238 protein-coding genes, 2 tRNA genes, 3 pseudogenes and 1 riboswitch (1 of these 244 only partly in view) are annotated in these 219,615 nt (G+C 71.4%); of the genes and pseudogenes, 191 read left to right on the top strand and 52 right to left on the bottom strand.

The genetic code is table 11. The annotated features are described in order from the left end of the window. Both ACLQ2N_RS16815 and ACLQ2N_RS16810 read left to right on the top strand, forming a co-directional pair. Positions 1-69: the end of a GntR family transcriptional regulator gene (locus ACLQ2N_RS16815; protein WP_425813677.1), read on the top strand. The gene continues 474 nt to the left of window position 1, outside the view; 69 of the gene's 543 nt are visible here — the last part of the coding sequence; its start codon lies off the left edge, out of view; it ends in the stop codon at positions 67-69. Next, entirely contained in the window at positions 66-845 is a 780-nt protein-coding gene (locus tag ACLQ2N_RS16810) for a GntR family transcriptional regulator (protein WP_425813676.1), read from the top strand. The genes ACLQ2N_RS16815 and ACLQ2N_RS16810 overlap by 4 nt, the downstream gene beginning before the upstream one ends. Before the next feature lie 4 nt (positions 846-849). On the opposite strand, the gene ACLQ2N_RS16805 is transcribed toward ACLQ2N_RS16810, so the two are convergent. Beyond that, a complete protein-coding gene (locus tag ACLQ2N_RS16805; protein ID WP_425813674.1) occupies positions 850-1,422 on the bottom strand; it encodes a TetR/AcrR family transcriptional regulator in 573 nt (190 codons plus the stop codon). A gap of 110 nt (positions 1,423-1,532) precedes the next feature. On the opposite strand from ACLQ2N_RS16805, the gene ACLQ2N_RS16800 reads away from it, so the two are divergent. The 4 genes and pseudogenes from ACLQ2N_RS16800 (at position 1,533) to ACLQ2N_RS16785 (ending at position 5,176) form a co-directional block, all read left to right on the top strand. Beyond that, a complete protein-coding gene (locus ACLQ2N_RS16800) occupies positions 1,533-2,399 on the top strand; it encodes an SCO6745 family protein (RefSeq protein WP_425813672.1) in 867 nt (288 codons plus the stop codon). A 160-nt stretch (positions 2,400-2,559) separates the two neighbouring features. Continuing rightward, positions 2,560-2,898: pseudogene (locus tag ACLQ2N_RS16795) on the top strand (HNH endonuclease); the annotation flags it as partial. A gap of 82 nt (positions 2,899-2,980) precedes the next feature. Continuing rightward, positions 2,981-3,751 carry an HNH endonuclease family protein gene (locus ACLQ2N_RS16790; RefSeq protein ID WP_425813670.1) on the top strand — a complete coding sequence of 257 codons (771 nt, stop codon included), beginning with the start codon at positions 2,981-2,983 and terminating at the stop codon, positions 3,749-3,751. A 72-nt stretch (positions 3,752-3,823) separates the two neighbouring features. Continuing rightward, positions 3,824-5,176 (top strand): hypothetical protein, encoded by a 1,353-nt coding sequence (locus tag ACLQ2N_RS16785; protein ID WP_425813668.1) that lies wholly within the window; start codon positions 3,824-3,826, stop codon positions 5,174-5,176. 66 nt (positions 5,177-5,242) lie between these two features. Here ACLQ2N_RS16785 and ACLQ2N_RS16780 read toward each other — a convergent pair whose 3' ends face one another. Genes ACLQ2N_RS16780 through ACLQ2N_RS16770 form a run of 3 tightly spaced genes read right to left on the bottom strand, consistent with a single transcriptional unit; the run spans position 5,243 to position 9,197 of the window. Next, entirely contained in the window at positions 5,243-5,842 is a 600-nt protein-coding gene (locus ACLQ2N_RS16780; protein WP_425813666.1) for a DUF6262 family protein, read from the bottom strand. Continuing rightward, on the bottom strand, positions 5,839-8,043 hold the full coding sequence (locus ACLQ2N_RS16775; protein ID WP_425813664.1) for a tyrosine-type recombinase/integrase: 2,205 nt from the start codon (positions 8,041-8,043) through the stop codon (positions 5,839-5,841). Before ACLQ2N_RS16775 ends, ACLQ2N_RS16780 begins: the two co-directional genes overlap by 4 nt. Then, a complete protein-coding gene (locus tag ACLQ2N_RS16770) occupies positions 8,040-9,197 on the bottom strand; it encodes a tyrosine-type recombinase/integrase (protein ID WP_425813662.1) in 1,158 nt (385 codons plus the stop codon). Before ACLQ2N_RS16770 ends, ACLQ2N_RS16775 begins: the two co-directional genes overlap by 4 nt. A 95-nt stretch (positions 9,198-9,292) precedes the next feature. Between ACLQ2N_RS16770 and ACLQ2N_RS16765 the strand changes: the two are divergent. Further along, positions 9,293-9,715, top strand: a pseudogene (locus tag ACLQ2N_RS16765) (HNH endonuclease family protein); the annotation flags it as partial. Between the two features lie 68 nt (positions 9,716-9,783). Here ACLQ2N_RS16765 and ACLQ2N_RS16760 read toward each other — a convergent pair. Beyond that, positions 9,784-10,557, bottom strand: coding sequence for an SDR family oxidoreductase (locus tag ACLQ2N_RS16760; RefSeq protein ID WP_425813660.1), 774 nt, complete (start codon positions 10,555-10,557; stop codon positions 9,784-9,786). 78 nt (positions 10,558-10,635) lie between these two features. Between ACLQ2N_RS16760 and ACLQ2N_RS16755 the strand changes: the two genes are divergently transcribed. Then, positions 10,636-11,265: a TetR/AcrR family transcriptional regulator gene (locus tag ACLQ2N_RS16755; protein ID WP_425814205.1), complete on the top strand. Its 630-nt coding sequence runs from the start codon at positions 10,636-10,638 to the stop codon at positions 11,263-11,265. Positions 11,266-11,325: 60 nt separating this feature from the next. Here ACLQ2N_RS16755 and ACLQ2N_RS16750 read toward each other — a convergent pair whose 3' ends face one another. Continuing rightward, the gene (locus tag ACLQ2N_RS16750; RefSeq protein WP_425813658.1) at positions 11,326-12,201 is read right to left on the bottom strand and encodes a DUF4190 domain-containing protein; all 876 of its coding nucleotides are present in this window, start codon (positions 12,199-12,201) and stop codon (positions 11,326-11,328) included. Between the two features lie 258 nt (positions 12,202-12,459). On the opposite strand from ACLQ2N_RS16750, the gene ACLQ2N_RS16745 reads away from it, so the two are divergent. The 17 genes from ACLQ2N_RS16745 (at position 12,460) to ACLQ2N_RS16665 (ending at position 31,443) form a co-directional block, all read left to right on the top strand. Then, a complete protein-coding gene (locus tag ACLQ2N_RS16745) occupies positions 12,460-14,559 on the top strand; it encodes an N-6 DNA methylase (protein ID WP_425813656.1) in 2,100 nt (699 codons plus the stop codon). Between the two features lie 122 nt (positions 14,560-14,681). After that, positions 14,682-15,305 (top strand): hypothetical protein, encoded by a 624-nt coding sequence (locus tag ACLQ2N_RS16740; RefSeq protein WP_425813654.1) that lies wholly within the window; start codon positions 14,682-14,684, stop codon positions 15,303-15,305. Then, entirely contained in the window at positions 15,302-16,834 is a 1,533-nt protein-coding gene (locus ACLQ2N_RS16735; RefSeq protein WP_425813652.1) for a protein kinase domain-containing protein, read from the top strand. Before ACLQ2N_RS16740 ends, ACLQ2N_RS16735 begins: the two co-directional genes overlap by 4 nt. A gap of 87 nt (positions 16,835-16,921) precedes the next feature. Beyond that, complete coding sequence (locus ACLQ2N_RS16730) at positions 16,922-17,890, top strand: glycosyltransferase family 2 protein (protein WP_425813650.1); 969 nt, start codon at positions 16,922-16,924, stop codon at positions 17,888-17,890. Then, complete coding sequence (locus ACLQ2N_RS16725; protein ID WP_425813648.1) at positions 17,887-18,291, top strand: GtrA family protein; 405 nt, start codon at positions 17,887-17,889, stop codon at positions 18,289-18,291. Before ACLQ2N_RS16730 ends, ACLQ2N_RS16725 begins: the two co-directional genes overlap by 4 nt. Before the next feature lie 101 nt (positions 18,292-18,392). Continuing rightward, positions 18,393-18,839 (top strand): hypothetical protein, encoded by a 447-nt coding sequence (locus ACLQ2N_RS16720; protein ID WP_425813646.1) that lies wholly within the window; start codon positions 18,393-18,395, stop codon positions 18,837-18,839. A gap of 131 nt (positions 18,840-18,970) precedes the next feature. After that, positions 18,971-19,627, top strand: coding sequence for a SurA N-terminal domain-containing protein (locus ACLQ2N_RS16715; RefSeq protein ID WP_164400489.1), 657 nt, complete (start codon positions 18,971-18,973; stop codon positions 19,625-19,627). 33 nt (positions 19,628-19,660) lie between these two features. Then, on the top strand, positions 19,661-20,623 hold the full coding sequence (locus ACLQ2N_RS16710; protein ID WP_425813644.1) for a nucleoside triphosphate pyrophosphohydrolase: 963 nt from the start codon (positions 19,661-19,663) through the stop codon (positions 20,621-20,623). A gap of 9 nt (positions 20,624-20,632) precedes the next feature. Continuing rightward, a complete protein-coding gene (locus ACLQ2N_RS16705; protein ID WP_425813642.1) occupies positions 20,633-21,979 on the top strand; it encodes a cytochrome P450 family protein in 1,347 nt (448 codons plus the stop codon). A gap of 106 nt (positions 21,980-22,085) precedes the next feature. After that, on the top strand, positions 22,086-23,147 hold the full coding sequence (locus tag ACLQ2N_RS16700; protein ID WP_425813640.1) for a transglycosylase family protein: 1,062 nt from the start codon (positions 22,086-22,088) through the stop codon (positions 23,145-23,147). 285 nt (positions 23,148-23,432) lie between these two features. Next, a riboswitch (cyclic di-AMP (ydaO/yuaA leader) is annotated at positions 23,433-23,601 on the top strand. Between the two features lie 4 nt (positions 23,602-23,605). Continuing rightward, the gene (locus ACLQ2N_RS16695; RefSeq protein ID WP_425813638.1) at positions 23,606-24,322 is read left to right on the top strand and encodes a transglycosylase family protein; all 717 of its coding nucleotides are present in this window, start codon (positions 23,606-23,608) and stop codon (positions 24,320-24,322) included. A gap of 299 nt (positions 24,323-24,621) precedes the next feature. Continuing rightward, positions 24,622-25,902, top strand: a complete 1,281-nt coding sequence (gene eno / locus ACLQ2N_RS16690; protein ID WP_425813636.1) for a phosphopyruvate hydratase — start codon at positions 24,622-24,624, stop codon at positions 25,900-25,902. Between the two features lie 92 nt (positions 25,903-25,994). Further along, on the top strand, positions 25,995-26,465 hold the full coding sequence (locus ACLQ2N_RS16685) for an FtsB family cell division protein (protein ID WP_425813634.1): 471 nt from the start codon (positions 25,995-25,997) through the stop codon (positions 26,463-26,465). Between the two features lie 70 nt (positions 26,466-26,535). Further along, on the top strand, positions 26,536-27,075 hold the full coding sequence (locus ACLQ2N_RS16680) for a DUF501 domain-containing protein (protein WP_425813632.1): 540 nt from the start codon (positions 26,536-26,538) through the stop codon (positions 27,073-27,075). A gap of 13 nt (positions 27,076-27,088) precedes the next feature. Then, positions 27,089-28,030, top strand: coding sequence for an exopolyphosphatase (locus ACLQ2N_RS16675; RefSeq protein WP_425813630.1), 942 nt, complete (start codon positions 27,089-27,091; stop codon positions 28,028-28,030). Positions 28,031-28,444: 414 nt separating this feature from the next. Next, positions 28,445-29,830 carry an NAD(P)/FAD-dependent oxidoreductase gene (locus ACLQ2N_RS16670; RefSeq protein WP_164400411.1) on the top strand — a complete coding sequence of 462 codons (1,386 nt, stop codon included), beginning with the start codon at positions 28,445-28,447 and terminating at the stop codon, positions 29,828-29,830. A 308-nt stretch (positions 29,831-30,138) separates the two neighbouring features. After that, positions 30,139-31,443 (top strand): class I SAM-dependent methyltransferase, encoded by a 1,305-nt coding sequence (locus tag ACLQ2N_RS16665; protein WP_425813628.1) that lies wholly within the window; start codon positions 30,139-30,141, stop codon positions 31,441-31,443. 65 nt (positions 31,444-31,508) lie between these two features. On the opposite strand, the gene ACLQ2N_RS16660 is transcribed toward ACLQ2N_RS16665, so the two are convergent. The 3 genes from ACLQ2N_RS16660 to ACLQ2N_RS16650 all read right to left on the bottom strand — a co-directional run bounded on the left by ACLQ2N_RS16660 (position 31,509) and on the right by ACLQ2N_RS16650 (position 36,288). Further along, positions 31,509-34,037, bottom strand: a complete 2,529-nt coding sequence (locus tag ACLQ2N_RS16660) for an ABC transporter permease (protein ID WP_425813626.1) — start codon at positions 34,035-34,037, stop codon at positions 31,509-31,511. A 79-nt stretch (positions 34,038-34,116) separates the two neighbouring features. Then, positions 34,117-34,887, bottom strand: coding sequence for an ABC transporter ATP-binding protein (locus ACLQ2N_RS16655; protein WP_425813624.1), 771 nt, complete (start codon positions 34,885-34,887; stop codon positions 34,117-34,119). A gap of 372 nt (positions 34,888-35,259) precedes the next feature. After that, a complete protein-coding gene (locus ACLQ2N_RS16650) occupies positions 35,260-36,288 on the bottom strand; it encodes a LacI family DNA-binding transcriptional regulator (RefSeq protein ID WP_425813622.1) in 1,029 nt (342 codons plus the stop codon). A gap of 221 nt (positions 36,289-36,509) precedes the next feature. Here ACLQ2N_RS16650 and ACLQ2N_RS16645 point away from each other — a divergent pair, with 221 nt between their 5' ends. From ACLQ2N_RS16645 to ACLQ2N_RS16610, 8 genes are all read left to right on the top strand, one after another. Continuing rightward, entirely contained in the window at positions 36,510-38,246 is a 1,737-nt protein-coding gene (locus tag ACLQ2N_RS16645; protein ID WP_425813619.1) for an ABC transporter substrate-binding protein, read from the top strand. A 131-nt stretch (positions 38,247-38,377) separates the two neighbouring features. After that, positions 38,378-39,373, top strand: a complete 996-nt coding sequence (locus ACLQ2N_RS16640; RefSeq protein WP_425813617.1) for an ABC transporter permease — start codon at positions 38,378-38,380, stop codon at positions 39,371-39,373. Further along, the gene (locus ACLQ2N_RS16635) at positions 39,370-40,275 is read left to right on the top strand and encodes an ABC transporter permease (protein WP_425813615.1); all 906 of its coding nucleotides are present in this window, start codon (positions 39,370-39,372) and stop codon (positions 40,273-40,275) included. Before ACLQ2N_RS16640 ends, ACLQ2N_RS16635 begins: the two co-directional genes overlap by 4 nt. A gap of 36 nt (positions 40,276-40,311) precedes the next feature. Further along, positions 40,312-41,253, top strand: coding sequence for an ABC transporter ATP-binding protein (locus tag ACLQ2N_RS16630; RefSeq protein ID WP_425813613.1), 942 nt, complete (start codon positions 40,312-40,314; stop codon positions 41,251-41,253). After that, the gene (locus tag ACLQ2N_RS16625; protein ID WP_425813611.1) at positions 41,238-42,149 is read left to right on the top strand and encodes an ATP-binding cassette domain-containing protein; all 912 of its coding nucleotides are present in this window, start codon (positions 41,238-41,240) and stop codon (positions 42,147-42,149) included. Before ACLQ2N_RS16630 ends, ACLQ2N_RS16625 begins: the two co-directional genes overlap by 16 nt. After that, positions 42,146-44,581, top strand: a complete 2,436-nt coding sequence (locus ACLQ2N_RS16620; protein ID WP_425813609.1) for a beta-mannosidase — start codon at positions 42,146-42,148, stop codon at positions 44,579-44,581. The genes ACLQ2N_RS16625 and ACLQ2N_RS16620 overlap by 4 nt, the downstream gene beginning before the upstream one ends. Before the next feature lie 257 nt (positions 44,582-44,838). Then, positions 44,839-44,921, top strand: a tRNA-Leu gene (locus tag ACLQ2N_RS16615). A gap of 101 nt (positions 44,922-45,022) precedes the next feature. After that, the gene (locus ACLQ2N_RS16610) at positions 45,023-46,795 is read left to right on the top strand and encodes a tyrosine-type recombinase/integrase (RefSeq protein ID WP_425813607.1); all 1,773 of its coding nucleotides are present in this window, start codon (positions 45,023-45,025) and stop codon (positions 46,793-46,795) included. A 55-nt stretch (positions 46,796-46,850) separates the two neighbouring features. Here ACLQ2N_RS16610 and ACLQ2N_RS16605 read toward each other — a convergent pair whose 3' ends face one another. Further along, the gene (locus tag ACLQ2N_RS16605; protein WP_425813605.1) at positions 46,851-47,489 is read right to left on the bottom strand and encodes a hypothetical protein; all 639 of its coding nucleotides are present in this window, start codon (positions 47,487-47,489) and stop codon (positions 46,851-46,853) included. Between the two features lie 19 nt (positions 47,490-47,508). Further along, positions 47,509-47,976: a helix-turn-helix domain-containing protein gene (locus ACLQ2N_RS16600; protein WP_425813603.1), complete on the bottom strand. Its 468-nt coding sequence runs from the start codon at positions 47,974-47,976 to the stop codon at positions 47,509-47,511. Positions 47,977-48,216: 240 nt separating this feature from the next. On the opposite strand from ACLQ2N_RS16600, the gene ACLQ2N_RS16595 reads away from it, so the two are divergent. The 18 genes from ACLQ2N_RS16595 (at position 48,217) to ACLQ2N_RS16510 (ending at position 57,440) form a co-directional block, all read left to right on the top strand. After that, positions 48,217-48,438 (top strand): helix-turn-helix domain-containing protein, encoded by a 222-nt coding sequence (locus tag ACLQ2N_RS16595; RefSeq protein ID WP_425813601.1) that lies wholly within the window; start codon positions 48,217-48,219, stop codon positions 48,436-48,438. After that, the gene (locus ACLQ2N_RS16590) at positions 48,435-48,764 is read left to right on the top strand and encodes a hypothetical protein (RefSeq protein WP_425813600.1); all 330 of its coding nucleotides are present in this window, start codon (positions 48,435-48,437) and stop codon (positions 48,762-48,764) included. The genes ACLQ2N_RS16595 and ACLQ2N_RS16590 overlap by 4 nt, the downstream gene beginning before the upstream one ends. 93 nt (positions 48,765-48,857) lie before the next feature. After that, positions 48,858-49,196 carry a hypothetical protein gene (locus ACLQ2N_RS16585; protein ID WP_425813599.1) on the top strand — a complete coding sequence of 113 codons (339 nt, stop codon included), beginning with the start codon at positions 48,858-48,860 and terminating at the stop codon, positions 49,194-49,196. Next, the gene (locus ACLQ2N_RS16580) at positions 49,196-49,411 is read left to right on the top strand and encodes a hypothetical protein (protein ID WP_425813598.1); all 216 of its coding nucleotides are present in this window, start codon (positions 49,196-49,198) and stop codon (positions 49,409-49,411) included. Before ACLQ2N_RS16585 ends, ACLQ2N_RS16580 begins: the two co-directional genes overlap by 1 nt. Then, the gene (locus ACLQ2N_RS16575; RefSeq protein WP_425813596.1) at positions 49,408-50,289 is read left to right on the top strand and encodes a hypothetical protein; all 882 of its coding nucleotides are present in this window, start codon (positions 49,408-49,410) and stop codon (positions 50,287-50,289) included. The genes ACLQ2N_RS16580 and ACLQ2N_RS16575 overlap by 4 nt, the downstream gene beginning before the upstream one ends. A 1-nt stretch (position 50,290) precedes the next feature. Then, positions 50,291-50,506 (top strand): hypothetical protein, encoded by a 216-nt coding sequence (locus ACLQ2N_RS16570; protein WP_425813594.1) that lies wholly within the window; start codon positions 50,291-50,293, stop codon positions 50,504-50,506. After that, positions 50,503-51,594 carry a YqaJ viral recombinase family protein gene (locus ACLQ2N_RS16565; protein WP_425813592.1) on the top strand — a complete coding sequence of 364 codons (1,092 nt, stop codon included), beginning with the start codon at positions 50,503-50,505 and terminating at the stop codon, positions 51,592-51,594. Before ACLQ2N_RS16570 ends, ACLQ2N_RS16565 begins: the two co-directional genes overlap by 4 nt. Before the next feature lie 2 nt (positions 51,595-51,596). After that, on the top strand, positions 51,597-52,604 hold the full coding sequence (locus tag ACLQ2N_RS16560) for a recombinase RecT (protein WP_425813590.1): 1,008 nt from the start codon (positions 51,597-51,599) through the stop codon (positions 52,602-52,604). 359 nt (positions 52,605-52,963) lie between these two features. Beyond that, on the top strand, positions 52,964-53,650 hold the full coding sequence (locus ACLQ2N_RS16555; protein WP_425813589.1) for a hypothetical protein: 687 nt from the start codon (positions 52,964-52,966) through the stop codon (positions 53,648-53,650). After that, a complete protein-coding gene (locus ACLQ2N_RS16550) occupies positions 53,647-54,450 on the top strand; it encodes a RusA family crossover junction endodeoxyribonuclease (protein ID WP_425813587.1) in 804 nt (267 codons plus the stop codon). Before ACLQ2N_RS16555 ends, ACLQ2N_RS16550 begins: the two co-directional genes overlap by 4 nt. Before the next feature lie 5 nt (positions 54,451-54,455). Beyond that, entirely contained in the window at positions 54,456-54,809 is a 354-nt protein-coding gene (locus tag ACLQ2N_RS16545; protein ID WP_425813585.1) for a hypothetical protein, read from the top strand. Beyond that, positions 54,809-55,027 carry a hypothetical protein gene (locus ACLQ2N_RS16540; protein WP_425813583.1) on the top strand — a complete coding sequence of 73 codons (219 nt, stop codon included), beginning with the start codon at positions 54,809-54,811 and terminating at the stop codon, positions 55,025-55,027. The genes ACLQ2N_RS16545 and ACLQ2N_RS16540 overlap by 1 nt, the downstream gene beginning before the upstream one ends. Positions 55,028-55,321: 294 nt before the next feature. Then, complete coding sequence (locus tag ACLQ2N_RS16535; protein WP_425813581.1) at positions 55,322-55,654, top strand: WhiB family transcriptional regulator; 333 nt, start codon at positions 55,322-55,324, stop codon at positions 55,652-55,654. Positions 55,655-55,670: 16 nt separating this feature from the next. Further along, a complete protein-coding gene (locus tag ACLQ2N_RS16530) occupies positions 55,671-55,868 on the top strand; it encodes a hypothetical protein (RefSeq protein WP_425813580.1) in 198 nt (65 codons plus the stop codon). 13 nt (positions 55,869-55,881) lie between these two features. After that, positions 55,882-56,340 carry a hypothetical protein gene (locus tag ACLQ2N_RS16525; RefSeq protein ID WP_425813578.1) on the top strand — a complete coding sequence of 153 codons (459 nt, stop codon included), beginning with the start codon at positions 55,882-55,884 and terminating at the stop codon, positions 56,338-56,340. Further along, positions 56,333-56,581 carry a helix-turn-helix domain-containing protein gene (locus ACLQ2N_RS16520; RefSeq protein WP_425813576.1) on the top strand — a complete coding sequence of 83 codons (249 nt, stop codon included), beginning with the start codon at positions 56,333-56,335 and terminating at the stop codon, positions 56,579-56,581. Before ACLQ2N_RS16525 ends, ACLQ2N_RS16520 begins: the two co-directional genes overlap by 8 nt. Beyond that, positions 56,578-56,892 (top strand): hypothetical protein, encoded by a 315-nt coding sequence (locus tag ACLQ2N_RS16515; RefSeq protein WP_425813574.1) that lies wholly within the window; start codon positions 56,578-56,580, stop codon positions 56,890-56,892. Before ACLQ2N_RS16520 ends, ACLQ2N_RS16515 begins: the two co-directional genes overlap by 4 nt. 74 nt (positions 56,893-56,966) lie before the next feature. Beyond that, positions 56,967-57,440: a hypothetical protein gene (locus ACLQ2N_RS16510; RefSeq protein WP_425813572.1), complete on the top strand. Its 474-nt coding sequence runs from the start codon at positions 56,967-56,969 to the stop codon at positions 57,438-57,440. Positions 57,441-57,447: 7 nt separating this feature from the next. Here ACLQ2N_RS16510 and ACLQ2N_RS16505 read toward each other — a convergent pair whose 3' ends face one another. Next, the gene (locus tag ACLQ2N_RS16505; protein ID WP_425813571.1) at positions 57,448-57,672 is read right to left on the bottom strand and encodes a hypothetical protein; all 225 of its coding nucleotides are present in this window, start codon (positions 57,670-57,672) and stop codon (positions 57,448-57,450) included. Between the two features lie 307 nt (positions 57,673-57,979). Between ACLQ2N_RS16505 and ACLQ2N_RS16500 the strand changes: the two genes are divergently transcribed. The 16 genes from ACLQ2N_RS16500 (at position 57,980) to ACLQ2N_RS16425 (ending at position 65,355) form a co-directional block, all read left to right on the top strand. Further along, entirely contained in the window at positions 57,980-59,521 is a 1,542-nt protein-coding gene (locus ACLQ2N_RS16500) for a hypothetical protein (RefSeq protein WP_425813569.1), read from the top strand. Further along, complete coding sequence (locus ACLQ2N_RS16495; protein WP_425813567.1) at positions 59,518-59,973, top strand: hypothetical protein; 456 nt, start codon at positions 59,518-59,520, stop codon at positions 59,971-59,973. The genes ACLQ2N_RS16500 and ACLQ2N_RS16495 overlap by 4 nt, the downstream gene beginning before the upstream one ends. After that, on the top strand, positions 59,954-60,214 hold the full coding sequence (locus tag ACLQ2N_RS16490) for a hypothetical protein (protein WP_425813565.1): 261 nt from the start codon (positions 59,954-59,956) through the stop codon (positions 60,212-60,214). Before ACLQ2N_RS16495 ends, ACLQ2N_RS16490 begins: the two co-directional genes overlap by 20 nt. Further along, on the top strand, positions 60,214-60,411 hold the full coding sequence (locus tag ACLQ2N_RS16485) for a hypothetical protein (protein WP_425813564.1): 198 nt from the start codon (positions 60,214-60,216) through the stop codon (positions 60,409-60,411). The genes ACLQ2N_RS16490 and ACLQ2N_RS16485 overlap by 1 nt, the downstream gene beginning before the upstream one ends. Continuing rightward, entirely contained in the window at positions 60,411-60,911 is a 501-nt protein-coding gene (locus tag ACLQ2N_RS16480; protein WP_425813562.1) for a DUF6011 domain-containing protein, read from the top strand. The genes ACLQ2N_RS16485 and ACLQ2N_RS16480 overlap by 1 nt, the downstream gene beginning before the upstream one ends. Positions 60,912-60,998: 87 nt before the next feature. Beyond that, positions 60,999-61,205 carry a hypothetical protein gene (locus ACLQ2N_RS16475; RefSeq protein WP_425813560.1) on the top strand — a complete coding sequence of 69 codons (207 nt, stop codon included), beginning with the start codon at positions 60,999-61,001 and terminating at the stop codon, positions 61,203-61,205. Continuing rightward, the gene (locus tag ACLQ2N_RS16470; protein ID WP_425813558.1) at positions 61,202-61,405 is read left to right on the top strand and encodes a hypothetical protein; all 204 of its coding nucleotides are present in this window, start codon (positions 61,202-61,204) and stop codon (positions 61,403-61,405) included. Before ACLQ2N_RS16475 ends, ACLQ2N_RS16470 begins: the two co-directional genes overlap by 4 nt. A 196-nt stretch (positions 61,406-61,601) precedes the next feature. Further along, positions 61,602-61,898, top strand: coding sequence for a hypothetical protein (locus ACLQ2N_RS16465; RefSeq protein ID WP_425813556.1), 297 nt, complete (start codon positions 61,602-61,604; stop codon positions 61,896-61,898). 28 nt (positions 61,899-61,926) lie between these two features. Continuing rightward, positions 61,927-62,295: a hypothetical protein gene (locus ACLQ2N_RS16460; RefSeq protein ID WP_425813555.1), complete on the top strand. Its 369-nt coding sequence runs from the start codon at positions 61,927-61,929 to the stop codon at positions 62,293-62,295. Further along, positions 62,292-62,513: a hypothetical protein gene (locus tag ACLQ2N_RS16455; RefSeq protein ID WP_425813553.1), complete on the top strand. Its 222-nt coding sequence runs from the start codon at positions 62,292-62,294 to the stop codon at positions 62,511-62,513. Before ACLQ2N_RS16460 ends, ACLQ2N_RS16455 begins: the two co-directional genes overlap by 4 nt. Positions 62,514-62,596: 83 nt before the next feature. Further along, positions 62,597-63,052, top strand: a complete 456-nt coding sequence (locus ACLQ2N_RS16450) for a hypothetical protein (protein ID WP_425813551.1) — start codon at positions 62,597-62,599, stop codon at positions 63,050-63,052. Beyond that, positions 63,049-63,171 (top strand): hypothetical protein, encoded by a 123-nt coding sequence (locus ACLQ2N_RS16445; RefSeq protein ID WP_425813549.1) that lies wholly within the window; start codon positions 63,049-63,051, stop codon positions 63,169-63,171. Before ACLQ2N_RS16450 ends, ACLQ2N_RS16445 begins: the two co-directional genes overlap by 4 nt. Beyond that, positions 63,168-63,569 carry a hypothetical protein gene (locus ACLQ2N_RS16440; RefSeq protein ID WP_425813547.1) on the top strand — a complete coding sequence of 134 codons (402 nt, stop codon included), beginning with the start codon at positions 63,168-63,170 and terminating at the stop codon, positions 63,567-63,569. The genes ACLQ2N_RS16445 and ACLQ2N_RS16440 overlap by 4 nt, the downstream gene beginning before the upstream one ends. Positions 63,570-63,757: 188 nt before the next feature. Beyond that, positions 63,758-63,982: a hypothetical protein gene (locus ACLQ2N_RS16435; RefSeq protein WP_425813545.1), complete on the top strand. Its 225-nt coding sequence runs from the start codon at positions 63,758-63,760 to the stop codon at positions 63,980-63,982. 23 nt (positions 63,983-64,005) lie between these two features. After that, a complete protein-coding gene (locus ACLQ2N_RS16430; RefSeq protein WP_425813543.1) occupies positions 64,006-64,614 on the top strand; it encodes a hypothetical protein in 609 nt (202 codons plus the stop codon). 276 nt (positions 64,615-64,890) lie between these two features. Further along, positions 64,891-65,355 carry a hypothetical protein gene (locus ACLQ2N_RS16425; protein ID WP_425813541.1) on the top strand — a complete coding sequence of 155 codons (465 nt, stop codon included), beginning with the start codon at positions 64,891-64,893 and terminating at the stop codon, positions 65,353-65,355. Positions 65,356-65,439: 84 nt separating this feature from the next. On the opposite strand, the gene ACLQ2N_RS16420 is transcribed toward ACLQ2N_RS16425, so the two are convergent. From ACLQ2N_RS16420 to ACLQ2N_RS16405, 4 genes are all read right to left on the bottom strand, one after another. After that, complete coding sequence (locus ACLQ2N_RS16420) at positions 65,440-65,889, bottom strand: hypothetical protein (protein ID WP_425813539.1); 450 nt, start codon at positions 65,887-65,889, stop codon at positions 65,440-65,442. A gap of 108 nt (positions 65,890-65,997) precedes the next feature. After that, on the bottom strand, positions 65,998-66,219 hold the full coding sequence (locus ACLQ2N_RS16415; RefSeq protein WP_425813537.1) for a hypothetical protein: 222 nt from the start codon (positions 66,217-66,219) through the stop codon (positions 65,998-66,000). A gap of 64 nt (positions 66,220-66,283) precedes the next feature. Further along, the gene (locus ACLQ2N_RS16410; protein WP_425814229.1) at positions 66,284-67,180 is read right to left on the bottom strand and encodes a hypothetical protein; all 897 of its coding nucleotides are present in this window, start codon (positions 67,178-67,180) and stop codon (positions 66,284-66,286) included. 229 nt (positions 67,181-67,409) lie between these two features. Beyond that, positions 67,410-67,727, bottom strand: a complete 318-nt coding sequence (locus ACLQ2N_RS16405; protein WP_425813535.1) for a helix-turn-helix domain-containing protein — start codon at positions 67,725-67,727, stop codon at positions 67,410-67,412. Positions 67,728-67,964: 237 nt separating this feature from the next. Here ACLQ2N_RS16405 and ACLQ2N_RS16400 point away from each other — a divergent pair, with 237 nt between their 5' ends. The 13 genes from ACLQ2N_RS16400 to ACLQ2N_RS16340 all read left to right on the top strand — a co-directional run bounded on the left by ACLQ2N_RS16400 (position 67,965) and on the right by ACLQ2N_RS16340 (position 74,889). Continuing rightward, positions 67,965-68,342 (top strand): hypothetical protein, encoded by a 378-nt coding sequence (locus tag ACLQ2N_RS16400; protein ID WP_425813533.1) that lies wholly within the window; start codon positions 67,965-67,967, stop codon positions 68,340-68,342. Then, positions 68,339-68,464, top strand: coding sequence for a hypothetical protein (locus ACLQ2N_RS16395; RefSeq protein WP_425813531.1), 126 nt, complete (start codon positions 68,339-68,341; stop codon positions 68,462-68,464). The genes ACLQ2N_RS16400 and ACLQ2N_RS16395 overlap by 4 nt, the downstream gene beginning before the upstream one ends. After that, positions 68,461-68,661 (top strand): hypothetical protein, encoded by a 201-nt coding sequence (locus tag ACLQ2N_RS16390; protein ID WP_425813529.1) that lies wholly within the window; start codon positions 68,461-68,463, stop codon positions 68,659-68,661. The genes ACLQ2N_RS16395 and ACLQ2N_RS16390 overlap by 4 nt, the downstream gene beginning before the upstream one ends. Positions 68,662-68,775: 114 nt before the next feature. Continuing rightward, the gene (locus ACLQ2N_RS16385) at positions 68,776-69,219 is read left to right on the top strand and encodes a hypothetical protein (protein WP_425813527.1); all 444 of its coding nucleotides are present in this window, start codon (positions 68,776-68,778) and stop codon (positions 69,217-69,219) included. A gap of 121 nt (positions 69,220-69,340) precedes the next feature. Next, entirely contained in the window at positions 69,341-70,426 is a 1,086-nt protein-coding gene (locus tag ACLQ2N_RS16380; RefSeq protein WP_425813525.1) for a hypothetical protein, read from the top strand. Further along, positions 70,423-71,079, top strand: coding sequence for a nuclease-related domain-containing protein (locus tag ACLQ2N_RS16375; protein ID WP_425813523.1), 657 nt, complete (start codon positions 70,423-70,425; stop codon positions 71,077-71,079). Before ACLQ2N_RS16380 ends, ACLQ2N_RS16375 begins: the two co-directional genes overlap by 4 nt. Next, the gene (locus tag ACLQ2N_RS16370; protein ID WP_425813521.1) at positions 71,079-71,273 is read left to right on the top strand and encodes a hypothetical protein; all 195 of its coding nucleotides are present in this window, start codon (positions 71,079-71,081) and stop codon (positions 71,271-71,273) included. Before ACLQ2N_RS16375 ends, ACLQ2N_RS16370 begins: the two co-directional genes overlap by 1 nt. Continuing rightward, on the top strand, positions 71,270-72,238 hold the full coding sequence (locus tag ACLQ2N_RS16365; protein WP_425813519.1) for a hypothetical protein: 969 nt from the start codon (positions 71,270-71,272) through the stop codon (positions 72,236-72,238). Before ACLQ2N_RS16370 ends, ACLQ2N_RS16365 begins: the two co-directional genes overlap by 4 nt. Next, entirely contained in the window at positions 72,235-72,738 is a 504-nt protein-coding gene (locus ACLQ2N_RS16360; RefSeq protein WP_425813517.1) for a hypothetical protein, read from the top strand. Before ACLQ2N_RS16365 ends, ACLQ2N_RS16360 begins: the two co-directional genes overlap by 4 nt. Next, the gene (locus ACLQ2N_RS16355) at positions 72,738-74,033 is read left to right on the top strand and encodes a hypothetical protein (protein ID WP_425813515.1); all 1,296 of its coding nucleotides are present in this window, start codon (positions 72,738-72,740) and stop codon (positions 74,031-74,033) included. The genes ACLQ2N_RS16360 and ACLQ2N_RS16355 overlap by 1 nt, the downstream gene beginning before the upstream one ends. A 133-nt stretch (positions 74,034-74,166) precedes the next feature. Continuing rightward, a complete protein-coding gene (locus ACLQ2N_RS16350) occupies positions 74,167-74,433 on the top strand; it encodes a hypothetical protein (RefSeq protein ID WP_425813513.1) in 267 nt (88 codons plus the stop codon). Next, the gene (locus ACLQ2N_RS16345) at positions 74,430-74,663 is read left to right on the top strand and encodes a hypothetical protein (RefSeq protein ID WP_425813511.1); all 234 of its coding nucleotides are present in this window, start codon (positions 74,430-74,432) and stop codon (positions 74,661-74,663) included. The genes ACLQ2N_RS16350 and ACLQ2N_RS16345 overlap by 4 nt, the downstream gene beginning before the upstream one ends. Positions 74,664-74,739: 76 nt before the next feature. Further along, on the top strand, positions 74,740-74,889 hold the full coding sequence (locus ACLQ2N_RS16340) for a hypothetical protein (protein WP_425813509.1): 150 nt from the start codon (positions 74,740-74,742) through the stop codon (positions 74,887-74,889). 58 nt (positions 74,890-74,947) lie between these two features. Here the strand turns inward: ACLQ2N_RS16340 and ACLQ2N_RS16335 are convergent, their stop codons facing one another. Further along, positions 74,948-75,220, bottom strand: coding sequence for a hypothetical protein (locus ACLQ2N_RS16335; RefSeq protein WP_425813507.1), 273 nt, complete (start codon positions 75,218-75,220; stop codon positions 74,948-74,950). Positions 75,221-75,363: 143 nt separating this feature from the next. Between ACLQ2N_RS16335 and ACLQ2N_RS16330 the strand changes: the two genes are divergently transcribed. From ACLQ2N_RS16330 to ACLQ2N_RS16305, 6 genes are all read left to right on the top strand, one after another. After that, the gene (locus tag ACLQ2N_RS16330; RefSeq protein ID WP_425813505.1) at positions 75,364-76,701 is read left to right on the top strand and encodes a hypothetical protein; all 1,338 of its coding nucleotides are present in this window, start codon (positions 75,364-75,366) and stop codon (positions 76,699-76,701) included. 38 nt (positions 76,702-76,739) lie between these two features. Then, entirely contained in the window at positions 76,740-77,243 is a 504-nt protein-coding gene (locus ACLQ2N_RS16325; protein ID WP_425813503.1) for a hypothetical protein, read from the top strand. Positions 77,244-77,429: 186 nt separating this feature from the next. Next, a complete protein-coding gene (locus ACLQ2N_RS16320) occupies positions 77,430-77,789 on the top strand; it encodes a hypothetical protein (protein ID WP_425813501.1) in 360 nt (119 codons plus the stop codon). A gap of 22 nt (positions 77,790-77,811) precedes the next feature. Then, entirely contained in the window at positions 77,812-78,471 is a 660-nt protein-coding gene (locus ACLQ2N_RS16315) for a hypothetical protein (protein WP_425813499.1), read from the top strand. A gap of 136 nt (positions 78,472-78,607) precedes the next feature. Further along, positions 78,608-79,552 carry a DUF6884 domain-containing protein gene (locus ACLQ2N_RS16310; RefSeq protein WP_425813497.1) on the top strand — a complete coding sequence of 315 codons (945 nt, stop codon included), beginning with the start codon at positions 78,608-78,610 and terminating at the stop codon, positions 79,550-79,552. Positions 79,553-79,728: 176 nt separating this feature from the next. Next, positions 79,729-80,910, top strand: coding sequence for a hypothetical protein (locus tag ACLQ2N_RS16305; protein WP_425813496.1), 1,182 nt, complete (start codon positions 79,729-79,731; stop codon positions 80,908-80,910). A 67-nt stretch (positions 80,911-80,977) separates the two neighbouring features. On the opposite strand, the gene ACLQ2N_RS16300 is transcribed toward ACLQ2N_RS16305, so the two are convergent. Further along, entirely contained in the window at positions 80,978-81,256 is a 279-nt protein-coding gene (locus ACLQ2N_RS16300; protein WP_425813494.1) for a sigma-70 family RNA polymerase sigma factor, read from the bottom strand. Between the two features lie 178 nt (positions 81,257-81,434). Between ACLQ2N_RS16300 and ACLQ2N_RS16295 the strand changes: the two genes are divergently transcribed. The 17 genes from ACLQ2N_RS16295 to ACLQ2N_RS16215 all read left to right on the top strand — a co-directional run bounded on the left by ACLQ2N_RS16295 (position 81,435) and on the right by ACLQ2N_RS16215 (position 95,975). Further along, positions 81,435-81,833: a hypothetical protein gene (locus ACLQ2N_RS16295; RefSeq protein ID WP_425813492.1), complete on the top strand. Its 399-nt coding sequence runs from the start codon at positions 81,435-81,437 to the stop codon at positions 81,831-81,833. 144 nt (positions 81,834-81,977) lie between these two features. Further along, the gene (locus tag ACLQ2N_RS16290) at positions 81,978-82,244 is read left to right on the top strand and encodes a hypothetical protein (protein WP_425813490.1); all 267 of its coding nucleotides are present in this window, start codon (positions 81,978-81,980) and stop codon (positions 82,242-82,244) included. A gap of 56 nt (positions 82,245-82,300) precedes the next feature. Further along, positions 82,301-85,300 carry a ParB/RepB/Spo0J family partition protein gene (locus ACLQ2N_RS16285; protein ID WP_425813488.1) on the top strand — a complete coding sequence of 1,000 codons (3,000 nt, stop codon included), beginning with the start codon at positions 82,301-82,303 and terminating at the stop codon, positions 85,298-85,300. Between the two features lie 82 nt (positions 85,301-85,382). Then, entirely contained in the window at positions 85,383-86,210 is an 828-nt protein-coding gene (locus tag ACLQ2N_RS16280; protein ID WP_425813486.1) for a class I SAM-dependent methyltransferase, read from the top strand. A 231-nt stretch (positions 86,211-86,441) separates the two neighbouring features. Continuing rightward, a complete protein-coding gene (locus tag ACLQ2N_RS16275; RefSeq protein WP_425813484.1) occupies positions 86,442-86,879 on the top strand; it encodes a hypothetical protein in 438 nt (145 codons plus the stop codon). Between the two features lie 76 nt (positions 86,880-86,955). Further along, on the top strand, positions 86,956-87,732 hold the full coding sequence (locus ACLQ2N_RS16270) for a hypothetical protein (RefSeq protein WP_425813482.1): 777 nt from the start codon (positions 86,956-86,958) through the stop codon (positions 87,730-87,732). Positions 87,733-87,860: 128 nt separating this feature from the next. Continuing rightward, positions 87,861-88,214 (top strand): hypothetical protein, encoded by a 354-nt coding sequence (locus tag ACLQ2N_RS16265; RefSeq protein WP_425813480.1) that lies wholly within the window; start codon positions 87,861-87,863, stop codon positions 88,212-88,214. 75 nt (positions 88,215-88,289) lie between these two features. Then, positions 88,290-88,733 carry a hypothetical protein gene (locus ACLQ2N_RS16260; RefSeq protein ID WP_425813478.1) on the top strand — a complete coding sequence of 148 codons (444 nt, stop codon included), beginning with the start codon at positions 88,290-88,292 and terminating at the stop codon, positions 88,731-88,733. 114 nt (positions 88,734-88,847) lie between these two features. After that, positions 88,848-88,982, top strand: coding sequence for a hypothetical protein (locus tag ACLQ2N_RS16255; RefSeq protein WP_425813476.1), 135 nt, complete (start codon positions 88,848-88,850; stop codon positions 88,980-88,982). A gap of 95 nt (positions 88,983-89,077) precedes the next feature. Continuing rightward, on the top strand, positions 89,078-90,838 hold the full coding sequence (locus tag ACLQ2N_RS16250; protein WP_425813474.1) for a DNA cytosine methyltransferase: 1,761 nt from the start codon (positions 89,078-89,080) through the stop codon (positions 90,836-90,838). Positions 90,839-91,014: 176 nt separating this feature from the next. Beyond that, positions 91,015-91,329, top strand: a complete 315-nt coding sequence (locus ACLQ2N_RS16245) for a hypothetical protein (protein WP_425813472.1) — start codon at positions 91,015-91,017, stop codon at positions 91,327-91,329. A gap of 57 nt (positions 91,330-91,386) precedes the next feature. Further along, complete coding sequence (locus tag ACLQ2N_RS16240) at positions 91,387-91,710, top strand: hypothetical protein (protein ID WP_425813470.1); 324 nt, start codon at positions 91,387-91,389, stop codon at positions 91,708-91,710. Positions 91,711-91,808: 98 nt separating this feature from the next. Then, positions 91,809-92,030 carry a hypothetical protein gene (locus tag ACLQ2N_RS16235; RefSeq protein WP_425813468.1) on the top strand — a complete coding sequence of 74 codons (222 nt, stop codon included), beginning with the start codon at positions 91,809-91,811 and terminating at the stop codon, positions 92,028-92,030. A gap of 129 nt (positions 92,031-92,159) precedes the next feature. After that, the gene (locus ACLQ2N_RS16230; protein WP_425813466.1) at positions 92,160-93,089 is read left to right on the top strand and encodes a magnesium chelatase domain-containing protein; all 930 of its coding nucleotides are present in this window, start codon (positions 92,160-92,162) and stop codon (positions 93,087-93,089) included. Positions 93,090-93,157: 68 nt separating this feature from the next. Further along, the gene (locus ACLQ2N_RS16225; protein ID WP_425813464.1) at positions 93,158-94,144 is read left to right on the top strand and encodes a hypothetical protein; all 987 of its coding nucleotides are present in this window, start codon (positions 93,158-93,160) and stop codon (positions 94,142-94,144) included. 270 nt (positions 94,145-94,414) lie between these two features. Beyond that, positions 94,415-94,488, top strand: a tRNA-Gly gene (locus ACLQ2N_RS16220). 134 nt (positions 94,489-94,622) lie between these two features. After that, entirely contained in the window at positions 94,623-95,975 is a 1,353-nt protein-coding gene (locus tag ACLQ2N_RS16215) for a hypothetical protein (protein ID WP_425813462.1), read from the top strand. Positions 95,976-95,980: 5 nt separating this feature from the next. On the opposite strand, the gene ACLQ2N_RS16210 is transcribed toward ACLQ2N_RS16215, so the two are convergent. Beyond that, entirely contained in the window at positions 95,981-96,178 is a 198-nt protein-coding gene (locus tag ACLQ2N_RS16210; protein WP_425813460.1) for a type II toxin-antitoxin system Phd/YefM family antitoxin, read from the bottom strand. A 36-nt stretch (positions 96,179-96,214) separates the two neighbouring features. On the opposite strand from ACLQ2N_RS16210, the gene ACLQ2N_RS16205 reads away from it, so the two are divergent. Genes ACLQ2N_RS16205 through ACLQ2N_RS16190 form a run of 4 tightly spaced genes read left to right on the top strand, consistent with a single transcriptional unit; the run spans position 96,215 to position 99,916 of the window. Continuing rightward, positions 96,215-96,793 (top strand): HNH endonuclease, encoded by a 579-nt coding sequence (locus ACLQ2N_RS16205; RefSeq protein WP_425814203.1) that lies wholly within the window; start codon positions 96,215-96,217, stop codon positions 96,791-96,793. Beyond that, positions 96,784-97,725, top strand: coding sequence for a ParB N-terminal domain-containing protein (locus ACLQ2N_RS16200; protein ID WP_425813458.1), 942 nt, complete (start codon positions 96,784-96,786; stop codon positions 97,723-97,725). The genes ACLQ2N_RS16205 and ACLQ2N_RS16200 overlap by 10 nt, the downstream gene beginning before the upstream one ends. After that, positions 97,722-98,342 (top strand): hypothetical protein, encoded by a 621-nt coding sequence (locus tag ACLQ2N_RS16195; protein WP_425813456.1) that lies wholly within the window; start codon positions 97,722-97,724, stop codon positions 98,340-98,342. Before ACLQ2N_RS16200 ends, ACLQ2N_RS16195 begins: the two co-directional genes overlap by 4 nt. A 2-nt stretch (positions 98,343-98,344) precedes the next feature. Beyond that, positions 98,345-99,916 (top strand): terminase large subunit domain-containing protein, encoded by a 1,572-nt coding sequence (locus ACLQ2N_RS16190; protein ID WP_425813454.1) that lies wholly within the window; start codon positions 98,345-98,347, stop codon positions 99,914-99,916. 6 nt (positions 99,917-99,922) lie between these two features. On the opposite strand, the gene ACLQ2N_RS16185 is transcribed toward ACLQ2N_RS16190, so the two are convergent. Further along, the gene (locus tag ACLQ2N_RS16185) at positions 99,923-100,096 is read right to left on the bottom strand and encodes a hypothetical protein (RefSeq protein WP_425813452.1); all 174 of its coding nucleotides are present in this window, start codon (positions 100,094-100,096) and stop codon (positions 99,923-99,925) included. A gap of 87 nt (positions 100,097-100,183) precedes the next feature. Here ACLQ2N_RS16185 and ACLQ2N_RS16180 point away from each other — a divergent pair, with 87 nt between their 5' ends. Further along, positions 100,184-100,483, top strand: coding sequence for a hypothetical protein (locus ACLQ2N_RS16180; protein ID WP_425813450.1), 300 nt, complete (start codon positions 100,184-100,186; stop codon positions 100,481-100,483). Between the two features lie 78 nt (positions 100,484-100,561). On the opposite strand, the gene ACLQ2N_RS16175 is transcribed toward ACLQ2N_RS16180, so the two are convergent. Continuing rightward, entirely contained in the window at positions 100,562-100,843 is a 282-nt protein-coding gene (locus tag ACLQ2N_RS16175; protein WP_425813448.1) for a hypothetical protein, read from the bottom strand. Between the two features lie 57 nt (positions 100,844-100,900). On the opposite strand from ACLQ2N_RS16175, the gene ACLQ2N_RS16170 reads away from it, so the two are divergent. The 34 genes from ACLQ2N_RS16170 (at position 100,901) to ACLQ2N_RS16005 (ending at position 137,962) form a co-directional block, all read left to right on the top strand. After that, positions 100,901-101,158 carry a hypothetical protein gene (locus ACLQ2N_RS16170; protein WP_425813446.1) on the top strand — a complete coding sequence of 86 codons (258 nt, stop codon included), beginning with the start codon at positions 100,901-100,903 and terminating at the stop codon, positions 101,156-101,158. 122 nt (positions 101,159-101,280) lie between these two features. Next, entirely contained in the window at positions 101,281-101,619 is a 339-nt protein-coding gene (locus ACLQ2N_RS16165) for a DUF1360 domain-containing protein (protein ID WP_425813444.1), read from the top strand. Beyond that, entirely contained in the window at positions 101,619-103,370 is a 1,752-nt protein-coding gene (locus ACLQ2N_RS16160; protein ID WP_425813442.1) for a hypothetical protein, read from the top strand. Before ACLQ2N_RS16165 ends, ACLQ2N_RS16160 begins: the two co-directional genes overlap by 1 nt. Before the next feature lie 231 nt (positions 103,371-103,601). Continuing rightward, positions 103,602-103,799, top strand: coding sequence for a hypothetical protein (locus ACLQ2N_RS16155; protein WP_425813440.1), 198 nt, complete (start codon positions 103,602-103,604; stop codon positions 103,797-103,799). Then, a complete protein-coding gene (locus tag ACLQ2N_RS16150; RefSeq protein ID WP_425813438.1) occupies positions 103,789-104,208 on the top strand; it encodes a hypothetical protein in 420 nt (139 codons plus the stop codon). The genes ACLQ2N_RS16155 and ACLQ2N_RS16150 overlap by 11 nt, the downstream gene beginning before the upstream one ends. Continuing rightward, on the top strand, positions 104,201-107,635 hold the full coding sequence (locus ACLQ2N_RS16145) for a phage minor head protein (protein WP_425813436.1): 3,435 nt from the start codon (positions 104,201-104,203) through the stop codon (positions 107,633-107,635). Before ACLQ2N_RS16150 ends, ACLQ2N_RS16145 begins: the two co-directional genes overlap by 8 nt. After that, positions 107,635-107,811 carry a hypothetical protein gene (locus ACLQ2N_RS16140; RefSeq protein WP_425813434.1) on the top strand — a complete coding sequence of 59 codons (177 nt, stop codon included), beginning with the start codon at positions 107,635-107,637 and terminating at the stop codon, positions 107,809-107,811. Before ACLQ2N_RS16145 ends, ACLQ2N_RS16140 begins: the two co-directional genes overlap by 1 nt. A gap of 123 nt (positions 107,812-107,934) precedes the next feature. Further along, positions 107,935-109,572 carry a major capsid protein gene (locus ACLQ2N_RS16135; RefSeq protein WP_425813432.1) on the top strand — a complete coding sequence of 546 codons (1,638 nt, stop codon included), beginning with the start codon at positions 107,935-107,937 and terminating at the stop codon, positions 109,570-109,572. A gap of 81 nt (positions 109,573-109,653) precedes the next feature. Beyond that, a complete protein-coding gene (locus tag ACLQ2N_RS16130) occupies positions 109,654-110,493 on the top strand; it encodes a cupin (RefSeq protein ID WP_425813430.1) in 840 nt (279 codons plus the stop codon). Then, positions 110,490-110,915 carry a hypothetical protein gene (locus ACLQ2N_RS16125; RefSeq protein WP_425813428.1) on the top strand — a complete coding sequence of 142 codons (426 nt, stop codon included), beginning with the start codon at positions 110,490-110,492 and terminating at the stop codon, positions 110,913-110,915. Before ACLQ2N_RS16130 ends, ACLQ2N_RS16125 begins: the two co-directional genes overlap by 4 nt. A gap of 2 nt (positions 110,916-110,917) precedes the next feature. Next, complete coding sequence (locus ACLQ2N_RS16120; RefSeq protein ID WP_425813426.1) at positions 110,918-116,431, top strand: hypothetical protein; 5,514 nt, start codon at positions 110,918-110,920, stop codon at positions 116,429-116,431. A gap of 29 nt (positions 116,432-116,460) precedes the next feature. Next, complete coding sequence (locus ACLQ2N_RS16115) at positions 116,461-120,018, top strand: hypothetical protein (RefSeq protein ID WP_425813424.1); 3,558 nt, start codon at positions 116,461-116,463, stop codon at positions 120,016-120,018. Then, positions 120,018-120,491 (top strand): hypothetical protein, encoded by a 474-nt coding sequence (locus ACLQ2N_RS16110; protein ID WP_425813422.1) that lies wholly within the window; start codon positions 120,018-120,020, stop codon positions 120,489-120,491. The genes ACLQ2N_RS16115 and ACLQ2N_RS16110 overlap by 1 nt, the downstream gene beginning before the upstream one ends. 74 nt (positions 120,492-120,565) lie before the next feature. Beyond that, a complete protein-coding gene (locus ACLQ2N_RS16105; protein WP_425813420.1) occupies positions 120,566-121,039 on the top strand; it encodes a hypothetical protein in 474 nt (157 codons plus the stop codon). 81 nt (positions 121,040-121,120) lie between these two features. After that, positions 121,121-121,345: a hypothetical protein gene (locus tag ACLQ2N_RS16100; RefSeq protein ID WP_425813418.1), complete on the top strand. Its 225-nt coding sequence runs from the start codon at positions 121,121-121,123 to the stop codon at positions 121,343-121,345. Between the two features lie 56 nt (positions 121,346-121,401). After that, entirely contained in the window at positions 121,402-122,454 is a 1,053-nt protein-coding gene (locus ACLQ2N_RS16095; protein WP_425813416.1) for a hypothetical protein, read from the top strand. A gap of 316 nt (positions 122,455-122,770) precedes the next feature. Beyond that, positions 122,771-123,475, top strand: a complete 705-nt coding sequence (locus tag ACLQ2N_RS16090) for a hypothetical protein (protein ID WP_425813414.1) — start codon at positions 122,771-122,773, stop codon at positions 123,473-123,475. Positions 123,476-123,504: 29 nt separating this feature from the next. Next, positions 123,505-124,188 (top strand): hypothetical protein, encoded by a 684-nt coding sequence (locus ACLQ2N_RS16085; protein WP_425813412.1) that lies wholly within the window; start codon positions 123,505-123,507, stop codon positions 124,186-124,188. 335 nt (positions 124,189-124,523) lie between these two features. Next, positions 124,524-124,988: a hypothetical protein gene (locus ACLQ2N_RS16080; RefSeq protein WP_425813410.1), complete on the top strand. Its 465-nt coding sequence runs from the start codon at positions 124,524-124,526 to the stop codon at positions 124,986-124,988. Beyond that, the gene (locus ACLQ2N_RS16075) at positions 124,979-125,572 is read left to right on the top strand and encodes a hypothetical protein (protein ID WP_425813408.1); all 594 of its coding nucleotides are present in this window, start codon (positions 124,979-124,981) and stop codon (positions 125,570-125,572) included. The genes ACLQ2N_RS16080 and ACLQ2N_RS16075 overlap by 10 nt, the downstream gene beginning before the upstream one ends. Continuing rightward, entirely contained in the window at positions 125,569-125,946 is a 378-nt protein-coding gene (locus ACLQ2N_RS16070) for a hypothetical protein (protein WP_425813406.1), read from the top strand. Before ACLQ2N_RS16075 ends, ACLQ2N_RS16070 begins: the two co-directional genes overlap by 4 nt. A gap of 111 nt (positions 125,947-126,057) precedes the next feature. After that, positions 126,058-126,615 carry a hypothetical protein gene (locus ACLQ2N_RS16065; protein WP_425813404.1) on the top strand — a complete coding sequence of 186 codons (558 nt, stop codon included), beginning with the start codon at positions 126,058-126,060 and terminating at the stop codon, positions 126,613-126,615. Between the two features lie 5 nt (positions 126,616-126,620). After that, entirely contained in the window at positions 126,621-126,848 is a 228-nt protein-coding gene (locus ACLQ2N_RS16060; protein WP_425813402.1) for a hypothetical protein, read from the top strand. 81 nt (positions 126,849-126,929) lie between these two features. Further along, complete coding sequence (locus ACLQ2N_RS16055) at positions 126,930-130,643, top strand: phage tail protein (protein WP_425813400.1); 3,714 nt, start codon at positions 126,930-126,932, stop codon at positions 130,641-130,643. A 1-nt stretch (position 130,644) separates the two neighbouring features. Next, positions 130,645-132,081: a hypothetical protein gene (locus tag ACLQ2N_RS16050; RefSeq protein WP_425813398.1), complete on the top strand. Its 1,437-nt coding sequence runs from the start codon at positions 130,645-130,647 to the stop codon at positions 132,079-132,081. Between the two features lie 88 nt (positions 132,082-132,169). Next, positions 132,170-133,174 (top strand): hypothetical protein, encoded by a 1,005-nt coding sequence (locus tag ACLQ2N_RS16045; RefSeq protein WP_425813396.1) that lies wholly within the window; start codon positions 132,170-132,172, stop codon positions 133,172-133,174. Positions 133,175-133,717: 543 nt separating this feature from the next. After that, on the top strand, positions 133,718-134,440 hold the full coding sequence (locus ACLQ2N_RS16040; RefSeq protein WP_425813394.1) for a hypothetical protein: 723 nt from the start codon (positions 133,718-133,720) through the stop codon (positions 134,438-134,440). A 191-nt stretch (positions 134,441-134,631) separates the two neighbouring features. Then, positions 134,632-135,495, top strand: a complete 864-nt coding sequence (locus tag ACLQ2N_RS16035) for a hypothetical protein (protein ID WP_425813392.1) — start codon at positions 134,632-134,634, stop codon at positions 135,493-135,495. A gap of 11 nt (positions 135,496-135,506) precedes the next feature. Further along, a complete protein-coding gene (locus tag ACLQ2N_RS16030; RefSeq protein ID WP_425813390.1) occupies positions 135,507-135,830 on the top strand; it encodes a hypothetical protein in 324 nt (107 codons plus the stop codon). Further along, positions 135,827-136,096, top strand: coding sequence for a hypothetical protein (locus ACLQ2N_RS16025; RefSeq protein ID WP_425813388.1), 270 nt, complete (start codon positions 135,827-135,829; stop codon positions 136,094-136,096). The genes ACLQ2N_RS16030 and ACLQ2N_RS16025 overlap by 4 nt, the downstream gene beginning before the upstream one ends. Continuing rightward, a complete protein-coding gene (locus tag ACLQ2N_RS16020) occupies positions 136,096-136,293 on the top strand; it encodes a hypothetical protein (RefSeq protein WP_425813386.1) in 198 nt (65 codons plus the stop codon). Before ACLQ2N_RS16025 ends, ACLQ2N_RS16020 begins: the two co-directional genes overlap by 1 nt. Further along, the gene (locus tag ACLQ2N_RS16015; RefSeq protein WP_425813384.1) at positions 136,286-137,323 is read left to right on the top strand and encodes an N-acetylmuramoyl-L-alanine amidase; all 1,038 of its coding nucleotides are present in this window, start codon (positions 136,286-136,288) and stop codon (positions 137,321-137,323) included. The genes ACLQ2N_RS16020 and ACLQ2N_RS16015 overlap by 8 nt, the downstream gene beginning before the upstream one ends. Before the next feature lie 7 nt (positions 137,324-137,330). After that, positions 137,331-137,579: a holin gene (locus tag ACLQ2N_RS16010; RefSeq protein ID WP_425813382.1), complete on the top strand. Its 249-nt coding sequence runs from the start codon at positions 137,331-137,333 to the stop codon at positions 137,577-137,579. A 23-nt stretch (positions 137,580-137,602) separates the two neighbouring features. After that, positions 137,603-137,962 (top strand): hypothetical protein, encoded by a 360-nt coding sequence (locus ACLQ2N_RS16005; RefSeq protein WP_425813380.1) that lies wholly within the window; start codon positions 137,603-137,605, stop codon positions 137,960-137,962. Between the two features lie 347 nt (positions 137,963-138,309). On the opposite strand, the gene ACLQ2N_RS16000 is transcribed toward ACLQ2N_RS16005, so the two are convergent. Both ACLQ2N_RS16000 and ACLQ2N_RS15995 read right to left on the bottom strand, forming a co-directional pair. Further along, positions 138,310-138,513 carry a hypothetical protein gene (locus ACLQ2N_RS16000; RefSeq protein WP_425813378.1) on the bottom strand — a complete coding sequence of 68 codons (204 nt, stop codon included), beginning with the start codon at positions 138,511-138,513 and terminating at the stop codon, positions 138,310-138,312. Between the two features lie 58 nt (positions 138,514-138,571). Continuing rightward, a complete protein-coding gene (locus ACLQ2N_RS15995; RefSeq protein ID WP_425813376.1) occupies positions 138,572-138,910 on the bottom strand; it encodes a DUF6233 domain-containing protein in 339 nt (112 codons plus the stop codon). A 211-nt stretch (positions 138,911-139,121) separates the two neighbouring features. Between ACLQ2N_RS15995 and ACLQ2N_RS15990 the strand changes: the two genes are divergently transcribed. From ACLQ2N_RS15990 to ACLQ2N_RS15945, 10 genes are all read left to right on the top strand, one after another. Further along, positions 139,122-140,363 carry a helix-turn-helix domain-containing protein gene (locus ACLQ2N_RS15990; RefSeq protein ID WP_425813374.1) on the top strand — a complete coding sequence of 414 codons (1,242 nt, stop codon included), beginning with the start codon at positions 139,122-139,124 and terminating at the stop codon, positions 140,361-140,363. A 143-nt stretch (positions 140,364-140,506) separates the two neighbouring features. Then, positions 140,507-140,902: a hypothetical protein gene (locus tag ACLQ2N_RS15985; protein ID WP_425813372.1), complete on the top strand. Its 396-nt coding sequence runs from the start codon at positions 140,507-140,509 to the stop codon at positions 140,900-140,902. Continuing rightward, positions 140,902-141,444: a hypothetical protein gene (locus ACLQ2N_RS15980; protein WP_425813370.1), complete on the top strand. Its 543-nt coding sequence runs from the start codon at positions 140,902-140,904 to the stop codon at positions 141,442-141,444. The genes ACLQ2N_RS15985 and ACLQ2N_RS15980 overlap by 1 nt, the downstream gene beginning before the upstream one ends. Before the next feature lie 34 nt (positions 141,445-141,478). Continuing rightward, complete coding sequence (locus tag ACLQ2N_RS15975; protein ID WP_425813368.1) at positions 141,479-141,883, top strand: ATP-binding protein; 405 nt, start codon at positions 141,479-141,481, stop codon at positions 141,881-141,883. An 82-nt stretch (positions 141,884-141,965) separates the two neighbouring features. Next, a complete protein-coding gene (locus tag ACLQ2N_RS15970; protein ID WP_425813366.1) occupies positions 141,966-142,256 on the top strand; it encodes a hypothetical protein in 291 nt (96 codons plus the stop codon). Between the two features lie 117 nt (positions 142,257-142,373). Then, complete coding sequence (locus ACLQ2N_RS15965; protein WP_425813364.1) at positions 142,374-143,294, top strand: radical SAM/SPASM domain-containing protein; 921 nt, start codon at positions 142,374-142,376, stop codon at positions 143,292-143,294. A gap of 10 nt (positions 143,295-143,304) precedes the next feature. Next, positions 143,305-144,432: a protein-L-isoaspartate(D-aspartate) O-methyltransferase gene (locus tag ACLQ2N_RS15960; protein ID WP_425813362.1), complete on the top strand. Its 1,128-nt coding sequence runs from the start codon at positions 143,305-143,307 to the stop codon at positions 144,430-144,432. 572 nt (positions 144,433-145,004) lie between these two features. Next, complete coding sequence (locus ACLQ2N_RS15955) at positions 145,005-145,601, top strand: DinB family protein (RefSeq protein WP_425813360.1); 597 nt, start codon at positions 145,005-145,007, stop codon at positions 145,599-145,601. Between the two features lie 112 nt (positions 145,602-145,713). Further along, complete coding sequence (locus ACLQ2N_RS15950; RefSeq protein ID WP_425813358.1) at positions 145,714-146,586, top strand: Bax inhibitor-1/YccA family protein; 873 nt, start codon at positions 145,714-145,716, stop codon at positions 146,584-146,586. A gap of 84 nt (positions 146,587-146,670) precedes the next feature. Next, the gene (locus ACLQ2N_RS15945) at positions 146,671-146,988 is read left to right on the top strand and encodes a hypothetical protein (RefSeq protein WP_425813356.1); all 318 of its coding nucleotides are present in this window, start codon (positions 146,671-146,673) and stop codon (positions 146,986-146,988) included. A gap of 64 nt (positions 146,989-147,052) precedes the next feature. Here ACLQ2N_RS15945 and ACLQ2N_RS15940 read toward each other — a convergent pair whose 3' ends face one another. From ACLQ2N_RS15940 to ACLQ2N_RS15930, 3 genes are all read right to left on the bottom strand, one after another. Continuing rightward, positions 147,053-147,862, bottom strand: coding sequence for a hypothetical protein (locus ACLQ2N_RS15940; RefSeq protein WP_425814201.1), 810 nt, complete (start codon positions 147,860-147,862; stop codon positions 147,053-147,055). A 260-nt stretch (positions 147,863-148,122) separates the two neighbouring features. Continuing rightward, on the bottom strand, positions 148,123-149,343 hold the full coding sequence (locus tag ACLQ2N_RS15935; RefSeq protein ID WP_425813354.1) for an acetyl-CoA C-acetyltransferase: 1,221 nt from the start codon (positions 149,341-149,343) through the stop codon (positions 148,123-148,125). A 152-nt stretch (positions 149,344-149,495) separates the two neighbouring features. Then, positions 149,496-150,590, bottom strand: coding sequence for an SGNH/GDSL hydrolase family protein (locus ACLQ2N_RS15930; protein WP_425814199.1), 1,095 nt, complete (start codon positions 150,588-150,590; stop codon positions 149,496-149,498). A gap of 164 nt (positions 150,591-150,754) precedes the next feature. On the opposite strand from ACLQ2N_RS15930, the gene ACLQ2N_RS15925 reads away from it, so the two are divergent. Continuing rightward, on the top strand, positions 150,755-152,161 hold the full coding sequence (locus ACLQ2N_RS15925; RefSeq protein WP_425813352.1) for a cystathionine beta-synthase: 1,407 nt from the start codon (positions 150,755-150,757) through the stop codon (positions 152,159-152,161). A gap of 334 nt (positions 152,162-152,495) precedes the next feature. Here ACLQ2N_RS15925 and ACLQ2N_RS15920 read toward each other — a convergent pair whose 3' ends face one another. Further along, positions 152,496-153,341, bottom strand: a complete 846-nt coding sequence (locus ACLQ2N_RS15920) for a helix-turn-helix transcriptional regulator (RefSeq protein ID WP_425813350.1) — start codon at positions 153,339-153,341, stop codon at positions 152,496-152,498. A 145-nt stretch (positions 153,342-153,486) separates the two neighbouring features. Here ACLQ2N_RS15920 and ACLQ2N_RS15915 point away from each other — a divergent pair, with 145 nt between their 5' ends. Continuing rightward, on the top strand, positions 153,487-154,248 hold the full coding sequence (locus tag ACLQ2N_RS15915) for an SDR family oxidoreductase (protein WP_425813348.1): 762 nt from the start codon (positions 153,487-153,489) through the stop codon (positions 154,246-154,248). Positions 154,249-154,275: 27 nt separating this feature from the next. Here ACLQ2N_RS15915 and ACLQ2N_RS15910 read toward each other — a convergent pair whose 3' ends face one another. Continuing rightward, positions 154,276-154,701, bottom strand: coding sequence for a hypothetical protein (locus tag ACLQ2N_RS15910; RefSeq protein WP_425813346.1), 426 nt, complete (start codon positions 154,699-154,701; stop codon positions 154,276-154,278). A gap of 188 nt (positions 154,702-154,889) precedes the next feature. Here ACLQ2N_RS15910 and ACLQ2N_RS15905 point away from each other — a divergent pair, with 188 nt between their 5' ends. The 3 genes from ACLQ2N_RS15905 (at position 154,890) to ACLQ2N_RS15895 (ending at position 157,085) form a co-directional block, all read left to right on the top strand. After that, positions 154,890-155,462, top strand: a complete 573-nt coding sequence (locus ACLQ2N_RS15905) for a SigE family RNA polymerase sigma factor (protein WP_425813344.1) — start codon at positions 154,890-154,892, stop codon at positions 155,460-155,462. Further along, a complete protein-coding gene (locus tag ACLQ2N_RS15900) occupies positions 155,455-156,144 on the top strand; it encodes a hypothetical protein (RefSeq protein ID WP_425813342.1) in 690 nt (229 codons plus the stop codon). Before ACLQ2N_RS15905 ends, ACLQ2N_RS15900 begins: the two co-directional genes overlap by 8 nt. Before the next feature lie 95 nt (positions 156,145-156,239). Next, positions 156,240-157,085, top strand: a complete 846-nt coding sequence (locus tag ACLQ2N_RS15895; protein ID WP_425813340.1) for a MurR/RpiR family transcriptional regulator — start codon at positions 156,240-156,242, stop codon at positions 157,083-157,085. A gap of 53 nt (positions 157,086-157,138) precedes the next feature. On the opposite strand, the gene ACLQ2N_RS15890 is transcribed toward ACLQ2N_RS15895, so the two are convergent. The 4 genes from ACLQ2N_RS15890 to ACLQ2N_RS15875 all read right to left on the bottom strand — a co-directional run bounded on the left by ACLQ2N_RS15890 (position 157,139) and on the right by ACLQ2N_RS15875 (position 159,284). Further along, entirely contained in the window at positions 157,139-157,513 is a 375-nt protein-coding gene (locus ACLQ2N_RS15890) for a hypothetical protein (RefSeq protein WP_425813338.1), read from the bottom strand. An 81-nt stretch (positions 157,514-157,594) separates the two neighbouring features. Beyond that, positions 157,595-158,050 (bottom strand): roadblock/LC7 domain-containing protein, encoded by a 456-nt coding sequence (locus ACLQ2N_RS15885; RefSeq protein ID WP_425813336.1) that lies wholly within the window; start codon positions 158,048-158,050, stop codon positions 157,595-157,597. A 38-nt stretch (positions 158,051-158,088) separates the two neighbouring features. Further along, positions 158,089-158,880, bottom strand: a complete 792-nt coding sequence (locus tag ACLQ2N_RS15880; protein ID WP_425813334.1) for a transcriptional regulator — start codon at positions 158,878-158,880, stop codon at positions 158,089-158,091. Beyond that, positions 158,877-159,284, bottom strand: coding sequence for a hypothetical protein (locus ACLQ2N_RS15875; protein ID WP_425813332.1), 408 nt, complete (start codon positions 159,282-159,284; stop codon positions 158,877-158,879). Before ACLQ2N_RS15875 ends, ACLQ2N_RS15880 begins: the two co-directional genes overlap by 4 nt. Before the next feature lie 233 nt (positions 159,285-159,517). On the opposite strand from ACLQ2N_RS15875, the gene hutU reads away from it, so the two are divergent. The 4 genes from hutU to hutI all read left to right on the top strand — a co-directional run bounded on the left by hutU (position 159,518) and on the right by hutI (position 165,031). Then, positions 159,518-161,176: a urocanate hydratase gene (gene hutU / locus ACLQ2N_RS15870; protein ID WP_425813330.1), complete on the top strand. Its 1,659-nt coding sequence runs from the start codon at positions 159,518-159,520 to the stop codon at positions 161,174-161,176. 26 nt (positions 161,177-161,202) lie between these two features. Beyond that, positions 161,203-162,414 carry an allantoate amidohydrolase gene (locus ACLQ2N_RS15865; protein ID WP_425814197.1) on the top strand — a complete coding sequence of 404 codons (1,212 nt, stop codon included), beginning with the start codon at positions 161,203-161,205 and terminating at the stop codon, positions 162,412-162,414. Beyond that, positions 162,405-163,790: a formimidoylglutamate deiminase gene (locus ACLQ2N_RS15860; RefSeq protein WP_425813328.1), complete on the top strand. Its 1,386-nt coding sequence runs from the start codon at positions 162,405-162,407 to the stop codon at positions 163,788-163,790. The genes ACLQ2N_RS15865 and ACLQ2N_RS15860 overlap by 10 nt, the downstream gene beginning before the upstream one ends. A 68-nt stretch (positions 163,791-163,858) precedes the next feature. Beyond that, complete coding sequence (gene hutI, locus ACLQ2N_RS15855; RefSeq protein WP_425813326.1) at positions 163,859-165,031, top strand: imidazolonepropionase; 1,173 nt, start codon at positions 163,859-163,861, stop codon at positions 165,029-165,031. Positions 165,032-165,135: 104 nt separating this feature from the next. Here the strand turns inward: hutI and ACLQ2N_RS15850 are convergent, their stop codons facing one another. Then, positions 165,136-166,032 (bottom strand): RNA polymerase sigma factor SigF, encoded by an 897-nt coding sequence (locus ACLQ2N_RS15850; RefSeq protein ID WP_425813324.1) that lies wholly within the window; start codon positions 166,030-166,032, stop codon positions 165,136-165,138. Positions 166,033-166,319: 287 nt separating this feature from the next. Between ACLQ2N_RS15850 and ACLQ2N_RS15845 the strand changes: the two genes are divergently transcribed. Together ACLQ2N_RS15845 and ACLQ2N_RS15840 are read left to right on the top strand one after the other, a co-directional pair. Then, a complete protein-coding gene (locus tag ACLQ2N_RS15845; RefSeq protein WP_425813322.1) occupies positions 166,320-166,688 on the top strand; it encodes an STAS domain-containing protein in 369 nt (122 codons plus the stop codon). A 256-nt stretch (positions 166,689-166,944) separates the two neighbouring features. After that, positions 166,945-167,454 (top strand): ATP-binding protein, encoded by a 510-nt coding sequence (locus ACLQ2N_RS15840; RefSeq protein ID WP_425813320.1) that lies wholly within the window; start codon positions 166,945-166,947, stop codon positions 167,452-167,454. A gap of 96 nt (positions 167,455-167,550) precedes the next feature. Here ACLQ2N_RS15840 and ACLQ2N_RS15835 read toward each other — a convergent pair whose 3' ends face one another. After that, the gene (locus tag ACLQ2N_RS15835; protein ID WP_425813318.1) at positions 167,551-169,047 is read right to left on the bottom strand and encodes a peptide MFS transporter; all 1,497 of its coding nucleotides are present in this window, start codon (positions 169,045-169,047) and stop codon (positions 167,551-167,553) included. A 430-nt stretch (positions 169,048-169,477) separates the two neighbouring features. On the opposite strand from ACLQ2N_RS15835, the gene ACLQ2N_RS15830 reads away from it, so the two are divergent. Further along, on the top strand, positions 169,478-170,155 hold the full coding sequence (locus ACLQ2N_RS15830; protein ID WP_018104033.1) for a response regulator transcription factor: 678 nt from the start codon (positions 169,478-169,480) through the stop codon (positions 170,153-170,155). A gap of 97 nt (positions 170,156-170,252) precedes the next feature. Beyond that, a complete protein-coding gene (locus tag ACLQ2N_RS15825) occupies positions 170,253-171,518 on the top strand; it encodes an ATP-binding protein (protein WP_425813315.1) in 1,266 nt (421 codons plus the stop codon). Between the two features lie 8 nt (positions 171,519-171,526). Here ACLQ2N_RS15825 and ACLQ2N_RS15820 read toward each other — a convergent pair whose 3' ends face one another. Beyond that, positions 171,527-172,051: a GtrA family protein gene (locus tag ACLQ2N_RS15820; RefSeq protein ID WP_425813313.1), complete on the bottom strand. Its 525-nt coding sequence runs from the start codon at positions 172,049-172,051 to the stop codon at positions 171,527-171,529. Positions 172,052-172,228: 177 nt separating this feature from the next. On the opposite strand from ACLQ2N_RS15820, the gene ACLQ2N_RS15815 reads away from it, so the two are divergent. The 3 genes from ACLQ2N_RS15815 to ACLQ2N_RS15805 are packed head-to-tail and all read left to right on the top strand — an operon-like array spanning position 172,229 to position 175,097. Next, positions 172,229-173,359 (top strand): 5-(carboxyamino)imidazole ribonucleotide synthase, encoded by a 1,131-nt coding sequence (locus ACLQ2N_RS15815; RefSeq protein ID WP_425814195.1) that lies wholly within the window; start codon positions 172,229-172,231, stop codon positions 173,357-173,359. Continuing rightward, the gene (purE, locus tag ACLQ2N_RS15810; protein WP_425813311.1) at positions 173,356-173,895 is read left to right on the top strand and encodes a 5-(carboxyamino)imidazole ribonucleotide mutase; all 540 of its coding nucleotides are present in this window, start codon (positions 173,356-173,358) and stop codon (positions 173,893-173,895) included. Before ACLQ2N_RS15815 ends, purE begins: the two co-directional genes overlap by 4 nt. Before the next feature lie 5 nt (positions 173,896-173,900). Beyond that, positions 173,901-175,097: a dipeptidase gene (locus tag ACLQ2N_RS15805; protein ID WP_425813309.1), complete on the top strand. Its 1,197-nt coding sequence runs from the start codon at positions 173,901-173,903 to the stop codon at positions 175,095-175,097. Between the two features lie 18 nt (positions 175,098-175,115). On the opposite strand, the gene ACLQ2N_RS15800 is transcribed toward ACLQ2N_RS15805, so the two are convergent. Then, positions 175,116-175,475 carry a VOC family protein gene (locus tag ACLQ2N_RS15800; RefSeq protein ID WP_425813307.1) on the bottom strand — a complete coding sequence of 120 codons (360 nt, stop codon included), beginning with the start codon at positions 175,473-175,475 and terminating at the stop codon, positions 175,116-175,118. A 62-nt stretch (positions 175,476-175,537) separates the two neighbouring features. Next, positions 175,538-176,881 carry a UDP-glucose dehydrogenase family protein gene (locus tag ACLQ2N_RS15795; protein ID WP_425813305.1) on the bottom strand — a complete coding sequence of 448 codons (1,344 nt, stop codon included), beginning with the start codon at positions 176,879-176,881 and terminating at the stop codon, positions 175,538-175,540. A 175-nt stretch (positions 176,882-177,056) separates the two neighbouring features. Here ACLQ2N_RS15795 and ACLQ2N_RS15790 point away from each other — a divergent pair, with 175 nt between their 5' ends. Further along, complete coding sequence (locus ACLQ2N_RS15790) at positions 177,057-178,214, top strand: acyl-CoA dehydrogenase family protein (RefSeq protein ID WP_391265576.1); 1,158 nt, start codon at positions 177,057-177,059, stop codon at positions 178,212-178,214. A gap of 126 nt (positions 178,215-178,340) precedes the next feature. Then, positions 178,341-179,930: a serine/threonine-protein kinase gene (locus ACLQ2N_RS15785; RefSeq protein ID WP_425813303.1), complete on the top strand. Its 1,590-nt coding sequence runs from the start codon at positions 178,341-178,343 to the stop codon at positions 179,928-179,930. A gap of 6 nt (positions 179,931-179,936) precedes the next feature. Here the strand turns inward: ACLQ2N_RS15785 and ACLQ2N_RS15780 are convergent, their stop codons facing one another. Genes ACLQ2N_RS15780 through ACLQ2N_RS15770 form a run of 3 tightly spaced genes read right to left on the bottom strand, consistent with a single transcriptional unit; the run spans position 179,937 to position 182,418 of the window. Further along, positions 179,937-180,608: a DNA alkylation repair protein gene (locus tag ACLQ2N_RS15780; protein WP_425813301.1), complete on the bottom strand. Its 672-nt coding sequence runs from the start codon at positions 180,606-180,608 to the stop codon at positions 179,937-179,939. Further along, positions 180,605-181,492: a hypothetical protein gene (locus tag ACLQ2N_RS15775; RefSeq protein WP_425813299.1), complete on the bottom strand. Its 888-nt coding sequence runs from the start codon at positions 181,490-181,492 to the stop codon at positions 180,605-180,607. Before ACLQ2N_RS15775 ends, ACLQ2N_RS15780 begins: the two co-directional genes overlap by 4 nt. 26 nt (positions 181,493-181,518) lie before the next feature. After that, positions 181,519-182,418 carry a helix-turn-helix domain-containing protein gene (locus ACLQ2N_RS15770; protein WP_425813297.1) on the bottom strand — a complete coding sequence of 300 codons (900 nt, stop codon included), beginning with the start codon at positions 182,416-182,418 and terminating at the stop codon, positions 181,519-181,521. Between the two features lie 416 nt (positions 182,419-182,834). Between ACLQ2N_RS15770 and ACLQ2N_RS15765 the strand changes: the two genes are divergently transcribed. From ACLQ2N_RS15765 to ACLQ2N_RS15745, 5 genes are read left to right on the top strand one after another with little or no spacing between them, the layout of a single operon-like run. Continuing rightward, positions 182,835-183,689 carry a helix-turn-helix domain-containing protein gene (locus ACLQ2N_RS15765; RefSeq protein WP_425814193.1) on the top strand — a complete coding sequence of 285 codons (855 nt, stop codon included), beginning with the start codon at positions 182,835-182,837 and terminating at the stop codon, positions 183,687-183,689. Next, on the top strand, positions 183,686-183,898 hold the full coding sequence (locus tag ACLQ2N_RS15760) for a DUF397 domain-containing protein (RefSeq protein ID WP_425813295.1): 213 nt from the start codon (positions 183,686-183,688) through the stop codon (positions 183,896-183,898). Before ACLQ2N_RS15765 ends, ACLQ2N_RS15760 begins: the two co-directional genes overlap by 4 nt. After that, a complete protein-coding gene (locus tag ACLQ2N_RS15755) occupies positions 183,895-184,353 on the top strand; it encodes a hypothetical protein (protein WP_425813293.1) in 459 nt (152 codons plus the stop codon). The genes ACLQ2N_RS15760 and ACLQ2N_RS15755 overlap by 4 nt, the downstream gene beginning before the upstream one ends. Beyond that, a complete protein-coding gene (locus ACLQ2N_RS15750; protein ID WP_425813291.1) occupies positions 184,346-184,846 on the top strand; it encodes a hypothetical protein in 501 nt (166 codons plus the stop codon). The genes ACLQ2N_RS15755 and ACLQ2N_RS15750 overlap by 8 nt, the downstream gene beginning before the upstream one ends. Next, positions 184,843-185,649, top strand: a complete 807-nt coding sequence (locus tag ACLQ2N_RS15745) for a class I SAM-dependent methyltransferase (protein WP_425813289.1) — start codon at positions 184,843-184,845, stop codon at positions 185,647-185,649. Before ACLQ2N_RS15750 ends, ACLQ2N_RS15745 begins: the two co-directional genes overlap by 4 nt. Here the strand turns inward: ACLQ2N_RS15745 and ACLQ2N_RS15740 are convergent. Together ACLQ2N_RS15740 and ACLQ2N_RS15735 are read right to left on the bottom strand one after the other, a co-directional pair. Next, positions 185,634-186,176 carry a histidine phosphatase family protein gene (locus ACLQ2N_RS15740; RefSeq protein ID WP_425813287.1) on the bottom strand — a complete coding sequence of 181 codons (543 nt, stop codon included), beginning with the start codon at positions 186,174-186,176 and terminating at the stop codon, positions 185,634-185,636. The genes ACLQ2N_RS15745 and ACLQ2N_RS15740 overlap by 16 nt on opposite strands. A gap of 43 nt (positions 186,177-186,219) precedes the next feature. Further along, a complete protein-coding gene (locus tag ACLQ2N_RS15735) occupies positions 186,220-187,521 on the bottom strand; it encodes an LCP family protein (RefSeq protein ID WP_425813285.1) in 1,302 nt (433 codons plus the stop codon). A 119-nt stretch (positions 187,522-187,640) separates the two neighbouring features. On the opposite strand from ACLQ2N_RS15735, the gene ACLQ2N_RS15730 reads away from it, so the two are divergent. Then, complete coding sequence (locus ACLQ2N_RS15730; RefSeq protein ID WP_425813283.1) at positions 187,641-188,189, top strand: acyl-CoA thioesterase; 549 nt, start codon at positions 187,641-187,643, stop codon at positions 188,187-188,189. 120 nt (positions 188,190-188,309) lie between these two features. Here ACLQ2N_RS15730 and ACLQ2N_RS15725 read toward each other — a convergent pair whose 3' ends face one another. Further along, positions 188,310-189,677: an LCP family protein gene (locus ACLQ2N_RS15725; RefSeq protein ID WP_425814191.1), complete on the bottom strand. Its 1,368-nt coding sequence runs from the start codon at positions 189,675-189,677 to the stop codon at positions 188,310-188,312. Positions 189,678-189,954: 277 nt separating this feature from the next. Between ACLQ2N_RS15725 and ACLQ2N_RS15720 the strand changes: the two genes are divergently transcribed. Then, positions 189,955-190,986, top strand: coding sequence for a glycosyltransferase family 2 protein (locus tag ACLQ2N_RS15720; RefSeq protein ID WP_425813281.1), 1,032 nt, complete (start codon positions 189,955-189,957; stop codon positions 190,984-190,986). A 73-nt stretch (positions 190,987-191,059) separates the two neighbouring features. On the opposite strand, the gene ACLQ2N_RS15715 is transcribed toward ACLQ2N_RS15720, so the two are convergent. The 4 genes from ACLQ2N_RS15715 to ACLQ2N_RS15700 all read right to left on the bottom strand — a co-directional run bounded on the left by ACLQ2N_RS15715 (position 191,060) and on the right by ACLQ2N_RS15700 (position 197,079). Continuing rightward, positions 191,060-192,544 (bottom strand): LCP family protein, encoded by a 1,485-nt coding sequence (locus ACLQ2N_RS15715; protein WP_425813279.1) that lies wholly within the window; start codon positions 192,542-192,544, stop codon positions 191,060-191,062. 253 nt (positions 192,545-192,797) lie between these two features. After that, entirely contained in the window at positions 192,798-194,510 is a 1,713-nt protein-coding gene (locus tag ACLQ2N_RS15710; protein WP_425813277.1) for an LCP family protein, read from the bottom strand. 256 nt (positions 194,511-194,766) lie between these two features. Next, the gene (locus tag ACLQ2N_RS15705; RefSeq protein ID WP_425813275.1) at positions 194,767-196,125 is read right to left on the bottom strand and encodes an LCP family protein; all 1,359 of its coding nucleotides are present in this window, start codon (positions 196,123-196,125) and stop codon (positions 194,767-194,769) included. Between the two features lie 204 nt (positions 196,126-196,329). Then, positions 196,330-197,079: a TIGR03089 family protein gene (locus ACLQ2N_RS15700; RefSeq protein WP_425813273.1), complete on the bottom strand. Its 750-nt coding sequence runs from the start codon at positions 197,077-197,079 to the stop codon at positions 196,330-196,332. Positions 197,080-197,481: 402 nt separating this feature from the next. Here ACLQ2N_RS15700 and ACLQ2N_RS15695 point away from each other — a divergent pair, with 402 nt between their 5' ends. Continuing rightward, positions 197,482-198,573 carry a sugar phosphate nucleotidyltransferase gene (locus ACLQ2N_RS15695; RefSeq protein ID WP_425813271.1) on the top strand — a complete coding sequence of 364 codons (1,092 nt, stop codon included), beginning with the start codon at positions 197,482-197,484 and terminating at the stop codon, positions 198,571-198,573. 90 nt (positions 198,574-198,663) lie between these two features. Further along, positions 198,664-199,647: a DNA-3-methyladenine glycosylase family protein gene (locus ACLQ2N_RS15690; protein ID WP_425813269.1), complete on the top strand. Its 984-nt coding sequence runs from the start codon at positions 198,664-198,666 to the stop codon at positions 199,645-199,647. A gap of 149 nt (positions 199,648-199,796) precedes the next feature. On the opposite strand, the gene ACLQ2N_RS15685 is transcribed toward ACLQ2N_RS15690, so the two are convergent. Genes ACLQ2N_RS15685 through ACLQ2N_RS15675 form a run of 3 tightly spaced genes read right to left on the bottom strand, consistent with a single transcriptional unit; the run spans position 199,797 to position 202,639 of the window. Beyond that, a complete protein-coding gene (locus ACLQ2N_RS15685) occupies positions 199,797-201,107 on the bottom strand; it encodes a coenzyme F420-0:L-glutamate ligase (RefSeq protein WP_425813267.1) in 1,311 nt (436 codons plus the stop codon). Then, on the bottom strand, positions 201,104-202,060 hold the full coding sequence (gene cofD / locus ACLQ2N_RS15680) for a 2-phospho-L-lactate transferase (RefSeq protein WP_425813265.1): 957 nt from the start codon (positions 202,058-202,060) through the stop codon (positions 201,104-201,106). The genes ACLQ2N_RS15685 and cofD overlap by 4 nt, the downstream gene beginning before the upstream one ends. Positions 202,061-202,105: 45 nt before the next feature. Next, positions 202,106-202,639, bottom strand: a complete 534-nt coding sequence (locus tag ACLQ2N_RS15675; protein WP_425813263.1) for a cysteine dioxygenase — start codon at positions 202,637-202,639, stop codon at positions 202,106-202,108. A 707-nt stretch (positions 202,640-203,346) separates the two neighbouring features. Here ACLQ2N_RS15675 and ACLQ2N_RS15670 point away from each other — a divergent pair. From ACLQ2N_RS15670 to ACLQ2N_RS15660, 3 genes are all read left to right on the top strand, one after another. After that, entirely contained in the window at positions 203,347-203,610 is a 264-nt protein-coding gene (locus ACLQ2N_RS15670; RefSeq protein WP_018103995.1) for a WhiB family transcriptional regulator, read from the top strand. 291 nt (positions 203,611-203,901) lie between these two features. Beyond that, complete coding sequence (locus ACLQ2N_RS15665; RefSeq protein WP_425813260.1) at positions 203,902-207,678, top strand: glycosyltransferase; 3,777 nt, start codon at positions 203,902-203,904, stop codon at positions 207,676-207,678. Continuing rightward, complete coding sequence (locus ACLQ2N_RS15660; RefSeq protein WP_425813258.1) at positions 207,675-209,213, top strand: DUF5719 family protein; 1,539 nt, start codon at positions 207,675-207,677, stop codon at positions 209,211-209,213. The genes ACLQ2N_RS15665 and ACLQ2N_RS15660 overlap by 4 nt, the downstream gene beginning before the upstream one ends. Positions 209,214-209,284: 71 nt before the next feature. On the opposite strand, the gene ACLQ2N_RS15655 is transcribed toward ACLQ2N_RS15660, so the two are convergent. Beyond that, positions 209,285-209,713, bottom strand: coding sequence for a metallopeptidase family protein (locus tag ACLQ2N_RS15655; RefSeq protein ID WP_425814189.1), 429 nt, complete (start codon positions 209,711-209,713; stop codon positions 209,285-209,287). Positions 209,714-210,069: 356 nt separating this feature from the next. Between ACLQ2N_RS15655 and ACLQ2N_RS15650 the strand changes: the two genes are divergently transcribed. The 9 genes and pseudogenes from ACLQ2N_RS15650 to ACLQ2N_RS15610 all read left to right on the top strand — a co-directional run. Beyond that, positions 210,070-210,447 carry a DUF3499 domain-containing protein gene (locus tag ACLQ2N_RS15650; protein ID WP_361021880.1) on the top strand — a complete coding sequence of 126 codons (378 nt, stop codon included), beginning with the start codon at positions 210,070-210,072 and terminating at the stop codon, positions 210,445-210,447. A 60-nt stretch (positions 210,448-210,507) separates the two neighbouring features. Beyond that, on the top strand, positions 210,508-211,872 hold the full coding sequence (locus tag ACLQ2N_RS15645) for a phosphomannomutase/phosphoglucomutase (protein ID WP_425813256.1): 1,365 nt from the start codon (positions 210,508-210,510) through the stop codon (positions 211,870-211,872). A 158-nt stretch (positions 211,873-212,030) separates the two neighbouring features. Then, a complete protein-coding gene (locus tag ACLQ2N_RS15640; RefSeq protein ID WP_018103989.1) occupies positions 212,031-212,213 on the top strand; it encodes a Trm112 family protein in 183 nt (60 codons plus the stop codon). Positions 212,214-212,289: 76 nt separating this feature from the next. Continuing rightward, positions 212,290-213,426, top strand: coding sequence for an SIS domain-containing protein (locus ACLQ2N_RS15635; RefSeq protein ID WP_425813254.1), 1,137 nt, complete (start codon positions 212,290-212,292; stop codon positions 213,424-213,426). A gap of 67 nt (positions 213,427-213,493) precedes the next feature. After that, on the top strand, positions 213,494-214,672 hold the full coding sequence (gene manA / locus ACLQ2N_RS15630) for a mannose-6-phosphate isomerase, class I (protein ID WP_425813252.1): 1,179 nt from the start codon (positions 213,494-213,496) through the stop codon (positions 214,670-214,672). 87 nt (positions 214,673-214,759) lie between these two features. Continuing rightward, a complete protein-coding gene (locus ACLQ2N_RS15625) occupies positions 214,760-215,833 on the top strand; it encodes a cation diffusion facilitator family transporter (RefSeq protein WP_425813250.1) in 1,074 nt (357 codons plus the stop codon). Between the two features lie 268 nt (positions 215,834-216,101). Next, positions 216,102-217,559, top strand: coding sequence for an adenosylhomocysteinase (ahcY, locus tag ACLQ2N_RS15620; protein WP_425813248.1), 1,458 nt, complete (start codon positions 216,102-216,104; stop codon positions 217,557-217,559). A gap of 178 nt (positions 217,560-217,737) precedes the next feature. Continuing rightward, the gene (locus tag ACLQ2N_RS15615) at positions 217,738-218,349 is read left to right on the top strand and encodes a hypothetical protein (RefSeq protein WP_425813246.1); all 612 of its coding nucleotides are present in this window, start codon (positions 217,738-217,740) and stop codon (positions 218,347-218,349) included. Positions 218,350-218,736: 387 nt separating this feature from the next. Further along, a pseudogene (locus ACLQ2N_RS15610) lies at positions 218,737-219,010 on the top strand (stage II sporulation protein M); the annotation flags it as partial. A 420-nt stretch (positions 219,011-219,430) separates the two neighbouring features. Here ACLQ2N_RS15610 and ACLQ2N_RS15605 read toward each other — a convergent pair. Further along, positions 219,431-219,615, bottom strand: a 185-nt coding sequence (locus tag ACLQ2N_RS15605; protein WP_425813244.1) for a hypothetical protein, incomplete at its 5' end; no start/stop codon positions are given.

Here is a 219,615-nt window from a genome sequence, read left to right as displayed (position 1 = left end):
ATTCAGGTCGACGTCATGGTCATGCCCCCGCAACGCCAGAAGCTGCGCTACGAGATCAGGATCGGATGACCGTGCCCAAACCCGAAGCCGACGCCGCCGACCGCCGTTCGCTGCACGAGCGGATCGCGGCCGATCTCAGGGACCAGATCATGGGCGGTGACCTCGCGCCCGGTGCGAACCTGCCCTCCACCGCCCACCTCAAGCAGCGGTTCGACGCCTCGAACGCAACGATCCAGAAGGCAGTGCAGCTGCTCAAGGACGAGGAGCTGGTGATCGGCAGGGCGGGCGCGTCGGTGACCGTCCGCGAGCACCGCCAGCGGACCGTCCGTCCGGCGGCGTCCATGGCCCCGGCGGGAGCGGGGGAACCGTACCGCTGGCTGACCGAAGTGGCGAAGGACGGCTCCCGGGCTCGCAGCACGCTGCTCGAAGTGGCCGAGATTCCGCCGCCGGCGGATGTCGCGGTGGCGCTGGGGCTTCCGGAGGGCGAGCCGGCGCTGCTACGGCGGCAGTTGCTCGTGATCGACGACGAACCCGCCGAACTCGTGGCCTCGTACTACCCGCTGGACATCGTCAGGGGTACGGCGATGACGGCTCGCCACAAGATCCCGGGCGGAACTCCGACGCTGCTCGCGGAGCTGGGGCACCCGCCACGGCTCAGCGTCGACCGCGTGTCCGCGAGGGTGCCCACCCAGGAGCAGTACCAGGCACTGCGCCTGCCCGGAGGGCTGCCGGTGCTGCGTACGCTGCGCGTCGTCTACAGCGATGACGAGCGGCCCATCGAGGCCACGGTGATGGTGAAGGCCGGGCATCTGTACGAGGTCCAGTACGAGTTCACGGCCGAATAGGCCCTTACTGGCGGGGCGCGTCCCCGGGGCTGAAGAGCAGTCGGCCGGTGAGGCGGAAGACCTCTTCCGGGTTGCGGTCGCCCACCGCGTCGGACAGGTTGCCGCTCAGCAGGAGCGTGGCGAAGCCGTGGGCGAGGGACCAGGCGGCGATGCCGGCGAGGCGGGGGTCGTCGGTGGGGGGCACGGTGGTGACGCCCGCGCGCAGTTCCGCCGTGGCGCGGTCCTTCGCGGCCAGCAGGTCCGGATCGTCCGCGCGCCAGAGGTCCGGCTGGAACATCACCTGGAAGTGGGCCGGGTGCGCCGCCGCGAACCGTACGTACGCCACGCCCCGCTCGCGCAGGTCCGGGGCCGCCGCCAGGGCGTCCGCGAACAGGGCGTAGCCCTCGGCGGCGATCGCGGTGAGCAGGCCCGTGCGGTCCTTGAAGTGGTGGGCGGGGGCGGCGTGGGAGACGCCGGCCCGGCGCGCCAGGTCGCGCAGGCTGAGCGCGGCGGGGCCCTCGGTGCGGATGACGTCGAGGGCGGCGGTGAGCACGGCCCGCCGCAGGTCGCCGTGGTGGTAGGCGCGGTCGCTGGTCATGGACAGCAGGTTACGCGGGATCTAGTCGTTGACAAGTTCGCGGATCGCGCGCACTCTGGGGATCTAGGCAGTGGCTAGATGGCGGCTGCGGGGTGGCGGAAGGTGGAGACATGTCCGAGGAACTGGGTCGCGTACGGCAGCTGTGGCATCTGCTGGAGCCCGTGCACGCCGTTCTGTACTACGCGCCGGAGGCGTTCGAGGAGGCCGCCGGGCTCGGGTACGCCGTCGACGAGCGGTGGCCGAGCTACTTCGCCTGGCGCGCGGCGCCGCTGGGCGAGGCGGGGGCGGACCGGGTCGCGGAGACGTTCTACAGCTTCAGTCCGCGCATGGTCGGCGCGTACGTCCCCGCCGTCTGGTCGGTCGCCTCGCCGGACGCGGTGCTCGCGGCGCGCGGCCGGGCCGTGGACCGCGCGTACCGGAAGCTGCTGGGGGAGGCGGTCGCCGCGCCGGGGACGGCCGAGGCCGCCGCGCTGCTGCGGCGCGTCGCGGAGGCCGCCGACACGGAGGGCAGGCCGCTCGCCGCCGCGAACGCCGCGCTGGCCTGGCCGGACGAACCGCACCTCGCGGTCTGGCACGCGGCGACCGTCCTGCGTGAGCACCGGGGCGACGGCCACCTCGCGGCGCTGGCACGCGCGGAGCTGGACCCGGTCGAGGCGCTGGTCTCCTTCGCGGCGATCGGGGCGGCCCGGCCGGAGGTCTTCGGCAGCCGGGGCTGGGACGAGGCCGAGTGGCAGGCCGCGCGCGAACGGCTGGAGAAGCGGGGGCTGGTGGCCGGCGACGGAACGGCGACCGAGGCGGGCCGGGTGCTGCGGGCAGAGGTCGAGAGGCGTACGGACGAGGCGGCGGCGGGACCGTGGCGGGCGCTCGCGGCGCAGGAGCGGGAACGGCTCGCAGACCTGATGGGGCCGCTGTGGGTGGCGGCGGTCGGCTCGGGGCTGCTGCCGTCGGAGAACACGTTGGGGATCGGGAAGGTGTGAGGGGGGGTGTGACGCGAGGTGTGATCCCGCCCCCACGCGGGAACGGGCCGCAGCCATGAAATCCTCCTCGCGGGGAAGGCATTCGTAGAATTCCCTGGTTGGTTCGGCTTTCTCACCGTCAGGACGGCTACGAGTGATATCTCCCCGCGTGTGTCGAGCGATGGTGCCCGCCCTGGCCGCCACGGCCGTGCTGGCGCTGAGCGGTTGCGACCCCGATCAACTCCCCTCGGACATCGACGCCTCCGGCGGGGGCGCGGACGGCGGCGGCCAGTCCGTCTCGGGTTTCGGTGCCAGCCCGCTGGCGAACGACGACGGTACGAAGCCGGGCCTCGCCCCCCTCACCTCGGAGAAGGACCGGGCGGCGGCGCGGAAGGTCATCGAGAAGGTCGCCACCAAGGGGCGCGGCCCCAAGACCGGTTACGCGCGGGACAAGTTCGGGTACGCGTGGAAGGACTCGGTGGACGGCGTCCCCCTGTCCCACAACGGCTGCGACACCCGCATTATCTCTATGGTCCGCGCCGTGGTGGACCTGTTCTCGCAGCGTATGCAGGGTGTGGTCGGCTGTGCGTAGTGAGAGGCACATGAGTCACAGGATCCTGCGGACAGGCGGGACGAAGGTCGTGATTGCGGCCGCCATTGCCGCTGCGCTGGTCACCAGCTGTGACGAACTGGAGTCAGGTGGCACCGCCGCAGGATCTGGTCCGGATACCGCCGCCGGCCGCGTGGTAAGCCCGTTGGCGAACCCCGACGGGACGAAGCCGGGGCTCGCCGCGCTCACGTCGGAAGCGGACAAGGCCGACGCACGCAAGCTCATCCAAGGGCTCACCACAAAGGGGCGTGGGCCGAAGAGGGGCTACGAGCGTGACAAGTTCGGGTACGCGTGGATGGATACGGCGGATGGGGTGCCGCTGGCGAGGAATGGTTGTGACACGCGGAATGACTTGTTGAAACTCCATGGGCAACACGTGCAGTTCCGTTCAGGTTCCGACTGCGTGGTCGTTGCGATGAACCTGTACGACCCGTACACCGGCAAGGAGATCGCCTGGAGGAAGGCCAAGGCCACCGAGGTACAGATAGACCACGTGGTCCCGCTGTCCTACAGCTGGCAGATGGGTGCCGCCCGTTGGCCGGAGAGCAAGCGCAGGCAACTGGCGAACGACGTGCTCAATCTGCTTCCAGTCGAAGGGCGCGCCAATTCGGCGAAGCGTGACTCCGGGCCGGCGTCCTGGCTTCCGCCGAACAAGAAGATCCGGTGCTCGTACGCGGTGCGCTTCGCGCAGGTCGCTGACAAGTACGAACTCCCGGTGACAACGGCGGACAAGGCCATGATGCTGGAACAGTGCCAGGGCTGACAGGAGCCCCAGTGCTGTCCCGGCCCCGGGGCGCGGGGTCACTCTCGGCCGTGATGGCTAAGGTTCGCAGTCATGGACGCTGCCGCTCTCGACCGTCAGGCCCGGACCTTGTCCGGCTGCATTCCTCCACTCCTGGTCTCCCGGCTTCTTGAGGCCGGCCACAGTGAAGAGGTAGAGGTCCAAGCCCGTCGCGGGGAATGGTTCTGCGCGCGGGCCTGGGCGCAGCTGCTCGGCGACCAGGGACGGCAGACCGAGGCGCTGGAGGTGCTTTCTCCGTACGTTGCCACTGGCTGGTGGCCGGCAGCCCAGGTTCAGGCGGAGTTGCTGGAGAGCTGGGGGCGGGCTGCGGAGGCGATCATCCTGGCCCGGCCGTACGCGAGCAAGGGAGGGCTCCCGCTGGAGTTCTTCGCGCGCCTGCTGGCCCGGCATGGGTGTGCGGACGAGGCGGTCACTCGGCTGAGTGCTGGAATCGAGGACTGGGTTCTTGCCACCGCTCTGGTCGACATTGTCAGGGGTACAGGCCGGGACGAAGAGGTTGCCGCGCTGCTGGCCGCCCGGATCCCGGCTCGGCATCGGTGCGACGGCCCGTGGTGCTGCCGTGGCCTTGACCCCGACACGGCGATCGGGCTGCTTGCCGCGATCCGTGAACGCCAGGGCCGCATCGACGAAGCGATCGCCCTGCTGCACACCCGGCAGATCACCTCCGTCAACAACCGCGACCAGCTGGCCGACCTGCTGGCGAGACACGATCGGATCGAGGAACTGCGGGCGTACGCGGCGACCGAGGATCTCGGTGACGCCGCGCGGCGCCTGGCCGAGGTGCTGGAGCAGCGCGGCGATGTGGAAGGTGCGATCGCCGTGTACCGGCAGGCCGACCGACCTGGGGCCCTCGATCCCAACTCGGCTTTCGAGCTCGCACAGCTCCTGGCACGGCACGGTCGAGGGGACGAAGCGATCGACGTGATGCGGGTTCAGGCCGACGCCCACAACGGGGACGACTGGATCCTTCATGCTCTGTCCGGCCTGTGTCTCGACCAGAGGCGCCCCGAGGACGGCCTGGCGCACCTCGACGCCCTCGCCGCCGCCCGAGGGGGCGAGGAGGAATGGGATCTGTACTGGATGCGTCTGCCGCTGATCGCTGCCCGCGACGGCGTCGACGTAGCGGTCGCGCATGCCCTCTCCCACCCCGAGGGGGCCACCTCGTACGCGGCGCCGCACATTGCTGAGTTGCTCGCTGGCGCCGGACGCGCCGAGGAGGCTGTTGCTGTTCTCGAACGGCACGCCGCCGCGAACAGCAGCGAACTCGCTGGGTACCTCATTGACCTGGGACGCGCCAACGATGCCGTCGCGCTCCTTCAGCAGCGCGATTCCGAGCCGGTCTCACCTGTCTGGACCGGCTCGCTCATCAACGATCCCCCATTCTGATTCCGGCCTTTCGGCTGTCCGGCGGACGGCACTCAAGCCGGACAGCCGCAGGGGGTGGAACGCGAGCTATGGGGACGGAACAGCCCGCATGGCACGGCGCAGACTGGTTCGCGCGGCGGTGAGATCGTCCTCCGCCTCGCGCAGTTGGCCCTCCAGGTCGGCGATCCGATCCCTGGCCTCTGACAATGCTTGCTCCAGCGCGGTATTCCGCTGCTCGATCTGCTGCACCCGCTCGATCAGCTCATGCTGGTTCACGCCCTCCAACTCGGCGCCGAGAGAGAGCCTGACCCGGCTACGGAGCCCATCGCGCTCCTTTTTGAGGTCCTTGATCTCTTCGCGGGCCAGTGCAAGGTCCGTCCGTAACCCAGCCGGAGATACCTGGGACGCTTCTGGAGTGTGGGAGTTCTGACGACCTCGCGTTCGCTGGGCGGAGATGCCGTCCTGAACGGCCTGGTGCACCTGACGCCGGTTGTAGACGAACCACGTGGAAACCGAGGCATCCCGTGCCACTTGAGCAACGGTGATCCGTCGCCCCGAGCGGAGAAGGTCATCCACGGCGCCTAGTGCACGCTTTGTTTTCTCTTCGCTGTCCTTGGCGCGGCTGACGCGCAGGCGCTCGACCCGGGCGTTCCGGTCGTTGCCGCCGGAAGTAGCAGGGATTCTCATTCGGAGCTCCGTGTCGTCAGTGCCTGCAGAGGGATGAAGGCCGCTGCCGAACGTGCCTTGCGCAGCTCGCGTGATGCGGATTCGACGGCGGCCCGCTCCTCGGCGGGCAGCGCGTCGAGTTTCCGCCGCATCTCGTCGGCCGACTTCGAGTAGGCGCGGATCTGGTCATCGAGATTGCGTACGACCCAGTCGGCGGCTTCCATCGCGAGGGCGGCTTCCTTGTCGGCCCGCAGGTCCGCGACCTGCTGTTCCAGGGCGGGGAGGTAGGAGGGATCGGGCCGGTAGAAGTCGCATCCTGCGCACTGGAAGCGGATGCGGCAGTGCCCACCGCCGGCCTTGACGTTGCTCGGCTCGGTGCAGCCGCCATAGGGAACCCCAACGCTTTCCACCTCATAGGCGAGGGGGTCGCTGAACCCGCGGGTTGCTCCGTGCCGGTCGACGGCGAGCGCCGCGACCGTGCGCACGGCCTCCTGCTTTCGGCTGAGAGAAACCTTGTAGTAGCCCATGGTGACGTCCAGTGAACGGTGGTCCATGAGTTCCCGCAGGACGTCGGGGCGAGTGCCCGCGTCCGCATGGCGCTGGGCGTACGAGTGTCGGAAGCCGTACGGGACGACCTCGGTGCGGTCGTAGGCGAGCGGGGCGCCGTCCTCGTCGAGCCGGTCGTCCATTAGGTTTGGGATCAGCTCGTCGACCCAGTCGCGGAAGATCCGGTTGCAGAACTGCGCGGCCTTCAGATGCCCGCGGCGTGGACGGTTGCGCTGTCCCGGTGAGGGAAAGAGCCACTGGGCACACGCCGGTACGGCCGGAAGTGCATCGAGCTTCTTCTGCCAGGTTTCGATCAGCTGGGCGGTGCTCTCCGAGATCGGCAGCCGACGGCCGTGGCGTCGACGCTTGTGGTTGTCGTAGATCAGCGTCGGTTTGCCGTCGACCCGCTCCAGGCAGTCGCGGCGCAGGCTGGTGACCTCGCCCGGACGCCGGCCGGTGTCCCGGAGGACCGCGTAGACCACCTGATACATCCGCGCGAAGTCGGCGGCCGCCCAGCCGCCGCTCGCGTACCCCGTCGAGGTGCCGAGCAGATCGAGGTGCGCGTCGAGCTGGGCGATGACGTGCTCGGGGATCGCACGGCCGAGATCGTCCTCGGTCACCTCCACGGCGGCGATGCTGTGGAAGCGGGGGTTGAGCGCGAACCCGCCGGGCACGTGATCCATCATCCCGGCCTGACGGGCGTAGTCCAGGAACGTGCGCCAGTGCCGGAGCAGGGCTCTGCGGTGGCTGGTGGAGTAGTCGTGACCGTCCTCGGGACGCTTGGTGATCCGGAACAGGTCCACTACGGCATTCATGTCGGCCATGGCGAGGAGCCCCGGCTCATCCCCGTGGGGGCGGCCTGCCAGCGCGGAGGACGCGATGGTCGCTGCGTAGACGGTCTGCCGCAGGTCCATGACGTTGGGGCGTGCCGTGCGGCCGTACTCCTTGACGAGTTCTCGCAGCCAACGCTGCCGTACCGGACGGAAGTCGATGTCACCGTGGACAGCGGCGTACTTGCGACCGCGCCCTGCCGTCAGCCCGATGAGAGCGCACTCCCATACGTCGCCCGAGGTCGGATCGGCGCCCTCGAACTCGACGCGTGCGCGTCGGACGTGCAGGAGAACACCGTTCAGGACGCCGGAGGCCGCAGTCGGAAGCCCGGAGGAGAAGGAGGCGTCCAGGTCGAGGAGCGAGCCGAGTCCGGCGGGGAGGCCGGCCACAATGCGGCGTACCCGCTGGGGGACAAGGCTGATTCCGGCGTCGTCGCGCTGCTGGAGCCCGTACAAGAGCTCTTGGCGGACCGCGGGGCTCACACTCGCGAGCGAGAACTGGGAGACGCCCGGCATCGCCCCGTTCGCGGAGGTGTTGGGCCGGCGGCGGGACGTGTCCGGGATGTGCGTGGCGTCGAAGTCCGCGGGATTGCCCAGAAGGTAGCGGGCTTTACGGCAGGCGTCGCAGCGGGATCCATTACTCGCCACATGGGTGCGACAGGCGACTACGGAGCAGACGAACACGCTCGTCGTGGGATTGCCGGGATCGGCGGTGAAAAGCGTCTGAACGGGGTCCCACTCACCCGTGCGCCAGCCCGACGGCAGGCGTGCCGCGAGCCACGACGGCCACTCCGGGGCGCCGGAGACGGAGGAAACGGCAGCGGAGCGGAGGAGCGCACTGGTCATCGCAGCAGCTCCGGCACGAGACTCTCGACGGTCTCGACGGCGGCACGGAGATCCTCGTCCTGGGCGTGCAGGTACACGGCGGTGCTCGCCGAGGAGGCGTGGCCCAGGAGGGTCTGTACGACGTCCGGAGCGACCCCGTTGCGGATCCATCGGGTGGCGGCTGTGTGCCGCATCATGTGCGGTCGGGCAGTGAGCCCGCAGCGCTTCCCGATACGTTCGATCACCTGCTTCGTGTTGGAGTAGGACAGCGGACGTCCCGCGTGGATGCCGACGAGGTTGAGGAAGACGTAGTCACACTCGGCGGAGCCGACGACCTGTTCACGCTCGGAGAGATGATCGCGGTATCGGTGCACCACTTCCGGTGTGAGCGGAACCATGCGAGGGCGCCCGGCCTTGGCCCGCGCCCCGTTCACGTTGTCGTGACGGGGCCTGACATGCAGGTGCGCGCCACCGGTCCGGCAGCCCAGGTGTGTGGAGTCGGGGAGCAGATGCATGTCCTCACGCCGCAGTCCGAGAGCTTCGCCGATGCGGAGGCCCGCTTTCACCAGGACGGTCAGCAGCAGCCGGTCACGCGCGGTGCGAGCGGCGTCGATGACCTGCTTCGTCTGGACGCTGGTGAGCGTCTGCGGTGCCCGCTCGATCTCCGGCGCCTTCAGGACGCGGGCTTTGACCATCAGGTGCTGGCCGCCCTCGCCGGGATCGAAGCCGGCCGGGGCGTGGGAGAGGAAACGCGGCTCACTGAGGCGTGCGGCGACTTCGTGATCCACGTGCCCCTGGACGGCGCAGAAGCGGAGGAACTCGCACACCGCAGTGAGCGTGGCGTTGACCGTCTTGCCGGACGGAGGCCGCCCGTACCGGGTCGGTGTCCGCTCGACATGGAACTTGAACAGACTCATTTCCCGTAGCCGGACGGTCCTCCAGTCGGTGCCCCGCTCTGCACACCAATTGAGGAAGCGACCGACTCTGGGGACGTACGCGCGCTGTGTCTGCGGTGACCGCCCGGCTCCGCGTAGATACAGGGAGAACTCACGGGCTGCGGGGTGAGGCGCGTACGTCTCTTCGTCGACCAGGAGCCAGGTGGTCTCGCCGGTGGCGGGAGATACGGCCTTCTCTGTACGTAACGTCAAGGGATCTGCTTCCTGTCTCGTTGTCACTCATGTGCCTCATGGCATGGCTGATAACGGGAAGGGACAGGAAGGGGTTACGGCTGTGCCTCATGTGCATCGCACTCAGGAAGGAGATAGAGATAACCCGCAACGACCTGCTCGCCCGGGACGGCAAGGACGTCGAGCTGCGCTCCGGTTCGAAGTGCGTGGTCGTCTCGATGACGCTCAAGGACCCGTACACCGGCAAGACCATCGAGTGGCGCAAGCAGCAGGCGACCAAGGTGCAGATCGACCACGTCATGCCGCTGTCGTACGACTGGCAGATGGGCGCCGCCCGCTGGAACGAGGCCAAGCGGCAGCAGATCGCCAACGACCCGCTCAACCTCATCCCCGTGGACGGCCCGGCCAACAACGCCAAGCGCGACGCGGGCCCCGCGACCTGGCTCCCCCCGTACAAGCCGATCCGCTGTGCGTACGTGCTGCGCTTCGCGCAGGTCTCGCTGAAGTACGACCTGCCGGTGACGAGCGCGGACAAGGACATGATGCTGAAGCAGTGCGGCGGCTGACGCGGCAGTGGCTACGAGGGGCGGCGGGCGGCCCGGTCCGCCGCCCTCCGCGTGCCCCGTACGCCCCCTCAGAGCCCCGAGCCCCCGGTCGCGTCGATCACCGTGCCCGTCACCCAGCGGGAGTCGTCCGAGGCGAGGAACGCCACGATGTCCGCGACGTCGCGCGGCTGTCCGACCCGGCCGAGCGCGGCCAGTGACGCGGCGCCCTTCTCCGCCTCGGCGTCGCCCCGCAGCCAGTCCGCGTTGATGTCGGTGTCGATGATGCCGGGGGCCACCGAGTTGACCGTGATGCCGCGGGGGCCCAGCTCCTTGGCGAGGGTCAGCGTGAAGTTGTCCAGGGCGCCCTTCGTCGCGCTGTAGGCGATGATGTCCGGCATCGCGATCCGGGCCGCGCCGCTGGATATGTTGATGATCCGGCCGCCGTCGCGCAGCCGGCCGAGTCCGTGGCGGACGATGAAGAACGGTGCCCGTACGTTGACGGCGAAGACCGCGTCGAACGCCTCCTCGGTGAGCGAGGACAGCTCGGAGTAGAGTCCGGCGCCCGCGTTGTTCACGATGATGTCCACCCCGCCGCCGGGGGCGTGCGCGGTGATCCGCTCGTCGAACGCCTCCCACAGCGCGGCCGCGTCCCCGTGGGTGCCCAGCTCGGCGCGGAGGGAGAACGCCGTGCCGCCGTTCTTCCGGATGACCTCCACGACCTCGTCGGCCGCTGCCGCGTTCCTGGCGTAGGCGACGGCGACGACGGCGCCCTCGCGCCCGAGTCGTTCCGCGATGCCTCGGCCGATACCCCGGCTGCCGCCGGTGACCAGTGCGACCTTGCCCTCAAGTGCGTGCGCAGACATGACTGTTGCCCCTCCGCAATTTGTTGAGTGATCGTTCTAGAAAGAACGTAGCACGACTTCTTGAGCGAGCGCTCTAGAATGTGGGGCATGGGTGAGACAGGTGCGACGCGCGGACGGCCGCGCTCCTTCGACCGGGACGCCGCGCTGGCGGCGGCCGTCCGGCTGTTCTGGGAGCGGGGCTACGGGGCGACCTCGATCGGTGAGCTGACGGAGGCGATGGGTATCCGGCCCGCGAGCCTCTACGCCGCGTTCGGCGACAAGCGGTCGCTCTTCGAGGAGGCGGTCACCGCGTACGGGACCACGCCCGTCGGGACCTTCATGCGCGATGCCCTGGAGCAGGAGCCCACGGCCTACCGCGCGTTCGCGCGTCTCCTGCGGGAGGCCGCCCGGATCTACGCGGATCCCTCGCACCCGGCGGGCTGCATGGTGATCACGGCGGCCGTGAACGTCGCACCGCAGGACGCCGGGGTGGCCGACCGGCTGAAGGGTGTGCGCAACTCCAACGTCACGGCATGGGAGGCGCGGCTGCGGGACGCGCAGCGCGCGGGCGAACTGCCGGAGCGGGTGAACCCCCGCACTCTCGCCGGGTACTTCGCCACGGTCATCCAGGGCATGTCGCAGCGTTCCTGCGACGGGGCGAGCCCGGAGGAGCTGGCCGAGATCGCCGAACTGGCGCTGGCCGCCTGGCCGGGGGAGCGCGAGGGCTGAGCCGACGCGGAAAACCCGCCCCGGTGGGCGGGTTCCACGGATGCGGGCACGCTGCGCGGGTCAGAGCTTCAGGTCCCACAGCGTCGAGTCGTACGTGAAGCTGGGGCTGACCTCGACGGTGAGGTTCTTCGCGTCGGACGGTGCGTCGAACGCGTAGAGCACCGTGACCTTCTTGCCGGGCAGGATCGTGCCGGTGAAGCCCGAGCCGACCTTGCCGTCGAAGATCTGCTCCGCGTCGACCCCGTCCTTCCCGGCCCTTCCCTCGACGGTGACCAGTGCGGAGTCGAACTTCTCCTTGCCGGCGTTCTCGATCACGACGGCCACCTGGTACGCCTTGTTGCCCTTGGTGTGACCGGCCGCGAACTCGCCGGGCGAGTACGTCGTCGCGTCGCCGACCGTGACCGTCAGGTCGTCGTCGTACACGATCGCGTCACCGGCCTCCAGCGCCTCGCCGGTGGGCTTCTCCTCCTTGCCGGCCTTGTCGTCGCCCTTCGCCGCGTCGGCCTTGTCCGCCTTGTCCTCGCCCGCCTTCGGCTTCGCGGACGTCTTCGTGTCCGACACCGCCTTGTTGATGTCGTCCACCGCGTCGTCCACCGCCTTGAACGTGATCACCGCGCCGACCACCGACATGATCAGCGCGATCAGCGCGAGGACCGTGCCGAACGTGGCCATGTTCTTGTTCGTCGCCTCGCCCCTCTTGGCGCGGCCCCGGCCGACGAGCCCCAGGATCAGCGCGATCGTCCCGAGGATGCCCGCCAGCCAGAAGAGGAGCGGGATGAGACCGGAGACCGCGCCGATGAGCCCGAGGATCAGTGCGGCGATGCCCAGTCCGTTGCGCGCGGGTCGCAGGCCGGGCGCGTGAGCGGGGCCGTACGGCTGCTGCGGCTGGGAGTACGGGGGCTGCGGGGACTGCGGCGGCTGCGTGAACTGGGACATGGCTGTGCCCTTCGGCAAGTACGGGATGAGTGGTGAGCGGATCCACCGGGCGTCGCTCGTTCAGCGACGGGTTAATCACAGCATCATCTGTGAACCGAGTCAACACTGTTCACGCGAGACAGGTTCGTGCACGCTGTGAATCGACATCGAATGGTGCGGTGTGTACGGGTCGGTATGCTCGCCCCACGCCGCCGTGGCGCACCGCGCGCGGCGCCACGTTGCGCCGACCGCCGGCGGTACAGCACAGGGAGACAGCAAGTGCCGGAGAACGCGACAGAGGTGACCGCCGCCGGGATCGCCCGCCTGGCGGGCGTGGGGCGCGCCGCCGTCAGCAACTGGCGCCGCCGGCACGCCGACTTCCCCCAGCCCGTGGGCGGCACCGAGACCAGCCCGTCCTTCGCCCTGCCCGAGGTCGAGCGGTGGCTGCGCGACCAGGGAAAGCTCGTCGAGGTCCCCCTCCGAGAACGCGTCTGGCAGCAGCTGGCCGGCCACCCGGCGGGCCCGGTCACCGCTCTCGTCCACACCGGCTGCGCCCTGCTCCTGGTGAACCGCAGCCCCGCCGCCTGGCGGGAGATCACCGGCGTCTCCGACGAACGGATGGCCGGGGTGCTCTCCCTCGCCCTGGACGACGCCCTCGCCGACCGGTTCGGCCCCGCCGGGAACGGGCGCGCCGTCCGCACCCCGGACCGCGCCGAGCTCCTGCCGTCCGTGCCGCTGCTGCGCGGCGCCGCCGAGCTGGCCGCAGGGACCGGCGTCCGGGAGGCGTACGAGTTCCTGCTCGGCCGTCAGCTCGACGCCAACCCGCGCCAGTACACGCTGACCCCGTCCGGTCTCGCCGAACTCATGGCGGAACTGGCCGGTACCGGCGGACCCGGCGTGCGCACCGTCCTCGACCCGGCGGCGGGCACCGGCGCCCTGCTCACCGCGGCCCTCGGCGCGGCGGACGCCCCGGGAAGCCCCGCAGTCACCGCCCTCCACGCCCAGGAGAGCGACCCCGGCCTCGCCGCCGTCACCGCACTCCGCCTCGCCCTGCGCGCCGCCCCCGCCGACCGCACGGTCGACGTGCGGACCGGGGACACCCTGCGCGCCGACGCCTTCCCTCGGCTGGCCGCCGACGCCGTGCTCTGCCACCCGCCGTTCAACGAGCGCAACTGGGGCCACGACGAACTCGCCTACGACCCCCGCTGGGAGTACGGCTTCCCCGCCCGCACCGAATCCGAACTCGCCTGGGTCCAGCACGCGCTGGCCCGGCTGCGCGACGGCGGCACCGCCGTCCTCCTGATGCCGCCCGCCGCCGCCTCCCGTCGCTCCGGCCGCCGTATCCGCGCCGACCTCCTGCGCCGGGGCGCCCTGCGCGCCGTCATCGCGCTCCCGGCCGGCGCCGCGCCCCCGTACGGCATCCCGCTCCACCTGTGGGTGCTGCGCAGGCCCGGGGCCCAGCCGCGGCCCAACCCCGAACTGCTGCTGATCGACACCGCCGAGCCCGCCGAGCAGGTCGCCGGAGGCGGCCGGGACCGCCTTGACCTGACCGTCCTGCGCCACGCGGTACTCGACGCCTGGCACGCGTACGAAGGGCAGCGCCCGCAGCCCACGGCACCGCACTCCGCCGCCGCCCGTACCGTCCCCGTCATCGAACTCCTCGACGACGACGTCGACCTCGCCCCCGCCCGCCACCTCCCCTCCTCCGCCGCCACCGGCGGACCGGCCGAGCTGGCCGGCGTACGGGAGCGGCTGACCAGGACCCTGGGGCTCGCCACGGACCTCGCCCCGCCGCCACCCGCCCCCGCCGCACCCGCGCACCGCCCGCTCACCACCATCGGCGAACTCGCCCGGGCCGGCGCCCTCCAGCTCCGCCACGGCGGCGCCGGCACCGGCACCGGCCCCGTCCTCACCGAGCACGACGTGCTCGGCTCCACCCCGCCCTCCGGCACCCCGGCCGCCGGCGGCACCCTCGAGGAGCCCGTCCTCGTCGCGGCGGGCGACGTCGTCGTGCCCGTGCTCGGCGGTGTCACCGTCGTCCGGGTCGTGGACGAGGCCACCGCGGGTGCCGCGCTCGGCCGCAACCTCCAGTTGCTGCGCCCCGACCCGGCCGTGCTCGACCCCTGGTTCCTCGCCGGCTTCCTGCGCGGCACCACCAACAACCGGCAGGCCAGCAGCCACGCCTCCACCGCGACCCGGCTCGACGCCCGCCGACTCCAACTGCCGCGCCTGCCCCTGGCGGAGCAGCGGCGCTACGGCGAACGGTTCCGCGCGCTCGCCGCGTTCGAGGACGCGCTGCGCCTCGCCGGACGGCTCGGCGGACAGCTCGTCCAGGGCCTCTACGACGGCCTGACGGACGGTACGGTCACGCCGGAGTGACCGGAACCACAACGGTTCCGCACAACCCCGGGCCCTCTGTCGGTGTCGCCCCTTACGCTCGGATCCGCACGCACGCCCGTGTGCGCGCGGACGTTTCACGACCAGGCAATCCAGGAGCAGCCATGTACGCCCCGGGTCTTCCGCCCACGGCGCCGCGCCGGGTCCCCGGCAGGGCCTGGATCGTCTCCATGCGGGTGCTGTTCATCCTGCTCGCGGTCTGCTCCTTGGGCTTTCTGCTGTGGGCACCGCTGCTCAGGCTCGCGTTCGTCCGCCGCCGCGCCCTCGACTGGTGGACGGCAGGCGCCGGCTTCGTGTTTGTCTGTGTGGTGGTCGCCGTGCTCGGCAGGAACGAGCCGAACGTGGAGGCCGACAGCATCGACAGCGCGTTCATAGCGCTGCAGCTCCTGGTCCTCGCGGCCGCCTGCGTGTACTACCTCGTCGCCGACGTGCGTTTCTACGCGCGGCTGACGGGGAAGGCCGCCGGCTTCCCGCACGCGGGCCCCGGCTACGCGTACGTGACCACCGTGCCCACCCCGCCGTACGGACAGCCGCAGCCCTACCCGCCGCACCCCGGTCAGCAGCATCCCAGCCGGCAGCACCCCTACCCGCTGCCCCTCACGCGCTGCCCCCAGCCCGAGGACGCCCGCCCGGCCCCGCAGCACCCCGCCCCGCCCCAGCGCATCGACCAGGTCCGCGCCGAGCTGGACGAGCTGAGCGACTACCTCCGCAAGGAGGAGGGCCGGTGAGCGGTCGCCTCATCGGCGGGCGGTACGAACTGGCCACGATCCTCGGCCAGGGCGGCATGGGCCAGGTCTGGACGGCCTACGACCAGCGCCTCGACCGCCGCGTCGCGGTCAAGCTGCTGCGCCCCGACCGGGTCACCGGGCCCATCGGCAGCGAGGCCGCCGACGAGCTGCGCCGCCGCTTCGTACGCGAGTGCCGGGTCACCGCACAGGTGGACCACCCCGGCCTGGTCACCGTGCACGACGCGGGCAGCGACGGCGACGACCTGTTCCTCGTCATGCAGTACGTGGAGGGCGCCGACCTCGGCGACCACCTCGCCGAGCACGACCCCTACCCCTGGCCCTGGGCCGTCGCGGTTGCCGCGCAGCTGTGCGCCGTCCTCAGCGCCGTGCACGCCGTGCCGATCGTCCACCGTGACCTCAAGCCCCGCAACGTGATGGTCCGTCCGGACGGAACCGTGCTCGTCCTCGACCTCGGTGTCGCGTCCGTCCTCGACACCGACACCACCCGTCTCACCCACACCGGCTCGCCCATCGGCTCCCCGGCCTACATGGCCCCCGAGCAGGCCATGGGCGGCGCGGTCGGCCCGTACACCGACCTCTACGCCCTCGGTGTCCTCCTGCACGAACTGCTCAGCGGCGATGTGCCGTTCGCCGGATCCACGGCCCTCGGCGTGCTGCACCGGCACCTGTACGAGCCGCCGCTGCCGGTCCGGCAGATCCGGCCCGACATCCCCGAGGCGCTGGAAACGCTCGTGCTGCGGCTGCTCGCCAAGGACCCGCAGCACCGCCCCGCAAGCGCCCAGGAGGTGTACGAACACCTCGCCCCGCTGCTGCCCGCACGCGGCTCCCGGCCGCCCGCCGGGCCGCTCGACCCCACCCGTTCGTTCCTGCGCCCGCACGCCCCCTGGCCCGACCGGGCCACGGTCCCGCCGCCGGCCATGCCCGCCACCCCGCCGGCCCGGACGGACGTCGCCGCCGCCGTGGACGAGGTCAAGCGGCTCCTCGGCGAGGGGCGCATCACCCAGGCCGTGGACATGCTCGGCGGGCTCCTCCCGGTCGCCGCCGAACAGCACGGAGCCGGCTCCCCGGTGGTCCGCATCCTGCGCAAGCAGTACGCGGCGACCCTCATGGACGACGGCCAGTACCGCCGCGCCCTGCCCGAACTGCGCCGGCTCGCCGACGACCGGGCCGCCGAGGCGGGCCCCGCCGACCCGCAGACCCTCGGCTACCGCTGTGACGTCGCCCAGTGCCTGGAACAGCTCGGCGAACCCGCCGCCGCGCTCGCGGAGTACCGCGCCGTGCTGCCGTACTACGAGAACCAGTACGCCACGGGCAACGACCCGGCACGCTCGTACGAGATCCGGCACCGCATCGGACAGCTGCTGCTCGCCCTCGGCGACCACGCGAACGCGCGCGCCCAGTTCCAGTCCCTGCTCTACGACACCGAGCGCGCCTACGGCCCGCACCACCCGCTGCCCGTCGAGCTGCGCCGGCAGCTGGAACGCCAGAGGGAGGTCCGGGGCGGCTGAGGCCCGGGACGGGCCGTTCACCCGATGGCCGCCCACCGGCCACACCGGGCTCCGGAAGGCGACACATCGACCGGTTGATGTACATGGGTGCTGATTTCGCTGGTGGTGCCTTGTTTCAACGAGGAAGAGATCCTCGAACGCTTCCATGAACGCGTCACGGACGAAATGTCCCGCCTCGGGCACGCGTTCGAGGTCGTCTACATCGACGACGGAAGCGCCGACCGGACCCTGCCCCTCATCCAGGAGCTGGCGACCGCCGACGCGCGCGTCCGCTACGTCTCCTTCAGCCGCAACTTCGGCAAGGAGGCCGCCATGCTGGCCGGCCTCCAGCACGCCGAAGGGGACGCCGTCGTCCTGATGGACGCCGACCTCCAACACCCGCCGGAGCTGGTCGGCCGCATGCTCCAGGAGCACGCCGGGGGATACGACCAGGTCATCGCCCGCCGCACCCGCGCCGGCGACCGCGTCACCCGCACCCTCACCGCCCGCGCCTACTACTGGCTGATCAACCGCCTCGTGGACGTCGAACTGGTCGACGGCGTAGGAGACTTCCGGCTCCTCTCCCGCCGCGCGGCCGACGCCGTGCTCTCCCTCACCGAGTACAACCGGTTCTCCAAGGGCCTCTTCGCCTGGGTCGGCTTCCCCACCACGACGTTCAGTTACGAGAACGCCGTACGGGAACAGGGCCGCTCCGCCTGGACCTTCGGCAAGCTCCTCAACTACGGCCTGGACGGGCTGCTCTCCTTCAACAACAAGCCCCTGCGCGCCGCCCTCTACCTCGGCCTGCTCCTGACCTCCGTCGCCCTCGCCTACGCCGCCTGGATCGTCGGCGTCGCCCTCGTCCGGGGCGTCGACACCCCCGGCTACGTCACCCTGCTCGTCGTCGTCACCGCGCTCGCCGGCGTGCAGATGGTGCTCGCCGGAGTCGTCGGCGAATACGTCGGCCGCATCTACTACGAGGTCAAGCGCCGCCCGCACTTCCTGGTCAAGGCCACCAACACCCGGACCCGCGAGGCCGCCGCGGAGCCGGAGCCCCGGGAGTTCGTACGCCGATGACGGTCACCGCACAGATGGCACGGTTCGCCCTCGTGGGCGCGGTGAACACCGGCACGTACTACGGCCTCTACCTGCTCCTGCTGCACCGGCTCCCGTACATCGCCGCCCACGTGCTCGCCTTCCTTCTCAGCATGATCGGGTCGTTCTTCCTGAACTCCTACTTCACGTACCGCACCCGGCCCACCTGGCGGAAGTTCCTGCTCTTCCCGCTCACCAACGCGGCGAACTTCGTCATCACCACCGGCGGCGTCTACCTCCTGGTCGGCCTGGCCGGATTCAGCGACCGCTACGCCCCGCTGGTGGCCGCCGCGGGCGCCATCCCCATCACCTTCCTGGTCTCGCGCACGATCATGCTCCGGCCGGACGCCCCGCCCCGGAAGCGGGCGGAACCCGTGGCCTGAGACGGCGGTCGGGAAGCCGGGGCGGGCAGGGCACAATGTCCCCGGCACGCGAGGGGATCGCCCCCGCGCCGCCTTGATCACACGAGTCACCGAGGGGTGCTGTGAACGGAAGACGAAGCCGGGCTCTGCTGAAGGCCGTGACGCCGATGCTGGAGCCCGGGGAGCAGGTCGTGGCGCTGTCCCTGGTGAACCTGAGTGAGATATCGGTCAAGCGGAACCTGGCGGTGGGCGTCGCCGCGGCGGTACTGAGCGGCGGGACGATGATCGCGGCGGCGTCCCCGCAGCCGATATACCTCGCGGCCAGCCGCGAGCGGCTCTTCCTCTTCGTCGCCAACCCGGCCTTCGCCAAGCCGGACCGGCACCTGACCACGTTCCCGCTCCAGGGCCTCAAGCGCACCGGGATCAAGAACCGGGTCCTGAAGAAGTCCTTCGACCTGGTCGACGAGTCCACGGGCAGCGCGCTGCGCCTCTTCTTCCCCGCTCTGGTCAGGAACAACGGCCTGGACGTCGTGGCCGGTCTCGTCCCCGAAGTGGTGGCCACCGCCTGAAGCGGGGCGGCCCGCATCCCCAACTCCTCCCGAATCGTTGGTCGAATCAGTGGCCCGGACCGGTTCCACTCCCTAACATCGATCACCGCAAGGCTTTGTGCACCGCCGCACAATCTCCTCGGGAGGCTCCTTTGCACCGCCGCCGTCGCACCGCGCTCACCGTCTCCGCCGCGCTGCTCGCCGCAGCGCCGCTCCTCACCGCCTGCGGCAGCCAGGCCCACCCCGGCGCCGCGGCCGTCGTGGGCGGTGACCGGATCACGGTGTCCACCGTGCAGGCGCAGGTGGCCGACGTACGCGAGGCGCAGGGCTCGTCCCCGCAGTCCGCCCAGCTCACCGACCAGTCCGGCCAGCTCGCCCGCGCCAAGCTGCACGGGCTCATCCTGGACCGCGTCCTCGACCGGGCCGCGGCGGACGCGGGCGTCACGGTGAGCCGCGCGGAGATCCAGCAGATGCGCACCTCGGCCGTCGCGCAGTACCACGGCGAGAAGGGGCTCCAGCAGGCCGTCCTCCAGGAGCGCTGGCTCGCCCCGGGCCAGATCGACGCCTTCCTGCGCGAGCAGATCCAGATCACGAAGCTCGGCCAGGCCCTCGGCGCCGACCCGTCCACACCCGAGGGCACCAAGGCCATCGGCGACGCGCTGACCAAGGCGTCCAAGGCGCTGGACGTCGACGTCAACCCCCGCTACGGCACCTGGGACAACCAGCAGATCCAGCTGGCCGACTACAAGGCCCCGTGGATCTCCCAGGTCACCAAGCCCGCCCAGGCGGCCGCCGAGGCCGGGGCCTGAGCCGCCCGGGACGGCCGGGGTAGATTCGGTGGCGTGAACGCTGAAGACCCCGGCCGCATCGTCCTGCTCACCGTCAGCCACCGGGTCGCGCCCGGACTGCTGTCCTGGCCCGCCTGGCAGGCGCTGCACGGCGCCGACGAGGTGCGCTGCGGCGAGCCGGAGCAGCCGCAGCTGCCGTATCTGAGCGAGGCCGGCGTCACCGTCACCCCGGGCGTGCCCGACGCCCCGGAACTCGTGGACGCCTGCGCGGGCGGCCGGACCGTGGTCGTCCTGACCGGCGGCGCGGGCAACCAGCCGCTCACCGACGGCCTGGCCCGGCTGGCCGGCTCCGGACGGGTGCGGATGCCCGGTCTGGAGCTGCTCCCCGGCTCGTACGACCTGCCGGGCGCCCGGCTCCTCGACCTCGTCCAGGTCATGGACCGCATCCGCGTCGAGTGCCCGTGGACCTCGCAGAAGACCCACGAGGGCCTCGCCAAGTACGCCATCGAGGAGGCGTACGAGCTGGTCGAGGCGATCGAGGACGGCGACCGCGAGGAACTGCGCGAGGAGCTGGGGGACGTACTGCTCCAGGTCGTCTTCCACGCGCGCATCGCCGAGGAGGACGAGGAGGAGCCGTTCTCCGTGGACGACGTGGCCGGCACGCTCATCGAGAAGCTGATCCACCGCCACCCCCACGTCTTCGGCGACGAGACCGCCGAGACCCCGGAGGACGTCCACGCGCACTGGCTGCGCACCAAGGCGATCGAGAAGCAGCGTGAATCGGTGACCGACGGGGTCCCGCTCGGCCAGCCCGGCCTCGCGCTCGCCGCGAAGCTCGCGAGCCGGGTCCGTACCGCCGGACTCGACGTGCCGCTCCCCGAGGGCGACGACATCGGCTACCGCCTCCTCGCCCTCGCCGTACAGGCCCAGGACGAGGGCGTCGACCCGGAGGCCGCGCTGCGCGCCGCGGGACGCGCGTACCGGGACGCGATCCGGACGGCGGAGGGCACCGGATAACGTCGGGGAGTGAACGACAGCCCCCCCGACAGCCCCGCCGAAGCCGCGTCCGTACCCGCCGGCTGCCCCGCCCACACCTCGTCCGTCGCCGTACCGCCCGCGCCCGAACTTTTCACCTGGGAGTTCGCCACCGACCCGTACCCCGCGTACGCCTGGCTGCGCGAGCACAGTCCCGTGCACCGCACCACGCTGCCCAGCGGCGTCGAGGCATGGCTCGTCACCCGGTACGCGGACGCCCGGCAGGCCCTCGCGGACTCCCGGCTGTCCAAGAACCCGGCGCACCACGCCGGGCCCGCGCACGCCAAGGGGAAGACCGGCATCCCGGGTGAGCGCAAGGCCGAGTTGATGACGCACCTGCTCAACATCGACCCGCCCGACCACACCCGGCTGCGCCGCCTGGTGTCCAAGGCGTTCACGCCCCGGCGTATCGCGCAGTTCGCGCCCCGGGTGCAAGAGCTGACGGACCGGCTCATCGACGGATTCGTGGAGAAGGGGGAGGCCGACCTGATCCACGAGTTCGCCTTTCCGCTCCCCATCTACGCGATCTGCGACCTGCTCGGCGTGCCCCGTGAGGACCAGGACGATTTCCGGGACTGGGCGGGCATGATGATCCGGCACGGCGGCGGCCCGCGTGGCGGGGTCGCCCGGTCCGTGAAGAAGATGCGGGCCTATCTGCTCGAACTGATCCACCGCAAGCGTGAGGACCTGGGCGACGACCTGATCTCGGGGCTGATCCGGGCGAGCGACCACGGCGAGCACCTGACCGAGAACGAGGCTGCGGCGATGGCCTTCATCTTGCTCTTCGCCGGCTTCGAGACAACCGTGAACCTGATCGGCAACGGCGTCCACACCCTGCTGAGCCACCCCGCCGAGCGCGAGCGGCTGCAACGTTCGCTGGTGGCGGGCGACACCGGATTGCTGGCCACCGGGATCGAGGAACTGCTCCGCTACGACGGCCCGGTGGAGCTCGCCACCTGGCGGTTCGCCACCGAGCCGCTGACCATCGGAGGGCAGCGCGTGAAGGCGGGCGATCCGGTGCTCGTGGTGCTCGCGGCGGCCGACCGGGACCCCGAACGGTTCGCCGGGCCGGACACGCTGGACCTGTCGCGGAGCGACAACCAGCACCTCGGCTACGGCCATGGCATTCACTACTGTCTGGGAGCGCCGCTGGCGCGGCTGGAGGGGCAGACCGGGCTCGCCACCCTGCTGACACGCCTTCCGGACCTGCGGCTTGCGGGAGAATCGAGCGATTTGCGGTGGCGCGGCGGGCTCATCATGCGCGGACTGCGCACCTTGCCGGTGCACTTCACGCCGGGCGCGCGCGCCGAGAGAGATGACAGACCGTCACCTCTGTGACTTTCACGTGATCTGCGCTGCATCGACTTGTGACTCACGTTCGAGTTTCGCTAGGTTCACCGTTCGACTCACCAGTCGCTTGTCAGTCACACGGAAGGCATCTCCCATGGGCTCCGCGAACGGCAGACACCGCCGCCCTCGTCAGGCACCCGCCATCGTGGTCGCCGCAGGCGTCACGGGCTCGGCCATCGCCATCCCGCTGCTCGGCGCGGCGAGCGCACACGCCGCGGACACCGCGACCTGGGACCGGGTGGCCGACTGCGAGAGCGGCGGTATGTGGAGCGCCGACCTCGGCAACGGCTCCTACGGCGGTCTCCAGTTCACGCCCGAGCTGTGGAAGGCGTACGGCGGTGAGGCCTACGCGGAGCGCGCCGACCTCGCCAGCCGCTCGCAGCAGATCGCGGTCGCCGAGCGGGTCCTGGCCGCCAAGGGCCCGAAGGCGTGGCCCAGCTGTGCGGTGATCTCCGGGCTCACCAAGACCGCGGGCAAGGCGGACGTGGATCCGGGCGACCAGGATGCGGACGAGCCCGCCCGGAGCGCCGACGCGGGGCTGGACGCCGGTCTCGGCGCCGACCCGGCGGACGACGCGTCCTCGGGCTCGTCGGCCGCCCCCTCGGACGAGGCGTCCGGCGGAGCCACCGCGGACAGGGAGGCCGGCAAGAGCTCCGGCAAGCACGCGGGCCGGAGCGCGGAGGACAGCGGCAAGGGCGAGGCGTCCGCCTCCCCGTCGGCGGACCCGTCCGCCGACCCCTCGGGCACCCCGTCCGCCGATCCGTCCACCACGCCCTCGGCCGACCCCTCGGCGGACCCCTCGGCCGACGCGACGGACGACGCGCGGGCGAAGGGCGGCAAGCACCGGGGCGCCCCGGCCGCCGACGACGCCTCGGGGGCGGCCGCCGGGCGCGACGCGGGCCGGCACGCCTCGCGGGGTGACGGTGACGCACGCGACAGCGCTGCGCGGCCGGCTGACGGCACGTACACCGTACGGCCGGGCGACAACCTCTGGGCGATCGCCGACGCGCAGGACCTGCCCGGCGGCTGGCCCGAGCTGTACGAGGCGAACAAGGACGAGGTGGGCTCCGACCCGGACCTCATCCTGCCCGGCCAGAACCTCGATCTGAGCCTGGCTGACGCGGGTCAGGGCAAGGTCACCGAGAACGCCGGATGAGCCGTTAGAGCCCCTTGCGCTTTGGGTGGTTTAAGAGACCCATGTCCCACTTTTGACCGAGTGAGACATGGGTCTCTTTGCGTGAACTCACGCTTCTTGTCCGGGAGGTCCCGCCGCATCCGTTCCGACCTGCGCAAATGAGGGTTCATCGGACGCTCTTACGGGATGATTATCCGGTATGTCTGTCTTTGAATATGACCGCTGGGTGTGATTACGGTCAGAACCGCTCGCACCGCGGGCCCCGTCGACCGTCACGCCGAATCCTGCCGTCGGTCGGAGGGAACAGACGCGAAAGCGCCGTAGGCAGGAGCGGGGGACCCAGGTAGGCGCTGGGCCTGATCGTCGGGAGACGTGACAGGACCGGCTAGGGGTGAAGCCGCGCCAGGAGCGCGGCCGGGCAACTCACTTGGCCCGAACCCGACAGCTCACCTCGCAGGCGTCGGTGAGGAGAAGACTCGATGCTGCTCAACCGCAAGGGCAACAAGCACCGCCGCCCCTCCAAGGCCGTCCGTGTCGCCACGCTCGCCGGTGTCGCCGGTGCCGCCGTCGCCGTGCCGCTGATGGGCGCCACCAACGCCTCCGCCGCCTCCGTCGCCACGTGGGACGCCGTCGCCCAGTGCGAGTCCGGCGGCAACTGGTCGATCAACACCGGCAACGGCTACTACGGCGGCCTGCAGTTCTCCCAGTCCAGCTGGGCCGCCGCCGGCGGTACGCAGTACGCGCCCCGCGCCGACCTGGCCACCAAGGCCCAGCAGATCGCCACCGCCGAGAAGCTCCTCGACATGCAGGGCCCGGGCGCCTGGTCCTGCGCCGGTGCCGGCAACCTGGCCAACGACGGTGTCGACCCGGGTGTGGACACCGGCTCCGGTGCCGCGAAGCAGGAGGCCGCCCCCAAGCAGGAGGCCGCCCCGAAGAAGGCCGAGCGCACGGAGGCCCCGGCCACCAACCGCTCCGACCGCTCGGACGCCCCGAAGAAGACGGTCACCACCCCCACCGGCAAGAAGGTCGCCAAGGGTGACGGCGAGTACAAGGTCGTCGCCGGTGACACGCTGAGCAGGATCGCCGCCGACCACCACGTCAAGGGTGGCTGGGGGCAGCTGTTCAAGCTGAACAAGGACATCGTCCAGGACGCCGACCTGATCTACCCGGGCCAGCAGCTCCACCTGACGAAGTAACCGCGATCCCTCCTCGCTGATCACTCAGGCCGCCCCGGCCCGGCACGCACTCTCCCCCCGTGTGTGCCGGGCCGGGGCACGCCGGTTCCGGGGCCGGGCGGCTCCGGTGATTGTTCAACTGTTGTAGTTACCGGTCAGTAAATATTCGGCCTTTCGTCCCGGTACGCCCGCTCTTGGGTCCTTTTTCGTCCCAGGGGGCGGGCGGTCGGCCGACGCGGAGGGCCGGGCCGGTTAGGCTCTTGTGGCAAGGCCAAAGCGACCCTGCACAATCAGCGTCATATCCCAGAAGGAGATGCCTCGTGCCGTCCATCGACGTCGTCGTAGCCCGGGAAATCCTCGACTCCCGGGGCAACCCCACGGTCGAGGTCGAGGTCGGCCTCGACGACGGCAGCACCGGTCGTGCTGCTGTTCCGTCCGGCGCCTCCACCGGCGCGTTCGAGGCCATTGAGCTTCGTGACGGCGACCCCAACCGCTACCAGGGCAAGGGCGTCGAGAAGGCCGTCCTCGCCGTGATCGAGCAGATCGGCCCGGAGCTCGTCGGCTACGACGCCACCGAGCAGCGCCTCATCGACCAGGCGATGTTCGACCTGGACGCCACGGAGAACAAGGGCTCGCTCGGCGCCAACGCCATCCTCGGCGTCTCCCTCGCCGTCGCCCACGCCGCCTCCGAGGCCAGCGACCTCCCGCTGTTCCGCTACCTCGGCGGCCCGAACGCGCACCTGCTGCCCGTTCCGATGATGAACATCCTGAACGGCGGCTCGCACGCCGACTCCAACGTGGACATCCAGGAGTTCATGATCGCGCCCATCGGCGCCGAGTCCTTCTCCGAGGCGCTGCGCTGGGGCGCCGAGGTGTACCACACGCTGAAGAAGGTCCTGAAGACCAAGGGCCTGTCCACCGGCCTCGGTGACGAGGGCGGCTTCGCGCCGAACCTGGAGTCCAACCGCGCCGCCCTCGACCTCATCATCGAGGCCATCAAGGAGGCCGGTTACGCCCCGGGCAAGGACATCGCGCTCGCGCTCGACGTCGCCGCCTCGGAGTTCTACAAGGACGGCTCGTACGAGTTCGAGGGCAAGTCCCGCTCGGCCGCCGAGATGACCGAGTACTACGAGGAGCTCGTCGCCGCGTACCCGCTGGTCTCCATCGAGGACCCGCTGTACGAGGACGACTGGGCAGGCTGGAAGGTCATCACCGACAAGCTGGGCGCCAAGGTCCAGATCGTCGGCGACGACCTCTTCGTCACCAACCCGGAGCGCCTGGCCCGCGGCATCGAGGAGGGCTCCGCCAACGCCCTGCTCGTCAAGGTCAACCAGATCGGTTCGCTGACCGAGACCCTGGACGCCGTCGAGCTGGCCCAGCGCAACGGCTTCAAGTGCATGATGTCGCACCGCTCCGGCGAGACCGAGGACGTCACCATCGCCGACCTCGCCGTCGCCGTGAACTGCGGTCAGATCAAGACCGGTGCCCCGGCCCGCTCGGACCGCGTCGCCAAGTACAACCAGCTGCTGCGCATCGAGGAGATCCTCGACGACGCCGCGGTGTACGCGGGCCGCTCGGCGTTCCCCCGCTTCAAGGGCTGACGCCCCCCGCGGGTAGCCCCCGCCTCCGTCCGTCCCCGCGCCCGGTCACGTACCGTGTGCGGGGACGGACGTCGTAATGGGGAGGCGGGAACATGGCCGTGAAGGACCGGGACCGGTTCTCCACCGCGACCCGGCTGCGGCTGCTCGGTGAGCAGACCGCCGCCCGCGTCTACCGGTCCCAGAACCGGCGCCAGGCCCGCCGCTCCCGGCTCACCGGCCGGGCCGCCTTCCTGGCCCTGGTCGTCTGCTCCCTGGTCGTCGCCCTCGCCTACCCGATGCGGCAGTACGTGTCGCAGCGCGACGAGATCGCCGACCAGCGCAGGCAGGCGCGGGAGGCCGAGGCGCGCACCGAGGAGCTGCGGGACCAGAAGGCCCGGCTCCAGGACGACGCGTACATCAAGCGGCTGGCCCGGGAGCACCTGCACTACGTTCTCCCCGGGGAGACCGGCTACACCGTGGTCGACCCCGACGCGGTCGAGGAGCGCGACGGGAAACCGGCCGAGACGGACCGGCCCTGGCACTCCAACCTGTGGGACGGCGTGGACAGCGCCGACCGCGGCTGACGGCCGTCCCCACCCCCGTACCTCTGCAGAACCCGCGGTTCGAGCAGTCCGATCAGCACCCTAGGCAGGCATGGAAACGCCCCCTCCCCAGACCGAGCCCACCGTCCCCACCGAGGCGGACATCGCCGCGTTCCGGCAGCAGCTGGGCCGCCCGCCGCGCGGGCTGCGCGCCATCGCGCACCGCTGTCCGTGCGGCAACCCGGACGTGGTCGAGACGCAGCCCCGGCTGGAGGACGGCACGCCGTTCCCGACGACGTACTACCTGACGTGCCCGCGCGCCGCCTCCGCCATCGGCACGCTGGAGGCGAACGGGGTCATGAAGGAGATGACCGAGCGCCTGGGCAGGGACCCCGAGCTGGCGGCGGCGTACCGGGCGGCCCACGAGGACTACATCGCGCGGCGCGACGCCATCGAGGTCCTGGAGGGCTTCCCGAGCGCCGGCGGCATGCCGGACCGGGTGAAGTGCCTGCACGTGCTCGTCGGGCACTCACTGGCGGCCGGTCCCGGCGTCAACCCGCTGGGCGACGAGGCGATCGCGATGCTTCCGGAGTGGTGGCGCAAGGGCCCGTGCGTGTCGCCGTGCGGCGAGCAGGGTACGGACGAGGGCTGAGGGGGCGGCAGACATGACGCGTGTGGCCGCCATCGACTGCGGTACCAACTCGATCCGTCTGCTGGTCGCGGACGCCGACCCGGTGACCGGGGAGCTCGTCGAGTACGCCCGGCGCATGGAGATCGTCCGGCTGGGGCAGGGCGTCGACCGGACCGGCCGGCTCGCCCCCGAGGCGCTGGAGCGCACGTTCGCCGTCTGCCGGAGTTACGCGGCGGTGATCGAGGAGCACGGCGCCGAGCGGGTGCGCTTCGTCGCCACCTCCGCCTCCCGGGACGCGGAGAACCGGGACGACTTCGTGCGCGGGGTGCTGGACATCCTGGGCGTCGAGCCGGAGGTGATCAGCGGGGACCAGGAGGCCGCGTTCTCGTTCGCCGGGGCGACCAAGGAGCTGACCGGGCGCGACGACCTCGCGAAGCCGTACCTGGTCGTGGACATCGGCGGCGGCTCCACCGAGTTCGTCGTCGGCGACGACCGGGTGCGGGCCGCCCGGTCCGTGGACATCGGCTGCGTCCGAATGACCGAGCGCCACCTCGTGCGGGACGGCGCCGTCGCCGATCCGCCCCCGCCCGAGGGGATCGACGCGGTCCGCGCCGACGTGGCCGCCGCCCTGGACCTGGCGGAGGAGACCGTGCCGCTCGCCTCGGCGGCCACGCTGGTGGGCCTCGCGGGGACGGTCACCACGGTGGCCGCGATAGCCCTGGGGCTGGAGGAGTACGACTCCGCGGCGATCCACCACTCCCGCGTCTCCCTGGAGCAGGTCCGGGAGATCACCGCGCGGCTGCTGGCCTCGACCCATGCGGAGCGCGCGGCGTTCGGCGCGATGCACCCGGGCCGGGTCGACGTGATCCCGTCCGGTGCGCTGATCCTCCAGGCCGTGATGGAGCGGACCGGGGCGCGCGAGGTCGTGGTGAGCGAGCACGACATCCTGGACGGAATCGCCTTCTCGCTGGCGTGAGCCAGGCGCTCATGCGTCGTCCCGCCCGCACCGTTGAGTGGGCGGGACGCGCCTGGTGGGGCGGGGTCCGGGCCGCCTCGCCACCAACTTCGTGAACTTCTTCACAAGGAATTGGCCGCGTCGGCCCGGTCTTCTGCTCCGGATGGGTCACGCCGGGGGTGAGCGGGGTCACTCGGGGGCCGGAACGAAGGGTTCCGCGAAAGGTGCGCCCGGGCCGACCGGGAAGGCCGTTCGGCCCGGGCCGAGGGCCGAGGGCCAGCTCGCGGGCGGTGAACAACGTTCACCACTGTAACGGGGTTCCCGGTGCGGGTCATGACCTGGGTCACGTGGGCGGCGAACTATAGCAGAGGGTGGCTGCAACCTTGTGAAGGGGCTCACGAGCATGCCCCCCGAGTGGGGTGGATACTCGATGGCATGAGCACCACGGAGCGTCCCAGGATCCTCGTAGTAGGCGGTGGGTACGTAGGTCTGTACGCAGCTCGGCGCATCCTCAAGAAGATGCGCTACGGCGAGGCGACCGTCACGGTCGTCGACCCCCGGTCGTACATGACCTATCAGCCCTTCCTCCCCGAAGCTGCCGCCGGCAGCATCTCCCCTCGGCATGTCGTCGTCCCGCTGCGACGCGTCCTGCCCAAGGCCGAGGTGCTCACCGGGCGTGTCACCACCATTGACCAGGACCGCAAGGTCGCCACGGTCGCGCCGCTCGTCGGCGAGGCCTACGAGCTGCCCTTCGACTACCTGGTGATCGCGCTCGGCGCGGTCTCCCGGACCTTCCCGATCCCCGGTCTCGCCGAGCAGGGCATCGGCATGAAGGGCATCGAGGAGGCCATCGGCCTGCGCAACCACGTCCTGGAGCAGCTGGACAAGGCCGACTCCACGACCGACGAGGACGTCCGCCGCCGGGCCCTCACGTTCGTCTTCGTGGGCGGCGGGTTCGCCGGTGCGGAGACCATCGGCGAGGTCGAGGACATGGCCCGCGACGCGGCGAAGTACTACACGAACGTGAAGCGCGAGGACATGCGCTTCATCCTGGTCGACGCCGCCGACAAGATCCTTCCCGAGGTTGGTCCGAAGCTCGGGACCTGGGGCCGCGAGCACCTGGAGTCCCGTGGTGTCGAGGTCTTCCTCTCGACCTCCATGGACTCCTGCGTCGACGGCCACGTGGTGCTCAAGAACGGCCTGGAGGTCGACTCCAACACCATCGTGTGGACCGCCGGTGTGAAGCCGAACCCGGCGCTGGCCCGTTTCGGTCTGCCGCTCGGCCCCCGCGGTCACGTGGACACCTCGGAGAAGCTCCAGGTGCAGGGCACCGACTACATCTGGGCCGCGGGCGACAACGCCCAGGTCCCGGACATGGTCGGCCGCAAGGCGGGCAACCCCAACGCCTGGTGCCCGCCGAACGCCCAGCACGCGCTGCGTCAGGCCAAGGTCCTCGGTGACAACGTCATCTCCGGGATGCGCGGCTTCCCGCAGGCCGACTACAGCCACGCCAACAAGGGCGCGGTCGCCGGTCTGGGCCTGCACAAGGGCGTGGCGATGATCGTCATGGGCAAGATGAAGATCAAGCTCAAGGGCCGCCTCGCCTGGTACATGCACCGTGGCTACCACGGTCTGGCGATGCCGACCTGGAACCGCAAGATCCGGATCTTCGCCGACTGGACCCTCGCGATGTTCCTCAAGCGCGAGGTCGTCTCCCTCGGCGCCATGGAGACGCCGCGCGAGGAGTTCTACGAGGCCGCCAAGCCGGCCCCCGCGCCGGCCGCCGCGAAGCCCGTGGGCGAGAAGGCCAAGGCTTCCTAGCTCCGCGAGGCCCCAGCGGCCGCAGTATCGACGCCCGAAGGGGCCGTCCGCCATCCGTGGTGCGGGCGGCCCCTTCGGCGTATCCGGGTGCGCGCGGGCGGCGTCGCGGCGCGGGCCGCACCCCCGGCGGATGGGTGTGCCGTGCACGCATTTTGCCGTTCCCTTGCCCGGTAGCGGGATGGCCGGGCCGCCGCAGACTGTTGTGGGGGATGTACCACGCCGAGGCGCCCCGGGTGCCGGGGCGTGGTCCGGGACATGTGTGGGCATGTCTGGGCACGTCGGGAAACACCGTCACGGAGGTGTGCGCCATGGCAGACGCCGCATTGCGGCTGACCGCTCTCGCCCAGCAGTTGCTGGGCCAACCCCTACCGGTCCGCGTCCGGGCCTGGGACGGCAGCGAAGCCGGACCGCCCGGGGCCCCCGTCCTCGTCATCAGGAACCGCCGGGCCCTGCGCCGGCTGCTGTGGAAGCCGGGCGAACTGGGCCTGGCCCGTGCCTGGGTGGCCGGCGAACTCGACATCGAGGGCGACCTCTACGAGGCCCTGGACCTGATGGCCGGGCTCATCTGGGAGCGCGAGGCCGAAGCGCCGGGCGGCCTCCGGGTGCTGCGCGACCCGAAGGTGCGCGCCGCCGCCGCGGACCTGCTGAAGCTGTCCGGGCCCTGGCTGCCGCCCGCCCCGCCGCCCGAGGAGGTACGGGCGCGCAGCGGCTCCCTGCACACCAGACGCCGCGACAAGGAGGCCATCAGCCACCACTACGACGTGGGCAACGACTTCTACGAACTGGTTCTGGGACCGTCCATGGTCTACTCCTGCGCCTACTGGGAGGACGCCGGGACCCTGGAGAGCGCCCAGCGCGACAAGCTCGACCTCGTCTGCCGCAAACTGGCCCTCAAGGAGGGCGACCGCCTGCTGGACGTCGGCTGCGGCTGGGGCTCCATGGCCATCCACGCCGCCCGCGAGTACGGCGCCCGCGTCACCGGCGTCACCCTCTCCGCCGAACAGGCCGCCTACGCCCGCAAGCGCATCGCCGACGAGGGCCTGACCGACCGTGTGGAGATCCGGGTCCAGGACTACCGGGACGTCCGCGACGGACCCTACGACGCCGTCTCGTCCATCGGCATGGCGGAGCACGTCGGCTCCGTGCGCTACCGGGAGTACGCCGACGACCTCTTCGCCCTCCTCAAGCCCGGCGGACGCCTCCTCAACCACCAGATCGGGCGCCGTCCGGAGAAGGACGAGTCGGCGTACGAGATCGACGCGTTCATCGACGCGTACGTCTTCCCGGACGGGGAGCTGGCCCCGGTCGGCCGGACCCTCGCCATCCTGGAGGAGGCCGGCTTCGAGGCCCGGGACGTCGAGGCGCTGCGCGAGCACTACGCGCTGACCCTGCGCCAGTGGGTCGCCAACCTGGAGCGGGGCTGGCAGAGCGCCCTGAAGATGGTCTCGCCCGGCCGGGCCCGGGTCTGGCGGCTCTACATGGCCGCGTCCGCCCTCTCCTTCGAGCGCAACAAGATCGGGGTCAACCAGATCCTCGCGGTGCGCCCGGAGGCGGACGGCGCCTCGCGCATGCCGCTCCGCGCCCGCGCCTGGAAGGCCGACGCGACCGCCTGAGCGCCGTGGAGCACGGGAGGGGCCGGTGTCCGCGGACACCGGCCCCTCCCCTCGTAGCGTTCCGGCTACTCGGTCTTGATGGCCGTCAGCATGTTGAGCCTGGCGGCGCTACGGGCGGGCCACAGGGCGGCGAGCACGCCCACGGCGCCGGCCAGGAGCAGGAAGACCGCGATCCGGCCCCAGGGGATCACCAGTACGTACTGGGGGATGCTCTCGGCCACGGTCTGCCCGATCGCCCAGCCGAGGAACAGCCCGAGCCCGATGCCGACGAGCGCGCCGAACAGCGAGATCACCACCGCTTCGAGCCGGATCATCCGCTTGACCCGGCGCCGGTCCAGGCCGATCGCCCGCAGCATGCCGATCTCCTGCTGGCGCTCGAACACCGACATGGCCAGGGTGTTGACGACCCCGAGCACCGCGATGACCAGCGCCATGCCGAGCAGGCCGTACATGATGTTCATCGCGAGGTTGACGCCGCCGCCGAACATGTCCCGGATGTCCTGGCGGTCCATGATGCTCATGCCCGGGTTGTCGCCCAGCGCGTCCACCAGCGCCTGTTCGTGGTCCGCGCTCGCGCCGCCCTCCGTCTTCACCCAGATCTCGCGGATGTCGCCCTTGCCCTCGTGCGGGGCGACGGTCGCGCGGGGGACGAGGACCGGCGAGAGGAACTCGTTGTCCTTGTAGAGCGCGCCGACCGTCAGCGTGCCCTTCTTCTTGTCGTCGTACGTGACGGAGACGGTGTCCCCGGGCTTCCAGCCGTGCGACTTCGCGGTCTTCTCCGCGACCGCGATCTGCCCCTTCTCCAGGGTGTCCAGGGAGCCCGCGACGGTGTCGACGGTGAGCACCTGCTGCACGTCGCCCGGGGTCACGCCGGAGGCCGAGACGCCCCGCCCGCCGATCGTCAGCCAGACGGCCTGCTGGGGTGAGGCGGCGGTGACGCCGTCGGCCTTCTCCAGGGCGGTCAGCGCCGCCTCGTCGAGGGCGTCACCGCTGGCCATCGAGACCATGTAGTCGGCCTTGATGTTGTCCGTGGTCACCTTGTCGACGGCCTGGCCGAGGGTGACGCCGAGCACCGAGATGCCGGTGACGAGGGTGAGGCCGATCGCCAGCGCGGACGCGGTGGCACCGGTGCGCCGGGGGTTGCGGACGGCGTTCTGCGCGGCCAGCTTGCCCGCGACCCCGAACAGCCGCCGCAGCAGCGGGCGCACCAGGGCGATCACCGGGCGGGACAGCAGCGGGATGAGGACGATGACGCCGATCAGGGCGAGGAACGTGCCGCCCGCGATGAGCAGTTGTCCGTCCGACCCGGCCTGGGCCGCGCCGCCGACGATGGCCGCCGTGCCCAGCAGCGTGATGATGCCGCCGATGGTGTTGCGCACGACGAGGGACTTGACCGTCGCCACCGCGTGCGCGCTGTTCATCGCGGCGACCGGCGGGATCTTCGCGGCCCGGCGGGCCGGCAGCCAGGCGGCCAGCACGGTGATCAGGACGCCCACGGCGAACGCGGCGATCACCGTGACCGGGGCGATCACCAGCGGCCCGGCCGGGATCTTGCCGCCGAGCAGGCTCATCGCGGAGCGCAGCCCGGTCGCGAGGCCGAGACCCAGGGCGAAGCCGACGACGGAGGCGATGAGGCCGACCACGGCCGCCTCCAGGAGCACCGAGCGCTTGACCTGGCGGCGGGACGCGCCGACGGCGCGCATCAGGGCCAGCTCCTTGGTGCGCTGGGCGACCAGCATGGTGAAGGTGTTGGCGATCAGGAAGACGCCGACGAAGAGGGCGACCCCGGCGAAGGCGAGCAGCAGCTTGTTGAGGTCGCTGAGTCCGGCCTCGATGTCCTCGGCCTGCTCGTCCGCGCGCGCCTTGCCGGTCTTGGCCTCGGCGTCCTTCGGCAGCAGCGGCTTCACGGCCGCGAGCAGCCGCTGGTCGGAGGCGCCGGGCGCGGCGGTGACGGAGACGTCCTTGAACTCGCCGGGGCGCAGGAACAGCTTCTGTGCGGCCGGGGTGTCGAAGAGGACCAGGCTGCCGCCGGCGTTGACCGCGCCGTCCTCGGTGGTGAAGACCCCGGTGAGGGTGTACTCCTTCACCGGCCCGTTGGTGGCGACGCGGACCTTGTCGCCGACCTCGTACTCGCCCTTCTCCGCGGTGTCGCGGTCCAGGGCGATGCTGCCGGGCCCCGTGGGACCCGTGCCGTCGGTGAAGGCGTACGCGGGGTCCTTGCCGTCCTCGCCGGGGGCGAAGTTGGAGCCGGTGTTGGACCAGCCGTTGCCGATGAGCTTGCCGTCGGGGTCGGCGACCCCGGCGAATCCGTCGACCCGGCCGGTGACGGACGCGACGCCGTCCAGGGCCCGGATCTTCTTCAGGGTGGCCTCGCCGACGGCGGCGGTCTCCTTGTCGCGTTGGTCGGCATGGGTGGTGACGGCGACGGCGATGTCGTCGTAGCTCTTGGCCGACTGGTTGCGGAAGGCGTTGCCGAGGGTGTCGGTGAAGACCAGGGTGCCGGAGACGAAGGCCACGCCGAGCATCACGGCGAGGATCGTCATCAGCAGCCTGGCCTTGTGCGCGAGCACGTTGCGCAGGGCGGTACGGAACATGTCTGTCAGTCCTGGGTGTCTGCCGGCCCGGGGAACGACGGGCCGGAGGAAGGGGTACGAAGCGCCGGTGCGGGCCGGCTCAGCTGGTGCGGCCCTTGGCGTCGAACGCCTTCATCCGGTCCAGCACCCCGTCGGCGGTGGGGTGGATCATCTGGTCGACGATCGCCCCGTCCGCCAGGAAGATGACCCGGTCCGCGTAGGAGGCGGCGACCGGGTCGTGGGTCACCATCACCACGGTCTGGCCCAGTTCGCGCACGGAGTTGCGGAGGAAGCCCAGGACCTCGGCGCCGGAGCGGGAGTCGAGGTTGCCGGTCGGCTCGTCCCCGAAGATGATCTCGGGCTGCGAGGCCAGGGCGCGGGCCACCGCCACGCGCTGCTGCTGGCCGCCGGAGAGCTCGGTGGGGCGGTGCTTCAGCCGGTCGGAGAGGCCCACCATGCCGATGACCCGGTGCAGCCACTCCTGGTTCGGCCTGCGGCCCGCGATGTCCATCGGGAGCGTGATGTTCTCCAGGGCGGTGAGCGTCGGCAGCAGGTTGAACGCCTGGAAGATGAAGCCGATCTTGTCCCGGCGCAACTGCGTGAGCTGCTTGTCCTTGAGCGCGCCCAGCTCCGTCTCGCCGATGCGCACCGAACCGCTGCTGAAGCTGTCGAGCCCGGCGACGCAGTGCATCAGCGTGGACTTGCCGGAGCCCGACGGGCCCATGATCGCGGTGAACTCGCCCTGCGGGAAGTCCACGGTGACCCGGTCGAGAGCGGTCACCCGCGTCTCGCCCTCGCCGTAGACCTTGGACAGTTCCGTGGCGCGGGCGGCCACCGCGGTGGCGCGGTGAGCGGTGGACATGGTGGTCACAGCAGACTCCAGGCTGGGGTGCGTACGGGACGGGGCCCGCCCGGCGGCCCGCCGCGTCGGCGTGGGCCCCGGGTCAGGGGTACCGCTCCATCGTCTCCGCCGGACGGCCGCCGGTCGTCACTCCCGGTGCCCGTTCCCGGGGCCCTCTTGAGTCGCATGATCGGCCCGCCGGCGTCCTCCTCGGGTATGACATCCGGCTCCGCGCGGCCCAGGGCCTGTCCGGCGGATCATGGCCGGGGTCGCGGCGTCTGGCACTTCCCCAAGCTCTCAGCTTCGTTCGAGCAGGGGAGACCCCATTCAGGACGCTCCGGCGCCTTGCGATGCACCGCACCAGACGCCGCGCCCTCTCCGACCCTGATCCGCCGGACAGGCCTAAGGGGTCTTCCTCGGCGCCCTCGTCGAACCCCGCGGCACCAGCCGGGCCGTCCTGTCCTCGGACCCCGCCGCGCCGCCGTCCGTGATCAGGGACAGCAGCGTCCGGGCCGCGAGGCCCCCGTACGCCGGGATGTCGCGGCTCAGCGCGGTCAGCGGGGGCCGGACGACCCGGGAGAGCTGGGAGTCGTCCCAGGCGACGAGCGAGAGGTCGCCCGGCACGTCGAGCCCCATCTCCTGGGCGACCGAGAGCCCGGCGACGGCCATGATGTCGTTGTCGTACACGATCGCGGTGGGCCGTCCGGGCGAGCTGATCAGGCGGCGCGTGGCGTGCGCTCCGTCGTCGCCGGAGTAGCCCGTGTGCACGACGACCGGCTCGCCGAGGCCCAGTTCGGCGCAGACCTCGCGCTGGGCCCGGTCGCGCAGGGCGGTGTGGTTCAGCTCCGGCATCCCGGCGACCCGGGCGACCGAGCGGTGGCCGAGGGCGGCGAGATACGCGAAGGTGTCGCGGACCGCCGCCGCGTCGTCGGACCACACGGCGGGCAGCGGTCCGGCCGCCGAGGGGTGGCCGATCGCCACGGCGGGCAGGCCGAGTCCGGCGACGCCCTCGATGCGTGGGTCGGCGCCGCGCAGGTCGGTGAGGAAGACGCCGTCCACCCTGCCCTCGCCCCACCAGCGGCGGTAGACCTCCAGCTCCTGGGCCGGGTCCGTGACGACCTGGAGGAGCAGGGCGCAGCCGCGCGGCGAGAGCTCGGACTCGATGCCGCTGATCAGCTCCATGAAGAACGGCTCGACGCCGAGCAGCCGGGCGGGCCGGCACAGCGCGAGGCCCACGGCGTCGGCCCTGGCCCGGGTGAGGGCGCGGGCCGCGCTGTTGGGGCGCCAGCCGATCTCCTGCGCGATGGCCTTGATGGCGGACCGGGTCGCGGGGGAGACGCCCGGCCGGTCGTTCAGCGCGTAGGACACGGCGACCTTGGACACCCCGGCGCGGGCCGCGATGTCGGCGATCGTGGGGCGGTGCTTGGGCATGTGACCTCGCTTAACCGGTTCGTGCAGCGCGCACATCCTAACTGCGAAAGCGGGTGCGTACGGGCTGCTTCGATGACCGCGAACACCCAACTCGCCTGCGTCCTACACGAAATGGGAGCGCTCCCGCACCCTTGACAGGGGCATGAGGCGGCCTTAACTTCACGGCACTTACCCGGTTCAGTAACTCCGCTCGGCAGGGACGGCGGGGAGAAGGAGGGACGATGGGCACGGGATTCCGGGGACGGACCGCGACCACGCTCGCCGTGATCGCACTCGCCGCCACCGCGTGCACGGGGGGCGGCTCATCGGGCGGCTCGGGCGGTTCCGGCGGCGGTGGGGGAGGCGGGGCTCTTCCCCGTAACGAGACGCTCTACACCACGGGCACCCAGTGGGGGCCGCCGGCCAACTACAACCCGCTGCACAACTGGGACCACGCCACCGGCACCAAGGGCCTGGTCTACGAGACCCTGTTCCACTTCGACCCCACCGCGGGCAAGCTGACGCCCTGGCTCGCCGAGTCGGGCAGCTGGACCGGGGACAAGACCTACGAGGTGAAGCTGCGCCCCGGCGTCACGTGGTCGGACGGCAAGCCCCTCACCGCGAAGGACGTCGCCTACTCCTACGAGATCGGGAAGATCGAGGCGTCCGCCTTCCACAGCCTGTGGAGCTGGCTCTCCGGCGCCGAGGCGGTGGACGCCACCACGGTCCGCTTCACCTTCAAGGAGGCCCGCTACCAGGAGTGGGACTTCACGCTCTACGGGCAGCCCATCGTTCCCGAACACATCTGGGGCAAACGCTCCGAGAAGGAGGTCCTGGACGGCGTCAACGACAAGCCCGTCGGCACCGGCGCGTACACGCTCAAGAGCCACACCCAGGACCGGGTCGTCTGGCAGCGCCGCGACGACTGGTGGGGCGTGAAGGCGCTGTCCATGAAGCCCGCGCCCCGCTACATCGTGGACGTCTCCAACCCCAGCAACGAGGTCGTCATCGGCCAGCTCGGCCAGAACCAGCTGGACCTGAGCAACAACTTCCTGCCCGGCGCCGCCTCCCTGGTCAAGAGCAAGAAGGTCGTCTCGTACTACGACGAACCGCCCTACATGCTCTCCGCCAACACCGCCTGGCTGGTGCCCAACACCACGAAGAAGCCGATGGACGACGCCGCCTTCCGCAGGGCGCTCGCCGCCTCCGTGGACACCGGGAAGATCGTCAAGGGCGTGTACGGGGGCCTGGTGAAGGGCGCCGACCCGACCGGGCTGCTCCCGCAGTGGGACAAGTTCATCGACAAGGGCCTCGTCGCGAGCGAGGGCTTCACCTTCGACACCGCCAAGGCCAAGCAGATCCTCGCGGACGCCGGCTACAAGGACACCGACGGCGACGGCCTGGTGGAGAACAAGGACGGCTCGAAGATCAGCCTGAAGCTGGCCGTGCCCACCGGCTGGACCGACTGGATGGAGGCCGCCAAGGTCATCGCCTCGTCGGCCAAGGCCGCCGGCATCAAGATCACCACCGAGTTCCCCGACGCCAACGCCCTCAACGAGCAGCGCGGCAAGGGCAACTTCGACCTCGTCGTCAACAACGAGCGCCAGCTCTCCAGCACCCCGTGGACGTACTACGAGTACATGTTCCAGCTTCCGGTCCAGAAGCAGCAGAACACCGTCAACTTCGGCCGCTACGAGAACGAGGACGCCTGGAAGCTCGTCCAGGAGCTCGGCGCGGTCAAGACGGACGACACCGAGGGAATGAAGAAGGTCATCTCCAAGATCCAGGACATCCAGCTGAAGGAGATGCCCGTCATCCCCCTCTGGTACAACGGCCTGTGGGCCCAGTCCACCACCGGCACCTGGACCAACTGGCCCTCGGACGCGCCCGGAGCGCCCAAGTACGCCCCCGCGATGTGGCGCAACTGGCTGGAGATGGGCGGATTTGAAGCGCTCACCCAGCTGAAGCCCGCCAAGTGACACGGCAGTTCTGAGAGCGGCCGGTCCTCGGGGGCTCTTCCCCCGGCCGGCCGCTCCCTTCCACGACCGCCCCGCCGTGCGTGCCGACCTGACCGCAGCCCGCACGGCGGGGCTCTCTCCGGGGAGCCCTCTTGCGCCGCTACTTCGCCCGCAAACTACTCATCTACGCGCTGACCTTCGTCGTCGCCGTCACCGTCAACTGGATGATCCCGCGCTTCATGCCCGGCGATCCGGTCGCCGCCATGGTGGCCCGCGCCCGGGTCTCGCAGCCCGAGGCCGTCGAGGCCATGCGCGCCTACTACAACAACCTCTTCGGCTTCGACGAGCCCGTCTGGCAGCAGTACCTGCACTTCTGGAGCGCCCTCCTCCAGGGCGACTTCGGCCTGTCCATCTGGGTGTTCCCCAAACCCGTCGCCGACGTCCTGCTCGACGCGCTCCCGTACACCCTCGGGCTGATGATCCCGGCCGTCCTGCTCAGCTGGTTCGTGGGGAACTGGGCCGGGGCGCTCGCCGCGCGCCGCAAGGTGCTCGACAACACCGTGCTCCCGGCCGGCTATCTGCTCACCGCCATGCCCTACATGTGGATCGCCGTCATCCTCGCCTGGGCGCTCGGCTCCAAGGCGGGCTGGTTCCCGCTCTCGGGCGGCTACAGCCTCGACATCCAGCCCAGCTGGTCCTTCGACTTCGCGGCGGACCTCTTCCAGCACTGGGTGCTGCCGTTCCTGTCGCTGTTCCTCGTCGCGCTCGGCGGCTGGGCCATCGGCATGCGCAACATGATCATCTACGAGCTGGAGTCGGACTACTCGAACTACCTCTCGGCCCTCGGCGCACCCCAGCGCCTCATCCGCCGCTACGCCTTCCGCAACGCCGTCCTGCCCCAGATCACCGGACTCGCCCTCCAACTGGGCGTCCTGGTCGCCGGAGCGCTCGTCACGGAGATCGTCTTCGCGTACCCCGGACTCGGCTCGCTCATTCTCGCCGCGATCCAGAACCAGGACTTCTTCCTGCTCCAGGGCGCGTTCCTGTTCATCGTCATCGGCGTCCTGATCGCCAACTTCCTCATCGACATCGTGTACGTCGTCGTCGATCCCCGTACCCGCACCGGCATGGCAGGAGGCCAGTCATGAGCACCGTGCCCGAACCGGCCACCGAGCCCGCCGCGCCCTCCGCTCCCGCCGCCCGGCCCGGCCGCGAGACGCTGCACTACGCCGTCCGCAACCCGAAGCTGCTCATCGGGTTCACCGTCGCCGTGCTGCTCCTGCTCGTCGGGATCATCGGCCCTCCGCTCCTCGACAACGCGGACCCCAACGAATACGTCGGCCCGCAGGCCGCCCCGCCCGACTCCACGTACTGGATGGGCACCACCACCTTCGGGCAGGACGTCTACGCCCAGTTCGTGCACGGGCTGCGCTCGACGTTCCTGGTCGGCGTCGTCGGCGGGGCCATCGCCGCCGTGATCGCCATGCTCGTCGGCTTCCTGGCCGGCTACCGAGGGGGTGCCGTGGACGAGATCCTCAACATGCTGACCAACGTCGTCCTGGTGCTGCCCGCGCTCGCCGTCCTGCTGATCATCAACGCGTACCTCGGGGTGCGCTCGGTGCCCGTGCAGGGCCTGTTCATCGGGCTCACCTCCTGGCCGTGGGCGGCCCGGGCCATCCGGGCGCAGACCTTCTCGCTGCGCACCCGCGAGTTCGTGGACCTCGCCCGGCTCAGCGGGAGCGGCACCTGGCGGATCATCTTCCGCGAGATCGCGCCCAACATGAGCTCGTACCTCTTCATGATGTTCATCCTGCTGTTCGGCGGCTCGGTGCTGGTCGCCTCCTCGCTCGACTTCATCGGGCTCGGCCCCACCGAGGGCGTCTCCCTCGGGCTGATGCTCCAGAGCGCCCAGCAGTGGAGCGCCCTCCAGCTCGGCATGTGGTGGTGGTTCGTTCCGCCCGGTGCCGGGATCACCGCGATCGTCGGAGCGCTGTACGTCGCCAACGTCGGCCTCGACGAGGTCTTCAACCCCAAGCTGCGGGAGGCATGACCATGACCGCGACCGCTCTGAGGGAGGTCTGAGCGCATGACCCTGACCGTGACCGACCTCCGGGTCCACTACCGCACTCTGCGCGGTGAGGTGCGGGCCCTGGACGGCGTCTCCTTCGACCTCGCCGACGGGGAGATCCTGGGCCTCGCCGGTGAGTCCGGGTGCGGCAAGAGCACGCTCGGCAAGTCGCTGATCCGCCTCGACGGCCGGATGCGGCACGCGGGCGGCACCGTCACGCTGGACGGCGACGACGTGCCCGTGGCCGACGACCGGGCGATGAACGCCTTCCGCTTCCACCGGATCTCGCTCGTCCCGCAGTACTCCATGAGCGCCCTCAACCCGACCCGCCGCATCGGCCGCATGATCCGCGAGCTGCTCGCGTCGCGCGGCGCGAGCGTGGACACCGCCGAACTGCACCGCAGGCTCGACCTGGTGGGACTCGACCACGACGTCCTGGACCGCTATCCGATCGAGCTGTCCGGCGGGATGAAGCAGCGCACCGTCATGGTGATCTCCACCCTGCTCGACCCGTCCGTCCTCATCGCCGACGAGGTCACCTCCGCGCTCGACGTCTCCACCCAGCGCGCCGTCGTCGGCGCGCTCACCGGGCTGCGCGACAAGGGCCTGGTCACCAGCATGATCTTCGTGACCCACGACCTCGGGCTCACCTCGCACATCGCGGACTCCATCATGGTCATGTACGCGGGCAAGCTCGCCGAGAAGGCGCCCACGAAGACCCTGACGACCGAGCCCCGCCACCCGTACACCAAGCTCCTGCTCGGCGCGCTCCCCGAAGTCGGGGCCCGGCACGCCGACCGCCCCCTCAAGGGCATCGCCGGCGCCCCGCCCTCGCTCCTGAACCCCCCGGCCGGCTGCCGCTTCCGCGACCGCTGCCCCGTCGCGGACGAGCGCTGCGCCGAGGAGCCCCCGGTCGTCGAGATCGCCCCCCGCCACTCCGTCGCATGCTGGAAGGTCTGATGCTGAGCCTCGACCACGTCACCAAGACCTACCGGGCCGGGGCGTTCGGCGGTGGCTCCGTCACCGCCGTCGACCGGGTCTCCTTCACCGCCGCGCCCGGCGAGGTCGTCTCCCTCATCGGCGAGAGCGGCAGCGGCAAGTCCACCATCGGCCGCATGATCCTCGGCCTCACCGGCGTCAGCTCCGGCACCCTCACCCTGGACGGGCAGCGGGTGCGGCCCGGAAAGGACTTCTACCGCCGCGTCCAGGGCGTCTTCCAGGACCCCTTCTCCTGCTACAACCCCGTCTTCCGCGCCGACCGCGTCTTCGACCTGGTCCGCCGCGCGTACCACCCGGGCGTCCGCGACGCGGAGTGGGCCGACCGCGTCGAGAAGGCGGTACGCGATGTGCGCCTGGACCCGGCGCAGGTCCTCGGCCGCTACCCGCACCAGCTCAGCGGCGGCCAGCTGCAACGCCTGCTCATCGCCCGGGCCCTCCTGCTCGACCTGAGCTTCCTGGTCGCCGACGAGATCACCAGCATGCTCGACGCCTCCACCCGCATCGACGTCCTCAACCTCCTGGCCGGGCTCAAGGAACGCGGCCTCGGCGTCCTCTACATCACGCACGACCTCGCGCTCGGCACGTACCTGGCGGAGAAGACCGTGGTGCTGCGCCGGGGCCGGATCGTCGAGCGCGGCGACACCCGGAAGGTGTTCGGCAACCCGCTCCACCCGTACACCCGCACCCTGCTCGCCGCCGTGCCCCGCCTCAACCAGCCGTGGGACCCGCCGGAGCCCGTGCCGTCGTGTGCCTTCCACGAGGGCGGCGGCAGCGTCACCACCGACCTGTACGAGACCGAACCGGACCACTTCGTCGCCTGCGCCCAGCTCCCCGACTGCGGAAGGACCCGCGCGTGACCCTTCGCCACCTGCCCCTGCACGACGGCTGGACGCTCCACCCGGCCGGACCCGTGCCTTCCGGGCTCCCCACAGGAGGCGTTCCCGATGCCGTTCCCGACGGCATCCCCGCCACCGTCCCCGGCTGCGTCCACACGGACCTGCTGGCCGCCGGGCTCATCGAGGACCCGTACCTGGACGACAACGAGACCCGGCTCGGCTGGATCGGCCGTACCGACTGGACGTACCGCACCACCTTCGACTGGACGCCCGACGGCCACGACCACGCCGCCCTGTGCTTCGACGGCCTCGACACGGTCGCGACGGTCCTGCTCAACGGCAGGGAGATCGGCCGGACGGCGAACCAGCACCGCTCGTACCGCTTTCCCGTACGCACGTTGTTGCACGAGGGCGAGAACACCCTCGACGTGACTTTCACCGCGCCGTACACCTACGCCGAGGAACTCCGCGACCGCCTCGGCGACCGCCCCGGGGCGTACGCAGAGCCGTACGCCTTCATCCGCAAGATGGCCTGCAACTTCGGCTGGGACTGGGGCCCCACGCTGGTCACCTCCGGCATCTGGCGCCCGGTCGCCCTGGAGACGTGGAGCGGTCCGCGCATCGCGTCCGTGAAACTGCTGCCCGACCTGGACCCGGAAGGCGTGCCGTTCCTGACCGCCGAGGTGGAGATCGAGCACGACGGCCTGGAACCGGTCTCGGGCTCGGTCGGGGTGGTCGGCGCGGGGGCCGTGTTCATCCTTGACGAGGACAAGCACCGCGTTGCCCTCAGCCTGTCCGTCCCGCAGGCGGAGCCCTGGTGGCCGCACAGTCACGGCGCACAGCTGCTGTACGACGTGGAGGTGCGCGTGGGCGACCACGTCCGGACGCTCCGCACGGGCTTCCGGGCCGTCGCCCTCGAACAGGAGGCGTTCCGGATCTCGGTGAACGGCGAGCCGGTCTTCGTGCGCGGGGTGAACTGGATCCCCGAGGACTGCTTCCCGTCCCGCCTGACGAGGCAGCAGCTCTCCGACCGCCTCGACCAGGCCGTCGCCGCCCACGTCAACCTGGTCCGCGTGTGGGGCGGCGGGCTCTACGAGAGCGACGACTTCTACGAACTGTGCGACGAGAAGGGGCTCCTGGTCTGGCAGGACTTCCCGTTCGCCTGCGCCGCGTACCCGGAGGAGCAGCCGCTGTGGGACGAGGTGGCGGCCGAGGCGCGCGAGAACGTCACCCGTCTGGCCCCGCACCCCTCCCTCGTCCTGTGGTGCGGAAACAACGAGAACCTGGAGGGCCACGCCGACTGGGGCTGGCAGAAGGAGCTCGGCGACCGCACCTGGGGCCACGGCTACTACCACCGGCTCCTGCCCTCGATCGTCGCCGAGACCGACCCGACCCGCCCGTACTGGCCGGGATCGCCGTACTCCGGCAGCCCCGACATCCACCCGCAGGACCCGGAGCGGGGCACGATCCACATCTGGGACGTGTGGAACCGCGCCGACTACCGGGCGTACGCCGACCGGGTGCCGCGCTTCGTCGCGGAGTTCGGCTTCCAGGGCCCGCCCGCGTACGCCACCCTGCGCCGCGCGGTCAGCGGCCGGCTCACCCCCGGCGCCCCGCTCCTCGCGCACCACCAGAAGGCCGAGGACGGCGACGCGAAGCTGCTGCGCGGCCTGGGCGACCACCTGCCGCAGCCCGGAACGGACTTCGACGACTGGCACTGGCTCACCCAGCTCAACCAGGCCCGCGCCGTCGCGTTCGGCATCCGCCACTTCCGCTCCCACACCCCGTACTGCATGGGCACCATCGTCTGGCAGCTCAACGACTGCTGGCCGGTCGTCTCGTGGTCGGCGGTCGACGGCGACGGCCGCCGCAAGCCGCTCTGGCACGCGCTGCGTTCGGTGTACGAGGACCACCTGATCGCCGTCCGAGACGGCTCCGTCCACCTGGTCAACGACACGCCGACCCCCTGGGCGGGCACCCTCCGCCTGACCCGGCACGCCCTCGACGGCACGGTCCTGGCCGAGGAGGCCCTGCCGGTGACCACGGCCCCCCGCACCACGACGAGCGTCCCGCTGCCCGCCTCGCTCGCGACGCCCGCCGACCCGGCCCGCGAACTCCTGTCCGCCCGCCTGGACGACACCAGGACCCTGCACTTCTGGGAGGAGGACACGCGCCTAGCCCTCCCGCCGGCGCGCTACGGGGTGACGGTGACGGCGGAGGAGGACGCCCCGGTTCCCGCGTACCGCGTCGAGGTGACGGCGAAGGCCCTTCTCCGTGACCTCTGCCTCTTCCCGGACCGCCTCCACCCGGACGCCGAGGCCGACACCATGCTCGTCACGCTCCTCCCCGGGGAGAGCACCACGATCCGGGTCACGGGTGCGGTGCTGGAGGACCCCTCCGCACTGGCGACCCGCCCGGTGCTGCGGTGCGTGAACGACCGGAACGCGACCTAAAATCAGCCATGAGGTGGCGCGCCCCTGGCGGTCGGTGGCGCGCCCCTGGCGAATCGACTGTGTCGGTGCGGCGACTTTCCGTCAATTCGCCCGGCACCCCCGCACTGCCGCCATCTTGCCCGGGCATGTGGGTATGCCTCCGACGTGCGCTGACGGGGACTCAAGAGATCGATAAATAAGACAACATCGAGCCACTGTTCGGCAGATCGCGCCGAGCCCCCCGGATAGGGTCATGTGCCAACGCGGAGCCGCGCCAAGCCCGGATGGTGGAATGCAGACACGGCGAGCTTAAACCTCGCTGCCCCTCGGGGGCGTACCGGTTCGAGTCCGGTTCCGGGCACTTTCGTTGCCAAGTGCCCTCACCTGCGGTGATGGCTGGATTCCCGCGCGTGTTCCTCGATTCGTGGGAACACGACGGGAACACATCGCTACTCTCCGTTCATGGCGAGCGTGCACTCCCGAAAGAACAAGGCTGGCAAGATCACCAGCTACCAGGTCAAATGGCGGCTGGGCGGCGGGCGTGATGCGCCCGTGCAGACAGAACGCTTCGACGACGAGCCGGCCGCCGAGGTGTTCCGCGACGCGGTCAACGAGCACGGTCAGCAGTGGCCCCCCGGCTGGGTGAAGGGGCGCGGGTACATCGACCCAGGCGCCGCCACCGACGAGGAATGCCGCTTCGACCACTTCGCACGAGAATCGATCGCGAACCGGACAGGCATTGAGGAGCGGTACCGGCGCGACTGCTACCGGGACCTGGAGAACTACATCCTCCCGACGTTCGCACACTGCGATGTGCGCTCGACGGAGCATTTTTCGAGCAAGACCATTCGGGCCTGGGTCAACCTGATGGCGCAGACGAAGGTCTGGCGCGGGTCGAAGCACAAGACGATGAGCCCGAAGACGCTGAAGAACCTCCACGGGCTGCTGAGCAGCATCCTGAACGAGGCGGTGCAGCACGAGCCTCCGCTCCGGGCCCGGAACCCCTGTGAGCTGACGCGCCTGCCCCGTACCGACGACGACGGAGTGGCCGACGGTGAGGGCGAGGACATGGAATTCCTCAGTCCGGACGAGGTCGCCGGCCTCGTGTCCTGCCTCAAGCGCGAGAGCGACCGACGGTTCGTGCGGGTTGCGTACGGGACCGGGATGCGGTGGGGCGAGATCACGGCGCTCGCCCGTCGGCATGCGCTGAACCGGGAGCCCGGCCGGTACGCGCTCAAGGTGGCCCGTGCGTGGAAGTTGCACCCGGACACCGGGGCCTACCTGGGGAAGCCCAAGAGCATGCGGTCCCGCCGCACGGTCGAGATCTCCGCCAGTGTCTGGCAGGAGCTCGTCGATCACGGCATTGAGTCGATGGGGAGCAACGCGCTGATCTTCACCGGTGTGGAGGACCGGCGGCTGGTCTACAGCACCTTCTACGACCGGTGGATCTCCGCAGTGCGGGCGGCCAAAGAGCTGGGCCTGCTGCCGGACTGGAAGTTCCCGACGTTCCACGACCTCCGGCACTCCCACGTCGCTGCGCTGCTGTCCGACGGCCACAGCCTGACGTACGTCCAGCGGCGCCTGGGCCACGAGAGCATCAAGACGACCTCCGACCGGTATGGGCATCTGCTGCCGCACGCCCACGCGGCGGCCATGACGACCATCGACAGGTCGCTGGGGTACGGGCAGGACGTCGCGGTGGCGTTCGCCCCGCACGAGCCCGCCAAGGATCCCGCGCGCGGCGTGTTCGTGGCCAGGCTCGGGACGCAGCAGGTCGGATTCTGGAACGTCGAGCACGCCGAGGAGGTCGCGGAGCGCTGGGCGCGGGAGCGCGGCGCTTCGGTCGACGTCCAGCGATGCACCGCGGACTGGTGGGTGCGTACGGCCGGCAACGGGACGCGGGACGTCCGGGACGAGGTCCCCGAGCGGGCTTGGCTGTGGTTTATGGGGCCGGCCGTGTACGGCCCGGACGGGACGGAGTTGGCGAGCTCGGCGGACGTCCACGAGCCGCAGGGGCGTTGGGTGTGGGAGTTCGAGGAGGCGTACACCGACGAGCCGGCGCTGTCGAGGGCGGAGTGGAGGACGGCGCCTCAGGCGGAGACGGAGGCAGCAGCCTGGGGGATGGACCAGGACGCGGTTCGGGCGGCGTACGCGCAGGCCCGTACGGACGCGCTGCGGATCTGCTCGCTCAACCCCGCCCGATCTGGCATCGGAGGGCGTGGGGCGGCGGTCTGACGCCTGATGGAAGGTGCGAGGGCCCGGCATTGCTGCCGGGCCCTTTGCCGTGTGGCTACGCGTGTTCGCCGACGTCGTCGGCTGTCCGGTCGTGCTGAGGCTGGTCGGGTAATTGGTAGATGGGGAGGCGGAGCCGGGAGGGAGGCGGAAGCGGCGGCTTGAAGGCCGGTGGCGTCGGCGTCGGCCGGGATGGGGCAGGCCGCCTACGGCTGAACACATCCGCGCGCTCTTGCAGGGTCTCCCGAATCACCTGGTTGTGGTCATTGGCGAGTTCGTCGTAATCCGCCTGCAACTCCGCTAGCTCGCGCCGGGATGCCGTGAGAGCGAGCAGCGTCTCGCTCAGCCGGTTCGTGAGGTTCAGCATCTGCCAGCTGGCGTGTTCCGACATCCCGGCGAGGCGCTGCTCACGGGCATATAGCTCGGCTGAGCGGCGCTGGTACTCGTCGCCGTACTGGCGGCGCTCCTCGGCGAGAGCGGCGTACTCCGCCCGGGTCCGCGTGTCGTGGCGCACCATCCAGCGCCGGAGGACGGCCAGGGATACGAGCGTGATGCAGAGCCCCGGAAAAAGCCTCACCGCGGTGAGGAGGAGGATGCCTCCGAACGTGCTGGTGTCAACGCCGTGGACGGATGCCACCGTGCAGGCGATGCCGGCTGCTAGTCCGCTTAGCGCGGCGAGTGTCGTTTTTGCCGCCATATGTACATCCCCCTCATGCTCACGCCCTTCCCGTTGAGGCCGCCTTGCGCTCCGTCGCCTCGTGTTGCAGGCGGATCGCTTGCTCGATGTTCCCGAGGAGCATCGGGCGGATCATGGGGTCGGTGATGCCCCATGCGTCTGCTGCTGCCTCTGGGGTCAGCGGTGACTGCGTGGTGACTGAGGGTACATCCGGAACGTCTCGTTCGGCCCAGTCCCCAGTTGAAACGACACCGGCCGCCTGCAAAAGGGTCTGGACCGATGTCCCAACTGCACGGGCGATGTGCTCGAACTGGTTCGGCTTGGGGAGCGTTTTTCCGGTGACCATGCGGCCCACTGCCGAGATGCTCATGCCTGTGTCGGCGGCCAGCCTTCCTCGTCCGCTGCCGCCGGTCTCCATGTCGTAGCCAGCCCTGGTCGCTAGCTCTTTGACCAGCTGGCCGAAGGTCTCGGCGGTTGTCGGTTCTCGTGGCGTGTCCATACTCCGCATGCAGCGGAGGGTAGCGCGCATGCGTGCCCGAGTCAGTAGCGTGCACGCGTGCACTTCTCGCAGGTAGAGGCCCTTTTTCGTCATTTTCGCTGGTGAGGTGCGGGCGCCTACCGGCGCATTCGTGGAATCGGACACGCATCCGTTGCATCTTTCAGATGGTTGCGCGCATGCGTGCACAAAGCTAGGTTGTGCATGCGTGCACGACAGGGCACGCATGCATGCACTTCAGGGAGGTGTGTTATGCCCGAATTCCGTCTGGACGTCGACGCGGTCCGGAGACGGGCAAAGCGTGCCGGTGACCTCACCGACGGCGCCATCGCACGGCGAGTCGGTGTCGAGCGAACCACGATCAGCCGGCTGATGTCCGACCGAACTGCCCCCAGCCTCCGGACGGTCGTCCTGCTCGGCAGGGCGTACTCGGTGACCGTCGAGGACCTTCTGATGGAGGTCGAGGCCGCATGAACGCCCGACCTCACTGCCGGTGCGACACAGTCCGGAACTACAGCTACGACGAAGCGGCCGAGAAGCTGCGCTGCAAGCGCCGGTTCCTCGAGGACCGCATCAGCGACCTGCCGCACCAGAAGCGCGGCGAGTCCGTCAGCTTCTGCGAATGCGAGCTCGCGCTCATCCAGATCAAGACCAGCCGCGTCCCGGCCTGGGTCCTGGAACTGACCGACCAGCCCGGCCCGGCCCCCGCGCCGACCGGTGCGACCCCCGCCGTCACGGCTCTCGCCTCCATCCGCCCTTCGCGGGGCCGGAAGAGGTCGGCCGTAGCCGCAACCGGCTGACGGCGGCGAGGCCGTCCGGACCATGCCCGGTCCCTTGGACGGCCCCGCTCACCAGGCAACAACCTCACGCACTCTGGAATCGAGGTCATCACCTTGGCACGAAACTGTAGCCCTCAGCTCCCCGCCGCAACGGCGCTGGTCGAGCTGCTGGACACTCACCCCGAACTCTGCGCCCTGAACTGGACCGTGGACACGATCGGTGTCCTGCGGGGCGCGCTGACCGGCGACGCCAGTCGCGGCCGGATCATCGACACCTGTGCGGACATCCTCGGCGGCACGCCGGTCCGCGTCCGCGCCGACGAGCACGGCTCCGGCTTCGCCGAGCTGGCCGCCCTCTGGCGCGACGTGAACGTGCAGGTCTGGGTGACCTACTCCGCTCCCGTGCCCCGGCGTCCCCTCGGCACCGTCGCACGGACGGGAGGCGCGCTCTGATGGGTCTCACCATCCTGATCACGCTGATCTCGACGTTCGTCCTCCTGGTCGCGTCGGTCGTGTCGTACCGCGTCACGACGGCCCCGGTAGAGGAAGCGCACGAGATCGACAGCTGCGCGCACTGCGCGGCCGTCCTGCATCACCCCGCCCACCGGGCCACCCGGGCGGCGCTCTCTGCCCGTACCCCGCGTCAGCGTGCGGGGGAGGGCCGATGAAGTCGCGCAGCGTCTACCGGGCGCGGCCCGATCACGCGACGGCCGCAGCCCAGGCCAGGGCCGACCGGGGTGTCTGGGTGCTGGCCGGCGTCTACTCGACGTCCACCGGGGGTGCGAGCGCCGCTCGCCGCATCGCTCAGGCGAAGTACATGACGTCGTACTCGCCGCCCGGGACGTACGAGGCGTACAGCGCCCCGCATGACGAGGGCACCGCGGTCTGGACGCGCTACGTGGCGGGTGCCCCTGCTGTCAAGCCCCGGCCCTCGTCCATGACCTACCGCGTGTGCGACCGGGGCACGGGCTCCGGGTACCAGGGCGTGCGGGTCGTCACCGTCACGGTCGCCCCGGAGTGCCCCCGCTGCGGCGGCCCTCGCGGCGAGGCCAGGCCCCACCGGTTCCACGAGGACGGCGACTGGTACGTCGTGGACCGCTGGAAGAACCCCTGCGGCCACGTCGACAGCTACTCGGCGGTGCTTGCGGAGCACCGCAAGCTCGTCGCCCAGCTCGAAGAGGCGGAGCAGCGCGACGCGATGCGCGTGGTCAAGGCTGGCCCCGCGTCGGCCGGCGAGTTCACCGATGCGGTGCTGCTGCTGAACACCGCGGCGGCCGAGATGCGTGGGCTGCACGCCAAGCAGGCCGCGCAGTTCCTCGACCTGCGCGGCGAGACCGAAGCCGCCCGCCGGGTGCTGGAAGAGCTGAAGGCGCGGCGCGGGCACATGTCGGCACGCCAGGCCGCCCAGTTCCTCACGGAGCTGGCTGCCGCCCGTGAGGCGTGCGACCAGTGCGACAACGGCCGGATCGACTACCGGGGGCGCGACGGAGAGTTCGTCTCGCTGCGCTGCCAGACGTGCCGACGGGATGTGATCCCCGGTGCGTGAGATGCAGAGCTCCATCCGTGAAGTCGCGTTCCTGCGCGTCGCCGCGAGCGATGACCCCGAGTGGTTCCTCCGCGCCATGTCCCTCGCGCTGTCCGTCGAGAGCCGGGGCGCGGACCTTGCCACCGCGGCGTGGACCACTGCGGACCCGGTGCGGGCCGCCGCCGAGATCGAAGCCCTGGCGGGACTGCGCCGCCTCTCCCGTAAGGACCACCGATGACGACGATGATCGACCCCACCCTGTTCGAGACTGAGACTGAGACCGAGACCGATTCCGAGAGCGAGCCGCGCGGCCTGCTCGACGCTCCGACCGCGCGGCTGCTGCTCCCCGCCGACGCTCCCGAGGAGCAGTGGCACGCCACCCGCGCGGCTGGGATCGGCGGCTCGGACGTCGCCGCCATCCTCGGCCTGGACCGATACCGCGGTCCTCGGCACGTCTTCGAGGACAAGCACGGGCGCCCCACCTTCAAGGGCAACGAGGCCGCCGAGATCGGCACGGAGATCGAGGGCTTCATCGCGGGCCTGTTCAGCAAGCGCAGCGGCGTCCCGATCGCGATGCCGCCGGGGACGCTCGTGCACATCGAGCACCCGTGGGCGCGCGTCAACGTCGACCGGTACACGTGCGACGCCGACGGGTCGGTGACCGGGCTGCTGGAGTGCAAGAACCGCTCCGCGTACCAGCTCGATGATTGGGAGGACGGTGTCCCCGACGCCCCCGCGCTCCAGACGCACTGGGGCATGGCCGTGGGCGGCTGGACGCACGGCTACGTGGCTGCGCTCGTCGGCGGGAACCGGTTGCTCTGGCACCGGCTGGAGCGCGACGACGAGATGATCGCCTACCTCCTCGACTTCTGCGGGCGCTGGTTCCAGCGGCACGTGGTCGAGGGGTTCGAGCCCGAGGCCGACGGCCTGGAGGCGACGGCCGAGCTGCTGTCGAAGCTGTGGTCGGTCAAGCCGGAAGCGGTCGCCGAGGTCGACGTGACCAAGGCCAAGGAGCTGCGCGCCAAGGCGCTCGACCTCAAGGCGCGGGCCAAGGGCGTCGCGGAGGAGCTGCGGGCCGTCGAGAACGAGATCCGTTTGCTGACCGGCGAGAACGAGATCGCGCAGGCCGACGGCACGGCCGTCTGGACGTGGAAGGCGAACGGCACGTTCGCCAGCAAGAGGTTCACGGAGGACGAGCCGGATCTGGCCGCCGCGTACACGCACATGGTGCCCGCCCTCGACGTCGACCGGCTCAAGGACGAGCAGCCCGAGAAGTACGCCGCGTACCGCGCCCGCGTCCTACGCATCCCCGCGAAGGGAATCTGATCATGGCTCTGTCTCTCAAGGACCGCGTGCGCGCGGTCGCCGACCCCACCGCCGAGCAGCCGACTGTCGAGGCGACGGTGACCCGGGCCGCCGACATCCCCGCGCAGTCGACGCCCGACGAGCTGCACACCTCGGCGCAGGGCGAGGGCGGCGACGTCGCCGACATCGCGCTGACCTGGCTGGAGCGGTACGGCAGCGAGTTCACGAAGGCCCTGCCGTCCCACATCGACACGGGCGCGTTCTTCGCCGCCGTGCGGGCCGCGCTGCCGGGCCTGGTCCGCTGCACGCCGGCGTCTCTGCGCCAGGCGCTCCTGACCTGCGCCCGTTTCGGCCTGGTGCCGGACGGTCGCCACGCGGTCATCCGGCGCGAGGGCCGCCAGGCGGTGTTCGTGCCGATGGCGCAGGGCTACGTGGAGCTGATGTACCGGTCCGGCCGGGTCGGCTCGGTCCACGTCGGGATGGTCCACGAGGGCGACGAGTGGAGCTTCGAGCCCACCGCCCCGGCCCCGCTGGACTTCACGCACAAGCCCGCGCTGACGAAGTCGAAGGCCGAGCGCGGCGAACCGATCCTCGCGTACGCCTTCGCCTGGATGGAGTCGGGCGCCCGGTCGCAGGTCATCGTGCTGACGCGGGAAGACGCGGAGGAGATCCGCGACCAGTACAGCCAGGCGTACCAGCAGGCGCAGCAGTCCGGGGCGAAGGACTCGTTCTGGCACACGGACTTTTTCGCGATGTGGCGGAAGTCGGCTCTGCGGCGGCTGCACAAGGTCGTGCCCATGAGCGCCGAGCTGGTGGCGCTGCTCAAGGCGGACGACGCCGGTGACGCCGGTCAGGTGCAGGTCGTTCACGCCCCGGCCGAGGAGGCTCACCTCCTGGTCGAGGCGGAGGAGGCCCACAAGCGGGCCGAGGGTTCGCAGGACCCGATGGCCGCCCGGGTGCGGCCCCTTCCCCGGAAGCGGTCACAGCCCAAGCGTCAGTCCCGTCAGTCCCGTAAGGGGGCTCGTAGGTGACCTGGAACTCCAGGCCCCTGCGTGGGTACGGCCGGACCTGGCTTATGCCGGGTCCGGCCGGTCCGGCCGCTGTCGCCTCGTGCGACGGCGGCCGGCCCGCCTGGAGGGGGCCACTGTGAGCGATGCCCTCGCCGCTGTTCTGGGCGCTCTCGCTGTGTGCGCCCTGGCGGCCCCGGTGGTGCGCGCTGTGCATCCTCGGCGCCGCCCGCTGCCCCGAACGCCGACCGCCTCGTTCCGCTCGGGCCCGTGCTGGTCCTGGTGTGCCGTGGAGCGCGCGCTGACCCCTCACATCCTCGACGCCGGCGCTTCCCGCTGCGTCTCGTGCAAGACCGTCACCCCCTCGAAGGAGCAGCAGCGCCATGGATGAAGCGAACGTGGGCGGTGCGCGGCCCGCGCAACCGGACTGCCCCCGTTGCGGGTGCTGCACGGCGCCCCTGTGCGAGAAGGGCCGCAGCAGTGTCCGGGAATGCGCCGGGCACGCCCCGGCCGCCTCTCTGGAGACCGTGACCGGGTGCCCGTGCTCGTCGGCGACGACGACGAACACCGCGGCCTGGCGGATGGCGCGGGTCCGAGTCACGCGCCTCGCCCAGGAGGAGCGGCTGACGGGCGAGGCCGAGGGTGTGATGCGGCTGCTGGAGGCCGGAGAGAACGGCAAGGCGGCGGCTGCGCCGGACGAACTGGTCGGGCCGCTGCGAGAGGCGGGGCTGATCCAGACCCTGCAGGGGATGCCCGTGCTCACGCCGCTCGGCCGCACGTACCTGCACGCGGTGGACGAAGTGCGGGCCCCGGCAGTTGTGCGGGTGGTCGACGTCGACACGGTCGAGCGCACCGTTGCGGTCGAGGTCGCCGCGTGGCGGACGGGCGAGGCGGTGACGGTCCTCCTGGACCAGGTCGTCGCCGACACCGAGCTGGACGCCGCGCAGCTGCCGGGCCAGTGGCTGATCGCCGATGCGAACTGCGACGCCCCAGATCCCAGCCGGCTGGTGCTGACCCGGTTCCGTGCGTCCGCTCCGCTGCCATCCGGCTGGATCGGGGGCTCGTTGTGAGCGAGACCGTTGTGAGCGTGGTCGCTGTCGGCGACAGCGGCCTGCTGGAGTGCTGCGACGAGGACGCCACCCATGTGTGGGTGCGGGTCCTGGCCTGGTCGCCCCGCCGGGCGTACCTGACGGGGGCGGCGCCGTTCGTCGCGGCGGCCGGGGTTCCGGCCGCCGAGCTGGCCGGTCGGCGGTTCGTCGCCGACCTCGACCTGGACGCCGCCCCTGGGAACGACGACACCTCCGGGGAGCGGCTGACGTGGGCCGGGTTGCGGCCCGAGACACACATCCCCGCGCAGGTGCAGGAGTCCCCGGTCGTCACCGCGGCGTCGCTGCTGCCGGTCGGTGGGCAGGAGCTGGACCGCGAGAGGGCGCGGCTCCTCCTGGCGGCCCTGGCCCCGGGCGTGAGCGTGAGCGACGCGAGGGTCTTCACGCTGCCCGGCACGCCGGCGTCGAAAGCGCGGCACCGGATGTCGAAGGACGGGCGGGCGTACAAGACCGACAAGGACGCGGCGGCGGAGCAGGAAACCGCATGGCGGCTGCGTCAGCAGTTCCGGCAGCCGTGGACGGGCAACCTGGCGCTCGGTGCGATCTTTTTCCGGCGGGACCGGCAGCGCATCGACGCGGACAACATGCTCAAGCACCTGTGCGACGCGGGGAACAGCATCGCGTGGGCGGACGACGCGCAGATCACCGCGACGTACGGGCTGATCGAGCTGGACGCCGCGCACCCCCGGACGCTGGTCGTCGTCGCCCGCCACACCTCCTCGCTCGACCGCACGGTGCCGCCACGCCAGAACCGGAAGAGGTGATGGGCGTGACGGAGGAGGAGATCGCTGCCGCGCTCGACGCCGCCCCGTCCGGGCTGCGGGTGACGCAGGAAGCGGCGCCCGCCCCGCGGCCGGTGGCTACGTCGTGGGAAGACGCGTTCGCGCTGCACACCGTCGAGGTCGCCGGGGGACACCTCCACTGGACCGGTGCCACCGGCAAGGCCGGTACGCCCGTCATCGCGTTCCGGGGGCAGGTCGATACCGCGTACCGGATGGCGTTCCGCTGGCACAACCTGCGTGAGCCGGAGGGCAACGTCCGCCCCAGGTGCGACTACCCGTTCTGCGTCGCCGGCGGGCACCTCGCCGACCGCGTGATGCGCGAAGCGAGGACGGAACAGTGATGTACGGGGACACCTGGGACAAAGGAATCGACCTGGAGGCCGTGAACCGTGCGGCCTTGTGCCGGGGCGCGTGCCCGCCGCTCACCGAGGAGGAGCAGCGGCGCACGGTCCGGGTGATGACAGAGGCCGGCAAGCCGGCGTCGGTCATCGCTGCCCGGATCGGAGTGGCCGAGCGGACCGTGGGCCGGTGGCGGGACGAGATGGGGCTCACGTCATGACGTGGTGGCTGCCCGCCTGCCTGGCATACCTGAGGGTCCTCGACGCGGTGGTCGGGGCGGCTGATGTGTGGCTGCCGCTCCTCGCGGGGGCGGCCGTCTGCTGGGGCGGGGCTCGACGCCGACGCCGACACCGGACACGTCCGGACACGTCCGGTCGGGGACCGGACAGCCCACCGGACATAGCGGCCCTGGCGCCGAGCTTGGCGCCCTGACCTGCGCGGACATTGTCCGGCCACGCCTCGCGGACGTGTCCGGACAGTGTCCGATCCCGACGATCAAGGAGGAGGACTGACCATGCTGCCTTCCACATCTCACGCCGCCCCCAACACCCTGCCCCGGCCTTACCACTGGTCTGACGACGCGGCGTGCCTCGGTGAGCACCCGTCCGTGTTCTTCCCGTCGGGGAAGGGCCCCGACGCCCTGTACGCGAAGGGCCTGTGCGGGCCGTGCCCCGTCCGCTCGGAGTGCCTGACCCACGCGCTGACGTGGCGTGAGGACTACGGCGTGTGGGGCGGGCTCGACGAGGACGAGCGGGCCGCGATGCTCGCCGAGGCCCGCAAGGCTGCGGAGAGGCAGCGCCGGCTCGAACGCGAGAGGGAACGGGCCAATGCCTCCTCGGCGGCGTGAATCAACCACGGAACGCGTGCGAGCCCTGCCCCCGGGCGGCCTCCTCGACTGGTCGGCGCCCTGGCACTGGAACCACGACGCCCGGCCGTGCCGGTACTGCGGGGCGCCGACGCACCTGCGGGACGGCAAGGGCGCGGCCGACAAGGTCTGTGCCGAGGCGGCACTGGCCGAGATCGACGGCATCGTGCGGGCGTACGCCCAGGACCGGCTGTGACCGGGGGGCGGGCGTGCTGAGCCCCGGTCTCCTGACCCACTGGACGCGGGCGGCCCTGGACGCCGCCCGCGCCGGTGACGAGGCGGCGGCCGCCGACCTGGCGGGCCGGATCTGCGAACACGCGGACGCCCTCGACCTCCTCGCGGCATGCCGAGTCTTCGCCCACACCGCACGACGGGCCCTCCTCGTGCTGTACCGACGGCCCGACCCGGCCGCCGGCGAGGCGTGGGTCCTCGGCCAGCTCGGCAACGCGGAAGGCCACCCGGAGCGGATGTGGGCCGCCCGGCTGATCACCGCGCACGCGAACCACGACGGACCCACCGTGACCGCCCTCGTGGCGGCTGCGGCCAGAGCCACCCACGACGAGCGCACCGAGTCGCTGCGGTCGCTGCTGTCCTACGCGGCCGGGCTCGACGCCCAGGCCGCGCGACGAACACACCACACCCAGGAAGGACCAGGAACTGATGAGTGACCAGACCTCTGCACCCGTGCGGCGCGGCCCCGGCAGCCCGCAGACACGGAGGCCGCGCCTGCGTGGCGAGGCACGCGACACGATGCGCGCCACGCTCGCCGACCGCTACCGGGCGCACGACTCGATCCGCAAGCTCGCGGCCGAGCACGACCTGTCGTTCGGGCTGACGCGGACCCTGCTGCAGGAGGCCGGCGTGGAGATGCGCGGACGCGGCAGTCGCCGACCGGCGGCCGGCCAGTGAACCACCTCGTAGGCCGCCCCCGGGCGCCCCTCGCCCTCGTCCTGGGCGTCATCGCCGCGATCTGTCTGCTCGTCACGCTCCTCGGCGGCTGCAACGTCACCGCGGACAACGACGACTGCGAAGGCATGGCGCTCACCGCGTTCGAGAAGCCGCCCCCGCCGAGGCCCAAGCCGCCGGCTGTGAAGCCGCCGGTTCCGCTGACCAAGGTGCCCAACGGTGGTCAGGGGGCGGCCCGCAAGCCCACCAGCGCGGGCAAGGCCCACAAGAAGGGCCGCCACCACGGCCACGACTTCGAGCTGTGTGACGACTGACCCCCAGCCCGGCATCCGGCCCGGGGCCCGACCAAGGGCCCCGGGCCACCCACGCATCGTCCTCGGAGCCCCAGATGAGCATCGACCCCGCCACCCTGCCCCGCCTCTTCCACGGCGGCATCCCCGGCCTGAAACCCGGCGACCTGATCGAGCCCGGCGGACACCGCACCGTCGACGGCTGCGCCATCTGCGAGGCGCGCGCCGCCGGCGAGCACTACACAGTGCCCGGCCTGGGCGTCATCGACCCGCCGACGCAGCGCCCCGACCGCGTCTACGTGACCAGCGACCGCGAATACGGACGGTTCTACGCGTCCCTCGCGCTCCGGGGCGACCTGTACGTCATCGAGCCCGTCGGAGACGTCGAGGAGTCCACCGAGGACCCGTTCCCGACCTGGTGCGCGAAGCAGGCCCGGGTCCGGTCGGTCTACAGCCGGTGCGTCCAGCTCACGGCAGGGGAGCGGCGCCGCCTCTACCGGCGGTGGACCGCGGCCGACATCGCTGCGGCCGTCCGGGAGGAAGCCGTCCTTGCCGAGGGTGGCCGACGGTGAGGCGATGTCATCCGGCGGCGGGTGTCGACCAGGGCCCGGCCGGCGGGCGCGCGGGGAGCTTCGCGCCTGGGCGCCGCATGTACCAGCGGATGAACTCGCGGATGACCTGCGCTCGCGGGCTGCGCCCCGTGGGGTGCTGGGCCTTGGTAGCAGCCTCGAAGCCGTTCCACTCGTCGTCGGGCACGCGGAACTTGCGCGGGGGATCGTACTCGGCCTCGGTCTCGGTGGACATGCCGGTGATCGTAAAGCGTCGTGCCCACAAGAGCAACCGGAAGCCGCCGTTTTTGTGGCCACAGAACGGCCGCTGTGCTGGTTGCCTTTGTGGCCACAAGTGATCTAGGTTTGTGGCCACAAGGCGGCGAGATGTCGATGCGTCCGCCTCGCCAGGACTCCCTACTCGACGCACGACCGAGAAGAGACACCATGAGCAAGGAAGCAGTGCGCAGAGCGGCGTTCGCCGTGTCCGCGCTGCTCGGTGTCCCGGCCCCCTCAGGGGGTGTCCGATGACCCGTCGGCCTTCCAATACGCACCGGCCGGGCGTGAGCCGCCCTGGTGCCGCTGGGCTGCGGTTCGGCATGTTCGCCGTGTGCGTGGTCCGCGATTCTGACCCGGGCCTGAACCGGGGGAAGGCGAAGGCGCTCTACGACCTGCTGGTCAGTTACGCGGACGTCAGCTCGCGTGACACCGGACAGGGCTACCCGTACCGCGAGGCTCTGGCCACCTGCCTGGACTGCTCGAAGCAAACCGTTGACCGGGCGTCCGAGTACCTGGAGAAGGAGATCGGGCTCGTGACGGTCCACCGCCGGAAGGTGGAGGGCAAGCCCGACGAGAACGACGCGAACCTGTACGAGCTCCATGACGCGTGGCTGATCCACGGCGTGACGCCCCCGGCGGGTACGCCGCCGCAGCTGGTCGCCCGGTACGGGGACACGGTCCCGGGACTGGACGTCAGCGGCTGGATTGCCGAGCACGCCCCCGACTTCGACCTGGCCGGCTGGATGTCCGCGCACGAGGAGCAGAAGCGGGTGCAGCGGGCCAAGCGCGAGGAGCAGCGGCGCGCGGAGAGGGCTCGCCGGAAGAAGCCGAAGAAGGGGGGTAGCCCCACCGGTGACGCCACCCCGGAGGCCACACCGCAGGGTGTGGTGACCGAGGGGGGTGGCGTCACCGGTGACGCTACCGGTGGCGTCACCGGTGACGTGACGGGTGACGTCACGGGTGACGCCCTATCTACAACCGTTGCTCAAGATCCCTCTTCGAGAACTACCGCGGTGGCTGACGCCGTAGGCCAGAGTGCAGGTGGTTTCGCGCGTGCGGACTCGAGCGCCGGTGCGGCTGCTGAAACCGGCGAGGCCGGAAGCGGCGATGCCGCGCCGGAACCGAGTTCCCTCCCCGAGCAGCGCAGGCAGTCGTCCCCTCGCCCGGCGACGGTGAAGACCAGGCCCCGGAAGGAGTCCGCCGGTTTCGAGACGGTGCGGGCCGCGATCCCGGCCGCTGTTGCCAGCCCTGGAACGAAGCTGTGGACCGGGCTGCACCGTGCGATCAACGACCTGCTCGACGGCAACGCGGCGGCGGGCATCCCACGCCGGACTCCGGAGCAGGTGATCGCCCGGATCAACCGGCGCTGGTACGGCGAGGGCGCCGACCGGCGCACCGCGGCCGGTTACGAGGGCGACGACCGAATCCGCAACCGCTGCTCCTGGCTGGCTGCCGCGATCCTCGCCCAGGACTGCCCCGATCCGTCGTGCGAGGACGGCGAGATCATCGGCGGCGGGTCCTGCCGCAACTGCCGGGCACGCCGCGAGGAGGCCCGGGAGGCCGCCCAGGCTGCCGCGAAGGCCAGGGCAAAGCTGGAGGCCGACACGGCCGCCCTGACCGCCCAGAAGGCCATCGTGGACGTCTGGGCGGTCAGGGCGGCGGCGGAGGAGGCCACGATCCGTCAGCGCCTCGGCGAGTCGGGGATGTACGGCCAGATGCTCGACCACCACGTCGGGCGCCACATGGCCGGATGGCGCGAGCGAAATCCCAGGCCCTCCATCCCCGCTGCTCGGGGCACCAACGACCGGCAGGCGGTGGACGCATGAACCCCGACTTCCTGCCCGCGATCGGTGCGTCGCTGCGCGCCTTGTGCGAGTTCTCGACCCGGCATGACGTCGATGACCGCACGCTGGCCGACCTCGCGGCCGAGCTCGACCGGGCCCGGCTCGCGGTGAAGGGCGCCCGTGGCGAGGTCCGGGCGAACCGGTGCGCCCAGCACCCCGGCGGCCCCGTCGACCCGGCGGCCCGCAACGGGTGCCTGCTCTGCGGCCCCGCCGAGCGGCGGCCGGCCCGCCCCATCGCCGACGACTTCGTGCCCGGTGACGTCCTCCGGTTCCTGGAGACGCACGGGCACGAGGCGGCCACCCGGGAGTTCGGCCCGCAGGCAGTGACGCGGGCCCTCGTCCTCGGCGGCCGTCACCCCGCAACCCGGCGGCCGGGAAACCCCGTACCGCCCGAACCCGAGAGGAGTGAGCTGGATGCAGCTCCAGACACCTGACGAGGTACGCGGCTTCCTGCGCCTGTGCCTTGACCCCGGCCCCGGCCGGCCGAAGCGCACGGCCGCCGAGCTCGCCCGGATCATGCCGGACGCACTCGGTGACGCAGTCAGCAAGCACGCCCCCGAACTGGCCGTGCTCCGCGCCGAGCTGAAGACCGCCGAGACGGCCGCGACCGAGGCCCGCGAGCGGTACTCCGAGGGCCTGCGGGCCTGGATCGCCAACGAAGGACAGACCAGCTGATGACGACCAAGACCACCGCGGCCGGCCATGCCGCGCCGAAGACGATGCCGCGCGGCGAGTGCCGCAAATGCGGGCTGACGTACGCGCTGAACGGCAGCGTCCTCGACTTCCACCACGGGATCACGGCCAGCGGGTTCTCGACCGGGCGCCGCTGCCCCGGCGTCGATCTGCTGCCGTACGCCGAGACGGGCGCCTGATGACGGCCCCCGCCCGCGACTGGGAAGCACTCGACACCATCCCGGAGGGCTACTACGCCGTCCTCGACCCCGCCGACCCCGGCCGGATGTCGTACTGGCGGCGCGTGATCACCACCCGGCAGAACGGACTGCGCCCCTGGCCCACGAAGGCTTGGTACGGGCCGGCCGTCCCCCGCCGGAAAGACGTCCCGACCGAGCGCATCGACCGCGAGGCATTCATCGCCGACTGGTCGAAGAAGCGCCGCGCGTACCTGGACCAGGTCGTCACCGCGATCAGGCAGAGCCCACAGGCCGCCGCGGTCTGCTTCGCCCGGTTCCGCATCCGCTGCTGGTCCTGCGGACGCCCACTGCGCGACGAGACGTCGAAGGCTCTCGGTGTCGGACCGGAGTGCCGCAGCGGGATGGACCCTGCGGCCCTCGCTCGGTACTGCACCCCAGAAGTCACCCGCGTCCACGCCGAGCACCTGGCCGCCCTGCGGGCCGCCGCGGTGACGACGTGAACGGCACCTCTTGAACTGCACATCCCGGCCGGGGCCTAGCCGGCCGGGACGGCACCCCACCGTACCGATCACAAGGAGCACCGCCCCGTGAGCACCTTCCTCACACGAGACCCCGCCACCGGCCTGCGCCGGGGCCCGATCCGCTGGCCGGACGGGGAGCCGCCGTCCACCTACGGCTGCCGCTGGTGCGGCCACGACGCCATCGACCACCAGGACATCGACCACAACTGGGAGTGGCCCACGGTGGCGCAGATGCACGCCCGCACGAAGGCCCGACAGAAGGCGGGGACATGACCCTCACCGACAGTCGCCTGGACGAGATCCGCACGCTGCTCGCCGAACTCGCCACCCCACCCGCCGAGGTGGACGACCAGCACGGCCTTCTTGCCCGCTGCCGTCGGGCCCTGGCCGACGTCCTCGGCGACCGCGACGACCTCGCCACCTCCCACGCCGACCTCGCCGAGGAGCTGGCTCTCTGGAACGGGCAGATCTGATGACCCTCGTTCCCTGCCGTGGCTGCCGCGCCCCGAAGCCGGCACGGCACTACCTGTGCCCCGCCTGCTGGGCCACTTTGACCGAAACCACCCGAAGGGCCCTGAACCGGCGCGACGGTAGGGCTCTGGCCCGACTCCGCGCACTCCATGCCCACCTCGACAGCAACCAGCCCTTGAACGAACTGGAGATCACCGCATGACCCGCAATCGCGCGGACATCGTCGTTACCGGCCTGCACCAGCTGATCCTGGGCTTCCTGGCCGCCGCCGCGGTCCACGGCGTCTGGTACCTCGCGACCGGCCGCTTCCCGTCGATGACCGTCGCGTACTGCGTCAGCCAGCTCGTCCTCATCGTCGGCGCCGTCGCCCTCCGGGCCCGGGAGCGCAGGCAGCGCGCCGCCCTCCAGGCCCTGTACGACGCCCCCGCGTTCGGCGAGGGCTTCGAGCCTCCGTACCGGCCGAGGACCGGCGACACCGGCCCCAAGAACTCCTGACCAGCCCCGCAGAACTGGAGATCACGTCATGACCTGGAACTCCCGCATCGGCATCGCCGAAGCACTGGACGCCGCCGGATGGACCGGCGACACCCTCGACCCGCTCGGCCTGATGCGCCACGAGTCCGGCGCAGTGTGGGGCGTCAGCAACGACGCCGGCGACTGCGGCGTGGACTGCCCCAACGGTGCCGTCCTCGGCTTCCCCGGCGACACCCCGGACAAGGTGGTGATCGCCGCATGCCTCGCCGCCGCCGGACAGCTCGACCCCACCCAGGACCGCGTCGAGCTGGAGAAGCGCGACGCGTGGCTCCACTGCCTGGAGTCGGCCGGCCTGGACAACTGGTCGGGCGTCGACGTCGCCCGCGAGATCCGTAACGAGCGGGAGGCCGGCCGGTGAGCGCGGACACGATCGAGCAGGACGAGGCGGAGGCCCGTACCGCGGCCGTCGTCGCGCTCCTCGCCGAGTGCTTCACCGCCATCGAACGGAACGCGGTGACCCGGGTCTCCCTGCGGGCCGCGTACCTGTGGCGCTGCCACCCCTGCAAGGAGGACCACTACCTCACCACCGAGGCATGCGGCTGCGGGGCGCAACGCCCCTCCCAGCTCCCCGCATGACCTCACGCGCAACGCCCCACCCGCCCCGTCCGAATCGGGGCGGGTGGGCCGCCCGCCCACCGTACGACCGAAAGGACCACCCAGTGCCTGCCCCCGACCCTTTGATGATCACGGAGGCGCTGTCGTACGGCATCGCCGGCGACCACGACCACGCCCTGGGCCTCCTCCAGCCGATCGTTGACACAGGCCCCGCCTCGACGTACGCGCTGCTCGGCGCCCTCGCCGAGATCGCCTCGAAGGAGGCCCGCGACACCCACCAGCCCGGAACGCGCTTCGGGATCGAGACAGAGGGTCCCGACGGCGCAACCGACATCGACGTCCTCCCGCCGCCCGTGCGGTTCGCCGCCCGGTTCACCACCGCATGGGCCAACCGCGACCGGGACATGGCGCTCGCCCTGTTCCACGCGGTCGCCGAGCCGGCCGACCGTGACGGCACCGACGAACTCGCCGACTGCATCACCGCGCTGTACGGCATGGCCGTCGCCGTAGCCGAGCAGACCGTACTGGAGCACCGCCGCACCCGGAGGGGCACGGCGTGAACCAGCACGACGACCCGTATGCCGTGCTGCTCCTGGCCGTCACCTGCGACCAGGACCGCGACGAATCCCCGTTCGGCTGGTCCGAGCCGACGCCAGACCTCGGAGAGACCCAACCGTGAAGCTCCACGAGCCGCCCATCCATGACGCCCACTGGGAGGGCTACGAGCTCGCCGCCGACACCACCCACCGCTACCTGTGGATCTGGATGGGCTCCAACATCCGCCTGATCGCCCTCCCGCACGGCGAGGACGGCTACTACGAGCACGGGTGGTGCTACCCGCGCGACCCGGAGCTGGTCGCCGGGCACGTCGCCGCGTGGGACCCGGACACCCAGGACGAACCGGCCGGCTGGCACAAACGGCCGACCCACCCGATCCGGCGAGCCCCGCAGCGCGACGCCGACCCCGAGTGCAACCGGCCGCGCTGCGTTCACGGCTGCTACCTCGCCGAGGGCTGCCGGACCATCAACTGCCGCGACGAGCTCGAATACGGTCGACGCGCGCAGGACGAGACATGACCGAGCCGACCGGACAGTGTCCGGACATGTCCGAGGACGGACCGGACACACAGCGCGGCACTGTCCGGTCAACCCCGGCCGCAACGAAGGGCGGCGACGGCGAACCCCGTCTGACCAGGGCGGACATTGTCCGGACACGACCGGCGGACACGACCGGACAAGTTGTCCGGTTCGCGTACCGGGCTCTCGTGCCCACCTCCTCGGCGCAGCGCGCCCGGGCTCACGCAGTCACCGAGACCATGGCGTCGATCCGTGTCATGGCCGAGGCCCTGTGCCCGGCAGTGCAGGCCGCCGCCGAAGCGATGGCCGCACTCGGCCGCGCCCTGCGCCAGACCACCCCGGCCGCCACGGCGGCCCGCCGCGACCGGCCCGCCTGGGCGACGCCGTACGGCCCGCCGCCCCGCCGCCGCTGACCACCAACAGGAAGAAGCCATCCGTGCGCGATGACGAGATCACTGCCCACCCGCCGTCGTACGCCCGATGCCTCGCCGTTCGGATCACCCCGTACGACAGCGACGGCGAACCCGACCACGACCAGGCGGTCACCTACCGATTCGATGACCACCCGGTGATGTTCGGCTACGTCTACCGGACGTACGAGACCGCCTACCTCAGCCAGACCCGAGAGGCCCTGTACGCACCGGCCGCCCCCGGCCTGGTGGCGTTCCTCGCCCCCGACGACTACCCGGACCCCCCGGCCCTCTCGCCGCTCGCTCAAGCCATGTGGCGGCGCCGGGGAACGTGCGTGGCCGTCGACACCTGGTCGAAGACGCCCGGCGGGGAATCCCTCTACACGCTCGTCCCGCTGTGGAAGCGCATCGACCTGGACGAGGGCAAGATGCCCGCCCCGCCCCACCACCACGTCTTCGCGCTCGGCGAGGCCGGCTCCACCCGCGAAGCCCAGCAGTGGCCGCGCCCGGACGGCCGGGCCTACCCGGTCGAGTGGGGCACCCGCCTGTTCCTGTCGACCGACACCAGCCCGCTCCCGGCGGCCGGCTTCCCCGCCCCACGCCGTGCGCTCGTCGCCGACGACCGGCCGGCCTGACCGGACACCGGACAGAGCGCTGACCAGCCCGGACACTGTCCGGTCCCAGAGAGCGGCCCTGCCCCTCGCCGAGAGGAGGAAGGGCCGCTCTCGCGCGCCGTGACCCCCGCCACGCTCCCAGTGCCCAGCGCTGGGCGCAGGCGCCGCGAGCTGACCGCGAACCTGGAGACCGGCACACGAGCCGGCGTGACTGCCGTCACGCGCGTTGTGGTCCTCCGGAACAGACCGACGACGGCCGCGCGCTCACCCTGGAAACCCGCCGAGAAGGAGCTCCACGTGACCACCAACGCCACCAGCACGGCAGCCCGGTTCGCCGCCGCGTACGCCGTACTCACTGCGGCCCACGAGGTCGGCGACTACCTCGTGCAGCTCAACACCGACGCCGACGCGAAGGGCAAGCGCGGCCCGGAAGGCGTCGCCGCCTGCCTCCGCCATGTCACCTCGTACACGGCCACCCAGGCGCTCGCCCTGTACGCGGCCGACCGCTACCTGGGTCTGGGCCTGTCCTGGCGGCGGGCGGCGGCCGGCCTCGCCCTGTCCGCCGTCACGCATTACGCGGCCGACCGGTGCGCCGGGCACTGGGCCGACGACAGCGACGACGCCCCGCTCCTGGTCCGCGCCGCCCACAAGGCGGGCAAGAGCGGGTGGCTCATCAAGGACCCGCGCGCCGGGGCCCTGCTCGACCAGGCGTGGCACAAGGGATGGATCGGCCTCGCCGCCGCCGTGGTCGCCGGGCGCTGACGGCCTCATTACACATGTCCGGACAGCGAAACGGCCCCCTTCCGAACGGTACGGAAGGGGGCCACGCGAACGCGGACAACCCGGTCAGGGCTCCAGCCGTTCAACCTCCGTCACCCGGGCGCTCCGGATATCTGCGATCGTCCCGTTGCTGATCTCCGCCGGGAGCGGAGCGGAATCCCCCCGCGACGTCTTCCCCGGCCCCAGCTTGTCCGCCGTGATCCCCGTCGACCCCAGCACGTCCTTATCGGCGTCAAGGAAGTCGATCCCCGCGTAGAAGTTCCCAGGCGTCGTCCCCGTGTTGGTCAGCTCCCAGTGCACGACGTACGCGTGCGGCCCCCACACGTCATGGTCCTCGAACCCGGACTTCGTGATCACGACCTTCGCCGGCGGCGCAGCCGACTCCTTCACGGCTGGCGAGGAAGCCGCCGCACCGCCGCCCTTCCCCGGGCCCTCCGTAGTGTCCCCGGAGCCCCCGCACCCCGACAGCAGCCCGGCCGCCAGCACGGCCGCCACAGCAACCAGTCCAACCCGCACTTGACCCTCCCATTGCCCTCAGTGGACGCCGACCGTAGCGACCACCCGCACGCAACGCCCAACCCGTCCACCCTCACGGGGCAGCGCTCGACCACCAGCACGAGAGCGTCACGAGCCCGCCACCCACACGTCTGGCCCGCCACCCCGCCACTCGATCAGCGTCGACCGGTCAACGTCCCCCTCGTCCACGTCCTCCAGGCCGGCCCGGCGTAGGAACTCCGCCACGTCACCTACGCCGTACGCAAGTCCGAGGATCGACCCGTCCACGCGCACGCGGCGGCCACCAGTCGGGCTCGGCGGGTAGACGACGACAGGTAGATGTCCAGACATATCTCCACCATCCGACGTCCCCTCTCCGTGCGCACCCGGACACGGGCCGAACAGCTTGCTCAGATCAGGGGGCACCCTGGGCAGGCGTGCCCGGCCCAGCAGTCGCGGAGGGGTCAGCCGGCTGAGACGGTGCGGCCACCATCGCTTGAACCAGGGCCGACAGGATCGCCGCCCGCTGCTCCTGCGTCAGCTCGCCACTGGCCAAGAGCCGTTCTGCGGCCAGATGCCGCGACAGCTCCAACGGCTGATCGAAGTACGACCGTAGATGAGTCGCCGCCGCCTCCTGCGAACGGATGAACGTCCGCCCCACGAACCCGGCGAGGCAGGCCGCTACCGCCCCCAACCCGCCAGCCACGATGACACCGGCCGTCGAACTCGCCGCCACGGCGAGACCCGCGAACGCCAGCAGAAGTCCGAACCCGGACCACATGGCTACCTGCGCACTCCGGAACGACGTCCGCGCCTGCCCCGTCGCGATCTGGTGATAGAGCTCCAGCCGAGCGTGATTCGTCTCCCAGAGTTCGGGCAGCCCTAGTGGGCCCCGCTCCTCGCCGGGCGGCGGGGCGACCTCCCCCTGCGGGGGGAAAACGATGGTATTGCTGCGCGATACGTGGACGCTCGCCTGGCGCAGCACCCGCTCCAGGGAGACCTCCGCGTGCACCAGGCGCTCGCGAGACTGCCCAAGCTGCGTACGCGCGACAGACCGATCCCTAAGGTCGCCCAGGAATGCGACCGTGCCAATTGCGAGGGCTGCAAGCGCCCCCATTGCCACGAACAGCCACACCCAGTTCGATGCGGACAGGGGCCAATAGCTGGTCACGGTGTAGCCCACGATGGCTACGGCCGAACACGCGGTCATTCCGACGATCACCCACAGAGCCGCGCTCGACGGCCCCTCAACAGGTTCAACACGAAAGCTCACGTCTTGCGTGGGCGGCTGATCAGCATCACTCGTCGGCATGAATCAGGATCATGGCGTGCATCAGACGGAGCGTCCAGCGCTTCACCCGACATACACCTCCCAGGCGCCGGCCTCCCGGACTGCGCCACGGCCGCCCTACCGAACCGACAACGGCCCCCGCACCAGAGCAGTGCGGGGGCCGCTCGCTTCAACGCCGTGTCACACCGCAGACGCCCCGTCGTGGACCTGGTCGGCGCGCCGCGGCCGTACTGCCTCTACCCGCCGGGGTCTACTCGCTGCCTGGCTCATCGGCCGTCCCCCGAGGGGTCGCCTTCGGTCGATTCGTGCCGGAGCCTGTGTACTCCCGAAAGACGTCTTGCACCGTGCTCAGCTTGATGCCGAGGCGGTCGGCGATCTGACGGTACGACAACCCCTCGTCGGCCTGGAGCTGCTTGATCACCTCGCGTCGCTCATCCGCCCACTTCCGATTCCGCTTCACCTGGTCCGCCATGATCCGGCTCTGTGCGCGAACCCGCGCTTCGACGTCCGGGATCTGCTCGACGGCCTCAAGGGCGTCTGTCACCCGACGCACCTCCTCGTCGCTCAATTCGGCCCCTTCGGTTGGGCGGGCCGCTTGATCTCACTGTAGGGGTCCCCTACAGTGGCGAGCAAGGCAACCCACGTTGCTCAGCAGAAAGCCCCGGCCTCGTGGTCGCACATGGAGGTCGGGGCTGCTGAAAACAGCGGTGCCCGGAGGTCGCAATTCCGGGCACCGCCTCAACCCCGGCCGTGGTCGCACACGGTCCGGGACACGACAGACCTGCCTGTAACAGGAGCTGACGCTGTGGCCAACTGTACTGATCTGAAATCGCCCGACGCGGTGGAGACGCCGAGCAATGTGCTGCTCGCGGTCGCCGACCACTTCACCGAGACGAACCCGACCGGCGCCCTGGAGCAGCACAGCCTGCTCGTCTGCGTCGGCGCGGAGGCGTACCGGCTCACCGAGCGCCGCTCGGACGGCTCGGGCCAGGCCCTCTCGAAGGCCGCCTTCGCGGCCATGCCGCCCCTCCCGGACGGCATCACGCGGGGCGAGTTCGCTCTTCACCTGCGGCGCGCCGCCCACGAGTGGACGAGCGACGACAACGAGCGGGCGATCCCGACCATCCCCGCCCCGCGCCCGGCGCCGATCCCGGCCCAGCCGCTGGACGGTGAAAGCCGATGAGCGCCGACAACACGACCCCCGTCGACCAGGACGCCAACGCTTCCGCGGCCGAGCTCATCCAGCGGGCCCAGGCCGACCGCCAGGAGCAGATCGACACCGAGAAGGCGCGGGGCCAGCGATGAAGGGCCTCAACTGGCTGAGCGGCGGCCGTGACCGCGAGCTCGCCGCGACCCAGTACGCGGGCCGTGAGTCCGCGACGGACACGGCCGCCGCGAAGCGGAAGGCCAAGGAGCAGAAGCGGCGCGCCAAGAGCACCGCCGACGCCGCCCGCGCCGGTCAGGCGTGGGAGGACGGCGACCGCAGGCGCTACCGAGGCTGACACCGCCCCTTCTGCCACACCCCCTAACCGCCGTGGGTGGGCGCACCTCCCCTTCGCGCCCGCCCATGGCTCCCTGCGGCCAATTTCGGCCGGACACCCCTCAGGAGATCCACCATGAACATCAAGCGCCTCGCCTCGAACAGCGCGCTCATCGCGGCCCCCGCGGTGATCGCCCTCGCCGCGACCCTGCTCATCCCGACGCCGGCCGCCGCCGACCCGCTGGCCGCACCGACCGGCGGCTGCCCCGGTGTCCGCGTCGGCACGTACCGGCTCAGCAGCAGCTCGCACATCGAGGTGTTTTACTCGCCCGCCAACGGCGGCACGAACTGCCTCAAGACCGTGTCGGAGAAGTCCTCGCGGCGGTACCTCCAGGTCTGGGGGACGGTCGTCGGCACCTCCCAGATCAACAGCGACGAGGGCCTGTTCAGGTCGTACGCCGGCCCGCTGATCTTCACCGGGACCAACGGCCACTGCATCTCGCTGACGGGGAAGGCCAGCCCCGGCACGAACCCGGCCAACGTGACGCGCCGGTCGCTGGACGCCCTGCACTGCGGCTGACCCGTGCCGCCCTGTCGTCACCAGCTGCCGTCCTGTGCGGCTGGTGGCGGCAGAGAGGCCCGGGTCAGCCGGACCGCTACGGAAGCCTCATTGCCCGCTGATCCACGTCTGGAGCTGGAGCATGACCGACCCCAACACCCAGCAGCCGCCGCGTATCGAAGGCGTGAAGTACCGCAAGGTGCGGCTGTTCAGGAACGAGACGACCGTGATCGACGGCATCTCTTCCACCCGGCGCGTCGGATACAACGGATGGGAGCCGGTCCCGCCGCGCGAGTGGGACGAGCTGATCCTGAAGAGCGTGACCGGCGTCGCGATCGGCTTCACCGCCATCGCCATCGCGGGCGGAACGGCCAGCCTCGGCGGCCTCCTGGACCCGCTCGTCCCCTCGGTCGTCGCGTACGGCATGGGCAGCGTGTTCGCCGTCGCCTGGCTGTACTGCCTCGGGATCGAGTGGCTGAACCGGACCGCCCCGGACCGTGCCCGCCCCGCGAAGGTCGCCGGCTGGTTCTTCCTGCTGCTCAGCATGGGCGCCGTCGCCGCGTACGGCCACACGCGCCATCAGGAGTGGGCGGGAGCCTTCGGCGCGTGCGTCGACCTGGTCTCCAAGGGGGCCTGGTGGCTGCTGCTCCGCGAGCACGCCGTGCCGCTCGACGCGGGCGTCGCCCACTGGGTCCAGGACGAGGAGCAGCGGATCGCTGGGCGCGCACTCCTCGCCGGCCGGGTCCGCCGCCTCAACAGGAGGGCTGCGTACCAGCGGGCCGTGGGCGGAGACGCCTACCGGGCCGCCGACGCGATGCTGACCCACGCCGAGAAGACGCGCAGCCTCCCCGAGGCTTCCTCGGAGCCCGCTCCGGAGCCTGCCCCAGTACCCGCACCGGCCGCGCCCCCGGCCGCGCCCGCCACCCCTCGGACGGAACCCGGAAGTTCGACCCCTTCGGCCCCTTCAGCCCCTCTCCACGCCCCGGAGCCCGAGGCAGAGAGCACTGAGGAGCAGCCGGCTCCCGTCCCGCCGGTCGTGAAGATCACCCGCCCGCCGATCGCTGAGATCTGCCGTAGGGAGATCGGTGCCGACTCCAACGTCAAAGATGCCGCTCTGCTAGCCGCAGTCGTCGCAGCCGGCCACCCGCGTACCCCTCACCTCGCTGACACCGTGCGCCGTACCGCGCTCCGGATCGACGAGACCCGACGGAACCGGAAGATCTCGTGAAGCTGCCGCCCCTGCTCCTCGTCGTGGTCGCTGGCGCTGCCTGGCTCTACTGGCAGTACCAGCGACCCGGCGCGGGGGCCTCGGCCACAGCCCAGGCCCGCCGCCTTCGTAGCCCTCTGGTGCGTCTCGCTGAACTGCTCGGTATCCAGACCGCGCGCGGTCGCCAGGCGCAGCGGTGGGCTCGTGGGGCGGAGGGGGAACGGAGGACCGCAGCCCGTCTCCGGCCCCTCGCGCGGGCGGGCTGGACGGTCCTCCACGACCGCGCCCTGCCGACCGGCCGGGCGAACATCGACCACCTCTTGGTGAGCCCCAGCGGCATCGTGATCGTCCTCGACAGCAAGAACTGGTCCGCCTACCCGCTCCGGATCGCGTCCGGGCGACTCATCTACGGCGACCGCGACGTCACCGACTGGCTCAACGGCATCAGGCACGAGGCCAGGACCGTGAGCCGTCTCCTCGAATGCCCAGTCATCCCCCTCGTCTCCATGGAGGGCGCCCGGATCGTCGGCAGCGAACTGGTTCTTGACGGCATCCGCATCGTCCCCGCCGACCAGGTCGTGTCCGTCCTCCGCGCCCTCGCCCGTCGTCACCGCGCGGTAGGCGAGCACCCCGGCCGTCGAGCCGCTGCCCTCTTCGTACCGAAGGACCACTGATGACAGACGTTGACCGCAAGGCAGCCGAGGCCGCAGACGCGGAGACTCGGGGCGACTTCCGCACGGCGGCCCGTCTCTACCAGCAGCTCGGCACGGCCCTTCAGGGCGAGCACGGCCGGTTCGACCCGCGGGCCGTCGACGCGTTCGAGAGGTCGGCCCGCGCGGTCCGTAAGAGCGCGGAGGCATCGCCGTGAGCGGGACGCCCGTGCGGGACGTGGCGGACTTCCTCACCGACCTCGACGCCGTCCTCGCCGACACGCCCGCCACCAGCGGGCAGCAGGAGGGCCCGGCGCCTACCGTTCCCGCCCCGGCCCCGGCACCCGACGACGCCGCGCGCACCGGGGAGCAGCCGGAGCCTGGTTCCTGGGAGGAGGCAACCGCTGGTAGCCGCCGCGAGGAGCCGTCCCGGAGCCGTGAGCGGCGTATCTCCGCGCGAGGGTGGCGCCCCTATGGGCCCACCACAGACCTGAACACGGACACGAAGGAGCAGCCAGCACCGGCGCAGGAGGAGCCTGCCGTCGGCGACGTACAGCCGACCGTCCCGCCCCGCCCCACCGTGCCGCCCGCCCCCGTCCCCGGCCCGTTGAAGGTGACTGTGGTGGAGGACCAGGACGACGACGCGGACGACGAGGGGCGCGACGGCCAGGGCGTCGAGGGCGGGGAGCAGGTGGCACAGCAGCCCACCCGCACGCAGCTCGTCCTGACGACCGTGCAGACGTGGCGCCCGCCCGTCGGCCCGAGGGGCGCGGGCTGGTCCCGCGCCGTCGCGTACACGGGGAGCGGCATCCTCGCCGGCTGGCTCAGCGGCTTCACCCACGGCACCCACGAGACGCTGCGGGACCTGTCCGTGAACCCGGACGCAGTCGGGGGCATCGCGCTCGCCGCCGCCCTGGCCGCCCTCATGATCAGCCGCTCCCGGCGCACCTGGATCGCCCTCGGCTGCGCCCTCGCCCTGGTCCTCCTCGTCCACTACATGACCCTGCCCGTCTTCACCGGCGCCCTCGCCACCCTCCTCGTCTGGGGTCTCGACCAGTACGCCCGCCACATGCGCCCGGTCATCGCCTGGACCGTCCGCGCCCTGTTCAGCGCCGTGGTCCTTGCCACCGGCGCACTCGTCTGGACGACCATCGTCCACGTCCTCACCGGAGCATCACAGTGAGCCCCGCCACCGCCATCAACGTCAGCACCCTCGCGATCATCACCATCCTGCTCGCCCTCCAAATCCGCTCCTTCATCAAGGCGGGCAAGGACCCCAGAATCCTGCTGCCGGGCATCGGCGGAACCCTCGTCGGCTCCACCCTCACCCTGTGCGCCGGCGGCGCCCTCGGCACTATCGCGGCGTGGATCGCGGGCGGCGGCAACAGCGTCTCCGTCATCGCCCCCTGGGCCACCGGCACAGGCGACCGCGCGCTGGCCTCCTCCGCCCCCGGAGGGCTCACCATGGAGGGCGGCCTTATCGCGCTCACCGTCGCGGCCCTCGGATGGGTCGCCATCCGCGAGGCCGCCAAGACCTCGCGCCTCCGCCTCCTCGGCGGCCTCTTCGTGGGCGCCTGCCTCACCTACACCGGCGGATTCGGCGGCCTCGTCGCGGACACTCAGGTGCCCCTCTACAACGACCTCGGCGCGCAGCTGATCACCTACGTCGAGAGCACGTTCTGATGTCGCGCCCCGCCGTCGCCCGGGTCCATGAGGGCCTGACCACCGCCGCCCACCGCCTCACGGCCGGACACACCGCCCTCATCGGGGCCGTGGTCGGTCGCCCGGTCTGGTGGCCCAAGGCGAAGCGGCGTGCCGCCCCGGCGAAGGAGGCACCCGAGGAGCAGCCGGAGAACGAGGCTTCCGACCAGGAGGAGGAGCCGGAGCCGGAGCCGGCACCGAAGACCAAGGCCAAGGGGAAGGGCAAGGGGAAGAAGGAGCCCGCTGCGGACGGCGAGAAGGGCGGAAAGAAGGACAGCAAGAAGAAGTCGCCGCCCGCCCACCTCGCGTACCGGCCCGGCCTCCGCCGGGCCCTGGCCGCCGCCCTCCACTGGACCGGCAGCGGCAAGGGCTTCACCGACTTCCTGGTCCGTGCCGGCCTCCTCGCCGGAGGGCTGGGCATCCTCGCCTACTTCGCTCAGCCCCTGCTCGCCGCACTCCACCCGGCCGCCCTCTGGAGCATCACCGCCGTCCTCGTCGTCTACGAGATCTGGCCGCGGCTGGCTCTCCTCCTGGCCCTCGCCCTCACCGCCGCCCTCATCAGCTGGGTGTGGCTCTGCGTCGGCGTCGTGCTCCTCCTGGCCGTCGAGCTCGCCCCCGCCCTGGCCGCCCTCCTCACCCTGGGCCTGGGCGCAGCCGCCGTACACCCCGCGATCATGTGGCCGGCGACCCTCGTCTGGACGGTCGCCGCCTGGCGCGCCGGAGCCCCCGAAGAGGCCGAGGAGGCGGCGCAGGCCGCCGACGACGTCGAGGACCAGATCCCCGCAGAGGACTGGGGCCGGGCGCTGCTGTGGCACGTCATCCAGGCCGTGGCCTCCGCACAGGCGGCGGGCCGCGCTGGCATCCACCTCGACACCATCCTCGACTCCGCCCTCGACGCCGGCCTCCTCCCGGAGGACACCGACCAGCCCACGTTCCGCCGCTGGGTCGAGGCAAGCGGCCTCCCCACCGAGGACAAGATCGGCATGCGGATCGGGGGTAAGCCGGTCACCCGCGTCGGCCTCCGAATCACCGCCGTGACCGAGGCCCTGGGGATGCCCCCCACCGAGCTGCTGCGGGCCCGCTCCCAGACCCCGGCTGCGGGCGCCGTCACCACCCCGGTCGACCCGGCCGGCGAGGAGGCCCCCCAGGCTCCCGCGCAGGTGCCCGCCGAGGCCCCGTCCCCGGCCCCTCTCCGGCTCATCCCTGGGGGCCGTCAGACACCCGTCGTCAGCCCCTCTCCCGCTCCTGCCTCGGAAGTGGCGCAAGGAGCTCGATAGAAGCCCCTATCGGCCCTGTGACCTGCGGTTCTATCGCCGCCCCTATCGGCCCCTGACGGGTCGCCTATCGGTCGATTTCACCGAATGGCGACGTGCGCAGGGGCCGATAGGTGTAGAGGTGGGGGAGCAGATCGTGACTGTCCTGGAGGGCCCCGTGCCGAGCTACACCTACCGCTGTCCGCAGTGCCGGACGACGTCGCCGCGCGTCCTCACCTACGGGCTCGCCGTCGAGCAGCGCGACGTGCACCGCGACCAGGCGCACGGCGGGCACATCCCGGACGGCGAGAGGATCGACGTCCGTCAGACCCAGAGCTGGGCCGAAGCGGGCTCGCTGGAGCGCGGCATCAGTGTCGCGCTCGTGGTCGTGATCCTCCTCGTGCTCGCGTACCAGACGCTGTGACCGCCGACCCGTTCACGCGCTTTCAGTGCACTGCCGTCATCGACGGCCGCGAGTGGACCGCGACGATGAGCCTGCGCCGTTCCGTGTGGGAAGAGGCCACCGAGCAGTGGCGGGCGGAGTACGCGGACACCTGCCGCGCCCGGTACGGGGCGTGGCTCCGGGCGACGGCCGGCATCGAGCTGACGGACGACCAAACGGCTGCCGTCGCGGTGACCGCGGCCACCAGGTGACACCCGACGTCCGCAGCGCCCCGGAATCCGTACCGACGCCGCCCGGTTGACCACAGCGAGATCGAGTGGAGGTGCGATGGCAGGTACAACGGCGTTCGTGATGGTGCTCCTCGGCGTCTGCCTCGTCGGCCTGGTCGCGGTGATCGCGCGGGCGCGGGTGGAGATCGCGCGGATCCAGTCCGACATCAGGCGCAAGAGCGGCGGCCGGGAGGGCAGCAGTCGGTGACGGGAGACATAGAGAAGCCCCTGCCACGCGGCAGGGGCTTCTTCGTTCTCGCCGCGCCCTACTCGGCGTCGCCGCTCCCGCGCTGACGCAGGCCGGGGACGCCGTACTCCTTGGCGATCCCGTGGATGGTCGCTTCGGTCCACGGGGTGTGCGGAGCGACCGCCCCGTGGGAGACGCGCGCCGTGCGCAGCTCCTCGGCGACGGCGGCGCGGGCGGCCTTCCGCCTCTCCTCTTCGAGCTTCACGGCCGCCTGCCACTCCTCGATCGCGGTCAGCATCTCCTCGCTGGGGCGGTAGTCGGCGTGCACGTTGCGGGGTCCGGTTCGGCTCATGATCCGAGTGTTCCACAAGCCTGTTCAGGTAAACGCACTGCGGCAACGAAACTTCCCAAAACTTCCTTTGGTTAACTGGTTTTCCAAAGTCGATTCAGGAAAGAATGGATGTGTAACCACCCACCACCCAGGAAGGCCAGCCAGTGACCGACAGCCCCAACGCCGGCCCCGCAACCGACATCGCCGCCCTCGCGACTCGGGCCGACGTCCTCCTCGCGCGCTCCACCGCCGACACCTTCCAGCACTGCGCGGGATGGGCCGCGGTGGTCACCCTGTGCATGCAGGACATCGAGCGCGCACAGACCAACCAGTTGGCGCCGGACCCCTCCGCGGCCTGCCCTCAGTGCCTGACGGCCGTCGAGCGCATCGCCGCCGAGCGAGAGGTCGAGGAGGCCAGGCGACGGGCACCGATCGAGGCCCCGAAGGTGCACTACTTCGAGTCCACCCGGGACGCCTACGACGAGACCCAGTGGAACGAGGCCATCCGGGACGGTGACGTGCTGGTCATCGCCTCGGAGAAGGTGGTCGGCTTCCTGCGCGAGGCATGGCCCGCCGCCCTCACCGTCAGGCACGGCGAGCTGCACACGCTGATGGACCCGGTCGGCGAGCTGGACGAGGGGAAGTACGCCGAGTCCGCCCGGGTCGCGGCCGAGCAGGCCGGGGAGCTGAACGTCGCGTTGCGCGACGACCACGCCCCCGACACCGAGCCCACGGCGCGCCAGGTGGACGACATGCTCCAGGCCGCGAACGAGGCCGCCATCGACGTCACCAGCGACCCCGACCCGGAGAACCCCCTCTGGAAGGCCGCCCAGGCGCGACTGACCGCCGCGACCGACTTCCTGCGCAAGCACCATGCCGCGTACCGCGAGGCGACGAACGACGAGCCGTCCGACACCGAGCCCACCGCGGCCCCGCGCGAGGAGTACGAGGCGGGGGACCGCTTCCTGGCCCTCGACGGCTCCACGAAGACCGTCGCCAGCACGATGCACAGCACCGACGGAAAACTCTGGGTCCTCGACACCAACGGGGCCGGCTGGCGCGCCGACCGGTGCGAGCGCATCGACACGTCCCGCGTCGGCCAGGCCCGCTCGGCTGCCCGCCGCGCGGCCGGCGTGCTCCGCGCGGGCGACGCCACCGGCGACGCGGCCCACGAACTGGGGGACGCGCTGCGCTACCTCGCCCAGGCCGACCCGGATGCGCTCGCCGAGCTCGCCGCGACCGGCAGCCGCATCACCGTCGAGATCCACCGCCTGGCCGTCGTGCCCGGCGACGTCCTCCACCAGCACGGCGCCCGACTGTACGTCCTCGACACCGGGGTCTCGACCTCCGACGCCCCGCAGTGGTGGGCCACGGTCCACGGCGTCACCGACGAGGACCGGCGCGCGACCTACCGCGCGCCGTGGACCACCGGCATCGCCGTCGAATACGCCTCCGGCGACATCGTCACCGTCGAGCGCATCGCCCCCGCCCTCCCCTTCTGACCACCCGAACCAGCGGCACGAACCGAAGGAGCAGCAGCATGTACGAGATCACCGTCGAGCACCCCGGCATCACCGCCCGGACCTACCACTGCGCCAACCCGGGCGAGATGCGGGACGTCGTCTGGGGCGTCGCCCGCGCCGCAGGCGAACCCATCCCGGACACCCGCAGCGGCGAGATGGTGCACAAGGTCGGAGCCCTCCGCTCCTCCGCCGACACCGGCGAGGCCGCGACCCTGACGGTCGCCGGCTGCACGCTGAGCGTCGAGGCGTACGAGGCCGCCGACTTCGAGTGCGAGGGGCACGAGAGCCTGTACGCCGGGCTCGGCGAGACCGTCTACTGCGACGGCGCGTGCCGCCCCCTGAAGAAGTTCAACCGGAGCGCGCTGATCGACTTGGGGATCGCGCTCGATGGCGCCGACCTCGACGAGTCCGGCGGCTGCGGCGCATGCGGCCTGGAAGCCGAGCAGATGTGCGCCGGGTGCGGGCGCTGCAACTGCGACCGGCACGACGCCTGCAAGCGGCCCGCTGTCGAACCCCGGTAGGCCGCCCACTGCCCGATGCCCCGCCCTCCTCCTGTGGAGCGCGGGGCATCGGCCTGTCCGGACGGCAAACCGCCCAAGCCCAGGTTTGCCCAACCTTTGCCAAACCACTTTCCCAAAATGGATTATCCAAAACCGACTAAGGAAATGATGTTGATGTAACCACTCACCACCACCAAGGGACAGGGCATGAGCGCAGCGACCACCACCGATGAGCGCCCCAGGTGCCGCAAGTGCCACCGCGTCCTGCGCAACGCCAGCCCGGACGGCCTCGGCCCCAAGTGCAGGCGCATGGTTCGCCGCACCGCACGCCTCAACCCCCCGGCCGCGTACAAGCCGTTCCAGCTGGCCAAGGCCCTGGAACTCCTGGAGCTGGGCGGCGTCGTGCCCCTCCGTGGCAAGCGCGTCTACCTCACGGTTTCCGACGACGGCAGCGAGGTCTACCGGACCGCGGCCACCGGTCAGTGCAACTGCCCGGCCGGTCTGCGGGCCACCTCCCCCTGCTACCACGGCGCCGCTGCCCACCTTCTCGCCACCGCCCGCGCCTGACTCCCAACCCGAGAGGACCGTCATGAACCAGCTCGCCGCCACCGCCCAGCGCGCCCGCCTCCTCGCCCGGATCATCCGGGGCCACGCCCAAGGCCACCCCGACGCGAAGGCCCTGCGCCTGATCGCCCGCCAGCTCGGCCAGGCCAGCGCCGTCCTGCGCGGTCTCGGCGGCAGCCACGACATCGCGGCTCGGGCCGAGGCGATCCTCTACCGCGCCCGCCTCCTCGCCCCCGAGGGCTTCCCGCCCGAGGTCGTCGGCTACGTATCCGCCCCGCTGACCGGCTACCTCGCGGACTTGACCGACCTCATGCCCGCGAACCCCGCGCACGCCCGCCGCGAACGCGCACTGCGCGCCCGCCGCCTCGGTGTCCTCGTCTCCGGGCTCCTCAACAGCAGCGACGACCAGGAGGTGGCGGCCGCCCTGGACGGCCTGCTCGACGTCCACACCGAGCACGCCGCCCTGGCCGCCGAGGTCGAGATCCACGGCCGGGCCGACGCGCACCCCACGACCTACCGGCCACACATCGGCACGCGCAGCGCCCAGCACCTGCCCGGCCGGCTCACGGTCTTCGACGGCGGCCAGGTCCTCGCCGAGCTCCTCGTCCCGTACGGCATCACCCCCGGCGAGATCTGGCAGCTCGTACGGACCACCGATCCCGCCCGCCAGCTCGCCGCCGCCTGAACCCGACGGGTGTCCGGACACGACCGGACACCGCCCCACCAGCACAAAGACCAGCAAACGGATGCCGACCGGACAGCGGTCCGGTCGGCGTCCGGACACCAACCGGACACGTCCGGACACAGAGAGGACGCCCCCTGTGAGCTCGCAGCCCTTCATCCCGCCGGTAGTCGTGATTCCCTGCTCGGGAAAGAAGCTGACCGTGCCCGCCCCGGCCGGGGAGCTCTACCTCGGCAGCTACCACCGCGCGTGCCGGGCGACCGCCGACGCCCTGGCCGCCGACGGCGGCCTGGTCCTCGTCCTGTCCTCCCTGCACGGGCTGGTGACCCTGGACGAGATCCTGCACCCGTACGAGATGCGGTTCCGTGACCCGGGCGCCGTGTCCGGCGACATCCTCCGGGCGCAGGCGCGCGAGCTCGGCGTCGACCAAGCCCAGGACGTGACCGTGCTCGCCGGCGCCGACTACGTCACCGCGGCACGGGCCGTGTGGCCGGACGCGTCCGCCCCCCTCGCCGGACTCGGTATCGGGAAGCAGCGGCAGCGCCTCGCCCAGCTCCGCACCGCAGCCGGGACGCCGCGCCCCGCTCACCCTGTCGAGGAAGCGTTCGCCGCCGCCCCGATGTACGAGGCCCGGTACGACTACCGGCAGACGTCGCGCCCGTACACGGTGAGCGTGGCCGGACCCGGGCGCCACAACGGCGAGCGCCCCACCCGGTTCGTGATCGAGGAGTGCGGCACCGAGCTGGCATGGGCGAAGGTCCTGGCCTGGTACATGGTCGAGCACGAGACGGTCGACGCCTACGTGGTCGCCGGTGAATCGTTCGAGGGCGCCCCGGCGGAGGGGGCCCGGTACTACTGGCACGACCTGCGGGGCGAGTACGCCCGGCAGGAAGCGCTCGACGACCTCGCGGACCAGGCGGCCGAGGCGGTCGCCACGCTTGAGGGGGAGACCGAGGGTCTGGTCGGCGAGGACGGGACGGTGCTTCCCGGCCAGGAAGAGGCGTACGAGACGGCGCTCGGCGACATCGCGTTCTCGGCCTGGCCGCTGGTCGTCGCGATGGCCGCGAACGATGGCCGCGACTGACGACCGGACACCAGCGGACACTGTCCGGACATCCCGACCGGACAATGCCCGCCGGTGTCCGGACAGTGTCCGGACAGGCGCTGACCTGCGAATTTCCTGTCCGGACACCGGAACCCCAGCGGACCCTAAGCGTTAGTCATAGTGCCTACCCACTAACACCCAGAGGAGGGGAACCCATGAGCACCAGCACCCCACCCAAGTCCCCGACGGTGGCCATCGCGCGCATCCTGCGCGGTCTCGGTCTCGTCCAGGGTTCGGACTTCCGCGTCACCGGCGACTACCGCAACGGTGAGCGCATCGGCACCTACGTCCTCGCGCTCACCCGGAACGCGGACGAGGTGATCGCCACGAACGCGGACGAGATCGAGCGGCTGTCACAGGAAGGCGAGTTCGTGTTCCGCGTCTCGGTCCGCTACCCGTGCGGCGACCGCCCGATGACCACCGTCGCCAACTACGGCTCCCGGGTCCGCGAAGCACCGCCCGCCCCGGCCGACGAGCCCGAGCCGTCCCCGGCGCCCCAGGCGCCCGAGATGGTCGCCCCCACCCCGGAGCCCGTAGCGGCCGACCCCACCCCGGAGCCCGAGCCGGCCGCCCCGGGCCCGGCGGACAAGCTCGTCGCGGCAGCCCGAGAGCAGGACTGGGAGTCCCGGCGGGCGAGCGCGCTCAACTGGTCGGCGGGACAGGCCGACCTCATGGACGCGGCCGGCGCCGCGTCCCTCCTCTTCGGCCGGGACGGCGTCCTGCGCCACCACCCCCGCCCGGGCCGCCCCGCCCGCACAGTCGCCGACGGCCGCCTCCGACCTCTCGTGGATGCCGGCTTCCTCGTCATCACCGAGCCATACGGGCCGGGCAGCAAGCGCGTCAGCGTCACGGACGACGGCCGGGAAGCCCTCCTCCTCTGGAGGCGCTGGAGGCCCACCCCGATGGCGAAAGACCGGCACCAGGAACGCGAGCCGCTGCGCCCGCTCCTCGGCGGACGGCAAGCGGCCAGAGCCAGCCGCGCGTTCACCGAGTTCACGAAGAAGCTGGAGGCCGAGCGCGCCGAGCTCTACGCCGCGATGGAACAGCTGCACGCGTGGGAGGACAGGGACGCCCGGCTCTGGGACGCCTGGGCCCGGGTGAACGGCATCACGCACCGCCTCGGCCGCAACCGCCCGGCCGCATGGGTGCCCACCGACGAGGAGATCGAGCAGCACCGCCTGGACCCCGACGTCGTCGCCGAACTCCGCGCCGATGCCGAGTGCCCGCAGCCCCGGCCCGAACTCCCCACCGGCCGAGCGGCCCTGATGCCCGATCTGCCACCCCTCCCACCTGCCCGCGACGAGATCGTGCAGCTCGACCTGTTCCATGCGGCCTGAGCGCCCACGCGGCAAAGCGCCCGTCCACTGCCCCGAGAGGGGCGTGGACGGGCGCCCGTCGCTGTGGTCAGGCCGATGCGTTGCGCTTGGCCTTGGTGCGGCCGTGGCCACTGGCGATGTCCGCGACCCGCTGAGGGCTGACCTCCAGACGCGGGGCCAGGTCCTCCTTGGTGTACGGCCCGTCGAGGAGCGCGCGCACAGTGAGTTCCCGTTGCTGGCGAAGCCACGCCTGGAGTGCGGGCACCGCATTCAGCGCACGGCCCAGGGCCTGCGCCTGCTCGATGGTGGGTTCGGCTGCCAGGTGCGCGAGGTCGGCGAAGGGGGCGGGAAGCGCGGGCTGATTCATGCGGCCAGTATAGGGGGTACCCACTAGTGCCGAGTCTCTGGCGTAGGGGGCGAGCGGTGGCCCGCGTGGGCCCTGACCTGCGAAAACTTCCTGAATTTCTTGGTGATCAAGGGTTAGTCAAGGGGTCACCGGGCAGAAATAGTGTGTACCCACTAAACACCAAAATGAGGAGACCGAAATGGACGCCACGGCCGCCACCCAGTACCTGACCCACCTTGCCCAGAACGCGTTCGAGCGGGACGCACAAGCGCGCGAGAGCCTGGCCGCAGCGCTCGCCATCCCCGGCGCGAGCATCGACCACCTCGTGGACGCCGCCCTCACCGCTGCGGCGATCGCCAAGCCCTGGACGCACCTCATGAAGGCGATCGAGCGCCACGGCGTCCGGGACGGCCTGGCCAGGGCGCGCACGGAGGCGACCGACCTCCTGGTCACGGTCGGGGTCTCCGTGAGCACGAACCTCGTCACCACCGCCCAGCGTCTGGCCGAACAGGAAGGCGCCCGCCGCTTCCTGTCGACCACCGGCGGCCTGGAGGTCGAGGGTGAGGCAGCGGCCGGCGAACCGGCTCTCGCTGGCTGACCGGCAGCGCCCCGGGCGGGGCCCTCGGCCCCGCCCCTGACCTGCAACTTTCTTCGCTTTCCCTCGATTTACCCGGTACCCCAGGGGTGTTCAGAAGTTAGTCATAGTGCCTACCCACTAAAAGCCAACCCTCAAGGAGCCCGCATGGCCAGCATCGACCCCACCGCCATCGCCGCCATCTTCACCGCAGCGTCCACCGCCACCAGCTGGCACCGGACGAACCTCGGCCTCCACACGGGCGTGGACCACGGTGGCCTCACCTGGACCGTCCAGCTCCCTCCGGAGGAGGGCCGCGCCTACATCTCCGGCAGCAGCGGCTGGGGCGGCGACACCTGCGAGTACATCGAAGCCACCTGGAGCCAGACGCTCCCCATCGCCGAGGCCGCCGTGAGCGCCACGCGCCTCCACTGACCACCCCGGGGCGGGCCGCCCGGCCCGCCCCTCGCCCACCACAGGAGGTACGCCTTATGGCAACCATCAAGATCACCCACAACCGGGAAGAGGGCACGCTCCTCAACGGCTCCAGGAAGGGCGACGGCGTCTACGAGATCGTCCGCACGCACGGCTTCCGGTACTCCAGGAACGTCGGCATCTACATCAGTCGCTCCCAGGACCGGGAAGCGCAGCACTGGCGAATCAACGGTGCGGCCTACGCCCTACGCGCGGCCGGCCACGAGGTCGAGATCAGCATCGATGAGAGCGATGAGCGCTCGTTCGCCGAGATCGAGGCCGCACGCGAAGAGCGCGCCGAGGACCGCGCCGAGCGGTTCAGCGACCGCGCGGGCCGCGCCGTCGCCGCCTCCGACACCCGGTACAAGGCGGCCAACGACATCAGCCGCCGGTTCGAGGGCGGTCAGCCGATCCTCGTCGGCCACCACTCCGAGGGCCGCGCACGCCGCGACCAGGAGCGCATGCACAACCACATGGGCAAGTCGATCGAGGAGGACAAGAAGGCCAAGTACTGGGCCAGCCGAGCCGAAGCCGCCGACTCGTACGAGCAGCACCGGAAGGACCCGTACCGAACGCTGCGCCGTCTGGAGAAGCTGCGGGCCGACCTCCGCGGCCAGGAGCGGAGCCACGCGGAAGCGGTCGAGAAGGGGTGGAGCTCCGTCGACCGGCAGGCACGCAGCATCCGGGACCTGACGAAGGAGATCGAGTACTGGGAGGAGATCATCGAGAAGGCCAAGGCCGAGGGCGTGAAGATCTGGGGGGCCGAGGACTTCGCCCCGGGCGACTTCGTCCGCTACAGCAACTCCTGGTACCAGGTGGTCCGGGTCAACTCCAAGTCCCTGTCGATCGCGTGGAACCTGCGTCTGGCCCCCAAGGCGGTGATGACGCTGGAAGACGCCGACATCAACGGCCGGCTCTCGACGCACCCGGCTGACTACACGAAGGTGCAGGGCCGGTGCCCCGAAGCGGCCATGACCGCGTTCCTCGCGGACGGAAAGGTCCCGGGGACGAAGTCGGCCAAGGCCGCGTCCGAGGCGGCACCCGCTTCCGAGATCCGCGAGGCTCAGGCGGAGGCGAAGAAGAAGGCGCCGAAGAAGCGGACCGATCCGAACGTCGCCAGGCGCGTCTTCATCGAGCGCCCCGTCGGCAGCCTCAAGGCGACTCTGACGCTGCTCAACGGAGGCAGCCGCCCGCACAAGAACTTCCAGCCGGTGAAGCTCACCCCGCCCGAGGGCAAGGCGTTCGGCCGGGCGGTGTGGTCGCCGTCCCTTCAGGCGGAGGTCGTGGGAGTCCTCGACGGGCTGGGCTACGTGTGCGGGACGGACGACTGGGTGGTGTCCCGGGACGGGAGCGGCTACGTGCGGAGCATCGAGCGGAAGCCCGAGGCTCCGGCACCCGCCATCGAGGAGGCGCCCGCAGAGGAGCCCTCGGGCGAGGACACCGCCCCGGCGGCCGACGACGCCCCGGTGGCCGACAGCGCCCCGGAGGTCGAGCGAACTGCCGAGCTCGACGCCGCGTACCGCGCCTACGTGGACGACGGGATCGCGTCCACCGATACGCGGTTCATCCCCATGGACTTCCAGGAGTGGGCCGCGACCGCAGTAGGTGAGGCCCCCTCGGCCGCTGCGAGCGAGACGGACGCCCGCGAGTCAAAAACGGCCTCTGATCAGCGAATTTCTCTCGACTCCCCGGAACTCCAGGGTGGTTCAGGCGTTGAACATAGTGCCTACCCACTAGCCACCCAACGGCAAAGCGAAAGGCCCGACACCATGCCCAACACCGAGGCCACCGAACAGACCCCGGCGAAGAAGCCCCGCGAGCGCAAGACGGCCACCGTCAAGACCCCGGCCGAGACCCCTCGGGCCAAGAAGGCCCCCGCCAAGACGGCCACGCCGAGGAAGCGGGCGGCCAAGAAGCCGCCGACCGAACAGGCGTCGACCGGAAAGGCGCCCGCGCCGGAAAAGGCCGCCCCCAAGAAGGCCGCCGACCCCAAGGCCAAGGCGGACACCCAGAAGACGATCCCCACCGACCGGATCGACCGCGACCCGAACCAGCCGCGCGAGCTGTTCGACGAGGCCAAGCTGATGGAGCTCGCCGGCTCCATGCGCGAGCTCGGCCAGCTCCAGCCGATCAGCGTCCGCTACGACACGAGCACCAAGCGGTACGTCCTCGTCATGGGCGAGCGCAGGTGGCGCGCGGCCAAGCTGGCAGGGCTCACCGAGATGAAGGCCCTCGTCCTCCACGACGCGGTCGCCGGCTCCCGCGAGGTCCTGGCCAAGCAGGTCGCCGAGAACGTCGGCCGCGCGGACATGACGCCCATGGAAGAAGCGAAGTCGTTCAAGGACCTGGAGAAGGCCGGGTACGAGATCGAGGAGATCGGCCGGATGTGCGGCAAGAGCCCTGCGTACGTCGGGTGGCGCATCGACCTCCTGAAGTTGTGCGACTCGGCCCAGGAGGCGTTGGGCAAGGGGCACCTCGGCGTCAACCTCGCCTGGTACGCGGCCCAGCTCAGCCCGCAGAACCAGATGCGGTTCCTGAGCAGGTACACCCAGGGCGGGTTCAACAGCGACCGGGAAGCCGAAGCGTTCGTCAAGGCGTGCCGAGTCGAGGAGGAGCGTCGCGAGCAGCAGGGATCGTTCTTCGTCCTGACCGACGAGACCCCGGCGAAGAAGGGCGACGTCCAGGAATCGATCTACGGCGACCACGAGGTCACCCAGGGGGAGCGCGAGCGGATCATCGCCGAGCGGCAGGCGCTCACGAAGAAGATCGAACGCCTCGCCGGGGCCGGCGAGATCCTGGCCGACCTCGCCACGATGGACCCCGAAGAACTCGCCCTGCTCCTGGCCGGGTCCGCCGGGGGAGTCGACGCCCACAGCAAGCGCATCTCGCACCTGCGCAAGCTGACCGGCCAGGTCATCGGGAACCTGACGAAGGCGCAGGCGATCGCCTCGGTCCGTACCGGTGGCATCGCGGTCAACCCGGACGCCGTCCCCCAGTCCGGCGCCGACGCGGCCTGACCCTCCCCTTTTTCAGGCCCGCCCTTTAGTGCCTACCCGCTAAAGGGCGGGCCTCCCGCCTCAACCCCGAAAGGAATGCCCCGTGCGCTTCCCGACCGACGTCCTGACCGTCCTGACCGACCCGCGCACCGTCATCCGCGGCGACTCGGTGAGCGTCCCCTTCGACCTCGACCGGCCCGTCTACCAGCGCCTCGACGTGGTGCTCAAGGAGATGGGTGGCCGCTGGGACGGCCGCAAGGCGGTCCGCGCGCACGTCTTCCCGCACCGCATCGAGGAGCACTTCCGGCAGTGCCTGGCGGCCGGTGAGTACCCCACCCGCAACGAGCAGGGCTGGTACCCGACGCCCCACCCGCTGGTCATGCAGATGTGCGACCTCGCCGGGGTCTGCGCCGGGATGACCGTCCTGGAGCCCTCCGCCGGGGCCGGGGCGCTGACCACCGAAATCGCCCGGCGCGGCGGCGTCGTGGACAGCGTCGAACTCGACCCCCACCGCGCCGCACTGCTCCGCGAACAGGGCCACTCCCGGAAGGTCATCACGGGGAACTTCCTCGACTTTGACCCGCTCGACTACGAGGAGGGATTCGACCGGGTGGTGATGAACCCGCCCTTCACCGGAGGGCTCGACCACATCCGGCACGCGCTCGGGTTCATGAAGCCGGACGGCATCCTCGTCTCCGTGATGTCCGCCGGGCTGATGTGGTGGAGCGACAAGGCGTCGGAGAAGTTCCGGGCCGAGGTCGAGGAGGTCGGCGGCGAAATCGCGGCCCTGCCCGACGACTCGTTCGCGGTGAGCGGGACGAACGTTCAGACGTGCCTGGTCTTCGTCCCCGGCTACCCGGGCGGGCCGTTCCGGACGCACGACTGGCACATGCGGCAGCCGCGACAGCTCGACCTGTTCGCCGCAGCCTAAGCCGCTGACCTGCACCTTTCCTCGATTCCCTGGGCTCAACCCGGAACCACACACAGGCCACAAGCGTTGTACATAGTGGCTACCCACTATGACCACCCTCCCCCCAGAAAGGCCCCACCATGACCGGCTACGACACCAAGCCCGGCCCCCAGGAGACCGGCATCTGCTACGGCTAACCCCCTCCCGGCCGGGCCCACGGCCCGGCCGGCCACCCAACCGAGAGGACCCCTTGTGAACCTCAGGCTCGCCACCTGCTCCTACGTGGAGTTCAGGCCCGGCATGGGCATCCCGGTCAGGAGCACGGTCGGCGCCACACGCTGGCCCCTCCCGTACCAGCTCGCCGGCCACGCCCGACTCGTCACGCCCACCCGGGACATGCTCAAGATCCAGTCGCGGGACGCCTACGAGTTCAGCTACCGCCGGATGCTCAACGGCAACGGCATCGACGCCATCCGGCGCGAACTGCTCGGCATCGCGGCCATGGCCGACGCCGACGACGCGCCGCTCGTCCTGCTCTGCTTCGACCAGCTCGGAAAGCTGCCCCCTCCGAACAACTGGTGTCACCGGCTGATGGTCGCCACCTGGTGGACCGAGCAGACCGGCGAGGACGTCCCCGAGCTGGGAGCGACGGGCGCCCCGACCCCGCCGCCTACCCTGTTCGACTTCTGACCCCGCAGCCCGGCGGGCGGGGGCGGGAATCCCCGCCCGCCACGGCGACCACCAACCCACCACACAGGAGCACCCCATGAGCGTGATCGACACGTACGTATCCTGCACCGGCAGCGAGTTCTACCCGGCCCGCCTCGACCCCACCGGCCCCCGATGGAACGGCTTCGTCACCCCGGTCTTCACCCTCGACACCACCCGGCAGATCGCGGCCGACACCCAGGCGGCGGCCGAGAAGAACGGCCACCAGTGCACCGACACCATCCACGTCACGGACGGCGGCGTCACCGACGACGGACAGCCGCAGGCGCTCGTCATGCGCATCAGCTGGCTGCTCCTCGCCGAGAACGACGCCACGGCCGTGCAGATCATCGAGCCCGACGCTGAGGGCATGTACGCGATCGGCGGGTTCGAATGGAGCTGGTACCAGGTGGACGACGGCCCGCTGGCCACCGCCCACGACGCCGCGTGGAAGGCACGCGACCGCGCACTCAAGGAGAGCGTCCGCCGGGCCGGTGAACTGCTCCGCGAGGACGTGCCCGACGTCACCGCGGCCGGCGTCATCGTAGAAGACGGCATCCCGCGGCTCATCTCGGTGGCCACCCTCCGCGAGATCATCTGGAAGGAGGACGGCGACGGCGAAAGCCTGCTCGGCGATGACGCGATCGGCGACGCGACCGACGTCCTCCGCGAGGCCCTGGAATTCGGGCGCAGCCCCGAAGTGCTCCAGTCCAGCGGCTGGAAGCGCCTCGACAACACCGAGGGCATCGACGCCTACACGATCAAGTTCCCCGCCCCCGTCCCCAGTCAGGTGCGGCGCGCCGTGCTGCCCCCCTTCCCGCAGCAGGCGAGCTGAGCTCGCGCCCTCCGCGAGGAGCCACGCCCGAAACCTAGTGCCTACCCACTAGATCCGGTTCCGGTGGGCAGGGATGCGCCCTGCCCACCGGACCGCCCCCAGCCACACCCCACAGCAAGGAAGCGACCATGACCAGCGACCACAGGATCACCAAGAGCCGAGTGCGCGCCGAAAGCGCCCGCCTGGCAGCCGCCACCGAGGCAGCCGGCTCCGCCCTCCACGCCCTCGTCCCCGAAGCCACCGCCGCTCTCGTGGAACTCAACGGCCCTGCTTACGTGGTCAAGGTCTTCGCCGGCGACGACGAGGTCGACACCAGCGAGACCGGACCCTTCGACTGGGAAACGCTCGGCGAGGCCGACGCCCTCCTCCGCGTGGGCTTCGAGCTCTCCGACGAGACGCTGCAGGCGGCCGGCTGGGAGCACGTCCCCGACGAGGAGACGACCAGCCTGTACCGGATCACCTTCCCTGCCCACCAGCAGTAGCACCCCGGCCCAGGTTCGGCGCCCCGCGCTCCCCACCCGGGCCCTCCGCCCCCGAACCTCACACAGGAGAAACCGATGATCGACGTCCTTGTCTGCTGCAACGACCGCGACCGGTACCCGGCCGTGATCGACCCCGCCGACTCCCACGAGTGGAACGTGAAGCCGTGGTTCGACCTCGAAACCGTCCGGCGGATCGCGGACGACAGCCAGGAAGAGGCCGCCGAGTACGGGCACGGCTCGGTGGACACGATCCACGTCCTCGCGGGCCAGGTCGACGGCCAGGACCACGCGGTCGTGCTGAACATCCGCTGGATGCTCATGGGCGGCGACCGGCGCCAGGGCGCCGTGGAGGTCTGCCAGCCCAACGGGGAGGGCCGGTATGCGATCGGCGGCCACGGCTGGGGCTGGTACGCCCTCGATGACGACCAGCGCTACGTGGAGAACCCCGCCCAGCTCGGACAACCCTCCACCACCTCACCCCGGTCGAACGACGGCGTCTCGCGGCCGTCCAGCACCTGAAAGGCCCCTGGCCTGCGGTTTTCTCCGAAATTCCCCGGGTCGCCCCGGTACCTAACGGAGAGTCACGCGTTAGGCATAGTGCCTACCCACTAAGCAACCTCATTGGAGTCCCAGATGGCCAAGAAGAAGCAGCAGCTCCGCAACGAGTGGCGCAAGTACCACAAGCGGGCCCCGCGCCGAGAGATCGGCCGCAGCCCCAACTGGGTCTACCGGGAGCTGCGCGACCAGCTCCGCACTGACGACGAGTAAACCCCGAGCACCACCCTCCGGCCGGGCCCCCACGGGGTCCCGGCCGGACTCATGCCCGAACGGAAAGCCCACCACCACCCCAGAGAGAGCGCCCCATGCCCTACATCGACTCCACATCCCGCGCCTGGGCGGCAGCGTCCGCCGTGGCCCGCGCCCCGCGCCGCGTGCGCGCCTACAAGCACGACGGCGGCGACCTGTCCGTCATGGACTGGTTCGCCGGCTGCGGCGGCTCCGGCCAGGGCGCCAAGGCCGTCCCCGGCCTGAGAGTCGCCCTCGCTGCGAACCACTGGGCGCAGGCCATCGAGTCCCACTCGCTCAACTTCCCGGACGTCGCGCACTACATGGGCGACATCCGCAAGGCCCCCGTCTGGGCCTGGCCGGTCACGGATATTTTCTGGGCGAGCCCGGAGTGCACTAACTGGTCCGTCGCCAAGGGCAAGAAGCGGTCGTTCGCGAAGGCCGTCCAGGGCGACCTGATGAGCCTGTACGCCGACCTGGAAGAGGAGAAGTTCAAGACCGGGGGGGAAGGGGGCCCCACCGCCGAGGAGGAAGCGTCGCGCGCCCTGATGGAGGAAGTGCCCCTCTACCTGCGGGGCGTGATCGAGCGCGGCGGCCTGGTCAAAGCGGGCGTCGTCGAGAACGTGGTCGACGTCCGCGCATGGAGTGAGTGGGACGCCTGGCTCGGTGAGTTCCACAAGCTGGGTTACCGCACGAGGGTCATCGCGCTGAACTCGATGCACGCCGAGCCGCGCAGCGTCTACAAGGCCCCGCAGTCGCGTGACCGGTTGTACGTCGCGTACTGGCACAAGACGCTGGGGCGCACCCCGGACTGGGACAAGTGGCTCCGGCCCAACGCCTACTGCCGGGACTGCGGCGAAACGGTACGGGCACTCCAGGTCTTCCGGCAGCCCGGGAAGGACATGGGCCGGTACCGCTCCAGCTACGACTACCGGTGCCCGAAGTCGGCGTGCCGCGCCCTGGTCGAGCCCGAGGTGCTGCCCGCTGCGGCCGCGATCGACTGGTCGATCAAGGGCACACCGATCGGGAGCCGGCCCACGTCGGAGGACTGCCCCGAGGGCCTGGCCCCGGCGACGATGGCCCGCATCCGAGCAGGGGTCAACCGGTACTGGCCACGTCCCGGCGACCCGGCCGAGGCTCCGCAGGGCGCCCTCTTCGGGGAGGGCGAGCCCGGCGGCCACGCAGCGCCGCTCCTCGTCCCCACTGGCGGGACCTGGCGGACCGGTGCAGCAAGGATCGACGCCCCGATGTCGACGCGCACGACCAGGGAGAGCGACGGCCTCCTGGTCCCGCCTTTGCTGATCCCCTGCGAGGGGCGCCAGGGGAAGAAGGCCATGCGGCTGGACGCGCCACTGCGCACCCAGACCGCGCGCGCCGAAACGGCCGTGGCCTACGCCCCGTTCGTGGTGCCCATGCGGGGAGGCGGGGACAAGGAGAAGGCCCGGCACCTCGGCCACCCGCTCCACACGGTCTCGGCCGGCGGCAACCACCACGGGCTCGTGGTGCCCGACAGTGCGCTGCTCGTGCCGTACTACGGCAACGGCCAGGCCCGCCCGGTCGCGGACCCGGTCGGCGCCCTGCCGACCAGGGACCGGTACGCGCTCCTCGACGCCAACGGCGAGTACGACCTGTCGAAGGTCTTGTTCCGGATGCTCCAGCCCGAGGAGATCGGCCGCGCGATGGCCTTCGCCGACGACTACGTGGTGCTCGGCAGCAAGCGCGACCGGGTCCGCCAGTACGGGAACGCGGTGACCCCGCCCGCTGCCGAGATCCTGCTGTGCGCGCTTGTCGAGTGCGTCACCGGCGAGGAGATCGACCGTTACGCGTTGGCCGCCTGACCTGCGATCTTCTGCGATTCCCCCGGGCCAACCCGGAACCTCACGGGTAGTCACGCGTTGGATCTAGTGGCTACCCACTAATCCACGACATATTTACCAAAATGGGTTTACCTAAATCGATCACGGGAATGATTGAAGTAGTACCACCCACCATCACCGCCACCCCAGGAGTTACAGTGCGCGCCACGATCCGCCCCACCGCCATCGCCACCGACGCTCAGCGCCGCGCGGACGCCGAGGCGGCAACCGTCCAGCTCGTGATCGACCAGGACGCCACCTATGAGATCGCCATGAGCTACCAGGGGAAGCGCGGCCGTACCCGCCGCGACTCCTGCACCCTCCCCGGCGACACCCTCCGGCACTTCCTGACGCTCTTCCTCACCGGCTTCACGCCCGAGATCAAGCAGGACCGCAGCGGCAAGATCACCTGCTGGGCGACCGACCGAACCGGCCGCACCACCCACCACCACGTGTTCACCAAGGCGGCCTGACACCGCACATAGGCCGCCCGCCCGGGTGGCCGCCCCCGTCCACGAAAGAGAGCAGCCATGCGAGTCAAGATCCGCCACACCATCCCGGGCCACACCGTCCTCGACATCGACAAGGCCATGGGCGAGCTGGCCATCGAAGACCTGGGCACCTACCGCGAGCAGCTGGTCATCAAGCACTACGGCGGGCGCGCTGAGCCCGACGCGGTCCGAGAGGCGTTCATGACCGGTGCGATGGTCCGCCGGTTCATCCGGATCCAGCTGGAGGAGTCGATGAACCTGATCGAGCAGGACGACCCCATGAAGATCACGCTGTACTGCGACCGGGCCACCAAGGCCAACTGGTACCGCACCCGGACCTGCACGTACACCCAGGTCAGCTAGGAAGTCACCCGCACCCGGCCGCACCCCCCACCCAGCAGCGGCATCCGGTGCGCCACGCCCCGCACATAGTGCCTACCCACTAAGGCTTGGAGTCTGCGATGGCCCTCACCCCCCTCCCCACCGGTACCCGCCTCGCCAGCATCGGCACCCGCTACAAGGCCGAGGTAGTCAGCTCCCGAATCACCGAAAACGGGGCCCGGGTGTCGGTCATCCGCTGGACCGACAGCCACGACCTCGACCGCATCACCGCAGGTGACACCGAGGTCTGGATCCACACCGAGGGCAGCACTCCGCGATTCGCGGTGACCGCCGACCACTGACCAACGGCGGCCGGCGGGGCGCGTTAGCGAGGGAATCCCACCGGCCGCCCAGCACCCACCAACCCGGGCCTCACGACCCAACAGGCGCGAGGCCCACCGTACCGCCCATTCAGATCACTGGAGGAACGAGTGAGCACCACCACCGACCACGCACGCGAGTTCGTCATCATCGGCCAGGACACCGGCACCGGGTTCACCCTGTGGGACGTCGCCCCGACCCCGACCGACCCGATCAAGCGGGCCTGCGCGCTCCAGGAGATCGGCGTCGACGTCGCCGACGCCCTCGGCGACTACGCCACGGTGACCGCGACGAGCGCCCGCGCGGCCGTCGACCAGCACCTCCGGGCCCTCGCCCACCGCTACGGCCTGAGCCGCTACCACCTCACCCCCGGCAGCCGGCTCGACAGCTACAAGGCCAGCACAACCGAGCCGTTCGGCAGCGCCCACATCCTGGCCGCGACCAGGGACGCCGGATACCGGATCGAGGCGAGCAGCGCGCGCGGCACGGCCGCCTTCACAGTCGACGGCCTGCCCACCCGGTACCCGCGCGAGACCCGCGACCGCGTGCGCGCGGGAGTCGTGAACAGCGGCCTGGACTGGCCGACCACCACCGTCCTCGTCAAGATCGTCCCGATCGGCGACACCCCGGACAACGTCCCGGGCGCCGGAGCCAGCGGCCTGGACCTCGCCGTTGCCTGCTCGGTCCTCTCCGCGGCCGGCCAGCTCTCCCCGGACTGCCTCGCAGGGGCCGCCCTCGTCGGCGAACTCGGGCTCGACGGCAGCGTGCGCACCCCGCACGGGCTGCCGAGGACGGTCAGCCGCCTCGGGCGCGACGGCCAGGCCGTCCTCGTCCCCGCGGCCGCCGTCCGCGACCTGAAGCACACGGGCGCCCGGGTCATCGGAGTCAGCTGCCTCAACGAGGCCCTGGCCGTCCTCGCCGGCCACTGGCACCACTCGACGGACTGCACGCACTGCACCAGCCCCCTGCCCCACCAGCCGTGCACGGCGACCGCCCCCTGCACCCCGTGCCGGGCAAAGACCGCCGCTACCAGCCGCTGACACAGCACCGCCGGGCAGAGCCAGCACGGCTCTGCCCGGCCCTCCCACCTCGCCCACGAAGGACTCGCATGGACAGCCACTTCCCCCACATCAGGTTCACCCCGTACGGCCCCGGCCTGTTCCCCGACTACCAGCCGTTCGCCCAGACCGGCTACCTGTTCACCGTCCCCGGCGACTACCCCGAGGACACCCCCGCCCACACCAACGTCACCGACTGGGAGATGGCGGTCTACCGCACAGACGACGAGTGGGAAGTCCGCGACGTCAACGGCGACCGCCGAGTCTGGGGCGTCGGGCCCAGCCGCCGCATCGCGGCCGGCCTGACCTTCCAGGAAGTCGCGCGCAAGCGCCGCGACCGCGCGGCCGACATCGCCGCCAACCGCACCGCGGCCGGTCTGGAAGCCGTCCCGCCGTACGTGGTCGAGGTCACCGACGGCGTGACCCTCGTCCTCACCCCGCAGGTCATCGCGCACCTGGTCGCGATCGAGGCGAGCGACTTCGGGCAGCCGGCGAACTACCGCGTGACCGCCCCGCGAGGCGGCGACACGTACGTCATCCGGGCCGGTGAAGGGGTCGAGCTGCGCACCCTGGACGTCGGCATCCTGCACGTCCGGTGCGGCCACGACCCCGACACGGCCGCCCGGTTCGAGCACGAGGAAGAAGCCCTGAGCTACGTCCGCGAGGAGCTGGCCGCCTGGGAGGTCTGCCCGCAGTCCCCGGGCGCACCGGCCGCCGAGGACCAGCAGCCCGAGGACGACGAGGACCACAGCCGAACGGCGAAGGTGAGCCTGATCGCCCGCGCCATCCGCAGCGTCTACCCGGCCGCCACCGAACTGCTGGTGCGCGCCGAGGACTACACGGTGACCGCCGTACTCGCCGGCGACTCGACCGTGTGGACCGAGCACGAGAGTGAGCTCCCTGACGGCATGCACCACGAGCTGGTCCCCTACCTGGCCGACCTGCTGGCCGGGACAGACACCCCCACCGTCCTCGGATGGCGGGAAGGCGCCCAGCCCGGGGTGTTCGCCGCGCCCCTGCCGCCCCTCGCTTCGTAGCTCCCGCCCGCCCCGTGGGGCCGCGACCCGCATACGGTCGCGGCCCCACAGCGGCTTCTAAGCCGCCGAAGGGCTCCAGCTCACTACCCCCTCAAGCGGAGGAAACGCGGCCGTCACAGGGCTCGCTACCAGCCCTACCGGCCGCGCCGCGCACCGCCCCGAAAGGACAGCAGATGACCAGTCGTCGGCGGCAAACCTGAGACTGTCTCAGGGCGGGTGTAGCATTTCGTCCATCGGTCGGCTGTCCCGAGCAGCGGCGCAGCCGATCACGCGTCGGTAGTGCAACAGAAGCACGCCCACCTTCCCGGTGGGAGGTCCTGGTTCAAATCCAGGCCGGCGCTCCACCTCGAAGCCCCCGAACGGCACCGGCCCTTCGGGGGCTTCGTCGTACCGCCTGGCCTGCACCGATACCGGGGGAGGGGTCTCCAGGTCGGCTACCATCGCCGCCCATTCCAGCAGGACCCCCAAGGAGCAGCCCATGTTCCACGGCTCGATCCCCGCCCCCCTCCGGTCGATCATCTACGAGCACGCCGGGACGTGGCCCGAGTCCGACATCTACGTCGGCTGCTCGGGCAACATGACGATCGAACGAGTGCTGCACGAGAAGTTCGGCAGCTCCCGCCCCGTCCACGGCAACGACATCCAGGCGTACTCCTGCGCCCTCGGCTGGTACCTCGCCGGCGACCCGCTGGAGTTCACCCTCCGCGAGGAGTACGAAGAGGAACTGGGCTGGCTCCACCCATACCTGGAGGACCGGGCGGACCTGATGGCCACGCTGATGCTGGGCACCAGGTTCCTCCAGTACGTCGGGAAGGACGGCGTCTACTACCGGCGGATGCTCGAAGCCACCCAGGAGCAGTGGCCGCGCATGCACGAGAAGACCGCCACGAAGCTCCGCGGCCTGGAGACCCGCCTCGGCTCGTTCTACGCCGGCGACGTGCGGGACTACCTCGACCAGGCCCCTGCGGACGCCCCGGTGGTTCTCTTCCCGCCCTTCTACAGTGGCGACTACACCAGCCAGTTCGCACCGATCGATGCCGCCTTCGACTGGCCCGAGCCGACATTCGGCGAGCTCGATGAGGCGGGCAAGGAACGGATCATCGAGCAGGTCCAGGACCGGCCCAACTGGGTCCTCGGCCTGCACATCGAACGCCCCGAGCTGCGCAACCGGCTCGCCGGCGTCGTGCAGACCGCGAACCGCGGCCTGCCGATCTACGTGTACGCGGCGGCCGGACCCCGGCGCATCGTCCGCCCCCGGCAGCCCACCGAAGCCATCCTCATGCCGAAGATCGGGAAGGACGACGTCCTCGGCGACCGGATGAGCCTCCACATCCTGACAGGCGGGCAGTTCGCCGCGATCCGCTCCCAGTTCATGTCGAAGACGATCAAACCCGGCAGCCCCCTCATCGCCTGCGGGGTCACGGTCGACGGGAAGCTGATCGGCGCCTTCGCGTACTTGCCGCCGAAGTTCGACCCGAACACCGCCTACCTGATGTCGGACTTCCCGGTGTCGTGGACGCGTTACCGGCGCCTGGCCAAGCTGATCGTGATGGCCGCCTCCACGAAGGAGGCGCAGCTCCTCATCCAACGCAGCCTGTCGAAGCGGATCACCGGCTGGGCGACCACCGCGTTCACCGACCGGCCCAGCAGCGCCAAGTACGGGCGCGGCATCCCCGGCGTGAAGCTCCAAAAACGCACCGAGGCCACCCCGAAGGACCCGGGCGACGGAATCCACCGCTACCAGCTCCAGTACGGCGGCCCCCTCGGCTCCTACGACCTCGCCGGCGCTCTGGACCTCTGGAAGACCAAGCACGGGAAGGACATGCGATGAGCGGGTCAGTCCGCCTCGGGCGGCTGGCCGACGTTGGCGATCCACCACTCGTACGGCACCAGCACCGCGCGAGGCTCGCCGTTCTTCTCGATGACCGTCTGCTCGTCCTTGAAGTGGGCCGCGTCCACTCGTCGGCCAAGCTGCTCGCGCAGCTCCCGGACTCCGATTCGCTCCATGGGGTGAAGGGTACACACGGTACACATTTGTACGGTACACGCGGTACTTTGTGTACCGTGATCATGCTTATGTGTCGGGCCTGCAAGGTCGAGAAGCCCGAAGACGAGTTCCACCGCCACACCAGCACGAAGACCAGGCGACACCCCGACTGCAAGGAGTGCCGCAAGGCCGAGCGCCGCGCCGCGCACGCCAAGAACCGCGAGAAGGCGCGCGCGCAGATGCGGGCGTACTACGAGCTGAACGGCGAGGTCATCCGGCAGAGGTCCCGCGAGGACAAGCAGGCCCGGCGCCTGGACCCCGAGTTCCGGAAGCGTGAGACCGCCTTCAACCGCGAGTGGCGGCGACGGAACCCCGAGAAGGTGGCCGCCGCGAACGCTCGCCAGCGCGCCCGGGGCCGCTTCAACCCGGACTGGACACCGGAGGAGTGGACGGCGCTCCTCGACCTCTACGGGCACCGCTGCCTCGCCTGCCTGCACACCGGCCGCAAGCTCCAGCCCGACCACGTCGTTCCGCTGTCCTGGCCCGGCGCGAGCAACGCCATCGACAACATCCAGCCCCTGTGCGGCCCTTGCAACTTGCACAAGGCCGCCAAGCACATCGACTACCGGCCCGAGTACGAGGAGGCACAGCCGTGCCCGTAGAGACCCCCCAGTTCCGCCCGCGCCTCGTCCGCCGCGACCCGCGGCTCCTCACCCGCCTCGAAGTGAACGCCCGCTTCTTCCGCAAGGAGGAGTACGACCGGCTGGTGGAGAACGTCCGCCGCGACGGGTGCCTCACCTCGACTCCGCTGATCTACTCCGGCGGCGAGTACGACGAGGGCCGCGAGCTCGTCCTGTCCGGGAATCACCGCACGATGGCGTCGGTCGACGCCGGCCTGGACGAGATCGACTGCATGCTCATCGAGGAGCAGCTGACCCGGCAGCAGCTCGTCGCGATCCAGCTGTCGCACAATGCGATCGCGGGTGAGGACGACCCGGCGACGCTCAAGCAGCTCTACGAGGAGCTGGACGATGTCGACTGGCGGGCCTACTCCGGCCTGGACGACGACCAGCTCAAGCTGCTCGCCGAAGTCAGCCCCGAAGGGCTCTCGGAGGCCAACTTGGACTTCGCGACGGTGTCGCTGATCTTCCTGCCCGCCGAGCTGGAAGCTGCCCGTACCGCGTTCGAGGAAGCACGCCTCGGCCAGAACGAGAGCTGGCTCGCCGCACGCGCCGACTACGAACAGACCCTGGACACGCTCGCGTCCACGCACGCCGCCCACAAGGTCGGCAACGTCGCGACCGCGCTCCACGCCATCCTCACCATCACCGAGACCCACATCGGCGACCTCCGCACCGGCTACACCGCCTCAGACGGCACCGCCGCGCACTCCGGGCACGTCGGCCTGGAGACCGTCCTCGGCGCCCGCACACTCCCCGCCCCCGCAGCCGTCACCATCAACAAGGCCATCGCAGCGGCAGAGGGGCGCGGGGAGATCGAGCAGGGCCAGGGATGGAAGCTCCTCGAGCGCCTTGCCGGTGAGTACCTGTCCGGACCCAACTGGGACAGCACCCACGGGGACGACCAGCCGTGACCACGACCCTCACCCTCGACCCCGCGCTCGACCCCTGGGAACGCCAGCCCAAGGAGTCAGCCCGCAAACACGGACAGTTCGTCACGTACCGCGACCTCGGCCGCGCCCGCACCCTGGCAAAGGCTGCGCAGAGCCTGACACTCGCGCACGGGCACGTGAGGAACACGGCGGCCGAGAACCGGTGGCGAGAGCGCGTCGAGGCGTGGGACAGGCACCTGGACCGGCTCTACGAGGCGACGTGGCTGGAGGAGCGCCGCAAGGCCGCCGAGTCCGACGCGAAGATCCTGGGCGCGGCGATCGGGAAGCTCGCGCAGCGCTTGGGCACCCTGCGCGCCGACGAGCTGTCCCCAGGGGACTTCATCCGGCTGATGGACGTCGCGATGCGACACCGGCGCGTCCTGTTCGGCGACCCCACGGAGACGATCGCCGTGACCGGGCAGGGCGGGAACCCGCTCGCCGTGCAGCTTGCCGAGTTCGCGCAGATGCCTGAGGAGCAGCGCCGGGTACGCCTGGCGGACCTCGCCGCCTCGGTGAACCGGCGGCTGCGCGCCGTGGACGACTCCGAGGACGATGACGACCAGCCGGCCCTCGGCGACGCGACCAGCGGCAAGGAGTGAACGTGGACCAGGTCGTCGGCGAGCTCGACCACCTTGATGACGTGGCGGTGCTCCAGCACCTCGAAGCCGCGAAGCGGTCGATGAGCCGCGACCTGCTGCGTGACCCTGTCGTGCTCGCGCGAGGGCTGGATCGCTCGTTCAGGTCGCGCCCGCACCTGCGGGTGATCGGGGAGGCCCTGGCCGATGTGGGGCGCGGTGAGTGCCCCCGCTTGATGATTTTCACGCCGCCGCAGGTCGGGAAGTCCACCACGGTCGCGGAGTGGTTTCCGTTCTGGTGGCTGTGCCTGTTCCCCACGGACCGGGCCGCGATCACCTCGTACGGCGACGACCTGGCGCTCCGGCGCGGGAAGACGATCCGCCGCTACGTCGAGGAGTACGGCGACGAGTACGACCTGCACATGAAGCCGGGTTCCGGGGCGATGCAGGACTGGGAGGTCACCAAAGGCGGTGGTGTGCGCTCGGTGTCCGTCGGCAAGGGCCTGACCGGGTTCGACGTGAACCTCCTGATCATTGACGACCCGCACAAGGACCGTGCCGACGCCGAGTCGGAGGCGTCGCGGCGGGCGCTGCACGACTGGTACTCGTCCACCGCGCTCAAGCGGCTCCAGCCGGACCGGAACGCGATCGTGGGTATCCAGACCCGGTGGCACCCGGACGACTGGGCCGGCCGGCGCCTCGCGGACGAGGGACGTGTCGAGGAGGGCGGGCGGTGGCGGGTCATCCACCTCCCTGCGATCGCTGACCCGAAGTTCGGGGCGGACCCGCTCGGCCGTGAGCACGGTGAGCCGCTGCCGCACCCGAAGATCCCGGTCCGGGACACGGTGCGGCTGCGGGCCTGGTGGGCGGACATGAAGGCCACGTCGATCCCGAGGGACTGGCACAGCCTCGCCCAGGGCGACCCGCAACCGGCCGAGGGCGCGTTGGTGTCCGAGGAACTGCTGCGGATGATCCGCGACGGCAGCACGAAGGTCGAGCCGCAGAAGATCGCCGTGTCCATCGACCCGTCCGGCGGCGGCCGGGACACCGCGGGCGTCATCGGCGGGTTCCTCGGCGACGACAAGCGCGTATGGGTCACCCACGACGTGTCCGCGCCGATGTCGTCGGCCGACTGGTCCACCGCGGCCTGCCGGCTCGCCTACGAGACGAACGCGGCGATCATCTTCGTGGAGTGGAACTTCGGCAGGGACATGGCCGTCCTCGCCCTGGAAACGTCGTGGGAGACCCTGCAACGGTCCGGGGAGATCCCCGAGGACGTCCTGATGCCGAAGATCGACCCGGTGCGCGCCAAGCAAGGCAAGCTGCTGCGCGCCGAGCCGATCGCTCAGCAGATGGTCCAGGACCGCGTCCGCTTCCGCGGCTTGTTCCCCGACCTGGAGCGGGAGTGGGCGACGTGGCAGCCGACCGACCCGGACTCGCCGGGCCGGATCGACGCCTCGTGCATCCTCGTCTACGGCCTGATCCCCGAGGCGAACAAGGGCGCCATCGTCCACGCCCCGCTGCCACAAGCCCCGACCCCCGGCGGCCGCCAGGCTCCACCGTCAGCCGGCCCGTACGGGCGGAGGATCGCGAAGTGACGAGGGTCAGTCTTCGAGGAGAGCACGGGGCACGAACAGCGTGCCTCCGTCGCTGTGCTGCCCGTCCTCCGCGTGCTCGTAGAACATCACGTGCAGACCGTCCCCGTCCTCGATCTGCACAGTGCGGCAGCTCTCGGGGGCGGTGCGGAGCGCGGCTGCGAACATCTCATCGAAGGTCACCGGCCCATCGTAGGGGCGCAGCAGGGCTCGGGATGCGGGTGACCACGGCGTTGGCGGAACCGCGGCCGGCCCCGCCACACTGTCCGCATGACTGAATCCCCCGACCTCCTCGGCGAGCACCTGGCGCGCAACCCCGATGCCCGGCACGCGGCGCTCCACGACCCCGAGTACGCGGCCGAAGTCCACCGGCTGCGCACGGTCCTGGGCCATCTGGACACCGCCCTGGCCGCCGAGGACCTGACCGCAGCGGCCCGGCAGCGGATCGGGGCGCGCCTCGTCGCCGACTGCCTCGGCACCGACGAGGCGAACGCCCGGGTCCGCGAACGCGCCCAGGCCGTGCAAGACCTCATGGCGCGCGGCATCGTCCACCGGCCGGTCGACCTGTAGGCGGTCAGGTCCCGGCCCTGGACACAGAAACGGCGTTGCCCCCGGCCCACAGCCAGCAGGACAACGCCTGATCTGAAACTAGCAGCCGCCGGTACCCGTGTCCTCGGAACCGGCCCTCAGCTTGTCGGTCCAGCCGGCCACCGCGGGCCGGGCGCCGACGGCGGTCACGTACCCGGTGACGTCGTGCAGGCGCTCGGCCTCCTCGTCCTGCTCCTCGTACGACATCTCGCCGGTCCGCTTGATGAGGGCCGGGATGGTGTGTTCGGTGATCTCCCCCGTGGCGTAGAGGCGGCTGATCGGTCCTCCGTCGCGGTGCTGCCGCAGGTAGTCCCGCACGTCCTGGTCGGTTAGGTCGGTCATCCCGCCAGGGTAGGGAGGAACGGCACAAGGGACGGCTGATTCGGCCACACTGGACGGGTGATGAAGCTCCCCCGGGTGGAATGCCCGAGCTGCACCCGGCCCATCGCGGCTGGGATGGTCGCCGGCCGACTCAGCAAGGGCCGGCTCTGGCGGCACGACGCCCCGGAGGCCCGCCGCGACGCTGACGGACATCTCGTGTCGTGCGCCGGCTCGCTGGAGATCGTGGACCTGCCGTACGGGCAGATGGAGATCGCCGTCGACGAGCCCGAGCCCGGGGTCGAGGCGCAGCCGGCTGACACGCTGCCCTTGTTCTGACCCCGCGCGTTTATGATCTAAAACGGGCCCTGACCTGCGCAGACGTTCCCGGGGCGTGCCCTCTCGGATGGCTTATCATCCCCGCCTGACTCGGCCGGATGATCTGCCATCGGGGTACGCACATGATCAGTCTCGCAACACTCGCCGTCCTGGCGCTCGCTGGATACCGCACCACCCAACTCGTCGTCCATGACTCGATCCTGGACCCGGTCCGTGAGCGGATCGACGCCTGGCAGCAGCGCAAGCCCAACTCCGCGCTCCGGGCCGCCCTGGTGACGCTGATCTCCTGCGTCTACTGCTCCGGCTTCTGGGTCAGCGGCGTGCTCCTCGCGGCCTGGCTCCTCGCGACCGACACCTGGGCCGGTACCCCGGTCCTCGTCCACGGCCTGGAGTGGCTGGCAGTGGCCGGCTCGGCGGTCCTCCTGAACCGCTGGGACGACTCCCGCAAGGACAGCGCCTGATGGCGGCGCCCCGCACGATCACCGCGGCGGCCTCCCGGTACACCGCCCGCAAGATCCGGGGCAGGGGAGCCGGCGACCAGTCGTGGCAGGGCCGCGCGTACGACATGTACCACGCGGTCCCCGAGGTGCGGTTCGCCGCTTCGTGGATCGGTAATGCCATGTCCGGCGCCCGTCTGTTCGCGGCCCGGCGTGCCGATGACGGCTCGATCGAGCAGGCCCCCGACAATCACCGCTCCGCCGAGATCGTCGCCCAGATCGCCGGCGGCCCCGACGGCCAGTCGAAGCTCCTCGGCGCGTTCGGGCGGCACCTGACGATCCCCGGCGAGGGCTGGATCGTCGTCCGCCCCAACGATGAGGTGCTGTCCCCGGACAGCCCGGAGGACGGGCACGACTGGCGCGTCCTGTCGGTGAAGGAGGTCAAGCAGCAGTCCGGGAAGTTGATGGCCGAGATCGACGGCGAGGACGTCGCGATCCCGGAAGGCGACCCCGAGACCTTGGACCCGGGCGCGCCCGTGGCGATCCGTGTGTGGGAGCCGGACCCCGAGCGCTTCATCGAGGCCGACAGCCCGGTCCGCTCGTCGCTGGAGCTGCTGGAAGAACTCCTGCTGCTGAACGCGGCGGTGAAGGCCATCGCCCGGTCGAGGATCACCGGCCGGGGCCTGCTGCTCATCCCCAAGGGCACCCGGTTCCCGACGTCCGGCACCCAGGGCGGTGCCGAGGACGACCTGATCGAGACGTTCATGGCCATCGCGGAGACCGCGATCCGTGACCCCGAATCGGCTGCCGCGACCGTCCCGATCGTCCTCGAAGTACCCGCCGACACCATCGCCGACTTCAAGCTCGTCAAGTTCGAGTCGGAGTTTGACGAGCTCGCGATCAAGCTGCGCGAGGAGGCCGTACGCCGCTTCGCGACCGGATTGGAAATCCCCGCCGAGATTCTCCTCGGCCTGGGCGACGTGAACCACTGGGGTGCCTGGGCACTCACCTCGGAGGCGATCCGGCTCGGTATCGAACCGAAGCTCGCCACCCTCGCGTACTGCCTCACCCAGCAGTGGCTGCGCCCCATCCTCGAAGCCGAGAAGATCGAGGACTGGCACCGCTGGATGGTCTGGTACGACACCAGCCCCCTGCGGGTGCGCACCAACCGCTCCGAGACCGCGTTGCAGGCCCATGACCGGGGCGTCATCTCTGACGCCGCGCTCCGCCGAGAGACCGGCTTCGACGAGTCCGACGCCCCCGACGCGGACGAGCTCGCCCGCCGCAATCCGCCCCCCACCGAGGACCCCGAGGACACGGAGGACGCGGAGGACGAGGACGCGCCGGCGACGCCGCCCGACCTGCCGGTAGACGAGTCCGAAGCCCCCCCGGGCACCCTCGCCGCCGCGGCCGGCCCCGGGGACGCGCTCATTGCCGCCGCTGACGGCCTGATCTGGGGTGCCCTCACCGCGGCCGGTGACAAGCTCCGCAAGACCCCGGCCTGCCCACGCAGCGAGCGAGCGAGGGCCCGCGAGGTCGAGTCCGCGCGCTTGCATACGCTCCTGTCGGTCGACGCCGCCCAGGTCGAGCAGTGGCGGCTCCTCGATGGCGCCTGGTCGCGTCTCCCGGAGATCGCGGGACGGTACGGCCTCGACCCGGAGTGCCTGACCGCGTCCCTCGACGGCTACGCCCGCGAGCTCATCGCCGCCGGAGTCGAGCACGAATACCGGCTCGTGCCGACTGTCCTGGCCTCGTGCTTCCAGGTGGCGGCGTGACCGGCCGGCGCGAGCCTCACCCCGTCGTGGTCCCTGAACCCGCCACCGGCGGCCAGGTCCTGCACCCGGGCACCCTCCGGGAAACGTGGTGCGCCCATTGCCGGGCGTACACCAGCGTCACCGCCGAACTGCTCCTCCTGGCCCCCGAAGGTGTTGCCACAGCCGGCGTTCTGTCGTGGTGCGAGGTCTGCGAGGACCCCACGAGCCCACTCCCGACCCGAAGGATCGACCGTGCCTGAACGTCTCCACCACGTCGACCTGTGCCCGGACTGCGGCGGCCTGCGTGCCTCGGTCGCCGAGGGCATCGACGTCGTCGGCTTCAAGGTCACGTATGTCGACGGCAGCACTATGACGGCCGGGCCGGGCCGGATCTACGTCGGACCGGTCGAAGAGCCCTGCCCGCGCAAGGAGGCCGGCCGTGAAGCATGACGTCCCCCTGGGCCACAGCATCCCGGCTCACTACACCCACGGCTGGTGCTCGCACTGCCCAGGCCGGTCCATCGCCGAGGAGGCCGCCGCGTGGCAGCTCCGCGAGCAGGAACGCCTCCACCGGCAGAAGACCGAAGCGGCCACCCGGGCGGGCGAGGACCGCCCGCTGATGGACCTGATCGACTCCGGCCTGTGGTGGCTGATCAACCGCACGACGTTCCACCCCAGGGGCCTCGCCCTGGCCCTGCGGGTGGACGAGACCGGCGGCCAGATCCTCGGCTGGCAGCTCATCCCTGCCGACGATGGTGAACCGTTCGCATACTCGGCCGAAGTCGACCGGGACGGGTTCCAGCGAGCCGAGGCCACCATGCGCGCCGCCCTCCAGGGCGGGAGCGGTGACGATGCCTGACCGCAACGCCCAGCTCGACCAGGCCGAGCGCGAGTTCACCGACGCGGTCGCCGCCGTGCTCACCGCGACCGCCGACGAGTTCGCCGACGCCGTGCTGGCCGCGACCGAGCTCGTCGCGGCCCGGTTCAGCGTTTCCCGGATCGCCCGCATGTGGGGCAACCGCACCCGCGGCCTTGTGCGGCGCCTCCTGGGCACGGCCGAGACGGCGGCCACCGCGGCGGCCGAGGACATCGGCGAGCCCCTGCCGGAGGGTTGGGACGACCTGCCCGGCCGGTACGACGACGGCACCCTGCCCGAGGGCCTGGGCCAGTATGTCGAGACGACCGAGCACCTGTTGCGCGCAGTCGGCGACCGCCTGGCCGAAGCCACCCGCGCCGAGCTCGCAGCCGGCCTCGACGCCGGGGAGGACGTCGACCAGCTGCGGGCGCGGCTGCGCGCGGCATTCACCCGCGAGGGCGCGCACCTGGGCCCCGTTCGGGAGCGGCGGATCGCGCGGACCGAGGCGTCCCGTAGCTGGAACACGGCCACCCTCGCCGCAGCCCAGGCCGCGTCCGGGCCGGACCAGCCCGTCGTGAAGCAGTGGGTCACCCGCCACGACCGGAAGGTCCGCACCGCCCACGACCAGGCGGACGGACAGATCCGGCTCCTGGCCGAGCCGTTCACGGTCGGCGGCGTCGCCATGCAGACCCCCGGCGACCCCTCAGCCCCAGCCGGCCTCGTCATCAACTGCCGTTGCCGCCTTGCAGTCGCCCCCGAACTACGAGCAGCAGCCTCCGAATCTCAGACAAGCTCCGAGCCGGGAGTTTCAGAAACAAGGGAGAAGCGTGTGGATACCGGCCTGACCGCTGCGAGCGCCCACACCGGGGCGATGATCGCCCTGATGCCGACAGCGGAGGACGCCGAGCGCCTGGCCCTCGCCGCCGACGGCTCCGAACCGGCCGGCGAGCTCCACCTGACGTTGTTCTACCTCGGCGAGGGCGCCGACTGGGACGAGGAGCACCGCGCCGACCTGATCGCCGGTCTCCGTTCCCGACTCGCGGACATTGGCGAGCCGATCACCGGTCGGGCGTTCGGCGCGAACCAGTGGAACGCCGACGGGGAGGACCCGTGCTGGGTGTGGTCGGTCGGCGACGACCGCGACAGCCCCCGGGACGCGCCGAGACTCGAGAGCGCCCGCTGGGCGGCGACGTACGCCCTGGAGGACATGCACCGGCAGCCAGACCTGCCAACGCAGCACTCACCGTGGCAGCCCCACGTCTGTGCGGCGTACAGCCGCAGCCCGTCCCTGCTGGCCGCGATGAACGAGCGCCTGGGCCCGATCCGCTTCGACCGGGTCCGGGTGACGTTCGCCGGCGAGTACACCGATATCCCGCTCGGCCGGGAAGAGGAGGCAACCCTGATGGACGAAGACGAGACCGTGACGACGGGGCCGCTGGCCGCCCGAGCCTGGTCCACCCCCGGCGACACGGCCCTCGCGTACGAGGACACCGAGACCGGCGACGGCCGCGTGTTCCGGCCCGGGGCCCTGTACTGGTCCGGGGTGGGGCCGTGGCCGCTCCAGTACGCCGACGAGATGCTGATGGGGCACCAGGGCGCCGAGCTCGCGGGGTCGATCCAGACCGTGGGCCGTGACGGTGACCGGATCACCGGCTCCGGGGTCCTCTACCCGGGGTTGGCGGCCGGCTCGGACGCCCTCATGGTTCTGGAGGAGCGAGGCCCGCTCGGCGTCTCCGTCGACCTGGACGACGTCTCGGTCGAGTTCGTGGACCGGTCCGCCGGGGACGACGAGCCTGCCGCTGTGCTGCTGGCGTCGCTGCCGTCTGCGTCGATGCTCCGTCTGGAAGACGGGTCGTGGTCGCTGTCCACCACGGCAACGACCGAGTGGACCGCGTCCGGTGGTGCGCTCTCCCGGCACGGGACGGCCGCCCAGCTCATCACCGGACCGGGCGGCGTCGTGACAGCTGCCGCCGTCCACGCCGCTCTCGCCACCACGGGCACCCTCACCGCGGCGGCCGGCGACCGCGACGACCAGAACCAGGGCACGGTCGTGCACAGCGAGTCGTCCGGCGACCTGCTGATGCGGATCACCCGGGCCCGCCTGCGCGGTGCGACCCTCGTCGCCATGCCGGCGTACGACCAGGCCCGGATCGTGCTGGACGACCAGACCGACACCGCCCCGTTCGAGGAAGACGACGAGGAGTGGTCGGCGGCAGCCGGCCCGAGCGCGGCGCAGCAGAAGGTCATCCGGTTCGTGAAGACGGCCCCGGCCCCGGTCGGGGCCCGGGAGGTCGCCCGTGGGCTGCGGATCAGGATGCAGACGGCGCGCGGCCACCTCGCCCGCGCGGCGAAGGCCGGGCACATCGTGCGCCTCGCCCGTGGCCTGTACGTCGGCCCGTCCACGGATATGTCGATGGTCGCCTCCGGGGATGACGGCGACGAGCTCGTTGCCTCGGCGTGGACGGCGATGCAGGACGCCGACCCGATGCCCGCTGCCTGGTTCCGTGAGCCGACCGCCGAGGAACTGCCGCCCGGGTCCGGCGGCGTGCACTACGCGAACGGCCGGATCTACGGATGGGTCGCCCAGGCCGGAGAGCCGCACGCCGGTTACCCCGGGAAGAAGCTGACGGTCGAGTCCCTGGGGAAGCTGGACCTGACGCACTTCCTGCGGGCGCGGTTCAAGCTCGATGACGGGTCGCTGATCAAGGCCGGGGCGTTCACGATGAACGTCGGGCATCACCGCGACGGCGCGGAGTGCGAGACCGCCGCGTGCCAGTTCGATGACACGAGGTCCGTCGCTGGGATCGTGACGGTCGGGCAGAACGCGGGCGGTCTGTGGTTCTCCGGTGCGGCGGCCCCGTGGCTGTCGGAGTGGGACCGGAGCGTGTTCGCCGCGTGCCAGCCGAGCTACCACATGAAGTCCGGTCCGGGCGGTCAGTGGCAGCTTCGCGCGGTCCTCTCCGTGCCGGTCCCCGGGCACTCCTCGCCGCTTCTCGCCACCGCTGTGGCGGAGCGGTCGAACCTCGCCCTGGCGGCGTCGGCGGCCCTCGCTCTCGCTGATCCGGACACCGCACCGGACGTGTCCGGACAACATCCGGACGTTGTACCGGACAACCCGGACAACCCCGTGACGGCGGACACCGGCACCGTCCCTGAGCAGGGCGGACACCGTCCGGTCACCGCACCGGACAACTCGGCGGACAGTGTCCGGTCGGCTGTCCGGTCGAGCACTGACCTGGACGCCCTGGTGGCCGCGCTCGTGTCCAGCCCGTCGGCCGTGGACGCGCTCGTGGCCGCGCTCGACCAGCACCAGGAACAGCAGGACGCTGCCCGCGCCGAGGCTCAGGCCCTGGCCGCGTCCGTCATCGCTCCGGCCCGGGAAGAGATCGCGGCCGGTCACACCACAACCACCATGGATAGGAAGTTCTGATGGGCTGCGCCTGCAACAAGAACAAGAAGCAGTGGCAGGTCGTCGCCGAGACCGGCGACAAGATCCTGTTCACGTCCACGAGCGAGGCCACGGCCAAGGCCGTCTCGAAGCGGTACGCGGGCAGCAAGGTCCGGGAGAAGCCGAAGGACGGCGTAGCCCAGGTCACCACCAAGTAGGCGCGCTGCCGCCGACCGCCTGATGTAGCCCGGTGCCGTGTACCGGCATCGGGCTATGCTTCTCAAATCGCCGCTGGTTCTGGGCCGGGCAACTCCAAGATCAATCACAGGAGTGCCCAGGCCATGGCCGACTTCGAGATCCCCGAGGACGTCACCGCCCTCTCCGACGACGAGCTGAACCGGGCCCTTTCCGGGGCCGTCGAAGCCTTCGACGCGATGTCCCAGTCCACGACCGTCAGCACGGACGACCTCCAGTCGCTGCGCGCGCTGGCGACGTGCGTCGACACCATCCGCACCGAGCAGGCCAGCCGCCGCGAGGCAGCCGAGCAGGCCGCAGCCGAGATCGACGCCCTCGCGGCGCAGGTCCGTGGCGGCAACGCCGACGCCGAGACCCCGGAGGCCCCGGAGGGCGAGGAGACGGCCGCCGCGGTCGTTGAGGAGCCCGAGCCCGAGCCGGAGCCCGCCCCCAGGGTCACCGCGGCCACCGTCGTGCAGCGCCCCGCGCTCGACCTGTCCGGCGTGCGCCGCCGTCAGCCCCGCGTCCTCCCGGAGCCCCCGGCCCCGGGCACGAGCATCACCGCGGCGGTCGACGTCCCCGGCTACGCCCCCGGCCAGCCGCTGAACTTCGACGGCATCACGGCCGGCATCATCTCCCGCGCCAACGCTTTGAAGACCGCGGGCGGTGGCGTGGGCCAGGTCATTTCGTACCGGCATCCGTACTCGCAGGACCTCATCGTCACCGACTCCTCGTCGGCGCCCGAGGGCACCACGGTGTCGATGCACGCCTCCAGCCAGCGGCGCCTCCCGGAGAAGGACCTCGTCGCGTCCGGCGGCTGGTGCGCGCCCAGCGAGACGATCTACGAGCTGACCGACACGTCGTGCCCCGCCATGCTGTGGGACGCGCCGGAGATCCAGCTCGCGCGCGGTGGGCTCAGGTACTACAAGCCGCTGTCGCTCGACGTGTCCGCGATGACGTGGGTGCACACCGAGGCCGACGACATCAGCGGCGCGACGAAGCCGTGCTTCACGATTCCGTGCCCCGACCCGGTCGAGGTTCGCTGTGACGCGGTCGGCGTGTGTCTCGAAGCGGGCATCCTGACGCAGCGCCACTTCCCCGAGCTGGTCGCCTGGTACCTGCGCAACGCCATGGTGGCGCACGAGATCCGCATCAGGAGCGTGCTGTACCAGCAGGCCCTCGACACCGCGACCCCGGTCGTCCTCCCGGCGACGTTCGGCGCGGTCTCGGCCGTGTACGCGGGGATCGCCCTCCAGGCCGCCGACATGATCGAGCGTCACAGCCTCTGTGAGACGACCGCCCTCGAAGTGGTCTTCCCCTGGTGGGCGCGGAACGCCTTCCTCGCCGACATCGCCCGCCAGAACGGCAAGGACATCTGCGAGATCGACCCCGGGTGCATCCAGGACGCGTTCGCGCGTCTCGGCGTCCGTATCCAGTGGGCGCGGAACCTGCCGCCGGGCGTCCCGACCGACATCGGCGCGCCGACCCCGGCGACCGACTGGCCTGCCGAGATGCAGGTGCTGATGTACCCGGCCGGCTCGCTCCAGATCGGCCGTGGCGAAGAGGTCAACCTCGGCGTCATCCACGACAGCACGAAGTTCTCGACCAACGACTACACCGCCCTTTTTGCGGAGGAATGTGTCGCTCTGGTCGACCGGTCGGTGGACACGCGCGCCATCACGATCCCGATCTGCCCGTCCGGCACCACCGGCGGTCAGACGGCGCTGACCTGCCCGATCGCCTGACCCTCGCCCGCCCCCAGTCGTGCCGGGCCCGTGACCTGAACGCGGGCCCGGCACACCCCAGTTTGAGAACGGAGGCGAGCGATGGCGGGCATGAGGAAGTACGTCGAGCCGATCCCCGGCGAGCCGCTGCCCCACGGAATCCTCGGCGCCTGCACCGATATCCGCGACGTGGACGACGTCCACGAACTCCTCGGCATCGAGTGGCTGGCGCTGGGCTGCTGCCCGGTCAACGTCTGGCGAGACCCCTGCCTCAGCGAGGAGTCGCCGGGCGAGGAGTCCCCGGGCCCGCTGCAGAAAGAGTTTTGCCGCCCGACCGCCGAGCACGCCGACCCGATCACCGTGTACTCGGGTGCCGAGTGCTCCACGATGGGCTGGTCGTACGCCGAGGCCCGCGCCCACGCGGAAGCGTCCCTGGCCCTCGGTGAGCAGGAAGCCGTCGAGGCCGGGTTCTGGTCCGATCACCTGGCCATGAACGCCACCGACCTGACGCCGGACGCCGGGCCGGTGAACATCGCCCAGGGCGTCGCCGCCCTGGAAGGCTGCCTGGCAGAGCAGTACGGCGGCCGTGGCGTCCTCCACGTCCCGGCCGGCGTCGCCGCGCTCCTCGGCTGCTGCAACCTCCTCAGCGAGGACCCCGCGAGCGGCAACCTGACCACCCTCGCCGGGAACTGCGCGATCATCGGCGCCGGCTACTCGGCGATGAACACCGGCCCCGGGAACCTGCCCGCCGACCCGGGCACGGCCTGGCTCTACATCACGGGCCCGGTCGTCATCCGTCGTGGCCCGACGATGACGATCCCGGACCGGCCCGGCGCGACCGTGAATACCCGAACGAACGACCGGCGGGTCCTCGTCGAGCGCACGTACGTCGTCGCGACGACCTGCAACGTCTGCGCTATCCAGGTGGTGACCTGCCCGTGAGCGACTTCATCCAGATCCGGCCTACCCCTGAGCGGCGCGTCGAGTTCGCGCGGTGGGCGGTCGCCCAAGACCCGAAGGTGCGGACGGTGGCCTCGGCGACGTTCGCCGTCCCCGCAGCACTGTTCGCAGGCATGCCCGAGGCCGTACTGATCGGCGCAACCGTGGACGGCCACCGCTACGTCTCGCCCGAGGAGGACCAGGAGCAGGCCGGCGAACTCCTCGGCGTCGCCACTGCGGCGGCCTTCACCGAGACCCCCGCGGCCGAACCCGGCGAGCCCTTGCCCAAGGAGCCGGCCCCCGGCGCCGTCGTGAACGACGAGGACGCCCCGGAGGGCGTTTTCCCCTGCTCCGGCTGCGACCGCGAGTTCACGACCGAACGCGGCCGGGACACCCACCAGCGCCAGAAGCACCCGGAGGACTGACGATGCCGGTCGAGCCCATCCCGTGCGCCGACGGCAGCAGCACCCCGGTAGAGGTCACTACCTGCTGCTCCCCGTCGATCGCTTCGGCGCCGCTGTGCCGCGCGGACGGCTCGACCGTCCTCGCCGTTGTCCGGTCCGGGTGCGTGGAGTGCGGCGAGGTCGCCGAAGACCCCGCGTTCGTCGGGTGGCTCGATGCCGCCGGCGTCTTCACTCCGGGCGCCCTCCCCGCCGACGCAGGCCCGTGCGACGCCGGATGCGTCGACACGGTGTGCCGTCAGCTCTGCGACGACACGGACGGCGACGGAGCAGCGGACGCCACCTACAGCCAGCTGTGGTGCATCCGCGTCGATGGCACCGCCGAGCTGGTCCTGACGTACCAGGACGATCCCTCGACCCCGTACGCCCCCGTGGCGCCCGTCGACTGCGTCTACGGCTCCCAGGAGTCGGAGACCGTCCCCCTCTGCGACACCAACCCGGACGGCGTCACGACACCGTTCCTACGCCGGTACACGTTCCTGAACGGGACGGCCACGTACGAGGACGTCGCCCTGGACGGGCAGACCCCGCACATCGTGACCGGCACCGTCGGGCTCTGCGACAGCACTGCCTCCTGCGCGGAGCCGACGACACCGGCCGCGACCCTCGGCCTCTGCCTTGCGGACGGCACCCCGATTGCCGTAGTCCTCACCCGCGGCTGTGACGGGGCGGTCACCCAGGACGGATGGCTCAACCTCACCACCGGCGCCTACACGGCCGGTGACCCGCCCGTCGGGACGATGGCGTGCGGGAACCCCCGCTCGATCTCGACCACGGGGACCTTCTGCGACGTCGCCCCGGACACCGGCGATGTCCTCGGCCTGGTCCTCATCGAGTACACCTACGGTCCGGACGGTGCGGTCGCCTCCGTGCGCCTGGTCGACGCCACCACCGGCACCACATACGTCCCTCAGGGCGAGGTCACCACCTGCCCGGCCGGGGTGGAGCAGCCGGAGCGCGACATCGTCCAGCTCTGCGACACCGCCACCGACGGCACAATCGTGGAGTTCCTGCGCGACTTCGGGCGCGACGAGAACGGCGCCATCGTCGGCCACACCGACTACCTCCTGGACGGCGCCGCGTACGTGCCGACCGGCACCGTGGGCCGCTGCCCCGCCACGCCCTGCCAGAACTGCGACACGGTCGTCCTCTGCGACACGAGCAGCAGCCCGCCGGCGACGATCGCCGGGCCAGCAGCCTCCGGGACGCTGTCCAACGGCGTCACCTACGCCGTCACCGCGCCCAGCCCGTTCACCCCGGGACGGCAGAGCGACGGCGCGGCCTGGTGGTCCACGGCCCTCTTCCCCAACCCGGTCGTCCCGACCACCCGCTGGACGTTCAACCAACCGGTGAACGTCGACTTCAGCGTGGCCATGGTCTTCTCACCCGGCACCGCAGCCGGGGAGAACACGGTCCAGCTCCCCCTGAACGCTGTCCCGTTGAACCTGCCAGCCGGGTACAGCTACAACCAGACCACCCACGTTTTGGCCGCCGGCCCCCAACTCGCCGCCGCTGGCTGCACCCTCAACGCCCCCACCCGGGCGGCCAGTGCACGCTTCCGGGTCACCGGCGTGTCCACCTTCACGCTTCAGTACCTCGGGCCCCGGGTCGTCAGCACCGAGTGCCGACGGTTCGGGACGTGGGAGTTCGGTGCCCTGGACGTGAGCCTGGGCGGGCAGTTCCAGCGCACCGTGTGCCGGGACTGCACCGGCGCCGTCGTCTCCTCGACGGACACCCTTCTGGACGGGGAGACGCCGTACACGCCGGTTGGGCTCGTCGGCGTCTGTCAGCCCGAGGCGCAGGAAGGGGCCCCTTGCCGGGACTCCTCCTCGACGCTCCTGTGTGACACCGCCACGCAGGAGGCGGTCACGGTCCTCGACCCGGCGAACAGGCCCGGCGCGGACGGGTGGGAGATCGTCTCGTACACCGGCTACGGGGCCGGGTACGGGCCGGAGGCACCGATCCCGTATCCGGCGCCCCACCCGGCTGGGAACCCCAACTACATGGGCGTCAGAAGCGATCTCACGATCGGCCCCGGCCCCGGGTACGCAAGCTACGAGACAGCCCCGGTCCGTTGGGTGATGAGGAAGACGTTCACCGCGCCGGAGGACGGCATGGCGGTCGTCTCCTCGGCGAACTTCCGTGGCGACGGAGGCGCCCGCGTCCGCGTGAACTCAGTCGACGCCGGCATGTACGGGCAGTGGAACCAGCCCGCCACCAGCGGAACGGCACAGATCCCCGTCACCGCCGGGCCCAACGTGGTGGAGGTCGAGGTCCGCGACGGCGGCGGCCAGAACTACATCATGGGCCGCCTCGACATCGTCATGACCCGCACGGTCCAGTTCATGCGGCGCACCGTCGTGGACTGCGAGACCGGCGAGTCCGTCGCGGTGGCCGACACGACCCTCGACGGAGATCCGTACACCGTCACGGGCGAGGTCGGGCAGTGCGAGCCCGTCGCGCAGTGTTGCGAGCAGCCACCCCCGGAGACCCGCGTCGACGTCGAGACGGTGCTCCTGTGCGTCCGCGACCAGGCAACCGGTGAAGTCCTCGACCAGGTCATTGCCGAGCGCGTCTACGACGACCAGAGCGGCGACCTGTCCGAGCAGCGCCTCACCGACCTGGACGGTGCCGCGTACACGCTGCCGGCCGGGGCGGAACTCACGAAGTGCCCCAGCCCCGACCGGATCACCCGTCAGGTCTGCGTGGTCGAGACCGGCAGCAGCGAGTTCCTGACGAACGCCGCCAACGCCACCAGCGGCCAGGACACGGACTGGACCTGGTCGCCCAACGTGGCCGGCCCCTGGCACCCGATGTACCGAGTCGCCTCCAATCCACTCTGGACTGCGGCCGACAGTGCACCGAACGCAGCGCACTGGGTCAGCCCGCACTCCAACCGGACCGTCTGCCCGGCCGCAGGGGAGACGTCCCCGCCGGTCCCAGGCACCTGGTTCACCCGCGCCTCATGGAACCTGCCAGCCGACGTCTCCCCGGACTCGATCCGGATCGCCGCGACCGCCCTCAACGCGGACAACAAGGTCGTCCAGTGGCGGCTGAACGACGGGGCGTGGCAGCCGGTCGGAGGCGGCACCCTCGCCGCGCCGGCATGGTCGTTCCCGCCCACCGCCGTCCCAGGCGGCCGGGCCGGACAGAACGACATCGTCGTGCAGATCACGGAGACGCAGCCCGCTGTCTCCTGCCCGTCGCCCAACGAGGCGGGGATGATCCTGCACGTCGTGGCGACCTACGACCACGCCCCCCAGGTGTGGGCGCAGATCATCGAGCCCGGCGGCCAGGCGTACTACCTGGACGAAAACGGCGACCGGCAGAACTCCATCCCGGCCGGCCACCGTCTCGTCGCGTGTGGTGGTGGGGGAGATGCCCCGTGCTGCCCGCCGGAGGGCCGGGACATCGAAGTCGTCCCCATGTGCGTCGTGGACAACACCAGCGGCTCCGTCATCCAGCGAATCCTCGCCGAGGTCACCTACGACGTCGCCACCGGTGAACGGCTGGGTGTCAACTACGTGGACCCCCTCACCTGGGGGCCGGTCGCGCTTCCCGGCGGCACGCACCTTGACCTCTGCCCGGACGCGCAGCCCGAGCAGGAGTGCCACAACGCCAACACGCTGCTGCTGTGCGACCTGCCCGCCGACGGGATGCCCGCCCCGGCCGTCACGGACACGAGCGGAGCGCCGTACTACCCCTACACCACAGGCGTCCCTGCGTCTGGGGCTCAGGCGCTCTGGGACGGCGGCACGCTGTCCCTCCCGGCCGCTGCGGGCCCGCAGCCCGGGACGGGCGGCACGGTCCGTACCGCGGCGGCGATCATCCAGGCACCGCGGCCGGTCTGTGACGCCGGCACCGCCCGTGTCACGGTGAGCGTCGATGCGGCTCAGCTCGGCCCTGACGCAGGTTGCGCCAACACGGGTTTCCTCGGGCTCTACAACGGCACCAGCGAGCGGGTTGCCCTTGCGCTCGCCCCGCTGAATACGGCTGCAGGATGGTCGGGGACGCTGAGCGTGGAGGCGGACGTCCCGGCCGCCGACCTCGCCGCAGGGAACGTGGCTGTCCTGCTCGCGTTCGACGCCTACGACGACAGCGGCACCGCCTGCCCACCCCCGCGCCGTACCGGGTGGGAGCTGTCCGAGTTCGCCGCCACCGTCGCCTACGACCAGACGGATTGCGCGGCGCAGTTCCTCCGTACCGTCACGGTGGACTGCGAGACCGGGGCGGTCACCGCAGTCACGGACACCACCCTGGACGGCGCCCCGTACACGGTCACCGGCGAGGCCGGGCAGTGCACCCCGGCCAGCAGCGGCGGCACCGTCGAGCGGTGCGGGGACACCCAGGTCGTCCAGCTCTGTGACTTGACCTACGACCCGCAGGCCCCGATCCCGACCCCGGCCGGTGACTTCACGCTGACCGGGAACGTCGTGGCCGGCAACGACGGTACGACCCTGTGGTTCGCTCAGGCCAACCAGCCGGCGACCGGCGTCGCCGAGCTGACCGTCAGCGGGCTCCTCCCCGCCACCCTGTACGAGTTCCGTTTCGCGTCCGCGTGGATCGGGGCCGGCGGGTCCGACCCGGTGGGCAACGCCGCGATCTACCGCCTGGACGTCCTCGACGGCACCACAGTCCTCGCCACGAGGACACGGAACGTCTCCAATGGGTCGGCTGTGTTCCCGGGCGGGACGCTCACCGAGGACCTGCCGCCCGTACCGTTCATCGCCCCTGCCACCGGCGCGGTCACAATCCGGTTCACCGACCAGACGACCGGCGGCGGCGCCAACGACCGCGACCTGTTCCTGATGCCGTTCGAGGTACGGACGGCGGCGCTGACCGTCACCCGCACCCCGTTCCTGCGGCGCCTCACCTTCGACTGCTTCGGCGGCCTCACCTCGTCCCAGGACCTCGAACTGGACGGCATGACGCCGTACACAGTGGCCGGCGAGGCCGGGCAGTGCACGGCAGACGGTGACGGATCATCCGTGACGGTCCCCCCGTGCGACGCGAACCACGTGATCGAGGCGTGCCGCTGCGACGACGCCGACGGGGACGGCCTCCCCGACGTCAGCTACGTCGAGCTGCTGGGCATCGACTGCGACGGAGCGCTGACCAGCCTCGGCACGTACACCGACGGCCTCACCGCCCCGTACACGCCGGTCTCCCCGGTTGACTGCAACGTCGCTGACGACGGCGCTGACCCGGCGTTCGGTGTCCAGGCTCACCGCCTGGAGCTCCCTGCGGGTACGGGGCCCTGGGACGCCGCGGCCGTCCCGACCCTGCAATCCGTGACCGCTGTGGCGCACGGCGGGACCGGCACGATCACGACCGCCGACGGGGCGAGCACCCTTCACACGGGAGAGGCGGCTACCTGGAGCGTCGGCCGCGACGTCGACGCCTCCCTCACCGGGCCCCTCACCATCGCCGCCGACAGCGGCACCGTCACCGTCACATGGACCCAGGGAGTACAGCTGTGAGTGGATGCTGCGGGCAAGGGCCCGTCATCATGGCCGGAGCGGCTGCAACCGCCCGGGTCGACGTGGAGGCCGTCCTCCTGTGCGACACCCTGACAGACGGCACGGTCGCCGGCGTCGCTCTCGTCGAGCCCATCTACGACACGAGCAGCGGCGACCGCGTCGGCACTCGCACCGTGGACCCGACCACCGGCGCCGCATACACGCCCGTCGGCACGCTTCAGCCCTGTCAGCCGGACGGCTGCAACGCCACCACGTCCGTCCTGGTCCTGTGCGACACCGCGGCGGACGGCACCGCCACCCAGTTCGTACGGGCCACCACCTACGACTGCGAGGGCGCGCTCCTCGCCACCCTCGACCGCACCCTCGACGGGGCCGAGTACGCGGTCACCGGGACCGTCGGCGTCTGCCCGACCGCCCCGGACTGCGAGTCCCCGACCACGCCCGTGACCTCCGTCGGCCTGTGCCTCGCGGACGGCACGCCGATCGCGGTGACCGTCGTCCGTGACTGCACGGGCGCCGTTGCCAGCGAAGGATGGATCAACCTCTCCACCGGGGCATGGTCGGCCGGTGCAGTCCCGGCCGGCACCGTGGCCTGTGGCGAGTCCCGCTCGATCCAGGTGAGCGGGACGTTCTGCGACGTGGACGACGCCGGCGAGGTCCTGGGCCTGGTCCTCGTGGAGTACACCTACGACGACACCGGGGCCGTGGCCTCCGTGCGCCTGGTCGACGCCGTTACCGGAGGCACCTACACCCCGACCGGCACCGTCACCGTCTGCCCGGCCGGGGGCGCGCAGCCGGAGCAGGACGTCATCCAGCTCTGCGACGTCGCCGCCGACGGCACCTCGACCCCGTTCGTGCGGGACTACCGCCGGGACGAGAACGGCCAGATCGTCGGGCACACGGACTACCTCCTCGACGGCTCCGCGTACACCCCGGCCGGAGAGGTCGGCGTCTGTACCGAGACCTGCCGGAACTCCTCCACGGTGCTGGTGTGCGACGTGCCGGCCGACGGCTCGTCGGAGATCACGCCGACGCTCGTGGACAGCAACGTCGCGGCCGTCGGACAGAGCCAGTTCCAGAACCACCCCGGCCCGTACGCGGCCCTCTGGTCGGGCGGCACGTTCCTCTACCCGGCGGGTGCTGGTCCGGCGCAAGAGCACCTGGCCGCGACCGGGCAGATCACCGCGGACCTCGCCGGGTGTGACGGGGCGTCGGGCACCCTGACGATCTCCGTGCGCGTCCGGAACGACGGCCCGGGGACGGGGCAGGCGTGGGACGGGGCGCTGCGCCTCTTCCGGGGGACAACGGCACTCGCCACTCACAACGCGCTGGAGTGGGCGCCGTCCGGCTGGCAGGGGGCGCTCACGGTGTCCGCACCGGTCACGGCCGCCGACATCGCGGCGGGCGATATCCGTGTCGCGCTCATGCTGGAGACGTTCCACCTCTCCGCCAAGAGCTGGACCGCCGACCAGTTCACCGTCTCCCTGGAGCTGGAGGGCTGCGCGGTCACCAGCAGCACCCAGTTCCTCCGGACGCTCGTCACGGACTGCGCGACCGGGGAGACTGTCGAGACGGTCGACACCACCCTGGACGGCGCCCCGTACACCGTCACCGGCACCGTCGCCCAGTGCACGCCCACCGCGCCCGCCGACCAGTGCCGGGACTGCGAGGTCGTCGCCCTGTGCGACGTAGCCGACGGGGAGGAGCCGCACAGCTTCCTGCGCACGGTGTGCCGGGACTGCACAGGGGCGGTCATCAGCGTCCTCGATACCGAGCTGGACGGCGTCACCGCGTACGGTGTGAGCGGCGCGGTCATCGACTGCGGGGCGGTGAAGGACTGCCCGACGAACTACGCCTCTGAGTGCTGGTCGCTCGTCGAGGCGCAGGTGTCCTACGACAACACGGCGGGGAGCACCTGCGGCAGCATCAGCCCGAACCCGCCCCAGTGCGCCGGCACGTGGGTGATCACGTCGTGGGTGATCGACGGTGCCGAGCAGATCACCACGCCGGTCCAGTTCACGGCCAACGGATGCGGTGGCAACCCCAACCAGTTCCACGGGGAGTGGGCGGCGGCGCTCGCCACGATCGACGCGTCCTCGTCGTGGGAGGCCGCCTACAACGCGGTGTGCCTGTGGTACATCCGCACGACGAGCGTCGACCCGAACCGGGTGTACGGGCAGATGCTCATGCACCGCACCGCGGCGCCGGGCACCGTCTACACGCTGGGCCCTGCCGCCTCGCGGACCGAGACGACGTTCTCCAAGCTGTTCACGCAGGAGTGCGACAACACGACGACGGTCTCCTGGACGGACGCGGACGGCAACGAGGTCGAAGAGCCCGAAGGGGAGCTGACGCCATGCATCGCCGCTGCGACCCTGTCGAGCGGAACGGCCGACCCGGACGAGTGCCAGGCTGCCGCAGTACAGACGATCCGGCTGTGCGACCTCAACCCGGACAACCCGCCGAACGCTGACGGTCTGGTCTGCGCGACGCCGTTCCTGCGGCACTTCGTCTACGACTGCGCCGGCACGGCCACGTTCCACGACACGGAGCTGGACGGCGTCACGGAGTACACGCCGGTCGAGGCGGTCGACTGCGGCGAGAGCGCGCCGAGCCTGCGCGAGCAGGTGTGGAATACAACCGCCGTGGCGCAGGACCCGACCAACCCGCTCGTCTTCACGTACACCGTCGCCAACAGCGAGGACCCGTCGCAGACCGGCACGGTCAGCATGACCGCCAGCAAGACGTACGGAGGAGGCTGCGGCGGCACAGCGACGGCCCCGGTATGGAACGGGCCTGTGACGTTCACGTTCGAGCCGGACGCGACTGTCCTCGCCCTGGCCGACGTCCTCCGCGTCGATGCGATCGACTGGGACGAGTGGGAGGACAAGACCCTGTCGCCCGCGCCCAGCAGGGTGGAGTCGGACCTCGGGCACGTCCTGAACCCGGGCAACCGCTGGCACACCCTGGCCTCCAACAACCTGGGGCACTTCTACTTCGACGGCCCGCCCACCACAGTCACGATGGGCAACAGGAACGACGGCGGAGGTCTCGCCTGCCTCGCCCCGGCCTTCGGCTTCATCACCCTGGTCGCGGGCCCGCCCTGCGGCGGGGGCGCGGAGCTCGACCACATCGTTCAGCCCCTGTGCGACGTCGCGGCGGCCGGCACGACGCCGTTCCTCCGCCACTGGTCCGTCAACAACTCGACCGGCCTCCTGACCGCGCTGGCCGACACCACCCTCGACGGGACTACCGCGTACGCGGTGACCGGCACGGTGACGGTCTGTGGCCAGCAGCCCGACGCACCGGTCCTGACGGGCGTACGGCGCGTCACCGGCAGCACGGCGGTGCAGAACCTGAAGACAGAGTTCCCCGGCCTCCAGTCGGTGAGCCTGTCCGTCGTGGCCGGAGCGGTGAACGCCGCGATGAGCAACGGCACGAGTCAGGCCATCCCGGCCGGCGCGTCGGTCACCTGGTCCGTCGCGGACACCGACGACTCAAGCCTGGCCGCCGCCGGGTTCGCCGGCGTCACGGCCACAGCGGACTACCTGCTGGTGTGGACCTACAAGGGAACGGCGGCAGGCTGATGACTGGGACCTCCTCCTCTCTGCGCCCGACGCCTTCGTACGGCGAGGTACTGCTCCCCGGGCCCGTCAGCCTGGTCGCGGCGGCTAACGACAGCTGGGTGAACACCGGGCTCTCCGTGAACCTCCCCGCGGCCGGTACGTACGAGGTCACTGCCACCGTGCGCTCCTCGATCGCCCGGGGAGCGGCGGCCGGCCCGTTCGCCGTGAACATCTCCGCCCGCCTCTACAACGTGACCGCCTCTGCGGCGATGGCTGGCACGGACTACACGGTCCAACAGGTCAACGAGGCGAATCCGACGTCCGGCCAGTCGACATGGGTGTCCCTGGGCACCTTCCACAAGTTCGTGACGGTGGCCGGGCCGGTGACGATCCGGCTGGAGGCGTCCCGGAACACGATCAACGGCACTGCTGTGAACGTCACCGGTATCCAGCCCGGGAACAGTCGTCTCGCCTTCACGAAGATCAGCGACTAGACGGCCGCCAGGCCCGCTGTGCAGCCCGCGGCGGGGCCTGCGCCCATCACCCCTACCGCCCGAGGAGGCGCCTCATGTCCGGTACCAGCGGGAGCGTGGCAGCGGCAACGCCCGATGACGAGTACGAGGTTCTGTGCGATGAGGACGGGTCGTTCCTGCGGCGGTACAGCACCGCGGATGGGGCGACCGTCACCACGGACACCGAGCTGGACGGCGTCACCGCGTACACGCCGATCGGGGACGTGGTGCGGTGCGGTGCCGCGCCAGCCCCGGCCGCCAATCCGCAGCTCACCTCCACGGCACAGCGGCAGACGGGTGCCGGTGCGGTGACGATCGGGGCCGGTGCCCGGTCGGTGACGCTCGTCGTCTACGCCGGTGCGCCGACTATCAGCATCGGCGGTGCGGCGGCCGTCCCTCTCGCGGCTGGCACGTCCCTGTCCTGGGGCGTCGACCAAGGCGGCCCGGATGGCGAAGAGCTCGCGGATGCGTTCACGTTCGCAGGCGTGGCCGGGTCGGACTTCCTCGTCACGAGTACGCGCGAGGCGTAGGTGGCCACCGAGGGCGCGTACGTTCGGCCGACCCCGCGGACTGAGCGGGCGACCGGCGTGACCGATGGGTCGGGGAACGTCGTGTTCACGTGGCCCGCCAGCGCGTTCTCGGCGCCACCGGTCGTCACTGTCACCCCGCAGGGTGCAAGCGCGTTCCGGTCGTGCTCGATCACGGCGAACTCGGCGACGTCGACCACGGTCAACGTGCAGGTGTCGGCCGGCGTCACGCTCCTCGGCATCGGGGTCCTGGCGGTCGGCGCACCGGCCGCCGGGGTCACTGTGCACGCGCACGCCGCTGGTACCTGAGACCCGATTCGACAGGCCATTACTGGCTCCGACCAGCGTTCCCCAGGAGTGCATTCATGAGTACCTGCTGCGGACCGACCCGTTGCACCTGCCGCCTGAAGGCTGGCCCCGGTGTCACCGTCGACGGCAACGGCTCGGCCTCACTGCCCTATGTCGTGTCTGCCGGTGCCGCCGAGCCGACGGCCGTGCGGGCGGCCGACACGGCGACCATCGATACGGAGATCACCGGAACGGGCACAACGGCTGACCCGTACGTCGTCAGCAGCGCGGTCATCCTCGACCCCGCCCCGCCCGGTGGCGGGGACCAGCTCATCCAGTCCGGCCCTGACGGCCTGTCGCTGGAGTGCGCCGATGTTCGAACGTGCTTCACCGGCGGCGACGGCATCGCGTACGACGAGGCCACTGGTCAGATCTCGGCACAGCTCTCGGACGGCGCGGGGAACGCGGTCAGCTTCGGCACGGACGGCGGGCTGTTCGTGCCGCCGGCCGCCCCGCCGGAGGTTGGATGCGGTCTCCAGGGCGACGGCACCGCGGCAACACCGCTCGCAGCGTTCCCGATCGCGGGCGAACAGCCGTGGGCCGACGACTGGGACTGTGACCCGGTGGCGAATTCGACGCTCAAGTGCGACCCCAGCAGCGGCGCTCTGTGGACTCCGCCCGAGCACGCCAGCGCGGCCGTCACGATCCAGCAGTCCCATCCCATGGGAACGCCTACCGTCGCGGTCACCACGGGGTTCGTCACCGTCGACAGCAGCGCCTTCGCCGAGGGTTCATACACCGCCAATTCGCTCAGCGCGTGTCGGGGCATCTCGTTCGACACGGCCTTTGAGGGACATGTGCAAGTGAGCTGGCCGGCGAACGCCCAGTTCGAGCTCGGCTACGCGATCCAGATCAACGGCGGCGCCCTGGCCGTGCGGGTCCTCTACGGCGTCTACGCCAACGGCCCGGCCCGGCACGAGCGCCACAGCTTCGGCGTCTCCCAGGCGGCCGTGCTGCCCCCGCACACGGGCTACGTAGTGCGGGTCTATCCGGCTGTGCGGGTGATCGCCGGGTCAGTGACGTTCCAGCAGTGGATCACCGACACCAACCTCATCGCCGTAACCAGGTAAGGAGCTCGACAGGTGCGCTACTTCGTGAATGACCAAGGCGGATGGATGTCCCTCAGCGGCGACGGCGATGTCCTCGCGAACGTCCCCGATGACTACCGCGAGGTCACAGAGGCCGAGTTCAACGAGGCGGCCGGGACCGCCTTGATCCCCGCCCCGCCGAGCTGACGGTCGCCGGGCGTGAGCGGCGTCCTTCCTGGGCTGGTCGGGGCAGCTCCGCCCACGCATGAAGCCCCGTGACGGTAGGGCCCGCGCAGCTATGCTGATGGCGGTTGCTGGTTTTGGGCCGGACCGCCAACAGATCTGTTGGAGGGCCCACATGCCATCCCCGCTCATCGCCAACCTGGACACCGTCCGCGTCACACGAGTCGACTCGTGTGGCCGCCCCGTCTGCGGTGTCGACAACGGATTCACGTTCGACTGCCTGGCGTCTGTCGCGATGAACCCCAACACCGAGGACGGCGAAGACGTCTCCTACAAGGCCGCCAACGGCCGCCAGTGCGGGTTCAAGCGCGGCTGCCCCACGTTCAACGGCTACGACGTCGAGGTGAACTTCTTCTCGGTCTCGCCCGAGTTCCTTGAGATCACGACCGGTAACCCCGTGGTCTACGGCTACGACGGGAAGCCGATCGGCTACGACGACTGCTCGCTCCAGTGCAACTCGGGTTTCGCTCTGGAATTGTGGGCCGAGGTCCTGGGGGAGGACCTGTGCACGGCCGACGGCACCGGCGACGGGGCCTGGATCTACTTCCTGCTGCCGTGGGTCACCAACGGCATCCTCGGCGACCTGGAGGTCGGCTCGGAGGCCGTCACGTTGCAGCTGACCGGCGCCACCCGGGCCGGGGGCGGCTGGGGGCGCGGCCCGTGGGACGTCATCGCCACCGACGCAGCCGGCACCGCGGGCCCGCTCCTCACCCCGCTCGGCTCGACCTGCCACCGGCGCACGCTCATCACGACGATCGCACCTCCGGAGCCGGCCGCCGACTACGTCGACGTGACGGGTGGCCTGTGCCTGGCGTCCTGACCCCCGACGGGCCGGACATCGTCGTGCCGGTGAGGCAGGGAGCCGTCAACGAGCAGCTGCGGTACGCGCTGCGCTCATGGGCGGCCCACCTGCCTCACCGGCATGTGTGGGTGGTCGGCGGTCGGCCCCCGTGGCTGCGCGGTGTTCACCACATCGGGACCTCGCAGACCGGCACGAAATATGCCAACACGACCCGGGCTGTGCGCGCGGCGTGCGAGCACCCGGATGTTTCCGGGACCTTCCTGCTCGCGAATGACGACATGTTCGCGATGCACCCCGTAGACGAGATGCCGGTCCTGCACCGGGGGCCTGTTCGGGGGGTCGAGGCGTACTACGCGACCAGGGGCAACGGCTCGTACCTGCAAGGGCTCCGGGAGACCCGAGACCTCCTCGTCGGCCTCGGCCACCGCGACCCGCTGTCCTACGAGCTGCATGTCCCGCTGCCGGTCACGAAGGCGGGGATGCTGCACGCCCTCGACATCGGCCGGCACCTGCCCGTCCTGCACAAGCGCACCGCGTACGGGGTGCTGGCAGGCATCGGCGGCACGGAGATGAGGGACGTCAAGGTCCTGCACCGTGCGCCCCGGGAGTTCGGGCCCGAGAGCGCGTGGCTGTCGACCATGCCCGACGCCTTCCAGAACGGGGCGGTCGGCCAGTTCATCCGCCGAGCGTTCCCGCAGCCTGGCCCCTACGAGAAGGGATGGCGGCCGTGACGTTCCAGGTAGGGCCGTGCGACCCGTGGCCAACCGATCTGTGCTGTGACGTGCCAGAGGGCATGGAGCAGGAAGCCGTGGACCGTTGGGCCCGGGTGGCGTCACAGATCCTGTGGGGACTGTCCGGGCGCCGCTGGGGCCCTTGCCCCATCACGGTCCGCCCGTGCAGGCGGTCGTGCGCCGATCAGAGCTTCTTCAGCTTCCAGGCCGGTACCGGCACCGGCCCGTGGATCCCGTATATCGGGGCCGATGGGATCTGGAGGAACGCGTCGGCGTGCGGCTGCAAGTCCGACTGCTCGTGCGGCGAGCTGTGCGAGGTGTACCTGCCTGGCCCGGTGTACGACGTCGTTGAGGTCCTGGTCGACGGCGAGGCTCTGGTCCCGGAGGCGTACCGGGTCGACGCCCCCGGCCGGCTGGTGCGCACCGACGGGGAGTGCTGGCCGGACTGCCAGGACATGGCCGCCCCGACCACCGAGCCCGGCACGTTCGCCGTGACCTACCGGTGGGGCCTGGCGCTGGACGATGCGGCGATTGCCGCCGTGTCGGAGCTGACCTGCCACTTCCTGAAGGGCTGCTCGCCCGGGTCGTGCGGATGCAAGGTGAACCGCAACGTCAACCGCATGTCCCGGCAGGGCGTGGAGGTGTGGAACGACGACCCGGCGCAGATGTACCGAGAGGGCCGGACCGGCCTGCCCATGGCCGACATGTGGCTGGCGATGGTGAATCCGCACGGGCTGACGTCGCCTTCCCGCGTCTACTCGCCCGACTACAAACCGCCCCGGAGCACGATGTGGCCCTGACCGACTATTCGATCCACGACCTGACCGAAGCGGTCCTCGGCTGCGTGTGCGCCGCCCTGGAGTCCACCGCGGCCACCGTCGACGGACAGCCGGGCTGCCCGTCCTGCCGGGCCTGCGTCGTCCCGGGGCAGGTGGCATGGGACTCGTGCGACGACCCGTGCGGGAACGAGGCGTCGGGCGGGCAGCTCACCGTTTCCGTAGCCCGGATCTACCCATCGTCAGAGCTGGGGTTCCCGGCGGAGGACCGCACGGTTCAGGGCGTGCGCGGCTGCATGCCCCCAGGGGTCACCGCGCTGGAGCTCGTCGTGACGCTGCTGCGGTGCGCGCCGACGTTCACCGAGCAGGGATGCCCTCCCTCGTGCGAGGACCTGTCGGAGACGGCGAGGGCGCTGCACGTCGACATGGTGACGGTGTACAACGCGCTGCTGTGCTGTCTGCCGGGGACGGAGCAGCGGCGCCGGGGCCGGCGCTTCGTCATGGGGGCGCAGCGCACGGTCGGCCCGGAGGGCGGCTGCGTGGGCCTGGAGCAGCGCGTCACCGTAGCTCTTCCCGGGTGCGCCCCTTGTCCCGGGGACGCGTCGTGAGCGTCGAGATGCGGGTCGATCCGGGGGCGATCACCCGCCTCCTGCGACTGCGGAACGGTCGGGCGGGGCGGAGGCTCGCCGAGCGGACTGAGCGGGTCGCGCGGATCGCCGAGCGTGAGGCGCCCGGGTCCATGGGCAGCTACATCACGTGGAAGGTGGTTGACGGGCCGAACGGCCTGCAAGGCGTGATCTTGTGCGACCACCCCGCTGTCCACTACGTGCTGAACGGCACCCGACCCCACATCATCCGGCCGCGCCGGAAGAAGGCGCTGCGCTTCGAGGTCGGCGGCCGTGTGGTGTTCGCCAGGGTGGTCCACCACCCGGGGACCAAGCCGAACGATTTCATGAAGCGGGCCCTGCGGCAGGGCCGCTGACCGACCGGCCCATCCGGCGGCACCGATCAGGGGGCGGGATGTGCTCTACCCTGCGGGGTACGCCGCTGGTTCTGGGCCGGGCGTTGATGCGGGAGACAAGGAACCAACCCCGTGGCCAGGAAATCGATCACCCTCAACACCGAGCCGCACGTCGTAGAGATCGGCGACATCGAACTCCTCTTTGAGCCCGAGGTGATGGGGGACGAGTTCGTGGAGGCGTTCAGCGATTTCCGGGAAGCGGTACTGACCGCGAACGGCGTCGACCTGGACGACATGGAGACCCTGACCCCGGAGAACCTGCGGACCGTCGCGAGCGGCATGCGGACGTTCCTGGCCCGGCTGATGCTGCCGGACTCCGCTGCCCTGTTCACCCGTGTCGACGTCGTCGCGGGCGACGGCGAGGTGCTGGCCTCGTTCCAGGACTGGGACGAGGCGCAGGCGTTCGTAGACGGGCTCACCGAGCAGACGGGGAAGGCCCGGTGGGGGCTGCGCCTCCCGGACCGGGTGATCGTAGAGATCATGGAGTTCGTCGTCGGCCTGTACGGGGGTGGAGCGGACCAGCGCCCTCCTACGTCACCTTCCGCCTCTGCGGGTGGATCGCGGAAGGCTGGGAGGCGTGGGACGGGAGTCTTGCCCTCCAAGGCGTCGACCCGCGCGCGTGGGAACTGAGGCGGATGCTGTCGGCCGCCGAGGCCGCGATCGACGCCTCCGCCGAGGACGACGCCGAGAGGCAACGCAACCGGGCAAGGCTCTACGCGCCGCCGGCCGGCAGCCGGCCACGCTCCGGCGGACGGGCGGCAGGGGCGGTGCGCGGGGGTGGTATGAGGAGAGACGCGGCGGAGTCCCTGATGGCGCAGTTGGCGGCGCAGGACGCGAAGCTCTCGGCGGGGCGCAACAGCTAGGCTGAATGCTGGCCGGGCTGAGCGCCCGCCATGCCGCTGGTTCTGGGCCGGGCAACCATCACGCACTCGTGAGGTTGCCAGGTGGCCGACGATGAGGACTATGGGTCCGCCCGGATCACCATCACGCTCGATGAGGTCGGGGTCGTCGGGGAGGCCCGTGACCTAGGGCTGCGGATCAGGCGCGCGCTGCTCCGCGCTACCCGTGACATCGGCGACGAGATCCGCGACAACATCCAGCGCGGGTTGGCTGCGGCGTCCGTCAGTATCCGGGTCGATCCGGATCTCCGCCGGTTCGACGCCCAGCTCCTGACACAGCTGCGGTCGTTCGAGTCGCTGAACCTGCCCGTCAGGCCGGACCTGACCGGGTTCGTTGAACGCATCCGCGCCTTCCTCCTCGGCGAGGAGGTCAGCATCCGGGTCGTCCCGGACCTGGACGACTTCGACGCCCGGGTCCGGGCACACCGGGCGCCGACGGTCACGGTCAACACCAACCTCGACACCGACCGGTTCCGCCGGGCACTGTCCGGGCTGGGCGGCATCGCCGGCGTCGCGGCCAGAGGCTTGCAGGGGCTCCTGACCTTCGGGGCCATCGGGATTGCCGCTGCCGGTGCGGCGCAGGGCATCGGGGTCCTGCTCGCCGCTCTCGCGCCCGCCGTGGGCATCCTGGCTGCGGTCCCGGCCGCGATCGGTGGCGCAGTCGTCGCCCTCGGCACGCTGAAGCTCGCGTTCCTGGGCGTCGGTGACGCCCTGGGCGCCGCGCTGTCCGGTGACAGCAAGAAGTTCAACGAGGCGCTGAAGGGGCTGGCGCCGGCCGCGCAGAAGGCCGTCACGACATTCCGGTCGTTCGTACCGCAGCTGAAGGCCGTTCAGCAGTCGGTCCAGCAGTCGTTCTTCCGGCAGTTCTCCGGGGACATCTCGGGGGCCCTGAAGAACCTTCTGCCGTTGGGGTCCGGGCTCAGCAAGGTCGCCGCCCAGTTCGGTAAGGCGGCCAGCGAAGGGCTGAAGTTCGCCGCCACATCGCAGGCGTCCGCCCCGCTGAAGGCGATCATCGACGGGACGGCGCAGGCGGCTGCCGGTCTCCAGAAGGCGATCGTCCCGATCGCCGCCGGCCTCCTCGATGTCGGGGCCGCCATCGCGGAGGCGTTCGGGAAGAAGGCCGGCGACGCGATCGGGAACCTCGGCGCGCGCTTCGGTACGTACCTCGGCGTCCTTGCCGCGTCCGGCCGTGCCGTCGAGCTCGTCCGGGCCGCTGTCACCGTCTTCAAGCAGCTGGCCGCCGTCGCCTCGAACGTCGGCGGGATCATCGCGGGCGTCTTCAAGGCGGCCAACGACGTCGGGGGCGGGCTGCTCAACAACCTGGCCGACATCACGGGGCGGTTCAAGGAGTTCGTTCAGTCCGCCCAGGGTGCCGAGGCGATCCGCGGCATCTTCGCCACGGTCGCGACGATCGCCGCGCAGCTCGGGCCGATCCTGGTGGCGCTCGTCCACCAGGTCGGCGCGATCCTTCCCGCGATTGCGCCGATCTTCACGGCTCTCGGCCCGGCGCTCGTCAACCTGATCGACTCCCTCGGCCCGGCGCTGGCGTCGATCGCGCCCGGCCTGGCGACCCTGGGAACGGCGCTGGCCAACGGGCTCGCGTTCATCGGCCCTGCCCTCGCACCCCTCGGTGCCGCTATCGGTGCGGCGGTCGCCGGGCTGGCCCCGCTGCTGCCGCTCGTCGGGCTGCTCGCCAACTCGGTCGGCCAGCTCCTGGCGCCCGCCCTGTCCGTGGTCACCGAGGCCCTGGCCCCGGTGATCTCCGCCCTGGTCGGCGCGCTCATGCCGATCCTGCCGCCGCTGACCAACGCCTTCCGGACGCTGCTCACCGCGCTGATTCCGCTGGGCGCCCTGATCGGGAAGGTGCTGGCTGGGGCGGTCACGTCGCTGGCACCACTGCTGTCCGCTCTCGCGACGACGGTCAGCGGATTGGTTCTGGCGTTCACGCCGCTGATCACGCAACTGGTCACGGCGCTCGCACCCCTGATGGCGCCCCTGCAAGAGGCATTCGACGCACTGGTGCAGGCAGTTATGCCGCTCCTGCCGCCGATCCTGAGCCTGGCGCAGGCCCTCGCACCGCTCCTCGGCACGCTGATCGGGATCCTCGCGCCAATTCTGCAGGTAGCGGCGGCGTTCGCGAAGTGGGAGATCACCAACGCCGTCGTGCCGTGGATCAGCGGCGTCGTGACCGTCCTCGGCGGGCTCATCGGGATGCTGACGACCGTGGTCGGGTGGATCAACTCGTTCGTCTCGGCCGCCGTCGCGGGCTTCAAGTGGATGTACGACAAGCTCGTCGGGCACTCGATCATCCCCGACCTGGTCAACGGGATCATCAGCTGGTTCGGCCGGCTGCCGGGGCGCGTCATCGGCGCGATCAGCGGCCTCGTCAGCTCGATCGTCGGCGTGTTCCAGCGCGCCGCATCCGGGGCCCTCGCCTCCGCCCGGACGTTCGTTGCTGACGCCGTCGCGACGGTGCGCGGCTTGCCGGGCAAGGCCAAGGCCGCCTTGGGTAACGTCGGCAGCCTCCTCGCCGGCGCGGGCAAGGACCTCATCCGAGGCATGATCGGCGGCATCCGGTCGATGGCGGGCTCTCTCGCCTCGGCCGCCAAGGACGCGGTCGGCGGCGCGGTCTCGGGCGCGAAGGACCTCCTGGGGATCAACTCGCCGTCCAAGGTGTTCGCCGCGATCGGACGGGACACCGGACGAGGCTTCATCGTCGGCCTGACCGGCACGGCCGCGAAGATCAGGGAGACGACTGCCCGCCTCGCGAAGTCCATCACCGAGGCATTCAAGGGGCAGAACACCCGGGTCGATGACCGCCTGGTCGCGATGGTGCAGGCCGGCAACAAGAAGCTGGTGTCGCTGGCCGCGCAGCGCGACGCCCTCGCGGAGAAGATCGCAGCCGCGCAGAAGTTCGCGGCCGAGACGACGAAGGCGACCCTCCAGGCGTTCTCGCTGTCCAGCCTGGTCCAGGGCGACGGCGTGAACGCGAGCACGATCACCGCCGGTCTCGTCGGCGCGGTGCGGCAGGTGAAGGCGTTCACCTCCCAGATCGCGTCCCTCGCGAAGCGCGGACTGCGGAAGGACCTGGTCGAGCAGCTGATCGGCCTCGGACCGGACCAGGGCGCCGCCGTCGCCTCCGCACTGTCGAAGGCGAGCAAGGCGCAGCTGGCACGGATCAACGACCTGCAGGGGCAGCTCGCGAAGAGCGCCGGGAAGTTCGGCAACACCAGCGCGGACCTGCTCTACGACGCGGGGAAGAAGGCGGGTGACGGCCTCCTCGCCGGGCTGAAGGCCCAGAAGAAGAGCATCCAGGACCTGATGCTCGACATCGCGAAGGGCATGCAGACCGCCATCCGGAAGGCGCTGAAGATCCACTCACCGTCGCTGGTCATGAGGCGGATCGGCGACATGACCGGAGCCGGCCTGGTGGTCGGCCTCCTCCGGCAGGTCAGCGCTATCACCGCGGCGGCGCGGCAGGCAGCCCGCGCCATGGTCGGAGGCGTCTCCTCCCAGCTCGGCAGCATGCCCGCTCTGACCCCCGCCTTCGGGAACTTCGCTGACCCCCGAAGCCCTGGGGTGGCGCTGACCCGGGCGCAGCGCCTGCGACAGACCGGAGCCAGCGGGACGCCCCGCAGCGGCTCACAGGGCTCCACCAGCACACGGACGATCACGAACAACTTCGAGATTCACGAGGCGGGAGACGGACACGTGACGGCCCACAGGGTGATCAACCGCATGGCCCTGGCGGTGATCTGACGTGCTGGAGCACTACCTCTGCCTCGGCGGCACGGAGATCGCGAACAGCGCCCGCCTGGACGCCTACCTGGAATCGGTGGGCAGCCCGCTCGACAGCGTCGGGGCGTGCGCGTGCGCCACCTTCGACGCCGTCCTCGTCGGCGACGAGCCGTACACGACGCCGGAGGAGGACCAGGCGCCGTGGTACGACCCGGCGGTGCCGGCGTCTGCCGACTTCGCCGGGCTGATGGTCCTCACCGTCGACGGGCTCGATGACAACCCGGTGCAGCGGGCGGTGACGCAGTCCGCTGCCGGGACGGCCGCCCTCGGCCCGGCCCGCGACCAGCCGCGCACGATCACCGTCACCGCGGTCCTGCTGGGCGCGACGTGCTGCGGGGTCGACTACGGGCTGCGGTGGCTGTCGCAGGCCCTCGCCGGGTGCACGGGCGCCGGATGCGGCGGCGATGACCTGACCCTGTACAACTGCTGCCCGGCCGAGTTCGAGGAGCCGGAGCCCTTCGCGGCGGCACATCGCCGGACGCTGCGCCGCGTCGCCCTGGTCGACGGGCCGCGCGTCGTCGCCCGCACGGGCACAGGCTGCTCGGGGGAGGGCGGCTGCTCGACCGGGGCGGACATCCTCACCGTCGAGTTCGTTCTCACGGCGGCGATCCCGTGGGCCTGGACGGACCCGGTGCCCGTCCTGGACGTCGCGGTGCCGTTGGACGACGGCACGGAATGCATCCGCTGGTGCGTTCACCGAAGCATCGACGACCCGTACGACCCGGTGTGCGTTGAGCTCAGCGACAGCTGTCCGCCCGGCGCCGTCGAGGTGCCGTTCACGGACGGGCCGGTCTGCGAACTGTCGTGGCCGGACAGGGAGTCCCTGAACCTGCTGTGCGACGAGACGTGCAGACTCGCAACGTGCCCGGACATGGATGACCTGTGCGGCGACCCGGCGTGCGGCATCCCGTCCCCGCCCGTGGCCCCGCCCCCGCGGACCTGCTTCTGCTCGGCCATCGCCGTCAACGCGGAGGCGTACGAGCTCGACCTGAGCTCACGGCCCGCATGGTTCGGCGGCGCGCCGCTCATCACCGTGGAGGCCGGCAGCAAGGACCTGCGGCGGGTCACCGTGTCGTTCTACGAGCGGCGCCAGGAGCACGAAGGGCTGACGTGCGAGGAGGTCGCCGAGCTAGAACGGTGCAGCCCGCACAGCGTCTTCGAGATCGCGTACGTGCCAGCCGGCGGGGCCGCGATCCTCGACGGGGAGGTCGGGCGGGCCACGGTCGAGTGCGCCGGTAGCTGCGAGTCCTCGTCCGACGTGTACGGCCGCGATGGCGGCCCGCTGCGATTCCCGCTGCTGAACTGCCCCTCGTACTGCGTGCTCATCGAGGCCGACGCCATCGCGGTGCCGGCGGACGACGCCCGGATCACGATCGCCGTGTCCGGGCGGGACTTCTGACGACCTGGGGTGTGGAACGGGCCGGGCTACCCTGGCCGGGCTGCTGGTTGTGGGCCGGGCGCATCTTCGGCGCGAGGAGTGCCCTCCCATGGCAGTTGGCTGCGCGAGCCACCAGGCGGCCATCATCGACCGCGACGGCGGGACCGTCGCCCAGGCGGATGTGCTGCTGCAGGTCGACTGGTCGCGGGTCCTGGACGACAACTCGACGGCGAGCGTCCTCATCCAGGCCGATGGGGACTGCTGCGCCCAGCTCGGCCGTGTCCGGGCCTGGCGGCACAAGTTGGTGATCTACCGGGACGGGCAGCCGGTCTGGGAGGGGCCGATCATCTCGCCGGAGTTCAACGCAGACGGGACGGTCCTGATCCAGGCTGCGGACATTCTGGCCTGGCTGGACCGGCGTGTTCCTCACGACAGCGTCCGCTTCACGGCGGAGGACCTGACGAACATCGCCGCCTGGTTGATCAAGGACGGGTTCGCGCCGGACGACCCGGGCCACACCGTCACGATCGTTGCCCCGACGCGCATCAAGGGTGACCGCGAGTACGCCGTTGACGTGGGGCAGACCGGCGATCACCTGCGGGACCTGGCGGAAACCGGGCTGGACTACACGGCCGTGGGTGCCCGCATCCTGCTCCTGCCGGAAGACCACAGCGCGAGGGTGGGGGCGCTGACCGATCAGGACTTCCCTGACGGGCTCGCGATCACCGAGGACGGGGCCGCCCTGGCGACCCGCTGGGTGATCCACGGCGCCGAGGGAGTGAAGGGCGAGGACGGCGGTATCCACCCCTACTACGGGCTGCTGGAACAGGTGGGCGACGAGTCGTCCATCCTGGACGACCAGTCCGCAGCGCAGGCCGCGCGGTCCCGGCTGCGGGCGAGCACGGCGCCCGTGTTCATCGACTCCCAGGAGACGACGCTCTCCCCGGACGCGCCGGTCGACGTCCCGAGCCTGGTCCCCGGCTGGTGCCTCGACATCACGACCACCGCGACCTGCCGGAACATCTCCCAGTCCCTGAAGATCATCGGGGTTCGGGTCAGTGAGGACTCGAGCGGTGAGCAGGTCAAGGTTCAGCTGACGCCGGTGGGTGTCTGATGGCGCTGCGCGGGTCGGTAGGCAGGAGGTCCACGGACCCGCCGCTGACGGCCGCGCTCCGCGACCTGAACCGGCGGACCCGGTCGCTCGCGAGCCGGCCCGGTAAAGCAGGGCCCGCCGGTCCTGCGGGGCCTCCCGGGAGGCGGGGCGAGGAGGGCGTTCCGGGCCCGCCTGGCCCGCCCGGTCTACCGGGCGCCGCCCCGGCCGCAACGGTTGTGCAGACGGGACCGGACGGTCGCGCGACGTGGGTCTACGAGAAGCCCCTCGGCGGGGCGCCGGTCGTTGGTGCTCTCGTCCACGACGTGGCCCCGGACGGGACGACGATGCTCTCCGCTGTGCTGGAGGAGGTGACGCCGACGCAGGCGACCGTACGAGTCTGGCGGACCCGGGCGCTGCTCGGTCTGGGCCTCTTGCCGAGCGTCCCGGCCGGAGCGGGCATCGCAGTCCACTTGACCGCGACCCCGCGACCGCCCACGCAACAGCTACCCTCGTGACGCCGCTGGTTCTGGGCCGGGCGCACACGACTTCGAGTGAGGTGAGTTCGTGGCGTCCGTCTGCGCGTGCGGCGAGTACTTCGTGGTCAACGACGAGGGTGAATTGTGCCTCGTCCCGGGCACGATGGGGCTCCGAGATGTGATTGCGATCAGTACCCCGGGAGTCCACCAGTTCGCCAAGGGCGACTATCCGTGGCTGTCCCGCGTCCGGGTCCAGGTACAAGGTGGCGGAGGCGGGTCCGGCGGTGCGGACTCCGAGCCGGGTGAGGCGATCTTCCGTCCCGGCGGTGCTGGCGGAGGCTGGTCGAGCGCCCTCCTCGACGTCAGCCTGCTCGGTGCCATCGAGACGATCGTGGTCGGTGCGGGCGGGGCCGGCGGCACCGGCAACCAGCCCGGAACGGCCGGCGGTAGCAGCTCCTTCGGCGGGCTGGTCGTGGCGAACGGCGGTGACGGCGGCACGGCGAGTATGACGTCCGGAACCGGCCTCACGACCGCCTCCGGAATCCCTGGCCCCTTCGGCGGTACCGGTGAGCTCGCTATGGGCGGCGGTGCTTCGCAGGGTGCGATCCGGTTGAGCGGTACGTCCGGCCTGGCGGGGATGGGCGGAGCCTCACACCTCGGGCACGGCGGGTACGGGCGCGCGACTCACGGCCCCGGCACCTCGGCGCGTGGCTGGGGCGGTGGGGCCGGCGGCGCCGTCAGCATCGGTGGCGAGGCCCAGCCTGGGTCAGACGGCGGCTTCGGGATCGTGATTGTCGAGCTCTACGGCTGACCGGACCGGACACTGTCCGGTCTCGTGTCCGGACAGTGTCCGCCCAGGTCAGCCGCATTGCACTGAACCCGGGCGGGTGGGCGTCCGGTCCGGTCCGGACAGTGTCCGGTCAGGTGTCCGGACAGTGTCCGGACTGGCTGCTCTAGACTCCTGGCAGCCGCTGGTTTTGGGCCGGGCCAGACTCCACATCCTTGGAGATGGTCCCCATGGCTCGATGCGGCTGCGGCAGCACCCAGTGCACCTGCACCATCACGGCCGGGCCCGGCGTCGCCGTCGAAGGCAACGGCAGTCCGGCCCTTCCATACGTGATCAGCGCAGAGCCCGCTGAGGTGTCCTGCGAGGACGTCCGGCCCTGCATCTCGGCCGGCCCCGGACTCGCGTACGACCCGGCGACCGGCGTCGTAACCGCGCATCTGTCGAGCAACCCCGGCAACAACCTTGTCGTCGGCGGCGACCAGGGGCTGTTCGTCCCCGCGGCTGCGGGAAGCGCAGTCACGACCGGGTGCGGTCTGCGCGGTGACGGCTCGGCCGCTGCCCCTCTCGCGGTGGCCACGGGCGCCTGGCCCTACCCATGCCCGCCGGATACCAGTGGGGGCGTCGTCGTCTGCGGCGCGGACGGTGTCCTGCGCGGTGAGCCGCGCGGCCAGACGTCGATGCGGTCCTACTACGAGGAGCGGATGTACCCGAACGTCGCGGTGCCGCCAGGCTTCGATGAACCGGGCGCCGACTTCTCCACGAACGTCACCAACCCGGACCTGTGCCGGTCCGCGCTGCTCGTCGTATGGCGCGAGGTCGACGTGGACTTCAACCTGCCGGCCGGGGCGGGCGCGGGGTACGGCCAGGACTCCGACGAGATGTTCTACACCCGCAACACGGGCAGTTCGTTGGCCACGGACGTCCATGTGCAGACCACGAAGAGCTTCCACAACGCGGCCCTTCTGGGCCCCGGTGCCACGGTCAACATCCCGCTCAGCGTCACGTTCGACCGAGGCAGCGGCGGTGCCACCTACAACCGCATCCAGATCAACATCCGCGTGCTGATGATCAGCCTCTGAGGAGCATCACGATGAGCAACGAACAAGAAGAGCCCGGCTCCTCGGTCCTGGAGCCAGTGACGTACTGGGTGCTGTATGACGACGGGTCGGTGGGGCGCATCGAGTCAACGACCGGCGAGCCTGAGCTGAATCAGCCGGGTCACTTCGTCACGGAGGCCGAGTACCAGCAGCGGGTCGCCGAGCTGGAGGCGGCGAACGCGGAGTGGATCGCGGAGCAGCAGGCTGCGGACGTCGCCCGGCAGCGGGAGGACTATCTCGCGCTGATCGAGGCCGGCGTCCCGGAGACGACCGCTCGCCGCCTCTCCGGGTACGAGGGAGAGGCCGTCAAGGGATGACGCACAACACCGCCCCGTCCGTGGGGCGCACCGTGCACTACGTCAGCCACGGCACCCCGCTCCGCAGCGACGGCAGCCAGGCCCACCCGCCCGCCTGCCGGGCCGCTGTCATCACGGAGGTCGATCCGGCCGACCCGTCCCGGGTCGGCCTCGTAGCCCTCAACCCGGGCGGCCTGTTCTTCCACCCGCTCAGCGCTGGTGGCTCGGTCCGCGATGACACCGGCGCCCAGCTCGGCGGTACCTGGCACTGGCCGGAGCGTGTCTGATGGCCCGGCCTGCTCAGGCGCTCAGCGCCACGTACCGGTTCACGGTGGAGCTGACCGACCACCTCGAAGTGCCGGGTACGCCTGGCCTCATGACCCGTGATGCGGCGCGCGAAGTCCTGGAACAGGTGCTGTACCAGGGCGACAAGCACACCGCTTTCACCCTGCACCTCGTAGACGAGGAGGCCCACGATGGCTGACCCGCTGTCCCCTGACCAGCTCCTCCGGGCGCTGCGTGCCGAGGGCGTCACGGTGGTGGAGGTCGGGGACTGGCGCGACCACAACCGCAACCACAAGGGGCCCTGGGGGCCCGTCCACGGCACGATGACCCACCACACGGTGACGTCCGGGACCGCGCTCACGGTCCGGATCGTGCGGGACGGGGACGACGACCTCCCGGGCCCGCTGTGCCACGGAATGGTCGCTAAGGACGGGCGGGTGCACCTGGTCGGGTACGGCCGGACGAACCACGCCGGTGGCGGCTGCCCGCACGTCCTGGCCCAGGTGATCGCCGAGTCGTACGGCGACCGCCCCTCCGCCCCGACCAGGGGCAACCGGGACGGCGTCGATGGGAACCGGCACTTCTACGGGTGGGAGTGCGAAAACCTCGGCGACGGCCGCGACCCGTGGCCCGACGTGCAGTACGACGCGATCGTGCGCGTCCAGGCCGCGATCATCCGCGCGCACCGCGCCAAGGGCGACGACTGGGGCCTCGACGCCAAGTCGGCCATCGGTCATCTGGAGTGGTCCGACGACAAGAGCGACCCGCGCGGATTCCCCATGCCGACGCTGCGCGAGGACGTCGCGGAGCGGCTGCGGCACTCGGCGAGCTGGAACCCCAACGAGGAGGACGACATGCCCACGCGCTCCAACCCCGTCGTGAAGAAGCAGATGGGCCAGCCTGGCGGTGAGTGGCTGCCCGTGCCCCTGGCGGGCCCGCTGGTCACCGGACCGGCGCACTACTCCGGCACCGTGACGATGCGCCTGGCCAACGTCACGCCCGGCGCCACGGTGCAGCTGCGTTTCTACGAGACCAAGGGCGGACGGCGCCACAAGACCGGCCAGATCGTCGAGCGCCTGGGCACGGACGGGGACGCCTTCCTCGACGTGACGAACGCCGGCGGCCACTGCGACGACGGCGCGGTCCTGGGCGTCGAGTACGCGGTCTTCGGCAGCGAAGGCCCCCACGATCTGGTGTCCGGTCAGGCCCAGCTCCTCTACTGGAAGTGACGAACTCATGACGACTGCTGCTTTCTGGCGGGCTACGGCCGAGCGCGCCGCGCGCACCGCCGCTCAGGCCCTGCTCGCTTCGCTCGGCCTCGACCAGGTCGGCGTCCTGGACGTCGACTGGGGCCAGGGCCTCTCGCTTGCCGGGAGCGCGGCGCTCCTGGCCGTGCTCACCGCCGTGGCGACCGGCGGGTCCGGCGGGCCGGGGCTCACCGAGACCGTCCGGGAGCGATCCAAGGGCGCACCCCCCGCGGCATAGCGGTGGCGTAGAGGAGACCAACGATGGAAGAGACCGGCATCCCCGCGTTGCAGGCGGTGCTTGTGTGGGGCGGGGCGTTCACCGTCCTGGCAGGGGTCGGCACGGTCCTGTGGCGGCTCGGCCGGGCGGTGGCCCGGACAGTGGCCCGCGCCGAGCAGTTCATGGATGACTGGTACGGGGAGCCGGAACGTCCTGGCGTTGAAGCCCGGCCCGGGATGATGCAGCGCGTCGCCGAGATCGAGTCCCGTCTCGGCGGCGTCGAGCACGAGCTGCATCCCAACGACGGGGGGAGCCTGCGCGACGCCGTGGACCAGGCGAACATGCGGCTGGTCCACCTCTGCCCCGATGACCCGCAGCGTCCACCGTCGACGCTGCCGGAATGAGACCGGGCGTCCCGCTCCACGGCTCCGGGAGCGGGGCGCCCTTCCTGCTATTTCTGGTGTTCTGCCCCATGGGCGACGCCCGGTGTTGGACACTGGACGCCGCCGCGCTTCTCTCCCCTGCGCGCGGCCGGCCGCACCACCCCGCGGCTGGATCGAGCCCGACCGTGACCATCCCCCCCCCCGGAGCACGGTTGGGCTCGGCCATGTTCGGGATTGTTTGGGCTCGTTGGGCGTAGAATGGGCGACGTCCAGAAGTGCGATGCTGCTGTTATTCGGAGATGCCCCGCCCGGGTTCGGGCGGGGCATCGCTGTGTTCGGGGGAGAGGGCGGCAGGCGCCCGGCCGGGGTCAGGCGTCTTCCGGTTCCGGGTGGCGGACGACCCGCTTGAGCTCCCGCTCGACGTCGTAACGGCTCTGGTCGGTGGCCGCCGCGTGTTCGGTGATCGCCGTTTGGACGGCGGTCGCCGTTTCCACGGTGAGCCGGTTCTCCTGCTGCTCGGCCCAAGCTGCCTGTTCCAGCGCAATGAGTTCGTCGGTGAGTTCGATTGCCACGGCCGGGAATCCTACCCGCGCGGTACCCGGCCGGGCGGGAGGAGGGTGGCGGCGTCGGTTACTCCAGGAAGCCGAGGGCCGTGTCCGGGCGGCAGTGGGTGCACGCCCGTAGGCCGGTGTTCAGGGCTTGGAGTGCCTGGTCCCGGGTGACGGGCTGCACCCGTCGGCCGGCCATGTGGCAGTCGCCTGCGTGGAGCTCCGAAGGGGGGCTGCCCTGGCCTATGCCGTGTTCGATCATCCAGTCCGGGACGGGCTGGCGTGCTTCCTCTCCCCGGCGCTTCTCCGCTTCGCGGGTCTCGGCCTCGGCTATCGCTCGGTCGAGGCGTGCCAGCCACATGGCGTGCCAGGTGCGCAGTGTGCGCAGCCGGTCCAGGTCAGGCGGCAACGTGTCGTACATGCGTTCGAGTGTACGGCGGGTGGGCGTCGGGCGCCGTGAGCCCGGCCCCCGTCCCCCTGGCGGTGGGGTGCGGTGCTGCGAGCTCGCGCCGGGGCGGATGGGTCCGGGCGTGCGAACGCCCCTCACGTCAGGGGCGAGTGAGGGGCGTTCACGGTCTCCGCCCCCCGCTACGGGGGTACGGTTCCTAGTGGACGCTAGGAATGGAGGCATTGTGCCCCAATGGAGTGACTACAGCACTGGCGAACGGATCAAGATCTTGCGCGGCCGGGAGATCCGGCAATCCGATCTCGCCGAGATGACGGGCCTCTCCGTCGTGACCGTGCAAAAGGCCGAGCAGGACAAGACGCTGAGCCTGCAGACTTTACTGGCCATCGCTAACGCCCTGTCCGTCGACACCTCAGTGATCCTGGGACAGCAGGCACCTCGCCGAGCACAGGCCCAGGACGACCGCACGATGATCCGGGACCTGTCCCGGGCCGTGCACGACACCGCCGCAGGCATCCTGCCTCACGACGTCGAGCCCATCTCGCTGGAACAGCTGCGAGAGATCACCGATCGCTGCTGGACGCACTACTGGGCCGGGCGGTATGTCGAAGCCGGCGCGGTGGTCGGGCCGTTCATCACCGCGGCGGCGGCCTTCCTGCACGACCAGGCCGACGGGGAGCAGGCGGAGGCGTGGCAGGTGCTCTCCGACGCCTACCGGATCGCGGCCTACACCGCGAACCTGATGGGGGCCCGCGACCTGGCGTATGCCTCGATCGGGCACGCCCAGACAGCGGCCGAGCGAGGCGCGGACGACATGCGCGTGGCCCTGGTCCGGTCGGGCCGCTCGTGGGTGTACCTGCGGGATGCCCGTCTGCCCGAGGCGCTTGAGCTCGCCGAGCGGTCGGCGACCGACATCGAGCCCAGGTTCAGCAAGGCGACTCCGGAGGAGATGACGGCGTACGGCAGCCACGTCAACTTCGCTGCCGTGGTCGCTTCCAGGATGGGCGACAAGGCGCGGGCGGCTGACTACCTGAGCCAGTCGCATGCGGCCGGCGCCCGGCTCGGCCGCGAGGTGCGGGCCCACGGCACGCTCTTCGGGCCCGTGAGTGCCACGACGCAAGCTGTGGGGATCAAGGTGGCGCTCGGGCAGACCGGGGCGGCGCTGGACCTCATCGACTCCGTCACCGATGTCTCGTCGCTGACGGAGGCCGCGCAGCACCGGTACGCGATGGACAAGGCGCTGGCGCAGGCCGACGCGAAGTTGTGGGACCAGTCCCTCGACACGCTGGAGGAGACGCTGCGGGCTGCGCCGGTCTGGGCCCGGCACCAGACCCTGCCCGGGGTGATCGTGCAGCGCATCGGCCGTGCGTCGACCGCGAGGCTGCGCCGGGTCTCGGAGCTGATCGGAGTGTCACCGACCGGAGCCAGCGACAGGTTCCCCTCAGCGACGCGAAAGAGCGCCCTGTAGCGCGCACTGGTATGTAGCGGACGACTTTTGCCCGCCGGAGGCTCGGACGTCGTACGAGTAGGACGAGCCAGCAGATTCCCGGTTCGCGAAGTCGTCCGTTCACCATCTTCACCTGCACGTTGGGTAGCGGGATGGTTACCGCCATGACGACGAAGAGAACCCCCGGGAACATCGCCCGGCGGCGCCGCATCGCGGACGCGGCCGACGGATATCCCCCACGAGTGGCGGTCGTGCTCTACGCGTGTGTGCAGCCCGGCGCGAGCGAGGAGGAGGTCGTCGCTCGCCTCCGGCGGCACGCTCAGGCGCGGGACTGGCTGGTGGTCGGCGAGGTCGTGGATCACACCTCGACCTCGACGCCGCTCGGGTTCCGGCCGAACTGGTGGGGGCACGCCCGGCAGCTGATCACGAGCGGCGAGGCCGGGGGGCTGGTCACGACGTCCCGCGCCGACGCCAACTTCGGGGAACTCGAGGAGTGGCTGCACGAGCATCACGCGTTCCTGTCCGAGTTGACGCCGTCCGCCGCTCAGGGGGCAGCCTGATGTCGGTGGAGGGAGCCGAAGGGGTCGTGCACCTTCGCAGAGATCGGGAGCTCGCCGCCGGGCACTGGCTGCTGTCGGCCGCCCCGAACCTGCGCAAGAGCCGCGAGGACTGGCAGGTCAAGGGGTCGACGTGGCTGCGCCCTGGGGTGTTGTTCGGCGCGATCGTGATTCGGGCCAGCTTCGTGCATCGTGCTCTGGACGTGGATAGCCCGACCCAGTGCCGACGGTCACTCGCGGAGCACTTGGAGGGCGGCCCCGTCTTCTACAGCCCCGAGCATTTCCGTCGTGAGGGCTCGTACACGGTGCTGGTCACCGCGTCCACGGCTATGGCGTGGCGCTCGCGCGGATCGGTGGCGCACAACTACGGGGCGCTGCTGCAGGTTCCAGGCCCGCGCGTCACTGAGCCTCTGGACGATGGCTGTCCGTGGTGGGTAGTGCCCCTCGAAGGCCCGGCGCTGCTGTGCAGGGCGCGCCCTCTCGCAGCGCTCGTCACTGCGGGTCGGCTTGCTGTGGACCGCCCAGGCGGCGACCGCCGTGGGTGAGCCCGCGACCGCTCTCAAGGGGAGGTCCGCGATCATGCCCGAGGTCGGAGGGGGGGTGCTGCCCTCGTACACCGAGAGCCTTCCGCGGCTTCCGGAGTCGGCGCAGCGGGGCCGGTGCTTCGTTGGGCTGGTCCTGGAGGTCTGGGGCATGAACGACGTCCAGGACGCCGCCGAGCTCGTCGTGAGCGAGCTGCTGACGAACGCGGTCCAGCACGCCCGGCGATCGGCTGTGCGCCTCACAGTGACGCGACTGGGCGGCGGCCGGGTCCGGGTGGCCGTGGTTGACATGTCCCGCGAGTGCCCGTTGCCCCGGATCGCCGGTGTCGGCGAGGAGAGCGGGCGCGGTCTGGCGATCGTGGACGCGGTGAGCCAGGGGCGGTGGGGCGTCGATCTCCTGTCGTGGGGGAAGCGCGTCTGGGCCGACCTGGAGGCACTGTGAGCAGCGACCGCACAGCCGTCGTCGTCTACCTGGCCGTGCTCGCCGGCCTGGCCGTCCTTCTCGCATACGGGATCGGGACGTCGTGAAGCTCCCATCCCGGCCGGCTCGTGTGCTCCCCCCGTGGCACCGGGACGGCCGGGGTGGGTCCCCCGCCACCGAGGGCAGTGCTGTCGAGCTGCGCGCGGAGAAGCCGCCGGTGTGGGTCATCGGGGAGTGCTGGCGCTGCGATGGTGTCGACCTGCCGGTGATGTGGCTGGGCCCGGTCCAGAGCGACCACCACGGGCATGCCCCGTTCCACGCCTGCGCCCCATGCGTACGCCGCCTTGAAGCGCGGATCGCCGAGTTCGCGACCCGGCGGGATTTCTCCACCTGAGACTCCCGTCCCCGCTGCACGCGCGCGAGCGTGCAGCCGGGACGGGCCAGATCCACCCATGTTCAACGGTCCGGCACCCGCCGGACCGTGGCCCCGTCATACCCGAAGGAGACCGAGATGACGATCGCTCCCATCGCTCCCCAGACACCGGCCCAGGTACCGGAGTTCCTGGAGCTGGAGATCACGGGCAGGTGCCAGCTGGCCTGCTCCCACTGCTACGCCGAGTCCGGGCCGACGCAGGGACACGGCAGCATGACGGCCGAGGACTGGACCCGCATCATCACCGAGGCCGCCGCCGGCGGCGCCCGGACCGTGCAGTTCATCGGCGGCGAGCCGAGCCTGCACCCGCGGTTCGCCGAGCTCGTCCAGCACGCCCTCGACAGTGGGCTGCGCGTGCAGGTGTACAGCAACTTGTACCGGGTTCGGGCTGAGCACTGGGACCTGTACGGCCACCCGGCGGTTAGCCTCGCCACGTCGTACTACAGCGACGACGCGGCCGAGCACGACGAGATCACCGGCCGGAAGGGGTCGCACGACTCCACCCGCGCCAACATCCTGGAGGCCGTCCGGCGGAGGATCCCGATCAAGGTCGGGATCATCCACATGCGCGACGGGCAGCGGTCTCAGGAGGCCCTGGCCGAGATGCAGACGCTCGGCGTCACGCGGGTCAAGGTGGACGGGGTTCGGGGCGTCGGTAACGCTGCGAGGGGCGGGCTGCCGTCGACGTCGGAGCTGTGCGGGCGGTGCGCGGACGGAAAGGCTGCGATCCTCCCGGACGGGACGGTCACCCCGTGCGTGCTGGGCCGGTTCCTGCCCGCCGGTGACGCCAAGTCGAATCCTCTGGCCGGGGTGTTCGCGGGAACTGAGTGGGCGCGGGTTGCGGCGAGTATCCCGCGGCCCTCCCGGGCGGGGGCCGGCGTGGACGAGGATGCGTGCATGCCGTCGCCCGGGCGCCGGTTCACGGCGTGCAACCCGGACCAGGACGGCTCGGACTGCGCGCCGGCCGAGACGGAAGCCTGCGGGCCGGCCTACGAATAAGGGGGGTGTCATGGACTGGGAGACACATGCCCGGTGCCTGGCCGACGAGGTCGTGCGGCCGGAGTCGCGCTGGTACGAGCCGCTGGCCACCACGCCTCGCCATCTGTTCGTGCCTCGCTGGTGGGAGAGTTCAGCGCGGGGGTGGGAGCTCCGCGACGGCCTGGCCGACGCGGAGGCGTGGGCGAAGGCCGCGTACGCGGATCGCACGCTCGTGACCCGGGCCGGGGCCCTCCACGCGGACGATGCCCAGCCGGGCGCCGTGGCGCAGGGGTTCCCCACCTCCTCGTCCACTCTGCCGGGCCTCGTGGTGGCCATGTACCGGCACGCCATGCTCACCGACGACTGCCGGGTCCTGGTGACGACCGGCAGCGGGTACGGGACGGCCTTGATGTGCCGTCGCTTGGGCGACGACCAGGTCACCAGCGTGGACGTCGACCGGCAGCTGGTGAAGTTGGCCGGCGACCGCCTGGACGGCATGGGGCTGCGCCCGCGCCTGGAGGTCGCCGACATCACCGGCCCGCTGCCAGGGGAGTACGACCGGATCATCTCGACGGTGTCCGTGCGGCCGTTGCCTGCTTCGTGGCTGCGGGCCCTTCGCCCCGGCGGCCGGCTGGTGACGACGATCGCGGGGACAGGGCTGGTCCTGACCGCTGACAAACAGGCGGACGGCGGCGCGGTCGGACGGATCGAGCAGGCACCGGCCGGGTTCATGCGGACCCGGCAGGGTGCCGACTACGAGCCGGTGACGGCCGAGGTCTGGGCTGTTGCCGAGCGGGGAGACGGCGAGGAGGTCTCAACCGACAGGTACCCGCTGCTTCTTCCGTCGGACGCCTGGGACGTGATGTCGATGCTGGCTCTTGAGGTCCCCGGCGTCGAGTGCCGGTCGCAGGAGGACGGCAACACTCGCACCGTGTGGCTGCTGCACGCTGACGGGTCGTGGGCCCGTGCGACGGCAACCAGCTTCCTGGGTTCGCCGACGGTTCGTCAGGGCGGACCTCGTCGTCTGTGGCGCGAGCTGGAGCGCATCCGGCACCGGCTCAACCGGTCGGGCACCCTGCCCGTCTATGGAGCACGGGCCAACATCTCGCCGGATGGGACCGTTGTCCTGTCACGGGGTGGGTGGACCGCGACGGTCTGAAGGGGCGGCATACCGGCCCGGCCGCTGTGGCCAGGCTTGTAGGTTCGTACGTCGCTCGTTCGAGTGGCGTCCAACTGATTGCTGGATCAACCTAGTCAGGGCGTGAGGGCGACTGTTAAATGGGCACATGTTTCGGACATTGTCCGAATCACACTGAGGCTTGCTCGGCCTTGCGAGGTTCGAGCAGGCGCGGTGTCTGTCCATGCTCCGCAGCTAGGCAGATCCGCTGGTAGGGCCCGACGGTTTGCCGTTGGGCCCTACGTCGTTCCCGGGGTGTTCCCAGCCGTGTTCCCACGGGAACACAACTGGGCCCGGAAGCGGGGAGATCCTGGATGATGCGGGGAGATGCGGGCCGAAAACCCGAGGTCAGCACATCGTGCCTGGTCAGAGGGGTGGCCAATACCGGTTCGAGTCCGGTTCCGGGCACCATCGCGTACCAAGTCCCGAGCGATCAGGTACCCGGAACGATCACCTTGAATCGTGAAGGCGACGGACTCGACAGCCGGGCGGCGGGAGTCCACGGTCCGAGAAACGCGGTGGGCCCGGGGCCGTCCGACCGGCAGGTTGGACGTATGACCGATACGGATCAGTTCAAACACGACCTGCTGCTCTACCTTCAGGACGCCCGTGACGCCTTCCTCTGGAAGCTCGACGGGCTGTCCGAATACGACATCCGGCGGCCCCTCACCCCCACCGGCACCAATCTGCTCGGGCTCGTCAAGCATGTGACCGGGGCCGAGGCGTTCTACCTCGGGACCGCCTTCGGCCGGCCCGTCGCCGCGCCGGCCCTGTGGATCGCCGGGGAGGCCGAGCCGAACGCCGACCTGTGGGCCACGGCCGACGAGTCCCGCGAGGAGGTCACCGGGCGGTACCGGCGGGTGTGGGCGCACTCCGACGCGACCGTCGAGGCGTTCGGGCTCGACGCGGTGGGGACCCTCCCCGGGGAGGACGGGCCCGAGCTGTCGCTCCACCGCATCCTCGTCCACCTCGTCGCCGAGACCCAGCGCCATGCCGGGCACGCCGACGTCGTCCGGGAGCTGATCGACGGGACGGCCGGGCTGCGGAGGGGGAGCGAGGACATGGCACCCGGTGACGAGGCATGGTGGCGCCGCCACCGGGAACGGGTGGAGGACGCGGCCCGGGAGGCGGGCGGACGTACCGCAGGGTGACCATGCACAGCCGGTGCCGGGGGCAAAGATCCTCCTTCGGCACTAGGCAGATTGCTTTGCCTACCCATTACTCTTGTGGGAAGGCCACGCTGGGTGGCCATGGAGGAGTGAGATGAGGAGCAGCAACCCGGTCTTCTCGCGACGGGGCTTCAGCCGCGACAACGGTTACGCGGGCTTCAACGCGGCGCCGCAGGCCGGGGCCCCCGCAGCGGGTGCCAACCCGTACGCGCAGGGCACCGCCCCGAACCCGTACGCGACGAACCCCTACGCCACCACGGGCGCCCCCGCGCCCACCCGTACCGGCGCGATGACGATCGACGACGTCGTCACCCGCACGGCGATGACGCTGGGCACGGTCGTGCTCGGTGCGGCGCTCGCCTGGGCGCTGCTGCCGGTGGACGAGGCGAACCTCAACAAGTCGTACGGCATCGCCATCGGCGCCGCGCTCATCGCGTTCGTGCTGTCGATGGTCCAGTCCTTCAAGCGCAAGCCCGTACCCGCGCTGATCCTCGCGTACGCCGCCTTCGAGGGTGTTTTCCTCGGCGTCATCTCCAGCGCGGTCAGCACGTACATCGGGCCCGGCGTCGTGATGCAGGCGGTGATGGGCACCATGTGTGTCTTCGCCGGTGTGCTCCTCGCGTACAAGATGCGCTGGATCCGCGTCACCCGCCGCTTCTACGGCTTCGTGATGGCCGCCGCCATGGGCTTCCTGCTCCTGATGGTCGTCAACCTCCTGTTCGCCGCCTTCGGCGGCGGTGACGGCCTCGGCTTCCGCAGCGGTGGCCTCGGCATCCTCTTCGGCGTCATCGGCATCATCCTCGGCGCCTGCTTCCTCGCCCTCGACTTCAAGCAGGTCGAGGACGGCATCGCGTACGGCGCTCCGCGCGAGGAGTCCTGGCTGGCCGCCTTCGGCCTGACCATGACCCTGGTGTGGATCTACCTGGAGATGCTGCGCCTGCTCTCCATCCTCAGCGGCGACGACTGACCGGCCCTGCGGACCCGAAGCGGCCCGCGGTCTCCTTCCGGAGGCCGCGGGCCGCTTCCGTGTGTACGGCGATAAGGTCGCGGGGTGCTCGATACGACCCCCCTGATCATCGCCGTGGACCGATTCGCCGACCGGTTGCGCGCCGCCCCGCAGAGCAGGCTGCAGCGAGGAGCGGCGGACCGGGGCCTGGCCCTCGCGCGTGAGCTGTCGGCGCGTGCCCAGCGCGCCGAGGAGCCCGGCCGGGAGCCCCGGGTGATCCCGGACGCCGGGGTGTTCGCCGTCGGCGACCAGCTCGCCGTCGCCGGCCGGGACCTGGCCGTGGCACTGGAAACGGCCCCGTCCGAGGAGCTGGACGAGGCCGTGCGATGCGTCGAGGAAGCGGCCGCGCGGGCCTTCGCATAGGGCGCGCGGCGCGCAGGGAGGCGGCAGCCTCCCCGTGGAACCGGGGACCGGCGTCGGTGCGTGCTCAGAAGCTCGCTATGACGCGGTCGGCGAGTATGTACACGTTCTCCTTGCCGCAGGAGAACGTGAGCGCGTACGCCCCCGAGACGCCGGAGCCGCCCAGCAGCACCGGGTGCTCGCCCGCGCGCAGCGACTCGGCCAGGCGCTCGGCCGTCTCGCGGTGGCCGGGGGTCATACAGAGCGTCGTACCGTCGGCGAACACGTACACGTCGAGCGTGCCGAGCGGTCCCGGGCGCACGTCGGACAGCTCCGTGCGGCTGTCCGCCAGCTGCTCCAGGCGGTTCACCGTGCGCTCGTGGTCGGTGACGACGGGCGTCTGTACGGGGACGAAGTCGGGGTGCGAGGGGTGGCGGCGGCGGGCCGCGGCCAGCTCGGGGGAGTCCTCGGCGAACTCCGTCTCCGGCAGCTCCGCCAGCCCGGTCAGCTCGTCCAGGGCGTCGGCCGCTTCGAGGTCCATCGCGTCGAGGCCGGCGAAGTCACTCTGGCGGGGCATGAAGAACGGGGCGTCCTCGCCGAGACCGGCCAGCCCGCCCAGCAGCGACGGGGCGTCGGCGGCGTCGCGCGCCTCCTGCGAAGCCCAGAACGCGCGGGCCTCGGCGAGCTCCCGCTCGCGCTCCTCGGCCAGCGCCTCGGCGACGGCCGCGCGTATTTCTTCGGCGGAGGTGGTGTCGTTGCGCGTCTGAGGGGGTACAGCGGCTGTACGGGCGTACCCGTCGGCCAGCTCCTTCCGGAGCGCCGAGACCTGCCTGCGCAGCCCGTGAGCGGCGTGCAGAGCGGCGGCACCCACAGCCGTGGCAGCGGCGGTGGTCAGCAACAGGGCAATAGGCATGGCGCTCACTGACATACTCCCGGTTTCAATCGATCCCCCGACTTCCTACATCAGCTTGTGCCCTGACGACACCATGTGTCAGTGCATTACGTCACGAAATGGACAGGACTTTGGGCCTGGTGTGAACCACTGTTGTTGGTGTGACCTGCACAAACGGCTCTCCCCCAGGACATAGATCACATCCTGGGGGAGATTCGGTCACGGTCGGGGCTCGGTGGCCAGCGGGGGCCGGAAACCCGCTCTGATCAGCTCAGACGCTCGATGACCATGGCCATGCCCTGGCCGCCGCCGACGCACATGGTCTCCAGACCGAACTGCTTGTCGTGGAACTGGAGGCTGTTGATCAGCGTGCCGGTGATCCGCGCGCCGGTCATGCCGAAGGGGTGGCCGACGGCGATGGCGCCACCGTTGACGTTGACCTTCTCCAGCGGCAGGCCGAGGTCGCGGTAGGAGGGGATGACCTGGGCGGCGAACGCCTCGTTGATCTCGGCGAGGTCGATGTCGCCGACGGTCAGCCCGGCCCGCTTCAGCGCCTGCTTGCTGGCCTCGACCGGGCCGTAGCCCATGATCTCGGGGGAGAGACCGGAGACTCCGGTGGAGACGATCCGGGCGAGCGGGGTCAGGCCCAGCTCGCGCGCCTTGGTGTCGGACATGATCACGAGCGCGGCGGCGCCGTCGTTGAGCGGGCAGCAGTTGCCCGCCGTGACCAGGCCGTCCGGGCGGAAGACCGGCTTCAGGCCCTGGACGCCCTCCAGCGTGACGCCCGCGCGCGGGCCGTCGTCCTTGGCGACGACGGTGCCCTCCGGCGTGGTCACCGGGGTGATCTCGCGCTCCCAGAAGCCGTTCTTCAGGGCCTCCTCGGCGAGGTTCTGCGACCGCACGCCGAACTCGTCCATGTCCTGACGCGTCACGCCCTTGAGCCGGGCCAGGTTCTCCGCGGTCTGGCCCATCGAGATGTAGGCGTCCGGGATCAGGCCGTCCTCGCGCGGGTCGTGCCAGCCGGCACCGGACTCCTCGGCGCGGGCCGCGGTGCGGGCCTCGGCCTCCGCGAAGAGCGGGTTGTGCGTGTCCGGCAGGCTGTCCGAGTTGCCCTTGGAGAAGCGGGACACCATCTCGACACCGGCCGAGATGAAGACGTCGCCCTCGCCGGCCTTGATGGCGTGCAGGGCCATGCGGCTGGTCTGGAGGGAGGACGAGCAGTAGCGGGTGACCGTGCAGCCGGGAAGGTGGTCCATCCCCATCTGCACGGCGATGACGCGGCCCAGGTTGTTGCCCTGCTCGCCGCCGGGCAGGCCGCAGCCGAGCATCAGGTCGTCGATGTCCTTCGGGTCCAGCTCGGGGACCTTGGCCAGCGCGGTCTGGATGATCGTCGCGGTCAGGTCGTCCGCGCGCAGGTCCTTGAGCGAACCCTTGAAGGCCCGGCCGATGGGCGAACGGGCGGCAGAGACGATCACGGCTTCGGGCATCACGCGGCTCCATGAGGGCTGAGGGCGGACAGGCTGCCTGAGGGCTCCGGCAGACCCGGCGGTACGGCACGACTGCTCTGGAAATTACCCGGACGTAGCGCCCGGGTCACCCGGCCCGGCATGTGATGCGGGCCTCTTTTCTAAGCGAGCGCTCAGTCAATGACCCCCTTTCCGGGGTGCCCGCCCGGCCGGCGGACCCACGCGTGCCTGGGCGAGCCGTCCGCGTCCGTGCCCGGCCGGTGGTCCAGGCGCGTCGAACCCCCGGGCTCCGGATGCGGATGCGGATGCGGCTCCGTGGCGGCGGGAAGGCGCCGCCGCCTGCGGTGCTTGAGCAGGGCCCAGGGCGCCCGGGCCCCCGTGACCTCCGTGCCGGCCTCCTTGGCCGCCTGGGAGGCCGCCTTGGCCACCGGCAGCATGTCCTCGCGCCGGGCGCCGTCCAGCCGGTCCGACTCCGGCCACAGGCCGAGCACCGCGCACAGCGTGGGCAGCACGGCCATGGACGCGGTGGCGTACCCCTCGGCCGACGGGTGGTAGTTGTCCGGACCGAACAGCTCCCGCGGGTTCGCCTCGAACTCCGGGCCCAGCAGGTCGCCCAGCGACACCGTGCGCCCGCCCTGCTCCACCGTGCCGATCGTCTGCGCCGCCGCCAGCTGCCGGCTCACCCGCCGGGCCAGCCAGCGCAACGGCTGGTACACCGGCTCGATCGTGCCCAGGTCCGGACAGGTCCCGACCACGACCTCCGCCCCGGCCGTCCGCAGCCTGCGCACCGCCGTCGTCAGACAGCGCACCGACTGCGTGGCGGGCATCCGGTGCGTCACGTCGTTCGCCCCGATCATGATCACGCACACGTCCGGCGTCCGCGCCGGGTCCGCGAGCATCAGCGAGACCTGCCGCTCCAGATCGTCCGACCGGGCGCCCGGCAGCGCGACGTTGCGCAGGTCCACCGGCCGCTCGGACACCGCCGCCAGCCCCGACGCGAGCAGCGCCCCCGGGGTCTGCCCGGCCCGCCGCACGCCCTGCCCGGCCGCCGTGGAGTCCCCGAGCAGCCCGAGGCGCAAGGGCTCCGCCGGGCCCGTGAACGCCACTCCGTACCGCCCGTCCGCGCTCGGCGGGACCGGGGCGATGCCGCCGCCCACCTGCCGCTTCGCCAGCTGGACCTCCGCCAGCAGGACGCCCACCGCCGCGGCGCCCAGCAGCCCGATGCTGCCCCCGCCGTAGGCCGCGCCCGCCGCGATCCGCCGTGCCACTCTCGCCGTCGACACAGTCCGGTCCACCTCCTCGTCCCACGTACCGCAGTAGAGCCGTACACAGAGCTACCTGCCCGCTACCGGCCGTTGTTCAATCGCGCCGCCCAATCCCGTGCCCGTACGCATACGCTTGCCGGACCATCTCGGAGACCCCGGAGTACACGGTGCAATTCCACGATTCGATGATCAGTCTCGTAGGCAATACCCCGCTGGTGAGGCTGCGCAGTGTCACGGCCGGCATCCAGGCGACGGTTCTGGCCAAGGTCGAGTACTTCAACCCCGGCGGGTCGGTCAAGGACCGCATCGCCCTGCGCATGATCGAGGCCGCCGAACAGAGCGGCGAGCTGAAGCCCGGCGGCACGATCGTCGAGCCGACGAGCGGCAACACGGGCGTCGGCCTGGCGATCGTCGCGCAGCAGAAGGGCTACAAGTGCGTCTTCGTCTGCCCCGACAAGGTGTCCACGGACAAGATCAACGTACTGCGCGCCTACGGCGCCGAGGTCGTCGTCTGCCCCACCGCGGTCGACCCCGAGCACCCCGACTCGTACTACAACGTCTCCGACCGGCTGGTCCGTGAGACGCCGGGCGCCTGGAAGCCCGACCAGTACTCCAACCCGAACAACCCGCGCTCGCACTACGAGACCACCGGCCCCGAGCTGTGGGAGCAGACGGAGGGGAGGATCACCCACTTCGTGGCGGGCGTCGGGACCGGCGGCACGATCAGCGGCACCGGCCGCTATCTGAAGGAGGCCAGCGGCGGCAGGGTCCAGGTCGTCGGCGCCGACCCGGAGGGCTCGGTCTACTCCGGCGGGTCCGGCCGGCCCTACCTCGTGGAGGGCGTCGGCGAGGACTTCTGGCCCTCCGCGTACGACCGCGAGGTCACCGACGAGATCGTCGCCGTGTCCGACAAGGACTCCTTCCAGATGACCCGCCGGCTCGCCAAGGAGGAGGGACTGCTCGTCGGCGGATCCTGCGGCATGGCGGTCGTGGGCGCCCTGGAGGTCGCGAAGCGGCTCGGACCCGAGGACGTGGTCGTCGTCCTGCTCCCGGACAGCGGGCGCGGCTACCTGTCGAAGATCTTCAACGACGAGTGGATGGCGGACTACGGCTTCCTGGAGGACACCGGGCCCTCGGCGCGGGTCGCGGACGTCCTGAACCACAAGGAGGGGCCGATCCCCACCCTCGTCCACATGCACCCCGAGGAGACGGTCGGCGAGGCGATCGACGTGCTGCGCGAGTACGGCGTCTCGCAGATGCCGATCGTGAAGCCCGGCGCGGGCCACCCGGACGTGATGGCCGCCGAGGTCATCGGCTCGGTCGTGGAGCGCGAGCTGCTGAACGCCCTGTTCGCCCAGCGCGCCTCGCTCGGCGACCCGCTGGAGAAGCACATGTCACCGCCGCTGCCGCAGGTCGGCTCCGGCGAACCGGTCGAGGACCTGATGGCGGTCCTCGGCGGCACCGGCGCGGCGGACGCGGCGATCGTGCTGGTGGAGGGCAAGCCGAAGGGCGTCGTCAGCCGCCAGGACCTGCTGGCGTACCTGGCGAAGGACGCCCCGGCCGCCGCCAAGTAGCCGGGTGGCCGCGCACCTCGCGGAAACGGTACGTGCGCGTCACGTGGACGCAGCACCCGCTTAACACGGCTCGGGCACATTGGTGGATGTCGGCAGGGAGACCCGCCGGCACCGGAACGGCGACAACGGACTACGGAGCGGCTCCCGGACCTCCACCGTCGCCCGGACGCGCCACCCGGCCCTGACCCGGACCGCGTCCCTCGCGGGGACCGCCGTCGTCCCGCCCCCTGGGAAACCGGGGGTGCGGCGGTCCCCGCGATTACCGTTCTACGCGCGCAGCTCGGGCGTGTTCCCGTCGGTTCGGTGCGCGCGGTCCGGGCGCGCTTTTTCCGTTCTACGCGCGCACCTCGGGCGCGTTCCCGTCCGCCGCCCAGCTCGCCAGCAGGGCGATGCGCTCGGCGGTCTCCGAACCCGGCTCCGGGGTGTAGACGACCAGTGAGAGATCCGGCTCGCCGGGTACCGCCAGCGTCTCGTACGGCAGCGTCAGCGCGCCCACCACGGGGTGGGCCATCCGCTTCACCCCGTACGTCTTCGCCTTCACCTGGTGGTCCGCCCACAGCCGGCGGAAGTCCTCGCTCTTCAGCGACAGCTCACCCACCAGCGCCGCGAGCTCCTTGTCGTCCGGGTGCAGCCCCGCGTCCAGCCGCAGATGCGCGACCGTCTCCGCCGCAACCGCCGGCCAGTCCGGATACAGCTCGCGCGCCCCCGGGGCCAGGAACGCCTGGCGCGGCATGTTCCGCTCGGCGTCCGGCATCCCGGAGAAGCCGGAGAGGGCGTCCCCCAGCGCGTTCCACGCCAGCACGTCCATCCGGCGGCCCAGCACGAAGGCGGGCGCCCGGTCGAACATGTCGAGCAGCAGCCGCAGCCCCGGGCGCACCCGGCGTACCGAAGGGCTCGCCGCCTTGCGGGCCTTCGGACGCGCCACCGTCCGCAGGTACGCGTGCTCCGTCCCGTCGAGCCGCAGCACCCGGGCTATCGCATCGAGCACGGCGTCCGAGACGCTGGGCCCGCGCCCCTGCTCCAGGCGGATGTAGTAGTCGACGCTCACCCCGGCGAGCTGGGCCACCTCCTCGCGCCGCAGCCCCGGGACGCGCCTGCGGCCGTACGAGTTGAGCCCCACGTCCTCGGGGCTGATGCGGGCACGCCGTGAGCGCAGGAAGTCTCCGAGTTCGCCGTCCATGGCCCCGATCGTAGGAGAACGGCTTCCGCCCAGCCTGGTACTGGCAGACCCAGGAACAACGCATCCCTGGGTGGGCGCCGCTCGCCGGAGCAGTGTGGAGCCCGGGCCGGAACACCGGCCGCGGACACCACGTCAAGGAGCACCCATGCCGTACGAGAACCTCGCCGACCGCACCGCCGTCATCACCGGGGCCGCCAGCGGAATGGGCGCGGCGACCGCCCGGCTGCTCGCCGCGCAGGGCGTACGGGTGGCACTGCTGGCCCGTCGGGCGGAGCGGCTGGAGGAGCTGGCCGCGAAGATCACCGCGGACGGCGGCCAGGCCCTCGCCGTCGCCGCCGACGTCACCGACCAGGCGTCCGTGGACGCGGCCGCGGACCGGGTGCACGGCGCGTTCGGCCCGGTGGACCTGGTCGTCAACGCGGCCGGGGTGATGCTGCCGAACCCCGTGGACGCGGGGCGCGCGGACGAGTGGCAGCGGATGCTCGACACCAATGTGGCCGGCGCGCTGCGCGTCATCCGGGCCTTCACCGCGGACCTGGTCGCGGCCGCCGCCGACGGCCGCACCGCCGACCTGGTCAACATCTCCTCGATCGGCGCGCACATCACGTTCCCCAACTACGCGGTGTACGGCGCCACCAAGGCCGCGCTCACCTACCTGTCCGCCTCGCTGCGCACGGAACTCGGGCCGCGCGACGTCCGCGTCACGAACATCGAGCCGGGCCTCACCGACTCGGAGCTGGCCGGGCACGTCGACAACGCGGAGCTGAGCGGCCAGCTGGACGGCATGTTCGAGGCGCTGGGCGGCCTCTCGTCCGACGAGATCGCCGACCTCATCGCGTACACCACGAGCCGCGCCCGGCACATCAACCTGCGTCAGGTGGTCGTGCTGCCGACCCGTCAGGCGTGAGGCTCGGTCCTCCCGGAGGCGTGAGGCTCAAACCTCCCAGTCGGAGGCTGCCCGCCCCTCCTCGCGGCCCCGGAACAGCCGCCTGCCGTGGCCGGTCTGGAAGGCGTTGACGCCGACGATCCCGAGCCAGGCCACGACGAGCCCGCCGATGCCCGCCTGCGCGGCGCCGATCGCGGACAGCGGGACGGCCAGGACCAGGGAGACCACGCCGAAGCCGTGGCGCTCGCCGAAGGTCCCCGGAGGCCGGTCGAGGGCCCGCGCGCCCCGCGCGACGGCGGTCCGCTCCTCGGCGAGGTGCCGCCGGACCCTGCGGTCGAGCGTGGCGTCGAGCCGCTGCTCCACCTTCTCCAGGAACGATTCCGCGAGCGCGGATTCGTAGTCGGCCCCCAGCTCACTGCGGGCCTGCAAAGTCGCCTTGAGCTCCCTGTCGAGCTCGGTGTCGGGTGCGTCCATGGTTCTTACGGTACGGAGCGGAGGCGGCCGGGGCAGTGGGGCTAGCCCCCGGTTCCGGGGCCGCTCGTGAGTTCGTGAAAGTCGTCCGTAACATCCGCGGGCGCCCGGGCGTGTAACTGGTGAGAGGCAGTGACAGAGGCAGCAGCAGGCGCAGTACTCGGGCAGGACGAGAAGACGGACGGGGGGCCATGACGGCAGGCAGTGAGGATGCGGAGGCGTTCGACGCGTTCTATGCGGCGACCGCCAAACGCCTGGTCGCCACGGTGTACGCGATGACGGGCGATCTGGGGGAGGCGGAGGACGCGGTGCAGGAGGCGTATGTGCGGGCCTGGCAGCGGTGGGACAAGGTGTCCGCCACCGGCGACCCGCTCCCGTGGGTGCGGACCGTGGCGGTGCGGCTGTCGATCAGCACCTGGCGCCGGACGCGCGGCAGACTGCGGGCGCACTTCCGGCACGGGGTGCCCGCCGATGTGCCCGGCCTCTCCGAGGACCGGGTGGCGCTGATGGGCGCGCTGGAGGAGCTGAACCGGGACCAGCGGCAGGCGGTGGTGCTGCACCACATGCTCGGCCTGCCCGTGGAGGAGGTGGCCCGGGAGACGGGGGCGTCCAACGGCGCGGTACGGACCCGGCTGCACCGGGCCCGCAGGATCCTCGGCGAAAGACTCGCCGACACCCCGGCGGCGGTGGGGCGCCAGGTGACGGCACGGAATGCGGCGGAGCGGAGTGCGGCGGAGCGGAAGGGGCGGGTGCGGCATGGCTGAGGTCGAGGACCTGATCGAGGACGTCGCCATACGGCTGCCCGGCGCCGAGGACATCCGCGCCCGGGGACAGCGGCGGCGTACCCGCGCCCGTGCGGTCCGGGGAGGCGCGGCGGGCGCGCTCGTCCTGGCGGCGGCCGGAGCGTGGGGCCTGCTCCTCCCGGCGGACGGCCCCGAGGCCCGGCAGACGGTCACCACCACGACGGCCAACCCCTTCCGGACGGCGGACGGGGAGGTCGTGATGCGACCGGCCGACGAGCTTCCGGGGTACGCGACCTGGCACTGGAAGGAGACCGCGAGCCTCCCGAAGGGCGCCGGACCGCGCAGCGACGCCCTGCCCCAGGTGGGGCTCGACGGCGCCTGCCCCGCCTCCTTCGTCCCGGCGGACCATCCGGGCCAGCAGCGGTACTCCCTGCTCTACACGGGCAGCGATCACGCCCTGGCCCAGCACCGGCTCATCAAGTACGACGCCGCCTCGGCCGCCCGGTCCCAGGTGACGGCCCTGCGCGGGGCGATGGAGCGGTGCGGGCTGCACTCCGCGTCCCCGACCGCGCGGGAGAGGGAGGAGGGCAGCACGGTGTGGTCCGGCACCGTGGACGACGGCCGGACGCTCCGGGTCACCGTGAGGCGGTGGGAGTACTGGGTGTCGGTCGAGGAGGTGCTGCACGGCACGCCCGCCGGCTGACCGGCCCGGCTGCATATGGACATGCAGACACCTTGCTGGCTGAATGGATTCGTCGGCGCCGGGCCGCGGCGCGGCGGACCTACCGAGGGGACAGGATGAGCGGGAGCAGCCCGGCCGCGCGGTTGCAGGAGCTGTTCGAAGGGCGCCGGCTCACGCCCACGCAGCGGCGCATCGCGCACTCGATGGTGCGCAGGGCCAAAGACGCCCCGTTCCTCTCCAGCGTCGAGCTGGCCGAGCTGGCCGGGGTCAGCCAGCCCTCCGTCACCCGGTTCGCCGTCGCGCTCGGCTTCGACGGCTACCCCGCCCTGCGCAAGCACCTGCGCGAGGTCGCCCCGGCCGGGGCGGAGGCGGACGAGGGCGAGGAGACGTACAACGAGTACCAGCAGGCGGTGCTCGGGGAGATCGAGAACCTGCGTCACCTGGCCGAACTCCTCGCCGACCCGGGGCCCGTCGAGCGAGCGGGCCGGCTGCTCGCCGCGTCCCGGCCGCTGCCGGTGCTGGGGCTGCGCGCGGCGTCCTCGCAGGCGCGCGGGTTCGGGTACTTCGCGGCGAAGGTGCACCCGGACGTGCGAGTGCTCGACGAGGGCGGCAGCATGCTGCACGACCGGATCGACGCCGCCCGGCGGGCCGGGGCGACGGCGCTGATCTGCTTCGCCCTGCCCCGCCACCCGCGCGAGGTGGTGGACGCCCTCGCGTACGCGCGCGGCCGGGGGCTCACCGTGGTGTCGGTGGCCGACTCCGCGTTCGCGCCGGTGGCCCGCCACAGCGATCTGCTCATCCCGGCCGCCGTCGGCACCGGCCTCGCCTTCGACACCGCCTGCGCCCCGATGCTGCTGGGCCGGGTCCTCCTGGAGGCGATGTGCGACGCCCTGCCCGATGCCCAGGCCCGCCTGGAGGAGTTCGACGCGGGGGCGGCGGTGCGGGGGCTGTTCGTGGAGTAGCGCGCGGGGCGGGGCCGGCTCCCCGGTCCCGCCCCGGCGGCGGAGCCGCTCGCTCAGACCTCCAGGTCCGCCTCGATCTTCTTCAGCTGGTGGCGGGCCATCGCCAGGTTCGCGCGGCCGGAGTCGAGGACCAGGTAGAGGAACAGGCCGTTGTTCCCCCGGGTCTTGAGGAGCCGGATCAGGTGGTACTGGGTGCCCAGGGTGATCAGGATGTCCTCGATCTCGTCCTTGATGCCCAGGTGCTCCATGGTGCGGAGCTTGGCGCGTACGACGTCGGTGTTGCCGGCCGCCGCGACCTCCAGGTTGAAGTCCTTGCCGCCGCCGAGGGTGCCCAGCGCCATGCCGCTCGTGTAGTCGACGAGGGCGACACCGGTGGTGCCCTCGATGGACGACATCGCTTCCTTCAGTGACGCTTCGGTGTTCGCCATGAGTGGTGCTCCCTTTCTCTGACCGGCCACTGCGGCCGGTTCCGTTGCGTGGTGCGGGTGGTGCGAGAGACGTCAGTGGGCTCAGGTCGGGCGTTGCGGGAGGGCGCCCGGCTGCTGCGGGGCGCGCGGCGCGGGGGCCGGCTGCGGGGCCCGGGCCAGGGCGCGGTCGATCAGTTCGCCAATGCGGGTGCCGGCCCGGCGGCCCTCCAGATGGAGGCGGCCGACGTTGATCCGGTCCTCGGCGAGCAGGGTCAGGACGGCCTGGGACCCTGCCGCGTACGTCGCGATGTAGCCCGCCTCGCCGCGCACGAGGAGCTCGCGGAAGCCGTTGCGCCCGGTCGCCTCGGTCATCCGGATCGCGACGCCGAGCGCGGCGGCGGTGAGCGCGGCGACCCCCTCGGCCTCGACGCCAGGGGTGTCGTGCGCCAGGACGAGCCCGTCGGTGCTCGCCGCCAGGGCGCCGGAGAGGAGCGGGACCCGTGCCCGTAACCGCTGGAGCTCGGCGAGGACGTCCTGTGCTTCGGCTTCGGGCACCATCAGCTGTCTCCTTCCGGCACGCTGTCTGAGCGCGCGTATCACAGGGCCTCCAATGCGTCTCGGAGCCGGCGCAGCAGGGCGACGTCGGGGTCGGCCGTGACCTCGGGAAACGCGATCCGGCCCGGGTCCGGTGCGCCCGGGGCCGCCGCCGGGACCGGCTCGACCAGACCGGCCGCCGCGAGCCGCCGCAGGTCGACCAGGACGTGGAACGCGGACCTGCCGAGCTCCTGCGCGATGCCGGTGGCCGTACGCACCCCGTCCACGCGTTCCAGCACGCGGCGCCGTCCCACCGGCACGGGGGTGTCGGACGGCCGGCCCGTCCGGGCCAGCGGGGCCGTGTCCACCGCGGCGTCCGGCCAGATCCGGTCCAGCAGCTCGCGGCGCCGCAGGGTCTCGCGCTGCACCGCGTCCACCGGGACCGGCCGCACGGGGCCGATCCAGTGTGCGACCCCGTACCGGAAGCGCGCGGGCGTCCGGGTCGGCGCGAGGGCGAAGAACGCCGCGTCGTACAGGGCCCCCAGGTGGCACAGCTCCAGCGCGCCGCCCGGCACCCGGCCGCTGTCCACGAGATGCCGGCCGACCCGCTGCCCGGCCCCCGCCTCGGCCACCGCGTCCCACCAGCCCTCGCGGCGCAGCGCACCGCCCCGGGTCAGCAGGACGTCGATCCCGGGCGTCGCGGGGGACTCGGCGTGGACGACCTTGCCGTCGGCGAGGTACAGCGTGCCCCGGTCGCGCATCAGGGCACCGGTGGCCCGTTCGGCGGCGAGGCGCTGGAGCATCGGGGAGAGCACGGGGGCGGCGGTCTCGTCCGCGAGGGCGGTGGCGGTCATGCGAGGACCAGCCGCTCGGCGATCTCACCGAGGCGTATCCGGGCGAGCGCGAGGTTGCCCTCGGCGCGGTCCAGCCACAGGTGGAAGAAGACGCTGCTGTCGAAGTCCGTCTCCACGAACCGGAGGATGTGGTACCCGGCGCGGGTGGTGACGATGACGTCCTCGACCGGGGGAGCGCTTCCGGCCGCTCCCGCCGCCGGCTCCGGCGACCCGAGGGCGAAGGCGGGCTGTTCGGCCGCCATCCGCGCCACCTCCGCCGTCTCCGCCGCGGTGGCCTCGTGGTCGCCGTTGGGCGAGTCGCCGACCGTGCCGAGGGCGAGACCGCTCGTCCAGTCGACAACGGCGGCGCCCCTGGCACCGGGCAGTCTCATGACGTCGAGCAGGCACTCGTCGATTCCGGGCACGCGGATTCCCCTCCGACACGGCGTTCGGCTGTGAGCCAGAGGTTACGCATCGTGCTCTCTCCTGGTGGAGGTTCTGGCATTTTCCATCGGTACATGCGGGTGGTTGGTGGAGAATGCCCCGCCACGCGCGGCTTCTGACGTGCGGCGAGCCCCTGCGGCCCCGCCTGTTGACTGGGCGTATTCAGCCGCTCAAGATGTGAATAGAAAAATCACAGTCGCGAGGAGGCACCGCCATGTCAGGACCCCGCCCCGTACGGGCGCCGCGCGGTACGGAACTGACCGCCCTGGGATGGCAGCAGGAAGCCGCCCTGCGGATGCTCCAGAACAACCTCGACCCCGAGGTCGCCGAGCACCCCGACAAGCTCGTCGTCTACGGCGGCACCGGCAAGGCGGCCCGCGACTGGCGCTCCTTCGACGCGATGGTCCGCACGCTGCGCACGCTCAAGCAGGACGAGACGATGCTCGTCCAGTCCGGGCGGCCGGTCGGCGTCATGCAGACGCACGAGTGGGCGCCGCGCGTCCTGATCGCCAACTCCAACCTGGTCGGCGACTGGGCGAACTGGGAGGAGTTCCGCCGCCTGGAGGCGCTCGGGCTCACCATGTACGGCCAGATGACCGCCGGTTCCTGGATCTACATCGGCACCCAGGGCATCCTCCAGGGCACCTACGAGACCTTCGCGGCCGTCGCCGCGAAGAAGTTCGGCGGGACGCTGGCCGGCACCATCACCCTGACCGCCGGACTCGGCGGCATGGGCGGCGCCCAGCCGCTCGCCGTGACCATGAACGACGGTGTCGCGATCTGCGTCGACTGCGACCCGCGCGCCATCGAGCGCCGCATCGAGCACCGCTACCTGGACGTGAAGGCGGACTCCCCGGAGCACGCGCTCCAGCTCGCCGTCGAGGCCCGGGACGCCCGCCGCCCGCTCTCCATCGGCCTCCTGGGCAACGCGGCGGAGCTGCTGCCCCGGATGCTCGCCGAGGGCGCCCCCATCGACATCGTCACCGACCAGACCAGCGCGCACGACCCGCTGGCCTACCTGCCGGTCGGCGTCGACTTCGACGACATGGCCTCGTACGCGGCCGAGAAGCCCGCCGACTTCACCAGCCGGGCCCGGGAGTCGATGGCCCGGCACGTCGAGGCGATGGTCGGCTTCATGGACGCCGGCGCGGAGGTCTTCGACTACGGCAACTCCATCCGGGGCGAGGCGCAGCTCGCCGGGTACGCGCGCGCCTTCGACTTCCCCGGCTTCGTCCCCGCGTACATCCGGCCGCTGTTCTGCGAGGGGAAGGGCCCGTTCCGCTGGGCGGCCCTGTCCGGCGAGGCGTCCGACATCCACAAGACGGACAGGGCGCTGCTCGAACTCTTCCCGGAGAACGAGTCCCTGCACCGCTGGATCAGGATGGCCGGCGAGCGCGTCCACTTCCAGGGCCTGCCCGCCCGCATCTGCTGGCTCGGCTACGGCGAACGCGACCGGGCCGGCGAGCGCTTCAACGACATGGTGGCGAGCGGCGAACTCGCGGCTCCGCTGGCGATCGGGCGCGACCACCTGGACTGCGGGTCCGTGGCCTCCCCGTACCGCGAGACCGAGGCCATGCTCGACGGCTCCGACGCGATCGCGGACTGGCCGCTGCTGAACGCCATGGTCAACGTGGCGTCGGGTGCCTCCTGGGTCTCCCTGCACCACGGCGGCGGCGTCGGCATGGGCCGGTCCATCCACGCGGGGCAGGTGACCGTCGCGGACGGCACGGAGCTGGCCGGCGAGAAGATCCGGCGGGTGCTGACGAACGACCCGGGCATGGGCGTGATCCGGCATGCGGACGCGGGCTACGACATCGCGGAGTCGGTGGCGCAGGACAAGGGCGTGCGCGTGCCGATGCGGGAGGACGCGTGACGCGCTCGCAGCCCGGCTTCCAGACCATGTGGGCCGAGCTGGCCCCCATCGGGCGGCACGCCGCGAGCGGGGGATACCGGCGGTACGCCTGGACCGGGGCCGACTCCGAGTGCCGGGCGTGGTTCCGGGCGCAGGCCGGGGCGCGGGGGCTGACGGTCGAGACCGACCGGAACGGCAACCAGTGGGCCTGGCTCGGGGACCCGCTCGCCGGGGACGCCGTCGTCACCGGCTCGCACCTCGACTCGGTGCCCGACGGAGGCGCCTTCGACGGGCCGCTCGGCATCGTCTCCTCGTTCGCCGCACTGGACGAACTCCGCAGCAGGGGCGTGGAGTTCACCAAGCCGCTGGCCATCGCCAACTTCGGCGACGAGGAGGGCGCCCGGTTCGGCCTCGCCTGCGTCGGCTCCCGCCTCGCCGCCGGGCAGCTGACCGTCGAGGCCGCGCACCGGCTGCGCGACGCGGACGGCGTCACCCTCCCGCAGGCCATGGCCGCCGCCGGGCACGACCCCGACGCCATCGGCCCCGACCCCGAACGGCTCGCCCGGATCGGCGCCTTCGTGGAGCTCCACGTGGAGCAGGGCCGCGCCCTCGACCTCACCGGCGACCCCGTCGGCATCGCCTCCGCGATCTGGCCGCACGGGCGCTGGCGCTTCGACTTCCGGGGCGAGGCCAACCACGCGGGCACCACCCGGCTGGCCGACCGCCGGGACCCGATGCTCACGTACGCCGAGACCGTCGTCGCCGCCCGGCGGGAGGCGGAACTCGCGGGCGCCCTCGCCACCTTCGGCAAGGTCGCCGTCGAACCCAACGGGGTCAACGCGATCCCCTCCCTCGTGCGCGGCTGGCTCGACTCCCGCGCCGCCGACCAGGACACCCTGGACACGGTCGTCGCCGCCGTCGAGCGCGCCGCCCGGGAGCACGCGCGGCGGGCCGGTATCGACCTCGACGTCGTCCGCGAGTCGTTCACGCCCGTGGTCGAGTTCCGGCACGCCCTGCGCGACGAGCTGGCCACCCTGCTCAAGGGCTCCGCCCACGGCACCGGGCGCCCGGTCCCCGTGCTCGGCACCGGCGCCGGGCACGACGCGGGTATTTTGTCCGCTTCGGTCCCGACCGCCATGCTGTTCGTACGGAACCCGACCGGGATCTCGCACTCGCCGGCCGAACACGCCGCCGAGGACGACTGCGCGGCCGGGGTCACCGCACTCGCCGACGTACTGGAAGGTCTCGCGTGCCGCTGACGACGGAGGCGACGGGCACACCCGTCACCGAGACGTACTGGCTCTCCCACGCCTGGCTCGGCACCCATGTCGAGCCGGACGTCGCCCTGGAGGTGTCCGACGGGCGGATCACCCGCGTACGCACCGGAGTGGACGCCGCGCCGCCCGGCGCCACCGCGCTGCGCGGGCTCACCCTGCCCGGCCTGGCCAACACCCACTCGCACGCCTTCCACCGCGCCCTGCGCTCCACCGTCCAGGTCGGCTCGGGCACCTTTTGGACCTGGCGCGAGACCATGTACCAGGTGGCGTCCCGGCTCACGCCCGACACCTACTACGCGCTCGCCCGCGCCGTGTACGCGGAGATGGCGCTCGCTGGCATCACCGCGGTCGGCGAATTCCACTACCTGCACCACGCGCCCGGCGGCACGCCCTACGACAACCCGAACGCCATGGGTGAGGCCCTGATCGCGGCCGCCCGCGCGGCCGGCATCCGGATCACCCTGCTCGACACCGCCTACCTCTCCGCCGGATTCGGCTCCGGGCCCGACGACTACCGGCAGCCCGACCGGCACCAGGCACGCTTCAGCGACGGGACCGCCGACGCCTGGGCCGAACGCGCCGCCCTCCTCAAGGGCGACGACCACACGGTCATCGGCGCCGCCGTCCACTCCGTGCGGGCGGTCCCGGCCGGGCAGCTGTCCACCGTCGCCCGCTGGGCCGAGGAGCGGCAGGCCCCCCTGCACGTCCACCTCTCCGAACAGACCGCCGAGAACGACGCCTGCCTCGCCGCCCACGGACGCACGCCGGCCCGGCTCCTGGCCGACCACGGCGTCCTCGGACTCCGCACCACCGGCGTCCACAACACCCACCTCACCGACGAGGACATCGCCCTCATCGGCTCGACGGGCACCGGCACCTGCATGTGCCCGACCACCGAACGGGACCTCGCCGACGGCATCGGCCCCGCGGCCGCCCTCCAGCACGCCGGCTCCCCGCTCTCGCTCGGCAGCGACAGCCACGCGGTGATCGACCTCTTCGAGGAGGCCCGCGCGATGGAGCTCGACGAGCGCCTGCGCACCCGCAGGCGCGGCCACTGGACGGCCGCCGCCCTGCTGCGGGCCGCCTCCGCCGACGGCCACGCCGCGCTCGGCCGCCCCGGAGCGGGCGTCCTCGAACCGGGCGCCCCCGCCGACCTGGTGACCGTCGCGCTCGACTCCGTCAGGACAGCGGGACCGGTGCCACGCCTGGCAGCGGAGACCGCCGTATTCGCCGCCTCCGCCGCGGACGTCCGCCACACGGTGGTGGCGGGGCGTCACCTCGTACGCGACGGGCGGCACACGCTGGTGGACGACGTCCCCCAGGCGCTCGCGCAGGCCATCGGCGCCCTGCGTCCCTGAGCAGCAGCGCGGCGACCTTCCCCGGCTCCCACCGCCCCGGCTCCCACCGCAAGGAGAGCAGTCCCCCGATGACGACGACCGCCATCACCCACATCTCCGCACTGGTCACCAACGACCCCTCCCTCGGCGACGAGTCCCCCCTCGGACTGATCCGGGACGCGGCCGTCGTCATCGAGGGCGACCGCGTCGTCTGGACCGGTGCATCCAGCAAAGCACCCGCCACTGACAACGCCGTCGACGCGGGCGGCCGGGCCGTGCTCCCCGGCTTCGTGGACTCGCACTCCCATCTGGTCTTCGCGGGCGACCGCACCCAGGAGTTCAACGCCCGGATGTCCGGCCGCCCCTACAGCGCGGGCGGCATCCGCACCACCGTCGCCGCCACCCGCGCCGCCACGGACGAACAGCTCTCCGCCAACGTCGCCCGCTACCTCGCCGAGGCGCTGCGCCAGGGCACCACCACCTTCGAGACCAAGTCCGGCTACGGCCTCACCGTCGAGGACGAGGCCCGTGCCCTGCGCGTCGCCGCCCGCCACACCGACGAGGTCACCTTCCTCGGCGCCCACATCGTCTCCCCGGACTACGCCGACGACCCGGCCGGATACGTGGACCTGGTCACCGGGCCGATGCTCGACGCCTGCGCCCCGTATGCCCGCTGGATCGACGTCTTCTGCGAGCGCGGCGCCTTCGACGGCGACCAGGCGCGGGCGGTCCTCACCGCGGGCCGCGCCCGGGGTCTGCACCCCCGGGTCCACGCCAACCAGCTCGGCCACGGCCCCGGCGTCCAGCTCGCCGTGGAGCTCGACGCCGCCTCCGCCGACCACTGCACCCACCTCACCGACGCGGACGTCGACGCGCTCGCCCAGTCGGACACCGTCGCGACGCTGCTGCCCGGCGCCGAGTTCTCCACCCGCGCCGCCTGGCCGGACGCCCGCCGGCTGCTCGACGCGGGCGCCACCGTCGCCCTGTCCACGGACTGCAACCCCGGCTCCTCGTTCACCTCGTCCCTGCCGTTCTGCATCGCCCTCGCCGTGCGCGACATGGGCATGACGCCGGACGAGGCCCTCTGGTCCGCCACGGCGGGCGGTGCGGCGGCCCTGCGGCGCGACGACATCGGCCGCCTCGCCCCGGGCGCCCGCGCCGACCTGGTGATCCTGGACGCGCCCAGCCACGTCCACCTCGCGTACCGGCCGGGCGTGCCGCTGGTCCAGGAGGTGTGGCGCGCCGGCGCACGCGTGGCCTGAGCTCCGGACGGGCCCGGGAAAGCCGGAAGGACCTGCCCCGCCCGGGGAGGTCCTTCCGTCTTCCGCGCGCACACGCAGCGACTGCTTCGCGGCGCGGAACGGTCTCACTCGTCCAGCGTCAGGCCCTTGCGGAGCTTGACCAGGGTGCGCGAGAGCAGTCTCGACACGTGCATCTGGGAGATGCCCAGCTCCTCCCCGATCTCCGACTGCGTCATGTTGGCGACGAACCGGAGCGAGAGGATCCTGCGGTCGCGGCCCGGCAGCGAGGCGATGAGCGGCTTCAGGGACTCGACGTACTCGATGCCCTCCAGCCCGTGGTCCTCGTAGCCGATCCGGTCGGCCAGCGCGCCCTCGTGCTCGTCCTCCTCGGGCTTGGCGTCGAGCGAACTCGCGGTGTACGCGTTGCTCGCGGCCATGCCCTCCACGACCTCGTCGCGGGTGAGGCCGAGGCGGTCGGCGAGCTCGCCCACGGTGGGCGCCCGGTCGAGCTGCTGGGCGAGCTCGTCGCCCGCCTTGGCCAGGTCGAGACGCAGCTCCTGCAGGCGGCGCGGGACGCGCACGGACCAGCTGGTGTCGCGGAAGAAACGCTTGATCTCGCCGACGATGGTCGGCATCGCGAAGGTGGGGAACTCGACGCCCCGGCTGAGCTCGAAGCGGTCGATCGCCTTGATCAGGCCGATCGTGCCGACCTGGACGATGTCCTCCATCGGCTCGCTGCGGGAGCGGAAGCGGGAGGCGGCGAACTTGACCAGGGCCAGGTTCAGCTCGACGAGGGTGTTGCGTACGTAGGAGTACTCCGGCGTGCCCTCTTCGAGGGTCTCCAGCCGGGTGAAGAGCGTCTTCGACAGGGCCCTGGCGTCCAGCGCCCCCACCTCGGTGTAGGGCGGGATCTCGGGAAGTCCCTCAAGTCCGTCGAGTGCTTCGGTGGGTGATTCGGTCAGTCCCTGAGGACATGCCGACGGCGCGTTGTGGGTACGCGCTACGTCGAGCCGGGGTGACATGGGGTCTCCTCCATCGTTCTCGGCATATGGCTGCCGATGCCCATACGTGTTCCTGCGGTGAAGCGGCGCCTCCGAAGCCGGTCGTGCTTTTTGGGGTCCCTCTACCCTTACCCGCTCGCCATGACTCGGTACAACCTCCAATTGCCCGCGTATGTCCGGTTTGTTGAGGTCTCTGGCTACCGCGTGGGCGAGGGAACGCGTACTGTTCCAAGAACATCAGTGACAGCTGTGCACGCATCCGCAGGTGCGGTGATGCGGACAGTGACGAGCGGTGAAGAGGGACGGGCATGGACCGCGGGACGGTCGGCAGTGCGAACCGGGGTCGGCTTCAGGTCGAGGCCCGGACCGAGGGGCGCAGCGAGGTGGTGACGCCCGTGGGTGAGCTCGATCACCACACGGCGGATCTGCTGCGCGAGCCGCTGGAGAGCGCGGTCGAACAGGGGCGTGCGCGCCTGGTGGTCGACTGCTCGCGACTCGACTTCTGTGATTCCACCGGGCTGAACGTGCTGCTCGGTGCCCGCCTCAAGGCGGAGGCAGCCGGGGGAGGGGTTCATTTGGCCGCGATGCAGCCCGTGGTGGCACGGGTCTTCGAGATCACGGGGGCCGAGGCGGTATTCACCGTCCACGCCTCGCTCGCCGACGCCCTGGAGACCTGACCGGGCCGCACTCCGGCGCGCCCGGCCGCCTCGCCCGTCGCGAGGGTTACGCGATCCGCGTAGCGGTAAGGGGTGTCGTCGCGGTTCGGCCGGGCAGGAGATCTTCCGGCGAGCCCGGGCGGCCTGGCCCTCCGTGCCTGTGCGGTTCCTGTATCAGTGTCCGTACCGGTATTCGTATCTGTATGTGCAGTCGTATCTGTTCAATGGTTCGTGTCTGTCCAATGGCGACATGGTGAATCGGTGAGGTGAAGCGCTGATGAGCACCACCCGGCAGCATCCGCCGGGCGACCTCGGCCGCGAGCCGGAGGGCGCGGGCGTTTCCTCCGCCGAGCCCGTCCGGCCGGCCGAGGCCGCCGAGCGGCAGTGGCGCACGCTGTCGTTGCGGGAGGCCACCGGCATCGTGCCGACGGCCCGTGATTTCGCCCGCCAGGCGCTCCACGACTGGGGCTGGCTCCCCGCGGCCGGCGCCGACCGCCGCGCCGCCGCGGAGGACGTCCTGCTGGTCGTCTCCGAGCTGGTCACCAACGCGTGCCTGCACGCGGGCGGCCCCGACGAGCTCCGGATCGCCCGCAGCGCCAAGGCGCTCCGCATCGAGGTCGCCGACGGCGGTGCGGGCCAGCCCTCGCCGCGCACGCCGCACCGGGCCGGCCGCCCCGGCGGCCACGGCATGTTCATCGTGCAGCGGCTCTGCCTGGACTGGGGAGTCGTACGGGTGCCGGGCGAGCCCGGCAAGACCGTGTGGGCCGAGCTGGCCGCCCCGGCGTAGCGGCACTCTCCAGGCGCACGGAAGGGGCCCCGCACCGACGAATCGCGACGAATCGGTGCGGGGCCCCTTCCCCGTTCTCCCGTACGGGATACGGGATCAGTGCACGTCGCCCATGTGCTGGGAGACCTTCTTGCGGTACATCCAGATGCCCACACCGGCGATGACCGCGAGGACCGCCTCGAAGGCGACCGCTGCCGTGGTGTCCAGGTCGACCCCGATCGCCGGGGCCGTCAGCAGACCGGTCAGGGAGTCACCCGCGGTGACCGCGAGGAACCACACGCCCATCATCTGCGAGCTGTACTTCGCCGGAGCCATCTTGGTGGTCACCGAGAGGCCGACCGGCGAGAGGCACAGCTCCGCGACGGTCTGGATGAAGTAGATCGCCACCAGCCACATCGGACTGACCCGGCCGCCGTTGGCGGCGGTGTCGATCAGCGGGATCAGGAAGACGACGAAGGAGATGCCGATCAGCACGAGGCTGGAGGCGAACTTGACGGCGGTGCTCGGCTCCTTGCCGCGCTTGTTCAGCCACAGCCAGCCCGAGGCGACCACGGGGGCGATCGCCATGATGAAGATCGGGTTCAGCGACTGGTACCAGGACGTCGGGAAGTCGAAGCCCAGCAGGTGGTTCGTGGTCGAGTTCTCGCCGAAGATCGACAGGGTCGAGCCGTTCTGGTCGTAGATCATCCAGAAGACGGCGGCGACCACGAAGAACCAGATGTAGCCCGACAGCTTGGACTGCTCGGTCGTGGTCAGCTCCTTGTCGCGCTTCATGCGCGCCAGGACCGCGACCGGGATGACCAGGCCGGCGATGCTCAGCGGCACCGTGGACCAGTCGGCGAAGTTGCCGGTGACGGCCATCAGGCCGTACAGGGCGGCCGCGACGATCAGCCAGATCAGGCCCTTGCGCAGGGCGGACCGCTTCTCCTGCTCGGTGGCGGGCGTCGAGACGACGTCGCTCTGCGGGCTCAGGTGGCGGGTGCCGAGCATGAACTGGGCGAGGCCCAAGGCCATGCCCACCGCCGCGAGCGCGAAGCCGAAGTGCCAGTTGACGTTCTCGCCGACGGTGCCGATGGTCAGCGGGGCGAGGAAGGCGCCGACGTTGATGCCGATGTAGAAGAGCGTGAAGCCACCGTCGCGGCGCGGGTCCTCCGGGCCGTCGTAGAGGTGGCCGACCATCGTGGAGATGTTCGCCTTCAGCAGCCCGGAACCGAGCGCCACGAGCACCAGGCCCGCGAAGAAGGTCACCGCGTTCGGCACGGCGAGCGTGATGTGGCCGAGGATGACGACGGCGCCGCCGATGGCGACCGTCCTGCGCGGCCCCCAGAAGCGGTCGGCCATCCAGCCGCCGGGCATGGCGAGCAGGTAGACCATCGCCATGTAGACCGAGTAGATCGCCGTGGCCGTGGTGGCGTTCATGTGCATGCCGCCGGGCGCGATCAGGTACAGCGGGAGCAGTGCCTTCATGCCGTAGAAGCTGTAGCGCTCCCACATCTCGGTCATGAAGAGCGTGGCCAGGCCCCGGGGGTGGCCGAAGAAGGTCTTCTCGCCACCAGCGGTGCTCGACGGGTCCTTCGTCAGGCTGGACGCCATGATCGATCCTTGTGTGCTCGGGACGCGGCGCCTCGACGAGACGAAGCGGGTACGCGCCCGGTGGGGGGAGGCCGGCACCGCCGCGGGTACGCCCTTCCGCGACGGGATCCACACCCGGAGCGCCTTCGTCGGCGGTCCGGGCCCGGCCCACAGGTCATTCACTGAAACTTCCGGGCCGGCGGGTACCGGCCCCGCACACAAAAGAGACCCTTGGCGCTCAGAGCTGCCCAAAGGTCCTTGAGTAGTGCAATAGGCGTTGAGACACCATACGACACGACAGAGCCCGATATGGAAGGACTTGAGAGATGGATCACAGGTCCAGGTGCAACCACACTCACATATTCGAAGGTCCTACCGGTAACGGCACCCAGTCCCGCAGGCCTCTCCCATCGCCTCCCGAGCTGTCCGCCGCGCGGACTACCATCAGTGCATGACCCGTGTACTGCTCGCCGAGGACGACGCATCCATCTCGGAGCCGCTGGCCCGCGCCCTGCGGCGGGAGGGTTACGAGGTCGAGGTGCGGGAAGACGGACCGACCGCGCTCGACGCCGGACTCCAGGGCGGCATCGACCTGGTCGTGCTCGACCTGGGACTGCCCGGGATGGACGGCCTCGAGGTCGCCCGCCGGCTGCGTGCCGAGGGTCACACCGTGCCGGTCCTCGTCCTGACCGCCCGCGCGGACGAGGTGGACACGGTCGTCGGACTCGACGCCGGCGCCGACGACTACGTCACCAAGCCCTTCCGCCTCGCCGAGCTCCTCGCCCGGGTCCGGGCCCTGCTGCGGCGCGGCGCCACCGAGCCCGCCCCCCAGCCCGCCACGCACGGTGTCCGCATCGACGTCGAATCGCACCGGGCCTGGATGGGCGAGGAGGAATTGCAGCTCACCGCGAAGGAGTTCGACCTCCTGCGGGTCCTCGTCCGGGACGCGGGCCGGGTCGTCACCCGCGACCAGCTGATGCGCGAGGTCTGGGACACCACGTGGTGGTCCTCCACCAAGACGCTCGACATGCACATCTCCTGGCTCCGCAAGAAGCTCGGCGACGACGCGGCCAACCCGCGCTACATCGCCACGGTCCGGGGCGTCGGCTTCCGCTTCGAGAAGAGCTGAGGGCCGGCCCGCGAAGATCCGCCGGACAGGCCCTGCGGCCTGTAGCGTCCCCGGTATCCGCCCGGCCGCCCGAGCCGGCTGACGTACAGAAGCAGGCATGCGCCGACGACTGATCAACTCGACCCTCGCCGTCGTGCTCGTGGTGATCGCCGTCTTCGGCGTCTCCCTCGTCATCGTCGAGACCCGCACCATCAGCAGCAGCGCCCAGGAGAGCGTCGACTCCGAGGCGCTGCGGCTGATCAGCGTCATCGAGAGCCGGCTCCTGGGCTCCGAGCGGATCAACCCCGGGGTGCTGGCCGAGCAGATCGACGACAAGCGCTACGCCCTCGTCAAGATGCCCGGCCGCGCCCCCATCGAGGTCGGCGAGCGCCCCGGCGGCAGAGTGATCACCGCCACGGAGACGGGCGAGCACGGTGAGAAGGTCACCGTCGAGGAGTCCCGCTCCGCCGTCACCCGCGAGGTCGGCCGCACGCTGATGATCATCGGCGCGGTGGCGCTGCTGGCCATCGTCTCCGCCGTCCTTCTCGCCGTACGCCAGGCGAACAAGCTCGCCTCGCCGCTCACCGACCTCGCGGAGACCGCCGAACGCCTGGGCTCCGGCGACCCCCGCCCGCGCCACAAGCGCTACGGGGTGCCGGAGCTGGACCGCGTCGCCGACGTCCTGGACTCCTCCGCCGAACGCATCGCCCGGATGCTGACCGCCGAACGCCGGCTCGCCGCGGACGCCTCCCACCAGCTGCGTACGCCGCTCACGGCGCTGTCCATGCGGATCGAGGAGATCTCGCTGACCGACGACCCGGACACCGTGAAGGAGGAGGCGCACATCGCCCTCGCCCAGGTCGAACGGCTCACGGACGTGGTGGAGCGGCTGCTGACCAACGCCCGGGACCCCCGGACCGGCTCGGCGGTCGTCTTCGACCTGGACGAGGTCGTGAAGCAGCAGATCGAGGAGTGGCGCCCGGCCTACCGGGGCGAGGGGCGCGCCATCGTCTGCTCCGGCAAGCACGGGCTGAGCGCCGTCGGCACCCCCGGCGCGGTCGCCCAGGTCCTGGCCGCACTGATCGAGAACTCCCTGATGCACGGCGGCGGTACGGTCGCGCTGCGCACGAGGGTCACCGGCAACCAGGCGGTCATCGAGGTCACGGACGAGGGCCCCGGCGTCCCGGCGGACCTGGGCGCCCGGATCTTCGAGCGCACCATCAGCGGCCGCAACTCCACGGGCATCGGCCTGGCGGTCGCCCGCGACCTCGCCGAGGCGGACGGCGGCCGCCTGGAACTCCTCCAGCAGCAGCCCCCGGTCTTCGCCCTGTTCCTGAGCCGCATGGCCCAGAACAGAACGGAACCGGAACGCCCGGTCCGGTAACGGAGACGCTACCGGCGCGCCGGATCCGCCTCGACCCGCACGGGCGGCGCTGGCACGGTGGTCACGAGGGCCTCTTTGTCGGCAACCACCTCCGAAGGTGCGGGGAGCGTCTTGAAGACCCACGTCCGGTACGACCAGAAACGGAACAGCGTCGCGACGCCGATCCCGACGATCTTGAAGACGTTGCTCTGGACCGGGGTGTCCCAGCCGAACCCGTACGTCGCCACGTACAGCACGCCGGTCTCGATCACCGCGCCGACCGCGCTGAACAGCAGGAACAGGGTCAGCTCACGGGTGCGGCCGGTCTTGTCGCGGTCGCGGTACGTCCAGTAGCGGAAGCCCACGTAGTTGAAGAGGATCGCGACGAACGTGGCGAGCAGCCCGGCCCGCACGGTGGGGAGGTCCGTGTAGCGCCACAGCAGGTTGGACACGGCGATGTTGACGACCAGGCCGACCGCCCCGACCACGCCGAACTTGGCGATCTCCCGGGCCAGCAACTCCAGCCGGGCCCGCAGTGCGCCTCGCTCGCTCATGTGATCGCTCAGTCCGTCCGTAGGTCCCGCTCCGTGTTCCGTCAACCCGGCCATGCTAACCAGGACGCCCGCCGGACGCCCGTGCGTACCGTGACGCGTGTGGCGGGCCCGCCCCCGCCCACGGGCGCGGGCGGGCGGTGCGGATACCCTGGGAGCGTGACGTTCCCGGTAGTCGGCATGGTCGGTGGCGGTCAGCTCGCCCGTATGACCCACGAGGCGGGCATCCCCCTCGGCATCAAGTTCAAGCTCCTCAGCGACACCGCTCAGGACTCCGCGGCCCAGGTGGCGGGCGAGGTCGTCGTCGGCGACTATCGCGACCTGGAGACGCTGAGGGCCTTCGCGCGCGGCTGTGACGTGATCACCTTCGATCACGAGCACGTGCCCACCGAGCATCTGCGGGCCCTGGAGGCGGACGGCATCCCCGTGCGCCCCGGCCCCGACGCTCTGGTGCACGCCCAGGACAAGGGGGTGATGCGCGCGAAGCTCACCGAGATCGGCGCGCCCTGCCCCCGCCACCGCATCGTGAAGGACCCGGCCGACGCCGTGGCCTTCGCCGAGGAGGCGGGAGGTTTCCCGGTCATCCTCAAGACCGTGCGCGGCGGCTACGACGGCAAGGGCGTGTGGGTGGTCCGCTCCGAGGCGGACGCGGCCGAGCCGTTCCGGGCCGGTGTCCCGGTGCTCGCCGAGGAGAAGGTCGACTTCGTACGGGAACTGGCGGCCAACATCGTCCGCTCGCCGCACGGCCAGGCCGTCGCCTACCCGGTCGTCGAATCCGTCCAGGTCGACGGCGTCTGCGACACGGTGATCGCCCCGGCCCCCGAGCTGGACGAGGCGCTGGCGGGCGAGGCCCAGCAGCTCGCGCTGCGCATCGCCTCCGAGCTGGGCGTCGTCGGGCACCTCGCAGTCGAGCTGTTCGAGACCCGTGGACCCGACGGGAAGCCCGGCATCCTGGTCAACGAGCTGGCGATGCGCCCGCACAACTCCGGGCACTGGACCATGGACGGCGCGATCACCTCGCAGTTCGCCAACCACGTCCGGGCGGTGCTCGACCTCCCCCTCGGCGACCCGCGCCCCCGCGCCCCCTGGACGGTCATGTGCAACGTCCTCGGCGGCGACTACCCGGACATGTACCAGGGCTACTTGCACTGCATGGCGCGCGACCCGCAGCTCAAGATCCACATGTACGGCAAGGACGTGAAGCCCGGCCGCAAGGTCGGACACGTCAACACCTACGGCGACGATCTGGCGGACGTGCGCGAGCGCGCCCGGCACGCGGCCGACTACCTGCGAGGAACGATCACCGAATGACTTCCCCCGCCTCCGCCGCACCGGCCGTCGGCATCGTCATGGGCTCGGACTCCGACTGGCCCGTCATGGAAGCGGCGGCCAAGGCCCTGGACGAGTTCGAGATCCCGTACGAGGTCGACGTCGTCTCCGCCCACCGCATGCCCCGCGAGATGATCGCGTACGGCGAGAACGCGGCGGGCCGCGGCCTCAAGGCGATCATCGCGGGCGCGGGCGGGGCCGCCCACCTGCCCGGCATGCTCGCCTCGGTCACCCCGCTGCCGGTCATCGGCGTGCCGGTCCCGCTGAAGTACCTGGACGGCATGGACAGCCTGATGTCCATCGTCCAGATGCCCGCCGGCATCCCCGTCGCCACGGTCTCCATCGCCGGCGCGCGCAACGCCGGCCTGCTGGCCGTCCGCGTCCTGGCCGCGGCCGACCCCGAGCTCCAGGGCCGGATGACGGAGTTCCTGGGCGACCTCAACGACCAGGCGACCGAGAAGGGCAAGCGGCTGCGCCAGAAGGCGGCGGGCGCGGAGTCCTTCGGCTTCGGGAAGTAGGCACCATGACGGACCGACTGGACCGGGCCCGGGAACTCCTCGCCGAGTACCCGGTGGTGGACGGCCACAACGACCTGCCGTGGGCGCTGCGCGAGCAGGCCGGCTACGACCTGGCCGTACGCGACATCGCCACCGACCAGTCGGCCCACCTGCACACCGACATCCCCCGGCTCCGCGCCGGGGGCGTCGGCGCCCAGTTCTGGTCCGTCTACGTGCGCTCCGACCTCGCGGGCGACGCCGCCGTCAGCGCGACCCTGGAGCAGATCGACGTCGTCGCCGAGCTGCTCGACCGCTACCCGGCCGACCTCCGCCGCGCCCTGACCGCCGACGACATGGAGGCAGCCCGCGCCGAGGGCCGGATCGCCTCCTTGATGGGTGCCGAGGGCGGCCACTCCATCGCCGGCTCACTGGGCACCCTGCGCGGCCTGCACGCCCTGGGCGTCCGCTACATGACGCTCACCCACAACGACAACATCGCCTGGGCGGACTCCGCGACCGACGAGCCCGGTGTCGGCGGACTCTCGCCGTTCGGCCACGAGGTCGTCCGCGAGATGAACCGCACCGGCATGCTGGTCGACCTCTCGCACGTCGCGGCGACGACCATGCGGGACGCGCTCTCCACCTCCGTCGCGCCGGTGATGTTCTCGCACTCCTCCGCGCGCGCCGTCTGCGACCACCCGCGCAACATCCCCGACGACGTCCTCGCCCAGCTCCCCGCCAACGGCGGCATCGCCATGGCCACCTTCGTGCCGAAGTTCGTCCTGCCCGAGGCCGTCGCCTGGACCCAGGCGGCCGACGAGAACCTGCGCGCGCACGGGCTGCACCACCTGGACACCACCGAGCGGGCGATGAAGCTGCACGCCGCGTTCGAGGCGGCCAACCCGCGCCCGGCCGCGACCGTGGCCACCATCGCCGACCACCTCGACCACATGCGCGAGGTCGCGGGCGTCGACCACATCGGCATCGGCGGCGACTACGACGGCACCGCGTTCCTCCCGCAGGGCCTGGAGAGCGTCGCCGGCTACCCGAACCTGATCGCGGAGCTGCTGCGCCGGGGCTGGTCCGCCGCCGACCTGGCCAAGCTCACCTGGCAGAACGCCGTACGGGTGCTGCGCGCCGCCGAGGACGTGGCGCGGGACCTGCGCACCCGGCGCGGCCCGTCGCACGCCACGATCGAGGAGCTGGACGCCCCGGCGGCCTGAGCCGGCGGGGCGTCTTCCTCAGGAGGCGCAGAGACAGAACGGGTGCCCCGCCGGGTCGGCGTACACCCGGAAGGTGCGCTCCCGGTCGTCCGCCTCCAGCACCGTCGCACCCAGCGCCAGCACCTCACGCTCCGCCGCGTCCAGATCGGCCACCCTCAGGTCCAGGTGGAACTGCTGCGAGGCGTCCGGCCTCGGCCACTTCGGCGGTACGAAGCCGGGGGCGGCCTGAAAGGCGAGCGGGGCGCCCGCGCCTCCGGTGAGCTCCACCCAGTCCTCCTGCTGCTCGACCTCTCCGCCGATCAGCGCGGCGTAGAAGTGCGCCAGGGCGACGGGGTCGGGACAGTCCAGGACGACGGAACCCACTGCGGCCAGAGCCATGATGCTTCCTCCTCGGGTGGACTACGGACAGACGGTTACCGGTATACCGCGTCCCGGGGGAGTCAGGCTGTCGGCCGGCCCATCGCCCGGTAGGTCCAGCCGGCCTCACGCCAGGCGACCGGGTCCAGCGCGTTGCGCCCGTCGAGGATGATCCGGTGGCCCGCGACCGCGCCCAGCGCCTCCGCGTCCAGCTCCCGGAACTCGCGCCACTCCGTCAGGTGCAGTACGACGTCCGCGCCGCGCACCGCGTCGAGCGCGCTCTCCGCGTAACCGAGGGTGGGGAAGACGCGGCGGGCGTTCTCCATGCCCTTCGGGTCGAAGACGGTGACCTGGCCGCCCTGGAGGTGGATCTGGCCGGCCACGTTGAGCGCGGGCGAGTCGCGTACGTCGTCCGAGTCGGGCTTGAACGTGGCGCCCAGTACGGCGACCCGCTTGCCGAGGAAGGAGCCGCCGCCCACGGCCTCCCGGGCCAGCTCGACCATGTGGCCCCGGCGGCGCATGTTGATCGAGTCGACCTCGCGCAGGAACGTCAGCGCCTGGTCGGCGCCCAGCTCGCCGGCGCGGGCCATGAAGGCGCGGATGTCCTTGGGCAGGCAGCCGCCGCCGAAGCCGATGCCGGCCCGCAGGAACTTCTTCCCGATGCGCTCGTCGTGGCCGATGGCCTCGGCCAGCTTCGCCACATCGCCGTCGGCGGCCTCGCAGACCTCGGCCATGGCGTTGATGAACGAGATCTTGGTGGCCAGGAAGGAGTTGGCGGCCGTCTTCACCAGTTCGGCGGTCGGGTAGTCCGTCACGACGAACGGGGAGCCCTCCGCGACCGGGACGGCGTAGACCTCGCGCAGCACCTTCTCGGCCCGCTCGCTCGTCACCCCGACGACGATCCGGTCCGGGTGCAGCGTGTCGTCCACCGCGAAGCCCTCGCGCAGGAACTCCGGGTTCCACGCCAGCTCGGCGTCGGCGCCCACGGGGGCCAGCTCCGCGAGGCGGGCGGCGAGGCGGGCGGCGGAGCCGACGGGCACGGTGGACTTGCCGACGACGAGCACGGGCCGGGTCAGCAGCGGGGCCAGCGAGTCGAAGGCGCTCTCGACGTACGTCATGTCGCAGGCGTACTCGCCGTGCTTCTGCGGGGTGTTGGTGCAGACGAAGTGCACATCGCCGAACTCGGCGACCTCCTCCCAGGAGGTGGTGAACCGCAGCCGCCCGGTGGAGCCCTCGATGCCCGCGACGTGCCGCTGGAGCATCTCCTCGAGACCCGGCTCGTACATCGGGACCCGGCCGGCGGACAGCATCTCGATCTTCTCGGGCACGACGTCGAGGCCCAGGACCTCGAAGCCGAGCTCCGCCATGGCCGCGGCGTGCGTGGCGCCCAGATAGCCGGTGCCGATCACGGTGATCCTGAGGGCCATGAAGTGCTCCTGTGAGGTGCGGGCGGAGATGCGGTGAACGAGCATAGTCCCGCCCGTGGGACCTCCCTTTTCCGGCTGTCGCGCAGCTCACGGCCCGAGCGCGTATGCCGGGGGAGGGTCGAACACCTAAAATTGGGTTACTTAACGGTAGTTAGCACCCTGGGGAGTGAGCGTCTTGGCGGGTTCGACCGATTTCGACCTGTACCGTCCGGCTGAGGAGCACGACATGCTCCGTGAGACGGTGCGTGCGCTCGCCGAGGCGAAGATCGCCCCGTTCGCGGCCGCGGTCGACGAGGAGGCCCGCTTCCCGCAGGAGGCGCTGGACGCCCTCACCGCCGCCGACCTGCACGCGGTCCACGTACCCGAGGAGTACGGCGGCGCCGGCGCCGACGCGCTCGCCACGGTCATCGTGATCGAGGAGGTGGCCCGCGCCTGCGTGTCCTCCTCCCTGATCCCGGCCGTCAACAAGCTCGGCTCGCTCCCGGTCGTCCTGTCCGGCTCCGAGGCCCTGAAGAAGAAGTACCTGGGCCCGCTGGCCAAGGGCGACGGCATGTTCTCGTACTGCCTCTCCGAGCCGGACGCGGGCTCCGACGCCGCCGGCATGAAGACCCGCGCCGTGCGCGACGGCGACTTCTGGGTCCTCAACGGCGTGAAGCGCTGGATCACCAACGCGGGCGTCTCCGAGTACTACACGGTCATGGCCGTCACGGACCCGGAGAAGCGGTCCAAGGGCATCTCGGCCTTCGTCGTGGAGAAGTCCGACGAGGGCGTCTCCTTCGGCGCCCCCGAGAAGAAGCTCGGCATCAAGGGTTCCCCGACCCGCGAGGTCTACTTCGACAACGTCCGCATCCCCGCCGACCGCATGATCGGCGAGGAGGGCACCGGCTTCGCCACCGCCATGAAGACCCTGGACCACACCCGCATCACCATCGCGGCCCAGGCCCTCGGCGTCGCCCAGGGCGCCCTGGACTACGCCAAGGGGTACGTCCAGGAGCGCAAGCAGTTCGGCAAGCCGATCGCGGACTTCCAGGGCGTCCAGTTCATGCTCGCCGACATGGCCATGAAGCTGGAGGCCGCCCGGCAGCTCACGTACTCGGCCGCCGCCAAGTCCGAGCGGGTCGACGCCGATCTCACGTTCTTCGGCGCCGCCGCCAAGTGCTTCGCGTCCGACGTCGCGATGGAGATCACCACGGACGCGGTCCAGCTCCTCGGCGGCTACGGCTACACGCGGGACTACCCGGTGGAGCGGATGATGCGGGACGCCAAGATCACGCAGATCTACGAGGGCACGAACCAGGTCCAGCGCATCGTGATGGCGCGGAACCTGCCGTAGCAAGGCCCCGGCACAGCCCCCGGCCGCGATGCCGGGGGCTGTCGCGTGCGTGCGTTGATCAACACCGCGTGGGCCGTTGCTAGGCTGCGGGCGTTGGCCGGTGCATCACAGTGGGGGAGCGGGCCGATGGACGTGACGGATGTCTTCGAGCCGCTTCAGGCGACCGACCCGGCCGAGGTGGCGGGCTACCGGCTCGCCGCCCGCCTCGGCGCGGGCGGCATGGGCCGGGTCTACCTCTCGCACACCGAGGACAGCCGGGCCGTGGCGGTCAAGGTCGTCCGGCCGGAGCTGGCGGACGACCCGGACTTCAGGAAGCGGTTCGGCCGGGAGATCCGGGCGGCCCGGCGGGTGCGCGGCGCGTACACGGCCGAGCTGATCGACGCCGACGCGGAGGACGCGCCGCCGTGGCTGGCCACGCTGTACGTGCCCGGCCCGTCCCTCACCCAGGCCGTGGCCCGGCGCGGCCCGCTGCCGGTGCCCGTCCTGCTGTTGCTGATGGCGGGGATGGCCGAGGCGCTTGAGGCCATCCATGCCGAAGGCATCGTGCACCGGGACCTGAAGCCGTCCAACGTGCTGCTGGCCGCCGACGGGCCGCGCGTGATCGACTTCGGCATCGCCCTGGCCGTCGACGGAACCTCGTACACCACGACGGGCCACCCGATCGGCACCCCCTCGTACATGGCCCCGGAGCAGGCGTCCGGGGAGGGGGCCACGGCGGCGAGCGACGTCTTCGCCCTGGCCCAGACGGCGGCGTTCGCGGCGCTGGGCAAGCCGCTCTACGGTGACGGCCCGGGCGTCTACGTGCTGTACCGGATCATCCACTCCGAGCCCGACCTGACCCTGCTGCCCGAACCCCTGCGGCCGCTGTTCGCCCGGTGCCTGGCCGCCGACCCGGCCGAGCGGCCCGCCCCTGCGGAGATCGTGGAGTGGTGCCGGGAACGGCTGGGCGCGGGCGCCGACGCGGACGGGGCGCACGCCGTGTGGCGGGAGATCAGCGGCCCGGAGGCCACGGTCCCGGCCCCGGTGCCCGACTCCACCCCGGTGCGGCCGGATCCCTGGGCCGCGCCGCCGCCCGCACCGGCCGAGCGCGGGGCACGCCGGCGTCGCGTCGCGCTGGTGTCGGCCGTCGGCGTGGTGAGCGCGCTGCTGGTCCTCGGCCTGGCTTGGCGGGCGATGGGGCCCATGGGCGGGGGAGCGCACCGGGCCGACGCGTCGGCGTCGGCCGCTCCGTCGTCGGGGGCGAGGAAGACCACGCCGGAGTCGGCGCGTTCCTCGTCGGCGGGCAGGGTCGCCGACGCGCTGACCGCGCCGAGCACGTCGCCCTCGCCCCGGGAGCCGAAGGCCGAGCCGTACACCCCGGTCATGGTGACCGCGAAGCGCTCGGTGAACCTCGCGAACCCGTTCGAGGGTGTGAACGGCAAGCAGGGCGACATCCGCTTCAGCTGCAAGACGCCCGGCTGCGAACTGACGAGCGACACGAGCGTGTTCGTGCTGATGTACGGCAAGCCGGGCGCCACGCTCGACGACTGCCGTCTGTTTCTCGACCACAGCAAGATGCGCAGCCTTCCGCTGGCCGCCGTGGCGAGCGGAAGCGAGATCTGCGTGAAGAACGCCTCCGGAGACATCGCGCTGTACGTGATCGTGACGAAGTCGACCGCGATGCCGGAGGTCGCCTTCGTCACGGGGGACATGACGGTCTGGCGCAACGCGGCGTAGCGTTCCTTACGCCTCGCCCTTGCGCCGCACCATCTCCCCGATCCACACCGGCGCATACGGCGACGTGCATCCCCGGGGCGTCGGGTAGTCCTTCAGCACACCCAGCCGCTCGCCGATGTCCAGCGCGCGGGCGCGGTGCTCCGGGTGCTCGATGCCGATCTGGGCGAGACAGGTGTTCATCGCCCACTGGAGGCGCTCCGGGGCGCCGCGCATCTCCGCCTCGATGACGTCGAGCAGCCCGCCCAGGTCGAGGCCGTCGGGCTTCTTCACGACCCGGTCGGCGGTCAGCGCCCACCCGGCGCTCGCGACGACCGGATCGGCATCCTCCGTCCAGGCGAGACGCAGCCCCTCCGCGTGCGGGCTCTTCTTCACCACGTAACCCACGAGCCAGTCGTGCACCTTCGGTGCCCGCGCCTCGCGCAGCATCCGGTCCAGCTCGTCCCGCGTGTACTCCTTCGGCCGGCAGACCAGCAACGCGACGAGCCGCGCGGCGGTGTCGTCCGTCTCCCACAGCTCGACGGCCAGCTCCTGCCGCTTCCCCAGCCGCTTGGCGAGGGCGCGCAGCTTGCTGAGGTTCACCCCGTGGTCGTCGCCGTGCCGCGCGTTGACGGCGCGTGCCTTGGGATCGTCCAGCGCGGCGAGCTCGGCCATGACGCCGGTGGCGGTTGCTTCGGTCATGAGGCGCGGAACACTTCCTCGGCGGAGGAGACCGTGGTGGCGCGCTGGAGCCATTCGTGCAGGAGCTGCGGGTCGGTGCAGGTGGCGATCTTCTCGCGGTCCGCGTCGGTGAGGGCGATGCCACGTACACCGAGAACGAGCAGCAGACCTTCTGCGCGGCCTTCAGCGCGGCCTTCAGCGCGGCCCTCGTCCCGGATCTCCTCCGACATGAAGGACTTGTAGAAAGAGGTGTCCACGGCCACCAGGTTCCTCCACTGTTGTGCGGCCGGACGACTGCCCAGGCCCTGTGCGGTGAGTTCGACGATGGGGTCGGTGATGTTCTCGGGCGCGTCCCGCAGTGCTGCGGACAGCGTTTTCAGTATGGCACCGACGTCGGGATTGTCGGCATGTGTGATGGCCGCGAGGGTGGCGAGTGCGAGGTCCTTGCGGGCTTCCGCGACGCTCTTGATGACGGGCATGTTGTGCGGTCCGGCGACGAGTGGGCGGAGGGTGAGCGTCTGCCACTGTCGCAGGCCGATGGTGAGGGGGCGGGCAGCCCATTCGGCAGTGGCGCGGTCCTGGCAGACGATGAGGAGCAGGACCGGCAGGCCGCCGTATCTGTTGTGGAGATAGCTGACGTAGTACGGCCAGCTGGCGGCCTTGCGAGGGTCCTTCTTGCCCTGCGCCTCGATCGCGAGGACGAAGGCCCCTTCCTCCTGCGTCTCGATGCGGAGGAGGGTGTCCACGCGTCGCTCGACCGGGCTGTTCTCGGTGAGGTCGGTGGGCAGAACGGTGGCGGAGACGGGCGGCGGGATATCGATACCGAGCACCTCGGACACCCGGGAGAAGAGTCCCGGGTATTCCTGGAAGATGCGGTGCATCGCCTCATGGGGTGAGCTGACCATGCGGGTCCGTTCGGTAGTCCGGCGGTTCAGGGGGTACGGCAGTCGCGGCATGCACCCGGTTCCGGGGCGCGGAAGGCTCGGTTGCAGCCGTCGCAGTTCTGGAGGGGGATGACGGTGGGCAGCGCCGCCGGGGCCGGGAGCGGGGGTGGCAGGAGGGCCGTGATGCGGTGGCGGAGGAGGCGCGCCGGGTGGGCGAGGGGCGCCGGGAGGTCCGTGGTGAGAGCCCGGCGGATGGCGTCGGGGTGCGCGTCGCGTTCGAGCCAGGTGGCTACCCCCGGGGCGAGGGCGGCGACGTCCGCCTCGGAGAGCGTCAGGACGGGCGCGTGGCGGCGGAGGTCCGCGAGGAGCAGGGCGGCGGCCTGGTGGAAGGCGAGGGTGCGGGGCTGGGGAAGCGGCCTGGGTGCGGGTGCCGCACTTGGCTTCGGCTCGGTGCGCGGTTTCCCGGGCGGGGGCGGCGGGGCAGCCGCGCGAGGGTGCTCGTACGGCGGGGTGGGCGGCGGTGCCGTGGTGCGCGGGGCCTCGTCCGGCACCGGTGGCGCCGGGGCCGTCGCGTGCGGCCGGTTGTGCGACTCCGTACGCGTCCGTACGCGGCCGTCCCGCAGGCGTACGCGGATGCGGCGCAGGTAGCCCGCCGCCTCCAGCTCGCGCAGGCCGGCCGCGATCCGCATCTCGCTCTCCGGGAAGCGGGCGGCGAGCACCTTGACGCCGATCTTCGCGCCCTCGGGCAGTGACTGGATGTGGACGGCGAGCCCGATCGCGAGGAGGGACAGCTCGTCGTGCTGCGCGAGGTGGTTGCCGATGACCGTGAAGCCGTACGTGTGGCGGGAGTTGACGTGGATGACACCGGAGGTCGGTGTGGCGTCGCCGGGGGAGCCGGGTGAACCGGGCGGGGCGCACGGGGGCGCGATAGCCTGCTGGGCAGTCATCGGGAAGCTCACTTCTTCCTCGGTGGTCAGGCCCTGGCCGGGGTTCACAGTCCCGGTCGGGGCCAACTCGTCTCTGGGGGTTGTTGCCGCGAGCATATGCCCGACAACCGACCCCAAATCCAGCTCAGTTGCCATTTGTCACCCGCGCGAGTGATCGGCGTTCGGACGGGGTTCGGGTGGGGTGGGGTTGGGTTCTTTCCCGAGGTTCTTTCAAAGCATTTGGCGTCGTGGCACACCGGGTCGCGGCCTTCCGCGTCGTGGCGCACCGGGTCGTGGAAACCCGCGACCCGGTGCGCCCGCGCCTGCCTGCGGTGAATGTCCGGCGCTTGTCCGGCGTTGTCCCGGCTGTCCGGCGTGACGTGTGGGGACGTCAGCGGTTGAGCAAGAACGGCACGCACGTCGAAAGTGGGGCACGGATGAACGCCAACAGCGAGGCGGACGAGCACGGTTGGGACGTCGATCCCGAGGACGAGTCGGGCGCGGCGGTGGTCGCCGCCGTGGGCCGCCAGCTCAAGGCGTGGCGCGAGGCGGCGGGGATGCGGGCGGCGGAGTTCGGAGTGCTGATCGGGTACGGGGAGGACCTGATCTACAAGGTGGAGGGCGGCAGGCGCATCCCCCGGCCCGAGTACCTGGACAAGTCGGATGACCTCTTGGGTGCGCACGGCAAGATCGCTGTGATGAAGCAGGACTTGGCGGTGGTGCGGTACCCGAAGAAGGTCCGGGAGCTGGCGAAGATGGAAGCCCAGGCCGTGGAGCTGTTGGCGTACGGCAATGGCAGCTTCCACGGCTTGTTGCAGACGGAGGAGTACGCGCGTGCGCTGTTCTCCATGCGGCAGCCTGCGTACTCCCAGGAAGAGGTGGAGCGCGGCGTTGCCGCACGCATGGCCCGGCAGGTGGTCTTCGAGCGCTTGCCCAGCCCGACGTTCGCATTCGTCCAGGAAGAAGTGGCGCTTCGCCGCCCGCTCGGAGGCAAGATGGTTCTGCGCCGCCAGCTTGAACACCTTCTGGCGATGGCTGATTTGCGCAACGTCACCATCCAGGTGATGCCCATGGATCGCGACGAGCACGCGGGAATCGATGGTGAGATCCAGGTGCTGAAGTTCAAGGATGGAACGGCGGTAGGGCGCTCCGAGGGCGCCTTTGGCGGGCGGCCCGTCTCCGACCCGAAGCGGCTCAGAATCCTTGAGTTGCGGTGTGGAATGATCCGGGCCCAGGCTCTCACTCCTGGGGAGTCGAAGGCGTTCATCGAGCAAGTGCTGGGAGAGACATGATGCGCAAGCTGTCCGCCGGGGATGCTTCCACGCCGGAGTGGATCAAGAGCAGCTATAGCGACAGCAGTAACGGCAGCGAGTGTGTCGAGGTCGCGGCTGTGCAGGACGCCGTCCTCGTCCGGGACTCCAAGGACACCCGCCGCCCCCACCTCGCCCACCCCCCGCACGCCTGGGCCGCCTTCGTCGCCTACGCGGCCCGGGCCGCATGACGCACCCCCACCTGCCCACCACCGAGGCCGCCGTCACCGCCATACGAGAAGTCGCCGAGGCGTACAACCTGGAGGTCACGGTCACCGACGACATCGGGGCCGACCAGACCTCCCGGCGGGAGTCCGCGGGGGCGTTCGCCGTGGTCGACGCCGACGGGTCCCTGCCGCACGAGGCGTTCATCGAGCTGGGCGGGGTCCCGGCCGTCACCGTGCAGGTGTTCCCGGAGGACGACGCACGGGTCACCGTCGACGGGGTGGTGTTCGAGGACGTGGACCGGGACTCGGTGCCCGCGTTCCTGCGGTCCGTGTACGGCGGCATGGCGTACGTGAAGGGCCGGCTGTTCCCGCCGGGGCAGTGGCTCGTCGTGCCGTTGCCCGGGGACGAGACGTACAAGGAGCTGGTGCCGCGCACCATGCTCAGCCCCTGGCTGTCCCGTAACTTCCGCAGTGCCTGAGGACCCTGAGGGCATAGCGCGCCTCGCCCGGCTCTTCGACGCGCTCGGGGCCGAGGACGCCGAGGGGTGGGCCGAGTCCGAGGCCGAGGAGGGGCTGCCGCAGCTCGCCCGGTTCCGGTTCCTGCGGATGGTGTGGCAGGACATCGACGCCTGGAGCACCACCGCGTCCGACTGGGTCGCCGCCTACCGCAGGGACGGCGCGGCCGGTGGCGCCGTCGAACGCGCCGTGCGCCTCGGGCTCACCGCCGACGAGCTGGGCGAGATCGCCCGCGAGGTGGCCAGGGAGACCGCGTTCGCCCTGCTCCAGGGGCTGGACGACCCGGAACGGGGCGACGAGCCGGACGAGGTGGCGGGGCGGCTGCCCGGGTGGACCCTCGCCGAGCTGTCCGCGCGCGACGAGCCCACCGGGCGCGTCCTCGGCGCCCTGCACGAGGACCTGAACGAGACCGAACCGCAGACCCCGACCAGCCGTACCGGAGGCGACACCGTATGACCGCGTTCGATGTGATGGAGCGGCGGATATGGGGCGGGCGGGCCGACGCCTACGCCCGCACCGCTGCCCGGCTGTGCGTCCACACCGTGCCCGCCCTGCTGGACGCCGCCGGTGTCGCGCCCGGGACCCGCCTGCTCGACGTGGGGTGCGGCAGCGGCAACGTGACCGCCGCCGCCCTCGGGCGCGGCGCGTCCGTCCGGGCCGTGGACGCCGAGCCCGGCATGGTCGAGGCGACCCGGCGGGCGGCGCCCGGGGCCGAGGTGCGCTCCGGGACGCTGCCCCGGCTGCCGTACGCCGACGGGGAGTTCGACGCGGTCGTCGCCAACTTCGTGGTCAACCACGTCGGCCGCCCCCTGGAGGCGCTGGTCGAGATGCGCCGGGTCACCCGCCCCGGAGGCACCGTCGCCGTCACCGTCTGGCAGCTGCCCGGCGCTCCGGGCCAGGCGCTGGTCGGTCGGGCCGCCCAGGCCGCCGGGCTCGCCCGGCCCGACTGGATGGCCACGGTGGACGAGGAACGCAACTTCGCGCGCACCCCGGACGGCCTGGCCGCGCTGCTCACCGCCGCCGGGCTCGGGGACGTACAGAGCACCGCGCACGCCTGGGACCACCGGGTCGCCCCGGACGACTGGTGGGCGGGCCTCGCGGCCGGAATCGGTGCGGTCGGCGGAATGGTCACGAGCGCCGGCCCGGAGGGCGTGGCGGCGGCCAAGCGCGCGTACGACGCCCTGTGCCCCGAATTCCTCGCGGACGACGGTCTGCTGACCTTGCCGCACGTGGCGGTGCTGGCTCAGGGCAGGGTGTAGAAGGTGCCCGGCTGCCAGGGCGGCGGATCCGCGACGACGCTCTCCAGCCGGGCTCCCGCCAGCAGGCAGTCCAGGGCCCAGCGGTTCGCCGAGTGGGCGATCAGGAGGACCTGGCCTCCGTCCCACTCGGCCGCCAGGTCCCGCAGGAACGCGGCCGTCGCCTCGACCACGTCCCGGTAGCTCTGGCCGCCGCCGGGCCACGGGCGGTCGATGTGCCGCGTGCGCAAGGGGTGGACCACGGCGGTCGGGCCGCCGTTCAGCTCCCCGTAATCGCATTCACGCAGGCGCGCGTCCTGGCGGAGGACCGGCGACCCGGCACCGGCGAACGCGATGCGGGCCGTCTCCACGGCGCGCGCCAGGTCCGAGGTGTAGACGGCGTCGAGCCCGGTGCCGCTCCGCCGCTCGCCCAGTTCGGCTGCCTGGCGGCGCCCGGTGGGAGAGAGCCTGCCCGGCAGCCACCCCGTGGCGACACCCGCCTCGTTGTCGGTGGTCGTGGCGTGCGACTCGTACACGATCCGGACGGGCATGGCGGCTCCGCATCAGGTGGAGGGGGTGCGGCGCCGCACCCCCTCAGTTCTCCGTGACCGTGACCTTCTCGTCGTTCTTCAGCTGCTCCACCAGCTTCTTCACCTTCGCCTTGTCCCAGGCGAGGTTGGAGCCCACGTTCCCGGCGATCGGGATGTTCATCGACGTGCCTTCGCCGCCCGTGACGCCCTTCATCGCGAAGAACATCTTGCCGAGCGACCAGAGCGACATGTCCTTGTCCACGATCAGCGTGTCCAGGCCGGCGCCCATCGTCGGGTACAGCTTGAACGGGTTGACGATCGTGGAGAACGTCGCCGTCTGGCTCGCCAGGGCCGCGAGGAACTTCTGCTGGTTCTTCGTGCGGTCCAGGTCCGAGGTGAAGGCGTGGCGGGTGCGGACGAAGGCCAGGGCCTGCTGGCCGTTCAGGGTCTGCTTGCCGGCCGGGAAGTCGGCGCCCGACCACTTGTCCTTGAACGCCTTCGGGATGTCCAGCTCGACCCCGCCGATCGCGTCCACGACCTTGGCGAAGCCGCCGAAGCCGATCTCGACGTAGTGGTCGATGTGCAGGCCGGTGTTGAACTCGACCGTGCGGACCAGCAGCTCGGGACCGTCCGTGGCGTACGCGGCGTTCAGCTTCGTCGTCCTGCCCGTGGCCGGGTATTTCTTGCCGGACTCGGAGCCGACGAACGACGGGATCTCGACGTTCGAGTCACGCGGCAGCGAGACCAGCGTCGGGCCGTTGTCGCCGGTGTGCAGGATCATCATCGAGTCGGTCCGCTTGCCGTCGGCCGAGCCCGTGTGGAGCCGCTTCTTGTCCTCGGACGTCATGCCCTCGCGGCTGTCCGAGCCGACGATCAGGTAGTTCGTCCCCTTGCCCGCCTCCGGCCGCTCGATGACCTTCGACAGGTCGACGGCGCGGTTCAGCTTGGAGTCGGCCCAGAAGTACGTGCCCACGGAGACGCCGAGCAGCGCGACGACCAGGACCAGCGCGCCGATCTTGATCCGGCGGCCCCAGTTGGGCGCGGGTCTGGGGCGGCCCTGGGCCGGGCCCCGGTCGCCGCCGCCGGAGCCCGGACCGTGGCCGCCGCTGCCGGAGCCGTAGACCTGGCCCGTGTTGTAGCCGCTGTCGTAACCCTCGTCGTACTGCGGGTGACCGCCGTCGTAGCCCGAGGGCTGCTGCGGTACCGGGCGCTGCCTCGGCGGCGCGGGGCGCTGCGGCGGCGGGGCCGGGCGGCGCTGGACGTGCGGCATCGAGCGGGCGCTCTCGGGCCGCTCGCTCGCGCTGCCCTGCCCGTAGCGGTTGCCGCTGCGGTTGTCGTCGGTCCAGCCGTCGGGCCAATCGTTCATACGGACCAGTGTGCAGGCCGGGGCCGTCCCTCTTACAGGGCGAGAGGAAAATCGCACCAGGGCTGTTGCGAAGCTGATGCATTGCGACGCCGTTCCGGCCCCCGCATAAGGTGGACGGTATGACAGATCAGGCTCCGCGCCCGGAGAGCGACATTCCGGGCAAGCCCACCGCGGCTTCCCGGACCACCCTCAGCCACATCATGACCGGCAGCGACACCAATCTGCTGGGTACGGTGCACGGCGGCGTGATCATGAAGCTGGTGGACGACGCGGCGGGCGCGGTGGCCGGCCGGCACTCCGGCGGGCCCGCCGTCACGGCCTCGATGGACGAGATGGTCTTCCTGGAGCCGGTCCGCGTCGGCGACCTCGTGCACGTACGCGCCCAGGTCAACTGGACCGGCCGCTCCTCGATGGAGGTCGGCGTCCGGGTCATGGCCGAGCGCTGGAACGAGTCGACGCCCGCGACGCAGGTCGGCAGCGCGTACCTGGTGTTCGCCGCGGTCGACGCGGACGGCCGGCCCCGCCCCGTACCGCAGGTGATCCCGGAGACCGAGCGCGACAAGCGGCGCTACCAGGAGGCCCAGATCCGCCGCACGCACCGCCTGGCGCGGCGCCGCGCGATCAGGGAGCTCCGCGAGAAGCGGATCGCCGAGGGCATCGAGGACTGAGGGCCACGGGGCTGACCGAGAGGTGCGGGGCTCACCCCTGACCGGTGCCGTCCTCAGGCGCCGGTCGGGCCGGGGTCGCCGGGGTGACGTCAGACGCCGGTCGGGCCGGCTCCGCCCGCCTCACGCGCACGCCACCTCGTCCCCCTTCACCGCGCCGAACCTCCCCGGCTCCGGTTCCTCCGCGTGGACCCGCTCGACCGCGTGGTGATCCGTGCCCGCCGTCACCCGCATCGTCGCCCCCTGCCCCGGCACCGCCCGCAGCTCGGCGCCCGGCAGCGCCGCCGCCAGGGTCTTCGCGGACCGGTCCCAGCGTGGGTCGTACGTGACCAGGGTGCGTTTCAGGTCGTGCCCCGGTGCGGTGAGCGGTGCCCGGGTCGTGTCGAAGCCGGTGGCGTGCAGTGCGGCATCGACCTCGGAGCCCAGGCCGTCCTTCGCGGTGCCGTTGTAGACCTGGACGCGGATCCGGGCCGGCGGGACGTCCACCTTCTTCGCCGGGGCCTTCTCGGCCGGCTGGGCCGTGGTCAGGGGTTTGTCCTCGCGCAGGGCGGTGAACAGCTGCTTCGACTTGACCGGGTCCCACTTCACCGTGGAACCGATGCCCTTGACCTGGTACGCGACATCGCCCATCGGCACCGAGGCGAATTCGGACGAGGCCGCCGAGAACCCCCGCATCGCCTGGCCGATGGACAGCATCTGCTCCGTGTCGAAGCCCCGGTCGGCCCGGACGGACTTCAGCATCGTCGAGGCGACCTCCCGGAACGTGACCGGGTTCAGCAGCACCCCGCTGCTCGTCGCCTGCTTGATCAGCGACGCCATGAACTTCTGCTGGCGCTGCATCCGGCCCAGGTCGGCGGCCCCGTCGATGTGCCGGGACCGTACGTACTGGAGTGCCTGGCCGCCGTCGAGGGTGTGGGGGCCGGGCGCGAGGTCCAGGCCGGTGTAGGAGTCCTTCAGCGGGCGGGTCGTGCAGATCTTCACCCCGCCGAGGGTGTCGACCGTGGTCATGAAGCTGGTGAAGTCGACCTCCAGGTAGTGGTCGATCTTGACACCGGTCATGTGCTCGACGGTGCGCACGGTCAGAGCCGGCCCGCCCTCCGCGTACGCCGCGTTCAGCTTCACCGGGTGCGCCGCGTGCTCCTTGCCGGTCGTCCGGTCCCGGTGCGCCGGGATCTCCGCGTAGCTGTCGCGGGGGAGGCTGACGACGCTGGCGCGCTCCTCGTCCGCCGAGAGGTGGACCAGCATGATCGTGTCTGTGCAGTGGCAGGGCTCACCGCCCAGCCGGTACTTCCGCTTCTCGTCCTTGCTGATCTTCTCGCGGCCGTCGGTGCCGACCAGCAGCAGATTCATGCCGCGCCCGCCCGCGGGCCGGTTCTTCATGTCCTTGAACGGATCGACGCGGTCGATCCCGTTCTCCAGGTTCGTCACGACCGCGTGCCCGATCCCGCCCGCCCCGAGCACCAGGACCGAGAGACCGGTCGCGACCCGCATGCCCCAGTGCGGCCGCTCGTCCTGCTTTCTCGGCCGCCGGCGCCGTGCGGGCGCGGGGCGGGGCCGGGCGGGACGGGGTGAGCGGTGCGGCGTGGGCACGGGGAGACACCTCCGCGGTGCGAGGGGGACCGTTCGTACGGTAGGCCCGTATGATCCTCATCCCGGGAGGCCACCCGGGGGCGCGCGCCGCTGTCCCCCATTCGCGGTAACGTGGCGGCCGAATACCGCCCGGTGGGGTACGAGCCCCCGGCGCCCCCGAGGACCACCCGAGGACCACATGTCTGCCGCGCAGCCTCCCGCCGTCTCCGTGATCATGCCGGTGCTCAACGAGGAGCGCCACCTCCGTAACTCCGTGCGCCACATCCTGGAGCAGGAGTACGCGGGCGAGATGGAGGTCGTGATCGCGCTCGGCCCCTCCACGGACCGTACGGACGCGATCGCCGCCGAGCTGGTCGCGGAGGACCCCCGCGTCCACACCGTGCCGAACCCGACCGGCCGCACCCCCGCCGCCCTCAACGCCGCGATCAAGGCGTCGAGCCACCCGATAGTCGTCCGCGTCGACGGCCACGGCATGCTCTCGCCGAACTACATCGCGACCGCCGTCCGGCTCCTGGAGGAGACGGGCGCGCAGAACGTCGGCGGCATCATGCACGCCGAGGGCGAGAACGCCTGGGAGGACGCCGTCGCGGCGGCCATGACCTCGAAGATCGGCGTCGGCAACGCGGCCTTCCACACCGGCGGCCAGGCGGGCCCCGCCGAGACCGTGTACCTGGGCGTCTTCCGCCGCGAGGCGCTGGAGAAGGCCGACGGGTACAACGTCGAGTTCATCCGCGCCCAGGACTGGGAGCTGAACTTCCGCATCCGCGAGTCCGGCGGCCTGATCTGGTTCTCGCCCGAGCTGCGCGTCCAGTACCGCCCCCGCCCCTCCGTCCGGGCGCTCGCCAAGCAGTACAAGGACTACGGGCGCTGGCGCCACGTCGTCGCCCGCTACCACGCCGGCTCCATCAACCTGCGCTACCTGGCGCCCCCGACCGCCGTCGTCGCCATCGCGGCCGGCCTCGTGGTGGGCGCGGCGGTCACCCCGTGGGCGCTGATCGTCCCCGGCGGGTACGTCGCGGCGATCGTCGCGGGCTCCCTCCCCGCCGGCAAGGGCCTGTCGCTGAAGGCCCGCGCGCAGATCCCGGTCGCGCTGGCGACCATGCACATGTCCTGGGGCTACGGCTTCCTGACGAGCCCGCGCTCGCTGGCGAGGAAGGTCATCGCGAGCCGCCGCCCGGCGATCGCCGAGCCGGGCGCGCCGGTGGCCTGATCCGGACGAAGGTCCGAGACGGACGAGAGGGGGCGCCCTGCCGGACCGGGCGCCCCCTCTCGCGTACCGCGTGTCAGCTCTTTCCGTCCCACTTGTAGACGGAGTAGATGTCCATGCACTGGTCCTCGTCCGCGGCGTTGAGGTCGTCCGCGCCTTCCGGAAGCTCACCCGCCTCGGCCTTCGGGGCCTTGTACACGGTCCCCTCGCGCCAGTCCGCACCGACGACGAGGGTCAGCCCGCCGGCCTTCGGGTCGGCCTCGACCGCCGTGGCCGGGAGCCCCAGCGCCTCGGCGACGGACTGGGCGTCCGACCTGCCCTGGGCCCCGTCCTCCTTCGCGTACCGCACCACCGTGTCCTTGCTCGGCTCGGAGGGCTGCGAGGTCTTGGCCTCGGCGAAGCCCTTGCCGTGCAGGATGTCGGCGACCTCGCCGGCCCGCCCGTCCTTGGACGGCTGGCCGACACCCGTGCCGTTCACCACCGAGACGCCGAGCGTCGCCGGCTCCGCCGCGGGGGGCCCGGAGGGCTTCGCGGTGGACGAGGGCTTCTTCTTCTCCTTGCCGTTCTTGTCGAACGCGACGTCCTCACGGACCAGACGCCACAGGGAATCCGCGGACTTCTCGACGGGGACCAGCTTGTTCTTGTCCTGCGACCACTCGGCCGTCGGCATCGTCGTCATGGTGATGCGGTTGATCGGCACGCCCTTGAGCTGCATCGCCAGGTCGTACAGCTTCTTGACCGAACGGATCTCGTCGGAGACCTGCAGGGCCTTGGTCGCCGTCTCCGCGAGGTTCATCAGCCGGCCCGCGTCCGACCACAGGTTCTGCTTCTTCAGCGTGCGCAGCATGGAGTTCATGTACATGTGCTGTGCCTTGGCCCGGTTCTGGTCGTTGCCGAACGCGTGCCGGGTACGCAGCCACTGCAGCGCCTGCTTGCCCTGCACCGTGTTCTTTCCCGCCGGAAGCTTGAGGCCGGAGCCCCCGGGAACGAGGCGCGTGGGCTTGTCCCACACCCCCGTCTTCACGCAGACCTCCACCCCGCCGATCGCGTCCGCCATGGCCACCACGCCCGCGAAGTCGAGCATGATCCAGTGGTCGATGTAGACGCCGGTGAGCTTCTCCCAGGTGGTCAGCGTGCAGCCGGGGCCGCCGCGCTGGAGGGACTCGTTGATCGGCCTGTTGTCCGTCGCGGGGTACTTCTGACCGGTGTCGGGGTCCGTGCACTCGGGGATCTCGAGGATCGTGTCGCGCGGAATGCTGACCAGCGAGGAGTTCTTCCGGTCCGCCGAGATGTGCAACAGCATCTGCACGTCGGCCCGGGGCTTGTCCCCGACCGTGTCCTTGCTGCCGCCGAGCTTCACGTTCTCCGCGCTGTTCCGGCTGTCCGAGCCGATCAGCAGGATGTTCAGCGGGGTGTCGCCCGCGGCGTTGGGCGCGGCCTTCTTCACACCGCTCTCGCCACCGCTGCGGGCGCTGCTGCGGATGTTGTTGTTGAGGTGCTGGTAGTAGAGGTATCCGGCGGTGGCGGTGCCCAGGATCAGCACCGCCATGGATATCGCCATCCACCGGAACACACGGCGTCTTCGGGACTTCTTCGCAGCCCGCTTACGCGGCTTGGCACGCCGATGGCCCGCCCGCCCGCCGCCGTCGCCGTGCCCGGTGTCACCGGGGTGCGTGCCGGCCCGGTCGCCGCCGCCCTCGTCCCCGCCCTTCCGGCGGGAGTGCGTCCGCGACCGCGTCCCCTCCCCAGTCGTGCTGCTCCGTCCCACCAGGACCCCCCTGCTGCTCAGACTCGTATGGCGCGGTGAGACGGCGTCACTTGGAGCACCCCGCGGATTCGGCGCTGGACTTCGGAATGTCGATCTTCTTCGGTGCCGTGATCGGCGTACCGGCCGCCTGGAAGTCCTTGCCCAGCGTCAGCACCATCGCCTGGAGCCCCTCGGCGTCGGTGGTGCCCGGCTTCATCGCGGAGCCGGGCAGCCCCATCATCTCCGCGAGGGCACGGGCCTGGTCCGCCTGGTTCGGGGCGTACTCCAGCGTCGTCCTGGCGATCTTCTCGGGCGCGTTGGCCTTGTTCGTGGACTTCAGGACGCCCTTGGTGTTCTGCAGCCAGGTGACCGTCTGCTGGGCACCGCCGGGGACCTCGCCGCCGTTGTACACATCGACGCGGACGTCGGCCGGCGCGGCCTTGGTTCCCTTGAGGAGCGCGTCCTGCTTGCTCTTGGCCTTCTTCTTCTGCGCGGCCACCTCGGTGAGCGAGGTGTCGTCGCGCAGCATCGAGAACAGCTGCTCGGCCTGCGTCGGGTGCGGGACGACCGTGACGGGCTTGGGCTCGTCGGGGTTGTCGATCACCGGCATGGTGACGAACGTGATGTTCTTCGTGTCCGTCTTGGTGATCTCCTTGGCGAGCGTGCTGAGCTTCTTCACGTCGCCGATGGGCTTGTCGACCGTCAGGGCCTTGGTCGCCGCGTCCGCCACCTTGAACAGCTTCGTCGGGCTGGTCAGCGTGTCGTCCGACTTGGCCTGCTTGATCATCGACCCGATGAACTGCTGCTGGCCCTTGATCCGGTCGAGGTCGCTCCCGTTGGCGTAGGCGTGCCGCGTCCGTACGAACGCCAGCGCGTCCTCGCCCTCGACCTTGTTCGGGCCGGCGGGCAGGTTGAGGTGGGACTTGGGGTCGTTGATGGCGTGGTCGAGGCAGATGTTGACGCCGCCGACCGCCGTGGACAGGGTCTTCACCGCGTTGAAGTCGACCATCATGAAGTGGTCGATCTTCACCCCGGTCAGCTCCTCGACCGTCTTCATCGTGCAGCCGGGGTCGCGGCCGCTCTCGCCGAGGCTCCGGTTGAACCGGACGTGCTCCGTGCCCGGGATGGTCTTCTCGGAGCCGTCCTCCTGCTTGGCTTTGCACTCCGGGATGTCGGTGATGAGGTCGCGCGGGATGCTCATCGCCGTGGCGTTGGTGCGGTCCTCGGAGACGTGGAACAGGATGTTCGTGTCCGCGTGGCCGACGCTGCCCTTGTCGCCGTAGCCCTCGTTGCCCTTACCGGTGCGCTTGTCCGTACCGATGACCAATATGTTGATGGGGGCGTGGGCGGTGACGACGTCCTTGTTGCCGGCGTCGCCGATGTCCACGGTGTTGATGTTGCCGTTGAGGCGCTGGTAGAGCCAGTAGCCGCCGGCCGAGACGCCCACGAGTACGAAGGCCATCACGCCGCCCGTCCACAGCAGCGCCTTCTTGCCGCGCGACTTGGGGGCCTTGCGCTTACGGCGACCCGGGCCGGTGTCACCGGGTGCGGGGCGCTGCTGGCCGCGCGCGCCGTTCGCCGACCGCCGCCCGCCCTGGCGCGGCACCTCGGTGGCCCGCCGCGGGGAGTCGCCCGCGGGTGCACGGCGAGGGGTGCTCGACGGCCGGCGCTGCGCCGGAGGGACCGCGGACCGGGGGGCGTTCCCTCCGGAGTCGTTCAGTCGCAGTTCGTAATCGCCGGTGTCCGGGTTGAGAACCCACTGGTCTGCGGGATCATCCATGTTGTCCGCCCGCCCACGGCTTTGCGCATCCACGGTTGCTCGAGTCCTCCGTCGGTGCCACGCGAGGCGCCTCCCCCGAAAAGGCGCTCAGTCTTTCTCTCCAGAAGTGCACGGCCCAACGGCCGGTAGCACCGGATCGCGTCACACTATCCGTCTCATTCGGCGTCCAGCGACGCGCGTGACACATTCCACGGCCCTTACAACCGGGCATTCTTCCCATTGCGCGCGGAATGTTGGTGTCTGTTTGGCCATTGCTTTACTGCTTGCACAGGTCGGTCGCGGCATTGTTCCCCGAATACGTAGGTGTGGGCGACGGGCCCGAGGCGTCGGCCACGCCCTTGTCCTTGTCGTCGCCCTTGAGCTTGTCGGCGGGCACCACGGCGACCGGCTCGTCGTCGCGCAGCTGCTTGAACAGCTTGTCCGCGTCGGGCTGCACCAGTTCGTCCCGGTTCCTGTTGAGGTGGTAGGGCCGCCGGGGCACCGTCAGGAACTGCACCTTGTCGGTGGGAACGTCACGCATGCCCCGCACCAGGTCGTAGAGGTCCTTCAGGCTGTCCAGGCCCGGGTCGGTGGTCAGCGCCTTGGTGGCCGCGTCCAGCACCGGGTAGAGCCGCGTCGGATTGAGCAGGACTCCGTTGCTCTGCACCTTGTTGACGAGCGCGCCCAGGAACTGCTGCTGGCGGTCCATGCGGTCGGTGTCGCTCCCGTTGCCGAGCGACTTCCGGGCGCGTACGTAGCCGAGCGCCTGCTCCCCGTCGAGCTTGTGGCGGCCCGCGTCGAGCTTGAGGTGGGCGTCCTTGTCGTCGACCGGCTTCTTGAGGCAGACCTCCACCCCGTCCACCGCGTCGACCATGTCCTTGAAGCCGTTGAAGTCGATGACCATGTGGTGGTCGATGCGGATGCCCGTCATCTTCTCGACGGTCCGGATGGTGCAGGCGGTCCCGCCCATCTCGAAGGCCCAGTTGAACTGCGCGAACTGCGCTCTGGTGGCGGTCTTGTCGGCCTTGTGGCAGGCCGGGATGTCCACCATCAGGTCGCGCGGGACCGACATCGCGGTCGCGCTCTTCCGGTTCGCCGCGAGGTGCAGCAGGATCGTCGTGTCCGAGCGCTGGCTGCCACCGTCGTCGCGGCCGTACGCGCGGTTCTCACCGGCCCGGCTGTCCGAGCCGATCAGCAGGATGTTCTCCGCGTCGTGGACGACGGAGACCGGCCGCTCCTTCTCGTACGCCTTCAGCTCGGCCGCCGCCGAGGTGTCCGTCCGGATGTTGCCGTCCAGCTTCTTGTACAGCCACCAGCCGACGCCCGCCGCGACGAGCACGACGAACGAGGCGCCGAGCGCGGTCCAGCGCAGCCAGTGCCGCTTGTGCCGGACGGTGATGTCGAGGCCCCGGCCCCCGCCTTCCGGCGGCCCCTCCGGGGCGGGCCCGGGGCCGCTGCCGGACCCGCTGCGGGTCTCACCGCCGGGGGCGGCGGCCGCGCCGGGCGTGCCCTCGTCGCCGGATGCGCCGTCCCCGCCGGGCCGGCCCGCCTCGCCCAACGGAGGTGCCTCCGGCGTCCGCTCCTCGCCCGCGGCCGAGTCGTCGGGCTCGCCCGGAGTGCCGGCGCTTTCGGTCACGTCTGCGTCCATCCTTCACGTTCGGCGGCGCGCTGGGCCGCCGGTCGCAGAAGTAGACGGCTGAACCTCACGCTTGGTTGTGCCTCGGCTGGTCTGTACGGCAGATCATGTACCGGAGTCGAGTGCCGACACGGGGGACTCGGCCCACGATGGGCCGGACGGGTGCCCCTCTCGTGCCTCTTGTCATACCGGTCCCGGGTGCTGTCACACCGTCAGCGTGACCCGCTCGCTCTCCACCCGCTGCGCCAGCGCCTCCGCGCCCACCCGGTCGAGGTGGCGGCACAGGACCACCGAGCCCCCGGCCGCCAGCGGTGCGTAGAGCCCGGCGCTGAGCCCGTCCCAGGTGTCGTACGTACGCCCCGACAGCAGCCGTGAACCGGCGCCCAGGCCCAGCGCCGCACCGTCCTCGCGGCCCCGCGCCACCAGTTCCGCCGCCGTGAACGAGTCCCCGCCCACCGTCAGCGCCGGCGCGTCCGGGTCCACCGGGGCGAACGGCGCGAACCGGTCGCCCTGCCCCGGCACCTCCACCGCGTAGTCCGCGAAACCCTCGGGCGCCTGCGGGAACCGCCCGCCCAACGGGCGCAGCGCCAGGGCGATCCGCTCGCCCCGGCAGGCCCGCGCCGCGTCCAGCGTGTCCGGGCCGGAGACGACGAGATCGGCGGCGGCCGGATCGCCCTGCACATCGGCCACCACCCCGACCGAGGCGCAGGCCAGCAGCCAGACCGCGGACTGCCAGTGCGCGGGCAGCAGCAGCGCGAGCCGGTCGCCGGGCTCCGCGGCCAGATCGCCCTGGAGCAGGTTGGCGGTCTTGGCCACCCAGTTGGCGAAGGTGGCCACCGACAGTTCGACGCGCTCCGTGGTGGCGTCGTCGTAGAAGGTGACCAGGGGGCGGGCCGGGTCCGCGGCGAGCGCGGAACGCAGCAGGTCGGCGGGGGTGCGGTCGCTGGCGTTCATGGGCGAAAGCGTACGCGGCGGTCCCGGGCGCGGGAGTTGGCGCGTGCACCGGCCGCGACCGCGGCGGACACGCAACCCCTGACCCGGAAACGCGTCTCTACAAGAAGCGGGGGACCGTCGCAACGGCGCCGGCCCTCCCGCGAGGCCGTTCGGCCCCGCAGTCCGAAGGCGCCCCCCGGGGCTGCATACACTGGCCAGCCGAACAAGCTGTCGTCCCATCCCCGCTGGGCTCGGGACGCCTGGCACGGCCGCTCGCGGCGTTGCCGAAGTGCCCGCATGGCTCCGCCATGAGGACAGTTCCGCGCCTTGCGATCGACCGCACCGGAGGCCCGGGCCGATTTACCGGGACGGGACGACAGCTGCACACGACGCCCGGCCCCAGCAGGAAGCGAAGACAGTGCTGTGACAGAGGCAAAAGAAGCGATCCTCCTGGTCGGCGGCAAGGGAACCCGGCTGCGCCCGCTCACGGTGCACACGCCCAAGCCCATGGTTCCGGCAGCGGGCGTCCCCTTCCTCACGCACCAGCTGGCGCGTGCCCGGGCCGCCGGGGTCGAGCACATCGTCCTCGCCACCTCGTACCTGGCCGAGGTCTTCGAGCCGTACTTCGGCGACGGCTCCTCGCTCGGCCTGCACATCGAGTACGTCACCGAGCGCGAACCGCTCGGCACCGGCGGAGCCATCCGGAACGTCGCCCACCGCCTCGCCTCGGGCCCGGACGAACCGGTCCTCATCTTCAACGGCGACATCCTCACCGGGCTCGACATCCGGGCCCTGGTCACCTCGCACGCCGACTCCGGCGCCGACGTCTCCCTCCATCTGACCCGGGTCGAGGACCCGCGCGCCTTCGGCCTCGTGCCGACCGACGACACCGGCCGCGTCACGGCCTTCCTGGAGAAGCCGCAGACGCCCGAGGAGATCGTCACCGACCAGATCAACGCCGGCGCGTACATCTTCCGCCGCTCGGTCATCGACACCATCCCGGCCGGCCGCCCCGTCTCCGTCGAACGCGAGACCTTCCCCGGACTCCTCGCCGACGGCGCCCACCTCCAGGGCATGGTCGACTCCACGTACTGGCTGGATCTCGGCACTCCGCAGGCGTTCATCAAGGGCTCCGCCGATCTGGTGCTCGGCCGCGCGCCCTCCCCGGCGGTGCCCGGCCGCTGCGGCGACAGCCTCGTCCTGCCGACCGCCTCGGTCGCCTCCGACGCCAAGCTCTCCGGCGGTACGGTCATCGGCGACGGCGCGGTGATCGGCGCGGGCGCGCAGATCGACGGCTCCACCGTGCTCGCGGGCGCGGTCGTCGAGCCCGGCGCGGTGATCACGGACTCCCTGGTCGGCGAGCGCGCCAGGATCGGCGGCCGTACGGTGCTGGCCGGCGCGGTCGTCGGGGACGGCGCCGAGGTGGGCGCCGACAACGAGCTCCGCGAGGGCGTCCGCATCTGGTGCGGGGCGCGCCTGCCGGAGGCGTCGGTGCGGTTCTCCTCGGACGAGTGAGCGACCCGGCGACTCCGGCCCGCAGGGGACCGAGTGGCCGAAAATCGCCGTACCCTCGACAGGCAGCCCCGACGACCGAGGACCTCATCCGTGGCAGGACGCTTCGCTCCCCGCAACGCCCGGCGCGCGCCCGTCCCGCACCAGGCGGCGGCCACGCCCGTACCGGCGGCGCAGACCCGTGTCTGGACGCCGCCGGGCCCGCTCGACCTGAGGCTCGTCCTCGGCCCCCTGCGCCGCGGCCCCGCCGACCCCACGTTCCGGATGGTCGCCGACGGCTCCGTGCGCCGGGCCAGCCGCACCCCCGAGGGCCCCGGCACGCTGCACGCCGTCGCCCGGGACGGCCGGATCGAGGCGTCCGCGTGGGGGCCCGGCGCGTCCTGGCTGCTGGACCAGCTGCCCACGCTGCTCGGCGAGGGCGACGACCCGGCGGCCTTCACCCCGCGCCACCGCCTCCTCGCCCAGACCCAGCACCGCCGCCCCGGACTGCGGCTGCTGCGCACGGGCCTGGTCCTGGAGTCGCTGATCCCGTCGATCCTGGAGCAGAAGGTCACGACGGACGAGGCGTACCGCGCCTGGCGCCTCCTGGTGCGCCAGTACGGTGAGCCGGCGCCCGGCCCGCAGGAGTACGGCCTCTACGTCATGCCGGACGCCCGCACCTGGTCGCTGATCCCGTCCTGGGACTGGCACCGCGCGGGCGTCGACAGCAAGCGCTCGGCGACGATCCTGCGCACGGTCCGGGTGGCCCGCCGCATGGAGGAGGCGGCCGCGATGGACCTCCCCGACGCGCTGACCCGCCTGCAGGCGATCCCGGGCATCGGCCCCTGGACTGCGGCGGAGACCCTGCAACGCTCGAACGGCGCGCCGGACGCGGTGACGGTGGGCGACTTCCACCTCCCCGGCATCGTCGGCCACGCCCTGGCGGGCAACCGCCACGCGGACGACGAGGAGATGCTGACCCTCCTGACCCCGTACGAGGGCCAGCGCCACCGGGCGACCCGCCTGATCCTGCTCTCGGGCGCGACGCCCCCGAGAAGGGCACCGCGCTTCCAGCCGAGGGACATCGCGCGGCTGTAACCCTCGCAAGCCCGCAGAAGCCCTCCGGGCAGGGCCACCATCAAGCCCGTCCGGCGATTGGGGACCGGGGCCCGGGGCAGAGCCCCGAACGGCCCGTCGGCGCTGAGGGCACACGGAGCCGGCACCCCGGAACACGGCGCCAAAGGCGCCTACCGCACGACGACGAAGTCCTCCGCGTCCCGCCCCACCCGCGGGCCGGGGGCCGCCACCGCGTGCCCCACGGCCACCGCGCCCAGCGGGTCCCAGGAGGCCGGCAGCCCCAGAACGTCCCGCACCACATCCCGGCAGAACATCGTCGAGGACACCCACGCCGACCCCAGCCGCTCCCCGGCCAGCGCCACCAGGAAGTTCTGGATGCCGGCCCCCGCCGCGACCACGAACATCTCGCGCTCCGCGCCGTCCCGCCGCTCGTCCCCGTACGTGTGCGAGCCGTCCATGACCATGCACGGCACCACCAGATACGGCGCCCGGCGCAGCACATCGCCCCGCCGCACCCGCTTGGCGACCGACTCCTCGCTCTTGCCGTCGCGCCGCAGATCCGCGATCCACGCGTCCCGCATCGCGTCGAGCAGCCGGGTCCGCGACTCGGGGGACTCCAGCAGCACGAACCGCCACGGCGTCGTGTGATGCGGCGCAGGCGCGGTCACGGCGGCGGCGACCGCACGCCGTACCGCCCCCGGATCCACCGGCTCGTCCGTGAACTCGCGTACCGTACGCCGCTGCGTCACCGCCTCCCGGACCGCCTCGGAGGTCCCGAGCCGGAACATGTCGTCGGCCGCGACCCGCACCAGCGCACGGGCGTCCTGCTCGTCCGCCGCGTCCACGACATGCCCGAGCCCGCGCACCACGGCGACGGGCAGCCCGTCCGTCTTGCCCTTGACCAGGTCGCCCGCGGCGGCCAGCTCGTCGGCGGTGGCGATCACGGTCGCGCTCAGCGGATTGCCGTGCGCGTCCCGCCCGCCCCGCAGGTCGTCCAGCACCCGCACTCCCGCCGACCCGATGGCGACGTCGGTCAGCCCGTTGCGCCAGGGCCGCCCGAAGGTGTCCGTGACGAGGACGCCGACCTCCACGCCGAGCGCCGCCCGCAGCCCTTCCCGGACCGCCCGGGCCGAGGCGTCGGGGTCCTCGGGAAGCAGCAGGACCGTCCCGGCGGGGGTGTTCGAGGCGTCCACACCGGCGGCGGCCATGACCAGGCCCTGCCGGTTCTCCACGATCCGCAGCGGACCGCGCCGCGCCACCACCCGTACCGTCTCGGCGTCGATCGCCGCCTCCCGGTCGGGGGCCCGCACGATCCGGCCCTCCGCCTTGGAGACGATCTTCGAGGTGACGAGCAGGACGTCACCGTCCACGAGCCCCGGCTCGCACGCCGCGATCAGCTTCGCGAGGTCGTCCCCCGGCCGCACCTCGGGCATCCCGGGCAGGGCCCACACCCGGTAGGAGGGGGCGTCGGCGGAGCTCACGCGCGGACCTCCCCGGCGAGGGCGAGCGCCTGCCGCGCCATCTCGGCGGTGGCGGCGGCATCGGTCATCATCAGCGGCACGGACCGGCAGCGGATGCCCGCGGACTCCACCCGCCCGACGGCCCCCGCGTCCACGGTGTCGACCAGCCAGCCGTCGAGCAGCCCGGACCCGTAGTGCTCGGCGACGGCGGCGGCGGTCGACTCGACGCCCACCGCCGCGAGGACCTTGTCGGCCATCCCGCGCACCGGTGCGTCACCGACGATGGGGGAGAGGCCGACGACCGGCACCCCGGCCTCGGCGATGGCCTCGCGGATGCCGGGCACGGCGAGGATCGTCCCGACGGAGACGACCGGGTTGGACGGCGGGAAGAGGATGACGTCGGCCCCGGCGATCGCCTCCAGGACGCCCGGCGCCGGCTTGGCCTGCTCCGCGCCGACGGGCACGATCGCCCGCGCCGGCACGGCGGCCCGCAGCTTCACCCAGTACTCCTGGAAGTGCACGGCCCGGCTCTCGCCGTCCTCCTCGATCGCCACATGCGTCTCGACCCGGTCGTCGGACATGGGCAGCAGCCGGACGCCCGGCTTCCAGCGCGCGCAGAGTGCCTCGGTGACGGCGCTGAGCGGATAGCCCGCGCCGAGCATCTGCGTACGGACGATGTGCGTCGCGAAGTCGCGGTCGCCGAGGCCGAACCACTCGGGGCCCACGCCGTACGCGGCGAGTTCCTCCTTGACGCGGAACGTCTCGTCGGCGCGGCCCCAGCCCTGCTCCTCGTTGATGCCGCCGCCGAGGGTGTACATCACGGTGTCGAGGTCGGGGCAGACCTTGAGCCCGAACAGATGGATGTCGTCACCGGTGTTGCCGATGACCGTGATGTCCGCGTCGGGCGCGGCCTCCTTGAGACCCCGCAGGAAACGAGCACCACCGATACCGCCGGCCAGAACCACAATGCGCATGCGAACAGTCTGTCAGGAGCACCGGGGCTCGGGGACAGTGGCCGTTCAGGCGGTCGCGGCAGCCGGGGCGCACTGCGCGGCGTGCATCGGCATGTCGGTGAGGCCCGGGTAGTAGATGTGCAGGCTGACGGCCGGTTCCAGGGAGTCGTTGACGACCTCGTGGACGTAGCCGGGGGCGAAGACGCGCTGCGCGCCCGCGCCCAGCGTCCGCTTCCCCCGGCGCGTCCGTTCGGTCAGCTCCCCGTCGAGCACGGTCAGGACGCCGGAGGACGGCCCGTGGTCGTGCGGCCCACTGCCCTGCCCGGGCACCCAGCTCAGCAGCCAGACCTCGTAGCCGAGTGGGGTCTCCCCCGGCCGGGCGGAGCCGAGACCTCGGGGAACCGCGCGGAGGCGGTGGTACCAGCGGGTGGTGGCGTCGTACCGGACGAGCGGCGCCCACCGGTCGCGGTCGGCCGCGATCGTACGGGCGAGGCCGACGAACTCGGCGACGGTGGCGGGGTGTTCGGGCGCGGGGCGGAGAAGGTGCTGGACCTCCAGGAGGTCGCCGGCGATCTGGAGGTCGCTGTCGCTGCTGTTCATGGAGCGTGGTTCCTCGGCAGGGTGCGAGTGCGGCGTGCGGTGCGGGGGCTCGGCGCGGGGTCCGGGAACCGTGGCCGGAAAGCCGTGCGCTCCGGGAGCCGTGGGGCGGGACGAGCGGTGCCGGGCCGGAGCGGGAGGGCTACGACGGCGTCGGCGGTGTCAACAGCTGAGACAGCTGGAACAGCAGCAGCGAGCCTGGACAGCGCTACGGAACCCACGAGCGCGGGTCGCGTGCGTCGCTGAGGTCACTGGCATGGCATCAAGGAGAACCGGAGAGCCGCCCGGTGTCAACCCAATGCCCGGTTTGGCGGCAATGTTTCACCTCATCCGGTTACTCCGATCGGAGAAAGGTTTTAGCGGCCCTTGGCGGGGACAGGTGGCGCAACAGTCGTGCCGCCAAACATGGGCGCGGCGCCGTGACCCGAATGTGATCTTGGTCGCTTCGGTGATCGAATCGAAACGTGTCCGAGTCCGCAGCGGTTTGTCTTCATGGTGGGTGGAGATGCGGTAGAGCCCCCGGCATATGTCAGGTTTTTGGTGATTTGAACACTTAACGCATACGGTTGGTGCCGCAGGGTGAATACCGGGGCCAATAGCAGATCCGGGCTTGACCAGCCAGAGCTACACGCTTGTAATTTCACCCGTGTCGTTCGGCCGATTCGGTAACGGCCGCATCACGGGACGCAAGAGACAGACGAGGGGCGCACATGACCGAGCTGTTCCAGCAACTGCTGGTCGAGGACGCGGACGAAGAGCTCGGCTGGCAGGAGCGCGCGCTGTGCGCCCAGACCGACCCCGAGTCCTTCTTTCCCGAGAAGGGCGGATCGACCCGCGAGGCGAAGAAGGTCTGTCTCGCCTGTGAAGTCCGGTCCGAGTGCCTGGAGTACGCCCTCTCGAAGGACGAGCGGTTCGGCATCTGGGGCGGCCTCTCCGAGCGCGAGCGCCGCCGCCTGAAGAAGGCCGCGGTCTGACCGGACCGGCCCACCGCGCACGAACACCACGGCCCGCCGCCTGCACCCCGCAGGCGGCGGGCCGTCGCCGTACCCGGGCAGCACCATCGCCATGCCCGCGACGACCTGAAATCCGCGCCGGCCGCTACCCCGTCGCGCCCTCGCTCAACCGCTCCGCGCCACCCCGGTTACCCCTACCGTTAGTGTGGGGCCCCGTCCGAGACGCGCCAACGACCCGACAGAGCGCGCGTGTACACCGATGCAGCCCCCGGGGGGACGCCCCCCGGACCCGGCCGGAGGGCCCGTACCTCGATGTCCGTGCACAGCCAATCAACGGCGCCGTACGCGGCCGCCGCCGCCCCCGAGTTCCCCCGGCATGTCGTCACCGCCGTGCTCGTCTCCCACGACGGCGCACGCTGGCTGCCCGACGCGCTCGCCGGGTTGCTCGGCCAGGAGCGCCCCGTACAGAACGTCGTCGCCGCCGACACCGGCAGCGCCGACGACTCCGCGCGCCTGGTCACCGAGGCCCTCGGCGCCGACCGCGTCCTGCACCTGGCGCGGCGTACGAGCTTCGGCACCGCCGTCGACGAGGCGAGCCGTACGGCCGGCGTCCTCACCCCGGACGACCTGCCCTACCTGAAGCGGCCCAGCGGCTGGGACCCGGTCACCCGGACCTGGCGCGACGAGGCCTACGAGATGCCCGAGCTGCCGCACGGCGAGCCGGTGCAGTGGCTCTGGCTGCTCCACGACGACTGCGCGCCCGCGCCCGACGCGCTCGCCGAGATGCTCCGCGTCGTGGACAACGACCGGCACGCCGCGATCGTCGGCCCCAAGCTGCGCGGCTGGTACGACCGCCGCCAGCTCCTCGAAGTCGGCGTCTCCATCGCCAACAGCGGCCGCCGCTGGACCGGCCTCGACCGCCGCGAACAGGACCAGGGTCAGCACGACCAGGTCCGCACGGTCCTCTCCGTCTCCACCGCCGGCATGCTCGTCCGCCGCGACGTCTGGGAGGAGCTGGGCGGCTTCGACCGCAGGCTCCCGCTCATGCGTGACGACGTCGACCTGTGCTGGCGCGCCCACCTGGCGGGCCACCGGGTACTCGTCGCCCCCGACGCCGTCCTGCGGCATGCCGAGGCGTCCGCGCGGGAACGCCGCCCCATCGACTGCGCCGGCCGTTCGGTGGCCAGCCCGCACCGCGTGGACAAGGCGGGCGCCGTCTACACGATGCTCGCCAACACGCGCGGCAAGCAGCTGCCCTGGGTGATGCTCCGGCTCGTCCTCGGCACCCTGCTGCGCACCCTCGCCTACCTCGTCGGCAAGGTCCCCGGCCAGGCCGTCGACGAGGTCACCGGGCTCCTGAGCACCCTGCTGCGCCCCGGCCGCATCCTGGCCGCCCGCCGCGCCCGCGGGAAGGGCGCCGTGGACGCCGCCGAACTGCGCGGCCTCTTCCCCGCACCCGGCGCCACCGTCCGCGCCACCGTCGAACAGGTCGCCGGGAACTTCGGCGGCGGCTCCGAAGCCGACTCCGGCGGCTCCCGGCACGGCGCCGTCGAGTCCGGGCCGGGCGGCGACGACGCCGACTACCTGGAGATCGACCAGTTCGCCCGGCTGAAGAAGGTCGGCCGCAAGCCGGGACCGGTCCTCTTCGCCCTGCTCCTGCTGGTCTCCCTCGTCGCCTGCCGCGACCTCATCGGCGGCGGCGCGCTGGCCGGCGGCGCCCTGCTGCCCGCCCCCGGCGACGTCTCCGACCTGTGGGCGCGGTACGCGGACGGCTGGCACACCACCGGCACCGGCGGCACCCGGACCGCCCCGCCCTACCTCGCCGTCGTCTCGGCCCTGTCCGCGCTGTTCCTCGGCTCCACCGGCTTTGCGCTCACCCTGCTGCTCGTCTGCTCGGTGCCGCTCGCCGGACTCACCGCGTACTTCGTCACCCGCCCCCTGCTGCCCTCGCGGCTGCTGCGGGCCTGGGCGAGCGTCGCGTACGCTTTCCTGCCCGCCACGACCGGCGCCCTGGCGACCGGCCGCCTCGGCACCGCCGTCCTGGCCGTCCTGCTGCCGCTGATCGCGCGCACAGCGGTCTCCGCGCACGGCATGCGCGCCTCCGACGACGCCCGCGGCAGCTGGCGCGCCACCTGGGCGTACACCCTGCTCCTCACCCTCGCCATGGCGTTCACGCCGATCGTGTGGCCGCTCGCGGTGGTCCTCGGCCTCGGCGTCCTGGTGCTGCGGCGCGGCGACATCACCGCGTACGGGCTCCGCTTCCTCGCCGCCGTCGGCACCCCGGTCCTGGTCCTCGCGCCGTGGTCGCTCTCGCTGCTGAGCAGCCCGTCCGCGTTCCTGGAGGAAGCCGGCCTGGAGACCGGTACGGGCTCCGCCTCCGCCCTGGACCTCCTCGGCCTCAGCCCCGGCGGGCCGAAGGCGGCGGGCGGCGTCCTGCTCCTCGGCATCGTCCTCGCGGCGCTGGCGGCCCTGCTGCGCGGGGAGCGGCAGTTCGCCGTACGGACCGCCTGGGCGGCCGCGCTGGTCTCCCTCGCGTTCGCCGGGCTCGCCAACGGCTCCGGCTGGGCGGGCCCCGCCACGCTGGTCTACGGCGCCGCGCTCATCGCCGCCGCGCTGGTCGGCGCGGACGGTGCCCGCATCCGCGTCGCCGAACTGAGCTTCGGCTGGCGCCAGCCGGTCGCCGCCCTGATCGCCCTCGCGGCGGGCGTGGCCCCCGTGCTGGCCGCCGCCGGCTGGATGATCGGCGGCGCGGCGGGCCCGCTGGAACGCCGCGACCCGGTCCAGGTGCCCGCGTTCGTCGCGGAGGAGAGCGGCACCCGCGACCAGCCGCGCACCCTGGTCCTGGGCGGCACCTCGTCCGCCTCCGTCGACTACACCCTCGTCCGCGGCTCGGGCGCCCGGCTCGGGGACGCGGAGCTGGCCGAGGCCCAGGGCGGCAACAGCCACCTCGACAAGGTCGTCGCCAACCTGGTCGCCGGCTCCGGCGCCGACCAGGGGAGCCAGCTCAGCGGCTTCGCGATCCGTTACGTCCTCGTGCGCGACGGGGCGCCCGAGCGGATGAGCCGGGTGCTCGACGCGACCCCGGGCCTGAGCCGGCTCAGCCAGCTCGACGGCAGCGCCCTGTGGCGGGTGGACCGGCAGGTCGCCCGGATCATGATCGTCCCGTCCGGGGCCGGCGACGAGCCGCTCCCCGTGGGCTCCCAGCCGGTCGAGGCGCACACCAGGATCCCGGCGGGCGGCAACGGCCGGGTGCTGCGGATCGCCGACGCCGCCGACCCCGGCTGGCAGGCCACGCTCAACGGCCGCGCGCTGACCGCGAAGACCGTCGACGGCTGGGCCCAGGGCTTCGAGCTGCCCGCCGAGGGCGGCACCCTGGACCTCACGTACGAGGAGCCCTTCACCCACACCGTGTGGATCTGGGCGCAGATCGCGCTCGCCGTGGTCCTCGTGGTCATGGCGCTGCCCGGCCGCCGCCGCGAGATCGACGACGACCTGCCCGAGGAGGCTGAGGCCGTCGCCGCCGAACCGGTCGGCGGCGAGGGCCGCCGCGCCCGCAGGCTGCGCGCCGCCGCCCTGGCCGAGAGCGAGGCCGCCGAGGGCGCCCCCGGGCAGCTGGACGCGGCGGGTGCCCCGGACCAGGAGGAGACCGGCGAGCAGCCCGCGTACGTTCCCGCCCAGCAGAGCGCCGAAACCGACCCGGCGGCCCCGGGCGGCGGCGACAGCGTCTTCGTACCGCAGCAGCAGTACGGCGACTGGGAGGACGGGCAGAGCCAGTACCAGGCCCCGGCCTCTCCGCAGTACCAGGACGGCGCCCCGTACCAGGACCCGCGGTACGCCGACGGGCAGCAGCAGCCGGACACCGGCGGCTACGACCCGTACGGCTACCCCCAGTACCAGGACGGTCAGTACCAGGACAGCCCGTACGCGGGCCCGTACGACCCGCCCGCGTACGACCCGCAGTCCTATGACCCGAACGGGTACGGCCCCGAGGCCGGGCAGTACGGCGCGCAGCACCCGTACGACCCGCAGAACCCCGAGAACCCCGCCCCGGGCCCGAACCCGTGGCCGACCCGAGGCGAGTCCGAGTGAAGTCCACCAGCAGCCTGTCCCTCATCGCCGGGGCGGTCGCCCTGGCCGCCGTCACCGGGTTCGCCGTGCTCAACGAGCCGTCCGGCGGCAGCACGGCCGAAGCGGGGACGGCCGCACGGCTGCCCGTCGAACGGACCAGCCTGCTCTGCCCGGCGCCCGGCCTCTCCGATCTCTCGGAGACGGCGTACACGGCCTTCACGCCGTCCGGCGGGAGCGGAAACTCCACCACGGCCGGCACCGCCGCGCTCCTGTCCTCCGCGAAGGACGGCGAGGCGAAGACCGACGACAAGTCCGACGACAAGGACAAGAAGGACACGAGCAAGAAGGACAAGGGGGACAAGCCGGTGGTCTCCCTCAAGGAGCCCGGCAAGCCCGCCACCGGCGAGGCGTCGGGCGCGGACTCGCCCGCCCTCATCGGCACCGCGACCGGCCGGTTCGCCCCCGGCTGGACCGCCCAGCAGACCACCACCATCGAGGCGGGCGACGGCCGCGGCCTGCTCGGCATCACCTGCACCGCGCCCGACACCGACTTCTGGTTCCCCGCGGCGAGCACCGCCAAGTCCCGCGAGGACTACGTCCACCTCACCAACCCGGACGACACCGCCGCCGTCGCCGACATCGAGCTGTACGGCCCGGACGGCTCCCTCAAGTCCGACGTCGGCGAGGGCATCACGGTCCCGGCGGGGTCCGGCGTACGTGTCCTGATCTCGACGCTCACGAGCAAGGCCGCCGACGACGTCACCGTCCACGTCACCACCCGTACGGGCAGGGTCGGCGCGGCCGTCAGGACGTCGGACGACAAGACCGGCAGCGACTGGCTCACCGCCTCCGCCGAACCCGCAGGCACGCTCGTCCTGCCGGGCATCCCGGCCGACGCGACCTCGGTCCGCCTGGTGGCCTTCGCCCCCGGCGACGACGACGCCGACCTCGGCCTGAAACTGCTCGGCAAGTCCGGCGCGGTCACCCCGGCCGGCCACGAGGAACTGCACGTCAAGTCCCACATGACCGCCGGAATGGACCTCAAGGACATCACCCGGGGCGAGGCGGGCTCGCTGATGCTGGTGCCCTCCGAGAAGGGCAAGGCCACCCCGGTCGTCGCCGCCCTGCGCGTGGTCCGGGGCAAGGGCGACGAGCAGGAGGTCGCCTACATCCCCGCGACCGGCCCGGTGGGCGCCCGCGCGACCGTCGCCGACAACCGGTCCAAGGGCTCGGTCCTCTCCCTCACCGCCCCCGGCGCCGCCGCGACCGTCAAGGTCACGGCGTCGGCGGGCAGCAGCGGGGGCACGCCGGTCAGCAAGACGTACAAGATCGCGGCGGGCACGACCACGGCGGTCACCCCGCCCGTGCCGACGGGCCTCAAGGGCACCTACGCCCTGACGGTCGAGACGCAGTCCGGCGGACCGGTGCACGCCGCGCGCACGCTCACCGAGAAGGTGAACGGGATCCAGATGTTCACGGTGCAGACGCTGCCGGACGACCGGGGCACGGTGGAGGTCCCGACGGCCCGGCAGAACCTGTCGGTGCTGGACGACTGACAGGCCCTAAGGCCGTGTCCGGCGGATCATGGCCGGGGTCGCGACGCCCTGTCCGACCCTGATCCGCCGCACTAGTCCTGGCCGTAACGGGGATCGACGGACTCGGGCGCCAGGCCCAGCAGCTCCGCCACCTGCTCGACCACGATCTCGTGGACGAGCAGGGCGCGCTCGTCCCGGCTCTTGGTGCGCAGTTCGACAGGGCGCCGGTAGACGGTGATGCGGGCGGGCCGGCCCTTCTCGGCGGAGACCGCGTCGCCCAGCGGAACCGTCTCCTCCGCCGCCTCCGGCACCTCCAGGACGACGAAGTCGACCTCGGCCAGTTGCGGCCAGCGCCGCTCCAGCCGCTCCACCGAGTCCTGGACGAGATCGCGGAAGCTGTCCGCGCGGCTCGTGGACAGCGGCACCTGCGGCGGGGCGACGGGCCCGCGCATGCCTCGGCCGTGTCGGTCCCGGCGCCGCGGACGCGGCTCGGACGGGCTGGGCGGTACGGAACTGTCCATCACCGACGCAGCCTAACCCCGACGGCCCGCGCGGCCGGAGGGCGAGCGGCCCCGTGCCGCCGCCCGTCCGCTCCCGAGCGATCCGCCCCATGCCGCCCTGTCCACTCCTGAGCGATCCGGCCACACCGGAGCCCGTTTCAGGCCCCGCTCGCGACCGCCGGAACGACGCCTTGTGCAAGGTTCGCGGCACAGAGGTGACCGGAATCATCGCCGCCAGGGCCCTCGTGTTCTCCTCCCACGCAGGTCAGTGGAGTTGCCCGGGGGGCGCGTGTGCCGGAGGTCACAGGGCGACACGGAGGGGTGAGCCGGGGGAGAGTCGTCGCAGCCCGCTCAAGAGTGCGGTACCGTCCAACATCGTGAGCCCTGTACGTCGCTGTTCGCGCACCGCGTGCGGCCGCCCTGCCGTCGCGACACTGACGTACGTCTATGCCGACTCGACTGCGGTCCTCGGCCCGCTCGCCACCTACGCCGAGCCCCACTGCTACGACCTCTGTGCCGAGCACAGCGAGCGGCTGACCGCGCCACGGGGCTGGGAGGTCGTCCGGCTCTCCGACCCCTCCGCGCCCAGCCGCCCCAGCGGCGACGACCTGGAAGCGCTGGCCAACGCCGTACGGGAAGCCGCGCGTCCGCAGGAGCGCGGCGACGGCACCCCGGGCGGCGGCCGCCGGACCGCGGACCCGATGGAGGTCGCCCGCAGGGGACACCTCCGCGTCCTGCGCTCACCCGACTCCTGAGGGACCGCCGCCCGCCGGGTACGTTGGGCGGTCCGAAGCAACCCCCAGGAGGACCGGCCCGTGACCGCAGACCTGTCGCAGCTCGTGAAGGCGTACGACGTGCGCGGAGTCGTGCCCGACCAGTGGGACGAGAAGCTGGCCGGACTCTTCGGAGCGGCCTTCGTCGAGGTGACCGGCGCGGACGCGATCGTGATCGGCCACGACATGCGCCCCACCTCCCCGGCCCTGTCCGGCGCGTTCGCACGCGGCGCGTCGGGGCGCGGCGCCGACGTCACGATGATCGGCCTCTGCTCGACGGACCAGCTGTACTACGCCTCCGGGGCGCTGGACCTGCCCGGCGCGATGTTCACCGCCTCGCACAACCCCGCGCAGTACAACGGCATCAAGATGTGCCGGGCGGGCGCGGCACCGGTGGGCCAGGACACGGGCCTGGCCGAGATCCGTGCGCTGGCCGAGGAGTGGTCCGAGAAGGGCGCCCCCGAGCCGGTCGCGGCCCCGGGGACGGTCACCGAGCGCGACACCCTTACGGACTACGCCGCCCATCTCCTCTCGCTGGTGGACCTGACGGAGATCCGCCCCCTCAAGGTCGTCGTGGACGCGGGCAACGGCATGGGCGGTCACACCGTCCCCACGGTCTTCGCCGGACTGCCCGTCGACCTGGTCCCGATGTACTTCGAACTCGACGGCACCTTCCCGAACCACGAGGCCAATCCCCTGGACCCGAAGAACATCACGGATCTCCAGGCCCGCGTGGTGGCCGAGGGCGCCGACCTGGGCCTCGCCTTCGACGGCGACGCGGACCGCTGCTTCGTGGTGGACGAACGGGGCCAAGGCGTCTCCCCGTCGGCGATCACCGCCCTGGTCGCGGCCCGCGAACTGGCCCGCAACGGTGGCCGGGGCACGATCATCCACAACCTGATCACCTCCCACACCGTCCCCGAGGTCGTACGCGAGCACGGCGGCACCCCCGTCCGCACCAGGGTCGGCCACTCCTTCATCAAGGCCGAGATGGCCGCCCACGGCGCGATCTTCGGCGGCGAGCACTCGGCCCACTACTACTTCCGCGACTTCTGGAACGCCGATACGGGCATGCTCGCCGCCCTCCACGTCCTCGCCGCCCTGGGAGGCCAGGCGGGCCCCCTCTCGGCCCTGGTCGCGCAGTACGACCGCTACGCCGCCTCCGGCGAGATCAACTCCACGGTCGACGACCAGAAGGCCCGCACGGCAAAGGTCACCGCCGCCTTCGCCCACCGGGTAAACGCCATCGCGGACACTCTGGACGGCCTCACGGTGACGGCCCCCACCTGGTGGTTCAACCTCCGTCCGTCCAACACGGAACCGCTGCTGCGATTGAACGTCGAGGCGAGGGACGAGGAGACGATGACGCGGGTACGGGATGAGGTCCTGGCCCTGATCCGCGCATAGGCCCCGCCCCGGTTCCGGGAAGGGGCGGGCAGGGGAACAGGCCCGACGCAGGCGCACCCACCCTCCGGCCCCACGACACGCACCCCACCCCACCCCGGCGGTAGGCTGACCACGCCCCCACCAGGGCCCCGACCCCAGACCGCCCGAAGGGACACCTCATGCCGCTCGAAGCCGGCCTCCTGGAGATCCTGGCCTGCCCCGCCTGCCACGCCCCCCTGGACGACCAGACGGCAGCCGACACCCCGGAACTCATCTGCACCGGCACCGACTGCGGTCTCGCCTACCCCGTCCGGGACGGCATCCCCGTACTCCTCGTCGACGAGGCCCGCCGCCCGGCGTGACCGGCGTGACCGGCCCGTATCGGCCGCACCGCACCCGCACCCGCCGGTGACCGGCATGTGATCGGAGGACCGCCCCATGCTCGACGAGTCGTTGCTCGACGCCCCCGACGCCCTGGCCCGAGCCGACCGCCGCGACCTGCTCCGCGGCGCCGCCGAGGCCGGGGCCCGGGTCCGTACCGCCGCCCGGCACGCGACGGAGGCCGGGATCACCGAGCTGAAGCCGGAGGGCCGCCCGCGCGCCGTCCTGGTCGCAGGCCCCGGCACCGCCGCGACCGGCGTCGCGGACCTGATCGCCGCGCTCGCCGGCGCCTCGGCCCCGGTCACCCGCATCCCCCCGACCGGTGTCGCCCCCGCCCCCGGCGCACTCCGCTGGACCCTCCCCGGCTGGGCCGGCTCCGTGGACCTGCTCCTCATCGCCACGGCGGACGGTTCCGAACCGGGCCTCGCCCTCCTCGCGGAGCAGGCGTACCGCCGCGGCTGCACGGTCGTGGCCGTCGCGCCGCTGCGCTCCCCGCTGCGGGAGGCGGTCCACGGCGTGCACGGCGTCGTCGTCCCGATGGCCTCCGCCCCGCACGGCGAGTACGACGCCGAGACGTCCGCCGCAGGCCCCGGCACCCTCTGGGCCCTGCTCACCCCGCTCCTCGCCCTGCTCGACCGCGTCGGCCTGGTCACCGCCCCCGCCGACGCCCTCCAGAGCGTCGCCGACCGCCTGGACCGCACGGCGGAGCGCTGCGGTCCGGCCGTCGCCACGTACAGCAACCCGGCCAAGACCCTCGCCGCCGAACTCGCGGGCACCCTCCCGCTGATCTGGACGGAGGGCGAAGCGGCCGGCCCGGTCGGACGCCGCTTCGCCGCGGTCCTGGCGGAGCTCGCGGGACGCCCGGCCCTCGCCGCCGCACTTCCGGAGGCGCTTCCCGCCCACGGGGGCCTGCTGGCGGGCGCCTTCGCCGCGGGCGCGGACCCGGACGACTTCTTCCGCGACCGCGTCGAGGAGCAGGAGCCCCTGCACGCCCGGGTGGTGCTGCTCCGCGACCGCCCGACCGGCGGCCTCAGTGCCGCCCCGGCCGCCCGCGAACTGGCCCTCGGCCACGACACCGCGATCAGCGAGCTCGAACCGGAGGAGGGCAGCACCCTCGAATCCCTCGCGGAACTGCTCGCCGTCACCGACTTCGCCGCGGTCTACCTGTCGCTCGCCTCGACGGCCGGCGCCTGAACACCTCGCACCACGTCAACACAGCGCGGCGACACCGCGCCGCACACAGCAACACAAGGACTGATCCATGGACCGGCTCTCCAACACCGTGCGCCCGTATGCCTGGGGCTCGACCACCGCGATCCCCGCCCTGCTGGGCGTCGCCCCCACCGGCGAACCACAGGCGGAGATGTGGATGGGCGCCCACCCCGGCGCCCCTTCCCGGATCACCCGTACCGAAACCGGCACCGCCCACGCCGAGCAGTCCCTCACCGACGTCATCGACGCCGACCCCGCCCGCGAACTCGGCACGGCGACCGTCGAGAAGTTCGGCCCCCGCCTGCCCTTCCTCCTCAAGCTGCTCGCCGCGGGCGCGCCCCTCTCCCTCCAGGTGCACCCGAACCTGGACCAGGCCAAGGCGGGTTACGCGGACGAGGAGAGCCGGTCCGTCCCGATCGACGCCCCCCACCGCACGTACAAGGACGCCAACCACAAGCCCGAGCTGATCTGCGCGCTCACCCCCTTCGACGGCCTGTGCGGATTCCGGCGGCCCCTGGAGGCGGCCGAGGCGATGGAGGGCCTGGGCGTCGACACCCTCAAGCCGTACGCGGACCTGTTGCGCGCCCAGCCCGAGGAGGCCGCGCTGCGCGAGGTCCTGACGGCGATCCTCACCGCGGACCCGGACGAGATGGCCGAGACGGTGAGCGCCGCCGCGGCCGCCGCGGAACGGATCGGCGGCGCCTACGCCCCGTACGCCCGCATCGCCCACCACTTCCCCGGCGACGCCGGCGTCATCGCGGCCATGCTGCTCAACCACGTACGGCTCCAGCCCGGCGAGGCGCTGTTCCTCGGCGCCGGCGTCCCGCACGCGTACCTCGACGGCCTCGGCGTCGAGATCATGGCCAACTCGGACAACGTGCTGCGCTGCGGTCTGACGCCCAAGCACATCGACGTCCCCGAACTCCTGCGCATCGTCCGCTTCGAGGCGACCGACCCGGGCATCCTGCGCCCGGAGGCGTCCCCGTCGGGCGAGGAGCTGTACGAGACGCCGGTGGACGAGTTCCGCCTCTCCCGTTTCGACCTGTCACCCGGCGCCGCCCCCGCCGACCTGACCGCGCCCACCCCGCAGATCCTGCTGTGCACGGCGGGTGCTCCGAACGCCGGCGACCTCGCCCTCGCGCCCGGCGAATCGGTCTTCGTACCGGCGGGCGAGGGGGTACACGTGTCCGGAGCGGGCACTCTGTTCCGTGCGACAGTGGTGGCCTGACACACCGTCCGTGACGAGGGCTGCAACAATGTGCCGCCACACCGCGGCCGTCGGAGCCGCAGACCGAAGAAGGGACACCAGGCACCCATGAGTGCGTCAGGCGGAACCAAGGCGATCGTGGCGGCACTCGGCGCCAACCTCGCGATCGCAGTGGCCAAATTCGTGGCGTTCCTGTTCAGCGGGTCCTCGTCGATGCTCGCGGAGAGCGTCCACTCGCTCGCCGACTCCGGCAACCAGGGCCTGCTGCTCCTCGGCGGCAAGCGGGCCCAGCGCGAGGCCACCCCGCAGCACCCCTTCGGGTACGGCCGCGAACGCTACATCTACGCCTTCCTCGTCTCCATCGTCCTGTTCTCCGTCGGCGGCATGTTCGCGGTGTACGAGGGCTACGAGAAGATCAGGCACCCCCACGAGCTGGAGGCGTGGTACTGGCCGGTCGGCGTCCTGGTCTTCGCGATCATCGCCGAGGGCTTCTCCTTCCGTACGGCGATCAGGGAGTCCAACGAGTCGCGCGGCTCCCTCAGCTGGACGCAGTTCATCCGCCGCGCCAAGGCGCCGGAACTGCCCGTCGTGCTTCTTGAGGACTTCGGCGCGCTCATCGGTCTGGTCCTCGCACTCGGTGGCGTCGGCCTGGCCCTCGGCACGGGCAACGGCGTCTGGGACGGCATCGGCACCCTCTGCATCGGCATCCTGCTGATCGTCATCGCGATCGTGCTGGCCGCCGAGACCAAGTCCCTGCTGCTCGGCGAGGCCGCCGGCGTCGACCAGGTCGAGAAGATCAAGGAGGCGGTGGTCGACGGCGACACCGTCACCGGAGTCATCCACATGCGTACGCTCCACCTCGGCCCGGAAGAGCTGCTGGTCGCCGCCAAGATCGCGGTCCAGCACGACGACACCGCCGACGAGGTCGCCAACGCCATCAACGCCGCCGAGTCACGCATCCGCGCCGCCGTCCCGATCGCCCGGGTGATCTACCTGGAGCCGGACATCTACAACGCCGCGGCGGCAGAGGCCGGCACCAACCCGGCCAAGGCCCCCGGAGGCACCTTCGCCGCCACCCCGGGCCCGGAAGCCCCCGAACCGGGAGCCGCCGAGCCGGACTCCGATGCGGCCGACACCCCGGCGGGCACGGGGGACACCGGCCCGACGGAATCCGGCCACTGACCGCACCGGACCTGCCATCGCGCACCCGATACAGCCGCTCCCGCCCCGGATCCGTCCCGGTGGACTGGGAGCGGCTGCGCCGTTCGGTGTAGATTCGACGGCAGTGTCAGACGTCGCTGCTGATGGCGGTCGATCGGTCCGTACGCCGGGCCGGCCGAGGGAGAGAGGGCCTCCGACGGACTGCGCTGCGAGCGCCCGGGCATTCGTGTGCCCGCCGCCGCAGAGCCGCCCTACCCACCCTCGACTCCACAACGAGGAGCAGCCCGTTATGACGACGGTCGCCAACCAACAGGACTTCAAGGTCGCCGATCTCTCCCTTGCCGCTTTCGGGCGCAAGGAGATCACCTTGGCTGAGCACGAGATGCCCGGCCTGATGTCGATCCGCAAGGAGTACGCCGCAGCGCAGCCGCTGGCGGGTGCCCGCATCACCGGTTCGCTGCACATGACCGTGCAGACGGCGGTGCTGATCGAGACCCTGGTCGCCCTCGGCGCTGAGGTGCGCTGGGCGTCCTGCAACATCTTCTCGACCCAGGACCACGCGGCGGCCGCGATCGCGGTCGGTCCGAAGGGCACTCCCGAGGCGCCGGCCGGTGTGCCGGTCTTCGCCTGGAAGGGTGAGTCGCTGGAGGAGTACTGGTGGTGCACGGAGCAGGCGCTGACCTGGCCGAACACGCCGACCGGTGGTCCGAACATGATCTTGGACGACGGTGGTGACGCCACCCTCCTCGTCCACAAGGGCGTCGAGTTCGAGAAGGCGGGTGCGGCCCCGGACCCGGCTACGGCGGACAGTGAGGAGTACGCGCACATCCTCACGCTTCTCAACCGCACGCTCGGCGAGTCCCCGCAGAAGTGGACGCAGCTGGCCTCCGAGATCCGTGGCGTGACGGAGGAGACCACGACCGGTGTCCACCGTCTGTACGAGATGCACCGCGACGGCACCCTCCTCTTCCCCGCGATCAATGTGAACGACGCGGTGACGAAGTCGAAGTTCGACAACAAGTACGGCTGCCGTCACTCGTTGATCGACGGCATCAACCGTGCCACGGACGTGCTGATCGGCGGGAAGACGGCCGTCGTGTGCGGCTACGGCGATGTGGGCAAGGGCTGCGCGGAGTCGCTGCGGGGCCAGGGTGCCCGGGTGATCGTCACGGAGATCGACCCGATCTGCGCGTTGCAGGCGGCGATGGACGGCTACCAGGTCGCGACTCTCGATGACGTGGTGGAGCAGGCGGACATCTTCGTCACGACGACGGGCAACAAGGACATCATCATGGCCTCGGACATGGCCCGGATGAAGCACCAGGCCATCGTGGGGAACATCGGTCACTTCGACAACGAGATCGACATGGCCGGTCTGGCGAGGATCGAGGGCATCGTCAAGGACGAGGTCAAGCCGCAGGTCCACACCTGGACGTTCCCCGATGGCAAGGTCCTGATCGTGCTCTCCGAGGGCCGGCTGCTGAACCTGGGCAACGCGACCGGCCACCCGTCGTTCGTCATGTCCAACTCGTTCGCCGACCAGACGCTGGCGCAGATCGAGCTGTTCACGAAGCCGGAGGAGTATCCGACCGACGTGTACGTGCTGCCCAAGCACCTGGACGAGAAGGTCGCCCGGCTCCACCTCGACGCGCTCGGCGTGAAGCTCACGACGCTCCGCCCCGAGCAGGCCGCGTACATCGGTGTCCAGGTCGAAGGCCCGTACAAGCCCGACCACTACCGCTACTGATTCCCTTACGGGCCCGGAACCGGCCGGACCTCGAACGGTCCGGCCGATCCGGTCCGGCCCCGGGCGCTCAGCGCGGCCCGGGCCGATCAGCGGCAGCGACGAGCGCAGGCCCCCGCACCCCCGTGTCGGGGGCCTGCGCCGTACCGCACCCGCACGAGCCGAGGACCCGAAGGACCCCATGCCCCGCGGCCGATATTCGCTCCACGACGTCCACGACCACACCCCTCTCGGCGAAGAACGCTTCCACTGCGCGCCCGGCCCTTCCGGCTGGCGCTACATCTCCCAAACGACCGCCCCGTCCGGCAGTCACCTGGGATCCGTCGACCTCACCCTCGATGAACTCGGCCGCCCCCTCCGACTCGAACTCCATTGCGCCGACTGGCAGGTCCGCGGTGCCGCCCTGGAGGGCCTCACCTGGGTCCGTACCGACCCGACGGGCACTCACGCCACCGAAGGCAATGTCCGCGCCCACGCCTTCAACGGCACTTCCCCCGCCTTCCTCGTCGCGACCGCTCGTCTGCTGCGCCTCACCCCCACGTCCCCCGAGACCCGCGTGCGGGTCGTCACCTTCACGGACCCGGTCCTCGCCCCCCGTACCCTCGACCAGTCCTGGGCCCTGGTGAACAGTGAAGCGCACCCCACTGACAACGGCCCCCTAAAGGTGGACGAATACCAGGTCAGCGCCCTGGACACGGGCGAGCGGCACACGATTCACCTCGCTGGCGACGTGGTGCTCTCCGCCCCCGGCATCGAACTCGAAGACCTCGACTCCCCGCCCTCCGGCAGCTAGGACCCGTCGTCACAGGGGCGGCACGAATCGGTGGCAGAGGGACGCCCCGCCTCCTTGTCGGCCGTACTGGCACCGGGGTGTACGGCACCTTTGATCCGTCGCACGTCGGTCCGAGGCCCCTGCCTGACCGCCTGCCCCGGACCGGCACTGGCGGTCTGCCACGCCTGGCGCGCGTCCCTACCTGCCGTTCGTGGCTGATGCATCCGCGTCAGGTCCTGCCGTACAGCAAGCACCAACTCATCCGGAACCGCCGACAGGTCCAGCTGGGCGAACCGCCCGACCGGGCACGGCGGAGGCGGCGGCCGGCAGCTCGGGGGACGTCTTCGCAGGGGCGCTCGTCGTACGGGAACGAGCGGGAAGCATCCATGCCTGGACCAGCAGCCGACCATGGGCCTCGACGTCTTCGTCCATACCCACCGCGTCGAGTGGGACCGGCTGGACCACCTCGTACGCCGATGGCGTCGCCTGACGGGAGCGGAAGCCGACGAACTCGTCGACCTCTACCAGCGCACGGCGACCCATTTCTCCCTGATCCAGTCCAGCGTCCCGGATCCACTGCACGTCGCGCGGCTGGCGCAACTGGTGGCGCGCGCCCAGTCCATGGTGACCGGTACGCGCCGTGGTCTACCGCTCACGGCACTGGTGGAGGCCGCCGGCGGTCCACGCGCGCCGTGAGCCCCTGTGCAACGGGGACGCGCCGCGCTCGGCATGGCCGTCGGCCTGGCGCTGGCGCTCCGTCTCCGAGATCACCGAAGCCTTCGTGACTCGGCGGACGCGCGGCTCGCGCCGGCGAGGTGGGCGATCTGGGCGAGGTCGAACGAAGCGCCGAGGTGCCGACCGCCGCCTGATGTGCATCTGGCGCTGCTGACCTGCTAGTCTCCTCTTCGCCCCAAAAAACCGTTGACACGGTGAAGTGGGGGAGGTAGACTTAAACGGTTGCCTCGAACTGGACAGTTCGGGTTCAGCCAGATAATGTCTATCTCACTCTCCCGGAAATCGAATTTCCGCAGAGTCATTCGATTCCCAATTTCCGAAGCGGAAGCCGATTAGGTTCGGACGAAACGCTTCTGATAAAGTCGAATCAGCCGAAAGGCAAGGCCACTTCAACGGCCACCGGAATCAAATTTCGAACCGGAAACGGAACGAAATGAGTCTGGTAAGGTTGGAACCGCCGAAAGGCAAAAAGAAAGACCCGCTTCGACCGGGAATCGGACACGAAAGAGTCTGATAGAGTCGGAAACGCAAGACCGAAGGGAAGCGCCCGGA

Source organism: Streptomyces sp. DT224 (genome assembly GCF_049844595.1).
In the GTDB taxonomy this organism is placed as follows: domain Bacteria; phylum Actinomycetota; class Actinomycetes; order Streptomycetales; family Streptomycetaceae; genus Streptomyces.
Note: the sequence above shows the minus strand (reverse complement) of the source record. Positions and strands in the feature narration are given on the sequence as shown.

What these genes read in the sequence shown, in the direction of transcription:
- ACLQ2N_RS16810 (WP_425813676.1), top strand. Translation starts at nt 66, where the DNA reads ATGACCGTGCCCAAACCCGAAGCCGACGCCGCCGACCGCCGTTCGCTG.
- ACLQ2N_RS16805 (WP_425813674.1), bottom strand. Translation starts at nt 1,422, where the DNA reads ATGACCAGCGACCGCGCCTACCACCACGGCGACCTGCGGCGGGCCGTG.
- ACLQ2N_RS16800 (WP_425813672.1), top strand. Translation starts at nt 1,533, where the DNA reads ATGTCCGAGGAACTGGGTCGCGTACGGCAGCTGTGGCATCTGCTGGAG.
- ACLQ2N_RS16790 (WP_425813670.1), top strand. Translation starts at nt 2,981, where the DNA reads ATGAGTCACAGGATCCTGCGGACAGGCGGGACGAAGGTCGTGATTGCG.
- ACLQ2N_RS16785 (WP_425813668.1), top strand. Translation starts at nt 3,824, where the DNA reads ATGGACGCTGCCGCTCTCGACCGTCAGGCCCGGACCTTGTCCGGCTGC.
- ACLQ2N_RS16780 (WP_425813666.1), bottom strand. Translation starts at nt 5,842, where the DNA reads ATGAGAATCCCTGCTACTTCCGGCGGCAACGACCGGAACGCCCGGGTC.
- ACLQ2N_RS16775 (WP_425813664.1), bottom strand. Translation starts at nt 8,043, where the DNA reads ATGACCAGTGCGCTCCTCCGCTCCGCTGCCGTTTCCTCCGTCTCCGGC.
- ACLQ2N_RS16760 (WP_425813660.1), bottom strand. Translation starts at nt 10,557, where the DNA reads ATGTCTGCGCACGCACTTGAGGGCAAGGTCGCACTGGTCACCGGCGGC.
- ACLQ2N_RS16755 (WP_425814205.1), top strand. Translation starts at nt 10,636, where the DNA reads ATGTGGGGCATGGGTGAGACAGGTGCGACGCGCGGACGGCCGCGCTCC.
- ACLQ2N_RS16750 (WP_425813658.1), bottom strand. Translation starts at nt 12,201, where the DNA reads ATGTCCCAGTTCACGCAGCCGCCGCAGTCCCCGCAGCCCCCGTACTCC.
- ACLQ2N_RS16740 (WP_425813654.1), top strand. Translation starts at nt 14,682, where the DNA reads ATGTACGCCCCGGGTCTTCCGCCCACGGCGCCGCGCCGGGTCCCCGGC.
- ACLQ2N_RS16725 (WP_425813648.1), top strand. Translation starts at nt 17,887, where the DNA reads ATGACGGTCACCGCACAGATGGCACGGTTCGCCCTCGTGGGCGCGGTG.
- ACLQ2N_RS16700 (WP_425813640.1), top strand. Translation starts at nt 22,086, where the DNA reads ATGGGCTCCGCGAACGGCAGACACCGCCGCCCTCGTCAGGCACCCGCC.
- ACLQ2N_RS16695 (WP_425813638.1), top strand. Translation starts at nt 23,606, where the DNA reads ATGCTGCTCAACCGCAAGGGCAACAAGCACCGCCGCCCCTCCAAGGCC.
- ACLQ2N_RS16685 (WP_425813634.1), top strand. Translation starts at nt 25,995, where the DNA reads ATGGCCGTGAAGGACCGGGACCGGTTCTCCACCGCGACCCGGCTGCGG.
- ACLQ2N_RS16680 (WP_425813632.1), top strand. Translation starts at nt 26,536, where the DNA reads ATGGAAACGCCCCCTCCCCAGACCGAGCCCACCGTCCCCACCGAGGCG.
- ACLQ2N_RS16675 (WP_425813630.1), top strand. Translation starts at nt 27,089, where the DNA reads ATGACGCGTGTGGCCGCCATCGACTGCGGTACCAACTCGATCCGTCTG.
- ACLQ2N_RS16670 (WP_164400411.1), top strand. Translation starts at nt 28,445, where the DNA reads ATGAGCACCACGGAGCGTCCCAGGATCCTCGTAGTAGGCGGTGGGTAC.
- ACLQ2N_RS16665 (WP_425813628.1), top strand. Translation starts at nt 30,139, where the DNA reads ATGGCAGACGCCGCATTGCGGCTGACCGCTCTCGCCCAGCAGTTGCTG.
- ACLQ2N_RS16660 (WP_425813626.1), bottom strand. Translation starts at nt 34,037, where the DNA reads ATGTTCCGTACCGCCCTGCGCAACGTGCTCGCGCACAAGGCCAGGCTG.
- ACLQ2N_RS16650 (WP_425813622.1), bottom strand. Translation starts at nt 36,288, where the DNA reads ATGCCCAAGCACCGCCCCACGATCGCCGACATCGCGGCCCGCGCCGGG.
- ACLQ2N_RS16645 (WP_425813619.1), top strand. Translation starts at nt 36,510, where the DNA reads ATGGGCACGGGATTCCGGGGACGGACCGCGACCACGCTCGCCGTGATC.
- ACLQ2N_RS16635 (WP_425813615.1), top strand. Translation starts at nt 39,370, where the DNA reads ATGAGCACCGTGCCCGAACCGGCCACCGAGCCCGCCGCGCCCTCCGCT.
- ACLQ2N_RS16630 (WP_425813613.1), top strand. Translation starts at nt 40,312, where the DNA reads ATGACCCTGACCGTGACCGACCTCCGGGTCCACTACCGCACTCTGCGC.
- ACLQ2N_RS16625 (WP_425813611.1), top strand. Translation starts at nt 41,238, where the DNA reads ATGCTGGAAGGTCTGATGCTGAGCCTCGACCACGTCACCAAGACCTAC.
- ACLQ2N_RS16610 (WP_425813607.1), top strand. Translation starts at nt 45,023, where the DNA reads ATGGCGAGCGTGCACTCCCGAAAGAACAAGGCTGGCAAGATCACCAGC.
- ACLQ2N_RS16605 (WP_425813605.1), bottom strand. Translation starts at nt 47,489, where the DNA reads ATGGCGGCAAAAACGACACTCGCCGCGCTAAGCGGACTAGCAGCCGGC.
- ACLQ2N_RS16600 (WP_425813603.1), bottom strand. Translation starts at nt 47,976, where the DNA reads ATGCGGAGTATGGACACGCCACGAGAACCGACAACCGCCGAGACCTTC.
- ACLQ2N_RS16595 (WP_425813601.1), top strand. Translation starts at nt 48,217, where the DNA reads ATGCCCGAATTCCGTCTGGACGTCGACGCGGTCCGGAGACGGGCAAAG.
- ACLQ2N_RS16590 (WP_425813600.1), top strand. Translation starts at nt 48,435, where the DNA reads ATGAACGCCCGACCTCACTGCCGGTGCGACACAGTCCGGAACTACAGC.
- ACLQ2N_RS16580 (WP_425813598.1), top strand. Translation starts at nt 49,196, where the DNA reads ATGGGTCTCACCATCCTGATCACGCTGATCTCGACGTTCGTCCTCCTG.
- ACLQ2N_RS16575 (WP_425813596.1), top strand. Translation starts at nt 49,408, where the DNA reads ATGAAGTCGCGCAGCGTCTACCGGGCGCGGCCCGATCACGCGACGGCC.
- ACLQ2N_RS16570 (WP_425813594.1), top strand. Translation starts at nt 50,291, where the DNA reads ATGCAGAGCTCCATCCGTGAAGTCGCGTTCCTGCGCGTCGCCGCGAGC.
- ACLQ2N_RS16565 (WP_425813592.1), top strand. Translation starts at nt 50,503, where the DNA reads ATGACGACGATGATCGACCCCACCCTGTTCGAGACTGAGACTGAGACC.
- ACLQ2N_RS16560 (WP_425813590.1), top strand. Translation starts at nt 51,597, where the DNA reads ATGGCTCTGTCTCTCAAGGACCGCGTGCGCGCGGTCGCCGACCCCACC.
- ACLQ2N_RS16555 (WP_425813589.1), top strand. Translation starts at nt 52,964, where the DNA reads ATGGATGAAGCGAACGTGGGCGGTGCGCGGCCCGCGCAACCGGACTGC.
- ACLQ2N_RS16540 (WP_425813583.1), top strand. Translation starts at nt 54,809, where the DNA reads ATGTACGGGGACACCTGGGACAAAGGAATCGACCTGGAGGCCGTGAAC.
- ACLQ2N_RS16535 (WP_425813581.1), top strand. Translation starts at nt 55,322, where the DNA reads ATGCTGCCTTCCACATCTCACGCCGCCCCCAACACCCTGCCCCGGCCT.
- ACLQ2N_RS16520 (WP_425813576.1), top strand. Translation starts at nt 56,333, where the DNA reads ATGAGTGACCAGACCTCTGCACCCGTGCGGCGCGGCCCCGGCAGCCCG.
- ACLQ2N_RS16510 (WP_425813572.1), top strand. Translation starts at nt 56,967, where the DNA reads ATGAGCATCGACCCCGCCACCCTGCCCCGCCTCTTCCACGGCGGCATC.
- ACLQ2N_RS16505 (WP_425813571.1), bottom strand. Translation starts at nt 57,672, where the DNA reads ATGTCCACCGAGACCGAGGCCGAGTACGATCCCCCGCGCAAGTTCCGC.
- ACLQ2N_RS16495 (WP_425813567.1), top strand. Translation starts at nt 59,518, where the DNA reads ATGAACCCCGACTTCCTGCCCGCGATCGGTGCGTCGCTGCGCGCCTTG.
- ACLQ2N_RS16490 (WP_425813565.1), top strand. Translation starts at nt 59,954, where the DNA reads ATGCAGCTCCAGACACCTGACGAGGTACGCGGCTTCCTGCGCCTGTGC.
- ACLQ2N_RS16485 (WP_425813564.1), top strand. Translation starts at nt 60,214, where the DNA reads ATGACGACCAAGACCACCGCGGCCGGCCATGCCGCGCCGAAGACGATG.
- ACLQ2N_RS16480 (WP_425813562.1), top strand. Translation starts at nt 60,411, where the DNA reads ATGACGGCCCCCGCCCGCGACTGGGAAGCACTCGACACCATCCCGGAG.
- ACLQ2N_RS16470 (WP_425813558.1), top strand. Translation starts at nt 61,202, where the DNA reads ATGACCCTCACCGACAGTCGCCTGGACGAGATCCGCACGCTGCTCGCC.
- ACLQ2N_RS16465 (WP_425813556.1), top strand. Translation starts at nt 61,602, where the DNA reads ATGACCCGCAATCGCGCGGACATCGTCGTTACCGGCCTGCACCAGCTG.
- ACLQ2N_RS16460 (WP_425813555.1), top strand. Translation starts at nt 61,927, where the DNA reads ATGACCTGGAACTCCCGCATCGGCATCGCCGAAGCACTGGACGCCGCC.
- ACLQ2N_RS16415 (WP_425813537.1), bottom strand. Translation starts at nt 66,219, where the DNA reads ATGTCTGGACATCTACCTGTCGTCGTCTACCCGCCGAGCCCGACTGGT.
- ACLQ2N_RS16410 (WP_425814229.1), bottom strand. Translation starts at nt 67,180, where the DNA reads ATGCCGACGAGTGATGCTGATCAGCCGCCCACGCAAGACGTGAGCTTT.
- ACLQ2N_RS16395 (WP_425813531.1), top strand. Translation starts at nt 68,339, where the DNA reads ATGAGCGCCGACAACACGACCCCCGTCGACCAGGACGCCAACGCTTCC.
- ACLQ2N_RS16390 (WP_425813529.1), top strand. Translation starts at nt 68,461, where the DNA reads ATGAAGGGCCTCAACTGGCTGAGCGGCGGCCGTGACCGCGAGCTCGCC.
- ACLQ2N_RS16385 (WP_425813527.1), top strand. Translation starts at nt 68,776, where the DNA reads ATGAACATCAAGCGCCTCGCCTCGAACAGCGCGCTCATCGCGGCCCCC.
- ACLQ2N_RS16380 (WP_425813525.1), top strand. Translation starts at nt 69,341, where the DNA reads ATGACCGACCCCAACACCCAGCAGCCGCCGCGTATCGAAGGCGTGAAG.
- ACLQ2N_RS16370 (WP_425813521.1), top strand. Translation starts at nt 71,079, where the DNA reads ATGACAGACGTTGACCGCAAGGCAGCCGAGGCCGCAGACGCGGAGACT.
- ACLQ2N_RS16355 (WP_425813515.1), top strand. Translation starts at nt 72,738, where the DNA reads ATGTCGCGCCCCGCCGTCGCCCGGGTCCATGAGGGCCTGACCACCGCC.
- ACLQ2N_RS16340 (WP_425813509.1), top strand. Translation starts at nt 74,740, where the DNA reads ATGGCAGGTACAACGGCGTTCGTGATGGTGCTCCTCGGCGTCTGCCTC.
- ACLQ2N_RS16335 (WP_425813507.1), bottom strand. Translation starts at nt 75,220, where the DNA reads ATGAGCCGAACCGGACCCCGCAACGTGCACGCCGACTACCGCCCCAGC.
- ACLQ2N_RS16325 (WP_425813503.1), top strand. Translation starts at nt 76,740, where the DNA reads ATGTACGAGATCACCGTCGAGCACCCCGGCATCACCGCCCGGACCTAC.
- ACLQ2N_RS16320 (WP_425813501.1), top strand. Translation starts at nt 77,430, where the DNA reads ATGAGCGCAGCGACCACCACCGATGAGCGCCCCAGGTGCCGCAAGTGC.
- ACLQ2N_RS16315 (WP_425813499.1), top strand. Translation starts at nt 77,812, where the DNA reads ATGAACCAGCTCGCCGCCACCGCCCAGCGCGCCCGCCTCCTCGCCCGG.
- ACLQ2N_RS16305 (WP_425813496.1), top strand. Translation starts at nt 79,729, where the DNA reads ATGAGCACCAGCACCCCACCCAAGTCCCCGACGGTGGCCATCGCGCGC.
- ACLQ2N_RS16300 (WP_425813494.1), bottom strand. Translation starts at nt 81,256, where the DNA reads ATGAATCAGCCCGCGCTTCCCGCCCCCTTCGCCGACCTCGCGCACCTG.
- ACLQ2N_RS16295 (WP_425813492.1), top strand. Translation starts at nt 81,435, where the DNA reads ATGGACGCCACGGCCGCCACCCAGTACCTGACCCACCTTGCCCAGAAC.
- ACLQ2N_RS16290 (WP_425813490.1), top strand. Translation starts at nt 81,978, where the DNA reads ATGGCCAGCATCGACCCCACCGCCATCGCCGCCATCTTCACCGCAGCG.
- ACLQ2N_RS16285 (WP_425813488.1), top strand. Translation starts at nt 82,301, where the DNA reads ATGGCAACCATCAAGATCACCCACAACCGGGAAGAGGGCACGCTCCTC.
- ACLQ2N_RS16270 (WP_425813482.1), top strand. Translation starts at nt 86,956, where the DNA reads ATGAGCGTGATCGACACGTACGTATCCTGCACCGGCAGCGAGTTCTAC.
- ACLQ2N_RS16265 (WP_425813480.1), top strand. Translation starts at nt 87,861, where the DNA reads ATGACCAGCGACCACAGGATCACCAAGAGCCGAGTGCGCGCCGAAAGC.
- ACLQ2N_RS16260 (WP_425813478.1), top strand. Translation starts at nt 88,290, where the DNA reads ATGATCGACGTCCTTGTCTGCTGCAACGACCGCGACCGGTACCCGGCC.
- ACLQ2N_RS16255 (WP_425813476.1), top strand. Translation starts at nt 88,848, where the DNA reads ATGGCCAAGAAGAAGCAGCAGCTCCGCAACGAGTGGCGCAAGTACCAC.
- ACLQ2N_RS16250 (WP_425813474.1), top strand. Translation starts at nt 89,078, where the DNA reads ATGCCCTACATCGACTCCACATCCCGCGCCTGGGCGGCAGCGTCCGCC.
- ACLQ2N_RS16240 (WP_425813470.1), top strand. Translation starts at nt 91,387, where the DNA reads ATGCGAGTCAAGATCCGCCACACCATCCCGGGCCACACCGTCCTCGAC.
- ACLQ2N_RS16235 (WP_425813468.1), top strand. Translation starts at nt 91,809, where the DNA reads ATGGCCCTCACCCCCCTCCCCACCGGTACCCGCCTCGCCAGCATCGGC.
- ACLQ2N_RS16225 (WP_425813464.1), top strand. Translation starts at nt 93,158, where the DNA reads ATGGACAGCCACTTCCCCCACATCAGGTTCACCCCGTACGGCCCCGGC.
- ACLQ2N_RS16215 (WP_425813462.1), top strand. Translation starts at nt 94,623, where the DNA reads ATGTTCCACGGCTCGATCCCCGCCCCCCTCCGGTCGATCATCTACGAG.
- ACLQ2N_RS16210 (WP_425813460.1), bottom strand. Translation starts at nt 96,178, where the DNA reads ATGTGTACCGTGTGTACCCTTCACCCCATGGAGCGAATCGGAGTCCGG.
- ACLQ2N_RS16205 (WP_425814203.1), top strand. Translation starts at nt 96,215, where the DNA reads ATGCTTATGTGTCGGGCCTGCAAGGTCGAGAAGCCCGAAGACGAGTTC.
- ACLQ2N_RS16180 (WP_425813450.1), top strand. Translation starts at nt 100,184, where the DNA reads ATGACTGAATCCCCCGACCTCCTCGGCGAGCACCTGGCGCGCAACCCC.
- ACLQ2N_RS16175 (WP_425813448.1), bottom strand. Translation starts at nt 100,843, where the DNA reads ATGACCGACCTAACCGACCAGGACGTGCGGGACTACCTGCGGCAGCAC.
- ACLQ2N_RS16165 (WP_425813444.1), top strand. Translation starts at nt 101,281, where the DNA reads ATGATCAGTCTCGCAACACTCGCCGTCCTGGCGCTCGCTGGATACCGC.
- ACLQ2N_RS16160 (WP_425813442.1), top strand. Translation starts at nt 101,619, where the DNA reads ATGGCGGCGCCCCGCACGATCACCGCGGCGGCCTCCCGGTACACCGCC.
- ACLQ2N_RS16145 (WP_425813436.1), top strand. Translation starts at nt 104,201, where the DNA reads ATGCCTGACCGCAACGCCCAGCTCGACCAGGCCGAGCGCGAGTTCACC.
- ACLQ2N_RS16140 (WP_425813434.1), top strand. Translation starts at nt 107,635, where the DNA reads ATGGGCTGCGCCTGCAACAAGAACAAGAAGCAGTGGCAGGTCGTCGCC.
- ACLQ2N_RS16135 (WP_425813432.1), top strand. Translation starts at nt 107,935, where the DNA reads ATGGCCGACTTCGAGATCCCCGAGGACGTCACCGCCCTCTCCGACGAC.
- ACLQ2N_RS16130 (WP_425813430.1), top strand. Translation starts at nt 109,654, where the DNA reads ATGGCGGGCATGAGGAAGTACGTCGAGCCGATCCCCGGCGAGCCGCTG.
- ACLQ2N_RS16120 (WP_425813426.1), top strand. Translation starts at nt 110,918, where the DNA reads ATGCCGGTCGAGCCCATCCCGTGCGCCGACGGCAGCAGCACCCCGGTA.
- ACLQ2N_RS16115 (WP_425813424.1), top strand. Translation starts at nt 116,461, where the DNA reads ATGGCCGGAGCGGCTGCAACCGCCCGGGTCGACGTGGAGGCCGTCCTC.
- ACLQ2N_RS16110 (WP_425813422.1), top strand. Translation starts at nt 120,018, where the DNA reads ATGACTGGGACCTCCTCCTCTCTGCGCCCGACGCCTTCGTACGGCGAG.
- ACLQ2N_RS16105 (WP_425813420.1), top strand. Translation starts at nt 120,566, where the DNA reads ATGTCCGGTACCAGCGGGAGCGTGGCAGCGGCAACGCCCGATGACGAG.
- ACLQ2N_RS16095 (WP_425813416.1), top strand. Translation starts at nt 121,402, where the DNA reads ATGAGTACCTGCTGCGGACCGACCCGTTGCACCTGCCGCCTGAAGGCT.
- ACLQ2N_RS16090 (WP_425813414.1), top strand. Translation starts at nt 122,771, where the DNA reads ATGCCATCCCCGCTCATCGCCAACCTGGACACCGTCCGCGTCACACGA.
- ACLQ2N_RS16060 (WP_425813402.1), top strand. Translation starts at nt 126,621, where the DNA reads ATGCTGTCGGCCGCCGAGGCCGCGATCGACGCCTCCGCCGAGGACGAC.
- ACLQ2N_RS16045 (WP_425813396.1), top strand. Translation starts at nt 132,170, where the DNA reads ATGGCAGTTGGCTGCGCGAGCCACCAGGCGGCCATCATCGACCGCGAC.
- ACLQ2N_RS16030 (WP_425813390.1), top strand. Translation starts at nt 135,507, where the DNA reads ATGAGCAACGAACAAGAAGAGCCCGGCTCCTCGGTCCTGGAGCCAGTG.
- ACLQ2N_RS16025 (WP_425813388.1), top strand. Translation starts at nt 135,827, where the DNA reads ATGACGCACAACACCGCCCCGTCCGTGGGGCGCACCGTGCACTACGTC.
- ACLQ2N_RS16020 (WP_425813386.1), top strand. Translation starts at nt 136,096, where the DNA reads ATGGCCCGGCCTGCTCAGGCGCTCAGCGCCACGTACCGGTTCACGGTG.
- ACLQ2N_RS16015 (WP_425813384.1), top strand. Translation starts at nt 136,286, where the DNA reads ATGGCTGACCCGCTGTCCCCTGACCAGCTCCTCCGGGCGCTGCGTGCC.
- ACLQ2N_RS16010 (WP_425813382.1), top strand. Translation starts at nt 137,331, where the DNA reads ATGACGACTGCTGCTTTCTGGCGGGCTACGGCCGAGCGCGCCGCGCGC.
- ACLQ2N_RS16005 (WP_425813380.1), top strand. Translation starts at nt 137,603, where the DNA reads ATGGAAGAGACCGGCATCCCCGCGTTGCAGGCGGTGCTTGTGTGGGGC.
- ACLQ2N_RS15995 (WP_425813376.1), bottom strand. Translation starts at nt 138,910, where the DNA reads ATGTACGACACGTTGCCGCCTGACCTGGACCGGCTGCGCACACTGCGC.
- ACLQ2N_RS15985 (WP_425813372.1), top strand. Translation starts at nt 140,507, where the DNA reads ATGACGACGAAGAGAACCCCCGGGAACATCGCCCGGCGGCGCCGCATC.
- ACLQ2N_RS15980 (WP_425813370.1), top strand. Translation starts at nt 140,902, where the DNA reads ATGTCGGTGGAGGGAGCCGAAGGGGTCGTGCACCTTCGCAGAGATCGG.
- ACLQ2N_RS15975 (WP_425813368.1), top strand. Translation starts at nt 141,479, where the DNA reads ATGCCCGAGGTCGGAGGGGGGGTGCTGCCCTCGTACACCGAGAGCCTT.
- ACLQ2N_RS15965 (WP_425813364.1), top strand. Translation starts at nt 142,374, where the DNA reads ATGACGATCGCTCCCATCGCTCCCCAGACACCGGCCCAGGTACCGGAG.
- ACLQ2N_RS15960 (WP_425813362.1), top strand. Translation starts at nt 143,305, where the DNA reads ATGGACTGGGAGACACATGCCCGGTGCCTGGCCGACGAGGTCGTGCGG.
- ACLQ2N_RS15955 (WP_425813360.1), top strand. Translation starts at nt 145,005, where the DNA reads ATGACCGATACGGATCAGTTCAAACACGACCTGCTGCTCTACCTTCAG.
- ACLQ2N_RS15950 (WP_425813358.1), top strand. Translation starts at nt 145,714, where the DNA reads ATGAGGAGCAGCAACCCGGTCTTCTCGCGACGGGGCTTCAGCCGCGAC.
- ACLQ2N_RS15935 (WP_425813354.1), bottom strand. Translation starts at nt 149,343, where the DNA reads ATGCCCGAAGCCGTGATCGTCTCTGCCGCCCGTTCGCCCATCGGCCGG.
- ACLQ2N_RS15920 (WP_425813350.1), bottom strand. Translation starts at nt 153,341, where the DNA reads ATGGACGGCGAACTCGGAGACTTCCTGCGCTCACGGCGTGCCCGCATC.
- ACLQ2N_RS15915 (WP_425813348.1), top strand. Translation starts at nt 153,487, where the DNA reads ATGCCGTACGAGAACCTCGCCGACCGCACCGCCGTCATCACCGGGGCC.
- ACLQ2N_RS15910 (WP_425813346.1), bottom strand. Translation starts at nt 154,701, where the DNA reads ATGGACGCACCCGACACCGAGCTCGACAGGGAGCTCAAGGCGACTTTG.
- ACLQ2N_RS15905 (WP_425813344.1), top strand. Translation starts at nt 154,890, where the DNA reads ATGACGGCAGGCAGTGAGGATGCGGAGGCGTTCGACGCGTTCTATGCG.
- ACLQ2N_RS15900 (WP_425813342.1), top strand. Translation starts at nt 155,455, where the DNA reads ATGGCTGAGGTCGAGGACCTGATCGAGGACGTCGCCATACGGCTGCCC.
- ACLQ2N_RS15895 (WP_425813340.1), top strand. Translation starts at nt 156,240, where the DNA reads ATGAGCGGGAGCAGCCCGGCCGCGCGGTTGCAGGAGCTGTTCGAAGGG.
- ACLQ2N_RS15890 (WP_425813338.1), bottom strand. Translation starts at nt 157,513, where the DNA reads ATGGCGAACACCGAAGCGTCACTGAAGGAAGCGATGTCGTCCATCGAG.
- ACLQ2N_RS15885 (WP_425813336.1), bottom strand. Translation starts at nt 158,050, where the DNA reads ATGGTGCCCGAAGCCGAAGCACAGGACGTCCTCGCCGAGCTCCAGCGG.
- ACLQ2N_RS15880 (WP_425813334.1), bottom strand. Translation starts at nt 158,880, where the DNA reads ATGACCGCCACCGCCCTCGCGGACGAGACCGCCGCCCCCGTGCTCTCC.
- hutU (WP_425813330.1), top strand. Translation starts at nt 159,518, where the DNA reads ATGTCAGGACCCCGCCCCGTACGGGCGCCGCGCGGTACGGAACTGACC.
- ACLQ2N_RS15865 (WP_425814197.1), top strand. Translation starts at nt 161,203, where the DNA reads ATGTGGGCCGAGCTGGCCCCCATCGGGCGGCACGCCGCGAGCGGGGGA.
- hutI (WP_425813326.1), top strand. Translation starts at nt 163,859, where the DNA reads ATGACGACGACCGCCATCACCCACATCTCCGCACTGGTCACCAACGAC.
- ACLQ2N_RS15850 (WP_425813324.1), bottom strand. Translation starts at nt 166,032, where the DNA reads ATGTCACCCCGGCTCGACGTAGCGCGTACCCACAACGCGCCGTCGGCA.
- ACLQ2N_RS15845 (WP_425813322.1), top strand. Translation starts at nt 166,320, where the DNA reads ATGGACCGCGGGACGGTCGGCAGTGCGAACCGGGGTCGGCTTCAGGTC.
- ACLQ2N_RS15840 (WP_425813320.1), top strand. Translation starts at nt 166,945, where the DNA reads ATGAGCACCACCCGGCAGCATCCGCCGGGCGACCTCGGCCGCGAGCCG.
- ACLQ2N_RS15835 (WP_425813318.1), bottom strand. Translation starts at nt 169,047, where the DNA reads ATGGCGTCCAGCCTGACGAAGGACCCGTCGAGCACCGCTGGTGGCGAG.
- ACLQ2N_RS15830 (WP_018104033.1), top strand. Translation starts at nt 169,478, where the DNA reads ATGACCCGTGTACTGCTCGCCGAGGACGACGCATCCATCTCGGAGCCG.
- ACLQ2N_RS15825 (WP_425813315.1), top strand. Translation starts at nt 170,253, where the DNA reads ATGCGCCGACGACTGATCAACTCGACCCTCGCCGTCGTGCTCGTGGTG.
- ACLQ2N_RS15820 (WP_425813313.1), bottom strand. Translation starts at nt 172,051, where the DNA reads ATGAGCGAGCGAGGCGCACTGCGGGCCCGGCTGGAGTTGCTGGCCCGG.
- ACLQ2N_RS15815 (WP_425814195.1), top strand. Translation starts at nt 172,229, where the DNA reads ATGGTCGGTGGCGGTCAGCTCGCCCGTATGACCCACGAGGCGGGCATC.
- purE (WP_425813311.1), top strand. Translation starts at nt 173,356, where the DNA reads ATGACTTCCCCCGCCTCCGCCGCACCGGCCGTCGGCATCGTCATGGGC.
- ACLQ2N_RS15805 (WP_425813309.1), top strand. Translation starts at nt 173,901, where the DNA reads ATGACGGACCGACTGGACCGGGCCCGGGAACTCCTCGCCGAGTACCCG.
- ACLQ2N_RS15800 (WP_425813307.1), bottom strand. Translation starts at nt 175,475, where the DNA reads ATGGCTCTGGCCGCAGTGGGTTCCGTCGTCCTGGACTGTCCCGACCCC.
- ACLQ2N_RS15795 (WP_425813305.1), bottom strand. Translation starts at nt 176,881, where the DNA reads ATGGCCCTCAGGATCACCGTGATCGGCACCGGCTATCTGGGCGCCACG.
- ACLQ2N_RS15785 (WP_425813303.1), top strand. Translation starts at nt 178,341, where the DNA reads ATGGACGTGACGGATGTCTTCGAGCCGCTTCAGGCGACCGACCCGGCC.
- ACLQ2N_RS15780 (WP_425813301.1), bottom strand. Translation starts at nt 180,608, where the DNA reads ATGACCGAAGCAACCGCCACCGGCGTCATGGCCGAGCTCGCCGCGCTG.
- ACLQ2N_RS15775 (WP_425813299.1), bottom strand. Translation starts at nt 181,492, where the DNA reads ATGGTCAGCTCACCCCATGAGGCGATGCACCGCATCTTCCAGGAATAC.
- ACLQ2N_RS15770 (WP_425813297.1), bottom strand. Translation starts at nt 182,418, where the DNA reads ATGACTGCCCAGCAGGCTATCGCGCCCCCGTGCGCCCCGCCCGGTTCA.
- ACLQ2N_RS15765 (WP_425814193.1), top strand. Translation starts at nt 182,835, where the DNA reads ATGAACGCCAACAGCGAGGCGGACGAGCACGGTTGGGACGTCGATCCC.
- ACLQ2N_RS15760 (WP_425813295.1), top strand. Translation starts at nt 183,686, where the DNA reads ATGATGCGCAAGCTGTCCGCCGGGGATGCTTCCACGCCGGAGTGGATC.
- ACLQ2N_RS15755 (WP_425813293.1), top strand. Translation starts at nt 183,895, where the DNA reads ATGACGCACCCCCACCTGCCCACCACCGAGGCCGCCGTCACCGCCATA.
- ACLQ2N_RS15745 (WP_425813289.1), top strand. Translation starts at nt 184,843, where the DNA reads ATGACCGCGTTCGATGTGATGGAGCGGCGGATATGGGGCGGGCGGGCC.
- ACLQ2N_RS15740 (WP_425813287.1), bottom strand. Translation starts at nt 186,176, where the DNA reads ATGCCCGTCCGGATCGTGTACGAGTCGCACGCCACGACCACCGACAAC.
- ACLQ2N_RS15735 (WP_425813285.1), bottom strand. Translation starts at nt 187,521, where the DNA reads ATGAACGATTGGCCCGACGGCTGGACCGACGACAACCGCAGCGGCAAC.
- ACLQ2N_RS15730 (WP_425813283.1), top strand. Translation starts at nt 187,641, where the DNA reads ATGACAGATCAGGCTCCGCGCCCGGAGAGCGACATTCCGGGCAAGCCC.
- ACLQ2N_RS15725 (WP_425814191.1), bottom strand. Translation starts at nt 189,677, where the DNA reads ATGCGGGTCGCGACCGGTCTCTCGGTCCTGGTGCTCGGGGCGGGCGGG.
- ACLQ2N_RS15720 (WP_425813281.1), top strand. Translation starts at nt 189,955, where the DNA reads ATGTCTGCCGCGCAGCCTCCCGCCGTCTCCGTGATCATGCCGGTGCTC.
- ACLQ2N_RS15715 (WP_425813279.1), bottom strand. Translation starts at nt 192,544, where the DNA reads ATGGCGATATCCATGGCGGTGCTGATCCTGGGCACCGCCACCGCCGGA.
- ACLQ2N_RS15710 (WP_425813277.1), bottom strand. Translation starts at nt 194,510, where the DNA reads ATGGATGATCCCGCAGACCAGTGGGTTCTCAACCCGGACACCGGCGAT.
- ACLQ2N_RS15700 (WP_425813273.1), bottom strand. Translation starts at nt 197,079, where the DNA reads ATGAACGCCAGCGACCGCACCCCCGCCGACCTGCTGCGTTCCGCGCTC.
- cofD (WP_425813265.1), bottom strand. Translation starts at nt 202,060, where the DNA reads ATGCGCATTGTGGTTCTGGCCGGCGGTATCGGTGGTGCTCGTTTCCTG.
- ACLQ2N_RS15675 (WP_425813263.1), bottom strand. Translation starts at nt 202,639, where the DNA reads ATGAACAGCAGCGACAGCGACCTCCAGATCGCCGGCGACCTCCTGGAG.
- ACLQ2N_RS15670 (WP_018103995.1), top strand. Translation starts at nt 203,347, where the DNA reads ATGACCGAGCTGTTCCAGCAACTGCTGGTCGAGGACGCGGACGAAGAG.
- ACLQ2N_RS15665 (WP_425813260.1), top strand. Translation starts at nt 203,902, where the DNA reads ATGTCCGTGCACAGCCAATCAACGGCGCCGTACGCGGCCGCCGCCGCC.
- ACLQ2N_RS15655 (WP_425814189.1), bottom strand. Translation starts at nt 209,713, where the DNA reads ATGGACAGTTCCGTACCGCCCAGCCCGTCCGAGCCGCGTCCGCGGCGC.
- ACLQ2N_RS15640 (WP_018103989.1), top strand. Translation starts at nt 212,031, where the DNA reads ATGCCGCTCGAAGCCGGCCTCCTGGAGATCCTGGCCTGCCCCGCCTGC.
- ACLQ2N_RS15635 (WP_425813254.1), top strand. Translation starts at nt 212,290, where the DNA reads ATGCTCGACGAGTCGTTGCTCGACGCCCCCGACGCCCTGGCCCGAGCC.
- manA (WP_425813252.1), top strand. Translation starts at nt 213,494, where the DNA reads ATGGACCGGCTCTCCAACACCGTGCGCCCGTATGCCTGGGGCTCGACC.
- ACLQ2N_RS15625 (WP_425813250.1), top strand. Translation starts at nt 214,760, where the DNA reads ATGAGTGCGTCAGGCGGAACCAAGGCGATCGTGGCGGCACTCGGCGCC.
- ahcY (WP_425813248.1), top strand. Translation starts at nt 216,102, where the DNA reads ATGACGACGGTCGCCAACCAACAGGACTTCAAGGTCGCCGATCTCTCC.
- ACLQ2N_RS15615 (WP_425813246.1), top strand. Translation starts at nt 217,738, where the DNA reads ATGCCCCGCGGCCGATATTCGCTCCACGACGTCCACGACCACACCCCT.